This window comes from Salinimicrobium sp. 3283s, assembly GCF_039602225.1.
Taxonomy (GTDB): Bacteria; Bacteroidota; Bacteroidia; order Flavobacteriales; family Flavobacteriaceae; genus Salinimicrobium; species Salinimicrobium profundisediminis.
In genome coordinates this window covers 2,017,976-2,248,661 of the sequence record NZ_CP143631.1, presented here as the reverse complement: position 1 = coordinate 2,248,661, position 230,686 = coordinate 2,017,976, and the positions used below count along the sequence as shown (strand labels likewise).

The 230,686-nt window shown below is 42.3% G+C and carries 202 protein-coding genes, 6 tRNA genes, 3 rRNA genes and 2 pseudogenes (2 of these 213 cut by a window edge); 119 read left to right on the top strand and 94 right to left on the bottom strand.

Annotation, left to right across the window (positions count from 1 at the left end; genetic code table 11):
- Nucleotides 1-601, top strand: partial view of an ATP-binding cassette domain-containing protein gene (locus VS868_RS09950; protein ID WP_266070197.1) — the 3' portion only. Its footprint begins 164 nt before the window's first position; the window shows 601 of its 765 coding nt (coding positions 165-765); its start codon lies beyond the left edge, outside the window; the stop codon is at nucleotides 599-601.
- A 2-nt stretch (nucleotides 602-603) separates the two neighbouring features.
- Here VS868_RS09950 and VS868_RS09945 read toward each other — a convergent pair whose 3' ends face one another.
- The 9 genes from VS868_RS09945 to porV all read right to left on the bottom strand — a co-directional run bounded on the left by VS868_RS09945 (nucleotide 604) and on the right by porV (nucleotide 9,991).
- Complete coding sequence (locus VS868_RS09945) at nucleotides 604-1,998, bottom strand: DUF389 domain-containing protein (protein ID WP_345599828.1); 1,395 nt, start codon at nucleotides 1,996-1,998, stop codon at nucleotides 604-606.
- Between the two features lie 33 nt (nucleotides 1,999-2,031).
- Entirely contained in the window at nucleotides 2,032-3,114 is a 1,083-nt protein-coding gene (locus tag VS868_RS09940; protein WP_345597155.1) for a sugar phosphate nucleotidyltransferase, read from the bottom strand.
- Nucleotide 3,115: 1 nt separating this feature from the next.
- Entirely contained in the window at nucleotides 3,116-3,721 is a 606-nt protein-coding gene (locus tag VS868_RS09935) for a SprT-like domain-containing protein (protein WP_345597153.1), read from the bottom strand.
- A 5-nt stretch (nucleotides 3,722-3,726) separates the two neighbouring features.
- On the bottom strand, nucleotides 3,727-4,407 hold the full coding sequence (locus VS868_RS09930) for an SDR family oxidoreductase (protein ID WP_345597151.1): 681 nt from the start codon (nucleotides 4,405-4,407) through the stop codon (nucleotides 3,727-3,729).
- On the bottom strand, nucleotides 4,404-5,396 hold the full coding sequence (locus VS868_RS09925) for a M28 family peptidase (protein WP_345597149.1): 993 nt from the start codon (nucleotides 5,394-5,396) through the stop codon (nucleotides 4,404-4,406). The genes VS868_RS09930 and VS868_RS09925 overlap by 4 nt, the downstream gene beginning before the upstream one ends.
- A 63-nt stretch (nucleotides 5,397-5,459) precedes the next feature.
- Nucleotides 5,460-7,115 (bottom strand): pyruvate dehydrogenase complex dihydrolipoamide acetyltransferase, encoded by a 1,656-nt coding sequence (locus VS868_RS09920; RefSeq protein ID WP_345597147.1) that lies wholly within the window; start codon nucleotides 7,113-7,115, stop codon nucleotides 5,460-5,462.
- 6 nt (nucleotides 7,116-7,121) lie between these two features.
- Entirely contained in the window at nucleotides 7,122-8,120 is a 999-nt protein-coding gene (pdhA, locus tag VS868_RS09915; protein WP_266070190.1) for a pyruvate dehydrogenase (acetyl-transferring) E1 component subunit alpha, read from the bottom strand.
- Nucleotides 8,121-8,228: 108 nt separating this feature from the next.
- On the bottom strand, nucleotides 8,229-8,711 hold the full coding sequence (cdd, locus tag VS868_RS09910; protein WP_345597144.1) for a cytidine deaminase: 483 nt from the start codon (nucleotides 8,709-8,711) through the stop codon (nucleotides 8,229-8,231).
- 122 nt (nucleotides 8,712-8,833) lie between these two features.
- A complete protein-coding gene (porV, locus tag VS868_RS09905) occupies nucleotides 8,834-9,991 on the bottom strand; it encodes a type IX secretion system outer membrane channel protein PorV (protein ID WP_266070188.1) in 1,158 nt (385 codons plus the stop codon).
- A gap of 429 nt (nucleotides 9,992-10,420) precedes the next feature.
- Here porV and gldJ point away from each other — a divergent pair, with 429 nt between their 5' ends.
- Nucleotides 10,421-12,082: a gliding motility lipoprotein GldJ gene (gene gldJ / locus VS868_RS09900; RefSeq protein ID WP_345597138.1), complete on the top strand. Its 1,662-nt coding sequence runs from the start codon at nucleotides 10,421-10,423 to the stop codon at nucleotides 12,080-12,082.
- Nucleotides 12,083-12,146: 64 nt separating this feature from the next.
- Nucleotides 12,147-13,424 (top strand): UDP-N-acetylmuramoyl-tripeptide--D-alanyl-D-alanine ligase, encoded by a 1,278-nt coding sequence (murF, locus tag VS868_RS09895; protein ID WP_345597136.1) that lies wholly within the window; start codon nucleotides 12,147-12,149, stop codon nucleotides 13,422-13,424.
- A gap of 63 nt (nucleotides 13,425-13,487) precedes the next feature.
- Here murF and VS868_RS09890 read toward each other — a convergent pair whose 3' ends face one another.
- A complete protein-coding gene (locus VS868_RS09890; protein ID WP_266071236.1) occupies nucleotides 13,488-15,065 on the bottom strand; it encodes an NADP-dependent glyceraldehyde-3-phosphate dehydrogenase in 1,578 nt (525 codons plus the stop codon).
- 210 nt (nucleotides 15,066-15,275) lie between these two features.
- Here VS868_RS09890 and VS868_RS09885 point away from each other — a divergent pair, with 210 nt between their 5' ends.
- Both VS868_RS09885 and VS868_RS09880 read left to right on the top strand, forming a co-directional pair.
- Entirely contained in the window at nucleotides 15,276-15,632 is a 357-nt protein-coding gene (locus VS868_RS09885) for a transposase (RefSeq protein WP_266068495.1), read from the top strand.
- Between the two features lie 52 nt (nucleotides 15,633-15,684).
- Nucleotides 15,685-16,605, top strand: coding sequence for a transposase (locus VS868_RS09880; protein ID WP_345599806.1), 921 nt, complete (start codon nucleotides 15,685-15,687; stop codon nucleotides 16,603-16,605).
- A 249-nt stretch (nucleotides 16,606-16,854) separates the two neighbouring features.
- Here VS868_RS09880 and VS868_RS09875 read toward each other — a convergent pair.
- From VS868_RS09875 to VS868_RS09840, 8 genes are all read right to left on the bottom strand, one after another.
- A tRNA-Val gene (locus tag VS868_RS09875) sits at nucleotides 16,855-16,929 on the bottom strand.
- Between the two features lie 43 nt (nucleotides 16,930-16,972).
- Nucleotides 16,973-17,047, bottom strand: a tRNA-Val gene (locus VS868_RS09870).
- 104 nt (nucleotides 17,048-17,151) lie between these two features.
- Nucleotides 17,152-18,369 carry a folylpolyglutamate synthase/dihydrofolate synthase family protein gene (locus VS868_RS09865; protein ID WP_345597129.1) on the bottom strand — a complete coding sequence of 406 codons (1,218 nt, stop codon included), beginning with the start codon at nucleotides 18,367-18,369 and terminating at the stop codon, nucleotides 17,152-17,154.
- Nucleotides 18,370-18,374: 5 nt separating this feature from the next.
- A complete protein-coding gene (locus VS868_RS09860) occupies nucleotides 18,375-19,193 on the bottom strand; it encodes an energy transducer TonB (protein ID WP_266071238.1) in 819 nt (272 codons plus the stop codon).
- A 74-nt stretch (nucleotides 19,194-19,267) separates the two neighbouring features.
- Nucleotides 19,268-19,660: a biopolymer transporter ExbD gene (locus VS868_RS09855; protein WP_266071239.1), complete on the bottom strand. Its 393-nt coding sequence runs from the start codon at nucleotides 19,658-19,660 to the stop codon at nucleotides 19,268-19,270.
- 1 nt (nucleotide 19,661) lies between these two features.
- Nucleotides 19,662-20,363 carry a MotA/TolQ/ExbB proton channel family protein gene (locus tag VS868_RS09850; RefSeq protein WP_266071240.1) on the bottom strand — a complete coding sequence of 234 codons (702 nt, stop codon included), beginning with the start codon at nucleotides 20,361-20,363 and terminating at the stop codon, nucleotides 19,662-19,664.
- A gap of 97 nt (nucleotides 20,364-20,460) precedes the next feature.
- On the bottom strand, nucleotides 20,461-21,834 hold the full coding sequence (gene nhaD / locus VS868_RS09845) for a sodium:proton antiporter NhaD (protein ID WP_345597125.1): 1,374 nt from the start codon (nucleotides 21,832-21,834) through the stop codon (nucleotides 20,461-20,463).
- Between the two features lie 10 nt (nucleotides 21,835-21,844).
- Entirely contained in the window at nucleotides 21,845-23,071 is a 1,227-nt protein-coding gene (locus VS868_RS09840; RefSeq protein ID WP_345597123.1) for a Glu/Leu/Phe/Val dehydrogenase dimerization domain-containing protein, read from the bottom strand.
- A gap of 388 nt (nucleotides 23,072-23,459) precedes the next feature.
- On the opposite strand from VS868_RS09840, the gene VS868_RS09835 reads away from it, so the two are divergent.
- From VS868_RS09835 to VS868_RS09825, 3 genes are all read left to right on the top strand, one after another.
- Nucleotides 23,460-23,798: a P-II family nitrogen regulator gene (locus tag VS868_RS09835; RefSeq protein ID WP_345597121.1), complete on the top strand. Its 339-nt coding sequence runs from the start codon at nucleotides 23,460-23,462 to the stop codon at nucleotides 23,796-23,798.
- A gap of 40 nt (nucleotides 23,799-23,838) precedes the next feature.
- Nucleotides 23,839-25,086: an ammonium transporter gene (gene amt / locus VS868_RS09830; RefSeq protein ID WP_345597119.1), complete on the top strand. Its 1,248-nt coding sequence runs from the start codon at nucleotides 23,839-23,841 to the stop codon at nucleotides 25,084-25,086.
- Between the two features lie 92 nt (nucleotides 25,087-25,178).
- Nucleotides 25,179-26,288: a porin gene (locus VS868_RS09825; RefSeq protein WP_345597117.1), complete on the top strand. Its 1,110-nt coding sequence runs from the start codon at nucleotides 25,179-25,181 to the stop codon at nucleotides 26,286-26,288.
- 123 nt (nucleotides 26,289-26,411) lie between these two features.
- Here the strand turns inward: VS868_RS09825 and VS868_RS09820 are convergent, their stop codons facing one another.
- Nucleotides 26,412-27,473: an anhydro-N-acetylmuramic acid kinase gene (locus VS868_RS09820; protein WP_345597115.1), complete on the bottom strand. Its 1,062-nt coding sequence runs from the start codon at nucleotides 27,471-27,473 to the stop codon at nucleotides 26,412-26,414.
- 89 nt (nucleotides 27,474-27,562) lie between these two features.
- Here VS868_RS09820 and VS868_RS09815 point away from each other — a divergent pair, with 89 nt between their 5' ends.
- Nucleotides 27,563-28,705, top strand: a complete 1,143-nt coding sequence (locus VS868_RS09815; RefSeq protein ID WP_266071249.1) for an acyl-CoA dehydrogenase — start codon at nucleotides 27,563-27,565, stop codon at nucleotides 28,703-28,705.
- A 386-nt stretch (nucleotides 28,706-29,091) separates the two neighbouring features.
- Here VS868_RS09815 and rrf read toward each other — a convergent pair.
- From rrf to VS868_RS09790, 5 genes are all read right to left on the bottom strand, one after another.
- Nucleotides 29,092-29,200: ribosomal RNA gene (gene rrf, locus VS868_RS09810) — 5S ribosomal RNA — on the bottom strand.
- Between the two features lie 167 nt (nucleotides 29,201-29,367).
- Nucleotides 29,368-32,201 (bottom strand): 23S ribosomal RNA (locus VS868_RS09805).
- 248 nt (nucleotides 32,202-32,449) lie between these two features.
- Nucleotides 32,450-32,526, bottom strand: a tRNA-Ala gene (locus VS868_RS09800).
- 171 nt (nucleotides 32,527-32,697) lie between these two features.
- A tRNA-Ile gene (locus tag VS868_RS09795) sits at nucleotides 32,698-32,771 on the bottom strand.
- A gap of 196 nt (nucleotides 32,772-32,967) precedes the next feature.
- A 16S ribosomal RNA gene (locus VS868_RS09790) occupies nucleotides 32,968-34,489 on the bottom strand.
- Together the 16S, 23S and 5S rRNA genes with 2 tRNA genes alongside form the textbook arrangement of a ribosomal RNA operon.
- Before the next feature lie 1,070 nt (nucleotides 34,490-35,559).
- Here VS868_RS09790 and VS868_RS09785 point away from each other — a divergent pair.
- Complete coding sequence (locus VS868_RS09785) at nucleotides 35,560-35,826, top strand: hypothetical protein (protein ID WP_345597108.1); 267 nt, start codon at nucleotides 35,560-35,562, stop codon at nucleotides 35,824-35,826.
- A gap of 384 nt (nucleotides 35,827-36,210) precedes the next feature.
- Here the strand turns inward: VS868_RS09785 and VS868_RS09780 are convergent, their stop codons facing one another.
- Nucleotides 36,211-38,157, bottom strand: coding sequence for a putative porin (locus VS868_RS09780; protein ID WP_345597106.1), 1,947 nt, complete (start codon nucleotides 38,155-38,157; stop codon nucleotides 36,211-36,213).
- Nucleotides 38,158-38,368: 211 nt separating this feature from the next.
- On the opposite strand from VS868_RS09780, the gene VS868_RS09775 reads away from it, so the two are divergent.
- Entirely contained in the window at nucleotides 38,369-39,037 is a 669-nt protein-coding gene (locus VS868_RS09775; RefSeq protein WP_345597104.1) for a hypothetical protein, read from the top strand.
- A gap of 109 nt (nucleotides 39,038-39,146) precedes the next feature.
- On the opposite strand, the pseudogene VS868_RS09770 reads toward VS868_RS09775, so the two are convergent.
- The 4 genes and pseudogenes from VS868_RS09770 to VS868_RS09755 all read right to left on the bottom strand — a co-directional run bounded on the left by VS868_RS09770 (nucleotide 39,147) and on the right by VS868_RS09755 (nucleotide 46,748).
- A pseudogene (locus tag VS868_RS09770) lies at nucleotides 39,147-40,343 on the bottom strand (IS256 family transposase).
- Nucleotides 40,344-41,355: 1,012 nt separating this feature from the next.
- The gene (locus VS868_RS09765) at nucleotides 41,356-42,264 is read right to left on the bottom strand and encodes a hypothetical protein (RefSeq protein ID WP_265162583.1); all 909 of its coding nucleotides are present in this window, start codon (nucleotides 42,262-42,264) and stop codon (nucleotides 41,356-41,358) included.
- Between the two features lie 16 nt (nucleotides 42,265-42,280).
- Complete coding sequence (locus tag VS868_RS09760; protein ID WP_265162582.1) at nucleotides 42,281-43,735, bottom strand: RagB/SusD family nutrient uptake outer membrane protein; 1,455 nt, start codon at nucleotides 43,733-43,735, stop codon at nucleotides 42,281-42,283.
- 13 nt (nucleotides 43,736-43,748) lie between these two features.
- A complete protein-coding gene (locus VS868_RS09755; RefSeq protein ID WP_265162581.1) occupies nucleotides 43,749-46,748 on the bottom strand; it encodes a SusC/RagA family TonB-linked outer membrane protein in 3,000 nt (999 codons plus the stop codon).
- A gap of 335 nt (nucleotides 46,749-47,083) precedes the next feature.
- On the opposite strand from VS868_RS09755, the gene VS868_RS09750 reads away from it, so the two are divergent.
- The 3 genes from VS868_RS09750 (at nucleotide 47,084) to VS868_RS09740 (ending at nucleotide 50,688) form a co-directional block, all read left to right on the top strand.
- Nucleotides 47,084-47,683, top strand: coding sequence for a ribonuclease HII (locus VS868_RS09750; protein WP_345597098.1), 600 nt, complete (start codon nucleotides 47,084-47,086; stop codon nucleotides 47,681-47,683).
- 22 nt (nucleotides 47,684-47,705) lie between these two features.
- On the top strand, nucleotides 47,706-50,129 hold the full coding sequence (locus VS868_RS09745) for a hypothetical protein (RefSeq protein WP_345597096.1): 2,424 nt from the start codon (nucleotides 47,706-47,708) through the stop codon (nucleotides 50,127-50,129).
- A 178-nt stretch (nucleotides 50,130-50,307) separates the two neighbouring features.
- Complete coding sequence (locus VS868_RS09740; protein WP_266069318.1) at nucleotides 50,308-50,688, top strand: endonuclease domain-containing protein; 381 nt, start codon at nucleotides 50,308-50,310, stop codon at nucleotides 50,686-50,688.
- A 91-nt stretch (nucleotides 50,689-50,779) separates the two neighbouring features.
- Here the strand turns inward: VS868_RS09740 and lipB are convergent, their stop codons facing one another.
- The gene (gene lipB, locus VS868_RS09735) at nucleotides 50,780-51,490 is read right to left on the bottom strand and encodes a lipoyl(octanoyl) transferase LipB (RefSeq protein ID WP_345597092.1); all 711 of its coding nucleotides are present in this window, start codon (nucleotides 51,488-51,490) and stop codon (nucleotides 50,780-50,782) included.
- An 11-nt stretch (nucleotides 51,491-51,501) separates the two neighbouring features.
- A complete protein-coding gene (locus VS868_RS09730) occupies nucleotides 51,502-51,663 on the bottom strand; it encodes a YqaE/Pmp3 family membrane protein (protein ID WP_266069320.1) in 162 nt (53 codons plus the stop codon).
- A 120-nt stretch (nucleotides 51,664-51,783) separates the two neighbouring features.
- Here VS868_RS09730 and lysS point away from each other — a divergent pair, with 120 nt between their 5' ends.
- Nucleotides 51,784-53,481, top strand: a complete 1,698-nt coding sequence (lysS, locus tag VS868_RS09725) for a lysine--tRNA ligase (protein ID WP_266069321.1) — start codon at nucleotides 51,784-51,786, stop codon at nucleotides 53,479-53,481.
- A 47-nt stretch (nucleotides 53,482-53,528) separates the two neighbouring features.
- Here lysS and VS868_RS09720 read toward each other — a convergent pair whose 3' ends face one another.
- Together VS868_RS09720 and VS868_RS09715 are read right to left on the bottom strand one after the other, a co-directional pair.
- Nucleotides 53,529-54,533 carry a type IX secretion system membrane protein PorP/SprF gene (locus tag VS868_RS09720; protein ID WP_266069322.1) on the bottom strand — a complete coding sequence of 335 codons (1,005 nt, stop codon included), beginning with the start codon at nucleotides 54,531-54,533 and terminating at the stop codon, nucleotides 53,529-53,531.
- A gap of 1 nt (nucleotide 54,534) precedes the next feature.
- Nucleotides 54,535-56,394 (bottom strand): T9SS type B sorting domain-containing protein, encoded by a 1,860-nt coding sequence (locus tag VS868_RS09715; RefSeq protein WP_345597086.1) that lies wholly within the window; start codon nucleotides 56,392-56,394, stop codon nucleotides 54,535-54,537.
- A gap of 218 nt (nucleotides 56,395-56,612) precedes the next feature.
- Here VS868_RS09715 and VS868_RS09710 point away from each other — a divergent pair, with 218 nt between their 5' ends.
- A complete protein-coding gene (locus tag VS868_RS09710) occupies nucleotides 56,613-59,105 on the top strand; it encodes a zinc-dependent metalloprotease (protein ID WP_345597084.1) in 2,493 nt (830 codons plus the stop codon).
- Nucleotides 59,106-59,152: 47 nt separating this feature from the next.
- On the opposite strand, the gene VS868_RS09705 is transcribed toward VS868_RS09710, so the two are convergent.
- The 11 genes from VS868_RS09705 to xrtF all read right to left on the bottom strand — a co-directional run bounded on the left by VS868_RS09705 (nucleotide 59,153) and on the right by xrtF (nucleotide 73,905).
- Entirely contained in the window at nucleotides 59,153-60,376 is a 1,224-nt protein-coding gene (locus tag VS868_RS09705) for a permease (protein WP_345597082.1), read from the bottom strand.
- Between the two features lie 53 nt (nucleotides 60,377-60,429).
- Nucleotides 60,430-63,750, bottom strand: coding sequence for a heavy metal translocating P-type ATPase (locus VS868_RS09700; protein ID WP_345597080.1), 3,321 nt, complete (start codon nucleotides 63,748-63,750; stop codon nucleotides 60,430-60,432).
- An 82-nt stretch (nucleotides 63,751-63,832) separates the two neighbouring features.
- Nucleotides 63,833-64,327, bottom strand: a complete 495-nt coding sequence (locus tag VS868_RS09695) for a DUF305 domain-containing protein (RefSeq protein ID WP_345597078.1) — start codon at nucleotides 64,325-64,327, stop codon at nucleotides 63,833-63,835.
- Between the two features lie 35 nt (nucleotides 64,328-64,362).
- Entirely contained in the window at nucleotides 64,363-64,881 is a 519-nt protein-coding gene (locus VS868_RS09690) for an AraC family transcriptional regulator (protein ID WP_345597076.1), read from the bottom strand.
- A 44-nt stretch (nucleotides 64,882-64,925) separates the two neighbouring features.
- Nucleotides 64,926-65,525: a DUF3347 domain-containing protein gene (locus VS868_RS09685; RefSeq protein WP_345597074.1), complete on the bottom strand. Its 600-nt coding sequence runs from the start codon at nucleotides 65,523-65,525 to the stop codon at nucleotides 64,926-64,928.
- A gap of 25 nt (nucleotides 65,526-65,550) precedes the next feature.
- Nucleotides 65,551-67,311, bottom strand: coding sequence for an efflux RND transporter periplasmic adaptor subunit (locus VS868_RS09680; protein ID WP_345597072.1), 1,761 nt, complete (start codon nucleotides 67,309-67,311; stop codon nucleotides 65,551-65,553).
- The gene (locus tag VS868_RS09675) at nucleotides 67,295-68,542 is read right to left on the bottom strand and encodes a TolC family protein (protein WP_345597070.1); all 1,248 of its coding nucleotides are present in this window, start codon (nucleotides 68,540-68,542) and stop codon (nucleotides 67,295-67,297) included. The genes VS868_RS09680 and VS868_RS09675 overlap by 17 nt, the downstream gene beginning before the upstream one ends.
- A 9-nt stretch (nucleotides 68,543-68,551) precedes the next feature.
- Complete coding sequence (locus tag VS868_RS09670; protein ID WP_345597068.1) at nucleotides 68,552-72,409, bottom strand: efflux RND transporter permease subunit; 3,858 nt, start codon at nucleotides 72,407-72,409, stop codon at nucleotides 68,552-68,554.
- 76 nt (nucleotides 72,410-72,485) lie between these two features.
- The gene (locus tag VS868_RS09665) at nucleotides 72,486-72,884 is read right to left on the bottom strand and encodes a hypothetical protein (protein WP_266069333.1); all 399 of its coding nucleotides are present in this window, start codon (nucleotides 72,882-72,884) and stop codon (nucleotides 72,486-72,488) included.
- A 27-nt stretch (nucleotides 72,885-72,911) separates the two neighbouring features.
- Nucleotides 72,912-73,364, bottom strand: a complete 453-nt coding sequence (locus VS868_RS09660; protein ID WP_345597065.1) for an exosortase F system-associated protein — start codon at nucleotides 73,362-73,364, stop codon at nucleotides 72,912-72,914.
- A complete protein-coding gene (gene xrtF, locus VS868_RS09655; RefSeq protein WP_345597063.1) occupies nucleotides 73,348-73,905 on the bottom strand; it encodes an exosortase family protein XrtF in 558 nt (185 codons plus the stop codon). The genes VS868_RS09660 and xrtF overlap by 17 nt, the downstream gene beginning before the upstream one ends.
- Before the next feature lie 87 nt (nucleotides 73,906-73,992).
- Between xrtF and VS868_RS09650 the strand changes: the two genes are divergently transcribed.
- The gene (locus VS868_RS09650) at nucleotides 73,993-74,448 is read left to right on the top strand and encodes a GAF domain-containing protein (RefSeq protein ID WP_266069336.1); all 456 of its coding nucleotides are present in this window, start codon (nucleotides 73,993-73,995) and stop codon (nucleotides 74,446-74,448) included.
- A 111-nt stretch (nucleotides 74,449-74,559) separates the two neighbouring features.
- Here VS868_RS09650 and VS868_RS09645 read toward each other — a convergent pair whose 3' ends face one another.
- Nucleotides 74,560-75,876, bottom strand: coding sequence for a serine hydrolase domain-containing protein (locus VS868_RS09645; RefSeq protein WP_345597060.1), 1,317 nt, complete (start codon nucleotides 75,874-75,876; stop codon nucleotides 74,560-74,562).
- Between the two features lie 80 nt (nucleotides 75,877-75,956).
- Nucleotides 75,957-77,210 carry an ABC transporter permease gene (locus VS868_RS09640; protein ID WP_266069338.1) on the bottom strand — a complete coding sequence of 418 codons (1,254 nt, stop codon included), beginning with the start codon at nucleotides 77,208-77,210 and terminating at the stop codon, nucleotides 75,957-75,959.
- A 147-nt stretch (nucleotides 77,211-77,357) separates the two neighbouring features.
- Here VS868_RS09640 and purH point away from each other — a divergent pair, with 147 nt between their 5' ends.
- The 6 genes from purH to rodA are packed head-to-tail and all read left to right on the top strand — an operon-like array spanning nucleotide 77,358 to nucleotide 84,406.
- Complete coding sequence (gene purH, locus VS868_RS09635; protein WP_345597057.1) at nucleotides 77,358-78,884, top strand: bifunctional phosphoribosylaminoimidazolecarboxamide formyltransferase/IMP cyclohydrolase; 1,527 nt, start codon at nucleotides 77,358-77,360, stop codon at nucleotides 78,882-78,884.
- A 39-nt stretch (nucleotides 78,885-78,923) separates the two neighbouring features.
- Nucleotides 78,924-79,952, top strand: coding sequence for a rod shape-determining protein (locus tag VS868_RS09630; protein ID WP_097055686.1), 1,029 nt, complete (start codon nucleotides 78,924-78,926; stop codon nucleotides 79,950-79,952).
- A gap of 9 nt (nucleotides 79,953-79,961) precedes the next feature.
- Nucleotides 79,962-80,789, top strand: a complete 828-nt coding sequence (mreC, locus tag VS868_RS09625) for a rod shape-determining protein MreC (RefSeq protein WP_345597053.1) — start codon at nucleotides 79,962-79,964, stop codon at nucleotides 80,787-80,789.
- Nucleotides 80,782-81,288: a rod shape-determining protein MreD gene (locus VS868_RS09620; RefSeq protein ID WP_345597051.1), complete on the top strand. Its 507-nt coding sequence runs from the start codon at nucleotides 80,782-80,784 to the stop codon at nucleotides 81,286-81,288. The genes mreC and VS868_RS09620 overlap by 8 nt, the downstream gene beginning before the upstream one ends.
- Nucleotides 81,285-83,153: a penicillin-binding protein 2 gene (gene mrdA, locus VS868_RS09615; RefSeq protein ID WP_266069342.1), complete on the top strand. Its 1,869-nt coding sequence runs from the start codon at nucleotides 81,285-81,287 to the stop codon at nucleotides 83,151-83,153. The genes VS868_RS09620 and mrdA overlap by 4 nt, the downstream gene beginning before the upstream one ends.
- Nucleotides 83,154-83,155: 2 nt before the next feature.
- Nucleotides 83,156-84,406: a rod shape-determining protein RodA gene (gene rodA / locus VS868_RS09610; RefSeq protein ID WP_266069343.1), complete on the top strand. Its 1,251-nt coding sequence runs from the start codon at nucleotides 83,156-83,158 to the stop codon at nucleotides 84,404-84,406.
- Between the two features lie 822 nt (nucleotides 84,407-85,228).
- Here rodA and VS868_RS09605 read toward each other — a convergent pair.
- Entirely contained in the window at nucleotides 85,229-87,361 is a 2,133-nt protein-coding gene (locus VS868_RS09605; protein ID WP_345597048.1) for a carboxy terminal-processing peptidase, read from the bottom strand.
- 145 nt (nucleotides 87,362-87,506) lie between these two features.
- On the opposite strand from VS868_RS09605, the gene surE reads away from it, so the two are divergent.
- The 5 genes from surE (at nucleotide 87,507) to VS868_RS09580 (ending at nucleotide 92,284) form a co-directional block, all read left to right on the top strand.
- Nucleotides 87,507-88,289, top strand: coding sequence for a 5'/3'-nucleotidase SurE (surE, locus tag VS868_RS09600; protein ID WP_266069345.1), 783 nt, complete (start codon nucleotides 87,507-87,509; stop codon nucleotides 88,287-88,289).
- Nucleotides 88,282-88,563, top strand: a complete 282-nt coding sequence (locus VS868_RS09595; RefSeq protein WP_266069346.1) for a hypothetical protein — start codon at nucleotides 88,282-88,284, stop codon at nucleotides 88,561-88,563. The genes surE and VS868_RS09595 overlap by 8 nt, the downstream gene beginning before the upstream one ends.
- A gap of 1 nt (nucleotide 88,564) precedes the next feature.
- Entirely contained in the window at nucleotides 88,565-89,683 is a 1,119-nt protein-coding gene (gene lpxB / locus VS868_RS09590; protein ID WP_345597044.1) for a lipid-A-disaccharide synthase, read from the top strand.
- Complete coding sequence (locus tag VS868_RS09585; protein ID WP_345597042.1) at nucleotides 89,680-90,231, top strand: C40 family peptidase; 552 nt, start codon at nucleotides 89,680-89,682, stop codon at nucleotides 90,229-90,231. The genes lpxB and VS868_RS09585 overlap by 4 nt, the downstream gene beginning before the upstream one ends.
- Before the next feature lie 118 nt (nucleotides 90,232-90,349).
- A complete protein-coding gene (locus tag VS868_RS09580) occupies nucleotides 90,350-92,284 on the top strand; it encodes a ComEC/Rec2 family competence protein (protein WP_345597040.1) in 1,935 nt (644 codons plus the stop codon).
- Nucleotides 92,285-92,342: 58 nt separating this feature from the next.
- Here VS868_RS09580 and VS868_RS09575 read toward each other — a convergent pair whose 3' ends face one another.
- From VS868_RS09575 to VS868_RS09560, 4 genes are all read right to left on the bottom strand, one after another.
- A complete protein-coding gene (locus VS868_RS09575; RefSeq protein WP_266069349.1) occupies nucleotides 92,343-92,894 on the bottom strand; it encodes a thioredoxin fold domain-containing protein in 552 nt (183 codons plus the stop codon).
- A 97-nt stretch (nucleotides 92,895-92,991) separates the two neighbouring features.
- Entirely contained in the window at nucleotides 92,992-94,779 is a 1,788-nt protein-coding gene (locus tag VS868_RS09570) for a peptide MFS transporter (RefSeq protein WP_345597037.1), read from the bottom strand.
- The gene (locus tag VS868_RS09565) at nucleotides 94,779-96,374 is read right to left on the bottom strand and encodes a peptide MFS transporter (protein WP_266069351.1); all 1,596 of its coding nucleotides are present in this window, start codon (nucleotides 96,372-96,374) and stop codon (nucleotides 94,779-94,781) included. The genes VS868_RS09570 and VS868_RS09565 overlap by 1 nt, the downstream gene beginning before the upstream one ends.
- Nucleotides 96,374-98,575: a S9 family peptidase gene (locus tag VS868_RS09560; protein WP_345597034.1), complete on the bottom strand. Its 2,202-nt coding sequence runs from the start codon at nucleotides 98,573-98,575 to the stop codon at nucleotides 96,374-96,376. The genes VS868_RS09565 and VS868_RS09560 overlap by 1 nt, the downstream gene beginning before the upstream one ends.
- 208 nt (nucleotides 98,576-98,783) lie before the next feature.
- Between VS868_RS09560 and VS868_RS09555 the strand changes: the two genes are divergently transcribed.
- Nucleotides 98,784-100,097, top strand: coding sequence for a hydroxymethylglutaryl-CoA reductase, degradative (locus tag VS868_RS09555; RefSeq protein ID WP_345597032.1), 1,314 nt, complete (start codon nucleotides 98,784-98,786; stop codon nucleotides 100,095-100,097).
- The gene (locus VS868_RS09550) at nucleotides 100,097-101,014 is read left to right on the top strand and encodes a GYDIA family GHMP kinase (RefSeq protein WP_345597030.1); all 918 of its coding nucleotides are present in this window, start codon (nucleotides 100,097-100,099) and stop codon (nucleotides 101,012-101,014) included. The genes VS868_RS09555 and VS868_RS09550 overlap by 1 nt, the downstream gene beginning before the upstream one ends.
- A 113-nt stretch (nucleotides 101,015-101,127) precedes the next feature.
- Here the strand turns inward: VS868_RS09550 and VS868_RS09545 are convergent, their stop codons facing one another.
- The 7 genes from VS868_RS09545 to VS868_RS09515 form a co-directional block, all read right to left on the bottom strand.
- Nucleotides 101,128-103,248, bottom strand: coding sequence for a peptidylprolyl isomerase (locus VS868_RS09545; RefSeq protein WP_345597028.1), 2,121 nt, complete (start codon nucleotides 103,246-103,248; stop codon nucleotides 101,128-101,130).
- 97 nt (nucleotides 103,249-103,345) lie between these two features.
- Nucleotides 103,346-104,632: a hemolysin family protein gene (locus VS868_RS09540; protein WP_345597026.1), complete on the bottom strand. Its 1,287-nt coding sequence runs from the start codon at nucleotides 104,630-104,632 to the stop codon at nucleotides 103,346-103,348.
- A gap of 5 nt (nucleotides 104,633-104,637) precedes the next feature.
- A complete protein-coding gene (locus VS868_RS09535; RefSeq protein WP_266069357.1) occupies nucleotides 104,638-104,826 on the bottom strand; it encodes a hypothetical protein in 189 nt (62 codons plus the stop codon).
- On the bottom strand, nucleotides 104,823-105,389 hold the full coding sequence (gene lptC / locus VS868_RS09530; RefSeq protein ID WP_345597023.1) for an LPS export ABC transporter periplasmic protein LptC: 567 nt from the start codon (nucleotides 105,387-105,389) through the stop codon (nucleotides 104,823-104,825). Before lptC ends, VS868_RS09535 begins: the two co-directional genes overlap by 4 nt.
- A 1-nt stretch (nucleotide 105,390) precedes the next feature.
- Nucleotides 105,391-106,761, bottom strand: a complete 1,371-nt coding sequence (locus tag VS868_RS09525; RefSeq protein ID WP_345597021.1) for a hypothetical protein — start codon at nucleotides 106,759-106,761, stop codon at nucleotides 105,391-105,393.
- A 34-nt stretch (nucleotides 106,762-106,795) separates the two neighbouring features.
- Complete coding sequence (locus VS868_RS09520; RefSeq protein WP_345597019.1) at nucleotides 106,796-108,043, bottom strand: hypothetical protein; 1,248 nt, start codon at nucleotides 108,041-108,043, stop codon at nucleotides 106,796-106,798.
- Nucleotides 108,040-108,771 (bottom strand): type III pantothenate kinase, encoded by a 732-nt coding sequence (locus VS868_RS09515; protein WP_345597017.1) that lies wholly within the window; start codon nucleotides 108,769-108,771, stop codon nucleotides 108,040-108,042. The genes VS868_RS09520 and VS868_RS09515 overlap by 4 nt, the downstream gene beginning before the upstream one ends.
- A gap of 118 nt (nucleotides 108,772-108,889) precedes the next feature.
- Here VS868_RS09515 and VS868_RS09510 point away from each other — a divergent pair.
- Nucleotides 108,890-108,965: transfer RNA gene (locus tag VS868_RS09510), tRNA-Phe, on the top strand.
- A 130-nt stretch (nucleotides 108,966-109,095) separates the two neighbouring features.
- Nucleotides 109,096-109,386 carry a hypothetical protein gene (locus tag VS868_RS09505; RefSeq protein ID WP_345597014.1) on the top strand — a complete coding sequence of 97 codons (291 nt, stop codon included), beginning with the start codon at nucleotides 109,096-109,098 and terminating at the stop codon, nucleotides 109,384-109,386.
- A gap of 207 nt (nucleotides 109,387-109,593) precedes the next feature.
- Here the strand turns inward: VS868_RS09505 and VS868_RS09500 are convergent, their stop codons facing one another.
- Complete coding sequence (locus VS868_RS09500; protein ID WP_345597012.1) at nucleotides 109,594-112,050, bottom strand: TonB-dependent receptor; 2,457 nt, start codon at nucleotides 112,048-112,050, stop codon at nucleotides 109,594-109,596.
- A 618-nt stretch (nucleotides 112,051-112,668) separates the two neighbouring features.
- On the opposite strand from VS868_RS09500, the gene VS868_RS09495 reads away from it, so the two are divergent.
- The 11 genes from VS868_RS09495 to VS868_RS09445 all read left to right on the top strand — a co-directional run bounded on the left by VS868_RS09495 (nucleotide 112,669) and on the right by VS868_RS09445 (nucleotide 121,674).
- Nucleotides 112,669-113,601: a CsgG/HfaB family protein gene (locus VS868_RS09495; protein ID WP_266069368.1), complete on the top strand. Its 933-nt coding sequence runs from the start codon at nucleotides 112,669-112,671 to the stop codon at nucleotides 113,599-113,601.
- The gene (locus tag VS868_RS09490; protein WP_266069371.1) at nucleotides 113,598-113,924 is read left to right on the top strand and encodes a hypothetical protein; all 327 of its coding nucleotides are present in this window, start codon (nucleotides 113,598-113,600) and stop codon (nucleotides 113,922-113,924) included. Before VS868_RS09495 ends, VS868_RS09490 begins: the two co-directional genes overlap by 4 nt.
- On the top strand, nucleotides 113,921-114,265 hold the full coding sequence (locus VS868_RS09485) for a DUF4810 domain-containing protein (RefSeq protein ID WP_266069372.1): 345 nt from the start codon (nucleotides 113,921-113,923) through the stop codon (nucleotides 114,263-114,265). The genes VS868_RS09490 and VS868_RS09485 overlap by 4 nt, the downstream gene beginning before the upstream one ends.
- Nucleotides 114,262-114,954, top strand: coding sequence for a GNA1162 family protein (locus VS868_RS09480; RefSeq protein ID WP_266069373.1), 693 nt, complete (start codon nucleotides 114,262-114,264; stop codon nucleotides 114,952-114,954). Before VS868_RS09485 ends, VS868_RS09480 begins: the two co-directional genes overlap by 4 nt.
- Nucleotides 114,955-115,148: 194 nt before the next feature.
- A complete protein-coding gene (locus VS868_RS09475) occupies nucleotides 115,149-115,970 on the top strand; it encodes a carboxypeptidase-like regulatory domain-containing protein (protein WP_266069374.1) in 822 nt (273 codons plus the stop codon).
- A 119-nt stretch (nucleotides 115,971-116,089) separates the two neighbouring features.
- Entirely contained in the window at nucleotides 116,090-116,398 is a 309-nt protein-coding gene (locus VS868_RS09470) for a hypothetical protein (protein WP_266069375.1), read from the top strand.
- 295 nt (nucleotides 116,399-116,693) lie between these two features.
- On the top strand, nucleotides 116,694-118,034 hold the full coding sequence (locus VS868_RS09465; protein WP_266069376.1) for a ferric reductase-like transmembrane domain-containing protein: 1,341 nt from the start codon (nucleotides 116,694-116,696) through the stop codon (nucleotides 118,032-118,034).
- Between the two features lie 262 nt (nucleotides 118,035-118,296).
- Complete coding sequence (locus VS868_RS09460; RefSeq protein ID WP_345597006.1) at nucleotides 118,297-119,334, top strand: hypothetical protein; 1,038 nt, start codon at nucleotides 118,297-118,299, stop codon at nucleotides 119,332-119,334.
- Between the two features lie 391 nt (nucleotides 119,335-119,725).
- Entirely contained in the window at nucleotides 119,726-120,220 is a 495-nt protein-coding gene (locus VS868_RS09455) for a hypothetical protein (protein WP_266069378.1), read from the top strand.
- 43 nt (nucleotides 120,221-120,263) lie between these two features.
- On the top strand, nucleotides 120,264-120,515 hold the full coding sequence (locus VS868_RS09450; protein WP_266069379.1) for a hypothetical protein: 252 nt from the start codon (nucleotides 120,264-120,266) through the stop codon (nucleotides 120,513-120,515).
- Between the two features lie 283 nt (nucleotides 120,516-120,798).
- Nucleotides 120,799-121,674: a DUF808 domain-containing protein gene (locus VS868_RS09445; RefSeq protein WP_345597003.1), complete on the top strand. Its 876-nt coding sequence runs from the start codon at nucleotides 120,799-120,801 to the stop codon at nucleotides 121,672-121,674.
- 184 nt (nucleotides 121,675-121,858) lie between these two features.
- Here VS868_RS09445 and VS868_RS09440 read toward each other — a convergent pair whose 3' ends face one another.
- Nucleotides 121,859-123,055 (bottom strand): hypothetical protein, encoded by a 1,197-nt coding sequence (locus tag VS868_RS09440; RefSeq protein ID WP_345597001.1) that lies wholly within the window; start codon nucleotides 123,053-123,055, stop codon nucleotides 121,859-121,861.
- Nucleotides 123,056-123,536: 481 nt separating this feature from the next.
- On the opposite strand from VS868_RS09440, the gene thrA reads away from it, so the two are divergent.
- The 3 genes from thrA to thrC are packed head-to-tail and all read left to right on the top strand — an operon-like array spanning nucleotide 123,537 to nucleotide 128,203.
- A complete protein-coding gene (thrA, locus tag VS868_RS09435; protein ID WP_345596999.1) occupies nucleotides 123,537-125,984 on the top strand; it encodes a bifunctional aspartate kinase/homoserine dehydrogenase I in 2,448 nt (815 codons plus the stop codon).
- A 3-nt stretch (nucleotides 125,985-125,987) separates the two neighbouring features.
- On the top strand, nucleotides 125,988-126,911 hold the full coding sequence (locus VS868_RS09430; protein ID WP_345596997.1) for a homoserine kinase: 924 nt from the start codon (nucleotides 125,988-125,990) through the stop codon (nucleotides 126,909-126,911).
- Complete coding sequence (gene thrC, locus VS868_RS09425) at nucleotides 126,908-128,203, top strand: threonine synthase (protein WP_345596994.1); 1,296 nt, start codon at nucleotides 126,908-126,910, stop codon at nucleotides 128,201-128,203. Before VS868_RS09430 ends, thrC begins: the two co-directional genes overlap by 4 nt.
- An 80-nt stretch (nucleotides 128,204-128,283) precedes the next feature.
- On the opposite strand, the gene VS868_RS09420 is transcribed toward thrC, so the two are convergent.
- From VS868_RS09420 to VS868_RS09410, 3 genes are all read right to left on the bottom strand, one after another.
- On the bottom strand, nucleotides 128,284-128,805 hold the full coding sequence (locus VS868_RS09420) for a hypothetical protein (protein WP_266069386.1): 522 nt from the start codon (nucleotides 128,803-128,805) through the stop codon (nucleotides 128,284-128,286).
- A gap of 31 nt (nucleotides 128,806-128,836) precedes the next feature.
- The gene (locus VS868_RS09415) at nucleotides 128,837-129,988 is read right to left on the bottom strand and encodes a zinc-dependent alcohol dehydrogenase (RefSeq protein ID WP_345596992.1); all 1,152 of its coding nucleotides are present in this window, start codon (nucleotides 129,986-129,988) and stop codon (nucleotides 128,837-128,839) included.
- Between the two features lie 285 nt (nucleotides 129,989-130,273).
- A complete protein-coding gene (locus VS868_RS09410; protein ID WP_266069389.1) occupies nucleotides 130,274-130,750 on the bottom strand; it encodes a DUF4168 domain-containing protein in 477 nt (158 codons plus the stop codon).
- A gap of 132 nt (nucleotides 130,751-130,882) precedes the next feature.
- On the opposite strand from VS868_RS09410, the gene VS868_RS09405 reads away from it, so the two are divergent.
- The 15 genes from VS868_RS09405 (at nucleotide 130,883) to VS868_RS09335 (ending at nucleotide 143,406) form a co-directional block, all read left to right on the top strand.
- The gene (locus tag VS868_RS09405; protein ID WP_345596987.1) at nucleotides 130,883-131,776 is read left to right on the top strand and encodes a sulfotransferase domain-containing protein; all 894 of its coding nucleotides are present in this window, start codon (nucleotides 130,883-130,885) and stop codon (nucleotides 131,774-131,776) included.
- 100 nt (nucleotides 131,777-131,876) lie between these two features.
- Nucleotides 131,877-132,065: a hypothetical protein gene (locus tag VS868_RS09400; RefSeq protein WP_345596985.1), complete on the top strand. Its 189-nt coding sequence runs from the start codon at nucleotides 131,877-131,879 to the stop codon at nucleotides 132,063-132,065.
- 96 nt (nucleotides 132,066-132,161) lie between these two features.
- On the top strand, nucleotides 132,162-132,497 hold the full coding sequence (locus VS868_RS09395; protein ID WP_029036636.1) for an arsenosugar biosynthesis-associated peroxidase-like protein: 336 nt from the start codon (nucleotides 132,162-132,164) through the stop codon (nucleotides 132,495-132,497).
- A gap of 208 nt (nucleotides 132,498-132,705) precedes the next feature.
- Nucleotides 132,706-133,761: an arsenosugar biosynthesis radical SAM (seleno)protein ArsS gene (arsS, locus tag VS868_RS09390; protein WP_345596981.1), complete on the top strand. Its 1,056-nt coding sequence runs from the start codon at nucleotides 132,706-132,708 to the stop codon at nucleotides 133,759-133,761.
- A gap of 4 nt (nucleotides 133,762-133,765) precedes the next feature.
- Nucleotides 133,766-134,377 (top strand): TIGR04282 family arsenosugar biosynthesis glycosyltransferase, encoded by a 612-nt coding sequence (locus VS868_RS09385; RefSeq protein ID WP_345596979.1) that lies wholly within the window; start codon nucleotides 133,766-133,768, stop codon nucleotides 134,375-134,377.
- 10 nt (nucleotides 134,378-134,387) lie between these two features.
- Nucleotides 134,388-134,948, top strand: coding sequence for a peptide-methionine (R)-S-oxide reductase MsrB (msrB, locus tag VS868_RS09380; RefSeq protein ID WP_345596977.1), 561 nt, complete (start codon nucleotides 134,388-134,390; stop codon nucleotides 134,946-134,948).
- A gap of 10 nt (nucleotides 134,949-134,958) precedes the next feature.
- Nucleotides 134,959-135,789 (top strand): purine-nucleoside phosphorylase, encoded by an 831-nt coding sequence (locus tag VS868_RS09375; protein WP_266069395.1) that lies wholly within the window; start codon nucleotides 134,959-134,961, stop codon nucleotides 135,787-135,789.
- The gene (locus tag VS868_RS09370; protein ID WP_345596975.1) at nucleotides 135,789-137,087 is read left to right on the top strand and encodes an FAD/NAD(P)-binding oxidoreductase; all 1,299 of its coding nucleotides are present in this window, start codon (nucleotides 135,789-135,791) and stop codon (nucleotides 137,085-137,087) included. Before VS868_RS09375 ends, VS868_RS09370 begins: the two co-directional genes overlap by 1 nt.
- Nucleotides 137,088-137,125: 38 nt before the next feature.
- Complete coding sequence (locus VS868_RS09365) at nucleotides 137,126-138,703, top strand: 4Fe-4S dicluster domain-containing protein (protein WP_266069397.1); 1,578 nt, start codon at nucleotides 137,126-137,128, stop codon at nucleotides 138,701-138,703.
- A 146-nt stretch (nucleotides 138,704-138,849) separates the two neighbouring features.
- Nucleotides 138,850-139,539 (top strand): glycosyltransferase family 2 protein, encoded by a 690-nt coding sequence (locus VS868_RS09360; RefSeq protein WP_345596972.1) that lies wholly within the window; start codon nucleotides 138,850-138,852, stop codon nucleotides 139,537-139,539.
- The gene (locus tag VS868_RS09355) at nucleotides 139,539-141,041 is read left to right on the top strand and encodes a cellulose synthase family protein (protein ID WP_266069399.1); all 1,503 of its coding nucleotides are present in this window, start codon (nucleotides 139,539-139,541) and stop codon (nucleotides 141,039-141,041) included. The genes VS868_RS09360 and VS868_RS09355 overlap by 1 nt, the downstream gene beginning before the upstream one ends.
- Before the next feature lie 68 nt (nucleotides 141,042-141,109).
- Nucleotides 141,110-141,355: an AbrB/MazE/SpoVT family DNA-binding domain-containing protein gene (locus VS868_RS09350; protein ID WP_266069401.1), complete on the top strand. Its 246-nt coding sequence runs from the start codon at nucleotides 141,110-141,112 to the stop codon at nucleotides 141,353-141,355.
- Nucleotides 141,346-141,669: a type II toxin-antitoxin system PemK/MazF family toxin gene (locus tag VS868_RS09345; protein WP_266069402.1), complete on the top strand. Its 324-nt coding sequence runs from the start codon at nucleotides 141,346-141,348 to the stop codon at nucleotides 141,667-141,669. Before VS868_RS09350 ends, VS868_RS09345 begins: the two co-directional genes overlap by 10 nt.
- A gap of 73 nt (nucleotides 141,670-141,742) precedes the next feature.
- The gene (gene mptB / locus VS868_RS09340) at nucleotides 141,743-143,089 is read left to right on the top strand and encodes a polyprenol phosphomannose-dependent alpha 1,6 mannosyltransferase MptB (RefSeq protein WP_266069403.1); all 1,347 of its coding nucleotides are present in this window, start codon (nucleotides 141,743-141,745) and stop codon (nucleotides 143,087-143,089) included.
- 164 nt (nucleotides 143,090-143,253) lie between these two features.
- The gene (locus VS868_RS09335; RefSeq protein ID WP_266069404.1) at nucleotides 143,254-143,406 is read left to right on the top strand and encodes a hypothetical protein; all 153 of its coding nucleotides are present in this window, start codon (nucleotides 143,254-143,256) and stop codon (nucleotides 143,404-143,406) included.
- A 500-nt stretch (nucleotides 143,407-143,906) separates the two neighbouring features.
- Here VS868_RS09335 and VS868_RS09330 read toward each other — a convergent pair whose 3' ends face one another.
- From VS868_RS09330 to VS868_RS09295, 8 genes are all read right to left on the bottom strand, one after another.
- Nucleotides 143,907-144,878 carry a deoxyhypusine synthase family protein gene (locus VS868_RS09330; protein ID WP_266069405.1) on the bottom strand — a complete coding sequence of 324 codons (972 nt, stop codon included), beginning with the start codon at nucleotides 144,876-144,878 and terminating at the stop codon, nucleotides 143,907-143,909.
- The gene (gene speB, locus VS868_RS09325; protein ID WP_266069406.1) at nucleotides 144,871-145,746 is read right to left on the bottom strand and encodes an agmatinase; all 876 of its coding nucleotides are present in this window, start codon (nucleotides 145,744-145,746) and stop codon (nucleotides 144,871-144,873) included. Before speB ends, VS868_RS09330 begins: the two co-directional genes overlap by 8 nt.
- A gap of 66 nt (nucleotides 145,747-145,812) precedes the next feature.
- On the bottom strand, nucleotides 145,813-147,210 hold the full coding sequence (locus VS868_RS09320) for an arginine decarboxylase (RefSeq protein WP_345596965.1): 1,398 nt from the start codon (nucleotides 147,208-147,210) through the stop codon (nucleotides 145,813-145,815).
- 261 nt (nucleotides 147,211-147,471) lie between these two features.
- Complete coding sequence (locus tag VS868_RS09315) at nucleotides 147,472-148,380, bottom strand: pseudouridine synthase (RefSeq protein ID WP_345596963.1); 909 nt, start codon at nucleotides 148,378-148,380, stop codon at nucleotides 147,472-147,474.
- Between the two features lie 349 nt (nucleotides 148,381-148,729).
- A complete protein-coding gene (locus tag VS868_RS09310) occupies nucleotides 148,730-149,635 on the bottom strand; it encodes a geranylgeranylglycerol-phosphate geranylgeranyltransferase (RefSeq protein ID WP_345596961.1) in 906 nt (301 codons plus the stop codon).
- Between the two features lie 8 nt (nucleotides 149,636-149,643).
- A complete protein-coding gene (locus tag VS868_RS09305; RefSeq protein WP_345596959.1) occupies nucleotides 149,644-150,582 on the bottom strand; it encodes a mevalonate kinase in 939 nt (312 codons plus the stop codon).
- Between the two features lie 24 nt (nucleotides 150,583-150,606).
- Nucleotides 150,607-150,858, bottom strand: a complete 252-nt coding sequence (locus tag VS868_RS09300; protein ID WP_345596957.1) for a DUF2442 domain-containing protein — start codon at nucleotides 150,856-150,858, stop codon at nucleotides 150,607-150,609.
- Between the two features lie 72 nt (nucleotides 150,859-150,930).
- Complete coding sequence (locus VS868_RS09295) at nucleotides 150,931-152,016, bottom strand: diphosphomevalonate decarboxylase (RefSeq protein WP_345596955.1); 1,086 nt, start codon at nucleotides 152,014-152,016, stop codon at nucleotides 150,931-150,933.
- A 77-nt stretch (nucleotides 152,017-152,093) separates the two neighbouring features.
- On the opposite strand from VS868_RS09295, the gene VS868_RS09290 reads away from it, so the two are divergent.
- From VS868_RS09290 to VS868_RS09280, 3 genes are read left to right on the top strand one after another with little or no spacing between them, the layout of a single operon-like run.
- Nucleotides 152,094-152,909, top strand: coding sequence for an SDR family oxidoreductase (locus tag VS868_RS09290; RefSeq protein ID WP_345596953.1), 816 nt, complete (start codon nucleotides 152,094-152,096; stop codon nucleotides 152,907-152,909).
- A gap of 28 nt (nucleotides 152,910-152,937) precedes the next feature.
- The gene (locus VS868_RS09285) at nucleotides 152,938-153,408 is read left to right on the top strand and encodes a PIN domain-containing protein (RefSeq protein ID WP_345596951.1); all 471 of its coding nucleotides are present in this window, start codon (nucleotides 152,938-152,940) and stop codon (nucleotides 153,406-153,408) included.
- Nucleotides 153,392-153,547 carry a hypothetical protein gene (locus VS868_RS09280; protein WP_266069414.1) on the top strand — a complete coding sequence of 52 codons (156 nt, stop codon included), beginning with the start codon at nucleotides 153,392-153,394 and terminating at the stop codon, nucleotides 153,545-153,547. Before VS868_RS09285 ends, VS868_RS09280 begins: the two co-directional genes overlap by 17 nt.
- Nucleotides 153,548-153,585: 38 nt before the next feature.
- Here the strand turns inward: VS868_RS09280 and VS868_RS09275 are convergent, their stop codons facing one another.
- The gene (locus VS868_RS09275) at nucleotides 153,586-154,812 is read right to left on the bottom strand and encodes an NAD(P)/FAD-dependent oxidoreductase (protein WP_345596949.1); all 1,227 of its coding nucleotides are present in this window, start codon (nucleotides 154,810-154,812) and stop codon (nucleotides 153,586-153,588) included.
- Nucleotides 154,813-154,939: 127 nt separating this feature from the next.
- On the opposite strand from VS868_RS09275, the gene VS868_RS09270 reads away from it, so the two are divergent.
- From VS868_RS09270 to VS868_RS09245, 6 genes are all read left to right on the top strand, one after another.
- Nucleotides 154,940-155,797, top strand: a complete 858-nt coding sequence (locus tag VS868_RS09270; protein ID WP_345596947.1) for an SDR family oxidoreductase — start codon at nucleotides 154,940-154,942, stop codon at nucleotides 155,795-155,797.
- Nucleotides 155,798-155,845: 48 nt separating this feature from the next.
- Nucleotides 155,846-156,367: a YetF domain-containing protein gene (locus VS868_RS09265; protein WP_345596945.1), complete on the top strand. Its 522-nt coding sequence runs from the start codon at nucleotides 155,846-155,848 to the stop codon at nucleotides 156,365-156,367.
- Nucleotides 156,367-156,633 (top strand): SemiSWEET transporter, encoded by a 267-nt coding sequence (locus tag VS868_RS09260; RefSeq protein WP_266069418.1) that lies wholly within the window; start codon nucleotides 156,367-156,369, stop codon nucleotides 156,631-156,633. The genes VS868_RS09265 and VS868_RS09260 overlap by 1 nt, the downstream gene beginning before the upstream one ends.
- A gap of 106 nt (nucleotides 156,634-156,739) precedes the next feature.
- A complete protein-coding gene (gene gntA / locus VS868_RS09255) occupies nucleotides 156,740-157,417 on the top strand; it encodes a guanitoxin biosynthesis heme-dependent pre-guanitoxin N-hydroxylase GntA (RefSeq protein WP_345596942.1) in 678 nt (225 codons plus the stop codon).
- A 6-nt stretch (nucleotides 157,418-157,423) separates the two neighbouring features.
- The gene (locus tag VS868_RS09250; protein WP_345596940.1) at nucleotides 157,424-158,044 is read left to right on the top strand and encodes an FMN-binding negative transcriptional regulator; all 621 of its coding nucleotides are present in this window, start codon (nucleotides 157,424-157,426) and stop codon (nucleotides 158,042-158,044) included.
- Nucleotides 158,028-158,609 (top strand): urea carboxylase-associated family protein, encoded by a 582-nt coding sequence (locus VS868_RS09245; RefSeq protein ID WP_345596938.1) that lies wholly within the window; start codon nucleotides 158,028-158,030, stop codon nucleotides 158,607-158,609. Before VS868_RS09250 ends, VS868_RS09245 begins: the two co-directional genes overlap by 17 nt.
- 525 nt (nucleotides 158,610-159,134) lie before the next feature.
- On the opposite strand, the gene VS868_RS09240 is transcribed toward VS868_RS09245, so the two are convergent.
- The 5 genes from VS868_RS09240 to VS868_RS09220 all read right to left on the bottom strand — a co-directional run bounded on the left by VS868_RS09240 (nucleotide 159,135) and on the right by VS868_RS09220 (nucleotide 167,370).
- Nucleotides 159,135-160,478, bottom strand: coding sequence for a serine hydrolase (locus VS868_RS09240; protein ID WP_345596936.1), 1,344 nt, complete (start codon nucleotides 160,476-160,478; stop codon nucleotides 159,135-159,137).
- A gap of 222 nt (nucleotides 160,479-160,700) precedes the next feature.
- Nucleotides 160,701-162,323 (bottom strand): aspartate:alanine exchanger family transporter, encoded by a 1,623-nt coding sequence (locus tag VS868_RS09235; RefSeq protein WP_266069424.1) that lies wholly within the window; start codon nucleotides 162,321-162,323, stop codon nucleotides 160,701-160,703.
- 111 nt (nucleotides 162,324-162,434) lie between these two features.
- Nucleotides 162,435-163,223, bottom strand: a complete 789-nt coding sequence (gene pflA / locus VS868_RS09230) for a pyruvate formate-lyase-activating protein (protein WP_266069425.1) — start codon at nucleotides 163,221-163,223, stop codon at nucleotides 162,435-162,437.
- A gap of 98 nt (nucleotides 163,224-163,321) precedes the next feature.
- Nucleotides 163,322-165,559: a formate C-acetyltransferase gene (pflB, locus tag VS868_RS09225; protein ID WP_345596934.1), complete on the bottom strand. Its 2,238-nt coding sequence runs from the start codon at nucleotides 165,557-165,559 to the stop codon at nucleotides 163,322-163,324.
- A gap of 524 nt (nucleotides 165,560-166,083) precedes the next feature.
- The gene (locus tag VS868_RS09220) at nucleotides 166,084-167,370 is read right to left on the bottom strand and encodes an OFA family MFS transporter (RefSeq protein ID WP_266069428.1); all 1,287 of its coding nucleotides are present in this window, start codon (nucleotides 167,368-167,370) and stop codon (nucleotides 166,084-166,086) included.
- Nucleotides 167,371-167,520: 150 nt separating this feature from the next.
- Here VS868_RS09220 and VS868_RS09215 point away from each other — a divergent pair, with 150 nt between their 5' ends.
- Both VS868_RS09215 and VS868_RS09210 read left to right on the top strand, forming a co-directional pair.
- Nucleotides 167,521-167,916: a hypothetical protein gene (locus VS868_RS09215; RefSeq protein WP_345596930.1), complete on the top strand. Its 396-nt coding sequence runs from the start codon at nucleotides 167,521-167,523 to the stop codon at nucleotides 167,914-167,916.
- A gap of 99 nt (nucleotides 167,917-168,015) precedes the next feature.
- Nucleotides 168,016-168,495: a hypothetical protein gene (locus VS868_RS09210; RefSeq protein ID WP_266069431.1), complete on the top strand. Its 480-nt coding sequence runs from the start codon at nucleotides 168,016-168,018 to the stop codon at nucleotides 168,493-168,495.
- A 110-nt stretch (nucleotides 168,496-168,605) separates the two neighbouring features.
- On the opposite strand, the gene VS868_RS09205 is transcribed toward VS868_RS09210, so the two are convergent.
- Genes VS868_RS09205 through VS868_RS09195 form a run of 3 tightly spaced genes read right to left on the bottom strand, consistent with a single transcriptional unit; the run spans nucleotide 168,606 to nucleotide 171,622 of the window.
- The gene (locus VS868_RS09205) at nucleotides 168,606-169,478 is read right to left on the bottom strand and encodes a hypothetical protein (RefSeq protein ID WP_266069433.1); all 873 of its coding nucleotides are present in this window, start codon (nucleotides 169,476-169,478) and stop codon (nucleotides 168,606-168,608) included.
- Between the two features lie 48 nt (nucleotides 169,479-169,526).
- The gene (locus VS868_RS09200; protein WP_345596928.1) at nucleotides 169,527-170,660 is read right to left on the bottom strand and encodes a glycosyltransferase; all 1,134 of its coding nucleotides are present in this window, start codon (nucleotides 170,658-170,660) and stop codon (nucleotides 169,527-169,529) included.
- On the bottom strand, nucleotides 170,657-171,622 hold the full coding sequence (locus VS868_RS09195; protein WP_345596926.1) for a hypothetical protein: 966 nt from the start codon (nucleotides 171,620-171,622) through the stop codon (nucleotides 170,657-170,659). Before VS868_RS09195 ends, VS868_RS09200 begins: the two co-directional genes overlap by 4 nt.
- A gap of 73 nt (nucleotides 171,623-171,695) precedes the next feature.
- On the opposite strand from VS868_RS09195, the gene ruvC reads away from it, so the two are divergent.
- From ruvC to VS868_RS09140, 11 genes and pseudogenes are all read left to right on the top strand, one after another.
- Nucleotides 171,696-172,253 carry a crossover junction endodeoxyribonuclease RuvC gene (gene ruvC / locus VS868_RS09190; protein ID WP_266069437.1) on the top strand — a complete coding sequence of 186 codons (558 nt, stop codon included), beginning with the start codon at nucleotides 171,696-171,698 and terminating at the stop codon, nucleotides 172,251-172,253.
- A 29-nt stretch (nucleotides 172,254-172,282) separates the two neighbouring features.
- Complete coding sequence (locus VS868_RS09185; protein ID WP_345596923.1) at nucleotides 172,283-172,642, top strand: four helix bundle protein; 360 nt, start codon at nucleotides 172,283-172,285, stop codon at nucleotides 172,640-172,642.
- A gap of 89 nt (nucleotides 172,643-172,731) precedes the next feature.
- Complete coding sequence (hemW, locus tag VS868_RS09180) at nucleotides 172,732-173,850, top strand: radical SAM family heme chaperone HemW (protein ID WP_345596921.1); 1,119 nt, start codon at nucleotides 172,732-172,734, stop codon at nucleotides 173,848-173,850.
- Nucleotides 173,851-174,616: 766 nt separating this feature from the next.
- A complete protein-coding gene (locus tag VS868_RS09175; protein ID WP_266069443.1) occupies nucleotides 174,617-175,369 on the top strand; it encodes a cyclase family protein in 753 nt (250 codons plus the stop codon).
- On the top strand, nucleotides 175,366-175,743 hold the full coding sequence (locus VS868_RS09170) for a DUF4260 domain-containing protein (RefSeq protein WP_345596918.1): 378 nt from the start codon (nucleotides 175,366-175,368) through the stop codon (nucleotides 175,741-175,743). Before VS868_RS09175 ends, VS868_RS09170 begins: the two co-directional genes overlap by 4 nt.
- A gap of 17 nt (nucleotides 175,744-175,760) precedes the next feature.
- Nucleotides 175,761-176,117: an MmcQ/YjbR family DNA-binding protein gene (locus VS868_RS09165; protein WP_345596915.1), complete on the top strand. Its 357-nt coding sequence runs from the start codon at nucleotides 175,761-175,763 to the stop codon at nucleotides 176,115-176,117.
- Nucleotides 176,118-176,122: 5 nt separating this feature from the next.
- On the top strand, nucleotides 176,123-177,898 hold the full coding sequence (locus tag VS868_RS09160; protein WP_266069446.1) for a DNA mismatch repair protein MutS: 1,776 nt from the start codon (nucleotides 176,123-176,125) through the stop codon (nucleotides 177,896-177,898).
- A gap of 207 nt (nucleotides 177,899-178,105) precedes the next feature.
- Nucleotides 178,106-179,107, top strand: coding sequence for a metal-dependent hydrolase (locus tag VS868_RS09155; protein ID WP_345596910.1), 1,002 nt, complete (start codon nucleotides 178,106-178,108; stop codon nucleotides 179,105-179,107).
- A 57-nt stretch (nucleotides 179,108-179,164) separates the two neighbouring features.
- A pseudogene (locus VS868_RS09150) lies at nucleotides 179,165-180,877 on the top strand (DUF885 domain-containing protein).
- Between the two features lie 232 nt (nucleotides 180,878-181,109).
- Nucleotides 181,110-182,009: a DMT family transporter gene (locus VS868_RS09145; protein ID WP_345596909.1), complete on the top strand. Its 900-nt coding sequence runs from the start codon at nucleotides 181,110-181,112 to the stop codon at nucleotides 182,007-182,009.
- A gap of 136 nt (nucleotides 182,010-182,145) precedes the next feature.
- Entirely contained in the window at nucleotides 182,146-182,721 is a 576-nt protein-coding gene (locus tag VS868_RS09140; RefSeq protein WP_345596907.1) for a PhnA domain-containing protein, read from the top strand.
- Between the two features lie 165 nt (nucleotides 182,722-182,886).
- On the opposite strand, the gene VS868_RS09135 is transcribed toward VS868_RS09140, so the two are convergent.
- Entirely contained in the window at nucleotides 182,887-184,284 is a 1,398-nt protein-coding gene (locus VS868_RS09135) for a dipeptidase (RefSeq protein WP_266067927.1), read from the bottom strand.
- 220 nt (nucleotides 184,285-184,504) lie between these two features.
- Between VS868_RS09135 and VS868_RS09130 the strand changes: the two genes are divergently transcribed.
- Nucleotides 184,505-184,586, top strand: a tRNA-Leu gene (locus VS868_RS09130).
- A gap of 183 nt (nucleotides 184,587-184,769) precedes the next feature.
- Here VS868_RS09130 and VS868_RS09125 read toward each other — a convergent pair.
- The gene (locus VS868_RS09125) at nucleotides 184,770-185,114 is read right to left on the bottom strand and encodes a hypothetical protein (RefSeq protein ID WP_266067928.1); all 345 of its coding nucleotides are present in this window, start codon (nucleotides 185,112-185,114) and stop codon (nucleotides 184,770-184,772) included.
- Nucleotides 185,115-185,393: 279 nt separating this feature from the next.
- Between VS868_RS09125 and VS868_RS09120 the strand changes: the two genes are divergently transcribed.
- The 5 genes from VS868_RS09120 to VS868_RS09100 all read left to right on the top strand — a co-directional run bounded on the left by VS868_RS09120 (nucleotide 185,394) and on the right by VS868_RS09100 (nucleotide 192,177).
- A complete protein-coding gene (locus VS868_RS09120) occupies nucleotides 185,394-186,863 on the top strand; it encodes a hypothetical protein (protein WP_345596906.1) in 1,470 nt (489 codons plus the stop codon).
- A gap of 533 nt (nucleotides 186,864-187,396) precedes the next feature.
- A complete protein-coding gene (locus tag VS868_RS09115; protein ID WP_345596904.1) occupies nucleotides 187,397-188,656 on the top strand; it encodes a putative DNA modification/repair radical SAM protein in 1,260 nt (419 codons plus the stop codon).
- A complete protein-coding gene (locus tag VS868_RS09110) occupies nucleotides 188,657-189,439 on the top strand; it encodes a TIGR03915 family putative DNA repair protein (protein ID WP_345596903.1) in 783 nt (260 codons plus the stop codon).
- An 864-nt stretch (nucleotides 189,440-190,303) separates the two neighbouring features.
- Nucleotides 190,304-191,668 carry an oxygen-independent coproporphyrinogen III oxidase gene (gene hemN / locus VS868_RS09105; RefSeq protein ID WP_345596901.1) on the top strand — a complete coding sequence of 455 codons (1,365 nt, stop codon included), beginning with the start codon at nucleotides 190,304-190,306 and terminating at the stop codon, nucleotides 191,666-191,668.
- 257 nt (nucleotides 191,669-191,925) lie between these two features.
- Entirely contained in the window at nucleotides 191,926-192,177 is a 252-nt protein-coding gene (locus tag VS868_RS09100) for a hypothetical protein (protein WP_345596899.1), read from the top strand.
- 175 nt (nucleotides 192,178-192,352) lie between these two features.
- Here VS868_RS09100 and VS868_RS09095 read toward each other — a convergent pair whose 3' ends face one another.
- The 4 genes from VS868_RS09095 to VS868_RS09080 form a co-directional block, all read right to left on the bottom strand.
- A complete protein-coding gene (locus tag VS868_RS09095; RefSeq protein WP_266067934.1) occupies nucleotides 192,353-192,658 on the bottom strand; it encodes a hypothetical protein in 306 nt (101 codons plus the stop codon).
- A gap of 33 nt (nucleotides 192,659-192,691) precedes the next feature.
- Nucleotides 192,692-194,668: a DUF2075 domain-containing protein gene (locus VS868_RS09090; RefSeq protein WP_345596897.1), complete on the bottom strand. Its 1,977-nt coding sequence runs from the start codon at nucleotides 194,666-194,668 to the stop codon at nucleotides 192,692-192,694.
- Nucleotides 194,669-194,998: 330 nt separating this feature from the next.
- Nucleotides 194,999-196,372, bottom strand: coding sequence for a M56 family metallopeptidase (locus VS868_RS09085; protein WP_345596895.1), 1,374 nt, complete (start codon nucleotides 196,370-196,372; stop codon nucleotides 194,999-195,001).
- Nucleotides 196,373-196,378: 6 nt separating this feature from the next.
- A complete protein-coding gene (locus VS868_RS09080) occupies nucleotides 196,379-196,735 on the bottom strand; it encodes a BlaI/MecI/CopY family transcriptional regulator (RefSeq protein ID WP_266067937.1) in 357 nt (118 codons plus the stop codon).
- Between the two features lie 107 nt (nucleotides 196,736-196,842).
- On the opposite strand from VS868_RS09080, the gene VS868_RS09075 reads away from it, so the two are divergent.
- From VS868_RS09075 to VS868_RS09060, 4 genes are all read left to right on the top strand, one after another.
- On the top strand, nucleotides 196,843-197,340 hold the full coding sequence (locus VS868_RS09075; protein ID WP_345596892.1) for a DUF456 domain-containing protein: 498 nt from the start codon (nucleotides 196,843-196,845) through the stop codon (nucleotides 197,338-197,340).
- Nucleotides 197,341-197,741: 401 nt separating this feature from the next.
- Complete coding sequence (locus tag VS868_RS09070; protein WP_345596890.1) at nucleotides 197,742-197,978, top strand: hypothetical protein; 237 nt, start codon at nucleotides 197,742-197,744, stop codon at nucleotides 197,976-197,978.
- A 98-nt stretch (nucleotides 197,979-198,076) separates the two neighbouring features.
- Nucleotides 198,077-198,229 (top strand): hypothetical protein, encoded by a 153-nt coding sequence (locus VS868_RS09065; RefSeq protein WP_345596888.1) that lies wholly within the window; start codon nucleotides 198,077-198,079, stop codon nucleotides 198,227-198,229.
- Between the two features lie 21 nt (nucleotides 198,230-198,250).
- Nucleotides 198,251-198,415: a hypothetical protein gene (locus VS868_RS09060; protein WP_266067941.1), complete on the top strand. Its 165-nt coding sequence runs from the start codon at nucleotides 198,251-198,253 to the stop codon at nucleotides 198,413-198,415.
- A gap of 75 nt (nucleotides 198,416-198,490) precedes the next feature.
- Here the strand turns inward: VS868_RS09060 and VS868_RS09055 are convergent, their stop codons facing one another.
- Nucleotides 198,491-199,258, bottom strand: coding sequence for a LexA family transcriptional regulator (locus VS868_RS09055; protein ID WP_345596884.1), 768 nt, complete (start codon nucleotides 199,256-199,258; stop codon nucleotides 198,491-198,493).
- 141 nt (nucleotides 199,259-199,399) lie between these two features.
- On the opposite strand from VS868_RS09055, the gene VS868_RS09050 reads away from it, so the two are divergent.
- The 5 genes from VS868_RS09050 to VS868_RS09030 all read left to right on the top strand — a co-directional run bounded on the left by VS868_RS09050 (nucleotide 199,400) and on the right by VS868_RS09030 (nucleotide 205,161).
- Nucleotides 199,400-200,665, top strand: a complete 1,266-nt coding sequence (locus VS868_RS09050; RefSeq protein ID WP_345596882.1) for a cation:proton antiporter — start codon at nucleotides 199,400-199,402, stop codon at nucleotides 200,663-200,665.
- An 81-nt stretch (nucleotides 200,666-200,746) separates the two neighbouring features.
- On the top strand, nucleotides 200,747-201,631 hold the full coding sequence (locus VS868_RS09045) for a YihY/virulence factor BrkB family protein (protein ID WP_345596880.1): 885 nt from the start codon (nucleotides 200,747-200,749) through the stop codon (nucleotides 201,629-201,631).
- 135 nt (nucleotides 201,632-201,766) lie between these two features.
- Nucleotides 201,767-204,136: a heavy metal translocating P-type ATPase metal-binding domain-containing protein gene (locus VS868_RS09040; protein ID WP_345596878.1), complete on the top strand. Its 2,370-nt coding sequence runs from the start codon at nucleotides 201,767-201,769 to the stop codon at nucleotides 204,134-204,136.
- 512 nt (nucleotides 204,137-204,648) lie between these two features.
- On the top strand, nucleotides 204,649-204,903 hold the full coding sequence (locus tag VS868_RS09035; protein WP_345596876.1) for a type II toxin-antitoxin system prevent-host-death family antitoxin: 255 nt from the start codon (nucleotides 204,649-204,651) through the stop codon (nucleotides 204,901-204,903).
- The gene (locus tag VS868_RS09030) at nucleotides 204,904-205,161 is read left to right on the top strand and encodes a Txe/YoeB family addiction module toxin (protein WP_345596873.1); all 258 of its coding nucleotides are present in this window, start codon (nucleotides 204,904-204,906) and stop codon (nucleotides 205,159-205,161) included.
- 195 nt (nucleotides 205,162-205,356) lie between these two features.
- Here the strand turns inward: VS868_RS09030 and VS868_RS09025 are convergent, their stop codons facing one another.
- The 3 genes from VS868_RS09025 to nirK are packed head-to-tail and all read right to left on the bottom strand — an operon-like array spanning nucleotide 205,357 to nucleotide 208,236.
- Complete coding sequence (locus tag VS868_RS09025; protein ID WP_345596870.1) at nucleotides 205,357-205,974, bottom strand: SCO family protein; 618 nt, start codon at nucleotides 205,972-205,974, stop codon at nucleotides 205,357-205,359.
- Nucleotides 205,975-205,976: 2 nt separating this feature from the next.
- On the bottom strand, nucleotides 205,977-206,756 hold the full coding sequence (locus VS868_RS09020; RefSeq protein ID WP_345596868.1) for a formylglycine-generating enzyme family protein: 780 nt from the start codon (nucleotides 206,754-206,756) through the stop codon (nucleotides 205,977-205,979).
- A 28-nt stretch (nucleotides 206,757-206,784) separates the two neighbouring features.
- On the bottom strand, nucleotides 206,785-208,236 hold the full coding sequence (gene nirK, locus VS868_RS09015; protein WP_345596866.1) for a copper-containing nitrite reductase: 1,452 nt from the start codon (nucleotides 208,234-208,236) through the stop codon (nucleotides 206,785-206,787).
- Nucleotides 208,237-208,412: 176 nt separating this feature from the next.
- Here nirK and ccoS point away from each other — a divergent pair, with 176 nt between their 5' ends.
- From ccoS to VS868_RS08925, 18 genes are all read left to right on the top strand, one after another.
- Nucleotides 208,413-208,601, top strand: a complete 189-nt coding sequence (ccoS, locus tag VS868_RS09010) for a cbb3-type cytochrome oxidase assembly protein CcoS (protein WP_265162428.1) — start codon at nucleotides 208,413-208,415, stop codon at nucleotides 208,599-208,601.
- 4 nt (nucleotides 208,602-208,605) lie between these two features.
- On the top strand, nucleotides 208,606-210,798 hold the full coding sequence (ccoN, locus tag VS868_RS09005) for a cytochrome-c oxidase, cbb3-type subunit I (protein ID WP_345596863.1): 2,193 nt from the start codon (nucleotides 208,606-208,608) through the stop codon (nucleotides 210,796-210,798).
- 5 nt (nucleotides 210,799-210,803) lie between these two features.
- Complete coding sequence (locus tag VS868_RS09000; RefSeq protein ID WP_265162426.1) at nucleotides 210,804-210,989, top strand: CcoQ/FixQ family Cbb3-type cytochrome c oxidase assembly chaperone; 186 nt, start codon at nucleotides 210,804-210,806, stop codon at nucleotides 210,987-210,989.
- Entirely contained in the window at nucleotides 210,986-211,858 is an 873-nt protein-coding gene (locus VS868_RS08995; protein WP_345596860.1) for a cbb3-type cytochrome c oxidase N-terminal domain-containing protein, read from the top strand. Before VS868_RS09000 ends, VS868_RS08995 begins: the two co-directional genes overlap by 4 nt.
- Nucleotides 211,859-211,885: 27 nt before the next feature.
- Entirely contained in the window at nucleotides 211,886-213,304 is a 1,419-nt protein-coding gene (gene ccoG, locus VS868_RS08990) for a cytochrome c oxidase accessory protein CcoG (protein WP_345596858.1), read from the top strand.
- Between the two features lie 270 nt (nucleotides 213,305-213,574).
- Nucleotides 213,575-214,021 (top strand): FixH family protein, encoded by a 447-nt coding sequence (locus VS868_RS08985; protein ID WP_266067953.1) that lies wholly within the window; start codon nucleotides 213,575-213,577, stop codon nucleotides 214,019-214,021.
- The gene (locus VS868_RS08980; protein ID WP_266067954.1) at nucleotides 214,021-214,722 is read left to right on the top strand and encodes a sulfite exporter TauE/SafE family protein; all 702 of its coding nucleotides are present in this window, start codon (nucleotides 214,021-214,023) and stop codon (nucleotides 214,720-214,722) included. The genes VS868_RS08985 and VS868_RS08980 overlap by 1 nt, the downstream gene beginning before the upstream one ends.
- Before the next feature lie 377 nt (nucleotides 214,723-215,099).
- Nucleotides 215,100-215,690 (top strand): YceI family protein, encoded by a 591-nt coding sequence (locus tag VS868_RS08975; protein ID WP_345596855.1) that lies wholly within the window; start codon nucleotides 215,100-215,102, stop codon nucleotides 215,688-215,690.
- Nucleotides 215,691-215,792: 102 nt separating this feature from the next.
- Nucleotides 215,793-217,013, top strand: coding sequence for a hypothetical protein (locus VS868_RS08970; protein WP_345596853.1), 1,221 nt, complete (start codon nucleotides 215,793-215,795; stop codon nucleotides 217,011-217,013).
- A 74-nt stretch (nucleotides 217,014-217,087) separates the two neighbouring features.
- Nucleotides 217,088-217,660 (top strand): YceI family protein, encoded by a 573-nt coding sequence (locus VS868_RS08965; protein WP_345596851.1) that lies wholly within the window; start codon nucleotides 217,088-217,090, stop codon nucleotides 217,658-217,660.
- Between the two features lie 5 nt (nucleotides 217,661-217,665).
- The gene (locus VS868_RS08960) at nucleotides 217,666-218,940 is read left to right on the top strand and encodes an acetyl-CoA hydrolase/transferase C-terminal domain-containing protein (protein WP_345596849.1); all 1,275 of its coding nucleotides are present in this window, start codon (nucleotides 217,666-217,668) and stop codon (nucleotides 218,938-218,940) included.
- A gap of 64 nt (nucleotides 218,941-219,004) precedes the next feature.
- On the top strand, nucleotides 219,005-219,304 hold the full coding sequence (gene trxA / locus VS868_RS08955; RefSeq protein ID WP_345596847.1) for a thioredoxin: 300 nt from the start codon (nucleotides 219,005-219,007) through the stop codon (nucleotides 219,302-219,304).
- Nucleotides 219,305-219,310: 6 nt separating this feature from the next.
- Nucleotides 219,311-219,904 carry a Crp/Fnr family transcriptional regulator gene (locus VS868_RS08950; RefSeq protein WP_345596845.1) on the top strand — a complete coding sequence of 198 codons (594 nt, stop codon included), beginning with the start codon at nucleotides 219,311-219,313 and terminating at the stop codon, nucleotides 219,902-219,904.
- A 123-nt stretch (nucleotides 219,905-220,027) separates the two neighbouring features.
- Nucleotides 220,028-220,318, top strand: coding sequence for a hypothetical protein (locus VS868_RS08945; RefSeq protein ID WP_345596842.1), 291 nt, complete (start codon nucleotides 220,028-220,030; stop codon nucleotides 220,316-220,318).
- Between the two features lie 15 nt (nucleotides 220,319-220,333).
- Nucleotides 220,334-220,720 carry a group III truncated hemoglobin gene (locus tag VS868_RS08940; RefSeq protein WP_345596840.1) on the top strand — a complete coding sequence of 129 codons (387 nt, stop codon included), beginning with the start codon at nucleotides 220,334-220,336 and terminating at the stop codon, nucleotides 220,718-220,720.
- Between the two features lie 186 nt (nucleotides 220,721-220,906).
- Nucleotides 220,907-221,638 carry an SDR family oxidoreductase gene (locus tag VS868_RS08935; RefSeq protein WP_345596838.1) on the top strand — a complete coding sequence of 244 codons (732 nt, stop codon included), beginning with the start codon at nucleotides 220,907-220,909 and terminating at the stop codon, nucleotides 221,636-221,638.
- An 89-nt stretch (nucleotides 221,639-221,727) separates the two neighbouring features.
- On the top strand, nucleotides 221,728-221,907 hold the full coding sequence (locus tag VS868_RS08930) for a hypothetical protein (protein ID WP_345596836.1): 180 nt from the start codon (nucleotides 221,728-221,730) through the stop codon (nucleotides 221,905-221,907).
- Between the two features lie 360 nt (nucleotides 221,908-222,267).
- Complete coding sequence (locus VS868_RS08925; protein ID WP_345596834.1) at nucleotides 222,268-222,489, top strand: hypothetical protein; 222 nt, start codon at nucleotides 222,268-222,270, stop codon at nucleotides 222,487-222,489.
- On the opposite strand, the gene VS868_RS08920 is transcribed toward VS868_RS08925, so the two are convergent.
- The 4 genes from VS868_RS08920 to VS868_RS08905 form a co-directional block, all read right to left on the bottom strand.
- Entirely contained in the window at nucleotides 222,450-223,091 is a 642-nt protein-coding gene (locus VS868_RS08920) for a fused MFS/spermidine synthase (RefSeq protein ID WP_345596832.1), read from the bottom strand. The two genes, VS868_RS08925 and VS868_RS08920, sit on opposite strands and share 40 nt — an antisense overlap.
- Before the next feature lie 195 nt (nucleotides 223,092-223,286).
- On the bottom strand, nucleotides 223,287-224,459 hold the full coding sequence (locus VS868_RS08915) for a PepSY-associated TM helix domain-containing protein (protein WP_345596830.1): 1,173 nt from the start codon (nucleotides 224,457-224,459) through the stop codon (nucleotides 223,287-223,289).
- 76 nt (nucleotides 224,460-224,535) lie between these two features.
- Nucleotides 224,536-225,885, bottom strand: coding sequence for a hypothetical protein (locus VS868_RS08910; protein ID WP_345596828.1), 1,350 nt, complete (start codon nucleotides 225,883-225,885; stop codon nucleotides 224,536-224,538).
- A gap of 10 nt (nucleotides 225,886-225,895) precedes the next feature.
- Nucleotides 225,896-228,295 (bottom strand): TonB-dependent receptor, encoded by a 2,400-nt coding sequence (locus VS868_RS08905; protein ID WP_345596826.1) that lies wholly within the window; start codon nucleotides 228,293-228,295, stop codon nucleotides 225,896-225,898.
- A gap of 253 nt (nucleotides 228,296-228,548) precedes the next feature.
- Here VS868_RS08905 and VS868_RS08900 point away from each other — a divergent pair, with 253 nt between their 5' ends.
- From VS868_RS08900 to gltB, 3 genes are all read left to right on the top strand, one after another.
- Nucleotides 228,549-229,529: an AraC family transcriptional regulator gene (locus tag VS868_RS08900; RefSeq protein WP_345596824.1), complete on the top strand. Its 981-nt coding sequence runs from the start codon at nucleotides 228,549-228,551 to the stop codon at nucleotides 229,527-229,529.
- Nucleotides 229,530-229,601: 72 nt separating this feature from the next.
- A complete protein-coding gene (locus VS868_RS08895) occupies nucleotides 229,602-229,775 on the top strand; it encodes a hypothetical protein (RefSeq protein WP_345596822.1) in 174 nt (57 codons plus the stop codon).
- Between the two features lie 334 nt (nucleotides 229,776-230,109).
- A protein-coding gene (gene gltB / locus VS868_RS08890) for a glutamate synthase large subunit (protein ID WP_345596819.1) crosses the window boundary here: on the top strand, nucleotides 230,110-230,686 show its 5' portion. Its footprint extends 3,947 nt past the window's final position; only the first 577 of its 4,524 coding nucleotides appear in the window; it begins with the start codon at nucleotides 230,110-230,112; its stop codon lies beyond the right edge, outside the window.

The window sequence follows — 230,686 nt, the reverse complement described above, 5'->3', positions numbered from 1 at the left end:
AGGTACTATTGAGTATGATGGAAAAGCCTATTCGTCATTTACCGATGAGCAAAAAAGGGAACTGAGGCAGGAAATGGGTATGCTCTTCCAGGGAGGAGCCTTGTTTGACTCCATGACCGTTCAGGAAAATGTCATGTTCCCTTTGAGAATGTTTACCAAAAAGAAAAAAAGAGAGCTTAAAGACCGGGTTGATGAGGTGCTTGAAAGAGTGAACCTTTCCGATTCGGGAAACAAATACCCGGCAGAAATAAGTGGAGGGATGCAAAAAAGGGTAGCTATTGCGCGGGCTATTGTGAATCGTCCAAAATACTTATTTTGTGATGAACCCAACTCAGGGCTTGATCCACGCACTGCCACGGTGATAGATAATCTTATTCACGAACTCACTGTGGAATATGATATCACCACGGTAGTGATTACCCACGACATGAACTCGGTACTGGAAATTGGTGAAAATATCGCCTTTTTAAAAGACGGGGTACTGGCATGGAAAGGGGACAAAAGCCAGATTTTCAAAACTGACGACAAAACAGTAACAGATTTCGTCTACTCCTCCGATTTATTTAAGAAAGTTCGGGACGCCCAACAACAGGGCCTCTAAGGCTAATTTACAGTTCTTACAACAAGAGTATCCAGCGAAAGGCGAACCTGTAACCATTTTTCGAGCTTATTCATTTGAGATCTACGTGCTGCAGCATTCAATTTGGATGACCACTTTACATTGAAGGTAGGAATAGTATCAATTTTCGAGAAGTTCGTGACAAGACTATTGGCATAGCTCATCTCCTGAATTTCGGAATAGTTGATCTTGGCTTCTCTTGAAACGCTTTCAAAAGGAATGCCGGTACTTCTATATTTTACCAGCTCCTGTTCGAGCAACTGAATTCGGGCATCTTTATTCTCCACCAGTTGCTGATTTTTCACATAAAGATCTTCAAGGATTCCTGCCCTCACTTCGGTAGAAAGTCGGCTGGCCAGTTCAGAACTTTGGTCAGACCCCTGATGTATTTCGAGCACCACATCCTCCAGGTTGGGAACCTGCGTAATAGCCTGTACCCACTGTTCAATTTGCTCTTGTGGCACCGGCCGGCCAATCAGGTAGATCTCAATGATCTTGGTCTTGTAATCCTGTTCAAATTTAACAACTTCGGCCCCGGGATAATTCACCACCTCGTGAACAAATTCTTTTGTCTTACTTACAAAAACCTGTTCCCGCAGTAGATTCACAAATAAAATGATACTGGGTATCATTACCAGGATTGCCACCAAAGAAGCCAAACGTGCGGTGTTCCTTCTACGCTTGCTGTTCACGTACTTAACCAGTGGGAAACGCAGTAGTTTCGCCATTAGGAAAGTGGACAGTGCTATAAAAATGGAATTGATGGTAAACAGGTAAAGAGCTCCCCCTGCATATTCCCAGTTAGCTATCGCCAACCCATATCCCACCGTACAGAGTGGCGGCATAAGTGCCGTGGCTATAGCCACACCCATAATAACACTGGCAATCGCCCCTTTTTTTGTTTTGGCTATAATAAGCGCCGAACCTCCAAAAATGGCAATTAGAACATCGAGTATTGTAGGATAAGTCCTGGCTACAAGTTCAGGTGTTTCTTCTTTAATTGGAGAGATCAAAAAATACAAATAAGCTGTGAGTACACTCAAGAACACCATCACCCCTAAATTGACGAGGCTCCGTTTTAAAGTGTCAATATCATTTATAGCTACAGAAAAACCAATCCCTACAATTGGCCCCATTAAAGGAGAAATAAGCATGGCACCAATCACCACAGCAGTACTACTCACATTAAGGCCAATAGAGGCCACAAAAATGGAGAATATGAGAATCCAGGCATTGTGACCTTTAAAGGAAATATCCCGTTTCACCGTTTCCAGGGTTGTTTCCCTGTCGGTGTCATCATGAATATCGAGAAGCTCCCTTAAAAACTCCTTGATCTCCCGAAGAGCAGTTTTACCCTTGTTCACATGCCCTGTCGGCATTGCTGTACCACTTCCTGATGTATCTTCCATTCTCTAGCCCAAATTTTGACCGAATTTTTCTTTCACCCGCTCTCTGATTCCTTTAATATCCTGCTCTTTTGCCCGCGGCACAATGAGCAAAATCTCGTTTTCGTCTACTATAACGCAGTCTTTCAGTCCTTCTATAACCACCACCTTATTTTTATCTGAAGACACCAGGTTTCCCGTGGCATTTTCAGCAAAAAGACGGGCGTTTAGTGCCACGTTACCATCTTCATCCTTTACTGTCTCTTCGTAAAGAGAACCCCAGGTGCCCAGGTCATTCCAGTCAAAAGAGGCCGGGATCACATCAATAGTACCCTGTTCCTTCTCTAAAATGGCATAATCAATCGAAATATTTTCTGCCGCCGGATAATTCTCCTTTATAAAATCCTTTTCTTCGGAAGTATTATATATCGCTTCCCCTTTTGAAAAGAGTTCAAAAGTTTGTTCCAGGTTTTTCTGAAATGACCTGATTATATAATCTACATTCCATACGAATATCCCTGCATTCCACAAGAAATTTCCGCTCTTTAGAAAATCTTTAGCGACATCATAAGAAGGCTTTTCAGTAAATAACTCCACCGGCTTCACTCTTCCCGGAGCCGCCGGATTGAATTTGATATACCCGTAACCGGTATTAGGAAAAGTCGGTTTTATGCCCAAAGTAAGGATCTTATCCTGTTCCCGTGCCGCTTCAAAAGCGATAGTAATATCATTTAAGAAAGCCTGTTCATCTTCTATCCAATGATCACTGGGTGCCATGATCATCACCGCATCACGGTTCTTTTTTCTAATCTTTAGTGCAGCAAGTAACACAGCCGGAGCGGTATTACGCATTACCGGCTCCAGTACAATTTGTTCCTCCCCAAGCTCTGGCAACTGCTCCTTCACCAGATGGTCATAGCCTGCATTGGTGAGCACATAAATGTTCTTTGCAGGCACTAACTGGGTGAGGCGCTTAAAAGTGGTTTGAATAAGGGTTTCTCCCTTGCCCATTAAGTCCCTGAACTGTTTCGGTTTTGCTGCGGTACTCACAGGCCAAAACCTGGAGCCTACCCCGCCAGCCATTAAAACTGCAAAATTATTCTCCTTCATATCAATTGGCTGTTTTTAATAATTCCACTTCTGCATTGGGTTGGAACAGGTAAATTCTGCCTGTTTTTACTTCAACGCATTCATATCTTTTTACACGCCGTTCGCCCTTTTTAAATATCCTGCCGTTGTATATTCTGAAAACCCCTCCCTGCGGAATCTCAAAAATATAGTTTTTGTCATTCTCGGCATCAAATTGTTTTAGAGCAACCGAAAGATGAGCGTCTGTATCACTGCTCGCCTTCGGATTTTTAAAGTGCCTGGCAATTAAAGGCAGTAACTGAACCGGAAATATCTCGGGCCTTATAAATGGAAGCATGAGCTTTTGGAAACATCTTTTCCACTCCTCCCCATGAGGTTTGATTTGCCTTCCAAAATGTTCAAAAGCCACCAGGTGTGCTATTTCATGAACCAGTGTAATAAGAAATCGATACTCGTTGAGACTCGCATTCACCGTAATTTGATGAACCCCTCCCGGCAAACTGCGATAATCGCCATGTCGGGTTTTTCTTTCGTTCACAATCTTAAGATGAACATTATTGGCTTTAATTAAGCCGAATATTGGTTCAACAGCATGGGTAGGGATATATTTCTCAAGTATATGCTTCATTCCTGTTATGGTGTACTACTGGAAACCTGTAACAACTTACCGTTGTAAAATTTATTTCCGGTAAGAGAAAAGTCGGCGATGTACCGGGCCATCTCAGCGGGTTGCAGAGGTGCTTGATAATCTGGAAAAGCCTCCTGGAGCATTTCTGTTTGTACCGCACCCAAAGCAAGTACATTAAAAGCGGGGCCGCTTTCTTTGTATTCTTCAGCAAGAAGTTCTGTGAGGGTTATTACTGCACCTTTACTCGAACTATATGCAGCAAGTCCCGGAAATTTCATACTGCCCTGCACTCCGCCCATACTGCTCACGGTAACTACATGCCCTTCTTTACTTATTAAGGGCAACAATTTCCTGGTAAGAGCGGCAACACCAAAGACATTCACTTTATACACGCTCTCAAACTCTTCGGAAGTTATTTCTTCAAAAGGTTTATTTATAATGGCACCTGCATTATTTATAAGGATGTCTACGCCGTTCCATTGTTCCTTCACAAATTCTGAAGCTTTCTGAAGGTCTTCTTCTCTGGTAATATCAAATTCAAAGAAATGCACATTTTCAAGATCCAGTTTCTTAATAGCATCCTGATTTCGGGATAATGCAAGTACTTTATGCCCGGCTGCGGCCAGGATTTTGACAAGTTCTAAACCTATCCCGCGGCTGGTACCGGTGATCACTATCTTTTTCATTGCTCCTTGAGTTTTATTTCTTTTTGGGTGCTATTTGCCATACCGGCAATTCCCGGAATTATGGTTTCAATGAGGTTTTCCATATGAGCTACATCCATTTCTTCAAATTCATCTTTTACATGATGGTAATAGGGAAAATTTGTAAAGTCGAAAGTTGAGATGGTTTGTGCCGGCACATTGAATTCCTTAAAAAAGGGATAATTGTCACTTCTTTGGAAAAGACTGTACTGCTTAGCTTCAGGCAGAAATCCCAGCACCTTGGCTTCAGAATATTCATTGAATTTTTCGGCTAAATTTGAATTTTCATACCCGGTAAGGTACGCCAGGTAATCTCTATCTTTCATTGGCACCCCAATCATTTCAATATTGAACATGGTGTAGAGGTCAATTCCTTCAGCTTTGAATTCTTTTGCTAATTCGGCAGCTCCTACCAACCCCAATTCTTCCGCAGAAAAAAGGCTGAAAAGCATACTCCTTTTCGGCGGATTTTCAGCAAAGAATTTAGCCAGCTCCAAAACCGCTGTAGTTCCCGAAGCATTGTCATTGGCACCATTAGCCAGGGAATCACCTTCAAAAGGCTTGGCATGGCCTACATGATCGTAATGCGCGCCCACAATTATGTATTGATCTTTTAACTGAGGGTCTGTTCCCTCAACAAGGCCCACAAGGTTATATCCTGTTAAACCTTTTACCTCAAAGGTATCTCTATAGGTGTCAAAAAAGGGTTTTACGCCCTGCTCTTTGAACACGTTCTCTATATATTGAGCAGCTTTCTCTATACCATCTGTACCCGTTGATCTTCCCTGAAGTTCATCGGAAGAAAGATATTTTAAGGCTGAAGAAATATCCTCTTCTAAAATGGCATTTTTGACACTCTCTTTTTGAAAAGAAACAGCGGCTGTCTCAGTAGCCACTTGTTTGGATTGCCCGCAGGCTGTAAAAACTAAAAAGCCTGCAGCTGCAAGACCGGTAAGGGTGAATTTTCTCATGCGGCTAAAGATAAAAAAATCCCGCGAGAAGCGGGATTTTTCGTTATTAGTCTGTAAATCTCCTTAGGCCAACATGGTCACAGGATTTTCAATATAGGTTTTAAGTGTTTCCAGGAATTGAGCCCCGGTTGCACCATCTACCGTACGGTGATCGCAGGCAAGAGTAAGCTTCATGGTATTTCCTACCACAATTTGCCCATTTCTCACTACCGGCTTCTCAACAATAGCTCCTACTGAAAGTATAGCAGAGTTAGGCTGATTAATGATGCTGGTAAATTCTGTGATCCCGAACATTCCAAGATTAGAAACCGTAAAAGTACTGCCTTCCATTTCCTGAGGCTGTAATTTCTTGTTACGGGCTTTGCCTGCAAGTTCCCTCACCTGTCCGCCAATTTGGGTAAGCGACATTTGATCTGCATATTTCAATACCGGAACAACGAGTCCTTCTTCAACCGCTACCGCAACTCCCATGTGGATGTGTTTCGCAATTCTAGTAGTATCTCCAGTCCATTGAGAATTCACTTTTGGGTGTTTTCTCAAAGCCATCGCCGATGCTTTGATCACCAGGTCGTTAAAGGAAACCTTCACGTCTGGGATCTCATTGATCTGCTTGCGGTTGGCCATAGCATTAGCCATATCTACTTCAATAGTAAGGTAGTAGTGCGGTGCGTTATATTTAGATTCGGCAAGTCTCTTCGCAATAGTTTTGCGCATTTGAGAATTCTTCACCTCTTCAAAACTTTCTTCCCCGGCCGGAGTGTAAGCCTGTACCGGAGACGGCTGTGCCTGTTGTTGAGGCTGGGCCGCAGCAGCAGGTTTTGCCTCGGCAGCTTTTCCTGAAGTTTTATAATTCTCGATGTCTTTTTTGACAATACGATTGTTCTCTCCGGAACCTTTTACCTGAGAAAGATCGATACCAAGATCATCGGCCATCTTTTTGGCAAGCGGCGAAGCGAAAATTCTACTTCCATCTGAAGCTGTAGCCTCTTGCGAAGTTTCTTTAGAAGCTTCGGGCTTTTCTTCTTTTTTCTCTTCGGTGCTTTTTGAAGCTGCAGGTTTTGATGCCCCTCCCGACTTAACTATTGATGAAACATCTGTTCCTTTTGGGCCAATAATAGCCAGAACAGCATCTACAGGTGCAGTTTCTCCTTCCTGAATCCCTACGTACAATAAAGTACCGGAATAGAAAGATTCAAACTCCATAGTTGCTTTATCGGTTTCAATTTCGGCAAGAATATCTCCTTCCTCAACCTCATCTCCTTCTTTTTTGATCCAGGAAGCAACTGTTCCCTCTTCCATAGTGTCACTAAGGCGTGGCATTCTCACTACTTCTACTCCTTCAGGAATTTCACCTCCTTCAGCATCATCTTCAGAAGAAGCATCTGAATCAGACGATGCTTCAGGTTTTTCTTCAGTTTCAGATTTAGAATCTTCTTTAGGAGCATCTGCTTTCCCATCCAAAAGTGAGGAAATATCCTCTCCTTCTTCTCCTACTATTGCCAGCAGGGTATCTACAGGGGCAGTTTCTCCTTCTTCAATTCCAATATGCAATAAGGTACCTTCGTAGAAAGATTCAAATTCCATAGTTGCCTTATCGGTTTCGATTTCGGCAAGAATATCCCCTTCTTCAATTTTGTCACCTTTTTGTTTTAGCCACTTAGCAACAACACCTTCTTCCATGGTGTCGCTAAGGCGCGGCATTTTAATTACTTCAGCCATAATTCTTTATAGTTTATGGGGTAAAAACGGATAATCCTTTTGTTCGTAGACTACATCATACAACTGCTGCACATCTGGAAAATCAGATTCTTCAGCAAATTTCTCACATTCAGCAACCAGGTCTTTAACTTTCTTGTCTATAGCCTTGATTTCTTTATCTGTAGCGTACTTGTTCTCTTTGATGATATCCTTCACCTGGGTAATAGGATCAATTTTTTGGTACTCGGCTACCTCCTCTTTGGTACGGTATTGCTGTGCATCACTCATAGAGTGACCACGATAGCGATACGTTTTCAATTCAAGGAAGGTTGGACCTTCACCTTTACGTGCTCTTTTAATAGCTTCGTCAAGAGCTTCGGCTACTTTTTCCGGATTCATTGCATCAACAGGCCCACATGGCATGTCATATCCAAGACCCAGCTTCCAGATCTCTGTACTTTTTGAAGTACGTGCCACCGAGGTACCCATCGCATACCCGTTGTTCTCTACACAAAAAACCACAGGCAGGTTCCATTTCACAGCCATGGTGAAAGTTTCATGAAGGGAACCCTGTCTTGCAGCACCATCACCAAGAAAGGTTAAGGTTACTGCGTCTCTTTTAAAATATTTATCTGCAAAGGCAAGACCGGCACCAAGAGGAATTTGACCTCCAACAATACCATGCCCACCATAAAAGCGGTGCTCTTTTGAGAAAATATGCATGGAACCACCCATACCGTGAGAGGTACCGGTTTTCTTTCCATACAACTCGGCCATCACCCTTCTTGGATCCACACCCATCCCAATTGGCTGCACGTGGTTTCTATAGGCAGTGATCATTTTGTCTTTTGACAAATCCATTACGTGCAATGCACCTGCAAGTATTGCTTCCTGCCCGTTGTAAAGGTGCAAGAAACCTCTTACCTTTTGCTGAATATACACTTGAGCCAGTTTGTCTTCAAACTTCCGCCAAAACAGCATGTCCTCATACCACTTTATGTAAGTGGCTTTTGTTATTTTCTTCATTTAACTACTTATTTTTTAGGCTAAGCGATGCTTGCGCCAAGCGAAACACAAAAATACTATTTTCAAAAGGAACTAAAAACAGTTTCCTATTGAAAAAGCGCGAAAACGTTATAGGTATGTACTGTCAAATATGAGCGGCAAAAGATCGGACACAGATTGCGCCTTTACCACCTTGCCTTTCTCTCCCATAAAGAAGATCTCGATAGGCTGATCCTGCTTTACTTCATACTCGGCAATAGCCTGCCTGCACGACCCGCAGGGCGGGGTGGGAACAGCGACTTCCTGCTTCTCAGATCGCGCCGTTAAAGCCATTTTTAAGATCCTGGTGTTTGGGTATTTTGCGCCTGCATAAAAGATTGCAGTTCTTTCGGCACATAAACCCGCCGGATAGGAGGCATTTTCCTGATTACTCCCGGTTACCACTTCCCCGTTTTCAAGAAGAATTGCGGCACCTACTTTAAATTGTGAATATGGAGAGTAAGATTTCTCTCTTGCATCAATCGCCTCCTGCATCAGTTTTTGCACATCATCGGGCAATTCCGCGTTATTTTCGTAGACTGCAAGATCGGCACTTATTGTTATTTTTTTCATTCCTGTTCTTTATCTAGAAAAAATCTCCCGTAACTAAAATAGTCCGGGAGCTTGTTATTTCCTCGTTGTGAGGCACAAAGTTAGGTAATAATCAAAAGAATACCAGAAATTTAATCTTACTACTAATATTGAGCGTATTGTTCTCCAAAGTTAAAGGTCAACCCAAATCTCAAGGTCCCTTCTAACGGACTCACCACTTCGGAAGTTGAAAAGAGGTAAGAAAGATCGATATCTACAATATTATGTCTAAAACCGGCACCAAAAGAAATAAATTCCCGTGAGCCTTTTTCCGGGCTTTCATGGAAATATCCTGTTCTAAGGGAAAACACTTCCTCATATACATACTCGGCCCCTATTGCATAAGTAACCTCCTTAAGTTCTTCACTAAAACCATCGGGCGCATCTCCAAAAGATTTAAAAATTCCTTCAATAGCACCTATAGAGTTGTATTCCTGAATATCTTCGGCATCCCTGTCGCCGTCATTGTCAAAATCTTTAGGGGTAGGCACCAGGAGCTTATTGAATTCGAGGTAAGTTCCTATCCGGTTAGAATTATCAAGGATAAAATCAAAACCACCACCAAGTTTTAAATTTGTGGGGATAAAGTTTTCCTGCCCCCCAGCATCATATTTTATTTTAGGACCTATGTTCGCAATATTGACACCCGCTCTCCAGCGACCGTCAAACTGGGTAAATGTGATGCGGTCACTTTGGTAAAAAGCCGAGACATCTACACCAAAGGTATTTGCCGCACTGGCATCGGGATCAAGTTCTGCAATCTTAAGATCGGAGCGAAGGAATCTTCCCGCCACAGCCATAGAAAAATGATCACTTAACTTAAGGGCATAGGAAAGGTCGAGCGTAAATTCATTCGGACTGAGAATCCTCGCAACTTCATCTGGATAGTCACGGGCCTCAATGTTCCCCATGCTAAAATACTTTAAACTTGCTCCAAAGGCGCTTCTATCACTTATTCGGTTATAATAGGTAACATTCCCAAGAAAGATATCATTTACAAGCTCACTCAAATAAGGAGTATAATTCACCCCCAGGCCTTGCTTACTTTCCACAAAAACATATTTTGCCGGATTCCACTGTTGCGAGTAGGCATCGGCAGAAGTTGCCACCCCCTGGTCACCCAACCCTGCAGCACGCGCATCGGCTGCTATCATTAAAGTAGAAGCCGCCGTGGTGATCACCCGGTTACGCTCTTCCTGAGCAAAAGATTTCCCACCAACGAGCAAAATCACCGCAAAGGTGTAGAGTGAAATTTTTTTCATAAGACTATTAATAATTAACAAATATACCTGAAAACCTTTAGAATGTATTATTCGAACCGAATTTCTGCTTTTACCATAATATTACTTATAACGTTTAATTTAACAGAAGCTTGTGCAGCAACTCTAAATTCTTCCATTCACACCTGTTATAAGCTTATAAGCGAAAATACATGGTTTTAAATTGTAACTAATTCAACTCAAGCTTAAAGAAAAGAAAAAAGTTGTCAAAAAACCACTACTTTTGCGTCTTAATGCATCTCAAAGTTTGATTAGCTGTTTTTACAGCCCATAAAATAATTACCTAAAAGGTGCGTTATCATAAAGATTTTCAGGAAACTACAGGATTCTGTTTCAGTTGAAATAATCTTGGTAGTTTTGCGTTAATTACTATATTGCAGAGCCTTAATTGCTATAAAAGATAATGTGAATATGAGAAATAAAGTTGCTGTAAAAGCTCTTTTTGCCATCGCTTTGAGTGCTGGACTTTTTAGCTGTAACAACTCAAGGGATTACAAAGATAACTCCCGGGCTACGGGTTGGGACATCAACTCCAAAGAGGGTGGTTTTAATTACAATGCCGATTATGATGAGCAGGATGCAGGCCCAGGCCTCGTCTTTGTTGAAGGAGGAACCTTTACAATGGGAAGAGTGCAGGATGATGTGATGCACGACTGGAATAACACGCCCACCCAACAACACGTTCAGTCTTTTTACATGGATGAGACCGAAGTGACCAATCTAATGTACCTCGAATATCTCGATTACCTTAAAAGGGTATACCCTCCAAGCGAAGAGAGATATAGAAATATTTATCATGGCGCCCTACCCGATACCCTTGTATGGAGAAACAGGTTAGGTTATAATGAAACCATGACCAATAACTACCTGCGTCACCCGGCATACGCCAACTATCCTGTAGTGGGAGTGAGCTGGATACAGGCAGTTGAATTTAGTAAGTGGAGAACCGACAGGGTGAACGAACTGCGTCTTGAAAAGCAGGGTTATACTGCTGAAGGCGCACGTTTTGCTGCTGAACCCGGACAGGGCTTTAGCACAGAAACTTATCTAAACGCACCAAACCAGGTGTACGGCGGAAGCGACAGCCTTGTAAGAGGAGGAAATAAAGCTGACCGTTTTATGACCAAAGACAGTACAAACCTTTACGTGCAGCGCAAGCATGGCATTCTTCTTCCAGAATACCGCCTTCCTACCGAAGCCGAATGGGAATATGCAGCTCTTGCCCTTGTTGGGATAAGAAACTATAATGTTTACCGCGGAAGAAAAAAATATCCATGGGACAGCCAGTACACCCGAAGTGGTGACGCCAGAAAACGTGGTGACCAAATGGCCAACTTCAAGCAGGGAGATGGAGATTACGGCGGAATTGCCGGATGGAGCGATGATGGTGCCGATATTACTGCCGAAGTAAAATCTTACGAACCAAATGACTTCGGACTTTACGATATGGCCGGAAACGTGGCTGAGTGGGTTGCTGACGTTTACCGCCCTATAGTAGATGACGAATTTAACGACTTTAACTACTACCGCGGAAACGTGTATACAAAGCACGCTATCACCGAAGATGGAACTGTGAAAGTTTTAGGCGTTGATGAAATAGAATATGACACTCTAAGCAATGGAAGAATAGTAGCAAGAAACCTTCCGGGAGAAATTAAAACTGTTCCAATCACACCCGAAGACACTTACCTGCGCACCAACTTCAACGAAAGTGACCAGAGAAACTTTAGAGATGGCGACAGAAATTCCAGCAGGTACTACGACTCTTTTGGAGATGAAGCCACGGCAGATCCCAATAAACGCATGTACAACTCTCCGGTTCATACAGCCAGTGTAGACAGCCTGGGAGGTCAAAGCCTTCAATATGATCAGTCTACAGGACGTACAACTTTAGTAGATGACAACGTGAGGGTTTATAAAGGAGGCTCATGGAGAGACCGTGCTTACTGGTTAGATCCTGCTCAAAGAAGATATTTCCCCCAAGATATGGCAACCGATTATATCGGGTTTAGAAATGCGATGTCTCGTGTAGGGTCAAAATCTTTAAACAAAAACAAGACTGCAAGAGATTAATTTTCAGGCAAAATATTAATGAAAAGCCCTAATAATATTAGGGCTTTTTTTATAGCTTTAATTCATGAATATACCTCAACTCCATGAGCTTTTTCTCACCAGCTCCGGAATTAGCACCGACACCCGAAAAATTAAGGCTGGCAGCATTTTTTTTGCCCTAAAAGGGGAAAATTTCGATGCCAATGAATTTGCTTCTGAAGCTCTTAAAAAAGGTGCAGCTTACGCTGTAGTTGATACACACCTCGAGAATAACGATAGGTTTATAAAAGTTGAAGACAGCCTCAAAGCACTTCAGGAACTAGCCACGTTTCACCGCCAACACCTCAAAATTCCCATTCTCGCCCTTACCGGAAGTAACGGCAAAACTACCACCAAAGAATTATTCAATGCAGTACTGTCAAAAAAGTTCAAAACAGTAGCAACTGTTGGCAACCTCAATAACCATATAGGGGTCCCTCTTACTTTGCTGTCCATGAACAGTGAAACCGAACTGGGAATAGTTGAAATGGGAGCAAATCATCAAAAGGAGATTACCTTCCTTTGCAATATTGCCCTCCCCGATTTTGGTTATATCACCAACTTTGGCAAGGCACACCTTGAAGGATTCGGTGGAGTTGAAGGAGTGATAAAAGGAAAGAAAGAACTCTATCAATATTTAAAAAAGAACGAAAAAATGCTCTTTTTGAATCTTGATGACCCTTTGCAAAAGGAGGAACAGGAATATGCTCAAAATTTCACTTTCGGCTCCACACCAGCGGCCAATGTTCAAGTAGAATATACCAGTCACGACTCCTTTGCCGGGATAAAAGCCGAAGAAAATGAGATCACAGGAAATCTTACCGGATCCTACAACAGTGCAAATATGGCTGCAGCCTACGCCATAGGCACCTACTTCAAAGTACCCAAAGAAAAGATCAAAGAAGCCCTGGAAGAATACATTCCGCAGAATAATCGCTCTCAAATCATCCTTAAAAACAATCGCAAGATCATTATGGATGCATATAATGCTAATCCTTCAAGCATGGCTGCTGCTTTAGACAATCTAAGTAAGATGGACCTGTCTCCTAAAATAGCAATTTTGGGAGATATGTTTGAGCTGGGAAGCATGGCCGCAGCTGAGCATCAGGAAATAGCTGAGAACTATGCAAAGTCTGAAGTTGACAAAATTTTCCTCATAGGTTCAAATTTTGCAGCTACCTCTTTGGAATCAGAAAAGGTGAAGAAATTTGCCACTTTTGAAGGTTTTAAACAGTGGTTCCAACCTTCAGAATTTAATCAGGGAGTCATTCTTGTAAAAGGATCCCGGGGCATGGCCCTGGAACGTGCCCTGGAACTGTTGTAAGCCATTTCAATTAACTGAAAGAAAAAATAAGCCCCGATCTTCTATAGACCGGGGCTTGTTCTTTTACAGGATATAATCTGTACTTACAAAATTCGAATTCCTGCTTTGCAGGAGTTCCCTTATGATGGCATTGTTGTAATCATTTTCTTTTGACGCCACAAAAGTCCGTATTGAGAAAGAACGCAGGGCATCGTGTACACTTAAGGTGCCCACTGCCGAATCTTTTCTTCCTGTGAACGGAAAAACATCGGGCCCACGTTGACAGGCACTGTTAAGGTTTACACGGCACACCAGGTTCACCATAGTATCTATTAGCGGAGCTAATTGTTTAATACTTCTGCCAAACAGACTCACCTGCTGCCCATAATTTGAAGCAGCAATCTCGTCGAGCAAAGAATCAATATCAGAAAAAGGCTTTACAGGAATTACTGGCCCAAACTGCTCTTCCTTATAAACCCGCATCTCTGAAGTCACAGGATAAAGAACAGCCGGAAAAATGAAATTTTCGGAAGTTTCCCCTCCCCTTTTATTGAGTACCGAAGCTCCTTTCTCCTTTGCATCATCTATAAGTTCCTGGATATATGCCGGTTTATTGGGCTCGGGAAGTGGCGTAAGTTTCACACCAGGCTCCCACGGGTTTCCAAATTTTAGTTGATCAACCCGTTGAGCGAATCTTTTATTAAACTCTTCCCTAATATCTTCGTGCACATAAACTATTTTAAGAGCCGTGCAACGTTGCCCGTTAAAAGACAAAGTACCGGTGAGAACTTCTTCTATAGTAAGATCGAGATCTGCATCTGGAAGTATAATAGCAGGATTTTTCGCCTCCAGGCCAAGCACCAGCCTTAGACGGTTCTTGTAAGGATGCTGGTCCTGCAGGGCAATTGCCGATGTACTGTTACCTATAAGCGCCAGCACATCAATTCTCCCACTCTTCATAATTGGGGCAGCAACTTCTCTCCCTCTCCCAAAGATCACATTCACCACGCCTTTAGGAAAACTATTTCTGAAGGCTTCCAGTAAAGGAGACAACAGAAGCACTCCATGTTTGGCAGGTTTAAAAATGACAGTATTCCCCATAATGAGCGCAGGGATAAGCAAAGCAAAAGTTTCGTTGAGGGGATAATTATATGGCCCCAGACATAACACCACGCCTAGTGGACCACGCCTGATGTGCGCATTTACTTTATCCCTTTTCTGAAATTTTGCACTGTCACGATCAAGCTGCTTGTATTCTTCTATAGTATCGTAAATATACTCTACTGTACGGTCAAATTCTTTTTCTGAATCAGGCAGGGATTTACCAATTTCCCACATAAGCAGCTTCACCACTTCTTCTCTCTTGGTCTTCATCTGAGAAACGAATTGTTCCATAGCCGCAATCCTGTCAGAAACTTTCATGGTTGGCCACACCCCCTGTCCTTTTCCATAAGCTTTACAGGCACTCTCCAGAACTTCAAGCGCTGTAGCCTCGTTCATGTGAGGCACTGTGCCAAGAAAGGTAGGTTTGTAGCTTGCGCCGGTAGAAATAGTGGAATACACTTCATCCATTTCTCCTTCCCACGGAATAAATTCACCGTTTGAGAGATAGCTTTTTTGATGCAACAGGTTGTTGATCGCGAATTTTTCTGCAGTTTTCATTTTGTTAGGGACTTTGTATTTAATGTAAAAGATTATCCTGATCTATCCTTCAGCAAAAATTCTCCTGAAGGCATGTGTTAAAGATAACAATAAAAAAATAGCTTCTACATTTTAAACAAATTGTGAAAAATATAAAATAATTAAGGATCATTCCTAAATGTTGTGGAGGAATTGGAGTAAATCTCGATCTTTGCAAAAAAATTACTGTAGGTGGATAATAATTACCTGGACCTGATTAAGCTTGTACTTCCACAATTCTTGGTGGAGAATTTTGACTTAGAAAAGAGTAGAAAAGAAAAAGAAGTACTTCATCTTTATTTTGAAGAACGCAATATCCCTCCTGACGAACATTCTTCAAAGATTTTAGTATCTAAAGGTTTCCACAAAGAAATTACTATTCAAGACTTTCCGCTCCGGGGAAACACCGTTTATCTTCATGTGAAACGCCGTCGATGGTTGGATAAAGATACCGGACAGGTAGTGCAAAGAGACTGGAACTTAGTAGCACAGGGAACACGTATGACCAACGAGTTCGCTGCTTTTTTAAAAGAAATTAGTCGATACTAAGGCTTCTGACTGCCATACTATTGGAAGTTTCTACAGTGTCAATGGAAAGAAACTGCAGCGCCAGTACAAAGACTTTCTGAGTGATTTTAAGCAGTGGAAAGAAAAGAAGCACGCCAGAAAGTGGCTTATCTTTCCAGAGAATATGGGACCTTACCTCTCCATTGATGAGACTGCTCTATCCAAAGGAGAGCTCTACACGATCATCACCAATAAGAAGGCTAAAGGTAAAAAAGGAGCACTTGTAGCTATTATTGCCGGTACTAAAGCTGAAGCTATCATTGAGCAATTACTAAAGATCCCTTCTTATCAACGCAATAAAGTGAAGGAGATAAGCTTAGATATGGCTCATTCCATGAAGCTTATCGTGCAGAAATGTTTTCCAAAAGCAATAAAAGTCACAGATCGATTCCACGTCCAGAAGCTGGCTATTGAAGCCCTTCAGAACCTCCGGATCAAGCATCGATGGGAAGCAATTGATTATGAAAACGAGCAGATACAGAAGAGAAAATTAAAAGGCCAAAGTTATACTCCAGAGACCTTTACCAATGGAGATACCAGGAAACAGTTATTGGCCAGGAGTAGATATCTGCTATACAAAGCTCCATCGAAATGGACAGAAAGTCAATCTAAAAGAGCTAAAATCTTGTTCCATGAATATACAGACATTGATAAAGCCTATGCACTTGTCAATAGCCTTAGAAATGTATTTAACCAGACAAAATCTATTGAAGCAGGATATACAAGATTAGCCCATTGGTATAAAGAAGTAGAAGAATCCGGATTTAAATCATTTAACACCGTTGCCACAACAATAAGTCTCAACTACAGATCGATCTTAAACTACTTTAGAAATAGAAGCACAAATGCTTCAGCAGAATCATTCAATGCAAAAATTAAAGCTTTTAGAAGTCAATTTAGAGGGGTGAAAAATGTAGAATTTTTCCTGTACAGATTAACTACATTATTTAGCTAGTCCACAACTTTTGTTCTTGATCCATAATTAAATATTGCGGACTAAGCGAAAAAACCCCACAAGCTCCTGCTTGTGGGGTTGGGATTTTTTTTGGGCTCATGAGCTACAGCTCTAGAGGCCCTCAACTTCTCCTGTAAAATGATAATATTGAAATAAGAAAATTTATTAATTAAAAAACCTCACAGGTTTTGGAAACCTGTGAGGTTTGTTTGAAATATGCTTTTTATCACTCGGGAATTCCCCATTTTGTGGGTGATACTGGGTTCGAACCAGTGACCCCTACCTTGTCGAGGTAGTGCTCTGAACCAGCTGAGCTAATCACCCTGAAAACCAAAAAAGGCCTCCAAAAAGGAAGCCTTGAATTGTGTGGGCAATGAGGGATTCGAACCCCCGACCCCCTCGGTGTAAACGAGGTGCTCTGAACCAACTGAGCTAATTGCCCTAATATTTTAATGAACTTCAGCATTCTTGAAGTGTGCTTCTCTCTGAATGCGGATGCAAATATAGACTACATTTTTAATTACGCAAAGAATAATTTCAAAAAAATTAAATTATTTCTGCCACAGTGAAAGTACTGCCTCCAACATAGACCACATCTTTAGCAGAAGCCTCTTGTAACGCAGCTTCATAAGCTTCAGTAACTGAAGAAAATACCTTTCCAAAAATGCCATTTTCGGCTGCTGTTTTCTGTAATTCTTCCGCAGCAAGTCCGCGGGGAACATTAGGTCTGGAAAAATAATATTTTGCAGATTTTGGAAAAATTGGCAGCACCGAAGTAAGATCTTTGTCGTTTACCACGCCTATAACCAGGTGCAAATCCTCAAATTTTTCTTCCTGTAGCTGTTTCATAGCATAAACCAACCCCTCTTTATTATGTGCAGTATCACAAATTACCCTTGGATCTTCCTGCAGCACTTCCCAGCGGCCCCGAAGCCCAGTGTTAAAAATGACATTTTTGAGACCTTTTTCTGCAGCTTCTTCTCGCAACTCCCATCCAAGATCCTTCAGCACATCTAAAGCCATAGAAACTGTGCGTATATTCCATTTCTGATACTGCCCCTTGAGATCGGAAGTATAAGATCTTCCTCGGAAGTCTTCAGCTAAATAAAATGGCGCATTTTTGGATTCAGCCAATCGCTTAAATACGGGAAAAGTCTCTTCCTGGTACTCCCCTATCACTACAGGAGTATTTTCTTTTATGATCCCGCCTTTTTCAGCAGCAATTTTAGGCAGCGTGTTACCGAGGATGTTCACGTGGTCAAAACCAATATTGGTGATTACAGAAAGTTCTGGAGAAATAATGTTCGTGGAATCAAGTCTCCCGCCAAGCCCTACTTCAATAACTGCAATGTCAACATTTTCTTCGGAAAAATAATTAAAGGCCATCCCTACTGTCATTTCAAAGAATGAAAGGCTTTCCTTCTCAAAAAAGGCTTTATTGGATGCAATAAATTGCATCACGGCGGCTTCAGAAATCATTTCGCCGTTGATCTTAATACGTTCCCTAAAATCTTTTAAATGTGGCGAAGTATAAAGCCCCACTTTGTAGCCAGCCTCCTGCAACACCGAAGCGAGCATGTGTGAAACAGACCCTTTTCCATTGGTACCTGCAACATGTATACTCTTAAAGTGCTTATGTGGCTCACCCAGCTGCTTCACCAGACTGGTAATATTGTGAAGGTCTACCCGATAGGCTTTATTTCCCACCTGCTGATACATGGGCAACTGCTGAAACATCCACTCAACAGTTTCAGAATAAGTCATCAAAGTTATTCGGTAAGTTTAAAATTGTAGATAATAGTTCCCACCTGCTTTACAGGTGCATCGGCGTCGCTGTTAAAACGCGTGGCCAGGGCGGCTCTTTTTGCAGGATCTGTAAGACAGGTTGCGTTGTTTGTAGTTCCTTTAACGCCGGGTATTGCACGGGTAACCTGCCCGTTACGGTTTACCTCTATTTGAACCACCACTATCCCAGATTCATTACAATCCTGCACAAATTTTTCTTTGTTTAAGGCTTTACGGCCACCCAAACGATAATTCCCATCCCCGTCAAGACCCATTCCGGTTCCGTAGTATGATTTTGCATTAGGATCGCCATCGGGGCTTCCTTTATCGCCCGCAGCCTGGTCGTTACCTTCTCCACCTTTCGCCTGTCCGTCGTTTGCAGGACCGTTAAGTATACTGCTCAGGGCATCGGTAGTAGATTTTGAAGGTTTGGGATCGGGTTTTTTAACAGGCTCTTCCACCTTTTTTACCGGAGTTTCCACCTTCTGAACTACCTTTTCTTCTTTCTTCTTCTCAATTACAGGCGCTTCAGTGATTTCCTGGGTAACAACTTCTTCTTTAATATTGGTTTCTACCGGAGTCACAGGAGCAGCTGTTTGCTGGGGTGCCGTTTTTATGGGCTCAGTGGGCTGCTCTGTACCCGAACCAACTTCTGAAGTTCCAAAATTAATGGCTATGCCGTTCTCGGGTGGCGGATCGAGATAAGTGAAACCAAAGAACAGCAATAGCAGTATAAGCAGTACGTGAAGCACCACTGTTATTGCCATCGACTTTCGTTCATGTTCTGTTTCCAGGTATTTCACTTTGTTCTTCTCTTAAAATTTATGCCGCAAACTTAGTTCCACAATTAGAGGAAATAATGAGGAAGCAAAGATATTTATTCAGGTTTTACAGCAAGTACAATCTTGTAGCGATTCCTGTTGGCAATATCCATCACATCTACTGCTTTCTCAATAGGCACTCCTTCTTCGGCCCGCAGGATGATAGTAGGATCTTCTTCGCCGCTCAAGACTTCTTTGAGCCTTGCCTCAAGGGAGCTATTGCTCACTCTTTCTTTATTGATATAAACCTGTAGGTCTTTTGTAATACTCACCGCCACATTTTGTTTGTTCGTGGTCTTACCTTTTGCCTTTGGCAGGATAAGATCAAGCGCTTCCGGAGTGATAGCCGGCGAGGTGAGCATAAAAAAGATCAACAACAGGAATACAATATCGGTCATGGAACTCATACTGAATTCTGGACTGATCTTATTTCTGCCTCTTAAATTCATACTATACCGGTTCGTTTAGAAGGTCAAGGAAATCTACTGCTGTTGCTTCCATTTGGTGCACTACCTTATCGGTCTTTACCACGAGGTGGTTATACCCAATATAAGCAATAATACCTACAATAAGCCCAGCCACGGTAGTGGTCATCGCGGTGTAAATACCTTCTGCAAGGGCGCCCATTTCGGCCTGCCCGCTACTGGTTGCCAGTTCATGAAAGGCAATGACCATCCCTATAACCGTTCCAAGAAAACCAATCATAGGCGCAGCTCCTGCAATAGTAGCAAGAACGCTCACATTCTTTTCGAGTTTGTAGACTTCAAGCCGACCTGCATTCTCGATAGCAGTATTGATATCTTCTAACGGACTCCCAATACGATCAAGCCCCTTTGCAGTAAGCCTGGCTACAGGCGAATTAGCCTGAGCACAACGAATTCTTGCAGACTCAATATTGCCGTGCAGTACGCTATCTTTGATCTGGTTCATGAAATTACTGTCTGTTTCTGAAGCTGCCTTGATAGCAAACAACCTCTCGAAATAGATGTAAATGGCGGCAAACAACAGTATGAAGAGAATAAAGATGATCACCTGTCCTCCTATTCCACCGCTTAGAAACAAGTCAAATAAAGAAAGAGTTTTTTCCTCTACTACCGGCTCTGCCCCCTCTACGGCCTGGGCAAGACCATCTTCCTGAAAAAAGTATAGCATTTGTGTATCTGGTTTTTTATGTAACGTGAGAATACAATTTTAATTGTAAAGATAAACAGCCTTTGATTTATTACAACCTAAAAGCACAAATATAAATCTAGAAGAAATTATTAAGAATTATAAAACTAACAGCTCCCCCTAAAAATCCTAGTAGAGCCAGGGGCGCAATGTTTTTTAGGTACCACATGAAGTTGATCTTTTCCATTCCCATAGCGGCAACACCCGCAGCAGACCCTATGATGAGAAGACTACCTCCTGTACCTGCACTATAGGCTATAAAATGCCATATCCTGTCATCTATTGGGAAATCGTACATAGCCATAGAAGCTGCTACCAGCGGTACATTATCTATTACTGCTGAAAGCCCCCCGAGAATTACCACTACAGCGTCCATACTCGGAATCGCCTGAGAAAGCTGACTGGCGGCATAAAACAATGTGCCAACCTGCTGCTCCTGAAGAGTTCCAAACACAAGGCTCTCCAGCCCTGCCACTGCCAGTAAAATTCCGAGGAAAAAAAGGATACTTGAAAATTCAATATTCGAAAGAGCTTTATGTGTTGAGTATAAGTTCTTCTCGTTTTTGCTGATATTTTTCACCGGCTTTACATATTCTGAAAGCATCCAGACAAGGCTTAAACTAAACAGCATACCTATGTATGGTGGCAAACCAGTAACTGCTTTAAAAATTGGAACCAGAAGAATAGCCCCCAAACCTGCATAAAGCATTTTTCGGCTACTCAACAACCTTTCAGAATCATCATCAATCACTTTCTTCTTTAAAACTGTTTTTCCCTGAAATGCTTTAAGCCGCATCGCTGCAGCAAACGGAAGTATAAAACAGAATAATGCAGGGATGATGAGATGCTCTGCCAGGCCTGCTGCCGTTACTTTGTTGTTTATCCAGAGCATGGTAGTGGTCACATCACCAATGGGCGACCAGGCTCCCCCGGCATTAGCAGCAATTACAATAAGTGCAGCAAACCATACCCGGTAATCACGTTTGGGAACCAGCTTGCGCAGCAGCGTAACAAGAATGATTGTAGCGGTTAAGTTATCGATGACTGCAGAAAGTACGAACGCAAGAGACCCCAGTATCCACAGTAGCTTCTTTTTGTCGGTAGTGACAATGGCTTTCTTAATAATAGCAAACCCACGATGAAGATCTATGATCTCCACAATGGTCATTGCTCCAATAAGAAAAAACAAAATCTCACTTATAGAACTAAAGTGGTGCATGAGATTTGCTTTAAAACCCCACATTTGCTCTGCCAGGTTTCCTTTAGTTATATTAAAAACTTCCCCGTGATAATCTACGATAGAAAGAAGCCCTTTGTTAAAACCAAAAGCGATTCCGGCCCAAATAACGGTTGCCATTAAGAGGGCCGAAACTGCTTTATCAAGTTTTAATGGATGTTCCAGCGTTATTGCCAGGTATCCAACAATAAAAATTAGAATTAAAATGCTTACCATAATAATAACATCACACCAGCTTTGTCAATGCAACTTCAAATGCAGTTTTACTCACATTGGTCTTATTGCTATTGTGGTTAAAGGTATTTTGAATCGCGTTCTTGATGGTAATTGAAGTATCATTAAAGATCGCTTCATCGGTCATTTGTACCCTGCGTTCCATAAAATAGGCAAAAACCCGGGCCATTCCGCAGTTCGCAATAAAGTCGGGAATCACGCTTATCTTCTCGTCAGTATATTCCATGATGGGGCCAAAGAAGATCTCCTTGTCGGCAAAAGGAACATTTGCACCACTGGAGATCACTTCTAAACCAGAACTCACCATTTGATCTACCTGTTCACGGGTAATTAAACGCGAAGCGGCACATGGTGCAAAAACCTGTGCTTCCAGCTTCCAGATGCGCTCATTGATCTCCTCAAAAGGGATTATCCTTTCCGATTTCAATGAATTTCCTTCTTTATTCAGGAACAACTCCCTGATCTCGTCAAAAGAAAAACCATCTTCGTTGATTAACCCGCCTGCACGATCAATGATCCCCACAACCTTTGCTCCCATCTGCGCGAGATAATACGCTGCGGCAGAACCTACATTTCCAAATCCCTGAACAATGGCTTTTTTCCCCTGCACATTTCCGCCATAAACGTCATAGTAATGTCGAACGGCTTCGGCCACTCCATAACCGGTGATCATATCGGCCACAGTGTATTTCCGGGAAACATCGGGTGAAAATTTGCTATTTTCAAGCACCTTGATCACGCCCTGCCTTAACTGGCCAATGCGGTTGATCTTATCGGCTTCGGTGGGTTTAAAATGTCCGTTAAAAACCCCTTCCTGCGGATGCCAAACCCCGGAATCTTCTGTAATGGGAATTACTTCATGTATTTCATCCACATTCAGGTCACCCCCGGTACCATAATAACTTTTCAGCAGAGGAGACACGGCTTTATACCAACGCTCTAAAACGCCTTTTTTGCGAGGATCATTGGGGTCAAAATTTATACCCGACTTTGCGCCGCCAATAGCAGGACCCGAAACAGTGAATTTCACTTCCATAGTTTTAGCCAGGGAGAGCACTTCATTCATGTCAAGCCCTTTCCTCATCCTGGTACCACCACCTGCAGCTCCACCCCGCAGGGAATTGATCACCACCCAGCCTTCGGCTTCAGTTTCAGGATCTTTCCAGTTAAAAACAATTTCTGGTGCTTTATTTTGATATAGATTAAGTAATTCTTTCATAATATTTAAAAATTGCTGAACAAATATAAAAAACTATGAATTGCGTAGTGTTATAGGCATGATATATTTTGAATTTCACAAAAAAGATGAGTGTGTAAGTAATGAATTCGAACTCCCTTGCCTGATGCATTTCAAGAACATAATCATCTTTTTCTGAAGTTTTTGCGCAATTTTTCTCCTGATTTCCTTCTGAAAAACCAAAATCTCACCCCGACGAGTGGCTTTCATTTTACTTATGTAATAAAAAAAGATATAATTTATTACCACCCCCTAATTTTATAGGGGTATAAAATGTGAAACTAATTTTTTACACACTTAACCCCTATTTTTTTAGACTTAAACAGTTTTTTAGTATAATTTTATGTGTCTTAACAAAAATTAGGTCTTTATGAAAAAAATCGAAGCCATCATTAGAAAGTCAAAATTTGACGATGTAAAAAAGGCTCTTCATGAAATTGGTGTCAATTTCTTCAGTTATTGGGATGTTACCGGAGTAGGTAATGAAACACAGGGGCATGTATACAGGGGTGTCGCCTACAGCACAACAGACATTCAACGCAGGAAAATATCCGTAGTTGTTTCTGATGAATTCCTCGAAAAAACAGTACAGGCAATTCTCGATGCAGCATATACGGGTTCTGTAGGCGACGGTAAAATCTTTGTCTCTACGGTAGAAGAAGCCTATAGGATTAGAACAAAAGAAAGAGGCACCCTCTCGCTGGCATAATTAACTACTTACAAAACTATTCAACTTAATATTATAAAAAATGGAATTACTTACTAATAACGTATGGATGATGGTCTGCACCGCACTGGTGTTTTTTATGCATCTTGGATTTTCTTTACTGGAAGTGGGACTCACCCGGCAAAAAAATGCCATTAATATCCTCTTTAAAAATGTTTTTATCATTTGCACCGGACTTCTTCTTTATAGTCTCATTGGTTTTAACCTCATGTATCCAGGTTCATTCATTATGGGAATTATCCCCGACTATTTTGTCGGACTTTTTGGGTTACACGCTCCGGTAGCCGACGGTGCCCTTGATCTTACCTACAATGAAGGTTACACCTACTGGACCGACTTTTTATTCCAGGGTATGTTCGCTGCAACTGCTGCCACTATTGTGTCGGGAGCTGTCGCCGAAAGGATCAAACTGTCGGCTTTTATGCTGTTCTCCATTATATACCTTGCTATTGTTTATCCAATCGCTGGATCATGGAAATGGGGAGGTGGCTTCCTTGATGAACTTGGGTTCTATGACTTTGCCGGTTCTACCCTGGTACACTCTGTTGGTGGCTGGGCTGCGCTTGTAGCAATCTCTTTGTTGGGAGCAAGAATTGGAAAATTTGGAGAAGACGGTAGCTCTCATGCTATTCCCGGTCACAATGTACCTTTAGCAACAGCGGGCGTTTTCATCCTCTGGCTTGGATGGTTTGGCTTTAACGGAGGTTCGGTACTCTCTGCAGATCCATCTGCAACTTCTCTTACTTTAGTGACCACCTGTCTTGCTGCAGCAGCCGGAGGTATTTCTGCTTTCCTTGTTTCCACCATCTGGTATAAAAATTATGATCTCACCATGTTCCTGAATGGGATCCTTGGAGGTCTTGTGGGTATCACCGCAGGGGCAGATCTCATGTCTCCTACAGATGCCGTACTTATTGGGCTAATTGCCGGAATACTCATTGTTGCAGGCGTTGCACTTATTGACAAAGTAAGACTGGATGACCCTGTAGGTGCAGTAGCCGTACATCTTATTTGCGGAGTATGGGGCACCCTGGCCGTTGGGATATTTGGAGCCCTGGCAGGCTTTGAGCAGTTTCTCAACCAGCTTATAGGAGTTGCTGTAATTGGAGCTTTTTGCTGTGTATCGGCATTTTTAATTCTTTTTGCAATTAAACGTTCCCTGGGACTTCGCATGGAAACGCATGAAGAAACTGAAGGCCTCGATCTTCATGAACATGGTATGGATGCTTATGCCGAGTTCGCAGGCAAAGTAGAACCTGCAAAACAATAAAAAAAGGAGGAACGCCTGGCAGGGCGCCCCTCCTGAATTCATTTCAAAAAAACCAGTTCAACTCATTTCAACTAATCAAACAAAGTTTTAACATGAAACAAATCACTATTACAAAAATGCAGAAATTTTTAATTTTTGCCTCTATCGGGCTGTGGAATATTTCTGTTTCTGCACAGGAATCTGAAGTACTGGAAGAAGCATTACCCGGTTTTAGTATTGGGGGATCTGTAGACACCTACTTCAGGACAAATTTCAATGGCCTCAATAAATATGTTTATGGTCCCGATGGGGAAACTCCAATTGCTGGCCCACAGGCTCCCGCCACCGCTTTTGCCAATGATCCCGGTTTTGCATTAGGAATGGCCAATGTCATTCTTGGGTATGAAGGTGAAAAAATAGGCTTCGTGGCCGATCTTGTTTTTGGTCCCCGCGGCGAAGAAGCGGTTTTTCTTTCTATGGGCTCCAGTAATATTGTCAATCAGCTGTACGTTTATTATAATGTGAGTGAGAATGTCCGGCTAACCCTGGGAGATTTTAATACCTTTTTAGGCTATGAAGTGATTTCACCCGTAGATAATTTCAACTACTCCACTTCGTATATGTTTTCCTATGGCCCTTTTTCCCATACCGGTTTAAAAGCAGACATCGCCCTAAGCAATAACTGGAGTGCCATGTTAGCCATCATGAACCCCACAGATTATACTGAATTTGATCCTTTTGGAGTGTATACCTTTGGAGCACAACTTGGTTATTCTAATAGTGCCGGAAGTGCATACCTAAATCTCATTTATGGAGAACAGGCTCCAGGCCTCGATCCCACTTTTCAAATAGATCTCACCACCGGTTGGGATTTCTCTGAGGCTTTTTACCTGGGGCTTAATACAACCTACAATAGTACAGATGATGTTGGGTTCTATGGTGTCGCACTATACCCGCAAATACAAACTTCTGAAAATTTTGCAATCGGCTTAAGGGCAGAATACTTTAAAGAACTAGCAAATGGGCATGATGAAACAGTAGTGTACAATTCTGACGCAAACCTAACCGCCTTTACCCTTACCGGTAACTATACTGTTGGAAGCTTAACTATTAAACCCGAATTAAGACTTGACAGCGTTGACAGGGATGTCTTTGTAAACCAGGACCTGGAACCCACAGATAATCTATCCTCTTTTATTCTCGCAGCAGTTTATGCTTTTTAAAAAACCGGGCAGGATAGGTTTGCCCCTGGCAGCTCTATCCTGCTTATATTTCAGCTTAGATAAATATTGACTATAACCGGCGACTTTAGTAGTTCCCGCAGCATGTCTATGATCTAATGAGAATTATGGATTAAAAATCTTTCCTGAAGAATGATCTTTTGAAGCCCCTGTAACAGAACCCAGCACGTTATTCTCTCCTCTTAATTTAAGTACTCCCAAAAAGGCAAAAATCAGGGCTTCTTTAAAATTCACTACTTCAGGCGCCGGAATTACTACTTGAGTTTTAGTACGCTTCTTAATTTCCTGGATCAGGAATTTGTTAAAAGCACCGCCACCTGTTACCAAAACTTTTTCTTCGGAAGAATCCCGAAATTCATTGGCGATCATTTCCGCAGCATGTTCGGTATAGGTTCTCAGAAGATCGGGAATAGCATCATACTTTTTCAAAAGCGGAAAAATGTGCTTTTGCACCCACTCTATTCCGAGGGACTTTGGAGGACGGAGTCCGTAAAATGGCATTTTTTCGAGTTCCTCCAGAAGCTTTGGCAGCACTTCTCCCGAAGCCGCCACTTCTCCGTCTTTATCAAATGGCAGGTTTATTTGTTGGGAAAGCACATTGAGCACAGTGTTTACGGCGCAAATATCATAAGCCAGGCGTTTACCACCGGTTATAGTAGAAATGTTTGCGAAACCGCCAATATTAAGGCAGTAATCGTATTCGCCAAACAACAATTCGTCACCAATAGGCACCAAAGGCGCGCCCTGGCCACCCAGCTGCACGTCTTGCACCCTAAAATCACATACCACCTTACAATTTAAGATCTTTGGAAGCTCTGGTTGGTTGCCAATTTGCAGGGTGTATGCATTGTCGGGTTCGTGTTTTATTGTATGGCCATGACTACAAACAGCATGGGTGTCAAAAATGTCATTTTTGGAAAGGAATTCTGAAATGACATTTCCAAGCAATTTCGTATAATCGGTGTCTAATTGCCGCAGCTGTTCTTCATTATATCCTACTGCTTCAGAAAGTTTCTTTTCCCATTCCGGAGAATAAGGAATGGTTTCCGCAGCAATAATTTTATAAGACCAGATTTCAGAAAAGGTGAAATTTACATGGGCTACATCAATGCCATCAAGGGAGGTTCCCGACATTACACCTACAACGTTATAGTTATTTTTGTTCATCACGGTAAAAATAGCCAACTCAATTGAAAAAACGCATGTAAAAGGGTATCTTTGACCTTAAAATTCAACATTTTCTAAAAATATACTGAATGGATTTCAAACTCACTGAAGAACATATTATGATCCGCGATGCGGCACGAGATTTTGCAAAGAACGAGTTGCTCCCCGGAGTAATTGAGAGGGATGAAAAACAGGAATTCCCGAAAGAACAGATCAAGAAAATGGGGGAACTCGGCTTCCTGGGTATGATGGTCTCTCCTGAATACGGCGGTGGCGGTATGGACACAGTGTCTTACGTGTTGGCTATGGAAGAGATTTCGAAGATAGACGCATCGGCATCTGTAGTAATGTCTGTAAACAATTCTTTGGTTTGTTGGGGGATTGAAAAATTCGGAAATGAAGAGCAAAAACAAAAGTATCTTCCAAAACTAGCCACAGGAGAATCTATTGGCGCCTTTTGTCTTTCTGAACCTGAAGCCGGAAGTGATGCGACTTCGCAAAGAACAACCGCGATTGAAAAAGACGACCACTACCTTCTTAACGGAACCAAAAACTGGATCACCAATGGTAGTACTGCAGATTATTACATTGTGATTGCGCAAACACACCCTGAAAAAAAACACAAGGGAATTAATGCTTTTATCATTGAAAAGGGCTGGAAAGGCTTTGAAATTGGCCCAAAGGAGCAGAAATTAGGAATTCGTGGAAGTGATACCCACTCTCTAAACTTCAATGATGTAAAGGTTCCAAAAGAAAACCGGATTGGCGAAGATGGCTTCGGATTTAAATTTGCGATGAAAACACTTTCTGGAGGACGTATTGGGATTGCAGCGCAGGCTTTAGGTATCGCAGCCGGGGCTTATGAGCTTGCAAAAGAATATTCGAAAGTGCGCAAAGCTTTTGGAACAGAGATCATGAACCACCAGGCTATAGCTTTTAAACTGGCCGACATGCATACTTCAATAGAGGCTTCACGCCATCTCGTGATGAAAGCAGCCTGTGATAAGGACAATGGGGAAAATTACGACCTTAGCGGCGCCATGGCTAAACTCTTTGCATCAAAAACAGCGATGGATGTCACTGTTGAAGCGGTACAGGTACACGGCGGAAACGGATACGTAAAAGAATACCACGTAGAGCGATTAATGCGAGATGCGAAGATCACTCAGATATATGAAGGTACTTCAGAGATCCAGAAAATTGTGATCTCCAGGAGCATTTTGAGAGATTAGGATTGATTTAAAAAGGAATATAATTGGATAAGCCCGGTCTTTAAGATCGGGCTTTTTTTTTGTGGACATTCCCGGGAAGTTATTGTGGAACAAGGCACGGATTGCAAATCCGCGCCAGCGGGATAAACTCTTCGTTTATGTTTCCTGAAGTAAATTTGAGGAAAGAAGACCCTCCCCATCCACCTGCGGCAGATTGCCCCTCCCTGGAAGGGAGGGGTGCTGAGATTTGGTTCCAGATTAAGCTTTTGTACTGCAATCCCCCTCCTGCTTAATCTCTAAGTTTTGATCATGATCCTCCCTCCACTCTGAAGAAGCGTGGCTACAGGCCTTGCTAATTTTAGGGCATAAAAAAACCCTTCATCAAATAAATGATGAAGGGTTTAAAAGAAAGGCGGCGACATACTCTCCCACAAATAGCAGTACCATCTGCGCTAACGGGCTTAACTTCTCTGTTCGGAATGGGAAGAGGTGAGCCCCGTTGCTATAACCACCTTAAATCGTTAGTATGCAGTGTTCAGTGATCAGTTGGCAGTAGCCATGATTACTTACTAGATATCATACCTAATAACTTTGACATAGTTGGAAAATAATAATATAAGAAAACACTTTGAGCAGTATATTAAGCTTCAGGTTATCCTCCCCGGCCCTTGCAGGCCGGGAAGCGCACTAAGCTATACGGATTATTAGTATCACTCGGCTATGACATTACTGCCTTTACACCTGTGACCTATCAACGTGGTAGTCTCCCACGATCCTTTAAAGAAATCTCATCTTGTGGTGGGTTTCGCGCTTATATGCTTTCAGCGCTTATCCCTTCCCAACGTAGCTACCCAGCAGTGCTCCTGGCGGAACAACTGGTACACCAGAGGTTGGTCCAACTCGGTCCTCTCGTACTAGAGTCAGATCCACTCAAATTTCTAACGCCCACTGTAGATAGAGACCGAACTGTCTCACGACGTTCTGAACCCAGCTCGCGTGCCACTTTAATGGGCGAACAGCCCAACCCTTGGGACCTTCTCCAGCCCCAGGATGTGACGAGCCGACATCGAGGTGCCAAACCCCCCCGTCGATGTGAGCTCTTGGGGGAGATCAGCCTGTTATCCCCGGAGTACCTTTTATCCTTTGAGCGATGGCCCTTCCATGCGGAACCACCGGATCACTATGCTCTACTTTCGTACCTGATCGACCTGTATGTCTCTCAGTCAAGCTCCCTTATGCCATTGCACTCTACGCACGGTTACCAAGCGTGCTGAGGGAACCTTTAGAAGCCTCCGTTACTCTTTTGGAGGCGACCACCCCAGTCAAACTACCCACCAAGCACTGTCCTTCCAATGGAAGTTAGGCTTCAAACAAGTAAAGGGTGGTATTTCAACAATGACTCCACGATACCTGGCGATACCGCTTCAATGTCTCCCACCTATCCTACACATCACTTGTCCAAAGTCAATACTAAGCTATAGTAAAGGTTCACGGGGTCTTTTCGTCCCACAGCGGGTAATCGGCATCTTCACCGATACTACAATTTCACCGAGCTCATGGCTGAGACAGTGTCCAGATCGTTGCACCATTCGTGCAGGTCGGAACTTACCCGACAAGGAATTTCGCTACCTTAGGACCGTTATAGTTACGGCCGCCGTTTACTGGGGCTTCAATTCAATGCTTCGCCGAAGCTAACATCTCCTCTTAACCTTCCAGCACCGGGCAGGTGTCAGACCCTATACATCATCTTTCGATTTAGCAGAGTCCTGTGTTTTTGATAAACAGTCGCCTGGACCTTTTCACTGCGGCCCCACCGGAGTGGGGCGACCTTTCTCCCGAAGTTACAGGTCAATTTTGCCTAGTTCCTTAGCCATGAATCTCTCGAGCACCTTAGAATTCTCATCCCAACTACCTGTGTCGGTTTGCGGTACGGGCTGCTTTTGCTCGCTTTTCTTGGAAGTCGATATTCAGGATTATCACCGCCGCCGAAGCTTGGGTGTACTATCGGGGTGTTACCACTCCCTTCAACGCACTATTCCGTCAGTGCGCACCTAATTCTCGCCTCCGTCACTTTTAACGCAAAGCAGGTACCAGAATATTAACTGGTTGTCCATCGACTACCCCTTTCGGGTTCGCCTTAGGCCCCGACTAACCCTCAGCTGATTAGCATAGCTGAGGAAACCTTAGTCTTTCGGTGTGCGGGTTTCTCGCCCGCATTATCGTTACTTATGCCTACATTTTCTTTTGTAACCGCTCCAGCATACCTCGCAGTACACCTTCTACGCTGTTACAATGCTCCCCTACCACTCTATACTAATGTATAGAATCCATAGCTTCGGTAGTATGTTTATGCCCGATTATTATCCATGCCGAACCGCTCGACTAGTGAGCTGTTACGCACTCTTTAAATGAATGGCTGCTTCCAAGCCAACATCCTAGCTGTCTAAGCAGTTCAACCGCGTTTTTTCAACTTAACATACATTTGGGGACCTTAGCTGATGGTCTGGGTTCTTTCCCTCTCGGACATGGACCTTAGCACCCATGCCCTCACTGATTAACATCATTTTATAGCATTCGGAGTTTGTCAGGAATTGGTAGGCGGTGAAGCCCCCGCATCCAATCAGTAGCTCTACCTCTATAAAACTAATTAATCGCTGCACCTAAATGCATTTCGGGGAGTACGAGCTATTTCCGAGTTTGATTGGCCTTTCACCCCTACCCTCAGGTCATCCCAAGACTTTTCAACGTCAACGGGTTCGGTCCTCCACTATGTGTTACCACAGCTTCAACCTGCCCAAGGGTAGATCACACGGTTTCGCGTCTAACACTACCAACTAAAGCGCCCTATTCAGACTCGCTTTCGCTACGGCTCCAGGGCTTAACCCCTTAACCTCGCTGGCAACGTTAACTCGTAGGCTCATTATGCAAAAGGCACGCCGTCACCCCCTAAAGGGCTCCGACCGCTTGTAAGCGTATGGTTTCAGGATCTATTTCACTCCGTTATTCACGGTTCTTTTCACCTTTCCCTCACGGTACTGGTTCACTATCGGTCTCTCAGGAGTATTTAGCCTTAGCGGATGGTCCCGCCAAATTCATACAGGGTTTCTCGTGCCCCGCACTACTCAGGATACCACTATGGTTTATGTTCATTACTTATACCGGGCTATCACCGTCTATGGCCACTCTTTCCAAAGTGTTCTAATTCTGTTCACAACCAATGTCGTGGTCCTACAACCCCGGTAAGTCCGTAAACTTACCGGTTTGGGCTAATGCGCGTTCGCTCGCCACTACTAGCGCAATCACTATTGTTTTCTTCTCCTCCGGGTACTTAGATGTTTCAGTTCTCCGGGTTCGCCTCCTTTCGGATAACATACCTTCAGTATGCTGGGTTGCCCCATTCGGATATCTGCGGATCAACCTGTATGTGCCAGTCCCCGCAGCTTTTCGCAGCTTATCACGTCCTTCATCGCCTCTGAGAGCCTAGGCATTCCCCATACGCCCTTATTTAGCTTATGTGCTTTTACCTAATATGCTCTTTTAAAAGTTATGAGTTAAGAGTTCAGAATTATAAATAACTCCTATTCTTACTTCAACACTCTTATTTAATATAATTTGCTCTATCTATAATCTTACAACTATAGAAATTTTTATGTTTCTCGTATTCTTATTTTCCAATATGTCAATGAACTTTCTACAATTATCAATTAGCAATCAACAATCACCAGTTTAAAACTGATCATTGATCATTGTTTATTGATCATTGTGTGGTGGAGAATATCGGAGTCGAACCGATGACCTCCTGCGTGCAAGGCAGGCGCTCTAGCCAGCTGAGCTAATCCCCCGTTTTTTTAGTTGGCAGTGGTCAGTATTCAGTATTCAGTTCTCACTGTACTGCGTACTGCTTAACTGCGTACTGTAAACTGGTTGCCCAACTTCTAAAATTTCCTTCAGTATTTCTCAATGAACTTCTTAACTCTGACCATTGTTTATTGATCATTGTTAATTGTATTTCGTAGTCTCAGGCAGACTCGAACTGCCGACCTCTACATTATCAGTGTAGCGCTCTAACCAGCTGAGCTATGAGACTGCAATTAGTAGTGAGTAGTTAGTAATTAGTAGTGAGATAGCTTTTCGCCTCATCTCAATACTCAATACTCATATCTCAATACTATATATTATTAAATTGACAGTGAATTAAGACCAAAAGAAGCTTATCACTTTATTTGTAAAAAGGCTCCTTATGTCGTAATTGCGTTTTGCCTTATAAGAGGCAAAATCTCTAGAAAGGAGGTGTTCCAGCCGCACCTTCCGGTACGGCTACCTTGTTACGACTTAGCCCCAGTTACCAGTTTTACCCTAGGCGGCTCCTTGCGGTGACCGACTTCAGGTACCCCCAGCTTCCATGGCTTGACGGGCGGTGTGTACAAGGCCCGGGAACGTATTCACCGCATCATGGCTGATATGCGATTACTAGCGATTCCAGCTTCACGGAGTCGAGTTGCAGACTCCGATCCGAACTGTGATAGGGTTTATAGATTCGCTCCTGGTCGCCCAGTGGCTGCTCTCTGTCCCTACCATTGTAGCACGTGTGTGGCCCAGGACGTAAGGGCCGTGATGATTTGACGTCATCCCCACCTTCCTCACGGTTTGCACCGGCAGTCTGATTAGAGTTCCCGACATTACTCGCTGGCAACTAATCACAGGGGTTGCGCTCGTTATAGGACTTAACCTGACACCTCACGGCACGAGCTGACGACAACCATGCAGCACCTTGTAACTTGCCCGAAGGAAAAGGTGTTTCCACCCCTGTCAAGCTACATTTAAGCCCTGGTAAGGTTCCTCGCGTATCATCGAATTAAACCACATGCTCCACCGCTTGTGCGGGCCCCCGTCAATTCCTTTGAGTTTCATTCTTGCGAACGTACTCCCCAGGTGGGTTACTTATCACTTTCGCTTAGCCACTCAGCTCTCAATCGAGCCAAACAGCTAGTAACCATCGTTTACGGCGTAGACTACCAGGGTATCTAATCCTGTTCGCTACCTACGCTTTCGTCCATCAGCGTCAGTAAATTATTAGTGATCTGCCTTCGCAATCGGTATTCTATGTAATATCTATGCATTTCACCGCTACACTACATATTCTAACCACTTCATAATTACTCAAGGTATGCAGTATCAATGGCAGTTCTACAGTTGAGCTGCAGACTTTCACCACTGACTTACAAACCCGCCTACGGACCCTTTAAACCCAATGATTCCGGATAACGCTTGGATCCTCCGTATTACCGCGGCTGCTGGCACGGAGTTAGCCGATCCTTATTCATACGGTACCGTCAAGCCCCTTCACGAAGGGGTGTTTCTTCCCGTATAAAAGCAGTTTACAACCCATAGGGCAGTCTTCCTGCACGCGGCATGGCTGGATCAGGCTCTCGCCCATTGTCCAATATTCCTCACTGCTGCCTCCCGTAGGAGTCTGGTCCGTGTCTCAGTACCAGTGTGGGGGATCTCCCTCTCAGGACCCCTACCTATCGTAGCCATGGTAAGCCGTTACCTTACCATCTAGCTAATAGGACGCATACTCATCTTTTACCGCCGAAGCTTTAATTATCAAACGATGCCATTTAATAATACCATGGGATATTAATCCGGGTTTCCCCGGGCTATGCCCCTGTAAAAGGTAGATTGTATACGCGTTACGCACCCGTGCGCCGGTCGCCACCATCCGAAGACGTGCTGCCCCTCGACTTGCATGTGTTAAGCCTGCCGCTAGCGTTCATCCTGAGCCAGGATCAAACTCTTCATCGTTAAATCTTATATACTTTAACAACTACTAAAGGAATTCCTCTTATTCATCCCGTTTAACCGGGAATCAAAGCTCAAAACGTTCTTCTAGTCTTAATTCTTATTTGCATTTGTTGCTAATTAAAGCAACATACGCGCTGTCAATTCAATATGTCAATGAACTCAAACCCCCTCCGCCTTCGGCACCTCCCCTTTACAAGGGGAGAATCATTCCGTATTACTGGAAGGATCGTCTTGTTGAAATCAAAGGAGTCGAACCTTATTCTACCTCACCCAACCCGGGATTTCGTTTCAGCATGTTTTTATGAACTTTCGCTCTCTCTCAAAGCGGCTGCAAATGTACAACCTTTTTTGAAACTGACAAGAAAAAAAATTTATTTTTTTTCAGCCACTCTCGAAGCTAATCCCGTAAAAGCGGATGCAAACTTACAACCTTTATTACTTAACTTCAAAATGTTTTTTAGAGAACTTTTTCAACCCTAAAAGAACACTTACCGTGCCTCTCAAAGCGGATGCAAAGATAAAACCAATTTCCTTTACAATCCAAGATAAAATTCAAAAAAATTTCAGAGAACTTATTCGCTTTAAAGGCTTGCTACATATAGGCTCAGACACCGTCTCTCCTATCCCGTCACTCCCTCTCAAAGCGGCTGCAAATATACAACTGAATTCTAATCCCACAAGCCTCCAACAAAAATATTTTAAGGTTTTTTTGACATTTTTCTAAATCCTAAAACTAAGGTACTGAAAATGAAATTTTTGAAGAGAGATTTTTTCTACACTTTTTTATCCTGAAATTGAAAGTAGAGGATGTATGGTTACAAGGATGGGCATTTTTCGATGGTGCGACCCCTTCGGGGTCGGGATCATCATGGTATCCAGGTTAAAAACATGTGACCCCGTCGGGGTCGTGTGGTTGACGGCTTCAGGTGTTATATACATGAGACCCCTTCAGGGTCATGGCTTTCCTCCACTCCTGTTATAATTATGCAATTTCTCCGCGATTGTAGGTTCGTGATATATTCTTATATATAATATGTGGTGTGAATCACACCATGAGGAGGTACAATTTTATGAAAGCACTATATATACCCTCTTCAGACGCTAAAGACATACCTTATGAGATAAGAGGTCCTAAAAATGGCATTTTTGAGAGGTGGCGTTTCGTAAGGTGCGACCCCTTCGGGGTCGGGATCATCACGGCATCCAGGTTAAAAACATATGACCCCGTTGGGGTCGTGGGGTTGACAGCATCAGTTGTTATAAGCAGGAGATCCCTTCAGGGTCTGGTTCGTGAAGTGTTCCTGTTATTGAAAGAAGGAAACACATTGGGGTCTTGAAGTCATGACCTGCTACGTTACAAACATAAGACCCGATAAGGTCTAACCATCCGGATCCAAAGGATCCGGTATTTGTATTATTCTTCGGCAGGGATGACCCCGAAGGGGTCAAATGTTTATAGCTGATAAACGAAATATCCATCGAATTACATTAATAGGAATCAAAAACATACAATCAAATCCGATTATTTTAATGTCAATTGAAAACGAAAAACCCCAATCCCATAACATTATTATGAATCGAAGATGTTTGTCCGCGTTAGGGACCTGCCTACCGGCAGGCAGGTAGCAGCGGAAATCCTTTTTGCAAGGCACGAGCAAAAAGATTGAAGCGGATAGCCCGACCCGCATGAGCGGTAGCGAAGGCGGGGAACGCCCAAATAATTACATAAAGAAATTCCAGACCAATCCAAACCTTATTCCAAAATCGCGTGAGGGATAGAGTGGTGCCGAGAAATTGTTATTTGCTTCAATTAGATAATTCAGGTTTTCCAGTTTGAAGAAGATCCGGGCCTGTCGTATTTTACCATTGAAGAAAAAATCTACAGTTGGAAAGCCTTCGACTTGTTGCGAATTCTGAACATAAAATTCTGCAAGAACAGGATCATACCCATTCATCTCGTAGTTTGTAAAGTAATTTAGCGTAAAACCGGTCTGAAGATAAAGTGCCCGCTGGAACCAGTAGTCTTTATAGTAAAAGGTGTTCCTGGTGACCAAATCGGGTACATTTAGTACCTGCCCCCCATCTAAAACAGTCTGGTAAAGCAAGGTGTTATTAAGCGCAAATTTGCCCAGGCTAAATTCCCTGCTCCCCTTCACCTTTACATAACTCACCTGATCGTTGTGCTGAAATGGCCTTACAAATCCTGCTTCCCCTACAGCGAAGTAAGCCATATCATTAATTGTAGAGAATTCTACGTTGGCATTCAACCATTGAGGCGCCCAGAGGTCAAAACCCAGAGACTGCCGACTTTCATTTGAAAAGGAGGTTTGCCAGTTGTAGTTTATATAGTCACTCTGGTAGAGTAGAAAATTATAATTGGGGGCATGATCATTAATATTGGCCGTGGCTGCAACCACAAAATCTGAGGACAGCGCATATGAAAGTCGGGCGCCGAGGTCATATCCTTTAAAATCTCCTGTTAAGTTGATCATTCCGCTCGCTTTGAACTGAAAGTCACCCAGAGTACCCAGATAATCTCCCCCTGCTGAAAGTATATCTCCCTGAAGCCTGTTCACTATATACCCTCCTTCAAGATCTAGCACGGTATTATAGCCATAGTTATAGTGGGTGTGCTTTCCGCGGGCAATAATTCTTGCAAGATTCCCGGCTGTAAAACCAACATAGACCTCGTTGGATGTTGATGTGAGCCGGGTTATATCTTTTAAACCCACCTCTTCGAAAGAGGGCCCAAAGAGTTCACTGGCTGAAGCCTGTTGAAACTGATATTTCTTATAGGTATGATTTAAACGGTGACCAATCCTGAAGTCCCGCTGTACAAGAGAATCTGCTCTTTTATAAAGTGCATATGAGTGGTCGATAAAAAATCGTTTCCCAAATAATGTAGATTGAGCATCTTCAAAGTTCACGTCAAGCCGGGAGCGATCTTCAAATTCGGGATTTTCTGCAATGTATTGATCAAGGGACGTGGCTGTAAGTCCGCCGTTTTCTTCATTAAGAAGGTCCTGTGAAACAAAATGTGTTTTCATATTGTACCTGCCGTTTGGGGAACTATAACTGAGTGTAGTTCTAAAATTTCCGGTACTGGTGAGCATATGCCGATATCGACCTAACGAGCGAAGTCCTTTATATCCTATTGAAATATTGAGATTAGGAGAGGTGTTTACAGTAAAAAGAGCATCAGCTGCCTGACCTTGTTCGAATACTGTCTTAAAAAAAAGTTCGGTAAACGGGGTAGGAACACTATAGTAGAAGATGTCTTCTACTTCCATAAAATTATAATGTCTCGCTCTTGCGCCAAATTGAGGAAGTACCTCCCGCTCTTCAATAAAATTATACGTTAGCCGATTATAAGAACGACCGACATTTGAAAATGGCAGTAATCCAAAATTGTCTTTTCTAAGATAGTTAAACCGGTAATCCTTGTATATATGAAGCGTGGTATCTACTGTTGTGGTATCGTTTTCTACAGAAATAATCTTGTAGAGATCAATTGGGGCTTTTTCAACATAAGATTCATTTTTTGGGTCACGTGCAGTTTGATCCTGCCCCTGAATATTATTCCCTGCACGATTAAGCCTTCTTTCCTGGGCCAGTAAACCAAAGGGGATTAAGAATATAAGAACAAGTGAAATTGTTATTTTCTTCATATAAATCATTAACTGGAACAAAAGTATGATAAATGAAATAACATGATTAGAAAATAAAAAAAAACCTTCACGGATACACATTCTATAGGGTCATTTGAGAATAAGATATACAATCGAGAATAATTAATAAAAATTCCCTCTCTTCATAATTACAACCTACACCTTTGGCATAATTTTAGTAGATTAGTCGAAAATCTATAAAATATAAATTATGAAGTTCTGGCTTGTTTTATGCTTATTTATCGCTCCATCTTTACTACTTACTGCTCAGAATATTAACTTACCTACGGAATATATTAGAAACACTATTGGTGGAGAAAAAACTTTACCTGTTAATATACAAGGAAGTCCATATCCCACAGAAGAGTTTCAACATGGAACCGTCAATATCCTTGATAAATCATTTACCACATTAGTAAGATACAATGCCTTATCAGATGCATTTGAAATAAAAGATCCAACAGGCGAAATAACTACTTTGCTAAGAAGACCTGATATCACAGTAGAATTAAATGGCAGTGATTACGAAATAGAATATTTTATTGATGACGATGGGAATAGGCGCCAGGGATACTTCCAAAAATTTAATGATGGTGATGCAGTCTTTTTAAAAAGACGAGGAGTCATTAAACAAGATGCAGTGAAAGCCACTAGCAGTTATGGACGAGATAAGCCAGCATCCTTAGATCATTATGAAAAGTATTTCTTGAAAAATGGAGACTCTCCGGCTGAAGAAGTGAGATTAAAAAGAAAGGATATCCTAAGACAACTGAATAATGAGGAAGTAGAACAATTTGTGAAGAAACATAAATTTAAGCTAAAGAAGGAGTCTGAAGTTATCCAAACATTAGAATACTACAATTCCTTGAATAAAGAATGAAACTAAATTTTTCATCTTAATTTTTCGTTCAGAGCAGACTTTTAAAATATTAAACATGACACTATCCCGTAAAGTGTGTAAGTTCTAAATAAAGGGGTTTAACTTTTATCTAAAGTTGAACCCTTTCTTCGTATATAGTCAAGAACTGATTGAGGACGATTCCCCAATTTCTAATGGGCATAGACCATTTTTTGGTTGCTTCCTTTAAAGCCAAATATACAGATTTCATTACAGCATCATCGGTTGGGAAGGATAATTTGTTTTTAGTGTACTTTCTGATCTTACCATTCAGGTTCTCAATAAGATTGGTGGTGTAAATGATTCGCCTGATCTCCAGCGGGAACTCATAAAAGACGGTAAGGTCTTCCCAGTTGTCCCTCCAGCTTTTTATCGCATAAGAATACTTAGAGTTCCATTGGGTGGCAAAATCTTCCAAGGCAGCTTCTGCGGCTTGTTTGGTAGGTGCATCGTATATCAACTTCATATCCTTGGTAAAGGCTTTTTTATCTTTCCAAACTACATACCTACAGGCGTTTCTGATCTGGTGAACCACACAGATTTGAGTTTTAGACTGTGGAAAAACATTCTTAATGGTATCCGTAAATCCATTGAGATTATCGGTAGCAGTGATTAAAATGTCCTCAACTCCCCGGGCTTTCATATCGGTCAATACGCTCATCCAGAAGGCGGCAGATTCATTCTTTCCTAACCAAAGGCCAAGAACTTCCTTTTTACCATCTCTTCTAAGGCCTACAGCTATGTAAATGGTTTTGTTGACTACCTTAGAGTTCTCTCGAACCTTGAATACGATTCCGTCCATCCAAACGATCAGATACACAGGCTCTAAAGGACGATTTTGCCAGGCTACGATATCATTGCTGATTCTGTCTGTAATTCTGGATATAGTAGAAGTAGAGACATCAAAACCCTACACCTCAGAGATTTGCTCCTCAATATCGCTATTGCTCATTCCCTTTGCATATAGTGATACAATAACATTTTCAATCCCGTCCACCATGTTTTTTCGTTTGGGAACGATCATGGGATTAAAAGAGCCATCACGGTCGCGGGGAACCTTTATAGTGTCTTCACCGTAAGAGCTGCGAACCTTTTTCTGAGAATAACCGTTCCTGGTATTTCCAGATCCAGACTTTTGGTTCTTGTCATAATCCAGATGGCCATCAAGTTCACCTTCAAGCATTTTCTCTAATCCTCGTTTTTGAAGTTGCTTGAGAAAGCTGCTAAGTTCTTCTCCGGATTTAAACTGTTTTTAAAACTCATCATCGAATAGATCTTCTTTTTTCATCAATGTGTAAATATTAGTGCCTGGATTTTGCAGGCAAGGTTAAAAAAATAACGGGGCTAACAAACCCCGTTATTCAATACTTACACAGTTTTTAATATAGTCCCTTAAACATTTTAAAGAGTTAAAAAAACCTGTAAAGTAACCCTTTACAGGTTTTTTTAACTTCATATAAGATCTATATCTAAAATTCTTAAAATAAGTTATTGCAATTGTATAGTAATTACACCATCTGCCCCCTACTGATTTCATATTGCCCACCTTGAGACCAACCTGAAATGTGCAGAGCAGTATTGCAAACTCTGCGAAGTGATGAACTAAAAAAAAGATAAGTTTTTTAATTATTAATGATTCTCAACTCTGTAAAGTCGCCAAAATATGTTAAGGGTATTATCTCGCGGCAAATATCTGCAAAAGTCATCGTTAAGCTAGCGTACCTTAAGCCAAAAATCATTCTGATAAAAATGACCAAACTTCTGTTATTTAATTATAGAATTAGAAATAGCATATTCTGTAGCCCTATCTTCAAAGTGGATTTACACAAGATATACGACCTGTTTATAACCTACTAAAACCTATTATACTGGGATAACTATTTGCTTTTGTTAGCAGATGTCTCAGACCATGTGGAAGAATCTTTTTTGAATTGAAACATTATAGTGCTAATTGGAAAGGTCAATTTTATTTTTAGGTGCGCAGTATTCAATTTTTCATTAGAACCTCTTTTTAATTTATGGGCTAGCGTCTCTTTTTTAAAGGTATGGATACTGGCTTTGGTGAGACCTTGTCTAATATATTATATTTATTTAAGCATACCCACACTGTGCTGCTCACTTGAATCTAATATATATACAAGGCTATAATCCTTTTATGTTCGTTTAATATATTATTTGTTGAAGAACTAATGATAAAATCAGATTACCATCCAATTTATTTCAGAAAAAGGGTTGAGCAAAAAAAGGGCTGCTCAATATAATTGAGCAGCCCTTTTTCATACTATTAACGCGTTTAAACGTTACTCTTCAGAAGAACCGTCGCCTTCTCCTGGATCATTCGACTCAACAGTATCCAGAGTAATTGTTTCTTTAAACTTAACTCCTCCATAAGCAGCAGGATTAATTACATCACCTCCAACTTTTAAAACAGGGAAAATCTGAAGTACTTTCTCACAAGAGTTGAGTACTGCACCTGTAGCACTCACAGTATATTCATATTCATCTCCATCATAAAGTGTGGTAACATGATATTGTTCTGCTATAGATAATTCTCCTGTTTCAAGGTTTACATCAACCTTTACAGGTGCGCTGTCAATAATTTGTTCACCCCAAAATTCAGGACCTTCAAGCCATTGATGCGCTAGACCAGTCATCATCAATTCTCCATTATCATTCAAAAAGGTTTCTACTTCTGTTTGATAACCATAGTGTTCGCTCCAGCTTCCCGGCCCGCTCCAGGTACCAACATACTCATCTAGAGTAGTCGTACACCATCTGAACATTTCTACCTCATACTCTCCAAGGGTGATACTGGCATCAGATCCTTCAATTCCAACAAGATCGAGTGCCAAAACAGAACTGCCTGTTTCAGGAATTGCATCGAAATCTGCAGTGATCGTAATAGTCCCAACAAAAGAATTAGCTGGAATTACCAGATTACTAATCTCATACTGATCTGGGGTAGCCGTAGTGTTCTCCTCATCAATCTCTACTTCAATAGATCTATCCGAAGAAGATCTTGTACTAACAGCCACTTCTACAGTAGTAGATCCTCCCTCTTCTGCTACAGGAATACTTCCTGAAGATGAAGAAAATTCAGCTAAAGTCTGTCCATTATTTACATCATAAATAAGTGGATCTTCCTCACAACCAACAAAGGCAACTGCTAGGAGAACCAATGTTGAAAGTTTAAAAATTTTATTTTTCATTATTATTTATTTTAAATTAATAACCTGGATTTTGTTGTTCTCTCAATTCAGGTGTCGCTGTTAATTCAACGATTGGAATTGGAAAAGTAAACCTGTAGTCTGTGACATCTAAAGAACATGCATTATTAACAGCACAATCTGCCGGAGCTCTTTCTATTCCTCTGTTACCACGCTCACCTAATCTCTTAAGGTCCTTATACCGGTGTCCTTCATAAGCTAACTCAATTCTTCTTTCGTCCAGAATAGCACCAAAAGCTTCAGTCTTACTTGCATAAACTGGTATCTGAGTATCAGCGCCTAATCTTAAGTCTCTTAATTGCTTAATAAGAGCAGCAGCATCTTCTAACCGATCCATAGCAACATATGCCTCTGCAAGAATTAACAACATTTCAGATGCTCTGAAAACTTTCAAATCATTCATCAACGGTTGAGATTCAGAACCAGAATATTTATCAATTACCGGAACCTCTGTCGTTGACTCGGGATGAAGCAAAACATTAAAACGTACATCAGCAGGATTTAATTCATTTAATAAAGACTGACTCATTACATAATAAACTCCCCCGTCTGGTCCAGGACCTGTAAATGCCCAATTAACTCCAACATAACCGGCACCGGCAGGACTTCCTGAAGCTCCCTGTTGGTCATAGTTATCACCAATTGTACGTTCCAGTTCAAAAATAATTTCAGTATTTCCTTCATCCTCCCAAATATTTTCATACTCTAAAGAATCGGCTATTGCGTAGTCTTCTAACAATTCTGAAGCATAGGTAGCAGCGTCAGGATAATTCTCACGGTATGCAGCCATACGAGCACGTAAGGCAGTAACAAAATCCTGACTCACAAAAGTTGCATTTGACTCCTCAACCAGAAGGTCTTCAGCTTTATTTAAATCATCTTTAATAAAAGCAAAAATTTCTCCATTTGTACTTCTAAGAACAGCTTCATCATTAATCGACGGCACATAATCAACTAAAGGCACACCTAGAGCTGAATCATCAGCATAATCAGTTGTGAAATAAGACTGTAACTGGAAGTAGAAAAATGCACGAAGCGCATAAGCCTGACCAAGAATACTATTATATTTCTCTTGTTGACCCTCTGACGGCTCAATACCTTGTGCTCCTTCAATTACCCTGTTAACCGCGTTAATAGCGGCATAATTACTTGTCCAAATCACAGCTGGGCCAGCAGACGAAGGATTTAAAACGAAACCATAATCCGACTGTCCCTGCCCTCCATTTTCCGGTGCATCAATACTCACCTCGTCTGTCCAGATAGTAGTGAAATAGATTTCCGGGTTAAGATCAAATTGTGCGTAAACCCCTGTTAATCCAAGTTCAAGGTCATTAACATTTTCATACGCTTGTTCTGCCGGTAAACGTCCCGGTTGATCAATTTCTATCGCATCATCACAACTTCCAAAGAAGAACAGAAGACCGACAACATAAATTAGATTTAATTTTTTCATTTTTTATTTTTTTTTAAAAAGCTAATTCTACTCCCAATGAAATAATTCTTGGTGTTGGGTAATCCCATTGAGCACTCTGTAAAGCCTCTACATCAAATCCCCTCCATTCAGAAAAAGTAACTAAATTCTCAGCGTTGGCGAATATTCTTAATTGATTAAAACCAGTAGGTTCTAAAAATCTATTTGGAACATTATACCCGACACCTAAAAACCTGATCCTTAAGTGATCTGTACTTCGCAAATACCTATCAGAAGTATAAGTGTTAATATTAGTCGCTGTAAGAGAAGGAATATCAGTCACCCTATTTTCTGGAGTCCATGCTCTAGCCAAGTCTCTGTTATGTCTAAAGGTACCTATACTAGAGGGATCCTGATAACCCGCAAGATCAAAATCAAATCTATCCCCACCTACGGCATAGTTAAACTGAGACTGTATAAAGAAACCTTTGTAATCCATGTTTATACCAAAACTTCCAGTATAATCAGGATAAATGTTTTTATCAGTCCACACTCTATCGGTATCAGTATTAGGAGTTTCTGTAACATCTCCGTCTGCTGTATAAAACAACACATTTCCATTAGCTGGGTTCACACCTGCAAATCTAATAACATAAATTTCTCCAAACTTTCCACCTTCACGTCCAATGTCTTCAATTACTCCAGTTTCACTTGGAAGATCAACGAATTCTTGTTTGTTATAATTCCCTACGAAATTCACATCCAAATTAAATCCTCCAGGACCACCTCTTAGAACATCATATTTAAGGTTCACATCATACCCCTGGTTTGTTAAAGAACCAATGTTTGTATTAATACCGGTTGTAGCATTAATTGCTGAAACTGGCATACTCTGGAACAAATCTTCTGTTTTTTTCCAATAAGCATCAAAAGACCCTCTCAACCTCCTGTTGAAAACTTCAAAATCAACACCAACATTCGTTTGTGTCACAGTTTCCCACTTAAGGGTAGGGTTTCCAATTTGACTAAGGAAAATTGCATTCTCTCCTCCATATCCAACACCAGAAGCAAATAAACTCTTCCCTAAATCTGGACCTGAGAAATATGTATCTCCTGTAATTCTTTGGTTTCCGGCAGTACCATGAGATGCACGTAGTTTAAGAATATCAAAAACAGAGCCATCCATAAAATCTTCATTATTAATGTTCCATCTTGCGGAAACAGAATAGAAAGTCCCCCATTTATTGGCATCCGGGAATCTATAAGAAGCATCACGTCTCACTGTCGCACCTAAACCATAGGTAGTATCATAATCATAGTTTATTTGACCAAAATAGGAGAAAAGCCCTGCATTTCTGCTAGTAGCAAATGCTTCATCAGTATACCAGTCATTTTGAGAGTTATCACTAATAAAACCAGCACCGTCTCCCAAAGCAAAAGTTTTTGAGAATAAACCGTTAGCTGTGTAGCCAAAACTTCTTAGGTGAGCTTTGAAATACTCTGTAAATACTCCTACATCAAGAGTATGCTTATCCCAGGACTCATTAAAGTTAAGAGAGGCTACCTGGTTGTAACTAAACACCCTACGGCTGCTCTGAGTCTGCCGGCCATCATTGTCATTACCTGTTTCAGCAAAAAGAGCGATGTTAAAAGACTCTGAAGGAACCGCCTGAACATAAATTTCATTTTCATAATCTGCACTCATTACAATACTAGCAGACAAATAGTCGGTGATATTATAATTAGCATTAAAACTTCCTAATATTTTTACTTCTTCATCAGCCTGTCTGAAGTACTTTAATTTATCCATTAACATATATGGAGTCGCGGTAAAAGATGCTACAGGTGCCTCAGCCCATTCTTCATATCCTGAAGGCAACACATAAGGCAAGGCTTGAAAAGCTCCCAAAACAAAATTTTGGTTTACTCCACCCGTTCCAATACTACTAGGTTCATTTGAATTAGAATAATTTATAGAAAAACTAGATCCATAATTAAACTTGTCATTATCTGATTTTCCAGTGATGTTATTTCTAAAGTTGAATCTCTTCAAATCTGAACCTTTTAAGATTCCCTGAGTATCATAGAAACCAAGCGATGTAAATTGAGTAGCTCTTTCTCCACCACTAGAAAGATTAAGGGTATTATTCTTAGTAATACCAGTTCTGAAGAAATGGTTAAGCCAATCTGCAGATTCAGCTGAAGCAATTTCTTCTTCACTCATTGAAGCACCTCTTCCTGACCCGTAAAGATTTTCTAATCCAAGCTCCTCTGGTGCATTGTTTAAGTCATAATCATGATCTTGAAGTTTATTCCAACTTATAATGGATGTAGCACTGATTTGTAACGGAGAATCAAAATTCCCTTGTTTAGTTTCAATGATCACCACACCGTTAGCACCACGGTTACCGTAGATAGCAGTTGCACCTGCATCTTTTAGCACAGAGATCGATGCGATATCCTGAGGGTTCAAACTACGAAAGTTACTTTCATCAACAGGGATACCGTCGATAAGAAATAATGGCTGAGTATTACCATTGATAGAGTTAACACCTCTAAGGTTAATCACAGAAGCCGCTCCTGGCTGACCACTGTTTGTAGAAATGTTCAATCCCGCAACTTGTCCAGATAAAGTCTGCACAACACTGGCATTAGGTCGATTCTCAATAGATTCCGAACTAACAGTAATTGATGCAATATTAGACTTCTCCTTTGTCGAGGTGCGATAACCCTGTACAATAACCTCATCAAGCTCGGCAGCATCAGGGCTTAGAGTTACATTAATTGTATTAAGATTAGCAATAGGATATTCTATAGTTTCAAAACCAAGGTAAGAAAAAACAAGAATCTCATTCTCACTAGCCCTAATACTATAATTCCCATCGAAATCAGTCTGTGTCCCTCTATTTGTGTTTTTAACAAGTACGTTAACTCCAGGTAAGGGCAAACCTTCAGAATCGGTAACCATCCCGGCTATCGTTCTGTCTTGCGCAAACGAAATTTGCACCACCAACACCAGTAATAGTGTTAGTATTCCACTTAATCTTCTTTTCATTTTATAAATTATTTGAATTAGCCAACGCCAAAAATGGTAATAAAATCTTAATAAAACAAGGTTGGCTTATAAACTAAGCTGTTAATTATTTAAGAAGTTGATGAAACTCCACATCTATAACCTTATAGTTGATAAAATTAATTTCTCGATTTTGCCGTAATAGCTAAAAAAAAGAGATTTCTTTAATAATAAAACACAAACATCTAAGTTGTTCTATATTGAACAAATTGAACACAGCTTTTCAACATAAGACTTTCCCGCTGTTTTGAAATTTCTACTTTTGCAGCTACCTTAATATTTAAGGAATTTACATTTCTTCTCAATTCAGCTTTCCCATGTTAGCAAAGAGCTTTTCTAAACTTCCATTAGAATGCGGCACAGATGAAGCCGGCAGGGGTTGCCTTGCAGGGCCGGTAACTGCGGCTGCCGTTATCCTACCTAAAAATTTCCGGAATAAGATCATCAATGACTCAAAGCAACTCAATGCACTTTCCAGAAACAAATTGCAGAAAATCATCAGGGGAAAGGCAGTCTGTTATTCGGTGCAACATATTTATATGGAAGAAATAGACGAAATCAACATCCTAAACGCCTCTATCAGGGCAATGCACAAATGCATAGAAAACCTGAACCCCATACCCGAATTCATTATCGTAGACGGCAACAGGTTCAAGAACTATAAAGAAGTTCCGCACGAGTGTATTATAAAAGGAGACGGCAAATTTCTAAGTATTGCAGCAGCGTCAATTTTAGCCAAGACTTACAGAGACGAGTTCATGACCAGAATTCATGAAGAATACCCCATGTACAACTGGAAACAAAATAAAGGCTACCCCACAATTGAACATCGCGAAGCCATCAAAAAATACGGAGTCACAAAGTACCACCGCAAAAGCTTTAAGCTCCTGCCCGAGCAACTGGAACTTTCTCTTTAAAATTTACTACATTCAACTTCCCATGAAGAAGATCCTGACTTTTTTTAGCACCCTGTTATTCTTTTCCTGCGCCAACGAAGCCCCTGTTTCGGGAGAACTTACCGACTTTTTGCCCCAGGACCCGGCGGTAATAGTGCAGATGGAAAACCCCGATCTTTTCTTCAGCAATATCCAAAACAACGATTTTCTCAAGCTCAATTCCGAAAATGATCTTTACCTTCAAATAAAAGAAGGACTCGGGATCCTGAAATATTTCCCTCATCAAAAAGAGGCACTACTCGTCCTTGTCCCTAAAGCCGAAAAATCCCTGGATTTTCTATTTATTAGTCGCGATAACCTCAAACCCAAAAACCTAGACTCTATCCCCAACCGGCAGGTAGAAACAATGAATTTTGATGATCTCGAGGTGCAAAAATATGTGTTGGAAGGTAAAACAGCTTTTTCAACACATATAGATAGCATTAGTTTGTTAAGTAACTCCCTGCCCTTATTAAAAGAAACCGCCCGGGGCAATTCAGCCTTGAGTAAGGATCTGCAGGTGGCTTTTAAAGCAGCCTCTCCCAAAAAAACTTCTGTATTTCTGAATTCCGATAAAGCAGCTCCTTTCCTTAAAAAGCTCTTTTTGACACCTTTTTCAAACTTTACTAAATGGACTGTCGTTGATACCGACATTTCCCAGAACGACATCAGGCTTAACGGTATCACCATTGCTTCCGATTCTCTTCCGCGCCTCATCAATGTCTTCAAGGAAGTAGGGACTTCAAAAAACACCCTGGCCAATATCACTCCCGTGACCAGCTCCGGATTCAATTCCGTAAGCTTTCAGGATTTTAAAAAATTGAATGAGAATTTGCTCTTTTTGAGAGGTAAGGAAACAGAAACTACCTTTACTGAAGAAATTTCCCTCCTCACAGCAGCCAGCGAAGCGGGAAGTATTCATCTTGCTGAAGGTTTAGTGTTCGCTATACGCTCTGCGGAAGCTGAAAATGGCCTGCAGACATTAAATTATGAGCCGGAACAAACTGAAGAATTCCGTGGGCTACCCATCTACAAATTTCCCCACTCCAATTCTTTTTCTGAAATACTTCAGCCGTTACTGAATCCAAAAGACCTCCATTTTTTGACATTTTTGGATAGCTACATACTCTTTTCTGAATCTTCCGAAGCATTGAAGGAAGTGATTGCCGCTGTTCAGGATGATCTCGTATTGTCAAATACCGAAGCTTACAAAACCTCTTCAGAAAATCTCAGTTCAGAAGCTTCACTTTTGATCATCCGGAACAACCAGGCAGAAGGAACAAATGAAACAGAGCAACTTGACTACACTAATTACCCCATTACAGCGGTTCAATACATCTACCAGGACAATTTTGCCCACCTGCACAGTGTGGTGGCGAAAAGTGCTGCTCTAAAAACCGACAAACCGACTTCGCAGGCCGCGAATGTTGCCCTGGCGGCAGCCCTGAACTCTCCGCCGGTCTTCTTCAAAAACCATCGCTCCAACGGAATGGACATTGTAGCGCAGGATGTTCAAAATACGCTGTACCTCATCTCGCCAGAAGGAAAGATTTACTGGAAAAAAGACCTGGGATCTCCCATTTTAGGAGAAGTACAAACGGTAGATATTTTAAAAAATGGCAGATATCAACTTGCCTTTGCGACTCAAAATGAAGTTCACGTCATAGATCGTGATGGGAACCCCGTTAAACCTTTCCCTCTTAAGTTTAGAGATAAGATTACCCAGCCTTTGTCTGTTTTTGATTACGATAAGAAACGTGATTATCGTTTTGTGGTCACGCAGGGGCGCGATGTTTATATGTACGATCGCAAAGGAAAAGGTGTAAAGGGGTTCAATTTCTCTAAAGCAACTTCAGAAATTATTCAGCCTCCAAAACACATTAGGATAGGCCGAAAAGATTACATCGTAATTCCTGAAACTTCCGAAAAACTGAATATTCTTAGCCGCACCGGAAAAATTCGCGTTCCTGTGAAGCAAGATCTAAATTTCTCTGAAAATGCATGGTACGAGTACAACGGGAATTTTGTTTCTACAAACACTTCAGGCCAGATCTTAAAGATCAGCGAAAAGGGAAATGTGAAAAAGGAGGATCTTGGCCTTGCTGAAAATACCCGCATCACAGCCACCGAAAAAACCCTGGTCACCCTTTCAGAAAATGAGCTCAGCATCAAAGGAAATGCTGTGACCCTTGACTTCGGACTATACGACCATCCGCAGATCTTCTTCCTCAACAACAAGATCTACGTCTCAGTAACCGATCTTCAAGCTAAAAAAGTATATCTGTTTGACAGCAATGCCAGTTTAATAGACGGGTTCCCTGTTTACGGAAATTCTTTAATAGACCTCTCCAATGCCGACGCAGATGCAGCTTTGGAATTAGTGGTGCAGGGCGAAGAGAATGGGATTTTGGTTTATGAGGTGAATTGATCTTAACCCCTAAATCCCCTAAAGGGGACTTTAAATTTCTGTTTATTTTTATTTTACTTCCAAAATAAAGCGCCTTCTGAAAGGTGGGAGCAAAACTGAAATATATTGCACTTTTCATCTCTAGGTTCCTTGTGGGAGATTTTTCAAATTTTCATATTTTTCAAGTAAATAAAGAATTATGGAGAGCAATATTTATGATATGTTCTATGGAGCATCTCCCATTATTCATAAGCAGGCGAGAGAATTACGCGGAAAGGAAACAAAGGCAGAAAAGCTACTTTGGAGTTTTCTATGCAACCGCCAACTACAGGTGAAATTCCGAAGACAACATCCAATAAATCAATATATTGTTGACTTCTATTGCCATGAGCTAAAATTAGTGATAGAAGCAGATGGAGGGATTCATGATCGGAAAGAACAAAAAGAATACGATCATATGCGGAATGAACATCTTCAGAAATTTGGGATTACTCTAATGAGATTTAGGAATTCAGAAATCTTCAATACAACTGAGCATGTGGTAAGATTAATAAAAAATCAGGTTGATAACCTTAGGTAAATCCTCTCTTTAGGGGGTAACAGCAGAATATTATTAACTTCAAAACCCATATCCTCTAAAGGGGACTTTTCAGAAACAGCTAAAGCCCCCTTTAGGGGGTTGGGGGTACTAATTCAGCTTCAAAAAGGGCAGAAAAATGCTTCTTTATTTTTTGCTTCACCTCCTCTACAGGAACTTCTTTTACTCCCAGCTCTACATTGAGTGAGGTTACTGCCTTTCCTTTAATTCCGCAGGGAATGATGTTATCAAAATAACCCAGGTCTGTATTCACATTAAAGGCAAAACCGTGCATGGTAACCCAGCGGCTGGCACGCACCCCCATTGCGCAAATCTTTCGCGCAAAAGGCGTATCACTATCCAGCCACACTCCTGTTTCCCCTTTACTGCGGCCTGCTTTGATCCCGTACTCTTCAAGAGTGAGAATTATAGTTTCCTCAAGAAGCCTTAAGTATTTATGGATGTCTGAAAAGAAATTTTCAAGATCGAGTATAGGATACCCCACAATTTGTCCGGGTCCGTGATAAGTAATATCACCGCCCCTGTTGATCTTGTAAAAGGTGGCATTTTTTAGCCCCAGTTGTTCCTCATTGATGAGGAGATGCGACATATCTCCGCTCTTTCCGAGGGTATAGACATGGGGATGCTCTACAAAAAGCAGGTGATTTTTGGTGGCCTTTGAAGTTCCTTCTCTGCGGTTGGCAATCTTTTGATCGAGTATTCCCTGAAACAATTTCTCCTGGTACTCCCAAATCTCCTTATAATCCCGCTGCCCTAACTCCTCAAATTCAATGTTCCTGTTCAAATCTTTTCTTTTTACCTGCCTTTGTTATTATTCAGGATGATTAGTGCGGCAATTACTCCCGGCACCCAACCTAAAAGTGTAAGTATAAGCACGATAAGAATAGAACCACAACCTCTGTCTATCACAGCAAGGGGTGGAAAAAGGATCGACAATATTACTCTCCAAACACTCATAGGCAGCTGCAAATATATTAAAATCTACACCAACCAAATTAGCGCTTTACCGGTTAAAAAACAATTGATTGGTTGCGGTATAGTCTGTATCTTTGCAAGTCGAATCTTGAACTAAAGAAAATGCATTTATCTGAACAGGAACTCATTCGCCGGGAGAAACTCGATTCCCTGCGAAAACTGAATATAGACCCTTATCCCGCGGCACTTTATCCCGTAGATCATACTACTTCGGAAATAAAGTCTGAATTTGAAGAAAATAAAAAGGTCGTCATTGCCGGGAGACTTATGTCCCGAAGAATACAGGGAAAGGCTTCTTTTGCTGAAATTCAGGATTCCACCGGAAGAATTCAGGTGTATTTCAACCGTGACGAGATTTGCAAGGGAGATGATAAAAGCAAATACAACGACGTATATAAAAAACTTCTTGATATAGGGGATTTTATAGGCATTGAAGGTAAGCTCTTTAACACGCAGGTGGGTGAGAAAACAGTAATGGTTGAGAATTTCACACTTCTTAGCAAATCATTAAAACCGCTTCCGCTTCCAAAGACCGATAAAGAAGGTAAGACTTTCGACGAATTTAATGATCCCGAGTTGCGTTACCGCCAGCGTTATGCCGATTTGGTAGTGAACCCAAAAGTGAAAGAGATCTTTGTAAAAAGGACTAAGCTATTCACTGCAATGAGGAACTTCTTTAACGACAAAGGCTACTTTGAAGTTGAAACCCCCATTTTACAATCTATTCCGGGAGGAGCTGCTGCGCGGCCTTTCATAACGCACCACAACGCATTAGATATCCCGCTTTACCTGCGGATTGCTAATGAACTTTACCTTAAAAGGCTTATTGTAGGTGGCTTTGACGGAGTTTATGAGTTCTCCAAAAACTTCAGAAATGAAGGAATGGATCGCACGCACAACCCCGAATTCACGGCGATGGAGATCTATGTAGCTTATAAGGACTACAACTGGATGATGGAATTTACCGAAAATCTCCTGGAACACTGCGCTGTTGCCGTAAACGGAACTACAGAAGCCACTTTTGGAAAACATCAGGTAGATTTTAAAGCGCCTTATGCCAGAGTGACAATGACCGATGCCATCAAACAATTCACCGGATTTGACATTACAGGCAAGTCTGAAAAAGAACTTTTTGAGGCCGCAAAAGGCATGGGCATCGAAGTTGATGACACTATGGGTAAAGGAAAACTTATTGACGAGATCTTCGGTGAAAAATGTGAAGGCAACTTCATACAGCCCACATTCATCACAGATTATCCAAAAGAAATGAGTCCGCTTTGTAAGGAGCACCGTGAAAATCCGGAGCTTACAGAGAGGTTTGAGCTTATGGTCTGCGGAAAAGAGATTGCCAATGCTTATTCTGAGTTAAATGATCCTATAGACCAAAGAAACCGTTTTGAAGAGCAGCTACAATTATCTGAAAAAGGCGATGATGAGGCTATGTTTATAGACAATGATTTCTTACGAGCACTGGAATACGGAATGCCCCCAACATCGGGCCTTGGTATTGGAATGGATCGTTTGATCATGTTCCTTACCAACAAACAATCTATACAGGAAGTATTGTTCTTCCCACAGATGAAGCCCGAAAAGAAAGCAGCCACACCAAAACCTGAGGATTTCATAAAAATCGGAGTTCCGCAGGAATGGGTAGATACAGTGATGCACGAATTTGGTACTGTTGCCAAACTTCAGGAAAACAAACCTACCCAGGTTCATCAAAAGCTCAACGGACTAAGAAAGAAAAATAAATTACCCATTGCTGCACTGCAGCTGGAAGAGGTAGAAAAGTGGTTCTAAAATGCCATTTTTGACAGTTTATAAAGAGGAGCCTTCGGGTTCCTCTTTTAGTTTATGGCCGGGCACCCACAGTGATATCGGGTTCTTGGTGCACCAAAATTATATCCAAGGGTAATTTGATGAAAACCACTGTTACTAAGCACCACTTCATTAAACTGCCGGGAAAACGTGTAACCCACCAAAAATTTCCTGTATTCCACACCGGCAAAAGGAGTGAGATATCTCAGGTTTTCTGTATCACCTTCCATTTTATCCAGCCCCTGCCGGTAAGACAATCCGGCCCATATTTGCCCGAACTCAAAATTCCGGTAGGCCTTAAGGTTAACATCTGCAAGTTTTTCCGAAGTATCTTCCACAAGTTGCAGCATGGCCGAAGGCTCCAGGTACCAGTCATAAGCCGGTGAAATAATGTAACCGGCAGTTAAAAAATACCGTCTTTGATTAGTAGCGATGTTATGACTATTAAACAATTCCCTCGTAACTGGTAAAAGATTTTTTGCAGTGGCATGTATATAAAGATCTTTATTGAAGTACGACATTCCCACATCCATATTCGCGTAACTTACCGAAGCCTTCTCCTGCCCCAGCAGCGGATCGGGTTGGGTAAAGCCGCTTTGGTCAAGCCGATGCTGAATAACCCCTGCACTAATTCCAAAACTCAGCCTATGCAATTGAAGGTCTCCTGCAGGTAACCTCAAATGGTAGGCGAATGCCCCATACGCCCCAGATTTAGAGAAATTTCCATTCCTGTCGTTAAATAGAATGGCACCTATCCCCTCTTTGTTGCCCAATCTGCCATTAATGGTAAGCGTCTGCAATCCCGGTGCATCATCTATATCAAACCACTGCTGCCGGGCCGTTAACCGCAGTTGATTGTTAACTGCCGCCCCTGCAAGAGAGGGGTGCAGCAGGAAAAGATTATCTGTAAGATAGTCTGAATATGTCGGAATGATCTCCTGCCCTCTACTCTCCCCAATATTGAAAAAAGTACAGAGAATAAGGATCCAAAAATGGGATTTTAAGAGGCTGTTATTTTGCTTCTGTTCAACCATGTTAACGCTTTAATGAAAAGTGGCCTTTTTGAGGCTCAAAACCATCTATAAATATTTGATACCAGTAATCTTCTGAAGGCAGTTCCTTTCCATTGTAAGTGCCATTCCAGGAAAATCCGGCGCCACTTCCGGCAGCCAGTAACTTCCCGTACCTGTCAAAAATCCTGATTTCAGAATTGCTGAAATATTCAACTCCTTTAAGTTCAAAGTTGTCATTAAAGCCATCACTGTTAGGGGTGATGAATTGGGGAATGACAATATGCGGAAATTCTTCGGAAACAGTTTTACAACCTTCTAGATCGCGTATATAAGCAGTATATATTCCGCCGGAAATATTCTGAAAAACATTTGACTGCTGAAAGTGAATCCCATCCAGAGAAAATTCGAATTCCCCTGAATTTGCTGCTTCTATGATCACCCTGTTTGCTTCCGAAGTAATTTTGGCAATTTCGGCAACCGCTACAGCTGCTACTTCAAATGTTCTCAAAGCACTGCAGCCATTGGAATTTGTCACTATTACTGAATAGTTTCCGGGATTAGTCACAGAGATCGTCCTGCCCGAAGCTCCGGTGCTCCAGTTGTAGCTGAAATTTCCAGGCCCGGCATCAAGCTCGACCGTATTGCCGGCGCACAATTGCAACTCCTCATCCATTGTTTGAGGTACAGTAAAAATTTTCAAAGTAACCGGAGTGCGGGGCCCGGGTTCACAATTAAAACCCGATTTCACAGCTTCGGCATAATAAGTTCCGGCAACTGTAGGCACAAAAGAATTTCCTGTTCCAACCTCAACGCCTCCTGTAACTTTATCAAACCAGGTTACAGATTCATCTGGCTCCACATTTACCTTAAGTGCAGGAAATGGGTCTCCCTCACATATATTTTCATCTCCGCTACTTACCGGCGCCAAAGGAGTTTCCACAAAGTACACAGCAAAAGATTCGGAAACCGAGCTACAGAGATTATCGTCAAGATTTACCGAATTTTCGGCTACTTTAACCCTGTAATACCGGGTAGAGTTAATAGCCGGAGAAGAGTACACTGTGCCTGTTGCCCCCAAAATATCCTGCCAGTTATTGGCATCTGTACTTTCCTGCCATTGAAAAGCATGACTTTTATACACCGTATGGTCTGGGGTAGCGGTTAATGCCACACTCACGGGAGCATCGGGTTCACAAACTTCAAGAGAACTTCCTGCCGTTGTACCAGAGGTAATTTCCGTGAGGTCTCCACAAGACCTGAAAATAATATCGTCAATAGCGAGATCGTTTCCGCAGCCACCAATCCCATTGTTGAACATTTTAAGGATCACCAGGTCCTGCCCCGGCTGAGACTGGAAGGTCAATGCAAACTGTTCCCAGTAAGGGGTAGACGAAGAATGGATATCTCCTGTATCACCCTCGGCTAGCAACTGAGTGTCGGTTTTATCCCAAATTTGAAACCTCACATTTATTGGAATGCCTCCATTTGCACAACCAGTACGAATAGGACTTAGAATATTCATAAGGTAAGCCGAAAACTCATAAGTGGTGGCTTCACACAACCCGGAGATTTCTCTTTTAAAGAACAATCCGGCATTTTTATCGTCGGCATTGACTATTAATGCGTTTCCATTAGATAAAGTGGTGTTGGGCAGAGAAGAATGCCAGTCTTGAATTCCCTGGCCAATTGTACTTGAAATAGTATAATAACCGTCCTGAGGATCTCCCGAAACACGCGGATAACTTGTAGTCCCGGCTGGTAAAGTACCAGACGAAAAATCTTCATGGAAAATAGCGTCTCCCTTACTGCCGGGACAAAATCCCAGCTGGGAAAAGACATTTCCAGATAAAAGGAAGAAAATAAGAAAGCAGGAAACCCTCATCTTCTTTCAAAGGTACAGGAAACCCTCAAATTTTAAGAAATTTTTAGCATCTTATTTAAATGCAAATGCTACCAGTTATAATTTCATTTTAAACCTTTTACTGCTACTACTGTCCAACTATAAGCAAAGTGCTTCTCTTTTTATTTAACAGCCACGGATTAGGCAACCGGGATCTGTTTCTTTAAATTGAGCCATTCTTAACTTAAATTTTACAATTAATGAACAACCGACTCTTGTTCCGGCTGGTTATTGTTTTTTTCTCTTTTTCAATAACGAGTTGTGCCGTCTTTCAACCTGAAAAGGATAAAAAGTCGACTACAGCAGCCAAATCTTCTGAAAAAGATAAAAACGGGATCAAATCTTATGACAAGGTGATCACCAAAAAAGCAAAATCTGATGCCGGATTATTTACTGTACACCAGGTAGATGATGATTACTACTACGAAATCCCCGATAGCCTCTTTAACCGTGAAATGCTTATGGTTACCAGGATTGCCCAGACTGCTTCGGGTATTGGTTTTGGTGGCGGCAAACAAAACGAGCAGGTGCTGCGTTGGGAAAAGAAAAATAAGAACGTTCTTCTTCGCGTAGTTTCTCACGACGTTTTTGCTGCCGATTCGCTTCCGGTGCACGAAGCTGTGGTGAACTCTAACTTTGAGCCCATTCTTTTTTCTTTTGACATTGAAGCTTTCCACAAGGATTCGGTGAACAATGCAACAGTGATCAAGGTAACCGACCTTTTCAAAAATGACGTGCAGGCGCTTGGTTTTCCTGAAAGGAACCGAAAAGAATACAAGATCAGTCGGTTGGATGACAGCCGATCGTACATAGATACCATCCGTAGTTATCCTGAAAACATTGAAGTACGCCACGTGAAAACTTATAATGCCGGCGAACCACCTTCAAATTCAAGTACAGGATCTATTTCAGTAAAAATGAGCAACTCCATGATCCTTCTTCCAAAGGTGCCTATGGAAAGAAGATACTATGACGAGCGCGTTGGCTGGTTCACCACCGGGCAAACCGATTACGGCCTTGATGCTCAAAAAAGTGAAACCGTACGCTACCTTGACCGCTGGAGACTTGAGGTGAAGGAAGAAGATATGGAGAAATTCAAGCGCGGGGAACTGGTGGAACCTAAAGAACAGATTGTTTATTACGTAGACCGCGCTACTCCAAAAAAATGGATCCCTTACATCAAACAGGGAATTGAAGACTGGCAGGTGGCTTTTGAAGCTGCAGGTTTCAAAAATGCCATTATTGCCAAAGATCCTCCCACAAAAGAGGAAGATCCAGACTGGAGCCCTGAAGATGTTCGCTATTCTGTAGTGCGTTATTTAGCTTCTCCTATCCCAAACGCAAACGGGCCGCACGTAAGTGACCCGCGTTCGGGAGAGATTTTGGAATCGGACATTAACTGGTACCACAACGTGATGACCCTGTTGAGAAACTGGTTCTTTGTTCAAACCGCCGCCATTAACGAAGATGCCCGCCGGGTGGAATTTAAAGATGAGATCATGGGCCGTTTGATAAGGTTTGTATCCTCTCACGAAGTAGGCCACACCCTTGGTCTACCTCATAATATGGGAAGCAGTGCAGCCTATCCTGTAGAATCTCTGAGAGACCCTGAATTCACCCAAAAATATGGAACCGCACCTTCAATCATGGATTATGCACGTTTCAACTATATCGCACAGCCCGAAGACGGTGATGTGGCGCTAATGCCAAACATTGGGCCTTATGATAAGTATTCTGTGATGTGGGGTTACAAGCCAATTCCGGGGAAAACAGGAAAAGAGGAAAAAGAGGTCCTTGACTCCTGGATCCTTGAAAAAGCAGGAGATCCTGTTTATAGGTTTGGTGCCCAGCAAAGCGGGGTGATAGATCCTACTTCCCAAACCGAAGATCTTGGGGATGACTCTGTGCTTGCCAGCCAGTACGGGATCAAAAACCTGAAAAGGATAGTTCCCAACCTCATCGAATGGACTGCCGAAAAAGGTAAAGATTACGATGATCTTGAAACTATGTACGAGCAGGTGCTTAGCCAGTACAACCGTTACATGGGGCACGTTGCTGCCAACGTGGGTGGTGTGATTAAGGAAACAAAAACCTACGACCAGGAAGGTGCAGTATACTTTCATGTGACTCCTGAAAAACAGAAAAATGCAATGAATTTCCTTCAGGATGAATTGTTTTCTACTCCCGAATGGCTTCTTGAGCAGGAGATCTTCAACAGGATCGAATTTGACGGAAGTGTGGAAAGGATCAGAAATACCCAGGAGCGCACTTTAAAAAACCTGCTTGACTTCGGAAGAATGGCAAGATTGATCGAAAATCGTGAAATGAACGGCAATAGTGCTTACGGACTTCTCGATATGATGCAGGGCTTAAGAACCGGAATCTGGAGTGAACTTAGAAGAGGCCAGGGCATTGACACTTACCGCAGAAATCTTCAGCGTGCATACATCGACAGAATGGAATATCTAATGAACGAAGAACAGGAAGCTATCCCTGCACGTTACCGTTCCTGGATAACCCGCTCAAACATTGATGTGGCACAAAGTGATATTCGCCCGGTAGTGAGAGGCGAGCTTAAAAGGCTGCAGCGTGATCTTCGCAACAGCATTGGTCGCAGCAGAGATACATTGACCCGCTACCATTTGGAAGATGCTTTAGAAAGAGTAAATCTTATTCTCGATCCTAACAGCTAAACCTCATTTTTGCATACATGAAAGAGCCGGATTAACGTCCGGCTTTTTTATACCACCCAAATTCTTACGATCCAGCCGCCTATTAACCACGCATAAGCAATGAAAGCAAGATACTTCATGATGTTTTCCATCACCTGGCTCTTTGGTGCCATTTCTTTCATATGTTTTACATCTTTCCTCTTAAAAAAACCAATGTAAAGAAGAATTCCGGAGATAATGAGAAAAGCGAGGTTGAGAAAGAAAGTATAGTCTATCTGGAAATGTTCAGACTCAAGGATCTTCACGTTGTTTGGATCGGGCAGCAGGCTTAACAGGTCAAAAGAATAGTGCAGGGCCAGGGAGGTTCCAATAAGTGCAGTAAACAATAAAAAGAGTATGAAAAGTGACATTTTCCAGCCGTAATATTTCGCATTGATCCGCAACACCGGAAATACCACCAGGTCACTGAATATAAACGCCATTACTCCGGCGAAGCTGACGCCTTTTCCGAAGAGCAGCGCTGCCAGCGGAATATTCCCCATAGAACCAATAAAGGTTAAAAATGCAGCAACGGGCCCCACAATAATATGCTCTAAAATGGTAAAAAAGCTATGGCTTTCAACCTCAGGCCCGCTGTTGATAAACAGGGTTCTGAAAAAAGAATCGGGTACAAAAGCAGCTACAATTCCGGCGATGGTGAAACCAATGGTCACATCCTTCCACACCATCTTCCATTCCATCGCATACTGCTTTGCCACCTTGGCCCAGGCAGTTTCAGATTTCATTTTCTCCTTCCAGTCTTTATCAGATCCTTTATCATCATCGTCTTCTCCTTTTAGCCGCTCCCGTGCATTTTTGATCAGTTTCTTCGGATTGATAAGCCTTACGATAAGCCAGCTGATGAGGATAAGCAGGATTCCTCCCACATATTCCCCTACTACGAACTGCCAGCCCAGGAAAATAGCGATAATGATTCCCAGCTCGATCACAAGGTTTGTCGAGGCTAAAAGGAAAGCAATAGACGGAATAAAACCTGCTCCTTTCTTAAAAAGGCTTTTGGTAGAAGCGAGAGCTGCAAAACTACAGGAGCTGCTTATAAACCCAAAAAATGTGCCCAGGAGAACACCTTTTGAGTTTTTACCACCCATGGTCTCCTGCATTTTCTTTTCGGTTACGAATATTTGGATCCCGCTGCTAATTAAGTAGCCGAGAATAAAGGCCCATAAGGCCATCCAAAAAAAACCTGTACTTGTGTAAGCTGCTTCTGCCCAGCTTTTCCAGAAATCCTGCATAAATTTTTCTTCACAAATTAGTAATTATAGAAGACTCTTCAAAAATGCCATTTTTAATGGTCAAGTTTTACGCCCCTTAACCTCAGCGCATTGGCAATTACAGATACCGAGCTAAAGCTCATTGCCAAAGCCGCGATCATGGGTGAAAGTAAAATTCCGAAGAACGGAAACAGCACTCCGGCCGCAATTGGCACACCAAGCGTGTTGTAAATGAGGGCGAAGAACAGGTTCTGCTTAATATTCTTCATCACCTTTTTGCTCAGGTTTTTCGCCTTTACCACCCCGTGCAAATCCCCTTTTACAAGGGTAATTTCTGCACTTTCTATTGCCACATCGGTTCCGGTGCCCATAGCGATGCCAATATCGGCTTTTGCAAGTGCGGGTGCATCATTAATCCCGTCACCGGCCATGGCCACTTTTTTGCCTTGCTGTTGTAATTTCTCTACTTCCTCAAGTTTGTTCTGTGGCAACATCCCGGCTTTGAAACTGGTTAGGTGCAGCTCTTTCGCCACCGCCGAGGCTGTTATCTCGTTATCTCCCGTCAACATGATCACTTCCACGCCGGCATCAATAAGTTCGGAAATCGCCTGCCGACTCGTTTTTTTAATAGGATCTGTTATAGTGACGTATCCCGAAACTTTGCCGTCTACCGCCACGTAAGAAACTGTTTTCCCCTGTTGCTGCTCTTCCCTGACTTGCTGCTGAAGCTTATTATTAACCTCTGTACTTATTTCCTGCATCAACTTTTCGTTACCTATCGCAATCTTTTTTTCTTCGGAAATTCCCGTAACTCCCTTTCCGGTTACTGCATCAAAGTCGGTGGTCTCTGTAAACTTCAGGTTTTTGGCTTTCGCATAACGCACCGTGGCTTCTGCTAACGGATGTTCACTTTGAGCATTAACTGAAGCTATTGTTCGAATTAGTTCTTCTTCCGAAGTATCTCCTGTAGCCACCACTTTTTCCACCGATGGTTTTCCTTCAGTAATGGTACCGGTCTTATCTATGATAAGCACATCAATCTTGTCCATTTGCTCCAAAGACTGGGCGTTCTTGATAAGCACGCCGTTCTGGGCTCCTTTCCCCACACCAACCATTACCGACATTGGCGTTGCCAACCCCAAAGCACAGGGACAGGCGATGATCAAAACGGCTATAGCATTGATCAAAGCGTAAACATAACTGGGTTCAGGCCCGAAAGCAGCCCAGACGATGAAAGTAATTACCGAAATCATCACAACCACGGGAACAAAATAAGCGGAGATCCTGTCGGCCAACTTCTGAATTGGCGCCTGCGACCTGCTCGCATCGTTAACCATTTTAATGATCTGGGCAAGCAGGGTCTCATCCCCCACTTTTTCGGCCTTCATAGTAAAACTCCTGTTGCCGTTTATTGTTCCTGAAGTTACCTTGTCCCCTTCAGCTTTCTCTACAGGCACAGGTTCGCCGGTGATCATGGATTCGTCAATGTTAGTCTGTCCCTTCTGAATACTTCCATCCACAGGAATTTTATCTCCCGGCTTTACCCGAAGAATATCGCCTACATTAATTTCATCTGCATGAATTTCTTTTTCCTCTCCATTCACCACCAAAGTGGCTTTATTGGGCGCCAGCTTCAGCAGTTCCTTGATAGCCGAATTTGTACGGCTGTGGGCTCTCGCTTCCAATAATTGCCCCAGCAAGACCAGGGTAAGAATTACTGTAGCGGCCTCGAAATAGACATGTACAGTGCCGTGGTGCGTGAGGAATTGCTCCGGAAAAAGTCCCGGAAACAGCATCCCAAATACACTGAAAGTCCACGCTACTCCCGCACCAATGCCTATTAAGGTGAACATATTCAAATTCCAGGTCACTATAGATCTCCAGGCTCTTTCAAAGAACATCCAGGTCGCGAAAAAAACCACCGGAATTGACAAAACCAGCTGCACCCAGTTCCAGGACTCCATGCTCATCCAGTCATAAATGGGATTGCCCGGAATCATTTCGGTCATTGCGATAAGAAAGATGGGCAGCGTGAAAGCCACAGCGATTTTGAACTTTTTCAGCAGCTTTTGATAGGATTTCTGCTCGGCAGAAGCTTCGGGTTCCATGCGTACCAGCTCCATTCCGCAGATGGGGCAGCTACCCGGTTCATCCTCCACAATCTCCGGGTGCATGGGGCAGATGTACTGTGGCTGATCGGCTTTTAAACTGACTTCCTCCACCAGGTCCATTCCGCAGACGGGGCAATCTCCCGGCTTATCGTAAGTCTTGTCGCCTTCACAGTGCATTGGGCAGTAAAAAGTTCCTGTGCCTTTGCCTTTGGGCTTTTCGGGTTTTGGTGGGGCGGTAATATCCTGCCCGGGAAGGTAAATATTATAGGTGCTGCCATCCTTTCTCAAAACTTCCTGAAAAACTGTAACAGGAATTGCCCTTTTTGAAGAGATAACCGCCTCAGCCTTTTCGAGGTCTACAGCAACATCCAGCACACCATCAACCTGCCGCAAAGTCTCTTCTACATGAGCCTTACACCCGCTGCAGGTCATTCCCGTCACCTCATATTTCTCCTCTGAACCGGCCGAATGTATATGATATCTTTCCCCATCCTTTTGTAAAGCATCCTCAAAAACACCAATGGGAATATGATGCTCCATTTCGATCTCCGCTGCTGCTTTATCCAGGTCAACCGAAGCATTTTTCACTCCGTCGACCTTCTGTAAGGTTTCCTCTACATGAGAACGGCAGCCATTACAGGTCATTCCGGAGATTTTATAGGTGTGGGTCATGGCCTTTTCCCCTTCAACTTTACCGGAGCTATGCTCTGCAGACGAACCTGCTCCTGAATTTGTCTTTGCAATTTCTGAAACTTCAGAAATACCTGCACCGGCTGCTCCTTTCCTCTCTAAAATGCCATATTTAGCCCCGGCTTTTTTTACTTCAACATCAAGAACATCTGTAGGGATATGTTTTTTCATTTCTATGACAGCTTCAGCTTTTCCGAGATCAACAGCTGCCTTCACCACCCCCGGAATATTATTCAGGCTTTCCTCCACGTGTTTCCTGCATCCATTACAGGTCATGCCGGTAACTTTGTAGGTATGCGTCATCACAGATGCTTCATCCTCAGAATTTGCTTCAGAAATGCCATTTTTGACACCTTTGTCTGCGGAAATTTCTTCAGAAGTATTTAACGCAAGAATATGATAATTGCCGCCTTCTTTTTGCAGGGCGGTTTCCAAAAGATCAAGCGGCACATGTTGCTCCATCTCAAGCACAGCCTCTTCCTTCCTGAGGTCGACTGATGCATGCTTTACTCCTTTTACGTCCTGTAAGGTTTGCTCTACGTGGCTGCGGCAACCATTGCAGGTCATTCCTGTGATTTTATAGGTGTGTTTCATCTCTCTAACTTTACCTCCCAAAGTTCGCAGGATTTAAAGCCGAATCTGTTATACAATTCAGGAAATTTATGGTAAGATTCTCCTATTCCTCCTTATTCTCCAGGCGTTTGATTATCTTCTTCATTTCAGCAATTTCCCTGACCTGAGCCTCAATAATTTCTTCAGCTAATTTTTTAGCTTCAGGATCACTTATTTCTGCCCGCTTACTGGTCAATATTGCAATTGAATGGTGAGGGATCATGGCCTTCATCCACAAAACATCTCCAATAATAGGCTGCTGAGCTCTCACCAAACCTAATGCTGACACGAATAAAATTAAGCTGCCGACGTATATTGCTATATTTTTCTTCTTATTCTTATACATTTTCAACATGAGGGAGAGCATAATAACCGCCATGGCCGAAATTCCAAGGCAAGCCATATAAAAGCGGGTCAAACTAAAATAAATATGGTCCCATTCATAGGTGTTCATGTACATAGTGATATACATAGCTACAAAGGACAAGCCCAGCATTAAAAAGAAATTTCGGTAATTACTCTTGCCCATTTTGTCCTGTTTTTTATCTTCTGAAAACATCTTACTTTGGTTTTGTTGTTGGTTAATTCGTTTACTTAAAGTTCGTCGAGAGGTGTACGCTTGTTTTCCTTAACCTGCTTAAAATGGGTGGGCGTTAAACCTGTTACTTTTTTGAACTGCTTGCTTAAGTGGGAGACACTCGAATAGTTCAATTGATGTGCGATCTCGCTTAGGGAAAGCTCATCGTACACCAGCAGTTCCTTCACTTTTTCGATCTTTTGATTGATCACATACTGCTCAATCGTTACGCCCTGTACTTCAGAAAAAAGTTTGCTGAGGGCAGAATAATCCTGGTGGAACTTCCCGGAAAGGTGTTCCGAAAATGTCATTTTTGGAAGGTGTGCAGGATTTTGTATGATTTCAACAATCGTGGTTTTTATGCTCTCAATGAGCCGGGTCTTCTTATCGTCAATCAGTTCGAAACCGAGTTTTTCCAGGCGCTCATTCAGCAGCTTTTTTTCTTCCGCAGAAAGTTCGCGCTCTACTTCGGCCATCCCGAGTTCTACTGTAAGAGGATGAAGCCCGAACTGTTCAAGTTCAGACTTCACCATCATATTACAGCGGTTACAAACCATATTTTTGATGAACAATTTCACCCTTAGCTTCCGCTAATAGTTTCTTCAACCCTTCCACACTTCAGCATCTTGTCGCCGTAGTACGGGTTTCTAATTTCTTCTGAAGAAGACAGCCAGAAAGCCCCTTTTCCGTCGAAAGCCATAGGACAGTACTGCTTATAAACTTCGCCCGATTTCACTGCACCTTTTAACATTCCTTCCATCGCCATAGAAAGATCTTCAAAAGCGGTTCTTTGCGCATTGATTTCGGCAGAATTGGCAATTGTTTGTGCCGCTTCAAGAGCCTGGGCATTGTTCTCTACGTTAGCTAATGCTTCAACAAGCATTTTCCCACCGCTCATAGCTTCTTCAGCATTAGTATTCACCAATGCAGTTTTCACGTGCATGTAGTGTTGATAGGCGGTGCCCACCTGTTCATTATTGAATTCAACGGCAACAGACTGGCCGTCATCAAGGTTCCCGCTCATGTTATCCATATCGTGATCCCCGGTCTCTTCCATATGCATCTCATTTTGCATTGGCATTGCTACCTCTTCCACTTCGTTCTCTTTTTTAGTCTCTCCGCATGAAGCCATTATAAAAGCTCCTGCCAAAGCCATAATTGTCATTTTTGTTCTTTTCATTTTTTCTCGATTTTATGATTAGTTATTATTTAATTTGTTCAACAATCTCGCCACAGGTGAGCATGGTATCACCATAATATGGGTTCTTGATTTCGGCCACGTCGCTTAGCCAGTACGCACCTTTGTCTGAATTTGCCATAGGGCAATAATCTACGTAAACGGTTTTATCTCCTGTTCCAAAAGCAGCTACGGTTTTGATAATTGCTTCAGAAAGATAAACAAAATTCTCCCTTTGCTTTTGCAAGTCGGTCGTATTCAAACCTTCTTCGGAATGTTGCAACAGGAACTTCTTCTTTTCCTTCCAAAAAGCCTCTGCTTCTCCCGCCATTCCTGTTTCGGTGATTTGCTGAAGCGTATTTACAAACTGCTTTGTAAAATTAAGACTTTCTTCTGCCTGCCCCTCTACAAGGGCATCTTTTAGCTGAAGATAATCTCTAACGAGCAGATCCAGTTGCTGCTGAAATTCTTTGGAAGCCTGCGCCCTGTAGTCATACCCGCTATCCTGTAGATACTGCCTTACATCAACCTGTGCTGCGGCTGAAGTTGCCGTTACCGGGTTCATCATACTCGGTTTTCCTGCAAGCTGGGCGGCAGCATCTACGGTGAAAGTTCCGTTTACCACGATCTCTTCTCCTGCGGCCAGTCCTTCCTGCACCACGTAAGAGGATCCCAGGAGTTGCCCCAGCACTACTTCCCTCATCACGAAGAGAGGATTATTTGCAGTGCCTTCGTTCACATAGACGATGCTGCGCTTCCCGGTCCACAGTACTGCCGACCGCGGAATAGTTAATCCTGAAGCTGGTTTATCATCACCACCTCCTGTCACTACCCCCGAGACAAACATTTCCGGTTTTAGTCTTTGATCAATATTGGAAATCTCTACCCTTGCAGTGGCTACCCTGGTTTGACGGTCAATTATGGGATCTATGAAGTTTATTGTCCCGGTAAAAGTTTCACCCGGAATGGAAGCTACAGTAAATTCTACCGTGTCTCCCACATCTACCATATTTAAGGTCCGCTCATAAAGGTCAAAAAGAACCCACATTTTTGAAAGGTCGGCGATCTGGTATAGCGGCATTCCTCGTTTCACATAATCTCCTACCTCTACTAATTTTTCGGTCACCACGCCGTTCACATCGGCGGTGATGGTAAAACGGTCTGTGGCCTTTCCGCTTTCGAGGATCCGGTTGATCTGGTTTTCACCAATCCGCCAGTTTCTCAGCTTTTGTTTAGCGGCCTCAAAAAGTTCAGGTTGAGACTCGCGAATGGCATAGGCCTGTAAAAGTTCTTCCTGGGCGGTAACAAGTTCGGGAGAATAAACTACTGCGAGCGCCTGTCCCCTGCGGACTTCCTCACCCGTAAAATTGACCAGCAGCCTTTCTATCCTTCCCGGAACGTGTGTACTTTGGGTGTAGGAGATCCTTTCATCGACCACCACTTTCCCGTTAAGCTCTATCTCCCTTTCTGCGGAAGTGTTCCCTACTTCCTGCGTCTGGATATTGGCCAGTTTCATAGCGTATTCTGTCATTTGAACTGCATCGGGATTTTCCATTACGTCGGAGCTTTCCAGCGGAATAAGATCCATTCCGCAGATTGGACATTTCCCCGGCTCAGTTGCCCGAATCTGTGGGTGCATGGAGCAGGTCCAGATAGTTTCCTGCCCAACTTCTGAGCTGTGGTCATGCACTTCGGCATCATCACTGCCGCCAAAAAAGAGCCAGCCAAGCAGGATCCCTGCCACCAGTGTACCGGCTATGATGAGTATATTTTTATTTCTGCCTGTCATAATCTAAAGTTTTACCCGATAAATAATCGATTCTTGCCAGTGCGGTGAGATAATTGGCCTCTGCCCCTGCTACCGCCAGCTGATATTTTAAAAGTTCCTGCCGCACCCGCAACACCTCCTCAAAATCTGAAGCTGCATTTCGGTAAGAAGAAAGCAATAAGTTAAGGACCTGTCCCGAACTTTCCACCTGTCGCCTGTAAAGCTGCAGCATAGCCTGCGCCTCCCGGACTTCAAAAAAAGCCGCCTCCATTTCTGCTGAAAGTTGATTTTTCAAACCTTCTTTTCGCTGCTCATAACTCTCTGCCAAAAAAGCCGCCTGTTTACGCTCGGCTTTATACTTTCCGCGGAAGATGGGCAGGCTCACAGTGAGCATAGGCATAATGGCATCGCGGCCATTGTCTTCAACTGCCATATCCCTTCTTTCCCCAACAATTACATAATCCAGTCCCAGCCCCACATTCGGCATTCCTTCCTTTTTCGCCAGTTCTTCGCGTGCCCGGGCCGATGCCGCCATATTCTCCAGTTCCTCCAGCTGAGGGTTGTTATCAACAAGAGTGTCAAAAATGGCGTTTTCAGGAAGTGTTTCTACCTCATTTGGCACTACTACTGCTTCAGATCTTTCGCGGTCCAGCAAAGCATTGAACTGCGCGAGCAGCACATCCTTTCTGAGCCTGATCACGTCCAAGCCTGTAATAGATTCATTCCGCATAATGTCTGCCTGTAAAACATCAGACAATGCTCCACTGCCGGCACTTACCCGTGAAAGCGCAAGGTCTTTATAGTTCTGAAGTATGTCGAGATTCTCCTGTTGATACTGCAGCTGTTGCCCGAGCTCGTAAAGTTCATAGTATTTACTGCTCACCTGCAACAGGATCTCATTGCGGGTTTCCAGGAAAGCCTTGAATTTAGCTTCGGCCATTAAAGTTGCTACATTCTCCCGTGCCTCAAGTGTTCCAAACCAGGGGAACATCTGCATGATAGAAAAACGGGCTTCCTGTGGCCCCAGCCGTGTCTCCACCATCTGGCCAAAGGCCGAAACGGTGAGGGTGGGATCGGGCAGGCTCTTCACCTGCGGCGCTTCCTGCAGGGCCGCCTCAAATTCGGAATATGCAGCTTTGACCTGCGGATTATTTTCCACAGCGATCAACAGGTAATCCTCCAGCGTCTGAGCCTCTATGCTTCCGAAGTACAGGAAAAACAGACCTGTCAAAAATGATATTTTATAATCCATTTTCATAGTTTAACTATTTAAGTTCCCTTCCCTTTGGGGAGGGTTAGGGAGGGGCTTTTGATTTTTTGTCACCACCGTCTCACGCCATATTGCCTGCAGTACCGGAACTACAAAGATGGTCATGATCTGAATGACCATTCCGCCAACAATAGGTATTGCCATAGGCACCATGATATCTGCACCTTTCCCAGTGGAAGTAAGAACCGGGAAAAGGGCAATAATGGTCACTGCGGTGGTCATCATGGCAGGCCTTACCCGTTTTTTACCTGCTTCAAGAACGGCTGCCCTTACTTCGGGCACTGTTTGCGGATCACGTTTCTCAAAAACCTGGTGGATGTATGTTCCCATAAGCACCCCGTCATCTGTTGCGATCCCAAAAAGGGCAATAAACCCGACCCATACAGCCACACTCAGGTTGATCGTGCCCATTTGGAACAGGTCGCGCATATTCACTCCGGAAATACTGAAGTCCATAAACCACGGTTGCCCGTAAAGCCAGATCATGATGAATCCGCCGGCAAAAGCCACAAATACTCCCGAAAAATGGATCGTAGAGGCAATCACGGTTTTAAACTGGAAGTAAAGAAGCAGGAAGATGATGATCAAAGAGATTGGAATGACAATAGCGAGCCTCTTAACAGCCCTTACCTGGTTCTCATAATTCCCTGAAAATTCAAAGCTCACCCCGGGCGGGACTATCAGTTCTCCTGTAGCGATTTTTTCAGCAATGAGATCCTGCGCATCATTCACCACGTTAACTTCGGCAAAATCCTCTTTTTTGTCAAAAAGCACATAACCCACTAAAAAGGTATCCTCACTCTTGATCATTTGCGGACCTTTTACGTACCGCACCTCTACCAGCTGCCCCAAAGGAATTTGCGCTCCCGTAGGTGTCGGTACCAGGATCTGCTCGATCTCTTCAGGCGAATTCCTAAGTTCTCTTGGATATCGTACCCTCACCGGATATCGCTCCCTGCCTTCCACTGTGGTGGTGATCTCCATCCCGCCAATGGCAGTTTCGATGGTTTGCTGTACTTTTTCTATGCTAAGGCCGTAACGGGCGATATTCTGCCTATTAATATCAAGTTCCAGATATGGTTTACCAACAATTCGATCGGCAAAAACGGCTTCTTCCTTGACAGAAGGCACCTGCTTTAGGATCTCTTCCAGTTTAAATCCAAAATTTTGAATAGTCTCCAGGTCGGGCCCGTAAACTTTGATTCCCATTGGCGCACGCATGCCGGTTTGCAGCATTACCAGCCTGGTTTCAATGGGCTGCAGTTTGGGAGCCGAAGTAATTCCGGGTAACCTGGTTGCGCTCACGATCTCGTCCCAGATATCATCGGGGCTATTGATGTGGTCTCTCCAGTTTCTGAAGTATTCCCCGTCTTCATCAGGTATCAGGTCTTTAGCTGTGATATTCTGAAGGACCACTTCTTCATGAGGAAAGGCTTCTCCTGATTTCAGAATAAAATTACCCTCATCATCTACCCGGAAGCGCTGCATTTCACCTTCCTTGTTCAGCATGTACTCCGATTTATAATTAATGACATTCTCGTACATCGAAATAGGAGCCGGATCTATCGCAGTCTCGGCCCTTCCAAGTTTCCCTACAGCAACTTCAACTTCCGGAATATTGGTCACGGCCATATCAAGTTTTTGAAGCACTTCTTTACTGCCCTCAATTCCCAGGTGCGGCATTGCAGTCGGCATTAAAAGGAAGCTACCTTCATTCAGTGTTGGCATAAATTCTTTACCTACCCCGGGAAATGCTTCGGAAGCACCTTCCCAGGCTGCAGTTTCCCTAATTTCCCAGCCAACTTTTTCTGCGCCGTCACCAATGAATCCGAAGATCTTCGGAAATCCCTGCCAGATCAACAATCCGACAAGAATAGTGATCACCGGAAGCATCAAAAATGACCTTTTGTTCTCCAGACACCAGTTAAGGATAGGCTCATAAAACCTTACCACAGCCAGCAGTGCTGCCAGGGTGATTACCAGCAGAACAATAACAAACAGGTAATTTTCAATGATCGAATTCCTTACTCCCAGCGGCATCCAGTGCGTAGTGAGGAAGAAAATGGTTACCGCCAGGATAATGAAAAGTGAGATCTCCCGGGTATATTTTCCGAGGAAACCACGGCTCCTGGGTTCCAGTAACCTTAAAATTCCGATCACTGTTAAAGCTAAAGGCAACCACATGCTGAAAATTATTGCCAGTAGAATTCCGCCAACAATAAGACTGTAGTTCCAGATGCGGTTGACCCTCTCCTTTTGCAATCTAAAAGAGAAGAAATAGTAAGACAGCATTGGCAGCACCATAATGCCCAGTAAAAATGCAGCTACTAAAGCGAAAGTCTTTGTAAAGGCTAACGGAATAAAAAGTTTTCCTTCGGCATGTTCCATAAAGAATACCGGAAGAAAACTCACTACTGTTGTGGCCAGGGCAGTCGTAACCGCAGGTCCGACCTCTATAGTCGCGTTTCTTATGACCTCAAGAAGTCTTGAATCCCGGGCATCCCGATTCTCAGGAAATTCGAGATGCCGCAGCGTATTTTCGACAAAAACGATCCCCACATCTACCATCACCCCAATCGCAATAGCAATTCCGGAAAGAGCAACGACATTGGCATCTATCCCAAAGTAGCGCATGGCGATAAAGGTCATGAGCACCGCAATAGGCAGCAGACTCGAAATAAGAATTGACGCGCGTAAATTGAGCACCAGAATGATGACGACGATGATACTAATAAGGATCTCGTCAGAAAGGGCACTTTCAAGCGTTCCCAAAGTTTCCTGGATCAACTGGGTGCGATCATAGAAAGGAACTACGGTCAACTTGCTAACCGTTCCATCCTGTAAAACCTTTGTGGGCATTCCGGGAGCGATCTCCTCTATTTTTTCTTTGACATTGTTGATCACCGCCAGCGGATTAGATCCGTAACGGGCAACTACAACTCCGCCGGCGACCTCAGCACCGGCTTTATCTAAAATTCCGCGCCTTTCGGCAGGACCAAGGGTGACAACTCCGATATCGGAAATCAGGATAGGTTTGTTCTCATTCACTGCGACCACAGTGTTCTCAATATCTTCAAGGGATTCTATATATCCCAGCCCCCGAACCAAATATTCTACCTTATTGACTTCAATAGTCTTGGCACCAATGTCGCGGTTTGAGTTCTGTACCGCCATCATCACCTCGTCGATCCCTACATTAAATGCTTTTAAAGCATCGGGATCAACATCTACCTGGTATTCACGCACAAATCCACCAACAGAAGCAACTTCTGAAACTCCATCTACTCCGCTTAAACCGAGCTTCACGTAGTAATCCTGCACCGATCTTATCTCGTGCAGGTCCCAGCCACCGGTGACATTACCTGCTGTATCCCTTCCTTCGAGCGTATACCAGAAAACCTGCCCCAGGGCAGTTGCATCTGGTCCTAATGTTGGTTGTGCATCTTCGGGTAATAATCCAGGAGACAGAGAATTTATCTTCTCAAGGATCCGGGTACGGGACCAGTAGAACTCCACATCTTCATTAAAAATGATGTTGATGCTGGAAAACCCAAACATAGACGTGCTACGAATAGATTCCACACCGGGAATCCCGAGTAAAGCAGTGGTTAACGGATAGGTGATCTGGTCTTCAATATCCTGTGGCGAACGGCCGGGCCATTCGGTGAAGACGATCTGCTGATTCTCTCCCAGATCAGGAATGGCATCTACCGGCACAGGATCGCGAGGCAGAAGATCAAAATCCCAATCGAAAGGAGAAGTGACCACTCCCCAGCCAATCATAAAGATTAGCAGCAAAGTCGTAACCAGCCGATTATAAAGGAAGTAACTTATTATTTTAGAAAGCATTCTTTGAAATTAAATTGATTAAATGTGAACAAACACAGCAACCCCGGCGTGCGGGGTCAAAAAATCAAATTAAATATCAAATAAGGAAAGTCTCGTCGAGCAAATTTATGTCGTAGACGAGTAAAGGCGGTTTGTAGTGAAAAAAAGGAGTTTCGGCCTGAGCTTCTCCTTCAAAAAGATTTGCATAAGACCAGGTGAAAGTAGCCAGAAAAACCTGTTGGTCCAGGTCAAGATCATCGAAAGAGATCTTCAGTTCCTTCTGTCCTTCAACTACGACCTTCTGTTCATCGCAGCAATCATCTTCAGCAGAAGAAGGCATATCGCCATGCATTCCGCAGGTCTTTGCTTCAGAAAAAACAGCCTGATCTACCAGGATTTCTCCACAAAAATGCTTGTCCACCGTAAAAGAAACGGTAGAGAACAGCACTAAAAATGCCATTGCAAACGAGGCTATATTGTGGAAAATTTGCTTCATTAAGATGCAAATTTAGTAAAAATTAAATTATGAAATTCTTTCTTCATCTGTGATGTTCCTACTCAATCTATAGTAATAGAAAGCAGGCAGTAAAATGAGAATGAGCAGTGGGTGGGCCAGGAATCTACGCACGTAAAAAGCAGCCAGGTATTGCCCGGGTTCCACGTTTTCCATGAGGTACATAAATACCGGGAAAAGCACTGTTAAAAAAGCTGCATAAATAAGTGCTGAGAATTTTATGATCCCCCAACTCCTGAAGGCCACCCATAGAATTAACAACGAGACCAGCGTATTAAGTACAAAGCGCAAAAAGAGATTAGAAAACATCTCAAGAGTATAATTTACAGTCTCCCCGCTTTGGTAAGCCCTTTCAAAGAAATACATAAAAGGATCGTAAAAAAACCGGTACTCGTATATCCTTATCATTGCCAGCACTCCCACCAGGCCCAGAATTATTATAATTTTAAAGACTCCTTTCATGCTTAATTTCTTTAGTGTAAATAATGATCCAAAGCACCCAGAGCAGGAAAACCACTCCATAGATCACCAGCGGAAAAGCAACAGAATGCAGAAAACGGGCATGCCATGGATATTCATAGATCCCCACAGCCATTAGAGCGATTCTCAGGATATTTGTTACATAAATAATTACGGCGCCCCCCAGGGTAAAGAAAAACGTAGTCTTTAATTTTCCCGAAAATGCAAACATAAAGGAGACAAAAAGGATAATAATACTTGCGGCATTACAGCCTTCAATAATACGGGCCACAAACTTGCCATTTACAAAAAGATGCATGTTGGTTTCGGGATAACCCGGCGCCACCTGTGCGTGGTACCCCATGGCAGAGACCACGGCCTCGCTTTGCAGCGCCACCAGATGTGTAAGAAAATCGGGGTAATAATCAGGGTAATAAAAATTTTGCAGGTAGAGGTTGTACAGCAGGGCCAACAGCAGGTAAACTCCTAAAAAGGTAAAAATGAAGCGGATTACCGGCGCGTATCTTTGAAGGAGTTGTCGCAAAATTTAGCCAATGGTTTCATCAAAAGTATTTATTTATACCTATTTAAAAAGCTGTTTTTTTAAATACTTTTGCTTAAAAAGTAAACAATGGCATTAGAAAGATTAAAACAAGAGGTTACTGAAATCCTTGCGAATGATAAAGTTCAGGTTGAAGAGCGGCTCTCTAAAGTGTGCGAACTTTTAAAAGCTGAAGTAGATTATTACACCTGGGTAGGATTCTATTTCAAGAACGGGGACAAAAATGAATTAAAATTAGGGCCTTTTGCGGGAGAACCTACAGATCATACCATTATTCCCTTCGGAAAAGGCATCTGCGGACAGGTTGCTGTTTCCAATCAAAACTTTGTAGTTCCCGATGTTAGCGCTCAGGACAATTACATTGCCTGTAGCATACATGTAAAAGCCGAAATAGTAGTGCCTTTGTTCAAGAATGGAGAAAATATCGGCCAAATCGACATAGATTCTAATGTTCCCGATCCATTTACTGAAGAAGATGAGCGCTTCCTCGAGTTTGTGAATGAAAAGGTGGCCGAGATCATTTAATCCTCTCCCCCGGCCCCTCTCCTAAGGAAAGGGGAGTTTGAAATTATTTAAAAAAAACAAGGGGTGCCAAAAATGACATTTTTGGCACCCCTTGTTTTATGGTTTACTTTTTTACTTCCGGGTTAATTCATAAGAGCCGCCTCCCTGGAATAATGTCAATTTATCGGCTTCAGGATTAAATTCCAGTTTGAGTCCGGCGCGGGTGAACTGAAACTTATTTTCGTCGTAAGCCTCAAGCGGAAAAGAAGGTTGCCCGGTAGCCTGCCCCATAAGCGTTTCATCTTCAATGAAGATCTTTACTTCCAGCGGAAAGGTTTCACTCCCATAGGTGCCGGTATATTGCTCAAGCTTTTCTTGTGAAACCTCGATAGCAGGCTCAAAAGAAGGTAAAGTGTAATCAAGGTCCCAGTAAATATTGAGTGCACCAATCATTATGTCGTTTGGAGACAGGACGGTTCCATTTGAAATATAAGAAACAGCGAGATCTCCTTCAGGATAATACATACTCATAGAATTGAATCCATCTATGCCGCCGGTATGCCCATAAAAAGTCTTCTCGTTAAAAGGAAAGCTAAAAAGGCCCATTCCGAAGCCATTTTTAAGCGTTTTCATCTTTTCAAAAGTGTCAGATTTCAGAACTTTTCTGTCGAAGAGCGCAGTGAAGAACAAATTGAGATCTGTTGGAGTTGAAACTATACCCCCGGCTCCCAGTGGGATACTTAGATCGGTTTCTGTAGCAGGTTGCCAGTCCTTCTTTTTCTGATAAGAATAAGCTTCAGCATTACCGGAATCAATTTTTCTTCCGTAGTAGGTATTTTCGAGATTGAGCGGGTGGGTTATTCGATTTTTCAGGATTTCGGCGTAAGTCTTTCCGTCTAAATCTTCAAGAACAAAAGAAAGCAACACGTAATTTGTATTGGAATAATCGTTTTTCTCGCCGGGCGCAAAAACCGGCTCCTGGGCTTTGAATATTGCGAGAAGTTCCTCTTTCGACTTTGGCTGCTCCATATAATTGAGATAAGCATCTTCATTAGTGAAATTAAAAAGCCCGCTTTGGTGCCTTAAAAGGTCTTCTATACTGATGCTTTCGGAATTAGGAATTCCGGGATAAAATTTTGAGAGCCGGGTATCCAGTGAAAGTTTTCCTTCCTCAACCAATTGCAGGATCATGGCTGCTGTAAAAGTCTTTGAAATTGATCCTATGCGGTATTTTGTATTTGCGTTGGCTTTAGTTCCTTTTGATATATCGCTATAGCCAATGGTGTTCGTGTAGACAGGTTCTCCTTGTTTGTGAATTGCAAAGCTGCCCATTCCCTTGTCGTTTTTTTCAACAACGGTAAAAAGGCTGTCCATTTTTTGCCGGTCAAAATCCTGAGCTGCCGCAAAGAGGGAACAACCCAAAGCCAGTACTGTAAATAATTTTTTCATGTAAATGATTGTTTTAAATGATTGATTGACAAATAAAATATACATAAAAAAGCATTATGCTATACAAAGTACATTCGGATTTACATTCCCGTTCTAATAGCTTCTACAGGGTCTAATTTTGAGGCTGAAATTGCAGGAACAATTCCCGAGATAAGCCCAATAACTGCCGATACCGCCGTACCTATAAACATATTCCAGGTAGAAAGGATGAATTCAAAGCTGCCGGTAAATTGCGAAACTATGAGAGATGCAAGCCACACGAGGAACAACCCAATAAGCCCACCAATTACCGCTAAAATTACCGCTTCAAACAAGAACTGAAAGAGGATGAATTTATTCTTGGCCCCCAACGACTTTTGGATCCCGATGAGGTTGGTGCGTTCTTTTACACTTACAAACATGATGTTTGCAATACCAAAGCCCCCTACCAGAAGGGAGAAACCGCTAATGATGAGTCCGAAGAAATTGAGTTGCCCGGTCATATTATCAATGAGATCGGTAAAACCCTCCAGCTGATTCACGAAGAAGTTGTTAATATCGTCGCGCCTCAAGCCTCTAAAGTTGCGGAGTTGTTGAGAAATGTATGCTATAAGTTCATTAGTGTCGGCATCGGGTTCGGGTTTAATCACAATTTGGGGAAAGGTACCGCGATTGCTTCCGCCGTAGATCCTTCTTACCACATTCACCGGCACAAAAACATTGGTGTCATGACTACCTCCAAACAGGCTTGCCCCCTTTTTTTCCAATACCCCTATCACCGAAAATTTTCTGCCATAAAGCCTCACCTGTTCGCCCAGGGCGTTTCGACTTCCGAAGAGATTTTCATACACATCGTGGCCCAGTACAACTACAGGAGTACCACTTACAGATTCGGCCATATTAAAGAAGCGGCCTTCTTCAATTTGCAGGGCTTCAATGTCGTAATATTCAGCAGAGACAGCAGCTATTCCCACATCTGAGGCAGTTTTGTCGCTGTACTTAATATTTTCGGGAGGAACGTTAAGCACGTAAGACATAGCAGAAACTTCGGGCACACTACGGCTCAAATATTCGTACTCTTCATAACTCACATCGGGAAACTGTTCCCTCTTCCACTGTGGCACCTCATTAGAGCCAAAAGAAAACCGGGTAAGTATCATGGTGCGGTTATCTAACGCGCTAAGGCTACCCTTAATCTCCTTCTCCAGAGAATCTACTGCCGCAAGTACGGCTATGATAGAGAAAATTCCAATAGTTACCCCCAAAAGGGATAACATGGTTCGCAGCTTGTTGTTTTTAAGAGCGTTAATGGCGAAAAAAAAACTCTCTTTAAGAACCCTTAGATATATTAACATGGTACTTTTCCTGTATTATTATAAACCTGCACATCATAAGACGCCGGGTTTAAATATTCGTTACAAAATAATTATTTAAATAAGAGCGGCAGCCTCTTTATTTTATACTGAAATAATTACTTTTGCAACCTCAACAAAACCAACACAATGAGCGACCTAAAATCGGCTAAATCTGCACTTATTTCTGTCTTCAGCAAAGAAGGACTTGAACCTGTTGTTAAAAAGCTTAACGAGCTGGGCATCACTATTTACTCTACAGGAGGAACTGAAAAGTTTATTACAAACCTGGGAATAAATGTAGTACCGGTAGAGGATATAACATCCTATCCTTCCATTCTTGGAGGACGTGTAAAAACGTTGCACCCCAAGGTATTTGGCGGGATTCTTAACCGCAGTGAAAACGAGCAGGATAAAGCCGAACTGGAGCAGTATGAAATCCCACAGATCGATATTGTAATTGTTGATCTTTACCCGTTTGAAAAAACGGTTGCTTCGAATGCTTCGGAAGAAGAGATCATTGAAAAAATTGATATTGGCGGCATTTCTTTAATCAGGGCAGCTGCCAAGAATTATAAAGATGTGATTTGTGTACCTTCAGTAGACAATTACGCCGAATTTTTAGAAATTATTTCTGAAGGAAAAGGCCAGACAAGCCTGAATGACCGCAAGAGATTTGCCGCAAAGGCATTTAACGTGTCTTCTCATTACGACACTGCGATCTTCAATTACCTGAATAACGAAGAGCAATCTTATAAGGAGAGCTTCAACGGCGGGCTGGAATTAAGATATGGAGAGAATCCCCATCAAAAAGGGCATTTTTACGGTGACTTTTCGGCCATGTTTGATAAGCTGCACGGCAAGGAGTTGTCGTACAACAATCTACTGGACGTAGACGCTGCTGTAAACCTGATGAACGAGTTTCAAAATGAAGCCCCAACTTTTGCCATTTTAAAGCACAATAACGCCTGCGGACTGGCGCAGCGGGAAACCCTGCTTCAGGCTTACAAAGATGCTTTGGCGGGAGATCCTGTTTCGGCTTTTGGAGGTATTCTTATTGCGAACAAAGACATAGACAAGGCTACTGCCGAAGAGATACATGAGCTGTTTTGTGAAGTGGTCATTGCCCCGGGCTATTCCGAAGAAGCCCTGGAAGTTTTAAAAGGAAAGAAAAACAGGGTCTTGCTTGTACAGAAAGAAACCGAACTGCCGCAAAAGCAGGTACGCACCTGTTTGAACGGTATTCTTGTTCAGGATAAAGACTCCAAAACAGATACTACAGAAGATTTAACTTATGCTACCAACAATAAACCGTCACAGCAGGAGTTAAATGACCTGTTGTTTGCTTCCAAAATTTGCAAGCACACAAAATCAAATACTATTGTTCTGGTAAAAAACAACCAGTTACTGGCCAGCGGTACAGGACAAACATCACGGGTAGATGCGTTGAGACAGAGCATTGAAAAAGCGAATTCTTTTGAATTTGACTTAAATGGCGCAGTATTGGCCAGTGATGCTTTTTTCCCTTTCCCAGACTGTGTGGAAATTGCAGATAAAGCGGGAATCACTGCCGTTATCCAGCCCGGCGGATCCATTAAGGACCAGCTAAGTATAGATTATTGCAACGATAATAATCTCGCTATGGTAATGACCGGAACAAGACATTTTAAACATTAATTTTATTACATTTACCGAACCTCAACTAATTGACTTAACATGGGATTTTTCGATTTTCTCACTGAAGAAATTGCTATAGATTTAGGAACTGCAAACACCCTTATTATACATAACGATAAGGTGGTGGTTGACAGTCCTTCTATCGTGGCCCGTCACCGCACTACCGGAAAGATCATAGCAGTAGGAAAAGAAGCTGCCATGATGCAGGGGAAAACGCATGAGAATATCAAGACAATTCGCCCTTTAAAAGATGGGGTAATTGCCGATTTTGATGCATCTGAAAAGATGCTTACCATGTTTATAAAAGAAATTCCTGCGCTTAAGAAGAAAATGTTCACTCCTGCTCTAAGGATGGTGATTTGTATCCCTTCCGGCATTACTGAAGTAGAGATGCGGGCAGTTAAAGAGAGTGCAGAAAGGGTGAACGGGAAAGAGGTTTACCTGATACACGAACCTATGGCTGCAGCTATAGGTATTGGTGTTGACATCATGCAGCCAAAGGGAAATATGATTGTTGATATAGGTGGTGGTACTACCGAGATCGCGGTTATCGCCCTTGGGGGAATTGTGTGTGATAAATCGGTCAAGATCGCGGGAGATGTTTTCACAAATGATATTGTATACTACATGCGTACGCAACACAACCTTTATGTGGGTGAGCGTACTGCTGAAAAAATAAAAATTCAGATTGGTGCCGCTACCGAAGATCTTGAGGTACCACCAGATGAAATGAATGTGCAGGGGAGGGATCTTTTAACAGGAAAACCAAAGCAGGTGAATATCTCCTATAGAGAAATTGCCAAAGCCCTGGACAAGTCGATATTGAGAATTGAGGATGCCGTGATGGAGACGCTTTCACAAACTCCGCCGGAACTTGCAGCCGACATTTACAACACCGGGATCTATCTTGCCGGTGGGGGATCAATGCTGCGCGGACTGGACAAAAGGTTATCACAAAAGACAGATCTACCGGTTTATATCGCCGAAGATCCTTTACGGGCAGTTGTTCGAGGAACGGGTATTTGCCTGAAGACCCTTCATCGTTACAAGGGAATCCTGATAAAGTAGGAGTAATTTATGCAGCAAATAATTAATTTTCTTATTCGCAATAAGAACAATATCCTATTCTTATTGCTGCTCACCTTTTCCCTGTTTTTAACCATTCAGTCCCACTCCTACCAGAAGAGTAAATTTATAAGTTCTGCTAATTTTTTAAGTGGCGGCATCTATAGCTGGACCAGCGACATCAACAGCTATTTTTACCTTGAAGAATACAATTTGCGTTTACTTGAGGAGAATGAGAGATTGCGCACCCGACTGGCAACCTATGAAGATTCCTTAGAAATCAAAACCTATCGGGATACAAGTAGCTTTGACGCCGATTATATTTTTAGAGCTTCAGAAGTTATTAATAACAACTACGCTAAGGTAGATAACTATCTTACCATTAAAAGCGGAAGCCGGGATGGTATTGAGAGAGACATGGGAGTGGTAACCAGTAAAGGGATTGTTGGAATAGTGGAGAATGTTTCCCCAAACTATTCCACAGTGATCTCCATACTCAATTCAAATTCCCGAATCAATGCCCAGCTCAAACGTTCCAATCATTTTGGGACTTTAGTATGGAACGGTGACAACCCCAATATTGTACAGCTTATAGATGTGCCATCTGTAGCACCAATAGCCGAAGGAGATACTATAATCACCGGAGGACGCTCCCTGATTTTTCCAAAAGGTTTACCCATTGGTGCGGTAAAAAACTTTTCCCTGGATCAAAGTGAGAGCTATTATAATATAGATATCGAATTATTTAATGACATGACCAACATTGGGTATGTTTATATTATAGAAAACACCAGCCAGGCCGAAATAAGAGAACTGCAAAATCTTTCTAAAGATGAATAGTGTGATATTCAATAACGCCCTTCGTTTTATAGTATTACTAATGCTACAGGTGTTATTGTTGAACAATATCAATTTTCTGGGTTATGTAAATCCCTATTTGTATGTACTGTTCATCCTGCTATACCCTTTTAATGCAAATCAAACACTCTTTATCTTTCTGAGTTTTTTACTGGGTTGGGGAATTGACATTTTTGAAGATAGCGGTGGTATAAATGCCGCGGCATGTGTAGTAGCTGCATACATTCGTCCGGCAGTTCTTCGTTTCTCCTTTGGGGTGAGCTATGATTATCAAACTATCAAGTTCTCAAGTACGCAACCCGGCTCAAGAATAAGTTATGTGTTAATTATTGTACTTGTACATCACCTGATATTGTTTTTATTAGAATTTTTCAATTTTGCACACTTATTGTTACTTCTTAAAAAAACATTTTTTTCGGCAGCGTTTACAATAATTTTGGTATTTATTACGCTTGCCTTATTTAACAAAAGGTCAAGATGAGAAAAATTTTACTCTACATAATAGTTATTACCTCAGGCCTTATCTTTCTGGCCCGGCTTTTCTACCTGCAGGTAATGGATGACTCTTTTGTAGGGCTCTCAGAGAATAATGCTATAAAAGTAGTCTACGATTACCCGCAGCGCGGTTTTATCTTTGACCGTAATGGAGAACTGCTGGTCTCCAACCAGCCGTCTTATGACGTTATGGTGATACCGCGCAACCTCAAGCCTTTTGACACCACCGAATTGTGCAATATTCTAAGTATTACTACAGAACAGCTGGTAGAGAGACTTGACAAAGCCAAGATCTACTCCCCCCGCCTGCCATCGGTAGTAATCCCACAGCTTACCAAAAGTGAATACGCCTATCTTGCTGAAAAGATGCGTAAATACGAAGGCTTTTACATTCAGAAACGTTCCCTGCGTGATTATTATACCGAACATGGCGCAAATGTGTTGGGATACATAACCGAAGTTAACCAGCGTATAGTAAATGAGAATCCTTATTACCTCTCTGGAGACCTTATTGGCCGCCAGGGAGTGGAAGGCTATTACGAAGAACTCCTGCGCGGTGTAAAAGGAGTAAAATATATTCAGAAGGACAGGTTTAACCGTGATATAGGGCCTTATAAAGAAGGAATCTACGACACCCTTCCAAAAAAGGGAAAAGATATTACCATTACCATTGATGCCGAACTGCAAAAATACGGAGAGCTCCTCATGAAGAATAAGAGAGGCGGTATTGTAGCTATTGAACCGGCAACCGGCGAGATCCTGGCATTGGTAACAGCTCCAAATTATGATCCTGCCGATTTGGTGGGGCGAAAGAGATCAGAAAACTTCACCAAGCTTTGGCTTGATTCCATTTCAAAACCTTTATTTGACAGAGGGCTACTGGCCGAGTATCCTCCCGGATCACCTTTTAAGACCATTAATGCTTTAATTGCCTTACAGGAAGGCGTTGTAACTACCCAGGAAAGTTTCTCATGCCATGGAGGATATTTCTATGGTAGAGGCCGAAAAATGGGTTGCCATGCCCATTCCAGCCCCTTAAACATGATTCCCGGTATTGCCCAGTCCTGTAATGCCTATTTTGCAAATGTTTACCGAAGGATCGTTGAAAAATACCCCACTCCGCAAGAGGGCGTAGATGTATGGGCCAATCACCTGAAAAGTTTTGGTTTGGGTGATTATCTTGGATCTGACCTTTCTACCGGAAGACCGGGTAAGATCCCCACTTCAAAATATTACAACAAGATCTATGATTACCCCACCTATAAATGGTTTTCTACAGCTACACTTTCTAACGCCATAGGGCAGGGCGAGGTTCTTATGACCCCCATTCAGCTGGCAAATATGACAGCTGCAATCGCAAATCGCGGATGGTTCTATACTCCTCATGTTTTAAAGGAAATTGAAGGAAATCCCATTAAGGAAAAAGAGTTTACCGAAAAGAAAATTACCACTGTAGAACCCCGCCATTTTGAACCTGTGGTAGAAGGAATGCACCAGGTATATAAGTCGGGAACCGCATCTGCGCTTCAAATCCCCGGGATAGAGATCGCAGGAAAAACCGGAACTGCCGAGAATTTTACCAGGATCGACGGAAAAAGGGTACAACTTACAGACCATTCCATTTTCGTAGCCTTTGCTCCTGTAGATAACCCTAAGATAGCTTTGGCAATCTTTGTGGAAAACGGATATTGGGGAGGCCGCTACGCAGGTCGTATTGCAGGCTTAATGATTGAAAAATACATAAAAGGGGAGATTACCCGAAAGGATATGGAAGAATGGATACTTACCCACAGCCTGGAAGAAGAATATGCAAAACCATTAAGCGGGGAACCTTTTAGAATTAACCAGTAACTATGCCTAAAACTATTTCCCAGTTTGACTGGCTTTCTATACTTGTTTATTTTTTACTGGTAATCATTGGCTGGGTAAATATCTACTCGGCATCTCTCGATGACACCGCAAGATCATTCTTTGACCTTGATCAAATCTACGGTAAGCAAATGTTGTTTATCATTTTAAGTGTCTTTCTTATAGTTATTCTTCTTTCCCTGGAAGCTAAGTTTTATGAACGCTTTTCCAGTATATTCTATATCATCTCCCTGATTTCTATTACAGGTTTATTTTTCTTCGGAAAAACAATTAATGGCGCCACTTCCTGGTATGCCATAGGAAGTTTTACCTTTCAGCCTGCTGAATTTGCAAAGGTGGGCACAGCCCTGGCGCTTTCCAAGTTCATAAGCGACATTCAAACGAACATCCATAGTCTTTCCCATCAATTCCAGGCCTTTATTATTATAGCCTTACCGGCTGTGATCATTTTAATGCAGCCCGATGCAGGAAGTGCAATGGTGTATGCTGCTTTCTTCTTTCCGCTGTACAGAGAAGGACTCTCAGGAGGATATCTAATAGTTGTGGTCATTGGCGTGCTGGTTTTCGTTTTCACCCTGTTATTTGGCCCTATTTGGGTTTCTGTTGGGGCAACGATCCTGGTGGCGCTACTGTTCTTCTTAAAGAAAAAGAGGATAGCAGGTCTAATGGCCTCTCTCAGCTTACTTATTGTAGCTATTGCGCTATCTTTTTCTGTAGATTATATTTTTGAAAACATATTTGAACAACGTCATCGCGACCGTTTCAACATCGTTCTTGGAAAAGAAGTAGATAACCGCGGAATAGGCTACAACACCAATCAAAGTGAAATAGCTATTGGAAGTGGCAGCTGGTTTGGAAAAGGATGGACTGAAGGCACCCAGACCAAAGGAAATTTTGTTCCCGAACAACATACAGATTACATCTTTAGTACAGTGGGTGAAGAATGGGGCTTTGTTGGAAGTGCTGTGGTTATTTTTCTCTTTATCTTTTTGATCCTCCGGATAATTCACCTGGCCGAAAGACAAAAATCCCAGTTTAACAGGGTTTACGGCTACAGTGTGGCCGGGATCCTCTTTTTACACTTTTTTGTCAATATCGGGATGGTAATTGGCATCTTCCCTACCGTGGGGATTCCCTTGCCGTTCTTTAGTTACGGCGGCTCCGGATTGTGGGGCTTTACCATACTCCTGTTCATATTCCTGAAACTAGATTCTGACCGAATGTCTTTCTGGTAGATTGGTTGATAGTCAGTAGTCGGTAGTCGATAGTCGGTAGTTGAGTATCATGATCATGGTTACAGCCGGGAATAAGTATCTGATTTATACCTCTCAGAAAAGGTGTTTTACGACTGCATTTTTCCGAAGAAATTAGACACAAAAACCTGTGCTTTCGATGGATTCATTTGATAGTCAGTAGTCGGTAGTCGGTAGTCGATAGTTTAGAGTCACGATCATGGTTACAGCCGGGAATAAATATCTAATCTACACCTCAAAAAAGGTGTTTTACGACTGCATTTTTCCGAAGAAATTAGACACAAAAACCTGTGCTTTCGATGGATTCATTTGATAGTCAGTAGTCAGTAGTCGGTAGTCGATAGTTTAGAGTCATGATCATGGTTACAAGCCGGGAAAAAATATCTAATCTATACCTCTCAAAAAAGGCGTTTTACGACTGAATTTTTCCGAAGAAATTAGACACAAAAACCTGTGCTTTCGATGGATTCATTTGATAGTCAGTAGTCGGTAGTCGGTAGTCGATAGTTTAGAGTCACGATCATGGTTACAGCCGGGAATAAATATCTAATCTACACCTCAAAAAAGGTGTTTTACGACTGAATTATTCCGAAGAAATTAGACACAAGAAACCTGTGCTTTGGTTAAATCGGGATAAGGCTTTTTCTTCACAATCTAAACCCGAAAACTGTTATTAACGCAACACACATTCCACCAAGAAACTCCTCATTAGCTTCCTCTTTTTAGTCATCACTATGAACGCTGAAATAAGCCATAAAAAAAGGGCTTAAAAAAGCCCTTTTTGAATACTATGTTTCTCTACTTTTATTTTTTGACATCGGCCAAACCAGACTTCTTGATGTTATTCATCTTCATGTCTTCCAGTACATGCACCGCCTCTTCCATGTAGATATCACTCTTAAGATTCTCGTGCCATCTTTCTCTTTTCTCAGAAAGTACAGTATCTACTTCAAATAATTTAATCTCGTAAGGAAGTGATTCAAAACTGAGGTCTGACTGGTATTCTGAGAGCCTGTCAAATTTCTTTGCCTGCTCTTCATTCAGTTCCATTTCCCTGCTGTATTCAGCATAATTAAGTGGAAAAGTAGTACTGTTACGCTGATCTCTAATCCATTCGGCATTCTCCCTGATTAAGTCGATATGTTCATTTTCAGCCATTCTCTTCTGGCTGTTGGAAAGGGTTTCTTCAAAATCTATATAGCCGTTCCATTCTTCAAAAGAAGCTGCTTCAATTTGATCCCATGGCAGGGGATTCTTTTGATCTTTCTCACCTATATCAATAAAGGAATAACGATCGGGCACCACAACGTCACTTTTCACACCTTCAAGCTGGGTAGAACCTCCATTTACTCTATAGAATTTTTGAGTGGTGATCTTTAAGGCTCCAAGGTCACCAAGGTCGTTGTTCTTGATCCATCGGTTAAGGTCAAGTACGTTTTGCACGGTTCCCTTTCCGTAGGTTTGTTTACTTCCAATAATAACTGCTCTTTTATAATCCTGCATTGCAGCGGCAAGAATCTCGGAAGCCGAGGCAGAAAGCTCATTTACAAGGATCACCAAAGGACCATCCCATAAAATTGAGGAATCTGTATCTTCAAGAACCTGTTGGCCTTCAAGTTTAGACTTCACCTGTACTATAGGCCCTTCCTTGATAAACAATCCGGCGATATCAACAACCGTCTTTAAAGATCCCCCTCCATTGTTTCGCAGGTCAAGTACCAACCCATCCATTCCTTCTTTCTTTAGCCTTACAATTTCCTCTTTCACATCAGAAGCTGCATTTCTTTCAGAATAATCTTCCATATCAAAATAGAACTTGGGCAGGTTGATCACTCCGTAAACACGGCCATTCTTCTCTACTTTAGCCGCTTTTGCATAAGTCTCCTCTATCTCTACAACATCTCTAATAATGTCTACTTCTTCAATGGTACCGTCAACTTTTTTAAGAGTAAGGGTAACTTTAGAACCTTTAGGGCCTTTTATAAGGTTTACAGCATCGTCAAGCCTCATTCCAACCACACTTACCGGTTCTTTCTCGTCTTCCTGTTTTACTTTTATGATCTCGTCACCAACTTCTACTTCTTCTCCTCTCCAGGCTGGCCCTCCCGAGATTACTTCAACAATCTTCACATTGTCGTTTTTCTTTTGCAGGCGTGCACCAATCCCTTCAAGTTTACCACTCATGGCCATATCAAAACGATCTTTGTCTTGTGGTGCAAAATAAAATGTATGGGGGTCAAATTCTTCAACAATTGCATTTACATATACTGAAAACCAATCTTTTCTTTCAAGGTCATCACTGAAATCGAAGTACTCATCGAGAGAATTTAGGGTTAACTCCCGTGCTTCTTTTTCCAGCTCGGCATCAGATTTTGCAACATAATCGGCATCATCCTCCAGCTTTCTTTCCTGTTCTTTCTTTATATCGTAATAATTGGAAATAGCCGAAAACTTAAGCTGCTTTCTCCATCTTTCCTTCATCTCTTTCTTTGAGCTTACATAATCGCGTTTGCTGTAATCGGTATCTAGAACTTCATCTTTGTCAAAGTTGAAAGGCTTCTCAAGAACTTCCTTATAGATTCCTTCAGCTTCAGCCATACGCTCTAAAAGTCGGGTATGGGTAAGATCAAAGAATGTGATCTCGCTGTTCTTTATCTGATCATCAAGAAGGGTTTCATATTGCTGAAATTCCTCTATATCACTTGCGTAAAAATACCTTTTTAGAGGGTCAAGCGCCTCGAGGTAATCTTTATAAACTTCAGAAGAAAAGGAATCGTCTACCTCCTTGGCATCATAATGTCCGTTTTTAAGAACATAAGAAATCAGTTCAATTAGGGTTTTATCTTTATTGGGGTCATTGAATGTCTTGGTGGTAAAGCTGCAAGAAGCCGCGGCAAACAGCAAGACCAGCACCAGTAGCTTATAGTTCCTTTTCATTATGGTTTTTATTTTCATCATTAGTATACCTGTACTACAGTAAAAACTATGCCAACTTATATAGTTTTCTCCTTTTTTGTTAATTTACGAATATAAGCCTTTCCTCAGGAAATTAATTTAATTTAGCAGCCATAAATTTTTCATAATGTCTCAGGAAAAACCGCTCATTTTAGTCACCAATGACGACGGAATTACGGCTCCCGGAATTCGAGCCCTTATTGAGGTCATGAAGCAATTGGGAGACGTGATCGTGGTCGCCCCAGACAGTCCCCAAAGCGGGATGGGACACGCCATCACCATTAGCGACACCCTCTTTTGTGATCAAATTACAGTCAAAGAAACCTACAAGCATAAAGAATACAGTTGCTCGGGCACACCGGCCGATTGTGTAAAAATCGCAACCCAGGAGATCCTTCACCGCAAGCCAGATCTTTGTGTAAGTGGTATTAACCACGGTTCTAATTCTTCTATCAATGTGATCTATTCGGGTACCATGAGTGCCGCAGTAGAAGCCGGTATTGAAGGCATCCCGGCCATTGGTTTTTCTTTACTTGATTATTCACTGAACGCCGATTTTGAACCCTGCAAGAAATTTGTAAAACGCATTACCAGGCAGGTGCTAAAACACGGCCTTCCAAAAGGAGTGGTTTTAAATGTAAACCTTCCAAAGCTAAGTGAGGCCGAGATAAAAGGGATTAAAGTTTGCAGGCAGGCCAAGGCCCGCTGGGAAGAAGAATTTGACAAGAGAACCAATCCGCAGGGTCGCGACTACTACTGGTTATCGGGAAAATTTATAAATGAAGACGAAGGAGAAGACAGTGATGAACATGCCCTTTCTCAGGGATATGTATCGGTGGTGCCGGTTCAGTTTGACCTTACGGCACATCAATTTCTAAGCGATCTAAATTCGTGGGAACTCAATGATTAAGAAAGAGATCTTTTTAGGTTTTGTAACAGGGATTGCAGCCAATCTGGTTGGAATGCTCATTTATATCCTCATTTTTTCTGATCTACCCATTTGGGAAACCCTACAGGAATCTATGCGCGGCGGCTTTATTGGTACCCTTATCACCGCAGGCGCAATTTTAAATTTCCTGCCTTTCTTTTATTTTATAAAAAAAGAATACACCTATAGAGCAAGAGGAGTCTTAATGGCCTCTATACTTGCTGCACTTGTGATTGCGGTAATAAAGCTTAGTTAATATGAAATACTACATTATTGCAGGAGAAGCTTCGGGAGACTTACATGCGGCAAACCTCATGAAAGGCCTTAAGAAGACCGATCCCCAGGCTGAGTTCAGGTTTTGGGGAGGAGATCTCATGCAACAGGAAGGCGGCACCCCGGTGAAGCACTACCGCGACCTCGCATTTATGGGGTTTGCTGAAGTGCTTATGAACCTGCGTACCATTCTTCGCAATATTTCATTTTGTAAGGAAGACATTAAAAAATGGGAACCTCATGTCATCATTTTTGTTGACTATCCCGGGTTTAACCTGCGTATTGCAAAATGGGCCCGCAAAGAAGGTTATAAAACCCATTTCTACATTTCTCCACAAATCTGGGCATGGAAAGAAAACAGGATCAAAGACATTCAGCGTGATATTGATGAAATGTACGTGATCCTGCCGTTCGAGAAAGATTTCTACGAAAAGAAACACAATTACAAAGTCAATTTTGTAGGCCACCCGCTTATTGATGCGATTGCAGGAAGACCTACCGTACAGACTGAAAAGATCAAAACCGAGCACAACCTCGATGATCGCCCAATCATTGCTCTCCTACCGGGAAGCAGAAAACAGGAAATCTCCAAAATGCTGGAGGTTATGCTTAGCGTGACCGATGATTTTAAAGAGTATCAGTTTGTTATCGCAGGTGCACCCAGCCAGGAAGAGAGCTTCTACCGGCCGTATATCAAGAAGAAAAATGTGCACCTCGTCATGAACCGCACCTATGATATTCTTGAAATATCCACGGCTGCACTGGTAACATCGGGTACCGCAACGCTGGAAACTGCTTTGCTCAAAGTGCCCGAAGTAGTTTGCTACAAAGGCAATTTCATTTCTTACCAAATTGCCAAACGCATCATCAATCTCGATTATATTTCTCTGGTGAACCTCATTATGGATCGCGAAGTAGTAAAAGAGCTCATTCAAAACGAGTTCAACCGCAAAAATCTAAAAACCGAACTCACCAAAATTCTCGATAAAGAAAACAGGAAAAGGATCTTTAGCGATTACCACGAACTGGAACAAAAACTCGGCGGTAAAGGCGCAAGTGAAAAGACAGCCGAATTAATCTTTAAAAAAATCTCAGCTCAATGAAGTTCCTGAGGTTCATGCTGCTGGCCCTCATCTTTACCCTCACTTCCTGCGGGGCACGCAAATCTGCAGTGGGGAATCAGGCTACAGTTGTAGACAAACAGGATGACTATGCCCAACTTCCCGATTTCTACAATGACACCGAAGACATTATTGAAGAGGTGGGTGAAAAGACCTTCAGCATCATAGATTACGCCCTTCAGTTTCTTGGCACAAAATACAAATACGGCGGCACCACGCCGCAAGGCATGGATTGCTCGGGGCTGGTCTATACCTGCTTCCTCGAAAATAATATCGAATTGCCGCGTTCCTCCAGAGACATGGCTCTTTTGGGTGACGAGCTCGAACTTAAGCAGCTAAAATTGGGCGATCTTTTGTTTTTTAAGACCGACAGGCGCAAAAAGAACATCAATCATGTAGGTTTGGTGGTAGAGCTTGATGAAGACAATATCTTTTTTATTCACTCCAGCACTTCCCGCGGCGTCATTATATCGGCACTCAATGAAAATTACTGGAAAGAGCATTTTGTGATGGCCCGCCGCATCCTGTAAATTATTATCTTAGGCTAAACACCTGGGAGATAATAATTTGAACACTGCAATCATTCGGCTTACCATTTTGCTGCTGCTGGGAACATGCATCGGCTTTTATTTGGAGCTCTCGCTAAAAATGGCATTTTTGGCACTGCTGCCGGGAATCTTATTATTTCTCCTGGCATTTTTTAGAGCCCGAAAACTGCTTTTTCCCGATCTTTTCTTCGGAAGCAGTGTCGCCCTCCTCTTTTTTCTCTTCGGAATCTTTTCTGCAAGCCTTCACCTTCCCAAAAACCAGCCACAGCACTACATTAACAAGATTTCTTCGGAAGAAATGCCACTTCTGAAGCTAAATATCCTGGAAACACTAAAACCCGATCGCTACAGCGATAAATATATTGCTGAAGTGAACGCAATCAACGGAAAAACTGCGCATGGAAAACTTCTGCTATTGATTCCAAAAGACAGTCTTAAAATGCCATTTTTGGAAGGTGAGCATCTACTTATTTCTTCCACTTTAGCTCCCATTCCTGCGCCCCTCAATCCACACCAGTTCGATTATGCTGCTTTTATGAACAGAAAAGGAGTTTGGCTACAGGCCAATCTCCGCCATGGAGTTTCAAAAACCCTGCATAAAAAAAAATCCGGAATAAAAGTAGCAGCAGCAAATTTAAGGCGTGAAATCACTTTAGCACTTAAAAAGAACAATTTTAAGCAGGAGGAACTTTCTTTGGTACAGGCGCTGCTGCTGGGTCAAAAACAGGATATTTCGGCGCAGACCTACAACAATTTTGCAGCTGCAGGAGCCATACACATCCTCGCGGTATCGGGCCTGCATGTGGGAATCATTTTATTGATGTTACACTGGCTTCTTAGGCCTCTTACAAGTCTCAAAAATGGCAAATTCTTAAAGACTTTCCTGGTCATTTCATGCCTCTGGGGCTTCGCTGTTCTGGCAGGTCTTTCACCCTCGGTGGTGCGGGCTGTGACCATGTTCAGCTTTATTGCGGTGGGCCTGGAAATAAAACGACGTACCGGAACCCTCAATTCCATCTTCCTTTCGCTGCTCCTACTGCTACTCATCAAGCCGGGATGGATCTTTGAAGTCGGTTTTCAACTGAGCTATCTGGCGGTGCTTTCTATTGTGCTTTTTCAGCCTTTGTTTAACAGGCTATACGCTCCTACAAACCGCATTTTAAAATATCTATGGGATTTGCTCAGCGTTACCCTTTCAGCGCAAATAGGAGTATTGCCCCTAAGCCTCTATTACTTCCACCAGTTTCCCGGCCTCTTCTTTCTCACAAACCTGCTCATCCTTCCGTTCCTGGGCCTCATTCTTATTGTGGGCGTGCTGGTCATCTTTTTGGCTGTTGTAGATGTACTGCCCTCTTTTATTGCTGAAACCTACGGAATCATCATCAAAATCCTGATTAAAACAGTGGACTGGATTGCCGGGCACGAACAATTCCTCTTTAAAGACATTGCCTTCAGTTTACCGGAAGTATGGAGCTGGTATTTCTTTCTGTTCGCTGCATTTCTGCTATGGAAAAGCTTCAGCCATAAAAGACTCATCCCTGTGCTGTTTTCAGTAATAATCCTACAATCAGTTTATATTTCTTCCGAAGTAAATAGAGAGGACAGGCTTATAGTTTTCCACAAAAGCCGAAGCAGCCTGATAGGACAACAGCAAAGTGACCGGTTAAAGCTTTATCACAACCTCACAACACCTGCAAAAGACCTGAAGCTGCTTCAAAATTTCATGGTGGGAGAAGATCTTCAGCAAATCAGGGAAGTGCCACTTCAAAATATATACCTTCAAAAAGGGCATTTTTTAGTGGTGACTGACAGTAGCGGAATCCTTCCGAAGCAAACGCCTTTGAACACGCACCTGCTCCTCTCGGGCGCTCCCAGGATCAACCTGGAGCGGGTCTTAATGAATTTTAAACCTGAAGTGATCATTGCCGATGGCAGCAATTATCCTGCGATTATAAAAAGGTGGGAGCAAACTGCAAGCGCGAACCAAATTCCATTTTTCTACACCGGTGAAGACGGGGCTTATATCCTGGAATAAAAAAAGGCCTCACAGGTTTTGAAAACCCGGGAGACCTGAAATTTCATGTTCAAAAAAGCTATTTTGAATCTGTAAATTCATTTTCAAAAGCTGCGGAATATTCCTGGAAAGCTTCGGGACTGGTTATTTTCTTATAATCTTCATCTACGAACATCTTTAGGAACAGCTCGAGTTGCTGCGGAGTGCGGTATCCGGGAATTGGCCCTATCAGGTTCGCCTCTTCATCAAAAAAGACCAGACTTGGGTAGCCGGTGATCTTCATGGCCCTTGCAAAATCATGCTGACTATTTCGACCTCTTCTCTTAGGATCGTAATTCGGATTTTTAAAGGACATATCCTGGTAATTGATCTCCTCGGTACCTTCAGCATTGAATTTTACGGGATAATAATGCCGGTTGATGTATTTAATGACATCTTTATTTGAAAAAGTGTTCTTATCTAGCATCTTGCACGGGCCACACCAGGTGGTATAGGCATCCATGAATATTTTTTTAGGCGCTTTCTTTTGAGCTTCAAGGGCCTCATTCATGGTCATCCACTTGATCTCCTGCCCCAGCATGGCAGAAGCCGAAAACAGCAAAACAGCAAGGCTAAGAATAATTTTCTTCATACTTTTTCTTTGTCTTTTAGCAATAGTCATTCCGAAATTTTCAAAAAAACTACGCCCTCAGGAATGAGGGCGTAAAAATAACATTTTAGAGAGGAAATTATTTAACCCCGTGCATCAATTTCTTTAGTAAAGGATTCAATACTGCCACTAAAACCCCTGCGCTGATAGGAACCACAGTGAAAATAAGAAAGAAAGTAGAGAGGCTGTATTGTTGTGTAATCTCATCGATCATACCCCCAAAAGAACCGGCCAGTTTGTTCCCAATCGCAATAGCCAGGTACCACATCCCGAACATAAAGGCGATCATCCTTGCCGGCACCAGCTTACTTACATAAGAAAGACCAAGTGGAGAAAGACAAAGTTCGCCCAGCGTATGGAAAAGATATGCGAGAATAAGCCAGATCATACTTACTTTGGCTCCTTCGGCTACACCACTTGACCCAAAGGCCAGCAATCCGAAGCCAACTCCAAGCAGGATCAAACCAAAGCTGTACTTCCATGCTGCGGAAGGATTGTACTTGCTTTCCCACCATTTTGAGAAGAAAGAGGCAAATACGATAATAAAGAAGGAGTTGAGAATACTGAACCATGAAACAGTGATTTCAGTCGCGTCTCCCTGGAATTCTCTTACAAGCATCCAGATCACGATAGCCCAAATTATTCCGAAGCAAATTACCAGGACAACATTAGATCCCAGCACTCGCTTATGAGTCTGCTTCCATAACAAATACAAAACCCAGGTGATGATCATGAGCGGCACCACCGTAAGGAGCGTATTAAAAACATTGAAAACAGTGGCGCCTGCGCCCACTAAAACCCTGTCTACAGAGTCTCGCGCAAAGATGATGAGGGAAGTAGCTCCCTGCTCAAAAGACATCCAGAAGAAAACCGTGAAAAATGCGAAGATAATTACAGCGATCATCCGGTCGCGTACCACTTTAGCATATCGTGAGATACGGGAAATGACCAGGACCAGAAACAGCCCGAGGCCAATTAATGCCAACCCTAGTGGTCCCGAAAAAGGCTCCCCCTGAAAGTCGAAAGGCATAACAGCCGGAAGTAAATTTAGATTAGCTATTCTGGAAACCGGATCGTTGATCAAATACAACAACCCAATAACTGAAGTAGCAACCACCAGAACCTTGTCTAAAAGCGTGAATGGGTTGTGAGAATGATCTTTTACTCCAGATGCTTCTTCTTTGGCCTTTTCTTCGGCCAGTTTAGCTTTATCGGGCACCCCACCTATGTTACCAAAGAGAGGTTTTGCCAGCCAGAACTGCAAAGTTCCCAGGAACATAAAGATACCAGCAAGACCAAAGCCCCAGCTCCATCCTACTCTTTCGGCCAGGTAGCCGCATAACATCATTCCGAAGAAAGCCCCGGCATTTACGCCCATGTAGAATATGGTGTAAGCCCCATCTTTCTTGTCGGGCTTACCGTCATACATTTCAGAAATAATAGAGGTAATATTGGGCTTAAAGAAACCTGTTCCTATAACCAGCAACGCAAGCCCGAAGTACAGGGAGAATTCGGTTTCTAAAGCCATAGAGGCATGGCCGAGGGTCATAATTGCAGCACCAATAACCACCGCCCAGCGATAGCCGGTAATCTTATCGGCTATAATACCACCTGCAATAGGGGTAAGGTAAAGCAATCCTGCATAGGTCCCAAAAAGGGCACCTGCGTTCTCTGCACTCCAACCCCATCCGGGATTATCCACGCCCACAATTGCCATGGTGAGGAAGTTGATAAGGAGAACCCGCATTCCGTAGAATGAAAAGCGCTCCCACATCTCTGTAAAGAAAAGAACAAAAAGGCCGGCGGGATGGCCCAAAACTTTTGATTTAAAGAAATCGTTCTCTGCCGCTGGAACCGTAGCTGCCATTATCTTCTTCTTTTATTTGCTTCTTTTTCTACAAGATCATCGTCACCGAGTTCAAATTTTTCCTGCTGTGGTAACTCGCGCTCTTCATCTTCTACTCCGTGAGTAAGACGTTTAAGAGGTTTAAGCATTAACAGGACAAGAATAGCAAAGGCAACGGTGAAGATGGTAATACCCATAAAGATGGTCCCATCACCAGCTTCAGAAGAATATTCTCCCACAATTCCCGCAACCTTGTTTCCAAGACCTGTCGCTGCAAAATAAACCCCCATCATTAAAGATGCGTATTTTACCGGGGCAAGCTTGGTAATGAATGAAAGTGCCACCGGTGAAGAACTCAATTCTCCTATAGTGTGGAATAGATAAGCCAATACCAGCCAGTACATAGCCGAAGCTCCATTGTTCTGAAATTCCATAGAGGCAAATACCATGAAAACAAATCCAAGCCCCATGATGATAACCCCAATTGCCATTTTAAAGATAGAAGAAGCTTCTTTACTCTTCAATTTTCTTTTAGCCCAGAAGTTGGCTACGATCACTCCGAAAATAATAATGAAAAGTGCATTTAAAGACTGAAACCAGGAAGCAGGCACTTCGCTGCCTATCAATGGCAAGCTAAAAGGCAATGACCTGTCGGTTTTCTCTAGAGCATAGATATTCATAAGCCCACCGGCCTGTTCAAAAGCCCCCCAGAATACAATTACCAGGATAAACGAAAGCAGCATTACAACATACCTGTCTTTCATCACCTGCGTAGTAAGATCTTTATAAACCATGAGCATCATAGCCGTAACGAAGGTTAGGAATATGAATAGGAAACCGTAAGCTATGTCTATGGCAAGAAGATAATAAATTGAACCTGCCAGTAGCACAGCAGTGATTGTTAACTGTAGCGGAGATTTGAAAAGATCTTTGAACATCCCGCCAAAAGAAGCACCTGAATCTCTTTCAGCTTTTGAAAGTAAATTCCCTACTTCTGTAAGGTATTTTTGCCCCCACAGGTACACTAGAAGCCCAAGTGCCATGGCTATTCCTGCAAGACCGAAGCCCCAGTGCCATCCAATATTCTCACCTACATAACCTACAATTAAACTTGAAAGGAAAGCTCCCAGGTTGATCCCAATATAAAATATGGTAAATCCTTTATCACGGCGAATGTCCCCTTCTTTGTAGAGACCTCCCACCATGGTAGAAATATTAGGTTTAAGCATTCCCACGCCGGCAATAATTAACCCAAGCCCGGTGTAGAATGCCCACATTTCTTCAACTGCGAGTATCCCGTGTCCTGCCACTAAAATTATTCCTCCCCACAGCACAGTTTTTTTCTGCCCCAGAAGTTTATCGGCTATTATCCCTCCCGGAATGGAAGCCACATATACCAGCATTGTGTACCATCCGTAAAGCGCCAAAGCTTCGGCATTGGTCCAGCCGAGACCGGCATTTCCGCCCTGGGTAGCGCTAACAAGATAGAGTACGAGAATGGCGCGCATTCCGTAATAGGAAAAGCGCTCCCACATTTCAGTAAAAAATAAAATGTATAGACCTACCGGATGACCAAATAATTCACTCTTTTGAGGTGCTGTTGTTGCCTGTGCCATTATAGGGATGATTTGATATTAGAATTAACTTTTAGATTTTCTTCGATAAAGTTCGTCATGAGCGTATAAAGGTGCATACGGGTGTTACCACCGTAAATACCGTGATTCTTATCGGGATATATTGCCCAGTCAAACTGTTTGTTCGCCTGCACGAGGGCTTCTATCATTCTCATGGTATTTTGAACATGAACATTGTCATCTCCTGTACCATGAATAAGCAGGTAATCTCCTTTTAGCTTCTCCACATGATTGATGGGCGAATTCTCATCATATCCCGAAGGGTTCTCCTGCGGGGTAGTCATATACCTTTCGGTATAGATGCTGTCGTAAAATCTCCAGCTGGTAACCGGTGCCACTGCTATAGCCATTTTATAGACGTCATTACCTTTAAGAATGGCATTAGATGACATAAAACCTCCATAGCTCCAGCCCCAAATACCCATGTTGTCTTCGTCTATGTAGTCTCTTGATCCAAGGATTCGTGCGGCTTCAATAATATCTTCCACTTCATATTTTCCAAGTTCCTTTTGAGTCACTTTTTTAAAGGCAGCACCTTTAAACCCGGTACCGCGAGGATCAATTCCCACTACAATATATCCTTTGCTGGCAAGCATTTGATACCAGTAGTCATTCGTGCTGTGAAAGCGGTTGCCTACTTCCTGAGAACCAGGTCCCGAATACTGCGAGACAAAAAGCGGATACTCTTTTGCAGGATCAAAACCAGCAGGCTTGATCATCCACATATTGAGATCGGCGCCATTTACCGCAAGAGTTGAGAATTCCTTAGGCACAATCTCATACTCTGCCATTTGCTCCAAAAGCTCCTCGTTATTGACAATCTCCCTTACAAGTTTCCCATTCTTTGCGAGGTGTAGGGTAAACTCATAAGGCGTAGTCGCGCTGTTGTAGCTGTTGATGAAATAAGTAAAATCGGCACTAAAGTCGGCACTGTTTTGCCCCACCTTATCTGTAAGTTGTTTTTTGTTCTTTCCGTTGGTCCTTACTGAAAACACATCACGATTGATGCTTCCGTTCTCGGTACTTTGGTAGAAAATAGTTTTGGTTTTAGGATCAAGACCGTAGTAATTGGTCACCTCCCAGTTACCTCTGGTCACCTGATTTTTCAGTTTACCGTTCTTGTCGTAGAGATAAATGTGGTTCCAGCCATCCTTTTCACTGGTCCAGATGAAGCTGTTATCTTCCAAAAATGTCAAATTATCGGTCACATCTACGTAAGCTTCATCGGTTTCTGTGAGCACTACTCCAGCTTTATTTGCTTCAGCATCAACAAAGATGAGATCAAGAACATTTTGATGGCGGTTAAGCACCTGTGCACTTAACACATTGGCATCATTGGTCCATTTTATCCGTGGAATATAAAAATCTTTGTAATCGCCCAGGTTGACATCTGAAGTTTTATTTTGCTGAAGATCATAAATATGAAGGCTTATTTCTGAATTCTTTTCGCCTGCTTTAGGGTACTTAAAGACTGTTTGGGTTTGATAAAGATCCTGCCCGTAAACATCCATAGAGAATTCGGGGACTTCAGTTTCGTCGAACTTCAAAAAAGCGATTTTATCACCAGATTTATTCCACTGAAAAGCGCGCACAAAAGAAAATTCTTCTTCGTACACCCAATCGGCCACCCCGTTGATGATCTTGTTCATCTCCCCGTCGGTAGTCACCTGTGTCACTTTTCCGGAGGAAAGATCTTTCACGAAAATGTCATTTTTGAATACATAAGCAACCTTCTCCCCATTTGGCGACAGGGTAGGTTCCTTGATTTTTTCTTCTGAAATCTTTTTCAGTTCATTCGTTTGCAGGTCGTACACGTAAAAGATCCCGCGGGTAGAGTGCCTGTAGATAGATTCGATCTCTGTGCCCAGCACCAGTTTAGATTCATTTTCACTGAATTCATATTCCGAAAAATATTGAATTCCCTCAAGATCTTTACTGTTAAGAATAGTTCTTGTCTTTTCACCGGTCTTGTAAGAATAAGCATCTATGGCTGATGTGCCTGCACTACGATCAAAATTAAGCACCACATACTCTTCTCCATTATTGAGAGATTGCAGGGCTTCCATTCTTTCCTGCCGGAATGTTCCTCCCCAAATGTCTTCAAGTGTAATTGCTTTTTTCTGCGCAGTGAGAACGGTTGTAGCCAAAAGAAAAAGGGCCAAAAACCCGTAGGTCAACTTCATTTTTTGCGTTTAAAAAATTTGCTTGCCAAGTTTAGTAAAAATTCGGCTAAAAAACAGGCTTTCTGCTGTTAAATCATAAGAAGATGTTAATGAACCGAATGAGTGTAGATGTGCAAATCTGTAAGTTTTGCTCCCTCTGCTCCAGAAATTCTAACAGCTGCCATGTTTCTTACAGTAATTGTATCTTTGTGCTCTCAAATTTCACATAATGATCACACCTATTTCGGGCTTTTCCAAACTGTCAAAAGAGGAGAAAATTGACTGGCTTAGCCAAACATACCTGGCTCACAATACAAACGCCAGGAAGATCTTAACCCAGTACTGGAACCCCGACTCCGGCCTGCAACAGCTCCACGAAGAGTTTACAGAGAACACCCTGTCAAATTACTACCTGCCTTTTGGGCTTGCCCCCAATTTTCTTATCAATGACCGGCTTTATGCGGTACCCATGGCTATAGAAGAAAGCTCGGTAATTGCTGCGGCGAGCAAAGCAGCCAAATTCTGGAGTGACAGGGGCGGTTTTAAAGCTGAAGTTTTGGGAACAGAAAAGATAGGGCAGGTACATTTCATGTACTCTGGAGACGGGAAAAAGCTGGAGCATTTTTTCAATAGCATCAAATCAACATTACTTGAAGCAGTAGCTCCCCTCACCAAAAACATGGAGAAGCGCGGCGGCGGAGTAATGAATATGGAGCTGCGTGACAAAACAAAGCTACTCGACAATTACTACCAACTGCACTGCACTTTTGAGACTAAAGACTCTATGGGTGCAAATTTCATCAACTCCTGCCTGGAGCGTTTTGCTGAAACTTTTCGTGAAGCAGCTAAGAGCCATGAGGCTTTTAACGCTACCGAAAAGGAGATAGAGATCGTGATGAGCATTCTTTCTAATTACGTACCCGGTTGTATCGTAAAAGCTGAAGTTTCCTGCCCGGTAACAGCGTTGGCCGATCAGGGCATGAGCGGGGAAGATTTCGCTGCAAAATTTGTTAGGGCTCTCAAGATCGCTGAAGTTGAACCCTACAGGGCGGTGACCCACAACAAAGGCATCATGAACGGAATTGACGCGGTAGTACTGGCCACAGGAAACGATTTTAGAGCGGTAGAAGCAGGTATTCATGCTTATGCCTCAAAAGATGGGAAATACAGCAGCCTTACCCACGCCGAAGTACACGATGGACAATTCAGGTTTTGGATGGAGATTCCGTTGGCCCTGGGAACGGTAGGTGGTCTCACGGCATTACATCCGCTTTCAAAGATCGCTTTGGAAATTCTGCAAAAACCTTCAGCCGAAGAACTTATGAAAATAGTGGCAGTAGCCGGCCTGGCACAAAATTTTGCCGCCGTAAAGTCACTTATCACCACAGGAATTCAGCAGGGACATATGAAAATGCACCTTATGAATATCCTCAACCAATTCCAGGCAACAACACAGGAAAAAGAAGTGCTAACAAGCTATTTTAAGAACCACAATGTTTCGCACAGCGCAGTGGAGCAGCAACTTAAAAAACTGAGAAGCTAATGGAGGTATTCCACAGTCACGGAAAATTACTGATAAGCGGGGAATATGTTATTCTTGATGGCGCCACCGGTTTTGCCTTACCCACAAAGTTTGGACAAAGCCTGGAAGTTACAAAAATTGAAGAGCCGGTAATAAAGTGGAAAAGTTATGATGAGAAACAGGAAATATGGTTTGAAGACAACTTTGAAATTTCAGCTTTAACCTCTTCGGAAGCACCACGGAAGCATGAAAAAAATGAGGTGTCAAAAATGCTATTTTTGACACTCTTTTTTGCCAGGAAAATGGCTCCGGAGAAATTTTCTGAAGGCGGATTTGAAATCATCACAAAATCGGACTTCCCAAGAAACTGGGGCCTCGGAACATCATCGACCCTTGTTGCAAACCTTGCCAAATGGCTGAAAATTGACCCTTACGAGCTCCTGCAGCACACTTTTGGGGGCAGCGGCTATGATGTGGCAGTAGCCATGCACGAAACCGCGATCACCTTTGAAAAACATCCCTTTGAAAATAGCATTTTAAAGACCTCATTTGACCCTGCTTTTAAAGACCAGATCTTTTTTGTGCACCTAAATCAAAAACAGAACAGCCGCGAAGCCATACAGCACTACAGGCAGCAGGACAAAACAGCCTTAAACACGGGCATTGATAAAATTTCGGCACTCACCCATAGTTTAATTAGCAGTAAAGATCTTTTGGAGTTTAAAATGCTCCTGGAAGTACATGAGAATATTATCTCACAGCTGGTGGGGCTGCAAAAGGTCAAATCCCACCTGTTCCCAGATTACCCGGGGGCAATAAAAAGCCTTGGCGGCTGGGGCGGTGATTTTATACTGGTCACCGGCACAGCCGAGGATATGGAATACTTCAGAAGGAAAGGCTACAACACCATCCTCTCCTATTCTGACATGATCTTATAAAGGCTTTACCTCCCCCAAAGTATTATTTAAATAAAACCTTTTTACATCACCACATAAAATGAAAAAAGCCCTTCAAATGAAGGGCTTTTCTTATATATTTTTCTAACAGGATCCTAGTAGAACCTTGCGCGGTTATCTTCAATTTCTGCAGATTCTTTAAGCGCCTGGAAAACCTCAGTGTTCACAGTTATGCGTCGGGCAGAAGCCTCTCTTGCAGCATAAGGACGATAAGAGTCCATTTGAGGAGCGTCATTTTTTTGAAGTACTTTCACTACAAAAACTCCTTTTTCACCCTCTAGAGGACTGCTGGTTTCACCACTTTCAAGTCCGAAAGCTGCTCCCACAACTTTTGGCTCACTTCCAACACCTGGAAGGGTTGGGCTATTGCGGTTCACTGCGTTTGCAGTATTTACCTGCACTCCATGCTTTTGGGCGATGGCCTGAAGATCGCTTCCGCTGATCTCAGATTTTATAATCTCAGCTTTCTTTTGCTTCTGAAGAATTGGAATAACGGTTGCAGACGCAGCTTCAGCCGATTTAAGGCCACCTTTATTCAATCCGGTAACCTGCGCCACCACATATCCTGAAGGAACTTCAAATCTTCTAATATCTCCAACTTCAACTTCTTCTTCAAATGCCCACTGCACAATTCTTCTCTGCGCCCCAATACCTGGGATATTTTCTTCGAGTTGTTTAATTTCTTTTACCGGTCTCACTTCTTTTCCTCCCTCTTTTGCAAGATCAGCAAAGTTGCCATCTTTTGCACCGAGTTCAAATTTTGTCACTTCAGCAAAAAGCTCGTTTGATGTTTTTTCTGAAGGCTGGATAGCCCTTGAAACAGTTGCCAGTTTAACAGCTTTTTCTTTTTCAGTTTGCTCCTGGATGTGGATCACGTGGTATCCAAATTGAGTTTCAACTACTCCTATAGATCCTTCGTTATTATTAAACACGAAATCATTGAATGGAGGCACCATTGCTCCAGGACCAAACCAGCCAAGCTGACCTGCATCTTCTTTGTTGGAAGCATCGGCAGAGAATTCTGAAGCAAGTTCAGCAAACTTGTCTTTGTTACCTTTTACTACGTTAGCAAGGCTATCAGCCAATTGCTGCGCCTGCTCTTTACTCCTGGTCACCTGTCCTCCTACCGGAGAACCCTGCCATGATACAAGAATGTGTCTTGCTTTCGCAGAATCTGGAATCTGAGCAGTTTCAACTACTCTCGCCAGCCTGTAAGAACCATTGAACTTAAATGGACCGTACACTTCTCCTTCATTCAGGTTGAACAAAGAATCTGCATGATCTACAGGTAATTGGTTTTTGAACACGAACCTGTCCTGGAATTTTTCATCAGATCTTTCATTAACGAGAGTTTCCCAGTTTCTGGTTGTTGCAAAACCTTCAACCGTATCGCTGGTATTGGTTGCAGCGTTGAATTCAACTTTATCATTAAGAAGTCCCAGCAGCTCATTCTTCACTTCAGCTTCATCTTCAACAGAAGCAGTTTCTTCATAAAGAACGTACTGGATATCCCGTGTAGCTTCAGTTTTAAACTGTCCCGGATGTGCTTTTACGTAGTCTCTGATCTCATCTTTAGAAATTTCTACCTGTGAGTCTTCAACTGTAGTGTAGGGAATGTGAACAAACTCCATGTCTACATTATCGTTAGTAAACCTGTAAGCCTGCTCGCCTTCAAGAAGCGTTGCCCCTACCCCGGCACGAACCAGGTTAAGATAGATTTGCTCTCTGGCAGTTTCGGCAAGACTGGTTTCAAAATCTAACCATTGCTGATATGCCTGGGGAGAAGTAGATCTTAAAGTAGCTACATATTCTCTTAATTTGGCTTCATCAAAAACTCCGGCCTCGTTAGTGAAATTAGGATTGTTTGCCAGTTCCCTTCTCATCATCTCTTTCACCTGAGCTTCTTCTACACGAATACCCAGCTCTTCAAACTGCTCTTGCATAAGCGTTCTACGAACGTTCATTTCCCAAACCTGGTTCACAACTTGTGCAGTGGTCGCATTTTGACCCATGTTACGCTGCAAAGACTCAACCTGACGGGCAAACTGCTCTCTATCAATGTCCTCACCATTAATTGTCGCTATGGTATTCTGTGATTTCTGAGAAACCATCCCTCCGTTCCTAATCACATCGGCTAAAACGAATGAGAAAAGTGCCAAAGCAATGATCACGATAAGGAAGACCGAACGTTGTCTTATTGAATTTAATACTGCCATTATCTTATAATTAATTCTAAAATATAGGGGGCGAAAATAACGTTTTTAGCTTTACTAAAAAACTATAAATCTTCAAAATGTGAGGAAAAACTAAAAATTAATCGTTTGGGTTCACGATCACCTCTACAAGCTCAATCCTTGTGTTGGAAACTTCTTTGATATAAAAGGTAAAACTATCAATTTCAACGACTCCGTCCTTTGGCGGAATTTCTTCGGTGTGATCAAGAATATAACCGCCCAGGGTCTCATAATTCTCTCCTATGGGAATGTCCAGCTTATAGTTCTCATTGAGATAATCTACCTCCAAACGGGCTGCAAAAAGGTACTTATTCTCCTCAAGTTTTTCTTCTATAAGAATTACAGGATCGTGCTCATCTTCTATTTCTCCAAACAGCTCTTCCACGATATCTTCTACGGTCATCATTCCCCTGGTGCCGCCATATTCATCTATCACCACCGCAATACTCTTCCTTTTTTTGATAAGGATATTAAGAACATCTTTCACCAGCATGGTCTCGGGCACAAAGACTACCGGCAACAGGATAGATTTTATGGTAGGCGGTTTTTTGAAAAGCTCAAAGGAATGGATATAACCAATAATGTCGTCAATATTCTCCCGGTACACCAGGATCTTAGACAGCCCCGTTGCGGTGAAAGTCTCCACCAGCTCCCGCGGATCGGTAGTAATGTCTACAGCCACGATCTCTGTACGGGGAATCATAACTTCCCTGGATTTTACTTCGGAAAATTCGAGGGCATTCTGAAAGATCTGTATTTCGGAATCTACCTCCTGGTCGTGCTCAATCTTGTCCATTTGCTCAGAAATATAATTTCCGAGTTCCACCTTTGTGAAAGCCAATTGCACTTCATCTCCCTGGGTTTTAAAGAACCTTTTCAAAACGAGATCTGAAACCCATATCACAAAAGAGGATATAAAACTGAAGAGCAGGTAAAATAAATAGGCAGGTACGGCAAAGAACTTCAGAAAGAAATTGGCATAGATTTGGAAGAACACTTTGGGTAAAAATTCCGCAGTAAGCAGAATAATAAGTGTGGAAATAACGGTTTGAGTGAGAAGGCTGAGATCTGTAAGCAGGTAAACTACTATTTCATTGCTAAAGTGATCGGGTGTGAGCCATGCCATTAAGAGATCTCCCATAAAAAACCCGTAGATAACCAGGGCAATGTTATTGCCCACCAGCATAGTAGCAATAAACTTTGAAGGTTTACGGGTAAGACGGGTAAGTATTTTGGCTAAAAAATCATTCTGCTTCTTCTCAATTTCAACATGAATCTTGTTGGCAGACACATAAGCGATCTCCATACCCGAAAAGAAAGCTGAAAGAATAAGGGAACACAGAATAATAACGATCTCGAAGGCCATAGTACCTATTTCCTGTTATCGTACTTGTGCCTGAAATGTCTTCTAAAGAAGAACATGAATATGGCTATCACCACAAAGAAAAGGAAGAGATAGGCCTGGTTGCGTTGATCATTCCAAATGACCACAGCCTCGTAAAGAAAGAACGCTGCGGCTGCCAGGTAGGCAAATTCAAAAAACTTCGAAAATTTTATCATTGTTTGTCTTCTTCTAAAATTTGCACCCCAACATTTGATCTTGAACGGAAATTAGTGAATTCCTGATTGCTATCAAAACCCTTTCCTTCATTGATCGCTCCATTCTTGAACCTGATGGTGTTAGGATGATCTGTAAAAACCCAGTTTCTCACCTGGTCCCAATAAAGCTGATCTGCAGTGAGCTTTGTACTATCGCTGGTCACTACCACCACATCACCCTGCAAATCTATAAGCCCTGTCTCATTATAAACAATACCATAATTGGCAGTTATGGTATTGTTTTGTTGGTTCTCGTCAAAAAATTCTACGATAACACCATCAGGAAATTCGCGATAGGGAAAAGCTTTGTTTGAAAAATCCCTCATGGTTTCACTTCTAAGAGTAGCCACCACCTTTCCGGAATCAACATACTTCATGTTAATTCCCACCCCTATAGATTGCGGTGCATCTTCGGGGATCTCCATTTGCCTAACGCCTTTCAAATTCCCCTCACAAGAAAAAAGCATTGTCACAACAAGGGTTGTGACAATGCCTTTAAAAAATATCCTGTATGTAAATTTCATACTACAAATTAGGTACGCGAATGCTTTCTCCTATCCAACATCCAATGTTGATGGTTTTACCCTGCATGTCATTCTGGAAGATATCGCTACGTTGTGGTGCTCTACCCCTGTATGCAGATGCAGTCTCATTAGCAGTACTGCTTATTGACGGATCAACTCTTGCGGCTCTCTCGGCATATTCTGCAGCTTTCCAGTATACAGCTCTTTTTTCAAACGCAGTATTTCCACAGTTGTTTGCACTTTGAGCGATCATGTTAGAGATTTGAAGGTAAGCCCTACCAAATGATGGTTTTGAGCTTATAGCCTTACGATACATATTTCTGGCCTGCCCAAACTGGCCTTTATCTTTGTACTGGTTCGCAATCTTGTAATAAATACTTGCTCTTGCAGATGGATCTTTTTGCAGTTCGGCTGCCTGGTTGTAATATTCAAGCGCTTTACTTTGGTTTCCATTTGCTTCGGCTAATTGACCAAGAGAGTAAGCAGAACTTGCAGATGGCTCTAATTTATGAAGAGCTTCAGACACCTTTACAAAAAGTGGATCTTCAGTACAATCTTTTGCAGACAACCTGCTATTCACTCGCTTCAACCATTCAGTATCACCTTTTTTAGCTTCAAAATCTTTGCTGTAAAGCGGGATAAGGTTAGTACAATCTGCACGTTGACCAAGTTTTGCGTTGATACTTCCTTTTACAGCACTATAGGCTACAAGGTTTTTCTCATATGCATTAAGTCTTGCCTTATCTTTAGAAGAAAGCTCTTCTCCAGCCTCCTGCTTTTCAATTAAGCTAGCTAAAGACTCAGCAGTCTCATTCTCCTGCTCTTCAAGTTTTGCAATAACAACATCATATTTGTCAAATACCTCCTGAAGATCTTTTTTACCGGAATCCTGCAACTCTACCAACAGGTAGAAGTAAGTATACAGTGACTTGGCATTAAGACTGTTTGGATCTGCTTCAAAAGCTTTGTCAAAAGCCTCATATTGCTCTTCGGTTGAACCCAGTTTTACATCAAACATGAGCTGCGCGATATCGGCATTAACATCTCCTGCATCGGTCTTTGCAGGGAAATGCTGCAAACGTTCTTTATATAATTTTATAAGCTCCTGCGCTACGCTTTCTTTCTCAGCATCGGGTGCATTGTCAAGGCGATCTTTCAATATCCTTTCTCCGTACTGATAAGTTGCTATATGATAGGAAGGACATTCCTCTCTTAAGGTTTGAATTCTGGTCCAGGCCGCATCATAGTTTTTTGCCTTTGCATCGCTATAGGCCAGGGCTGCTGTGGTGGCACATTCCTGATTAGCCTGTGCCTGCAAGGCCCCTGTTCCCAGAACAACCCCTGAAAGAAATAATATTACCTTGGTTTTCATAGTATAAGTTTTATTCCTGATTAATAGTTTGTGATTATTCGAATCTTCTTTTGATAAACCACCTGTCGTTCAACGAGAGGCTTATCATAGCATTAAAAAAGTTTTCCTGGATTAATCCGGCGCTTGTTGTACCGCGCTGTCCATACTCAAATCCCAGATTAATGTTGGTCAACATCCTTCCTGCTGGTAGTCCTAAACCAAAAGCTATGCCAAACTCATTAATAGACTCTCCATTAAGGTGAAGCCCGGTCTCTTCCATACGAAGACCCCCACGATATACAATTCGGCTAAAGTAGCTGGTAAGAGAGTTATAGTTGGGAATGAAAAATCCTCCAATTTTATATTTTGAAGCCTGTTCAAATGACGCTCCTTCTATTGCAAAGGCACGGTTGCTGTAATCTCCCGCTTCGGTTGTAGAAAACTCTCCTCCTACAAACCATTTATGAGGCCGTCCTACTCCTGCTCCTATACTAAAGCTTGAAGGCAAAACAAAATCTGACGCAGGCTCAGAAACATCACGACTATCTACAGTGATCTCCCTGCCGTCAACCCCTAACAATATCGTTGCAAGCTCTCTTTGGTTGTCGGTTTTTAAAGTAGTTTCAGGCGTGTAGTACGCACCCATTTTAAATTGCAGGCTTTCAGTGAGCATCCTCTCGTAATCAAGCCCGATTTTGTAAGTGAAACCACTAAGGTCACTTCTGTTTATTTCCCGGGAGCTATATTGCACATCTTCGCGTACCAATATGCTTTTATTCTGAATATTTCCGAAGTTATAACTAGCGTCTACGCCAATATTGATATTTGAGGTTATTTGATAACCCGCAGCGAGAAAGACCCGGTTAAGACCACCTTTGCCTGTATACCTGTTTCCTATCCCTTCGTCCTGATTGATATCATCTATGTTATAACCCACAGAAGAATAAGGTACCAATCCAAATGCAAAACCAAATTTACCCGTTGGAATTCCCACAGCTAAATAATCAAGCGAACTTGAACTAGCATTTTCACTCTCGTCTCCACTCTTTATCTCAACAGAATTGCCACTCAGTCCAACTGTATAAGTAGTTAACCTAAGCCTGCCCAGTGCTGCCGGGTTTTGCAGGTTGACATGAATACTATCTGAGAAAATGCTGAGACCACCCATTGATCTGTTTTCTACGGTACCTTTGAAGGTGTTTAATCCCAGCCCGTAAAAAGAATAAGGTGAGGAAGTTCGCTCCTGAGCGGTCGTAATCACTGAAAATAAAATGAATACGATTATAAACAATCGTTTTGTCATTGATCGATATTAAATTCGAGAATAAAATTTAAACCCTCCAACAAGAAATTGGAGTTCGCAAATATGCCATTTTTTAAGTTTCCAGACAAGAAAGTTGCATCTCCACCGGTAATTATAACTATTAAATTGTTATATTTTTCTTTATACTTACCAATAATGCCCTCAATTTCCATGAGCGTGCCATTTACAACACCCGAAGTTATTGAGGAAGTGGTGGAATCACCAATTAATTCATGTCCTTCTCCTGCTTCTACTAACGGAAGATTTGCCGTAAAATTATTTAGTGCCAAAAATCGCATTTTTAAACCCGGAGAAATTCCGCCACCCAGATATTCTTCTCTGGCAGTTTTAAAGTCGTAGGTAATGCAGGTGCCGGCGTCTATCACCAATACATTCTTACCTGCATGGTATTTTACGGCAGCAGCGATTAGAGCTTTACGATCGTTCCCCAGAGTAGCAGGTGTTCCATAGTTGTTTTTGAAGGGCAGCAGGGTTTCTGCGGAAAGGTCCACAACCCTAACCGATTTTTTAGCTCCTTCAGGAAGCTCCCATTTTGCCGAAGACACGTTGGAAACCACCAAATTTTTGATTCCCGGATGAAGTTTCAGGATTTCAGAAATTTTTTTATTTAAATCGGATTTACCTGCTGAAATTTTCACAAGGATTTCATCCTGCTGAAAAACAGCCAGTTTGGCAATTGTATTGCCTATATCAACAACGAGATTCATGGCAGTTATTTGAAAAAGCTAAAGTACAAAAGCATTTTTTTTCAATTTCCCTTGGGAGATATTAAATTTGAATATATATTTGCACCCGCTTACTACAAGGTAAGCCGCTTTAAACACTGGTGCCTTAGCTCAGTTGGTAGAGCAAAGGACTGAAAATCCTTGTGTCCCTGGTTCGATTCCTGGAGGCACCACCATAAAAAGCAGAAACCCTCAAATGAAAATTTGAGGGTTTTTTTATGCCTTAATATAAAATGTTTAGATTTTTAATTTTTTGAAATATATTCAAACACTCAAGATGAGTTGAAAAAAATAATACTTTACGTTATGAATTTTGATGAAAAATTAGAAAGGTTAAAACCTTATATAAAAACTGAGAGCTGGAAAGCTGTTGAGATTTTAAAATCGAATGTCAAAAATCTTTCAAGAGGAAATTTAAAAACAGAAGATTATATTAGAAATTTTAATCAATATTACGAAAGCTACAATAATATGATTAACGATATAATAAGAGAGTGTACGCATGATTTAGACGAACCTTTCAAATACTGGTTTGGGATTAAGGTACATTTAGAAGTACTCAACCACACTAAAGAAGTTGATAATATCATACCGTAGAGTTCCCCCTACAAAAGCTTATAATTAGACATACGCTTCTGTTGGATCAGCTTTAGGATCACTCCAAAAATCTTGCTACACTAAACCTTCAGGAAAACCAGCAAAGAAAAATGACATTTTTGACACCTATGGCCTAACTTCTTCCAAATAAAAAACCGCCCCGGAATTTCTTCCGAAGCGGCTATATCTATTCCAGTTTATATCTTACTAGAATTTATAGGTAAAGCTGGCCGCAAAATTTCTTGGCGTTTGCGGATTGATTGTTGACCAACCATTATAGTATTCCTCATCAGTAAGGTTGTTTAGCTTCAGGTTAACCGAAAACTTCTCTGCATTATAGAAAACTGCTGCATTTAGAATGGTATACGATGAAAGTGTGAAGGTTCCAAGATTTCTATTGAAGATCATGTTCTCACCTGCATAGTTTCCTCCAAAACCAAGTCCGAAACCATCCAGGTTACCGGCAAAGCTGTAGCTCGCCCATAGGTTCGCAAGATTTTTAGGTCCGGCAGTTTCAGGGCGTAAACCAGACTCTTCAAGTTCACTTTCATTGTAGCTGTAACCTGCAATTACATTTAACCCATCAACAGGAGTGGCGGTAATACTGGCTTCAAAACCGCGGCTATACTGCTCTCCCTCCTGCACGTAGTAGAACGGCCTGTCCATATCTTCCATCACAATGTTGGAAACTTTGATATCATAGTAGCTAAGACTGGCAGAAACGCGGTCTTTAACAAGGTTTAGCTTGGTTCCCACCTCCAGCTGCTTAGCTCTTTCAGGATCAAAGCTCACGGTAGTTGTAGCACCCTCTGCAGGATTCCCCTGCTCTCGCGGATCAACATTGCTGAAGCCGTCCATATAGTTCGCAAAAACTGAAACTCTTTCCAGGATTGGCTGATAAACAAGTCCGAATTTTGGAGAAAGCGCTGTCTGGCTGTTATTCTCGCCTTCAAACTGGTCAATTCTCAAGCTGGCCATAGCAGAAATCCTAGGAGTAATATTCAGCACATTTGAAATATAGGCACTGTACACTTCTTCAGTGATCGTAGAATTATTTAAAGCTACACCTGAAAGCAGGTTGTTAACCGATGCTTCCGAAAGTAATCCGCTATCATTGTTCCTCACGTAATTAGCGGGATCAAACCTGCCAAAGACGCTTTCATTCACATTCTGCAGGCTTGCATCGCCTATGTACACATTTCCGTTGGCGATATAACCTGAACTATTGTCGATAGTCTCCCTGTTAAAATAATCAAGCCCAACAACCATGCGGTTTCTCAAATCTCCAATCTTGAAATCTCCAATAAAGTTCTGCTGAATATCACTGGTTAGCGTGGTAGAATTTTGATTATTCATGTAACGGGTAAAGACAAAACCTTCATCTAAATTGGTCACAGAGCCTTCTACCTCTGTACGCCCCATGTAGAACCTTGTGGTTTCGTACAAATAGGAGTAGTGACCAAGAGATTTAGAAGAACTTCTGGAAAAGACTGTTTGAGACGTCCAGTTATCAGATAACTTGTATTCCATTTGCCCCTGAAGGCTGTAGTTAGGGTTCTTAAGTGTAAGATCATTGCTTGTATAAGAACGGTTGGGGTCATAACCCAATTCATCCATATTTGTAGCCTTTAACGGCGCACCCCTGTCAAGAAATAACATTGCAGGATTGGTACTTTCAGAAGTATAGAATTCTGTATTTATTAAAAATGACAAACGATCATTCACCTTATAGCTCAACGAAGGTGCCACAAAGAAAGATTCGCTGAAGCCAAGATCCTGAAAGCTGTTTTGTTTGTGATATGCTGTGTTTACACGCAAAGCCACGTCACCATCTTCATCAAGAGGCATGTTCACATCGGCTGTAACACGATTCATCCCGAAGCTTCCCATGGTGTAGGAGATATTTCCGCCAAAGTAATCGTACGGCTTTTTTGTCACCACGTTTATCAACCCACCATAAGAGATAAGGCTGCTTCCATAAAGGGTCCCAGAAGGGCCTTTAATGACTTCTATGCTTTCAATATTAGCAGGATCGGGGCTTCCATTGGTCAAACCGGGTAAGCCGTTGACCAAAGTAGGCTGTACGGCGAAACCTCTTATAGAGAAATATCCGGCGCCATCACTTCCCCTACCTGTAGATTCCCAGAGTTTGGTAATTCCGGGAGCATTTTTTAGGGCATCGTCAAAAGAAGTGATCACCTGCTGCTCCAGCAATTCTCCCGTTATAGTATTGTAAACCTGCGGGTTTTCAATATCTTTTAGAGGAAGTTTAGCCACATACTGACTTTTAGCTCTTGCAAAGCTGTTGATGTTAGCGTTACCGGTGATAATTACCTCATCCAGATCCTCTTCATTATTTCTCAAAATAACAGCAGGAATTTCAGTAGTTTGCCCGGCCTGAACTGAAAAAGCAAGATCTTTGTTTTCATAACCCACGTAAGAAACCCGAAGCGTATAATTTCCCTGCGGAATGGCTTTAATAACAAATTCCCCGTTCCGGTTGGTTTCTGAACCCAGGCTTGTTCCTAAAACATTCACATTAGCATTGGCAATAGGATTACCGTTACTGCTAATGACATTTCCTTCAATGTTTCCTGTTGCCTGACTAAAACCAATTGTAGCCATAAGCATAAACAAAAACATGATGTAGTATTTCTGATGCATTTTATATAAATTAATTTAGACTAATTATAAATAGAGCGCAAATCTAGGAAGCATAATCTAAATACAAAAGCTTATTTAAAACAATTACAAATAAAAAATACAGGCAAATACCCTAAACTGAAGAAAGTCAGTAAATTAAAAATCATTTTTTTTAAAAGGCCCTGAAGGCAGCTGATTAAGCCCACGGAAGACCTGTTTATACCACGGAAACGCAGATCTGTTGATTATATAGTGGATTTTTATCATGAAGAGAACTATTTTCATTTCTTCATAGGGCTGAAGTCAATTCACATCTAACCTAAATTTCATATTGATTTGGTAATCAATGGTTTTTTTGTTTATATTTAAAAACTAGTTAACGAGTTAAGGGCAGAAGCGACTCCCTACAAGCTTTTGTCTGATTATCATCCAGACCTTTTTCGATTAAAAAATTATAAAAGTTTCTACTGAGTGCATTAGCGGAATATACTTTTATCTACAATATCAACTTTTTTAAGAAACTTTAACAATATTTTCTTAATATTGTGTAGTCATCTGGACCTTCTGCCCTACCAGAAAATTTCCCGAGGAGATTATCCGGAATTCCGGTAAAATATTCTTTTTAAAACTTATTGTACAATGAAAAAAACTCTAATGAGCCTTGCACTTGGATGCACCCTCATAGGCTGTACTGTGCAGCAAAAAGTGGTTCAAGTGGAACCACAAGTCATGGAAGTAAAGCAACCCGAGGCGCAGGGACTAAAACGAAAAGTTGCTATTGCTCGTTTTTCGAATGAAACTCAGTATGCCAAAGGAATCTTTTATGACAAAGAAAATGATCCAATTACCAATCAGGCGCTGGACATTTTAACCACCAAATTGGCTTCCTCGAACAAGTTTATTCTTCTGGAACGGCAGGAGATGGATAAAATCATGGAAGAATATAAACTTTCAGATAATCAGGGGCAGAAAGTAGGGGCCGATTATTTAATTATAGGTTCGGTCACTGAATTCGGGCGTAAAAATATTGGCGATGTAAATGCTTTTTCACGAAGTAAGACCCAAACCGTACAAGCGGGCGTCAGTTTACGTCTGGTTGATGTTTCCACCGGCCAGATCATTTATTCTGAAGAAGCCAAAGGTGAGGCCGAAACCACGAACAAAACCGTGATGGGTCTTGGGGAGCGCACAGATTATGACGCAACTCTTAGTGATAAAGCAATTTCGGTGGCAATTTCTAAACTAGTAGAAAATATCATTAATAACTGTATGGACAGGCCCTGGAAATCTTATTTCCTTTCTTATGACGAGGATGGAATATTAATATCTGGTGGTGCCAGTCAGGGGATTAAAGTGAATGACATTTTTGAAGTCGTTGAAAAAGGCAAATCAGTTAAAAATCCGCAGACAGGAATGATGGTCGAATTACCAGGTAAAACAGTAGGAAAAGTAAAAGTAATGTACATGGGTGGTGAAAGTCCACAGTCTCAATTCTCCATGGTTTCTTTTGTGGAAGGAGCGATTGACACCAGTACTCTGGACAGGTATTATATTAAAGAAACGAAAATATGAAAAAAATGATCCTTTTATTTACTGTGTTTACAACATTAGGATGTACCGGCGTAAAAACCACCACTTCAGGTTTAGAAAATGAAGCCTTTCTTATTTTCCTGGGGAATCCGAAGAATTATGAATCTGGCGTAGAGGTAAGTATCGATGACAATACCTCCTTTTCAGCAGAAGTCCAAAAAGACCATAGTGACAGACCAAAAGGAAAAGTATATGCCATTTCCACAGGATCTCATAACCTTTCTGTTCTCTATAATGGTGAGGTAATCTATCAAAAAAAAATATTTGTATCTACTCAAGAGACTAAAAAAATAAAACTACCATGAAAAAAATAATTTTACTATTTAGCGTAGTCATACTGGCCATGTCCTGCAGTGCCCCCAAACAATTATACTCTTGGGAAAAATATGAAGCCGCCAGCTATAATTATATCAAAAACAGTGACGAAGCTTCCTTAGTGGCCCTGCTTGAGAATTATGAGAAAGTGATTTCAAAACAAAAAGGGACAAGAGGTGTTGTCCCCCCCGGGATACACGCCGATTATGGCTTTATCCTGATGAAAACCGGAAGATTAGCCGAAGGAAAAGATATGTTGGCTAAAGAAATACAGCTTTACCCCGAATCTAAAATATTTATTGATAGAATATTAAAAATGACCGAGTTATGAAAAAAGCCCTGTTTATCTTCAGTCTGCTTGTTTTAAGCCTAGCCAGTTGCAGTGCACCGAAAGTTGCTAAATCTACTGCCTATCAACAAATGTATGAGCAGGAGCCTTTGACAATTTTGTTGATGCCGCCCATCAACCGAACCACAAATGTGGAAGCCAAGGAATATTTTCATACTACCTTAAATGTTCCCCTGGCAAATGCAGGATATTATGTAGTTCCTCCATTTCTGTCAATGGAGATCTTAAAGAAGGAAAGTGCCTATGATGCCGAGTTATTTCTGAATTCACCGCTAAAAACATTCGGAGAAATCTTTGGTGCTGACCTGGCTGTTTTTACGATCATCAATAAATGGGACAAGTCAGCCATTGGCTCCACTGTAAAGGTAGAAGTAGAATACATTATAAAATCCACCCGTACTAACGAGGTTTTATATAATAGAAAAGGAGAGGTTGTTTATGATACATCAGTCAGTACCGGGGCTGGCGGTGTATTAGGTTTGGTTGCAGATCTTGCAGTATCTGCCCTGAATACAGCTGCGACTAAATATGTTGACGTTGCCAAGGCCTGTAATTCATATACGTTTGGGGATCTCCCCACGGGGAAATACAATCCGAAGTTTAAGCAGGATGGGAATGAACTGGCTGGTCCTAAAGTATTCACGGTGCGCCTAAAAAGCGGGATGTACTAAGAGGACTGTCTGATTATCCACGATTAGAGCTGTCTAAAAGCTGTTAAATTATCATTCTGATTTTTTTTAATCTTATTGATTTAATAATCAAAGTGAAAAGAACCTGAAGCGCCTGAAGTTAGGAGACAGGTAGACGGGAAATGACTTTTTAGACAGTTTTTTGAACTAAAACCCTGTTAGGTATAAATTTAAACATGAAAAAATCTATTTCCGCCTTAGTTGTTTCACTATGTCTAAGCCTTTCTGCCTTTTCGCAGGAAATTGAAATTAGCGGACTACTTATTGACTCCGAAACCAATAATCCTGTTGAATTTGCGAATATGGGTGTGGTCAATAAAAATAAAGGTACAGTTTCAAACCTGGATGGAAAGTTTAAGATCAAATTTCCTAAAGCCTTTGCAAGCGATAGCCTTACCATTAGTCACGTGAATTATCAAACGGTAAGAATTCCCATTAAAACCTCCAAAAACCTCGTGATTCAACTTCAGCCCAATGAAAACAAATTATCTGAGGTTATAGTGACTAACAGGAAGAAGAAAAATAAGAAAATAGGAGTTAAAAGTTACAACCCATTATTATGGGTGAGTACCATCTCAACTGAAATGGACGTTATCGAAAGTGCAAAACAAATTAAAATTCCAAACAATAAAACTGTTAGAGTTAAAGATGTGAATTTTTATATGAGACGTGGCTTTGAAGCAGATAGTGCCTATATAAGAATAAATTTTTATGAGAACCTGGACGACCGACCTGGAGATAGAATAATCTTCAAAAATATTATTCAACGAAAACTTATTGAGCAGGGGTGGGTGAACATTGACCTTACGAAATACTCCGTTTACCTTGAAGAGGACTTTTTTGTTGGAGTGGAAATCATACCAGACGCTAAAAAACCACGTAAAGTTTTTATGGGAGCTATCCTCACTAAAGGAAATGCTTATATGAGAGGAAGCAGCCTGGGAAAATGGGAAGAAGTGGAAGGAGCACAATCAATTAATGTAGAAGTAGAGTATTAGGAAACAAAAACCAAGATCCAACTAATTGAAAATCAATAATTAATTTAACATGAGCTGAAATTATTAAATGCCAGAAAAGTATAACTTTAGATAATTCTTAATCATCAAAAATTTTATGCATGAAAAAAATTCTTGTCTTCACTATAGCTCTCGCCTTTTTTAGTTGTAACTCTAATAATAACTCATCCTCAAAAGAAGATGCTCCCGGGATAGCTTCTAATTTAGAGTTAGCTAAATACTCCATTGATAAAATACTGGAAGAGGCAGATTACTGGGAAAACCAACCAGATTCGCTTATAATGGCTCCCTACGGAACAAAATGGAGTATTCAATTAGATTCTTTAAAAGCCAAAATGACTGAAAATGAAATACAGGAGTTTAATGAGTATGCCAGGAAGAAGTTTGACGAAAAATATTCTCAATCCTGATAATCAAGAACCATAGCAAACAATTAAATAACTAATCTTACTAAAACATAGTGTACAAACACTGCTACAGTAAGTGTAAGCAGTCTCCAAAAATGCCATTTTTGGAACCTTTTTTTAAGGTAGAATTTCCTCCGGTTTCCATCTCCTCAATTAGGTTTTTATTGTAATTTTAGAGTGCTGATCAATGTGGTAATACACATTGGTTTTTACAAGAATCCTTCCACCCTTTCAGGACATCTTAGAAACAGCAGCAGTACTGCTGTGCATTAGTATGAAAATCACTAAGCTATAAGATATGTTGTCCTATAACCTCACCACCAGCCCCGGAACAAACAGGCTGACAGGTAAACACCCAGGTGCTATTATTTTTTGGGGAATTGCGCTGCTGGTTATCCCGCTGTGGATGCTCTCCTATCCCGAAACTACGGTAAAGCACAATGCCACTCCTTTTCTTGTATATGCAAGTCAGTTATTTTCCCTCACCGGCTTTGCGTTGCTTGCCCTCAGCTTAATATTAACTTGCCGGTTAACATTCCTCGAAAACTGGTTTGGAGGCCTTGACAAGGTGTACAAAATGCACCGCACCACAGGGAAATTTGCCTTCTTTTTGATCCTGGCGCATCCAATTTTCCTCGCGCTTAGGTGGATTCCAACCGATGTTTCCAAAGCCCTCTGGTACCTGTTCCCCCTTCACCGCCGCATGGAAATTGACCTTGGCAGCTGGTCGCTTTGGGGAATGATCTTACTTGTAATCTTTACCCTGGTTGTAAAGATCCCGTATGATAAATGGAAGATCTCCCATAAGTTCATGGGTTTTTTCTTTATTTTAGGAGTAGCGCATATCTTCTTTCAGGGGATCTTTTTTTCTGAAAATCCTGCTCTTGGAATTTATATGGGACTGCTGTCAGTTGGTGGCATTTCGGCCTGGTTGTACAAGTCGGTTTTATTCGATCTTGTAAAAAAGAAAAGTCTGTATTCAGTCACGGGAGTCCGGTATTTAAACAACTATATTGTAGAAATTGAACTTCAGCCAAAAAAGAAAAAAGATACTCATTTCCGGCCCGGGCAGTTTTACTTCTTTTCCTTTCTTTCTGAAGATATTTCGGCAGAGAGCCATCCTTTTACCATCTGCGATCACAGCCGGGACGGGAAAATATCGATCATGGTAAAATCTTTGGGAGATTACACCCACCGGCTATATGCCCTAATCAAACCTAATACTCCGGCTTTACTTGAAGGCCCCTACGGTCGATTTAATTTTAAGACTGCCAGCAAACAGCAGGTTTGGCTGGGTGGCGGCGTGGGAATTGCTCCTTTTCTTAGCTGGGCCAACTACCTGCTTAGCCATCCCGATGATCCCCTGAGCGTAAAATTATATTATTGCGTGCAAAATGCCGCCGCAGCGACACATATATCGACTTTTCAAGCCTTAGAAAAGAAAATGCCACATTTTCATGTGGAAGTGATCTCCCAGGAAACCGACGGCTACTTTCATCCCGAAAATCATCCTGAAATCCAAAACAGTGACATCTTTTTCTGCGGACCCAGGAACATGCGGAAGGCTGTTTGCAAAGAACTTAAAGCGCTCAAGATCCCTAAAGCAAGAATACATTCTGAAGAATTTGATTTCGATTAAAAGTTGTCCTTTAAGATGATTTCTTGAAATACAGGAAAATTTGGCATCACCAAAAAGGCCGGGCAGGAACTTTACTTGAATTAATTCTGCATGTTTTTCATCTTTTAGCACCCTGAAAACTCTTCAAATTCAGCAGATTGATCTTATAAAAATTACTTCTGAAAAATGCCATTTTTGACACTCAATTCAGGAAAATATTTAAAAAAATTTTGCTCCTACATACCTGTATATTAATTACATTCACCTCTATAAATTTTGATGTATGTCTTCAAAAATATTCAGGTCATTACTCATGTCGGCCTTACTCGTTTTTCTATTTTCCTGTTCAGAGGAGGATTCTTCCGCAGAAGAAGAACAACCACCTAAAACTCCCGAAGAGACTGTAGACTCCTTTAATTACATCGCGCTACAGAACGATGGCACGCTGTATACCATTGGGAATAACACGGGCCAGGTGACCCAGACAGATAGAATTCCCGGGATAGAATTTAATACCATCTTTAATTCGGTTACCTCATCGGGATCAAAGATCTTTATCTATGAACACCGTTTTGACCCTCCAAAAGGCATTCTTTATATTTACGATAAGCAATCGGGTAAAACTGTATCTGCCATTCTTGATTTTCCGGAAGAATTTGGAGAGAATACTGCATTGATGTCTTTAGACTGGGATGAAGAAAACAAAAATCTTATAGGAATTACCAGAGAAGACCTGGATTTGCCCACCAGTGTTAAGCCTGTTAAAATGGTTAGAATTGAACCGGATACTTTTAAGGTGACCACAACTTCTGAAGTTGATCTACATTCCATGGGCTATTCCAACGTGTATTCCACAAGCCTCATAGGTCAAAAAATATATGCCGTAACCCTCAAAAACAGCAATTGGGATCCCGATCTTCTGGAAATCGATCTTGAAAATGACGCTGTAGAAGTTCTTCCGTTCACGGGCCGGGAAGCCGGGATCACCAACCTTGGATACAGCGGGAATGGCCATACACTCTTCGGATTTTCACCAGTACCAAACTCCAATTTAATGGCAGAAGTGAGGCCGGTAACTTTCAACGTGCAGGATGGTACAGCGAAGGAAATCTCTAAAGTTCCACGCATTTCAACCCTTAACTTTGCTCATAAAACTTTTTACAATAAAGAGGCAAAAGAATTTGCTGAACTGATAGGAGCTGATAATAAAAAACACCTTTTTAAGTACAGGCCTTCAACAGGTGAATATGAAATGATTGAAATTCCTGATCCCAATAGTGTTTTTTCGGTTGTAAACATCATTGGAGTTACAGAACTTTAATGATCATTAGCTAATTTATCGCACACCACCCAAGCAGTTAAAATTCGGCTAAGGCCTACTTATGTCTACATTCTAAGCTTTTCTTCTGGCAATTATCAGGAGAGGCCTGGAATAGCTTCGGAATTTCATTAGCTCATAACTTGCTTTTAACCAGCTCATAAATTTTCACCTACCCCTAAAGAATTTCAAATTTTCTATCTATATTGTCGGAAATTTAACAGGACAATTTCTTCTGAAGATATTTCTAAAGATCCCTGTCCTGTCACCCGAAGAAACAGCACTCCCTACAGCTGTTAGACTTACGACTCTATGTGAATCTGCCGAATGAAAAAGGCCGATGATCTCCCTACAAGAGTTTTATGTAAGTCACCGACTTAAGAATGAAAAGATTATGATTTGGTTTAAGATTAAAAGGCTTGAAAAGCTCCTGGCCCACGGTGAGCTTTCAGATTTCATTGCGTTTAAATATTTTTTGGCCCATCTTCTGCTTTTGGCCCTTTTGTACAACTTCCCAGCAAATTCTGTAGATGTTCCCGTATGGTCGCTATATCTAAAGCTAATCGTTGCTCTCACTGCGATCTCCTGGGGAATGGGAAAGACTTTCGAAATTAACCAGAATGGCGACGGCAAAGATTATCTAAAGCGCGTGATCTCGCTATCTCTTGTTGCCAGTCTTAAAACTATTGTTGCATTTTTTATTCTTGCCGCATTCATTGCTACAGCTACTCTTCTCGCTGCAAAAATGGGCTTTTATCTAACCGATTTCTGGAATCAGATTCTCTCTTTATTCATACATCTCCTTTTGATAGGAATTTATTATAAGATTCTGCTTAGCTCCTTCAGCCGTATTAATACCGCCGTGAGTAAGCAACCAAAACCCCTCTAATCTACAACCATCAACCAAACCAGCATCAAACCTAATCACAGTTATGAAAGCTATACAAAGAATTATAATTTTCACCATTATCAGCCTGTCCGGAGTCAGCATGTTATTTACAGACTGGGAAAAATACGAGGCCACGCCCTGTGGAAAACCCCCGGTAGGAATGAGATCGGAAGTTTTGTCGGCAGGCAGCACATCACAGGATTCTATTGTAAATAAGTACCAGATTTGTCGCAGCAACAGCGAACTTGAGCTACTCTCACAATTTCGTCATCGTAGGGCCCGGGCTATTCTTTAGGCAATAAGCTTTTAAATAATTTTGCTGAAGAATAGCACTCTTCCTCAAAATTGTTCAATAAAGACTTTTTTAATTTCTTCGGAAAAGATATTTTATGTGCGAGTAAAACCACTTCAGCTTACCTCTCAAAAATGGCATTTTTCAGCAGAGATTTTCCCGCTGCTTTAAGCGAGTTCCTTGCTTTTTAATAATAAAGTTATGTGAAGATGAACCAACTCCTCTCCTAATGCTCCTGAAATTTCCAAAAACCGCTTATCTTGCCTGCAAAAAATTATAACCAACTATGGCTTCAGGATTTTTTGCTCTTTTAGATGATATTGCCACTTTAATGGACGACGTTGCCATGATGTCTAAAGTCGCCGGAAAGAAAACTGCAGGAATCCTTGGTGACGACCTTGCGGTGAATGCCGAAAAGGCCTCCGGCTTCATGTCTTCCCGTGAATTGCCGGTGTTATGGGCAATCACAAAAGGCTCCTTTTTAAACAAGTTGATTATCCTGCCACTCGCCTTCTTGCTAAGCGCCTTTCTGCCAGCTGCAGTGACCGTAATTCTGATCATTGGCGGACTATATCTGGCATACGAAGGTGCAGAGAAAATTTATGAATATTTCTTTCCTCATGCTCATGAAACTGATACACCTAAACTCGAAAAACTTTCCGAAGAAGAGATTTTAAGGATCGAAAAAGAAAAAATCAAATCGGCCATTTTAACCGATTTTATACTTTCAGTAGAGATCGTCATTATTGCGTTGGGCAGTGTTACCAACGAAACTCTGGTCACGCAAATTCTTGTGGTTACCGTCATTGCTTTTATAGCTACCGTTGGCGTGTACGGTATTGTGGCCCTCATTGTAAGAATGGATGAATTTGGGGCAAAACTCATAGACCTTAATGATCGAAAAGACAGTATCTCAGACAAAATAGGAGGTTTTTTGGTTAGTGCCCTGCCTAAGGTCATTAAAAGCCTTTCGATAATTGGAACTATAGCTTTACTCCTGGTTTCAGGCGGAATTTTTGTTCATAACATTCATTTTATGCACGACCTTCTTCCCGGCTTACCGGGAATTCTGGTAGAGTTGCTCACAGGCCTGGCCGTTGGGATCTTAATGTTGTTGATCATAAAATCGGCCACCGGCGTCTGGAAGAAATTTGCTCACTAAGCCGTGTTTTGTACCTTGCGGAAAATCCTCTTCAAAAGTGCCATTTTTGGAGTACAAATGAACGAATTATTGATTTTTAGTTTAAATATTTAGGAGTAGCTGAACTGCTTCAGGTTAAGTTAAAATTCAGGAATAAAAAAAGGCTGCCAAAACCGGCAGCCTTTCAATATTAGCAATTATTTTACTATTCAAGAGTGATTGGAGTAACAATGATTCCGTCATCATCAAACAGAGGCAAATCAAGCCCGTTCATGTTGTCAAACTCATAGACTTCTTCAACTCCTGTGTCGTCATGCAGCATTACCCAAACGGTATCTCCTGCAGCAACATTGGCATCTTCTTCAAAAGTCACTACAACATCGGTGTTGTCTCCGGCTTCAAGGTACACAGGTTCAGAAATAATTTCGGGAACCTGAGGTCCGTCTCCGGCTTCATTAGTAGCATGAACTACAACCCATCCATCCATATCAACATTGATGCTTTCAACAGTAATAGTGTTGTCAACAATAGGCTGGTCATTTACTGTAAGCATACCGCTCATTGGTGCTTCAGTCACATCATTAATTGTAATTGGGGTAACCACAATATCTCCATCTTTTGTAAGAGGACTGTCAAGTCCATTCTCACCGTCAAATTCATAAACACCCTCTTCCCCGGTATCTTCATGGAGCATTACCCATAAAACATCTCCGGCTTCAACAGTGGCGTCTTCTTTTAATGGCACTCCTACATTAGCATAGGCACCGGCTTCAAGATAAACAGGTTGAGAAATGATTTCAGGAACCTGAGGGCCGTCTCCGGCGTCATTAGATTCGTGGATCACCACATACCCATCCTCTTCAAGGGTAATAGATTCAACATAAACCACCCCATTCACTAGATCCTGGTCGGCAGCAGTAAGCAAAACATCATCACCTTCTACAACTACAGTAAAGGGTACGGTTACAATATCTCCCTGTAAATCGGTAACAGGCGCATCAACACCGTTAACGGTATCAAATTCGTACACGCCGCTCTCCCCGTTATCTACGTGAAGCATTACCCATAGGGTTTCTCCATTTTGTACCTGCTCACCATCTTTTAATTCAATAGTCACATTAGTGGTAGGCCCATCATCAATTTGTTTGGGAACAGAGATAATTCCAGGCACTACAGGTGCTCCGTTATTATCACGGTGAATTACCACCCATCCGTCTTCACTAATATTTACTGAATTGATAGTTAAGGTACCATCCTGCACAGTTACCTGCTCATCTACAACAATAGCTCCGGTTGGTGGAAGATCGGGATCTACCCCACCATCATCATCATCACTACACGCCACTAATCCGAGACTTAGAATCATTGGCAACATTAAAAGATAAAATTTCTTTAATTTCATAATAGCTCTTTTTTTAAGTTTTTTTCAAAGTACCCAGATAAGATTGCAATCCCCGTTAATGCTATGCTAAATACCCTCATAAAAACCCTAATTAATATTTCTTTAATAGTCTTCGGCTAAGCACCCCTACACTTTGCAATCCTGGCATGAGCATCTTTAAAAGTTCTTCGGAAAAGCTGTTCACTTTATACAAAAAAGACTGAAATATTAAACAAACTACAGTTTTTTACGAAAAAATACTTTTATAAATTTCTTTAATTGAAAATATTGAATATATTCACCAACTGTAAGCCATACATGAGCAATAAACAGTCCACATATAATCTATTTCTTTCCGCGACAGGGACTGTTGCCACGATGACTATTACTACAATGATTATGATTACCCCTTGGGGGTAGTGATCTAATATATTTCCGTCCGCATACCTTCTTGTTTTTAAACAAGACACTAAATCATTTATAGTCTTAAAAATCCAACCTTATGAATATCCTGAAATTCGGGGGCTCGTCTGTTGCCTCTTCGAAAAATATTAAACTCGTTTCCAAGATTGTTCAAGATCATGTTAATACCGATAATACCATCGCTGTGTTTTCAGCTTTTGGCGGCGTCACCAATGAACTGCTGCAAATGGCCGAACTCGCCGCAAATGAAGACGCTTCCTATAAAGACCTGCTCGAAAAAAATGAAAAAAGACATCTTAATGTCGTCAAAGAATTAATTCAGGTAAAAGATCAAAGCCGGATCCTTGCCCGTGTAAAAAATGAATTTAACCGACTGGAAACACTGTATGAAGGGGTTTACCTGCTAAATGAGCTATCTGATCGTACCCGACACGTAATTTCGGGTTTTGGAGAAATTCTATCCTCGCTCATTATTGCTGAATACTTCCAAAGCCTGCAAGAAGACGTGCTGTTTGTTGACAGCCGGGAGCTTATTGTTTGCAGAAATACCCAGGAGAAAATTCAGGTGAACTACGAAAAGACTTATAAAAACATCCAGGATCTCTTTAACCAAAATAGGGCAAAACTCTTTGTCGTGCCCGGCTTTGTAGCCCGCAATGAGCAAGGCGTTCCCAGCACCCTTGGCCGGGGCGGGTCAGATTTTACTGCAGCGATCTTTGCCGGTGCGCTCAATTTGCAAACCCTGAAGGTTTACACCGATGTAGACGGAATGTATACCGCCAACCCCAGTATAGTGCCGCAGGCTTATGCTTTAAAGAACATCTCTTATGAAGAAGCCATGGAGCTTTCACATTTTGGTGCAAAAGTCTTATATCCTCCCACCCTTCAGCCACTTCTAAAGAATGAGATCAAGATCAATATCAAAAATACTTTTAAGCCTGAAGCAGCAGGCACCGTAATTTCTAAAGGATGTAAAGAAAACTTTAGATGGGTTACCGGCATCACTCATATTGACGCTGTAAAATTGATCAATATTGAAGGCAGCGGAATGGTGGGAGTAGCCGGGTTTTCAAAACGCTGCTTCGAGGCATTATTCCACGTGAACATAAGTGTGGTCTTAATCACCCAGGCTTCTTCGGAACACAGCATTTGCCTTGCCCTAAAAGAGGATGAAGCCCAGGCTGCAAAAGATGCGCTCAATGAAGCTTTTGAGGTAGAGATACAGTCGGGAAAAATTAAAAGTGTGGAGATTGAAGATGATATCGCCATTGTTGCGCTGGTGGGCGACCGCATGAAGAGCCATCACGGGCTAAGCGGAAAAATGTTCAGTGCGCTGGGCAATAACAATATCAACATCAGGGCCATCGCACAGGGCTCTTCAGAACGTAATATTTCAGCAGTAATCGCTAAAAAAGATGTTACCAAAGCCCTCAATGTGCTTCACGAACAATTCTTTGAAGTGCCTTCAAAAGAACTCAACCTCTTTATCACAGGGGTGGGCAATGTGGGTAGTAAACTGCTCAACCAGTTAAAGAACCAGGAAGCTTACCTCCTGGACAAACTTCGACTTAAAGTAAGGATCCTCGGCCTCTCCAACTCCAAAAAGATGGTTTTTGACGAGAACGGTCTGAATCTCGAAAACTGGAAACAACTTCTTGATAACGGAGAAAAGGGTGACAAAAATGCCTTTTTTGAGCAGGTAAAATCCCTGAACCTTCGCAACAGCATTTTTGTGGATAACACAGCCAGTCCTGAGATTTCCTCGCTATATGACCATTACCTCTCCCACTCAATTTCGGTGGTGACCTGTAATAAAATTGCCTGTTCCCAGGAATTTAAGAGCTACTCAAGACTGCAGGATCTATCACGGGAATACGGCGCTTCTTTTTTATACGAAACCAACGTAGGTGCAGGCTTACCCATTATAGATACGCTTAAGAACCTCGTGGCTTCGGGAGATAGAATCACTAAAATTCAGGCGGTGCTTTCGGGCAGCCTCAATTTTGTCTTTAATAATTATGACGCCACAGAACCTTTTTACAAGGTGGTAGAAAAAGCGATGAAAGAAGGCTATACCGAACCCGATCCTACTATTGACCTTAGCGGGGTAGACGTGGCCCGAAAAATACTCATCCTTTCCCGCGAAAGCGGACTCCAGATGGAACTTGAAGATATAGAGAATAAGAGTTTTCTTTCTAAAGAGAGTCTCGAAGCCGGTTCTAATGAAGAATTCTTTGAGATTTTAAAGAAAGACGAACCTAAGTTTAAAGAGATCTATGACAATGCCGCCCAGAACAATGCCCAGCTAAAATATGTGGCCCAGCTTGAAAATGGCAAGGCCAGTGTAGGGCTGCAACAAGTTGGCCCCGAGCATCCATTCTATAATTTGAGCGGGAGTGACAACATTGTACTTTTCTTTACAGATCGCTACAGCCAGCAGCCATTGATCGTGAAGGGAGCAGGTGCCGGTGCAGATGTCACTGCCTCCGGGATCTTCGCCGACATCATAAGAATCGGAAAAAAATAGGCCATGGACGAAATCAAAATATTTGCCCCGGCAACTGTTGCAAATCTCTCGTGCGGTTTTGACGTGCTGGGTTGTTGCCTGAAGTCTATAGGTGATGAAATGTTGCTTCGGAAGAATGCTACAGGCGAGATAAGAATAACAAAGATCACCGGACAGGACCTTCCTATGGAAGCAGATAAAAATGTAGCCGGAGTGGCCGTTCGTGCGCTCCTGAAGCATTTGAATTCGCAACAGGGTTTTGATATCGAGATCTATAAGAAGATCAAAGCAGGTAGCGGGATTGGAAGCAGTGCAGCAAGCTCGGCAGGAGCAGTTTTTGCCGTCAATAAACTTCTAAACGAGCCCTTTTCTCCCGAAGAACTTATTCCCTTTGCTATGGAAGGGGAACGCCTTGCCAGCGGAAATGCACATGCCGATAACGTCGCACCGGCACTTTTGGGCGGCTTTAACCTCATAAGAAGTTACGAGCCGCTTGAAGTAATTCACCTGCCCACTCCGCAAGATCTGCGCATGGTGATCCTGCACCCGTTAATTGAAGTAAAGACTATGGATTCCCGTTCTATCATCAGGCAGAGCATCAGCCTTCAAAAAGCTGTAAAACAGTGGGGAAATTTAGGCGCTTTTGTGAGTGCTCTGTACTCCAATGACTACGATCTTTTGGGCAGAAGCCTTAAAGATGAAATCGTAGAACCTGTACGTTCTATTTTAATTCCCTTTTTTGACGAGCTTAAGATTATAGCCCGGGAGAGCGGCGCTTTGGGATTTGGCATTTCCGGCTCGGGGCCCTCGGTCTTTGCGATGTGTAAAGGCGAGGCTTCAGCCAAACAAACGGGAGCAGCTATCCAGAAATACTACCAGGAAAAGGAAATAGACTTTGATCTTCACCTCTCTAACATAGGGAATGAAGGCGTAAAAATCATATCATGAAGTACTTCAGCTTAAACGACAAAAACCACAAAGTAAGTTTTGAAACGGCGGTGCTCAATGGTTTGGGACCCAATAAAGGGCTGTATTTTCCGGAGGAAATAAAAAAACTTCCGAAGCAATTCTTTCAACAAATCTCTTCCCTTACCCCAACCGAAATTGCCACGCAAGCAATCGGCCAGTTTGTGGAAGGAGAAATACCTCCCGCCGAATTAGCTGGCATTATAGAAAATACGCTAAATTTTGACTTCCCAGTAAAACCCGTTGAAGAGCAGGTGGGCGTACTGGAATTGTTCCACGGCCCTACCCTGGCCTTCAAAGATGTAGGTGCCAAGTTTATGGCGGGCACCCTGGGCTATTTCATAAAGAAAGGCAACATTCCGGGAGTTACGGTACTTGTGGCAACCTCGGGTGATACCGGGGGCGCCGTGGCCAGGGGCTTCCTGAAGGTAAAAGGTATTGAGGTGGTCATCCTCTACCCTAAAGGTAAAGTGAGTGAGATACAGGAGAAACAGCTCACCACTTTGGGCGAAAATATTACCGCCCTCGAAGTAGATGGTTCTTTTGATGCCTGTCAAAGCATGGTGAAAATGGCATTTTTGAATTCCGAAATTCAGCAGCATAGAAAACTCACTTCGGCCAATTCAATCAACGTGGCGCGTTGGCTGCCTCAAATGTTCTATTATTTCCTGGCCTATGAACAAGTGAAAAACAGAGATCAAAAACTGGCTTTTTCGGTACCCAGTGGTAACTTCGGAAATATTTGCGCCGGACTCCTCGCAAAAGAAATGGGTCTACCCATTGATCATTTTGTAGCTGCCAACAATGAGAACAACGTGGTCACCCGATTTTTACAAACTCAGAAATATGAACCAACCGCCAGCGTACAGACCATCTCTAACGCCATGGATGTTGGTGATCCCAGCAATTTTATTCGTATCCTGGAACTTTTCAGCAATAATTTTGAGGACCTGAAGTCGCATCTGTCTTCCTTCAGTTATACTGATGATCAAACTAAGGAAATTGTCAAGAAGGTCTATGAAGACACAGGATATTTAATGGATCCACATGGTGCTGTAGGATATTTGGGGCTCAAAGAATTCCTTCGGAAACATAAAGATTACTACGGAATTTTCCTTGAAACGGCCCACCCGGTAAAGTTCCTGGAAACTATTGAAGATGTAATTGGAAAAAAGATCCCGCTCCCGCCTGATATTGAAGCATTGAAACACCGGGAAAAGAAAGCTGTTCAAATTTCGGATTACGAAGACCTGAAGAATTTCCTTCTGAAATAAGAGACATCAAAAACAAACAGGTGTCAAAAATGCCATTTTTGACACCTGTGTTTTAATTTTAACCGAATATGAACTTCAGCTTAATCTTTTTTATCTCGCGTGAGAAACAGCAGCACGCCGGCCAATGCAGCTGCCGTGACTGCCGATTTTAGAACAAATTTTTTGCGGTTGTACTTCCATTCAGATTTTAAGCCGTGTTCGGCAAACAGGTTGGGGATATGCCCTTTTTTAAGGTCATCAACAATGCCCTCAATTTCACCAATCCTATCGGCCATCACTAACGGAAGCCAGCGCCCATAGCTCGATTCACTGTACTTAAAGGCAAAACGTCTTATGGCACCACTCAGGCCCTCTGGGGGTTGTGCTGTTCCAAAAACCGCCGGAATGTTAGGCCGTTCTACCGAATGCAATACTTCAATATTCACCGGTTGTTGCTCGGGCCGTTCCCAGGTATATCCCTCTATTTCTTCATCTGTTCTATGTTTCATGGGGTAAGTGGGATCATTTTTTGGATCCCGGTCTATTCCCCATCCTTTTATATGGCTGTGGTCGCCCCCTCTTTCATTCTTGAAGTCTTCGGGTTTGGTTTGATCTCCGATCATAAATTCTGTTTTTTAATTTAAAATGCTGCTCTTATGCTGATGGCGGAATAAGCACGGTTTTTATACAATTGTCGAGCTTATTGCTGAAAATGTGATAACCTTCGGCCACCTCTTCCAGCGGAATGCGGTGCGTGATCATTTCCTTCGGCTTGATTGTTCCCGATTTTACGTGCTCTATCATTTTTGGCAGCAGCCTTTTTACCGAAGCCTGGCTCGCCCTGATGGCAATACCCTTGTTAACAACATTCCCAATGGGCACTAAAGCATCAATAGGCCCATATACCCCAACTATTGATACGATTCCGCCCTTTTTAACCGAGTTGATAGCCCAGTGCAGCGCGGTTGTTGAGCCTCCCTGCATAAGCAGCTTTCTGCCCAGCATCGTATTCATAGTATCTCCCGCAGCTTCGGCACCCACGGCATCTATACAAACATCGGCCCCAAGCGAATCTGTGATTTTTTTAATGAACACTACCGGGTCTTCAAGTGCCGTAAAATTATACACCTCGCATTGAGCAAAATCCTTTACAAATTCAAGCCGGTAATCGAGCTTATCTATCACAATCACTCTGCCCGCACCAAAGAGCCAGGCCGATTTGGCTGCCATAATCCCTATTGGGCCGGCACCAAATACCACCACGGTATCACCTTCCTGGATGCCTCCCATTTCGGCTGCCTGGTATCCTGTGGGCACCACATCGGTAAGGAGCACGGCGTCGTCAGGATCCATCCAGTCGGGGATCACTGTAGGTCCTACATTGGCATAAGGAACCCGCACGTATTCTGCCTGCCCGCCATGGTAACCTCCTGTAGTATGTGAGTAACCAAAAATTCCCCCGGCAGCGGTAGACTGTGGATTAGCTTCATGACACATGCCGTACATTTCCTGCTTGCAAAATGCACATTTACCACAGGCAATATTAAAGGGCACCATCACCTGGTCGCCAACTTTTACTTTAGTGACCGAAGAGCCCACATCTACCACTTCTCCTATAAATTCATGGCCAAAAGTAGTTCCCACCCGGGTATCGGGCACAAGGCCGTGATACAGGTGAAGGTCTGAGCCGCAAATACAACTTCTGGTAACTTTTACAATAGCATCTTCGGGATGCTCAATTTCTGGGAAAGGACGGTCACGATCTGCACGAATCCTGAAAGGACCGCGATAATTCATTGCTAGCATACTGGTAAGTTTTTCTTTTTTAAAGCATCCATAAATCAGGAGTGAATTACACTGTGCTGATTTAGTGTGTTTTAAAATTAAAGAAAGGGATCTTCCAACAAAACTTTTTAACGATACTTTATAGCCCGCTCTGTCATTTTTGGGATGCTGCTAACAAACCCGGGAAAAAACGACACAAAAAAAAGGCTGTCTTAACAGCCCTGTTCCTGTCAGCCCGAATTTACTTCAGATTGACGTTTTACTAGCTCTTAAAACAGCCTCCTTTAATAGGAATATTTTCAGAATTTAACCCTGTAGCATCTGCTGAATTCTCTGTTGAAGTTGCGTATCAGTCTGGATTCTCATCGCAATTTGCTCATATCTTTCCAGCGTAAGTCCCTGTTGGCTGATGAACTCCTCCAATTGTTGCTGAAGTCCCGCCTGCATAGATTCAAATTGTCCTATGATCTTTTCGTGGGTCGCTTTTTCTTCGGCAGTAGCTTCTACCTCAACTTCAGGATTTACTGAAGCCTGGTGAATCTCGTTGAAACGGGCAAATTCCATCCCCTCATCTTTCACCAGCTGCATCATCTTTTGTTGCGCCTCCATCGCCACTTGTTGTACGCCCTGTAGCGCCTGTACAAATTTTGTCAGTTCGGCATCGGTTACTTCGGCCGATTGCTGTTGTTGCTCCGGCGCCTGTTGCTCCTGTGCAAAAGTCGCTGTACTACCCAGCATTAAAAATACTATAAGCGCTCCTGCCAGTTTGTTTACTTTGGTCATATTAAAAGTTTTATTTGCCGTGGGTTGGTTCAAGTACCATGCCAGCATCTTTCTGATGGCTTACTCTCATGAAAAATGGCAGTAATGCACTTTCTTCAAATTTTACTAACTTCTGGGCTAAAAAGCAGAAATATGAACATATTACAGGTTAGCGCCCCAAAATCTGGCAGCTTTTGGCTTAATACAATTCTGAAGAAAAGTTTGGAACAGGCGGGTGAAGAAATCTCTTATTTTATAAAGACACGGCCCGAATACACTACTCTTAAGCAGGAAAAACTCAGTTTTAAAGACCAGGCAGGCACCGATATGCTCAACATTGACGACAATGGTGTTACCTTTAGGGTAAGTTCTTTGCTGAAAGAGCCCGTTCCTAATATGCAGGATTATTCTCAAGAAGCCACCCTCACCTGGACGCATTCTACCTGGTGCCAAAAAACTGCTGAAGTTTTTGCCTTTTTTGACAGGAAAGTCTGCATTGTGAGAGATCCGCGAGACACGGCACTTTCGGCCGCCAAGTTTGCTTTCACGCCTTACATGCAAAAGCACTACCCTTCCCCTTATAATTCGGTTGAAGAATTTTTTTCTGCGGAATATGAACGCCTCCTGGAGCAATGGGTCTGGTTCTACGGAAATTACCTGCTGCATTCAGGAGAACTGGATTTGCATTTTGTATTCTACGAAAACCTGCTGAAATCTTTTCCGAAGGAATATGAGTCATTGCTGAAGTATCTCAATTTCGATTTGAGCGAAGAGGAAAAGAAGACCATAGCTTCAGAAGTGAGTTTTTCAAGCATGAAAGAAGAGAATCCGCGGCACCTGCACAAGGGCAAAAGCCGTAAATGGGTAGATGGATTGAGCATAGATCAAATAGAAAGAGCAGCCATAAAAGCAGGGCCGCTAATGCACATTTTTGGATATCCGATTAGCCCGGGAGAAGGGGATAAATTGCCAGCTATGCCGCTGGATATTCCCACAAAAGAACTGGAAGAAATCCTGAGCAAAATTGACTGGAAAGGGCTTTATTAGGCCTTAACCTCTAAACTTTTCTTAATTGTGCCCCTGCAAAATTTCAGAAACAAAAGTTTCTAAAGGCAATTTTGTACCTTAAACTTTAAAAGCTTTTACAATGGAAACTAACGATCGCAAGGAGAATAAAAAATCTACACCGGTAGAGAACAAAAAAACTGACAAAAAGTACCATGTCAATCAGTCAACCGAAGAAAAAACAGGAGGTAGCCTGGGCGTAATTGCCATTGGGGTAATTATTGCCATTGTGGTGCTGGGATTATTGTTCTTTTCTGATGTGTTTGCATAAGAGGTTCCAAAAATGCCATTTTTAAGACCTTATTTCACGAAGGTTTAAATGCTCTTTACCTTACACTTCCTATCTTAGAGGCCCAAAAACAAACTTATGTCAAAAACATATTATGATCCCGCCGACCTTAAGAAGTTCGGCAGTATATCGGAATGGGATGAAGAATTAGGAAGCAAATTTTTTGAATACTACAACAGCGTGTTTGAAGAAGGCGCCCTAACAGCCAGGGAGAAATCGCTTATCGCCCTTGCTGTTTCCCATGTAGTGCAATGCCCTTACTGCATCGATGCCTATACCAAAGACGGCCTACAACGCGGAATAGAAAAAGAAGAGATGATGGAAGCCATCCACGTGGGCGCAGCCATAAAAGGCGGAGCCACACTGGTGCACGGCGTCCAGATGATGAACAAGTACAACAAGTTGTCCATGTGACAACTTGTTGTACTTGTTAAGTAAAGCCGTTGCATGCAACGGCTCCGAAGCCAGGTGCGAAGCCAGGCGCTAAGCCAGCTCACACTCAAAGTAAAGCGTTACATGCAACAGCTCCGAGGTAAGATGCCAAGGGGCTCCACAGGACCACCATCCAGAGTAAAGCCGTTGCATGCAACGGCTCAGCAGTCACTATAACCACCAGTAACACATGCACACAAAATCCCTACAAGCCCGAAAAAACCTCCTCTCCAATCCGCAAGAACAGCTAAAATATCTCAGCAACGGGATCTTTGGAGACGGAGAGCTGCCGCTTTTTAAGGAAAAAGTGGCAACCACAGGAACATTTCCGCTTAAGCCCAAAAAGCTGGAGATCCTGCAGCTCAATCTCGGATATATGTGCAACCAGGTGTGTTCGCATTGCCATGTAGATGCGGGTCCCGATCGAAAGGAGATCATGACCCGCGAAACCATGCAGCTCTGCCTGAACGTGATCAGGAAATCGGGAGCACATACCTTAGACCTTACCGGCGGGGCACCCGAGATGAACCCAGACTTCAGGTGGTTTGTAGAAGAAGCTTCAAAAGCAGGGATCAAAGATTTCATTGTGCGCTCCAACCTCACCATCATCGTAGCCAACAAGAAGTACCACGATCTGCCGGAATTCTTCAGAAAACACAATGTACATGTGGTCTCGTCACTTCCGTTCTATAAAAAAGAAAAAACGGACAGGCAGCGTGGCGACGGAGTTTTTGACAAATCCATTCAGGCTCTAAAGATGTTGAATGCCGCAGGATATGGCAAAATGAACAGCGGACTCAAACTTGACCTGGTCTACAATCCTGCAGGGGCATTTTTACCGGCCAACCAGCAGGCCCTGGAACGGGATTTCAAAAAGGCATTAAAAGAGGATTTTGATATTGAATTCAATGAGCTTTTTTGTATCACTAACCTTCCAATAAGCCGATTTTTGGAGTATCTTATAGCTTCAGAAAATTATGAAGATTACATGACTGCGCTCGTTGAGGCGTACAATCCCGCAGCCGTAGAAAATGTGATGTGCAAGAACACACTTTCAGTAAGTTGGGACGGCTGGCTGTACGACTGCGATTTTAACCAGATGCTGGGGTTGAAGGTCAACTCGAAAGTGCAGCATTTAAAAGATTTTGAACCTGAAATGCTTCAGGACAGAGAGATTTGCATTTCCCAACACTGCTATGGCTGCACGGCAGGAGCAGGCAGTAGCTGCCAGGGCAGCGTAACCTGATATTATGAAAGAAAAAACCGATGAATTGCTTCTCATTTTTACCCGAAATCCGGAGAAAGGCAAGGTCAAAAAACGCCTTGCGCAAAGTATTGGAGACGATGCAGCTTTAAAAGTTTACAACTATCTCCTTCAGCATACTGTGACCATTACACAGCCACTTCCGGTAGAAAAGTGGGTATATTATTCTGAAGCCCTTCCGGAGAATGATATTTGGAACAAAGAATTTTTCAGAAAAAAACTTCAGCAGGGTCAGGATCTGGGACAGCGTATGGAGCAGGCTTTTTCCGAAGCATTTAAAGCAGGATTTAAAAAAGTGGTGATCATTGGAAGCGATCTTTTTGATATTGAAAAAGAAGACCTGAAAATGGCATTTTTGACACTTAAAGATCACGAATATGTAGTGGGGCCGGCCCAGGATGGAGGCTATTTCCTGCTCGGCATGAAAAAACCCACTCCGCAACTCTTCAGAAATAAAGACTGGAGCACCAGCCGGGTTCTTGATCAAACCTTTAGCGACCTGGAGCAGGAAAAGCTAAAGCTGTTGCCGGTACGCAACGATATTGATACTTTTGAAGATATGCGCAGCCATCCTGAACTAGTGAAATTGATTGATTAAAAACAATGATATGAAGAAGATGAAGATTTTAAGTTTTTTAATTGCAGCGGTTTTGACCCTTGCCTGCAACGACGGGAAGAAAACCGAAAAAGGCGCCACCCTTATGACCCAGGTCGAGGAAGTGCCTGTACAAACCCAAAATTATGATTCGGTTAAGGCCGATACCATTGAGGTGGGAAATGTCACCCGATCTAAAGCAGAATGGAAACAGCTGCTCTCTCCCGAAGAATACGAAATTTTACGCGAAGCAGGCACAGAACCGGCATTTCGCAACGTCTATTACAACAACAAAAAGCAGGGAATTTACTACTGTGGCGGCTGTAATTTACCGCTGTACAGCTCTAATACAAAATTTGATTCAGGCACAGGCTGGCCCAGCTTTTATGCTCCTATAGATTCAAAACTCGTGAAGCGAAAGATAGATCGCCGCTACGGAATGGAGCGCGTAGAAGTGGTGTGCGCCCAGTGCGATTCTCACCTGGGACACATTTTTCCTTACGAGGGAGTACCAACAGAAGAGCGACATTGCCTGAATTCGCTGGCGCTCGACTTTAAACAAATGGATATTTAAAAAATAATCAATGCTCAAAGATTTAGAACATACTACAGAATTTCTTGAGGCCAGGGGCTTCGATAAACCCGAAATAGGGATCATTCTGGGAACAGGATTGGGGAAATTAATTGATGAACTGGAAATAATTTCAGAAGTCAGTTATAATCACATTCCAGGTTTTCCTACAGCAACAGTGGAATTCCACAAAGGAAAACTCATTTTTGGGAAGCTCGACGATAAAAAAGTGGTGGTAATGCAGGGGCGTTTCCACATTTATGAAGGTTATTCAATGTGGGACGTAACTTTTCCGGTTAGGGTTATGAAACGCCTGGGGATCAAAAAACTGCTCATTTCAAACGCAGCAGGTTCTTTGAATCCTGAGTTCAAGAAGGGAGAGATCATGCTTATCGACGATCATATCAACCTGCAGGGCGGTTCTCCTTTGGCTTTTAGGGGTGTTGAACAACTGGGCACGCGCTTTACAGATATGAGTGCCCCTTACGATCAACAAAGCGGCCGAATCATGCAGGAAATCGCCAAAGAACACGGCTTTCCACTGCACAAAGGAGTTTACGCTGCAGTTGTGGGGCCTCAGCTCGAAACCCGCGCCGAGTATCGCTATTTGCGCACCATTGGAGCCGATGCCGTAGGAATGAGCACAGTGCCCGAAGTTATTGTGGCGAACCATCTTAAAATACCCATTGCCGCAGTCTCTGTATTGACCGATGAAGGAAATCCCGACGATCTGAAACCAGTGAATATTCAGGATATCATTGAGACCGCCGGAAATGCCGAACCTATGATGATCACGCTATTTAGAGAACTTATTAAACGCATAGAACTTAAGCCGGCAGAATAATGTCAACTACAGAACATGTGGTCATAATTGGAAACGGCGTGGCCGGCATCACTGCTGCACGTCACATTCGCCGGATTTCTAATAAAAAGATCACGGTGATCTCTGCGGAAAGTGACTACTTCTTTTCGCGTACCGCCCTGATGTACGTATACATGGGCCACATGAAATGGGAACACCTGAAGCCTTATGAAGACTGGTTTTGGGAGGAGAACCGCATTGAGCTGAAGCAGGCGTATGTCGAGAAAATAGAAGCCTCTTCAAAAATGCTATTTTTGAGAGGTGGTGAAAAAATGTCTTACGATCAGCTAATCCTTGCCACCGGCTCTGTCCCACGATTTCTGGGGTGGGATGAGGAAGAACTCAAAGGCGTACAGGGACTGGTTTCAAAACAAGACCTGGAGCTGCTGGAAGAGAACACCCGGAATTGCAAAAGTGCAGTGATCGTTGGCGGCGGACTCATAGGAGTGGAACTGGCCGAAATGCTCCACACCCGCAAAATTCCTGTGACCATGCTCATTCGGGAAAAAGCTTTTTGGCAAAATGTCCTGCCCATTGAAGATGCCCAGTTGATCTCCCGGCACATAGAAAGCCATGGGATTGTTTTAAAACACGAAACTGAGCTTAAGAAGATTAACGGCTCCAACGGAAAAGTGACTTCTATAGAAACCTCCTCGGAAGAAGAGCTCACGTGCGATCTGCTGGGGATTTCGGTAGGTGTCAAGCCAAATATTAGCTTTTTGAAAGGGTCAGAAATTGAAACCGATCGCGGAATTCTTGTTGATGCTAATCTACAAACAAACCTTCCTAACGTTTATGCGATTGGAGATTGTGCACAACACCGGCAGCCCACAACGGGCAGAAAAGATATTGAAGCCGTATGGTACACCGCCCGAATGATGGGAGAAACCGTGGCGCAGACCATCTGCGGAAAGCCATTTGCTTATAAGCCCGGTCACTGGTTCAACAGTGCGAAATTCTTTGACATCGAGTATCAAACCTACGGAAATGTGAGTGCAAACCCCGGAGAGGCAGAACAACATTTTCACTGGCAGCATAAAGATGGTGAGAAGGCTATAACCATTGCCTTTGACCCCGGAACCAATCAATTCCTCGGAATTAACACTTTTGGAATCAGGATGCGACATGAAGTCTTTGACCGCTGGCTAACAGAGGAACGGGATCTTGAATATGTCCTGTCACACCTTCGCGAAGCCAATTTCGATCCCGAATTTTACGATCACCACGAGAAGGAGATTTTTAGTAGTTTTAAAAAGAATATGATAAACAGCCACACCTAACAGGTTTTAAAAACCTGTTAGGTGTCAAATTCCTACAAATGTCCACAGCCCAAAATAACATGTCTCTTTCCGGAGAACCACCCGCAACACTCTCCACTACTCAAAAAGTAGCCACCGGCTTCGGTTGGACAGGCGTATTTATTTTGGCCCTGGCCCTTTTCAACTTGCAACTGCCTTCAGTTTTTCTTTACTCGGCTATCGGGCTGATTGGATTGGGAGTGATCATTTTTGCAAATGATCTTTACCTGGGGAAATCGGCAGGAGTGAAGAACGACGGCATCTGGTTCAGGTCAATGACCGCTCGCGGCATCCTCGCGTGGGGAACGGGAATAATCCTCACTTTGTTCTACATCGTGTTATACTGGTTTCCGCAGTACCTGGGCTACAATTCCGATGGCGCCAACAGCGGACTCGTAGCTCTATTCGATCCGCTTAGCAGGTTGATCAGCGGTCATGCTGCGAGTCAGTGGTTTGTTTACGGCACTTTATACACCCTTGCCATCCTCGCCTTTGGGTATAAGTTTTTGCTGAAGTACCGCCACAATAAGTATGAAGTGCTCCGTACCTGGTCTGTAATGTTCTTTCAGCTGGGATTCGCGTTCCTTATTCCGGAGATCCTCATGCGGCTCAATCAGCCGTATTTTAATCCGGTAAACATCTGGCCACTGAATTATGACCTTTTTGCGGGGTATAAATTATCAGAATTCTTTTCTGCCGGAAATATTGGCCTGCTCATGCTCTTCTTCGGAATAGCTTCTATTTTTGTTATCACTCCCATCCTCACCTATTTCTACGGAAAAAGATGGTATTGCTCCTGGGTTTGCGGCTGCGGCGGACTCGCAGAAACTGCCGGCGATTCTTACCGGCATTTATCAGATAAAAGCAGGGCAACATGGAAATTTGAACGCTATATCATTCACACCGTTCTGGTGCTCGTGGTGGTAATGACCATTGCAGTAGTTTACTCTTTCCTGAATGAGAATCCAGATCAATTCTGGTTAAACAAAAATGTTTTTCTAATGGGATCAGCAGCATTTCTGGTCCTGCTTTTTGGGCTCATTTGGATATTCAAAAGACACAGGCTGGCAAAAGATGCCAAAAAAGGTGCAATTATCTCCCTCAGCATTGTTCTGGCCATTATCGCTGCATTTTACTTCAGCGGAATGACCTACGGTTACCTGCTAAGGCAATGGTATGGCTTCCTGATTGGCGCGGCTTTTTCGGGAGTAATAGGGGTCGGTTTTTATCCAATTTTCGGAAATCGCGTATGGTGTAGGTTTGGCTGCCCAATGGCTGCGGTACTGGGGATGCAACAGCGCCTGTTCTCTAAATTCAGGATCACTACCAACGGCGGACAATGCATCTCCTGCGGAAATTGCTCCACCTATTGCGAAATGGGAATTGACGTGCGGGCATATGCTCAAAAAGGGGAAAACATCGTACGCTCCAGTTGTGTTGGCTGTGGGATTTGCAGTGCGGTTTGCCCACGGGGTGTTCTGAAATTAGAAAACGGATCCCTCGAAGGCAGGATCAACAGTGAAGCGGTGTTGCTGGGAAATGATGTTGATCTTCTGGATTTCATTCAGCAACAGAAAAAAGCAACACGGAAAAATTAAAGAAGTACCAAATTTTTACCTGCCGAAGCTTTTGCGTAGGCAGGCCAAGCACCAAATACAGAAATTCGATGCCATTCAAAATTTACAGAAATCTTGAATCTTAAATTTTGAACCCGAAATCTTGGAAGAATGATTTTCTTTGCATCATGCCTCAAATAAAAGTTATAATTCCGGCTTACAACGAAGCAGATTCAATCGGTCGTGTAGTCAGCGATATTCCTGAAATTGTTGACGAAGTGATCGTGGTGAGCAATAATTCCACAGATAACACAGAAGAAGTTGCCGAAAAAGCAGGAGCCACTGTGTTGCGTGAACCCCGAAAAGGTTACGGCTACGCCTGCTTAAAAGGAATGGATTACATTGCACAGCTCCCAAAAAAGCCTGAAATAATCATATTTTTAGATGGTGACTACAGCGACTTTCCGCAGGAACTGGAAAAGATCGTGGAGCCAATTATCCATAGAAATATTGATATGGTGATTGGAGCAAGGATCAAACGCTGGCGGGAGAAAGGCGCTATGACCTTTCCGCAGATCTTTGGGAACTGGCTCGCAACAAGCCTTATGAAGTTGTTCTTCAACGCACGGTTCACCGATCTTGGTCCGTTTAGGGCCATTAAATACGAAAAGCTGCTGGCTTTAAAAATGGAGGACAAAACCTACGGCTGGACGGTAGAAATGCAGCTAAAGGCTTTAAAAAAGAAGTACAGCTATGAAGAAGTACCGGTGCATTACCGCAACCGGATAGGGGTTTCAAAAGTTTCGGGTACTGTAAAAGGGGCTTTTATGGCCGGAGTCAAGATCCTTACATGGATCTTTAAATACAGTTTCAAATAATGGGAACGGCAATTTTAATAATTTTCGGGTTGTTAATGCTGGTAGTTTTCTTCTACAGCCTTTCCCTGCTGCACCTGCTCATCAACTTCCGCAGAAGCAAAAAACATAAAGATTCCTCTCAAAAATGGCATTTTTCAGACCCTTTTCAGATTCCTTTTGTCACGGTGCAACTTCCGCTTTACAACGATAAACCGGTGGTAGAACGGCTGCTTCGGAATATTTCAAAGCTGGATTATCCTCATGATAAATTACAAGTGCAGGTGCTGGACGATTCTACAGATGATTCGGCAGCTCTTACTACTGAAATAATTTCTGAATTAAGAGCTGAAGGTTTTCCAATTGAACATATCACCCGAACCCACAGGAAAGGCTTTAAAGCCGGAGCTCTTAAGGCCGGAATGGCCTCTGCAAAAGGGGAATTTATTGCCATTTTCGACTCCGATTTTCTTCCTAAACCCGATTGGCTAAAAAAAACTGTTCCTTATTTTAAAGATGATAGTTTGGGTGTAGTGCAGACCCGCTGGGGGCATCTCAATGAAGATTATTCGTTACTCACTAGATTGCAGGCTTTCCTGCTGGACTACCACTTTATCCTGGAGCAAACCGGGCGCAACTTCGGAAAACATTTTATCAACTTCAACGGGACTGCAGGAATCTGGCGAAAAAGCTGCATTCTTGATGCCGGAAACTGGGAGGGCGATACCCTCACCGAAGACCTGGACCTGAGTTACAGAGCCCAGCTCAAAGGCTGGAATTTTAAATACCTTAAAGAGGTAGTAACTCCGGCCGAATTACCCATTACTATCGAAGCAGCACGTTCCCAACAATTCCGGTGGAACAAAGGGGCAGCAGAGAATTTTCAGAAAAATTACAGGAAAGTATTAAAGGACAAAAACGCCACTTTTGGCACCCGCGTCCACAGTTTTTTTCACCTTTTGAACAGCAGCTTTTTTTTCGTGGTGCTGTTAATGGGAATCATTAGTATCCCGGTGCTCTTTTTACTCGATAATCCCTCCTACTCCGAAATTTTGACCGGGATGACCGTCTTCATTTTAAGCCCTGTCATTTTTTTTGTCACTTATTACGCAGCTTACCGGGAACTGCATAAAGATCAACAGCTCTCGATATTCAGGTTTACCGGCCTGTTCTTTACGTTCTTTTCTATTGCCATGGGGCTTTCCCTGCACAATAGCATCGCCATTCTGGAAGGACATTTTGGAAAAAAGAGTGAATTTATCAGGACTCCCAAGTTCAATCTCGGCAACAAGTCGGGTGCAGCTTTAAAGCAGCCGGTGAAGATCACTTTTCAATTGATCCTGGAGATTCTGTTGATGCTGTTATTTGCCTTCGGAATTTTTTCTTCTTTCAGGATTGGAAATTACAGCCTGCTCCCGTTCCATTTAATGATGTTCTTCGGGTTTTCGTATGTGGTCTTGGCTTCTTTGAATGTAGAACTCTTTCGGGGTAAAAAATCAGACCTCACAGGTTTTCAAAACCTGTGAGGTTTAGTGAGGACACATAATTATAATTTCAGTAAAAAGTAATAACTTTGTACTTACAAATTTGTTTTATGGAAACTCCAATTATTAAAATCGGGAATTCCAAAGGTCTTAGATTAAGTAAGACTATTTTGGATAAATATCAGATCAAAGAAAAAGTAGAATTGATTCTTGAAGAAGGACAGATCATCCTGCGCCCTATGGAGTCTCCGAGGAAAGATTGGGAAGAGAAATTTAGAGAAATGGCAAATCAACAGGACGATGAATTGCTTATCGATGATGTATTTGATGATGAAAATTTCGAAGAATGGAGCTAAACCAATATTCCGTTATTCTGGTAAACCTCGATCCAACACTTGGAAGTGAAATCAAAAAAACCAGGCCTTGTGTTATTCTTTCACCCAATGAAATGAATAAATATTTACGAACTATTGTCATAGCACCGATGACCACTAACATTAAGAAATATCCAACAAGAGTACCAGTTAGAGTGGATAATAAAAAAGGGATGATAGCAATAGACCAGATCAGGACGGTTGACAGACAAAGAATTATTAGAGTGCTTGATTCTCTGAGCAAATCTGAAATACAGAAATGCAAAGAGGTACTTAAAGAGACATTTGTGGATTAATGTTTCGAGTACCCTTAAATATTACACTTGGGAGACCTAACAGGTTTTCAAAACCTGTTAGGTCTGGTAAGGAATGAAGAATTTTATAAACCTCCACAAAATCCCGCTCCTCATTTTCCTCAGTTGCTGTGCCTTTTACCTAGCCTTCGCCTACGACCTGGAAAGAACCGACTTTTTTAAATTTTTGACCCTCTGGGGCGGACTTTTCTTTTTGAGCTGGAAATTCTTCCAGATGCAGCGGTATAACTGGAAGATCCTTTTAACTGCCGCAATTATTTTTCGCCTGCTGTTCCTGATTGCTGCTCCCAATCTATCTCAGGATTTCTTTAGATTTATCTGGGACGGCAGGCTATTGCTGGAAGGAATAAATCCTTATTTAATGACTCCTGCTGAATACTTTTCTTCAGGAGATTTACCATTTTCAGGAGCGCAGGAACTTTATGAAGGCATGGGCAGCCTTAGTGCTGGGAATCCGACTAATTATCCGCCGCTCAACCAGCTTTTCTTTGCACTGGCTTCACTTTTGGGCGGAAATAGCATCCTGGGCTCAATTATCTGGCTTCGGATCTTCATTATCGCTGCTGATATCGGGATCTTTTACTTCGGAAGAAAACTGCTGAGAAACCTCAAGCTTCCTGAAAACAATATTTTTCTCTATCTGCTCAATCCGCTCATCATCATTGAACTCACCGGAAATCTTCATTTTGAAGGTGTCATGCTGTTCTTTCTCCTGGCTGCACTCTATTTACTACAGTGTCAAAAATGGCTTTTTAGCGCCCTCTTCTTTTCCTGCTCCATTGCGGTAAAATTGATCCCGCTTATTTTTCTGCCTCTACTTATCAGGAAGCTTGGGTGGAAAAAAGCTTTAGGTTATTATGCAGCCACAGGTATAATCTTACTTCTCATCTTCCTGCCTTTTCTTTCGGGTGTATTTGCAGAGAATTTCTTCAGCAGCATAAATCTCTGGTTTCAGAAGTTTGAGTTTAATGCGAGTATTTATTACCTCATCAGGTGGATAGGTTATGAGGTTGAAGGTTATAATATTATTGGATATGCCGGACCTGCACTCGCGGGCGTGGTGTTTGTTTCGATCCTACTTATGGCCATTTTAGAACGGAATCACAAAATGCGAGGTTTACTCACCAGTATAATGTTTAGCATGGTGATCTATTTGTTGCTGGCCACCACCGTACATCCATGGTACCTGGCCACTCCGTTGCTACTCTCTGTTTTTACCCGATACAAATTTATGCAGGTATGGAGCCTGATGGTGGTGCTGAGTTATTTTGCTTACTCGCAACCGGATTTTGAAGAGAATTTGTGGTTTATCACAGTTGAATATGTCGTGGTATTCGGGGTGATGTTTTATGAAATTTTCGGGCATAAAAATGTAAAATTTCCCGCTGATCTCGCAGATTGATGCAGATGAAGACGTGATAATTTCACGCAAAGGGCGCAAAGATTTTCCGCAGAGAACGCAAAAAATTAGTGTTTAGTGATCAGTAAATAATTCTCCCGATTCACACTAAGCTCACCAGGAGCAAAAGAAGATCACAGAAAATTTGAGTAACAAAATGTGCCAACATGAAAGAAAATATTCGGGTATTCGTGGCAAAACAAGTTACTCATTTCCCGCTAGAATACTACCTCTCGACTCCGCTCGAGGAGACAGCTAAAGAATTATCTGTGCATCCGTGGCAAAAACATTTCGAAAATGTGAAAAATGTTTCCCGCTGATCTCGCAGATTGATGCAGATGAAGACTTGATAATTTCACGCAAAGGGCGCAAAAAATTAGTGATCAGTGATCAGTAAATAATTCTCCCGATTCACACTAAGCTCACTAGGAGCAAAAAGAAGATCACAGAGAATTTGAGTAACAAAAAGTGCCGACATGAAAAAAATATTCGGGTATTCGTGGCAAAATAATTTACTCATTCCCCACTAGAATACTACCTCTCGACTCCGCTCGAGGAGACAGCTAAAGAATTATCTGTGCATCCGTGGCAAAAACATTTCGAAAATGTGAAAAATGTTTCCCGCTGATCTCGCAGATTGACGCAGATGAAGACTTGATAATTTCACGCAAAGCTCACTAAGATTTGAAAAGAAGAGCACGAAGAAAATGAGTGAAGAAGATTCAGAAGAAAAGTCCCCCTTCGGGAGATTTAGGGGGCTAAAAAAACTCCGAAGGCATTGCTGCTTCCGGAGTTGAATAATTATTCTTAGATCTTGTTGTTACCAGCCTAAAAGGTAGGCAAACACAAGAGGTGCCACAATTGTAGCATCACTTTCGATAATGAACTTAGGTGTGTCTTTATCGAGTTTTCCCCAGGTGATCTTTTCATTGGGTACAGCACCGGAATAACTTCCGTAGCTGGTGGTAGAATCGGAGATCTGGCAAAAATAGCTCCAGAAAGGAATATCATGCATTTCCATATCCTGATATAACATTGGCACAACGCATATCGGGAAATCTCCCGCAATACCTCCACCAATCTGGAAGAAACCAACTCCTTTGTCGGTATTCTTCGTATACCAGTCGGCAATAAAGCCCATATATTCAATTCCAGATTTCATTGTGCTGGCTTTCAACTCGCCTTTCATTACGTAAGAAGCGAAAATGTTCCCCATCGTACTGTCTTCCCAGCCCGGAACCACCATTGGCAGGTTCTTTTCGGCTGCGGCATACATCCATGAATCCTTCAGGTCGATCTCATAGTACTCCTCCATCACTCCGCTGAGCAACAGCTTATACATATATTCATGCGGAAAATATCTTTCTCCGGCAGCTTCAGCATCCTTCCAGATCTTCACTATATGCTTCTGAATTCTTCGGAAAGCTTCCTCTTCAGGAATACAGGTATCGGTAACCCGGTTTAAACCGCGCTCCAACAGGTCCCATTCATCCTGCGCTGTAAGATCGCGATAATGAGGCACGCGCTCGTAATGTGTGTGTGCCACAAGATTCATCACATCCTCTTCCAGGTTAGCACCTGTACAGGAAATGAACTGCACCTTGTCCTGACGGATCATTTCAGCAAAACTTTTTCCAATCTCGGCAGTACTCATCGCACCAGCCAGGGTAACTAGCATTTTGTTCCCCTTATCAAGTTGCGCCTGATATCCTTTTGCGGCATCAACTAGAGCCGCTGAGTTAAAATGTTTAAAATGTTTTTCTATAAATTCCGTAACCGGTCCTTTACTCATCGTCTTCGTCTTCGTTATGATTTAAATATTTGAATTTGTAGCTCAACATTTTATAGTAAAGTTTAGCCGCAAGAAAGTCAGATGATCTTTCGTTTTCGTTCGGGTTAAGCTCTACAATGTCGAATCCTACCACATTCTTCTTTTTGAACATCAACTTTAAGAATTCCAGGGTTTCATACCAGAACATTCCACCCGGCTCGGGAGTTCCTGTGGAAGGCAAAATAGAAGGATCAAAAGCATCAAGATCAATAGTAATGAAAACGTTTGGCGTCATTTGCCCAATGGCATCATCCATCCAGTCCTCATAAAGATCGTGTGCCCAGTACACCTGATTTTCATCCATGTGATCCATTTCAGAAATATCCATAGACCTGATACCAACCTGGATAAGGTTAGTCTTTTTACTGGCTTCGTGTACAGCACAGGCATGGTTACAGGTTGTGCCTTCGTACTCTGGACGCAAATCGGCATGTGCATCGATCTGCACTACGGTAAGGTCTTCAAAGCTTTCGTTAAAAGCACGAATGGTTCCAATAGAAATTGAATGCTCGCCGCCAAAAATAGTAACGAATTTTTCCTGCTTAATGTAATTCTTTACGGTTTTGTGAACCGCTTCTACCATTTTCTCTGGAGACGAATCTTCGGTCACCGGCGGCGCAAGGTACACACCTTTTTTATAGACTTCAGTACGGGTCTCGATATCAAAGAGCTCCATATTCTCTGAAGCTTCCAGAAAAGCATCAGGGCCTTTATCGGCACCCTTACCCCAGGTACTTGTTCCGTCATAGGGAACCGGGATCAAAACTACTTTTGCGTCATCTAAGCGTGCATACTTGTCCGGAATGCCGGCGTAATTCTTTTTACTCATTTTATTAGCGATTGTTGTGTTCTAATTGCTTTAATTATATGTAGTTAAAAATATAAAAATTCCTGACTATTTCTCGTATCCGAGAATTTTTAGAAAATCCTGGGGTTCCTGCTGCTCGCTAAATAACCTGGTCTCCAGATTTCCGTCTTTGTCTCTGTTAATAAGGATCTGTTTTGGCTGCGGAATCAAACAGTGTTGCAAGCCGCCAAAACCGCCAATGGTATCCTGATAAGCACCGGTATTAAAAAAACCGATATACAATGGCTTTTCCCGTTTATACTTTGGGAGATAAATGGCGTTGGTGTTTTGCTCTGAGTTGTAATAATCATCACTATCACAGGTGAGACCTCCAAGTAATACCCGCTCATATTCATCATTCCACCGGTTTACGGCCAGCATGACGAACTTTTTGCTAATTGCCCAGGTATCGGGCAGGGTAGTAATAAAGGAAGAATTGATCATATTCCATTTTTCCCTGTCGTTTTGCTGCTTTTGGTAAAGGATCTCATAAATGGCACCCCCGCTTTCACCCACGGTAAAAGAACCAAACTCTGTAAATATGTGAGGTGGCTCAACTTCAGCTTCATCACAGGCAATCTTGATCTGGTTGACGATCTCTTCCACCATGTACTTGTAGTCATATTCAAAGTGAAGAGAGTTTTTCACCGGAAAACCGCCACCAATGTTCAGGCTATCCAGAGTAGGACAAATTCGCTTAAGGTTGATATAAACCCTGAGACACTTCAGTAATTCGTTCCAGTAATAAGCGGTATCGCGAATCCCGGTATTAATAAAAAAGTGAAGCATTTTAAGCTCTACCTGCTCATTATCTTTGATTTGCTTATTGAAAAAAGGCACAATGTTCTTATAGCCTATACCAAGCCTGGAGGTGTAAAACTCGAATTTTGGCTCTTCTTCCGAAGCAATCCTTATCCCAATTTTGTATTTCCCGTCAATAGCTTCAGAAAGCAGATCGATCTCTTCGTAATTGTCAATAATAGGAACACAATTCTTATGTCCGCCATTAATAAGGTTGGCAATATTTGTAATATACCCGTTCCTCTTAAAACCGTTACAAATCACATATGTATCATTAGTGATCTTCCCGTTCTTTTTAAGATTTTCAACTATATTGATATCTACGGCTGCCGAAGTTTCAATGTGAATATCATTCTTTAAGGCCTCATTGAGCACGTGCTCAAAATGAGAACTTTTGGTGCAGTAGCAATAGTTGTAAGTGCCGGGGTAATCGTGCTTTTTAAGAGCATCAAAAAACCAGTTTTTGGCTTTGTTTATATTTTCCGAAATCTTGGGAAGATAAGTGAATTTTAAGGGTGCACCGTATTCTTTAACGAGCTCCATGAGATCAATACCATGAAAATGCAGTTCACTTCCTTCTACCTTAAATTCTTCCTGGGGGAAATAATAAGTCTGGTCGATTAAATCGCTATACTTCGTATTCAATTTTTACGTAATAAAGTTTAAGGTTAAAAAGTAGAAATTATAAGCCAATGCTGAAAAAATAACGTGATAAAAGTTTGTTAAGGCTACAGAGGCCGGAAAGGTAATTTATTAAAAACCAATGGGATAATCCAAGTGGTGTTTCTTTCATCATTTTAGCTTAGCTAAAGCAAATGTATTAAAAAGCCGGAAAGTTGCAGGATTTTTTTTAATCTCCTTTTACAACTTTCCGGCTGGTCTTTTTTAGCTTTGAACTGGGTGATATCAGAGATTAGAAAGGTTGATCACCTCCTGCTGACTCAATACTCTCCAGTGGCCACGGGTAAGGTCTTTTTTGGTCAATCCGCCGTAGACTACACGGTCAAGTTTTACTATTTCGTACCCAAGACTTTTAAATATACGCTGCACAATATGGGCTTTAGTACTTTTAATTTCAAGGCCTACCTCCCTTTTTGGTTTGTTCTCCACATAACTCACTTCGGTGACTTTTGCAGTACCGTCTTCCAGGTTTACACCTTCTTTTATCTTCTGAAGATCATCATATGCCAAATCTTTATCCAGCTCAAGATGATATATTTGCCTTATCCCATTCTTTGGATTTGCAAGGTTCTTTGCCAGGGTACCATCGTTGGTAAACAGCAACAAACCTGTGGCCTGGGTATCCAGTTTCCCAACAGGAGTAAGCTTTGATTTTGAAGCATTTGCTACAAGATCCATCACCGTTCTGTTCTTTTTCTCAAGACTTCCGGTTACGTAAAAACCTTTAGGCTTGTTTAAAAGGATGTACTCAGGTTTTTCGGGGTTAACGCGGCGGCCGTCAAACTTCACCTCATCAGAGATCTGTACTTTGTGTCCCATTTCGGTCACCACTTTTCCATTTACCGTAACATTTCCGGCAGCAATATAGATATCGGCATCTCTCCTGGAGCAGATGCCAGAATTGGCAATATACTTATTCAGCCTCATCCCATCACTTTTTCCGGCCCCGCCCTGTTTCTTCTTTACGGGGGCATTGCCACGGGACATGTTCTTAGGATCCTTTTCATCTCGGCTTACCGGAGCATTTCCGCGGTAATGGGACTTGGTACGGCCAGCACCGCCCTGTCTTCCGCTACTCGTCTTATTGGAAGAGCGGTCTCCCCTGCTTCCGGATGACCTGTCATTTCTACTCATATAAAATAATTTTGTACAAAGATAGTGGTTTGTTAACAATATACTTGCAAGCCCAAAATTGAAAAGGAGATTTGAAGATTTGAAGATTATGAGAAAGAAATTCCAATATAAAATTTGAAGAGGATAAAATAAATTCCAAAGTGGTTAATTCGAAAATGGTTATCGGGGATTGAAAATTTTATAATCTCTCTGATCTGCAGGAAACTTAGGAATAACCTCTCGACTCCGCTTGAGGTGGCAACAGACAATAATCAAATATCAGCAAAAAGAAATTTGAGCTTTCTTCTCCGAACTCCAAGCTCCGAACTCCCGACTATTCAATATTCAATATACTTTATACAATATACATTTAAAAGACTCTGCTCAACAAGGCGTCCACATCAATTAAGAGTATACTGAATACCCCAGAGACGATTATAAATTTCAACAGGTTATGCAACAGCAAATACTGCCACTTTGCCCGACTAAAATAGAGGATCAAAAGAAAGAGAAGCAGCAAAGCCACAGCTCCATAGAAAAAGTAATACATTTTCCCTATTTCAAATGTGAAAATGAGGAAATATACCGGGATCATGGAGAGAAAGGTTAATACAGTGAGCAGGCCTTTACTCAGGTTTTCCCCATAAACTATAGGTATGGTTCTGTACCCCTGCACCAAATCTCCTTTCATATTCTCAAGATCCTTCACCATTTCCCGCATTAAAATGATGAGGTATAAAAAGGATGCATGCACGAGAATAACAGTATCGAAATTTTTATAGTAAAGAAAAACAGCAAAGAACGGGGTTATGGTTATTACAGATGCGACCAGGTTATTGATAAAAAGAATTTTCTTAAGCCGGTGCGAATAAAACCAGATCGCAAAAATGTAGAGAGAGAAAAAAACCACTGCCCTAAATGAGATATAACTGGCAAAGAATATCCCGAACATATTGAGCAAAAAGTACACTGAAAGCTTCGTCCGCTGACTCACAAACCTGTCCAGCATCGTCTTTTGCGGCCGATTAATGAGATCTTTTTCGCTGTCGTAAAAATTGTTGATGATATAACCCGAAGCCGCCACCGAAGCAGTTGCCAGCACCATAAAAAACAGGTTAGGATCAAAAAGCACGCGCCTTACCGGCAAATCGTGCGCAAGAATAAAAATAGAAGTGAGGTATTGGGCAATGACCAGCACCAGGATATTGTAGCCCCTAATAACCGAAATAAAGCTGAGAATCTTGAGCAGAAGCCGCTTTTTGGAAATAGAAGCCATAAATCGCTTTAGAAGTTGTAGACTACTTCCAGGCGGTAATCTTTTAATGCTTTTCTGGCCTTTTCAATATCTTCTGTAAACCCGAGAATGTAACCACCACCACCCGAGCCGCAAAGCTTGAGGTAGTATTCATTGGTCTCGATCCCATTCTTCCAGAGTTTATGGAATTGAGCCGGGATCATAGGTTTAAAATTGTCGAGTACAACGTGAGACAGCTTTTTCATGTTCCCAAAAAGGGATTTTACGTCACCCTTTAAGAAATCATCAACACAGGCATCTGTGTGTTTTACGAATTGATCTTTCAGCATTTTCCTGAAAGGTTCCTGCTTCATGTTCTCCATGAAAATGTTCACCATGGGAGCAGTCTCTCCAACAGAACCACTATCGAGAAGGAACACCGCACCTTTTCCATTTTGCGTTTGCGACGGAATTCCGGCAGGTTCAATATTGTCTTTAGAATTTATAAGAATTGGAATACTCAAATAAGAGTTCAAAGGATCCAGACCCGACGATTTTCCATGGAAGAAAGACTCCATTTCGCCAAATATCTTTTTCAGCTTTAAAAGCTTTTCCCGGGTAAGATTTTCGAGTACAGTGATCTTTTCTACTGCGTATTCATCGTAGATTGCAGCCACTAAAGCCCCACTACTTCCCACTCCATATCCCTGCGGAATACTGGAATCGAAGTACATTCCTTTTTCTATATCGGCCTTAAGTTCAGTAAAATTAAATTGAACAAGCTCCGGCATTTTCTCCTGCAGCTCCTCCAGGTAATCTGCAAATCGCTTTAAGCTTCTGTTCGACGCCTGTGCTGCTTCCGAAGGATCTTCATCAACTTTTAATGCCCCATTGTAGAAGTTATACGGAATAGACAAACCTTTGGAATCTTTGATGATCCCATATTCTCCGAAGAGTAAGATTTTAGAATAAAATAAAGGTCCTTTCATAGCGACTTGGTATTTTTTTCCTGGTTATGAGTTTAATATTCCGTGGGCAGAAAGATCTTCATCTACCCTCTTCCAATGCACCCCATAACCACCGGGAGAAATTGAAAAATCCAACAGCTCTTCTTGAGAAGCGTGGTATAATCTGGGATACCACTCCAAAGGAGCGCCAATCTCACCATCTTCTAAAGAAAAGAAAACTTTCTCATCCCTGAAGAATACATCCTTAATTTTTATGTTAGTCTTAACTGTTTTCAATTCTTTGAATCGGTAAGTCATAGAACATATTGCTGCAAAGATATACATTTAACTGAAATGTAATTCATTACCCTATATGATCTAAGTCAATTATCAGGCCATTTTCTTCGCGCCGCTGCCTACTCTGTCATTGATATACTGGCCGTTCTGGCAGAATTGTTTTAGTTCCGCTTCAATAAATTCCAGTGTTTCCTTCGCCTCTTTCTCCGGGAAAAGCAAATGAACATTCGCACCTGCATCAAGAGTAAAACACAAATGCAACCCGGTTTCTTCTCTAAACCTGAAAATTTTGTTGATAATCGCGAGTGTGTTGGGCTTCATGAGGAGAAAATACGGCTGACTCGTCATCATCATCGCATGCAGGGTTAAGGCTTCACTTTCCACCACTTTTATAAATTCTGAAAGATCACCACTTCGGAAGATCTTTTTCAGCTTATCAAGGTTGTCGTGCGCCTGCCTGAAGCGGGTTTCGGCATAAGGATGATCATTCATAAGATCATGGCCCAGCGTACTACTCACCTGCTTTTCATCTTTATCTACAAGCAAAATGGTATCGCGATAATTCCTGAAGTTGTCATGCACTTCATCCCGAAAAGGAACTCCGTATAGATCGCTGCTCCTGTAAATGTTATTATGCATGCCCCAAACTACAAGCTCTCCTTCAATGCTGCGACAGGCACTACCCGATCCCAGCCTTGCCAAAAATGAGCTTTTTCGGGTGAAATATTCTTCATCCATTTCGGGATCCAGTTGTCTTTCAAGACTCATAAGACAAAGTGCAAGGGCACTCATACCACTGGCCGAAGATGCAATTCCGCTGCTGTGGGGAAATGAATTCGAAGTTTCTATAGTAAATTCATAGTCTTTCAAAAATGGCAAATATGGCTCCACTCTTTGCATGAACTTCAGGATCTTTGGCCTGAAAGCATCTTTTTCATCCCCTTCAAAAAACAACCTGAAATAAAAATCAGCAGCAGGTTTTTGTTTCTTCTGAAACTTCAGTTTAGTGGTTGTACGGCATGAATTGAGCGTAAAACTAATCGACGGATTCGCCGGAATTTGATGTTCCAGCTTTCCCCAGTATTTTACGAGGGCAATGTTACTCGGGCTTTGCCAGGTTACCTCCCCCTGCTCTACCGTTACCGGGTAGGACTTCGGAATAAAATCTTTTTCGGTCATAGCACAAAGATAGATTTTCCTGCAAAAGCAAAAGCCGTTAAAAAATGCTATTTTAGAGAGGCAATAAAAAAAGAACTATGCCAAAGACGATCCTCATTACCGGTGCCTCCAGCGGAATTGGCCGCGCCACAGCAAAACTTTTTGCCCAAAAAGGCTGGAATGTTGCCGCGACCATGCGTTCTCCCGAAGAAGAAACTGAGTTAGGAGAAACCCCTAACCTTAAACTTTACAGGCTGGACGTGACAAAAAAGGAGCACCTGAAAAATATTATCTCACAGGTGGAAGACGATTTCACCTCTATAGATGTCCTGTTCAACAATGCCGGTTATGGCGCAGTGGGCGCTTTTGAGAAATCTTCAGAAGAGGATGTACTCAACCAGTTTAAGGTGAATATTTTTGGCGTGATGGATCTTACCCGCCAGTTTATCCCTTATTTTAAGCAGAAAGGGGAAGGCATGATCATCAACACTTCCTCTGTGGTGGGCAGGTTTACTATTCCGCTGTACAGTTTATACTGCTCCAGTAAGTGGGCGCTTGAAGGTTTTACTGAAGCTTTACAGTATGAGCTAAAGCAGTTCAACATCAAAGTGAAAATGATAGAACCGGCCGCTATTAAAACAGATTTTCATGGGCGTTCCCTTAAGACCTTTGAAAATGAAGATGTGAAAGGCTATGACAAAATGGAGAAGAACATTCTCAGCGGAATGAAGAAAAGAAATGAAAAAGCACCCGGGCCCGAGGTAGTTGCAGGTACTGTCTTTAAAGCCGCTACAGATGGCAGCCAAAAATTAAGATATCCTGCCGGAAAAGGTGCCAGGGCAGTACTCATCGCCCGAAAGCTCCTACCCACTTCCTGGTTCAATAAAATAGTTTTTAAACAGCAGAATCGGTAGTCAATGCAAAATTTGGTAAATTTAATAGATGAAAAAACAGCGGATTTACATTGATACGTCAGTTTTTGGAGGATTTTTTGATATGGAATTTGAAGAATTCACCAAACCGCTTTTTGAACGAATAAATAATGGGGAATTTATAATCTTGTTTTCTGATGTCACTCAGGAGGAATTAAAATTTGCGCCCGGGAAAGTTAAGACCTTGGTGACCAGAATAAAAGCTGACTTGACCGATTTTCTCGAAACAGACGATGAAGCGGTGGAATTAGCCTTAGAATATCAAAAAGAAAAGGTAGTGGGAAAAACAAGCTATGCAGATTGTCTCCACATCGCCTTAGCGACAGTAAACCGAGCTGATCTTTTAGTAAGCTGGAATTTTAAGCATATAGTAAATATTGAGCGAATACGCGGGTACAATGCTATAAACATGAAAAATGGGTATAAGCAATTGGAAATTCGCTCACCAAGAGATATAATAAGTTATGAAAACGAAAACTAAAAAAGATTTTGATGCTGTCCAATTTATGCGGGAGCAACGAAAAACATTGAGCGAAAAATTATCAACCATGACTAAAAAAGAAATCGTTGAATATTTTAAAAGGAAACGCTTGGATAAAGAAATACGACCAAACGCCTAACAAAGTAAATAATGGTAGCCAGCAGAAAAAGCCTCAGATTATTCTAAAGTCATGGCTTTGGCTGCAAGAAATCCGCCGGTCCAGGCATTTTGGAAATTGAAGCCGCCGGTGATGGCATCAATGTTTAAAACCTCACCTGCCAAAAAGAGGTTTTTACAGACCCTACTTTCAAAAGTTTTAAAGTTCACCTCTTTTAGTTCTACTCCACCCGCAGTCACGAACTCTTCTTTAAAAGTACTCTTGCCATGCACCTGGAAAATGCCACAGCTAAGTTGGCTTGTTAATTCTTCCAGCTGCTGCTTATTGAGATCGGCCCAGCGAACCTCAACCCCAATTCCTGAAGCATTGACCAAACTTTGCCAAAGCCGTTTTGGCAGCTCAAACTGTGCATATTTATGTGGCGACTGTTTCGCATTGTCCTTTTTGAGGCGTTGCAGTTCTTCAGAAATTTCTTCAGGAGAAAGTTCGGGGAGCCAGTTGACTTTGATCTCGAAATTCTTTTTATCACTGAGTTCCCTTGCGCCCCAGGCCGAAAGTTTTAGAATAGCAGGCCCGCTCATGCCCCAGTGAGTGATCAAAAGTGGCCCTGATGTCTCCAGCTTTTCACCTCTAAGGCGAACAACAACATTTGTAGCCACTCCGGGGAGATCTTTGATTCGGGCATCGGTGATCTTGAAGGTGAAAAGCGAAGGCACGCCGGGGACAATATTGTGCCCCAGATCTTTGAGCATTTCCCACATTTTTGGATTGCTGCCCGTAGCCACTAAAATTTTTTCAGCAGTAAAAGTCTCTTGAGAGGTCACAATTTCCCAGCGGTCATTGTGCAATTGCACATCCTGCACAGCACGTTTGGTAAGCACCTCGATTTTTAACCTTTTTGACTCCTTTAGAAATAGATCTATGATGGTTTCTGAAGAATTTGATTCCGGAAACATCCTGCCGTCATCTTCGATCTTCAGCGGCACGCCTCTTTTCTCGAACCACTCGATGGTATCGCCGGTCATGAAGCTGTGGAAGGGTCCGCGCAGCTCTTTTTCGCCGCGAGGGTAGTTTTTAGTGAGTTCCTTCGGAAGAAATTCGGCGTGGGTAACGTTACACCTTCCGCCGCCCGAGATCCTCACCTTGGCAAGCACATCCTTTCCTCTTTCCAGGATGCAAATTTTGGCTTCCGGAGCCATTTCCCCAGCATTTATCGCAGTGAAGAATCCGGCGGCGCCACCGCCAATAATTACAATATCAAAAGAAAGAGGTTCCAAAAATGTCATTTTTCAGCCTCAAAGATATTCAAATTAAAGAGACGTTATTCTTTGTTTAAAGCTGCGCTAAATCTTTCTTAAACCTTCAGCAGCCTAAAGTGTGGTTCTCTAACTTTAAAATTCTAAAAGTCAAGCTATGGGCAAACCTAAAGACCTTCCGAAGCAGAAACAGAAAAAACAACCGGGAAACCAGCAAAAGATGCACCCCGAACCCGAGGTGATACGAAAAGATTATAAAGGCAGTGAAAAACTGAAAGGCAAAGTGGCTCTTATCACCGGCGGTGACAGCGGTATTGGTCAAAGTGTGGCGGTGCATTTTGCCAAAGAAGGCGCTAAAGTGGCCATTGTATATCTTTCTGAAGACAAAGATGCCAAAGAAACGGTCAAAATGATTGAAAAAGCAGGATCTGAAGGTTTGGCCCTAAAAGGAGATCTTAAGGATGAAAAGTTTTGCCAGGAAGTGGTGCAAAAAACTGTAGATAAATTCGGCGGACTCAATATTCTGGTCAATAATGCAGCCATGCAGTTCCCAAAAGAAGAACCGGAACAGGTAACGGCAGAACAGGTGAGGAAAACTTTTGAAACTAACATTTATCCGTATTTTTTCGTTGTCAATGAGGCTTTAAAACACCTTAAAGACGGCGATTGCATAATTAATACCACCTCGGTGACGGCCTATCGCGGCAGTGAGCACCTGCTCGATTATTCGAGTACAAAAGGCGCGATCACGGCTTTTACCCGCTCGCTTTCAAAAATGCTGGCTGAAAAGAACATTCGGGTGAACGCAGTGGCTCCCGGCCCTATTTGGACGCCATTAATCCCTGCCAGTTTTGATGCAAAACACGTAGCCGAATTTGGTAAAAAAGTGCCTTTAGGCAGAGCAGGGCAACCCAGTGAAGTAGGCCCGGCCTACGTATTTTTGGCCTGTAAAGATGCCAGTTATATCACCGGGCAGGTAATTCACGTGAACGGCGGCGAAGTGGTAGGCGCCTGATAAACCCCAGATGCTTATCTTGTTTCTCTTAACCAATGAAAAATTACTATGGAAGAATGGTTTAACATAGGCTGGGAAGCTGTAATTGCTATTTCGGTAAATGCGGTAGGAATTTATATCGCGATCATCCTGTTCACCCGACTCGCTGGAAAAAGAAGTTTTTCAAAAATGTCGAGCTTCGATTTCGCCATGACGGTGGCTATAGGTTCTATAATCGCATCTACAGTGCTTTCCAAAAATGTGAGCCTGGCAAGCGGAATTCTCGGCCTCGCTCTCATCTACGGTCTCCAGATTAGTGTTGCTTTTTTCCGAAGATATAAAGGAGTTGGTGAAGTGGTAGATAATTCTCCTTTAATGCTTATGGACGGGCAGAAAATACTTACACATAACCTTCACAGGGCAAAAGTCACCGAAGGAGATCTAAGGTCAAAGCTACGCGAGGCAAATGTGCTTAACCTCTCCCAGGTTAGGGCGGTGATTTTTGAGGCTACAGGAGATATTTCGGTGCTTCACAGCGACAATGTAGATGAAGTGCTCGAAGATTGGTTATTAAAAGATGTAGAACGCTAATGATAGGCTGGACAGAAATATTGGGCCTCACCGCAGGCGTTTTTACCACTGCGGCCGTCACCCCCCAAATTTGGAAAGCCTGGAAGACCAAAGAGGTAGACGACGTTTCTCCCGGTATGTTCTTTGTGCTCATTACCGGCCTGGCACTTTGGGTGACTTACGGGGTGATCACAAAAGACATTCCTATTATAGCTACCAATGGCGTTGCTTTTATGCTCAACAGCTTTATGCTTTTCCTCATTTACCGGTATCGCGAGAAAAGCTAACACATTAGGTAAAAAGCTGTTAATCTTACTTAAAACTCAACTAAGGGATTCTTAAACCTGCTGAAAACAACACTCTCAGCTATTATTTTTACTGAAATACATTTTTATGTCCCAGGTAAAAGAACAGCAAATTTCTGAAATTTCTTCCGCGAAATCTCAGTTTGAAGATTTTATAATAGGCAACAATCATCCATGTGTCATGGCCCAGACCGTGTTTAGCATGGACAAAGTGGACTTTCATGAATATGATAACTTCGGAAGCAGGGAAACCGCGAAAGCTATATTTGCCGATTTAAAGAAATACATCGCCGCATACGATTTTGAATCTAATGATTTTCTTACTTTTTTAGTCGGTTTTAAAGGTAAGCAGGATTATTCCGAAGAAGAATTTGAGAAGACCCTGTGGCAACAGTTACAGCATTTGCATGAGGTAGACGATGCCGAATGGGATGAGGCGGTAAGTCCCGATCCCGATAGTAAAAATTTCAGTTTCAGTCTTGGCGGGAAAGCCTTTTATATAGTGGGTTTACATCCCAACAGCTCCCGCAAGGCAAGGCAGGCACCTTACCCTGCCATTGCTTTTAACCTGCACTGGCAATTTGAGAAATTAAGGGAAATGAACACTTACCACACCGTAAGGGACAAAATTAGGGAGAGAGACATAGAGCTGCAGGGAGAGATCAACCCCATGCTCGAAGATTTTGGTGAACGCAGCGAAGCCCGGCAGTATAGCGGCCGAAAAGTTGGAGAAGAATGGAAATGTCCTTTTCTTCACGGAAAATAATTACGCATGTTTCGGCAAAAGAAATATCTCAAAAAAGATCCGCAGTACGTTTTCGATTTCATAGACCAGCATCCCTTCGCCACCTTTGTGTTGCAGGGGGAAGACCTCCTGGCTACACATATTCCGATTCTAATTGAAGGCACTCCCGAAAAATTCAGGTTGTATGGTCACATTGCCGAGGCCAATGAGCAATACAAGTTCCTGAAAGACGGTCTGGATGCCCTGCTTATCTTTCATGGGGCACAAGGCTACGTTTCCTCCTCCTGGTATAAGGACATTAACATTAGCACCTGGGATTATTCGGCTGTGCACGTTAATGTAAAGCTGAAGTTACAGTCGCGGGAAGAACTCGAAACAAATCTTCAGAATCTGATTCAGAGATTTGAGGATGATCAAAGAGACCCAATTTACTACAACGATCTTCCGCGGAACATGATCGAAGATCACCTTCCACTCATCACCGGATTTTGGTGTGAACCCCTAAAGGTGCAGGCCATTGCAAAACTCCATCAGGGATTTGAAAAGGATGATGTGCATTCTGTTTGCCGGCACCTTGAAGAAAGACAGGATCTTCAATCTTCACAACTAAGCAAAAACATAAAAAAAGAACATGGTACAGGTCATTGAAAAACAAACAGGCGCAGCATTTAAGCTTCAAAAAGGACAAAAATTGAAGGTCATAGATCCGCAGGGCGAACAAGTAAGCGATATGGTGCTTTTTAATGCTGAAGACCCGCGGGAAAAGATCTCTTCAGGAAAAACTTTAGACTTTGAGGAAAGCATTTTGATCACCAAAGGCGATTGGTTGTGGAGTAACCGAAGTAATAAAATGATGAAGATCCTGGAAGACACTAATGGTCGCAATGATTTCTTACTCGCCCCATGTAGTCCCGAGACTTTTAAGATCATGTACAACAATCCCGATTATCACCCCAGCTGCTTTGAAAATTTGTACACAAATCTGAAGCCTTTCAACATTGAACCTGATGATGTGCCGACAGCCTTTAATATCTTTATGAATGTGCAGTTTGACGAAAAAGGAAAGTTGAGTGTAGATCCGCCGCTAAGCAAGGCCGGAGATTATGTGCTCTTCGAAGCCGAAATGGACCTCATTGTCGCCCTCACCGCCTGCTCTGCCGAAGACAGTAACAACGGCAGCTTTAAGCCGATACATTACGAAATTCTGGATTAAGCGCAAACACTTCGGAAGAAAATCATTCCGTATAAATTACGGTTATCCTCAAGTAAAGGAAGGTAAGTAAAAAATTACAGAAAACGCGAGAGTAATCTACCCTGATGTTTTTAGCGCTCACTATTAATTTTAAGAAAAACTTGCTGAGTATCTCAAATGAGGGAAAACAAGTAATTCAAATAAAGTGCTGCAATCACTCCAAAAACGATAATAGACAGCAGGACGGCTTTATTGACTTTAAATTTCATTTAAAACAAATAGGGCTTTAAATGTAATAATTACAATATACCTCAGCTTGGTGTTAACAGAATGTTTGGACACTCTTTCCTTATTTTTCGACTAACCGCAGGTATCGCCGATAAAGTGCATAAGAGATCATATCCAAAGCTTGCTATCAAAGCAATATTTGGATTGCGGCGGTTGGAATTTTTCAGAAGTAAGTGCAAAAAGAAACTCGGGCTATTGTAGAAATTACTGGTACTCCTTCTAAAATAGTGGAATTCTTATTCCGAATTAAATGCCTGTTTATTTACCGTTATCAACTGCTGCAATGACTTCTCTTAGAAATACATTGAGGTCAAACTCCGGATGTTCAACAAGCCCTAATCGAACTACTACTAAATTTTTCGACGGAATAACGAATACATGCTGCCCCTGAAAACCGTTTGCTGAGTATAGATCGCGCGGCACATCTGAATATTCACCCCCGGCATTGAGCCAAAAATGCGCCCCATATTTCCCATCTGAGTCCTCGACAGGTTTTACCGTATAATCTATCCAGTCTTTACTAATGATCTGCTCCCCGTTCCAGTTGCCTTCATTGAGATACAACAAGCCAAACTTTGCCCAGTCGCGGGCGGTAGCCCATGAGTAGGAGGAGCCAACATAGTTACCGGCCAAATCGGTTTCCAAAGTCATTGAATTCATTCCAATTTTATCGATAAGTTGGGCGTACCAAAAATCGAGATATTCCTGGTGCGTATTAAACTGGTCCCTAATATATGCTGAAAGCAAATTGGAAATACCCGATGAGTAGTTCCAAATGATGCCGGGCTGCCCTTCAAGATTCTTGTGTAACTGCACCTCACTCATATCATCAGCCAGAAAAAGCATTTTGGTGACATCTGAAATTTTTGTGTAGTCTTCTTCCCACTTTAATCCGCTGTTCATGTGAAGCAGGTTGTTAAGAGTAATATTTTGTCTTTCATCGGCTTCCCATTCGGAAAAAAGATGATCGTTTTCTACAGAAATTCTTCCCTGCTTCGCCAACACTCCAAGAACTGCGCTGGTAATGCTTTTGGTCATAGACCAGCCTAATAGTTTCGTGTCTTTACTGAATCCGGGTGCATATTTTTCGGCTAACAATCTGTCTTTGTACAACACGACAACGGCTCTCGATTTATACTCTTCAAAAAAGGCATTTTTGAGTGCCAGTTCCAGCTGCCCGTAATCAACTTCAGGAAAGATGGTATCTACAGGTTTATTATTGCCGTAAGGATAAGGAAGAGAAGATGCGGCTTGCAGGCGGTTCGGCTTTGCTTTGGGCAGGTCATTTCGGCCAGTATCTTCGGGAAGAAGCACACACCCAAGACCGGGATTGTACATGGCAGTACGTTCTTTAAGTCCAAAAACGCTAGCAGAGGCAGTTTTGTCTTCCCTGTCGATTTCGTATTCAGCAAGATCTACAGGACTGAAATTATTATCCTGAGCAGCTACGCTCTGCGGCTCTCTTCCGGCTTCGTAAACACAGGAACACATATTTTTAGCGGCAAACCCGGTAATGAGGTTAAGCCGCGGATAGTAAATGTACGCCACAACCCCAAGGGCGAGGAATAACAGGACCAGAATAAATAAAAGGATCTTTCTCATGGAATGTATTGGAATCTTAAATATAAAAGTAAAATCCTTTACCTCCCAAAAATGTCATTTTTGACAACTATTTTTATTGGAATCAACTTCGGAAAACCCTGCTCCTTTTCTGAAATTTCCTACGACAGCTTCAGAAGTAAACTCGTCAAAGTTAGTCAGCAAAAATCTGAATTTAAACCGCTCCCAGAAAAAATATGCTCCCGAAGAAATTGATGTTAGCTTTTATAAGATGAAACTAAGCACCTGGGTGAAGATGATGATCGCCACCAGTGCCAGCGGGTACACAGTAGCGTATGCAACCTGCGGGCCTTCACTACTCGTCATGGAATCTACCGCACTTAGGCCTGGCGTACTGGTCATTCCTCCCGTTAGAGCTCCCAGTACCGACAGGAAGTTCATTTTGAGAATGATCCTGGCCACCAGTACCACAATGATCATAGGGATAAGTGTAATGGCCGCCCCAATGGCGAAGAGGCTTAACCCGTATTCCTGAATGGTGGGCCCTAAATGGCTGCCTGCCGAAAGCCCCACGGGAATGAGAAAAAGCAAAAGACCAAACTGTCGCAGAATGTGATTTCCGGTGCCCGGTAGATTCCATAGAATGGGTCCGGTTTTTCCAATCCTACTCAACACAAGAGCAGCAAGCAGGACGCCGCCGGTAAGCCCGAGCGAAAAAGAGCTGCCACCGGGAAGAGGGATTTCAATTGCCCCAATCATCAAACCTATTATAATACCAAGTGCCACAGGCAAAAAGCTGGTAGTTTCAACCTCTTTCATGCTGTCTCCAAAGAGCAGACTTAGTCCGTTTACGTTTCCTTTAGTAGATGAAATGAACAGGCGGTCGCCAAACCTCAGTTTTACTGATGGTCTTGCCGGCAGGTCTATCCCGGCCCTTCTAATTCGCGTAACCGTTGCTTTATAGTTCTCTCTAAGGCTGAGTTCTCCCAAAGTCTTACTCACCACGTTACGTTTGGAAATCACGTACCATCTCACTTCAAACATTCCGCTTTCGGGAATCTCGATGTCTGTGGGGTGTCCTAAAAGAAGTTCTACCCTTTTAAGTGCTTCAGTGGTACCTACAGCCCTTACCACGTCTCCTTTCCGAAGAACAAGATCGGCTGCGGGTGGAATGGAGGTTTCATTCGCTCTCATGACCCGGGAAATATTCGCCTTGGTCATCATTCTAATATCAAGCTCTCCAATGGTTTTCCCATCGGCATTTTCGTTGGTCACCATAAAGTTCTTATGGCCCACTTCGGGAATTTTAGTTTGTGTTTCTTCAATGTACTTCTGTTCTTCCCTGGCCATATTGGTTGCGAAAATCTTAGGCACCAGCCTAACAAAAAGAATGACCCCCACTACTCCAAAAGGGTAAGCAATACCATATCCAATAGATGCCAAAGAAGAGCCTGTAGCTTCGATAGCAGCTGCCAGACCCGGAGTACTGGTTAGCGCCCCAGAAAATAATCCTACAGCAATCCTGTAATCAATATCTAATACCTGTGCCAAAACAAGCGTTGTAACAGCACCCGCAAAAACAGTCAAAAAAGCCATGCTGATGAGCTTTCTTCCCTGAGATTTATATACCTCAAAAAAGGTGGGACCAGCCTGCATCCCAATGGTAAAGATAAACAGCAACAATCCTATTTGCTGAATAATGCCTGGTAAGGCAAACTCCACACCCTGCGAGAACATTGCGTAGCCGTAAAACATTGCGACAAAGATCACTGCCGAAGAATCCAGCGACAAACCTTTATAGGAAACCTTTCCCAGGATGATCCCTATACCTATAATTATAAAAAGAGCAACATAATCGGTACTTAGAAAGTCCAGTAGTGCAGACATGATTATCTTATTTTGATTTTTGAACTATTGAAAAAGACCATCCAAAAGTAGCCTTTTCAGGAACTAATTTTTAGCTGAAGCCGGATGAAATTTCTTCGGAATTTTTCAGGATCAGTTTACCCGTACTTCCCGGAAGTATTTTCTGAAAATAGAGGCAGCATTTTCAAGAGTCTCAGCGTTTGGAGGGCTTACATCCTTCAGCTTATATTCCATGCCCAGAGCTTCCCATTTGTGTACCCCAAGCTGGTGATAAGGCAGGATTTCTACCCGCTCTATGCTTTTATAATCTTTAAAATGCCTGCCCAGCTCATGCAGGTGTTCTTCCTGGTCACTCCAGCCGGGAACCAGCACATATCTTAGCCACATGGGTTTACCGGTACTTTCGCGGTATTCGGCTATTTTAAAAGTACTCACATTGGAGAGGCCGGTGAGTTTTTTATGCCATTCGTTGTTAAAATGCTTTACATCGAGCATCAGCAAATCGGTCACATCGAGCAGGTCTTTGGCCTGCTGGTCTATTACGCGCCCATTGGAATCAAGCACCGTATTGATATTCTCATCGTGCAGGCGGTCAAATAACTTTTTAAGAATGGCCCGCTGCAACAAAGGTTCCCCTCCCGAAACGGTAACGCCTCCTTTATCGCGAAAGTAAGGCTTCTGTTTTACCGCACGCGCTACAATCTCATCTAGATCCAAAAAATGCCCTCCTTTTACATCCATGGTATCGGGATTGGCACAGTAAAGACAGCGAAACTGGCAACCCTGCACAAATACTACCATTCTAATCCCGGGGCCGTCGTGGGTACCAAAAGACTCTATGGAGTGTACCCTAAGCTGTTCAGAATCTGGTGCGTTTAATTGTGCAACCTCCTGTTTAACCAAAGATCCATCCTTTATCATAGCATTTATTTTTTGAGGAAATTAATAAAAAAGATCAGGAGATTTCGATTGGGGGTCTCTGAAATCTCCTGATGCTCAATTAAAAACTCAATCCTAAACTACATTCTTTCGTGGAAGGTCCTTGCGATCACTTCCAGTTGGTGGGCTTTTGAGAGCCTTATAAAGTTTACCGCATACCCGGAGACCCTAATGGTCAACTGTGGATAATTCTCGGGGTGCTCGTAAGCATCCATGAGGGTTTCGCGGTTAAGCACATTCACATTGAGGTGGTGAGCGTTGAGGCCAAAGTAGGCATCCAGCAATCCGACCAGGTTTTCCATTTGTCCTTCCCTGTCACTTCCCAAAGATTTAGGAACAATAGAGAAAGTATTGGAGATTCCGTCTTGCGCATCCCGGTAATCTAACTTGGCTACCGAGTTCAAAGAGGCTATTGCGCCGTGTTCATCGCGCCCATGCATAGGGTTTGCACCTGGAGCAAAGGCTTCACCTGCTTTTCTACCATCGGGTGTGGCACCGGTTTTCTTACCATACATCACGTTAGAGGTGATGGTGAGCAGAGAAAGGGTAGAGAAAGCGTTCTTATAACATTTATGTTTAGCCAGTTCCTGAGAGAAAAACTTAGTGATCTCACGTGCAATACTGTCTACTCTTTCATCATCGTTTCCAAATTTTGGATACTCTCCTTCTACTTTGAAGTCTACAGTAAGGCCTTCCTCGTTTCTTATGGCTTTTACTTTTCCGTATTTAATGGCCGAAAGTGAATCGGCAATAATAGAGATACCTGCAATTCCATAAGCCATATCAATGCCAGGGTCTGAGTCTACAAATGCCAGCTGTGCTTTCTCGTAGTAATACTTATCGTGCATATAGTGGATGATGTTCATGGTCTTGGAATATACCCGGGCCACTTCAACCATCGACTTTTTGAAATTAGACATTACTTCTTCATAATCGAGGTAATCACTTTCAAGCGAAGGTATTCCCTCTAACAACGGCTGACCTGAATTCTCTTCCCTACCATTGTTAAGTGCCATTAACAGGGTCTTTGGCAGGTTTACACGAGCTCCAAAGAACTGTATCCTTTTTCCTAATTCCTGGTAAGAGACACAACAGGCAATTCCATAATCATCAGAACCTCTAACCAGTCTCATCAAATCGTCATTTTCATACTGAATTGAAGATGTATCTATAGAGACTTGGGCACAGAATTTTTTAAATCCTTCAGGGAGATCCTGTGACCAAAGTACTGTGAGGTTGGGTTCAGGAGAAGCTCCAAGGTTATAAAGAGTTTGTAAGAATCTGAAGGAAGTTTTGGTAACTTTTGTTCTTCCATCCTGGAACTGTCCGCCAATAGCTTCAGTTACCCAGGTAGGATCTCCTCCAAAAATTTCGTCATATGCTTCAGGACGCAGGTGCCTCACCATACGCAGTTTCATCACAAATTGATCAATAAATTCCTGAGCTTCTTCTTCAGTAATTAAACCTTCATTAAGATCCCTTTCAATATATATATCGAGGAAGGAAGAAACGTTACCCAAAGACATGGCGGCTCCATCCTGCTCTTTCACAGCAGCAAGGTAGGCCATATACACCCACTGTACAGCTTCACGTGCATTTTGGGCAGGTCTTGCAAGATCGAGACCGTACATGGCTCCCATCTTTTTTATATCTTTAAGAGCAATGATTTGATCTGTGATCTCTTCGCGAAGACGAATCTTGTGCTCGGTCATTTCACCATCTACAAGTCGCTTATCCTCTTCTTTTAGTTCAATTAAGCGATCTATACCATAAAGGGCAAGGCGGCGATAATCACCAATGATTCGGCCACGGGCGTAGTTATCGGGCAATCCGGTAAGGATACCATTTGATCTATAACTTCTAATCTCATCGTCATATGCAGCAAACACAGCGTTGTTATGATCTTTGGTATAATCAAAGATCTCTTTAACACGCTGTGTTACCTGCTGACCTTTTTCGGCCACAGCACCTTCTACTACACGAAATCCACCAAAAGGCTTCATGGCTCTTTTTAAAAGCTCATTGGTTTGTAAACCTACTATAACCTCAAGATCTTTATTGATGTAACCGGGGCCATGACTGGTAATACCCGAAATAGTCTCGGTATCTATGGCCCTGCAGCCATTTCGTTCCCGCTCCTCTTTCATGGCAGCGAGGCATATTTGCCACAGCTCTTTGGTTCTCTCTGTAGCACCGGCGAGGAATGAATCATCACCATAATAAGGCCTAACATTAAGGGTCACGAAATCCCTTACATCAATTTTCCTGTTCCAGGTTCCTTCGCGGAACTCTAGTACTTCCTGAGATAACTTTAGCATCTTTTCTTCTTTTTGCTGAAGAGGTCGTTTTTTAAATTTTCTACTCTTCAAACTTAATTACACTGCAAATTTCCATCAGAAAGCCCCCTTTTTTTATGATAATAATCATAATTCGACCTGGCGCCGGTAGAGAAAATAGCTTCAATCGTTTTAGTTGATAAATAGATTTTACTACAACGTTACCGTGCAGGAAAATTTTTTGCACTTTGATAAAATCGTGTTACACGAACCCTAAATTTCTTCGGAAAAAGTGTTGGAACCCATAGCAACATAGTGCCATGAGCTGTAGAAAAGCCGTGGTGGAAACACGCTGCCAACTAAACACGGACATAAAACCCGATTTATTGGCAGCCATAGAGAAAACTAAAGAGAAGAGATCAAATTATTGATTCCTGTATAGCTCCAATAGTAAATCACTTTGGGAGACATGCCCTTGAAACACTTCAGAAAAACACGTTCTAAAATTTCAAACCTCTACTCACAAGGTAATCCCAGGGATGTTTTCAACTTAAAATAAAATATAGCTATCCCTTAGAAGTAGAAGGAGCTGCATTTGAAATTGGAGGAGCTATTGTTTCGTCTTCACCCGTCACCGCCAGTTTTTTCACATCCCGGCGAATAATTACTGAAAGCAGAAGGGCAATAACCAGCAAACCCGAAAAGATATACAGGGTAGAGTTATAGCTGGTAGAGATAGAACGCGCCCATGCAGCCAGTAAAGGCCCTGCCATTCCTGCTGCAGCCCAGGCAGTGAGCATATAGCCAAGAATAATCCCCAATTGGCGGGTGCCAAAAAGGTCTTTTATAAAGGCCGGCACAGTAGCAAAACCTCCCCCATAGCAGGAGATGATCACAAATACAAGCAGCTGAAACACCCATGCATTTGTAACCTGTGGCAGCACCAGAAAAGCAATGATTTGCACAATGAAAAATGCGCTAAACACATTAGGCCTTCCAATAGCATCAGAGAAGGAAGCCCAGCCAATACGGCCCAGGCCGTTGAACAAGCCCATCACTCCCACCATAGTGGCTGCAGCAACTGCGGTTAATCCGGCAAACTCCTGCGCCATGGGTGATGCTGCCGAAATAATGGCAATTCCGCAGGAAATATTGATAAAGAACATGAGCCATAGCAACCAGAACCGCCTGCTCTTTATTGCTTCTCCTGCAGTAAGCTCAACCGAAGAAGTCACTACCACCTTTTTCAGCTCTTTTGCAGTCTCTCCGGGAGACCAGCCTTCTGGGGGTAAAGAAAGGTACAGGGAAGACAGAAGGATCACCACAAAATAAATACTTCCCATAAGATAAAAAGTATTTGCAATGCCTATAGCTCCAATAAGGTACACAATTAAGGGGCTGCTTATAAGTGCTGCAAAGCCAAAGCCCATCACTGCCATGCCCGTTGCGAGCCCGGGTTTATCGGGAAACCATTTAATGAGTGCCGAAACAGGGGTAATATATCCCAGCCCAAGCCCAATACCTCCCAACAGCCCGTAAAACAGATATAACAAATAAATAGATTCAAGTTCTATAGCGAGGCCCGACCCGGCAATACCAGCTCCAAAGAGAACTGCAGTAAGAATACCCGACCTTCCGGGGCCGTTCTTTTCAAGGAAATGCCCAAGAAAAGCTGCTGAAATACCCAAAAAGAATATTGCCAGGCTAAATGTGAATTGCGTCTCTTTTAAATCCCAACCCAGTTGTTCGGTAAGGGGCGTAGTGTATACGCTCCACGCATATACCGAACCAATTGAAAGATGCATACCAACTGCAGATGCGGCAATAAGCCAGCGGTTTTTTACTTTTCCCATGAGAAAGAGAATTAAAAGAGAATTTTTGGCAAAATAAGTAAAGTTGCATAGAGTAAAACATGACATGAGTCAGCCGCAGGTAATTGTTTCGGGATTCACGGCTCTTTTATTTAGAAATCTCTAATTTTGCAGCCGCTAAAAAGCCTAAAAATGACAGCAGAAGAAGGGAACTCCCAATCTCACTTACCCCAGCTATATTCCAAAAGCCTTATTTTGGTCTTTGCCTTACTTTTTTCAACCATTTTTGCAGCCGTCATTCTTATGTCAAACCTAAGAACGCTGGGAAAAAAGAAAGAAGCCGGGTGGGTACTCGTCTTTGCCGTTGTTTATCTTTTTGCCACCGCAATAGTCATGCAGGCTTTTAGCCTCTCCCCTTCCATGACGGCAATAGCCAACGTTATTGGCGCCGCTATTCTCAACGAATTCTTCTGGAACAAATTCATTGGCCGTGACCTTGAATACCAAAAGAAAAGCTGGATGAAGCCCATGCTTATTGCCGTAGGTATTGCCCTGGTACTGTTCTTTGTATTAATGGGCAGTATGTAATTTTAAAGTTGCTTTGAAAATTACAAAATCAAGCAGTATATAGAATTTTTTCGGCAAGCTCCTTAATTTCACTACTTTTGGACTAAGCTTTAGTGCCGAATGAAGAAAACTTTATTCTTAATATTTCTGTGTTCAATATTTGTCTCCTGCGAGGAGTTTAAGACGCGCAAAATATCTTCGGAAGAAATTCTGGTAGAAGAGACCCGTGATTTCAACTGGCATGAGGTAGATCAATACCCTGCTTTTTCTGAATGCCGCAGTATTACTGAAGTCGAAGCCGCAAAGTCGTGTTTTGGGAATAAAGTTGCCCGGTATTTTTACTCACGTCTTGAAGCAAAACAACCTGTAGTGACCGAAGCTTTAGACGATACATTATATCTGTATCTCAAAATTTCCGAAAAAGGCAAACCGGCAATAGATTCTATGGAAATAGATTCCCTGGTAATCGGCCAACTGCCCGAAATCAAATCCTGGCTTTCCCAAAGCGTAGATTCTTTACCAAAGATCTATCCCGCCACCAAACGCGGTATCCCGGTAAAAACCACTTTCCGGATGCCGATAGTGATCAAAGCAGAATAGTTAGGAAGTACGAAGGTAGAAGGACGAAGGTAGATGTACGAAGGTGGATGTACGAAGGTGGAAGTACGATTGTTGTATGTAGAAGTGAACTCTGAACTCATAACTCTGAACTACAAACTATACTTATACCCTACCGTAAAGTCGACCGGGAATTTACCATTACTGTCCAGCACAATTGCAAAAAAATCGTTATAACCTAGAGTAATAAAGCTGGTGGGTGTGATCTTGATGTCGCTGCCCAGCCCAAAGCTTAAAGGCGCCGTGAATGTAAATCCGCTTTCATCCTGGACGGAAACGACCTTGCCCGCATCATTTTTCACCGCAGTTGTTTCAGAAGAATAATAAAGCGTAGCCAGTCTTGCATCAACATGTAAATCAAAATTTTTAAAATATAAGGCCTTAAACCTGTAATTCACTGAAAGATGAGTAGCGCTGTACTGGTACTCGTCCTGCTCAAAATTATGCCGCAGCTGCAAAAAAGCCGAATGCCGTGGTGCCAGGTTTGGGTCGTAGAATTCATATTCAAGCCCCAGCACCGGCGCCAGGATATTTTCGGGATTATCAGTATAAATATTGTTAGACAAGCCTGTGAAAATGCTTATGCGTTGTAGAATATTTTTGGTTGATTCATTCTTTACATAATCTTCCTGCACAATCGCATTGTAAGTATTGGTGAAATGCCTAAGGCTATACAGCACAAATTTTACATCACGGGTATTAATTTTTGCATCTGTTGTCAATTCTGAAAGTTGTTCCCTGAATCTTCCATTTCCATCGGGGTTTAAAAGCTCAACCATGCGCTTTTCTTTCTGAACAAAATAGCGATACTCGAGATCATCTTCGGTCCAAAAGAGGCTTAATGGTCCCTTCACCTCTCTTTTGAGTTGCAACGTATCATTGTTGATGATATAGACATTTTGTGCAGCCAGTGGCAGGGTGAGGCAAAAGAACAGGCCTGTGAAAAAAATTCTTGCTTTCTGCATTTTCGTGGTTTCACTTGAAATAAATATAATAAAAAATCAAGGGGAGCTTTACTTTTTAAAATGCCGCCCCTTCCAATCATAACCCGAAAAAAGGGAAAATATCGCCACGCCACTGCTAAAAAAAGGATAAAGTATACTGCTCAAAAAGTACATTTTCATGCCCCTTTCCCTTCCAAAAAGTTTGGCGCTGCTGTAAATAAGGTAAAAATCTACATTAAATTTAACCAGGAAGACCATCAACAGCAAGGTTGGAGTTTCAATTCCCACTAACACGAGCAAACTAAGGGTCACGATCAATAAATTCATAAGAAACACGAGTAAACCCAGGCTTTTTGGGAATAACTTCTGGTAAGCTGAAGTCTTTGCAGCCCATCGCACCCGTTGATAGAACAACTGCTTCCAGGAAGAGGCAGGTACTGTGAATACAACTGCCCCTGCACTCTTCAAAAATGCCGTTTTTAGTCCTTCTTTCTGAAATTTTTCCAGCAAAAAAATATCGTCCCCACTGGCCACCTCAGCATTGCCTTCAAATCCGCCGACCTTCAAAAATGCCTTTTTTGAATAGCAAAAATTTGCACCGTTGCACATAAATGGAATATCAACACCAAAACCTCCAATGGTAGCTGCCTGTAAGCTGAAGAAATCTACTTCCTGAAAACCTTTCAAAAATGTCATTTTTGAGCCTTCAGTTTTTATCGCGACCGGGGCGGCAACAGCTGCTGCGCCACTCTCAAGTATATGGGCGTTGTAAAGGGCCAGCAGGTGGGGCGGCAACTCACAATCGGCATCGGTGGTTAGGATATAATCGTTGGCCGCACCTGCAATTGCCAGGGCAAGTGCATCCTTTTTGGGGCTGCCCGATTTTCGGCGGTTCTGCAACAGCTTCAGGCGGAGTTGAGGATTTTGCTTCTGAAATTGCTCCCAAATCGCTTCCGAAGTATCTTCTGAAGCATCGTTCACGGCAATGATCTCAAACATTTCTGCCGGATACTTCAGCTTCAGTAGAGATTTAAACAAAAGCTGAAGGTTTTCAGCTTCATTCCGGTAAGGAACGACTATGGAAAAACTGATTTTTGGAACCGAATCACTTCCGTAGAAATTTTTGACCTTCGAAAATCCGTAGAGCAGGAAGAGCGTTGCCAGCACATAAAGCAGCGTGATGATCACGGCCGCGATGATCATGCTACGGCGTGTTTGGCTTTTTTATACCTGAGCACGTAGTAACTTCCGGCAAGACCGGGAAGCCCGAAGTTAAGTATCCAAACCGTGAGCACGATAGTGAGTACAATAATTTGGGGCACCTGTAACATTCCGAAGATCCATACCGCAAATCCGCCTTTTATGAAGGCGTCAAAAATGATCATAGTAGGGATAATGGATGCCAGGATATACGTGCTAAAAACGGCCGAGATAAGTAAAGGGTAAGTCACGTCTACTTTGAATTCCAGCAGCAAAAAATAGAATTGATGGGTGAAGATCAAAAACCTTATACTGGCAAAAAGGAGGGTTTTCCACCTTATTTTTTCTGAAACGTTGTGAAAGGATTCTTCCAAACGTTGAATGGAGTAGCCTTTAATTCGAATCCGGAATTTTTTCATCACCACATAGATGATAAACGGCGCAAATAAAAGGCCCGACACCATAATAATATTGAATATGGGCAGGGCAAGGTCCAGCGAAGTGATGAGAAACAACAGGCCTGCAATCCCAAAGAAATAGGTGGCAAATAGTTGGGCGGTATTTCCCAAAAAGTTCAAAAAGATAATCTTTCTCCAGGCTGCCCGGGTATAGTAAAGGCACTTGGCGCCATATTCCCCGATGCGGCTGGGAGTAAATATGGCTGCCGTGAAAGAGGCAAGGCTCTCTCGCATGGCGGCTTTAAAGGAATTCTCGCGCACATGACTGCTTAAGGTCTGCCATTTTAAGATCTCAAAATACCAGTTTAAGACAGTGAGAATAACCAAAATCACGATGTTGGAAAAGGAAAAGATCCTGTAATCATTAAGAATATCAACGAAGCGATCAAAGTCCATTGCTTCATCGTTGGTCACTTTATACCAAATAAATGATACTGCGGCCAATACCACCAGTACTTTGAGAACTAGTGAGAAGAATTGATTAGCTTTGTGCGAGGTTATTCGCATGAATTTATTTAAGAACCGGAAATTTCCGGCATTATATCACCGGCTGGTTTGAACCTACAATATTACGAAGCTTTTGAATACTGAAAAAATCATTTTAGGCATTGATCCCGGCACTACCATAATGGGCTTTGGGCTTATTAAGGTAGTGAACAAGAAAATGTCTTTTCTCCAGCTCAACGAGCTCGAGCTCCAAAAGTACAATGATCCTTATATAAAACTTAAATTAATTTTTGAACGCACTGTAGAACTCATCGATACCTGGAACCCAGATGAGATCGCTATTGAGGCTCCTTTCTTCGGAAAAAATGTGCAATCTATGCTTAAGCTGGGGCGCGCACAGGGAGTAGCAATGGCAGCAGGTCTTAGCCGGGAGGTTCCGGTTACAGAATACTCTCCAAAAAAGATAAAAATGGCCATCACCGGAAACGGAAACGCCAGCAAAGAACAGGTCGCCGGAATGCTTCAAAGCCTGCTTTCCCTCAAATCCCTGCCCAAGAACCTCGATGCCACCGACGGACTCGCAGCTGCAGTTTGCCACTTCTATAACTCGGGGAAGGTGGAAGTTGGGAAAAGCTACACCGGGTGGGAAGCTTTTGTAAAGCAAAATCCAAATAAACTCAATAAACAATGATCAATTAGCAATAATCAAAAAGTTTTGTCATGGAAAGAAAAGAGAATGTTCTGGATGAGAAATCCTTTGATTTTGCGGTTAAGACCGTGAAGCTTTATAAAAAGATCATTAAGGAAGAAAAAGAATATGTACTGCCAAAGCAATTTCTTAGATCCGGCACTTCCATAGGAGCAAATGTTGCCGAAGCTAATGGAGCTATATCAACTGCAGATTTTTCTTCCAAGGTTTCGATAGCATACAAAGAAAGTCTTGAGACTAAATTCTGGCTTAGGTTGTTTGAAGCTACCAATTATATTGAGGCCGAAGAATTCCAGGACATGTTTGAGAAAGCTGATGAACTTTCGAGAATAATGTTTAGCATTTTAAAAAAGACCAGAATGAACAAGTAGTATAGTGATCTCTCCAAGATACCCTGATAACTTGTCATTTTTGATTTCTAATTATCTTCTGATAATTGATTATTGTTAATTGCTAATTGATGTATATACACATACCCTTTTGCAAACAAGCCTGTCACTACTGTGACTTTCATTTCTCGACTTCGGTAAAGAAGAAGCCCGAGATGGTGGAGGCGATTTGCAAGGAATTATTGCTGCGGAAGGAGGAAGTTTCTGGAAACGTGGAGACCATCTACTTTGGTGGCGGCACTCCGTCCCTGTTGTCTGCGGAAGAATTGCAGCAGATATTTGATGTGATTCACAGCAATTATTCTGTAGTAGAGAATGCTGAAATTACCCTTGAAGCAAATCCCGATGATCTTTCTGAAGAAAAGCTGAAGATGCTTGCAGCTTCTACTATAAACCGGCTGAGTATAGGAGTGCAGTCTTTTTTTGAAGAAGACCTGAAGCTTATGAACCGCGCCCATAATGCTGAAGAAGCTTTGGAATCCATAAAACTGGCGAAACAGTATTTCGGGAATATTTCTATTGATCTTATCTACGGGATTCCCGGCATGAGCAATAGGCGGTGGAAAGAGAATCTGCAAATTGCACTGGATCTTGAAGTGCCGCATATTTCCAGTTACGCATTGACTGTCGAGCCCAAAACTGCTTTAAAAAGCATGATCGAAAAAGGAAAGGTAGCGCCCGTAGAGGAAGAACTGGCCAAAGAGCAGTACGAGATCATGATCGAAACTTTGTCGGCTGCCAACTTTGACAACTACGAATTCTCCAATTTCGGGAAACCCGGATTCTTTTCCCGCAATAATACCGCTTACTGGTTTGGAAAGCCTTACCTGGGCATTGGTCCTTCGGCACATTCCTTTGACGGTTTTCACCGCAAGTGGAACATCAGCAATAATACGCTCTACATTAAAAGTCTTCAAAAAGGGGAAATTCCGGCAGAGATTGAGAAGCTGTCAATCTCAGATAGATACAACGAACTGGTAATGACCAGGCTCCGCACCAAATGGGGCATTGCTGTAGATGAGGTAGAAAGGAGCTTCGGAAAAAAATATAAGGATTACCTGCTTCGTGAAGCTACGGGGCTAATTGAAGATAAGCTACTTGAATGGCATAACAACCGGCTCCAGGTTTCCAAAAAAGGCAAATTCTTAAGCGACGGGATAGCTTCTGAATTATTTTGGGTAGAAAATTGATTTGTATTGTGATTGTGCCTCAACACATTTTTCATAAAAAAGGCTCCTGAAGGGGGATCCGATGTTTATGATGTTGCGGTGCGGATTGTACGACCCCATCGGGGTCGAATAATCGCCATCATTTTGTTATAAACATTGAATCCCGAAGGGATTCCTATTCTACCCCAAAAAATTATAAATCCCGAAGGGATTATAATCCATAAAAAAGTACCCTAAGGATCCAATGTTTATGATGTTGCAATGCAATGCGAATTGTACGACCCCATCGGGGTCGAATATTCCACCAACATTTTGTTATGAACATTGAATCCCGAAGGGATTCCTATTGCACCCCAAAAAATCATAAATCCTGAAGGGATTATAATCAACAAAAAAGGACCCCGAAGGGGTCCGATGTTTATGATGTTGCAATGCGGGTTGTACGACCCCATCGGGGTCGAATATTCCACCAACATTTTGTTATGAACATTGAATCCCGAAGGGATTCCTATTGCACCCCAAAAAATCACAAATCCCGAAGTGATTATAATCAACAAAAAAGGACCCCGAAGGGGTCCGATGTTTATAGCCCAAAAAATTCATGAATACACACAAAACATATTCCCCACGTAATACACGACCCCATCGGGGTCGAATATTTGGGTAAAGACATTTTACAGGTATTAAATATTAGGGTGGAAATCTTTCACAAAAACCTGTTAACCCATTCAATTCCATCTTCAAAAACCGCAAATATCCTGCTATCTTTGGTTCCATATTTTCAAGCATGCAGGCGATACTAAGACATAATCAAACCAACTATACCATCGACTTCTCCAAGCCCCTGGATATTTCCCTTAGTTTACGGGGTGATGACAAGAATCCGGTGGCGTGGTATTTAAAAGCCCCCAGGATTCAGCCCGTGCAGGAGGGAAACTGGGTTGGAAAGGTAAGCAAAGGCGGATCGGTAAACTTCAATAACATTTATTTCAATCCGCATGGGCATACCACCCATACTGAGTGTGTAGGTCATATTACTTCGGAATATCATGGGATCAATGAAAGCCTTAAAACCTTCTTTTTTTCAGCTAAATTAATCTCTGTAGAGCCGGTAAAGTCAGATGGAGATGAGATGATTACAAAAGAGCAGCTAAAAGCACATTTTAGAGAGGGAGAGGCGCAGGCGGTTGTGATACGTACGCTGCCAAACAGCATTGCAAAGCGCAGCAAACATTACTCTCACACCAACTGGCCTTACCTGAAGGAAGAAGCCGCGGTTTACCTTCGGGAGTGCGGAGTGCAGCATCTGTTGATCGACCTGCCTTCTGTAGACAGGGAAGAGGACGGCGGAAAATTACTGGCTCATAAAGCCTTCTGGAATTACCCTAAGAACACACGATTTGAAGCTACAATCACCGAGCTGGTTTACGTGCCTTCGCGAATTGAGGATGGTTTTTATTTTCTAAACCTGCAGCCTGCTTCTTTTGAGAACGATGCTGCACCATCAAGGCCCGTGCTTTACAAACCTGAGCAGATATGAAAACAACTTTAAAGCTGGAGGAGCTGGCTATGCTGCTCCTTGGTATCTATGTTTTTAGTTTTCTGCATTACCAGTGGTGGTGGTTTTTAGCCCTCTTTTTGGCGCCCGATCTTGGTATGATTGGCTACGCTTTTGGAAACAGAGCCGGAGCTTTTGTGTACAACCTTTTTCATCACAAAGCTGTGGCCATTGCGATCTATCTTGCCGGATCCTTTTTTCTTCTGCCGGTGTTGCAGCTCATCGGCGTGATCATGTTCTCACATGCCGCTTTTGACCGGATGCTGGGCTACGGTCTCAAATACAAGCAGGGTTTCCGGTACACTCATCTCGGTACTATTGGAAAGGCCCAGAAAGAAGATGATCAGCTTTCCTGATTTCTTATCTTTGAGCTATGGACGTAGATAGCTTCAGAAATTATTGCCTGGCGAAGAAAGGCGTCACCGAGGAGTTGCCTTTTGGCCCCGATGCCCTTGTTTTTAAAGTAATGGGTAAGATGTTTGCGCTTGCCGCTTTAGAAAGTGTTCCATTTAAGGTGAGCCTCAAGTGCGATCCCGAAAAAGCGCTTACTTTAAGAGATGAATACCCAGATTACATTGAAGGCGCTTATCATATGAACAAAAAGCACTGGAACAGCCTTCAGGTAGAAAGTCTTCCGCCGCAACTGGTGCGTGAGTTAATAGATCATTCTTACCTGCTTGTAGTATTGGGCCTCACAAAGAAACTTCAGCAGGAATTACAAAACCTATAAATTAAATGACACAGCAACCCGCAACTTTTTACAAAGCTCAAATAGAAAAATACCGCACACAGCTTCATGCAGCTTCAAGAAAATTGGGTCTTTCAAGCTTGTTGCGCTTCCTGGTATTCCTGGCAATCGCTTTTGCAGTCTATGCTTTTTGGGGAAATGCGACAGCCGTTGTGGCATCCCTGCTGGTGGGGATTGCCATTTTTGTGTTCCTGGTTTCCCGGCATTCCGATTTGCGGTACGAGCGGGATAAATTCAGAGAATTGATAAAGATCAATGAGACCGAACTTGAAGTGCTTAAGCGGAATTTTCACAACCTGCCAACAGGAGATGAATTTGCAGATCCGCTGCATCCATACAGTCAGGATATCGATCTCTTCGGAAGGGCTTCTTTTTTCCAGTACCTTAACCGCTCTACTTTAATTGAAGGCAAGGAGAAACTGGCACAGCTGCTGCTTTCTAATGATATAAATCAGATTGAACTGAAGCAGGAAGCAATAAAGGAACTTGCTGAAAAAGCCGACTGGCGGCAGAATTTCTCTGCTCTTGCTACTTTAGTAAAAACGGAAACCCGTACCGCCACCATCACCGGGTGGCTCAACAACTACAGGAACTTTGTACCCAAATTTATGAAGTGGTTGCCCCTGGTTTTCTCCACTATTTCAGGGGTAGTAATAACAGCCTTTTTTCTCGACTTTATCGGCGGAATCGAACTCGCACTCTGGTTCTTCGCGGGGCTGCTCATTACCGGATTTTTCCTGAAGCGTATCAACCTGCTCTCTACCAGTGTAAGCAAAGTGCAGGATACCTTCCATCAGTATTATCAGCTACTGGCGTTAATTGAGAACACGACATTTCATTCAGAATTACTGAAGAGGAACAAAGAAGAAATAGCTTCCGAAAAGCAAAAGGCTTCCGCCATTCTTAAGAAGTTTTCCAGGTCCATCGATTCCCTTGATCAGCGAAACAACATGATCTTTGGGGTGTTTGGCAACGGTTTCCTGCTGTGGGACCTGCGCTATTCCTGGAAGCTGGAGCAGTGGATAAAGGAACACGGGCAGGTGGTTCAAAAATGGTTTCGGGCTATAGAATTTCTGGATGCCTACAATTCCTTCGGAAACTTCGCCTTTAATCACCCGTCTTACGTTTTTCCTGAACTGCACCACGATTCCCATATTTCTGAAGCCACTCAGCTGGCGCATCCATTATTGGATCCAGAGAAACGAATAGCCAATGATTTTTCTATCGAAAAAGAGCAGTTCTTCATCATTACCGGTGCAAATATGGCCGGGAAAAGCACCTTTTTGAGGACTGTAAGTTTGCAGATCCTTATGGGAAATGTGGGGCTTCCGGTTTGTGCCACTGCCTGCCACTACACACCAATAAAACTCATCACCAGTATGCGCACTACAGATTCACTTACAGATGATGAATCCTATTTCTTTTCGGAATTAAAGCGGCTGAAGTTCGTGGTAGACGAGATAAAGACCGATAAATATTTCATCATTCTCGATGAGATCCTGAAGGGAACAAACAGCACCGATAAAGCCATTGGTTCCCGAAAGTTCATAGAAAAGCTGGTTGGCTCCAACTCTACCGGAATCATTGCCACCCATGATCTTAGCCTTTGTGAAGTTTCTGAAGAATTACCACAGGTGAAAAACTACTATTTTGATGCAGAGATCATCAACGACGAACTTAATTTTGATTACCGCTTCAAAAAGGGCATCTGCCAGAATATGAATGCTTCTTTCCTGCTGAAGAAAATGGAAATTGTCGATTGAAGTTAGACTTTAGAAGTACGAATTTAGAAGTTGGCGCGGATTTGCAATCCGTGCTGGAATTCAAATTTGAAATTTGGAAAAAATGAAATTGTGGATTAGCCCCTAACCCCAAAGGAAAATTACGCTTCAGAAAACAAAGTTCGCAGGATCTCAATCAATATACATTATTCCATATACAATATTCAATATACATTATACCTTTAAAAAGTGGATTCATTAACTCAAATAGTACTCGGTGCCACGGTGGGCGAAGCTGTTTTGGGCAGGAAAGTCGGGAATAAGGCGATGCTTTACGGCGCAATTGCAGGAACCATCCCCGATCTCGATGCGCTTGCGAGCAATTTCACCGACACAATAACCGCAATTGAGGTCCATCGCGGATTAACACATTCCATCTTTTTTGCTGTGTTGGCTTCACCACTTTTTGGGTGGCTCATTTCAAAGATAGAACGAAAGAGTGGCGTTGGCTGGAAAGGCTGGTCATGGCTCATGTTCTGGGGCTTGTTTACACATCCCCTCCTCGACTCTTTTACCACCTGGGGCACGCAGTTGTTCTGGCCGCACGACATTCGGCTGGCGTTTAAGAGTATTTTCGTGATTGACCCCTTATACACCCTGCCTTTCCTGGTTTTTCTTATTCTCGCCATGCGGCGTAAAAAAGAGGATCCAAAAAGGGCAAAATTCAATCGCCTTGGTTTGATTGTGAGTACAACCTACCTCATGCTCACGTTATTCCTGAAGTTTATTGCTCACCAACAGTTTGTAGAAGATTTAGAGCAGCAGGGCATATTTTACTCCCGCATCGATACGCGCCCCACTCCGCTCAATACCGTGCTATGGTCAGCTAATGTGGAGGCCGAAGAAGATTTTCTCATTGGCTATTATTCCTTTTTTGATGACGAGATGATACGCTTTGAATCGGTGCCAAAGAACCATCATTACCTGGGGAGTCTCAAAAATGACAAAAATGTGCAGCGTTTAATAAGCATCACCAATGGCTGGTACAGTATCTCCGAGAAAGATGGGTTCCTTTACTTTAACGATCTGCGCTTCGGAAAACTTAATCCTTCAGCTGAAGATTCAAATTTTGCTTTCAGCTATAAATTAATTCTGGAAGATGGCAGCGTAACAGCCGAAGAAGAGCCCAAGCGCCCGGAAGATGGAAAACAGATCCTTATAGATCTTTGGGAGCGCATCAAAGGCAATTAACTTCAGGAGTGAGATTTCCTGAAAACTTTATATTTATCATTCATCAAAAATGTCATCATGAAATACCTTTTTTGGAACCTAACATTTCTTCTCCTTGTAAGTTTTCAAGTACAAAGTCAGAATTCTTCCGAAGCATTAAAGCAGGTGATAGAAAAGGTTGATGAGCACAAAGCATATGACCGACAGGCCAATCCGCTGGGACTTTTTACAGAAGAATTATATAAAAAAGAGGCCGAATTTGCCCGGGAGCTCCTTTAGGAGCTCGAAGAGATCAATAAAGAGCAGCTTTCTGAAACTGAAGAGATCTCTGCGGAATTGTTGCGATATGATCTTCAGGAAACTGTCGATTTTTATGAATACGAGGCTTATTTGAATCCGTTGCTTTCTGATGCCGGTTTTCATGTGAGCCTGCCGTATCACGTGAGGGATTTTAGCACCTACACACAGGTAAAGGATTACCTGAACAAGCTCAATGCGATTCCCGCTTATGTAGATCAACACCTGGTATTGCTGCGGAAGGGGATCCAAAAAGGCAATTTACAGCCTGCGGTAATTTTTAAGGGATATGAGGCTACATATAATGACCAGATTGTTGATGATCCTAAAAAAAGTTACTACTATTCGCCATTTTTGAAGCTTCCACCTATTCTGAATCAGCAGCAAAAAGATTCAGTTTTAGCTGCGGCTGAAATTGCAGTTTCTAAAAATGTGATCCCGCAATTCAGGCGTGTAAAAGCCTTTTTTGAAACAGAATACCTTCCGGCGGCGAGAGAATCTATTGGAGTTTCAGAAATTCCCGGAGGCAGCAAATATTATCAAAATCGCCTGAATTACTATACCACCCTGGATCTTTCCGCAGAAGAGATCCATCAAAAAGGCCTGGAAGAAGTGGCGCGGATCAATGCCGAGATGAAAAAGATCATTTCAGAAGTAGGTTTTGAAGGCAGTTTTGAAGATTTTATCCACTTCCTTCGGACAGACGAGCAGTTTTATGCTAAAACCGGAGAGGAGCTGCTAAAAGAAGCGAGGGATATTTCAAAACGCATTGATGCCCAGCTACCAAAGTTCTTTAAAACCCTGCCGCGGAAGCCTTATGGAGTAGCTCCAGTACCCGACGCCATTGCGCCAAAATACACTACCGGGCGTTATGTTGGAGGCGGCGATGATACCGAACCGGGGTATTATTGGGTAAATACTTACAATCTTTCAAACCGGCCCCTGTACGTGCTGCCGGCGTTGACTGCCCATGAAGCAGTGCCCGGCCATCACCTGCAGATCTCCTTAAACGGGGAGCTGGGAGATAGTATTCCGAAGTTTAGAAGGAACTTCTATTTATCGGCTTTTGGAGAGGGCTGGGGCCTTTATTCTGAAAGCCTGGCAGAAGAAATGGGCATTTACACAACTCCTTATGAGCGCTTCGGCAAACTCACTTATGAACAATGGCGCGCCGGCCGACTCGTAGTCGATACTGGCATTCATGTGATGGGCTGGACGCGAGAACAGGCAGTGGAATTTCTTCGCGCCAACACTGCACTTTCCATGCACAACATTAATACCGAAGTAGACCGGTATATCTCGTGGCCGGGGCAGGCAGTTTCTTATAAAATTGGTGAGATGAAGATCCGGGAACTCCGCAAAAAAGCTGAAGAAGCGATGGGAACCAATTTCAATATTCGGGATTTCCATGAGGTGATCCTGGAACAGGGAACGGTGACATTACCTATTCTGGAGCAAAGGATGGATGCTTATATTGAAAGGAGTTTGAAGTAATCTTTTAAAGACCTCACAGGTTTCAAAAACCTGTGAGGTCTAGTACTTAAATATGATGGCGGCTCTTTATAAAGCTATAAATCCTGCAGCTAAATCACATTCCAAAAAATCTTTTCCCACTTCGTGGAAATAACCTACTTTTGCACCCGCAAAAATTCTTTCTTAACACAGGATTTTTCTGAATAAAATCCAATCCTTAAAATCATCTGCAGACGTTCTGCAACCTCTATTTATGAACAACTCTTTACTTAAAGGCAGCCTTTTTGTTGCACTTGGGGCGATTAGCTATGGAATGCTAACTACCTTCGTAAAAATGGCCTATGCCGAAGGATACACCTCTCATGAGATCACTTTTGCCCAAATGGCTCTGGGCCTTGTGGGATTACTTATTATCAACCTTTTTATTGGGAAGAAAAAAGCAGCTGCCCCCGTTCAGAATAGATCTAAAAGTATATTGAAACTTGTTGCCGCAGGGACTTCGCTGGGCCTTACCAGTACTTTTTATTATCTGGCAGCTAAGTATATCCCGGTATCTATTGGCATTGTTCTTTTAATGCAAAGTGTTTGGATGGGTGTAGTGCTGGAAGCTATCCTTGAAAAGAAAATTCCTGGAGCCAAAAAGGTATTTGCTGTAGTTGCCATCCTTGCCGGGACGGTACTTGCGACCAACTTAATGACCGATTCTTTTCAGCTGGACTGGAGAGGAATGGGCTGGGGGCTGCTTGCCGCAATGTCTTATACCGTGACTATCTACACCTCAAATACTGTTTCATTACAACTACACCCTTTAAGGAGAAGCCTTTGGATGATGGTTGGAGGAACTCTTATTGTCGGGATCATTTCCTTTCCTTTTTTAATAGAACAATTTAACCTGCAGATATTTCAGAAATGGGGATTGATTCTTGCCATTTTTGGAACTATTCTTCCTCCCATTCTTTACACCCAGGGAATGCCTAAAACAGGAGTGGGCCTTGGCGCCATAGTCTCTTCAATCGAGTTACCGGCAGCGGTTCTTATGGCGTACTTCCTGTTGAGTGAAACAGTAAATCTCTATCAATGGGCGGGTATTGCTCTTATACTTATCGCAGTAATTCAGATGAACCTGCCTAATTTCAGGCGGAACAAGATCTAAATAAAGGCTTCTGAAATAAATATTTTTTCTGAAGCTTTATCAAAGGTTTCAGCAGAAGAGAATAATTTCAGGAAAGCCTGAAGCTGGCATTCTTAAACTACAGAAAATGCTACCTTTGTCTTAAAATTTCCTTAAAATGAGCTTAGAACAAGACCTGTTTCAAAGAAGTTCCTCGCAATGTGAACTTTGTACGTCTACCAATGATCTTGAGGTATATGAAATTCCCGATTCTCCTGAAGGTAGCGAACACCATATACTTGTTTGTGCTACCTGTAAAGAGCAAATAGAAGATCCTGGAAAGGCCGACCCCAACCATTGGAGATGTCTTAATGACAGCATGTGGAGTACAGTACCTGCTGTACAGGTCATGGCATGGCGTATGTTAAACCGTTTAAAGGGCGAAGGCTGGCCGCAAGACCTGCTTGATATGATGTACATGGAAGAGGAGCAGCTGGCATGGGCAAAAGCCGGACAGGCTACAGGAGAAACTTCTGGAGGGGTGGTTCACAAGGATTCTAATGGTGTAACTATAGAAGCCGGGGATACCGTGGTATTGATTAAAGATCTGCCGGTGCGTGGCTCCAGTCTTGTGGCAAAACGGGGTACGGCGGTACGAAGAGTTTCTTTAGTTCACGACAATCCGGAGCAGATTGAAGGTAAGGTAGAAGGTCAACAGATCGTGATCCTTACAAAGTTCGTTAAGAAGACATAAATACAGAAGTCGCAGAAGATCTGCGCTTTTACAACATATACAAAGGCCTCACAAGTTTTCAAAACTGTGAGGCCTTTTTGTATTTAAACCTAACAGGTCTTTGAGACCTGTTAGGTTTTATATATTCCGTTTGGCGCGGATTTGCAGTCCGTGCCGTGTATACTGCTACTTCTCTGCCTGCTTCAGTTTAGTGAAGTGCTTGTAGAAGTACGGAATGGTTTCAATTCCCTTAAGGTAATTCCAGATTCCGAAGTGTTCATTCGGGGAATGGATCGCATCTGTATCCAGCCCAAAGCCCATCAGGATAGTTTTACTTTTCAGTTCTTTCTCAAACAGGGCAACTATAGGAATACTTCCACCGCTGTGCTGCGGGATTGGATCCTTTCCGAAGACTTCGGCGTAAGCATCATTGGCCGCCTGATATTCGAGTGTGTCTATAGGAGTAACATAGGCCTGCCCGCCGTGGTGAGTAGTCACTTTTACCTTTACACTTTTTGGGGCGAGGCTCTCAAAATGTTTGGTAAACAATTGACTTATATTTTTCCAGTCCTGATCACTTACCAGACGCATAGAAATTTTAGCATAGGCTTTTGATGGCAATACTGTTTTTGCACCTTCGCCAGTGTAGCCTCCCCAAATTCCGTTCACATCTAATGTTGGGCGAATAGAAGCCCGTTCCAGGGTGCTGAAACCTTCTTCTCCATGAACATCTTCAATATTGAGTTTCTTCTTGTAAGCTTCAAGATCAAAAGGAGCCTCGGCCATTTTTCCCCTTTCAGCTTCGCTGTACTCCTTTACATTGTCATAAAATCCCGGAACGGTGATCCTGTTGTTCTCATCCTGTAGAGAAGCGATCATTTTTGAAAGCACATTAATGGGGTTTGCTACCGCTCCCCCGTATAGTCCGCTGTGAAGGTCGCGGTTGGGGCCGGTCACTTCCACTTCCATATAACTGAGGCCGCGGAGTCCTGTGGTGATAGATGGCACATCTTTGGCAATCATCCCGGTATCACTAATAAGGATCACATCGTTCTGCAGTTTTTCCCTGTTCTTCTCAATGAACCAGCCAAGGTTTTCACTACCCACTTCTTCTTCCCCTTCAATCATGAACTTCACATTGCAGGGAAGTTTATCATTTTTGGTCATGTATTCCAATGCCTTTACGTGCATGTACATCTGGCCTTTATCGTCACATGCTCCCCTGGCAAAAATGGCACCTTCGGGATGAATTTCTGTGTTTTTTATCACCGGCTCAAACGGCGGACTCTCCCATAGTTCAACAGGATCTGGCGGCTGGACGTCGTAATGACCATACACGAGCACTGTGGGCAGGTTCTTATCAATGATCTTTTCTCCAAAAACAACGGGATGACCGGGAGTTTCATGGATTTCGGCCACATCGCAACCAGCGTCTAGCAGGCTTTGTTTAACAGCTTCGGCAGTTTTTAGTAGATCTTTCTTGTATTTGGAATCGGCACTAATGGAAGGGATTTTTAGCAGCTCCACGAGTTCGTCAATGAACCGCTGTTTATTCGCTTCCACATATTTTTTAATGTCTTGCATGTGTATAATTTTGGTAAAGAGTAAAGGTAAAAAATAGTATTGAGTAATTAGTACTGAGTAGTTAGCGGGAAGACATCTCAATACTCAGTACTAATTACTCAATACTAAATAAAAAAAATTCTCCCTAACGGAGAATTTTTTTATTTTTCCATTTGCAGATTCAAACTTATGCTTATATTTGCATCCGCTTACAACAAGCAATCTTATTGAAATTACCAACGCGGGCGTGGTGGAATTGGTAGACACGCTAGACTTAGGATCTAGTGCCGCAAGGTGTGAAGGTTCGAGTCCTTTCGCCCGCACAGACTGAGAAAAGCCGACTTTAACGAGTCGGCTTTTTTATTGCATTGATATTTCGGTAATTGAAAAATACCCAGCTAAACAAGGTTGATGTCAACCTCTCTTCTGTCAGCAAATTCTTTTCAGCAAAAAAAAGCTCCGGAAAATTCCGAAGCTAAATTCATAAACCGCATTTCAACATTTCACTAAGCAACCTGGGAAAGTGCTTTCGGGGTATGGTTGTAGTAGTTTAATGAGCTCTGATAAAAATTCAGGCTTCTTTTGTCATTTTTGAGGCAGGAAGAAAGGAACCTGTCCAGGTCCTGGCACTCAAAATTTACTGTAGTGTATTGATGCGGAGCCATAGGAATCTCAGCTTTAATAAGTTGTTGCTTATAATCTATCTCTACACGACGGGCCCCAAAATACATTTTAATGATCCCCTTGTGAAGAGAGCTGTATTTATCCATTTCAGTTTCACAAGTAGCACAACTATCGTGTATAAAATTCTTGAATTGTTCTATGATTTGAGAGGGTTGAAATGATGTCATATGGCTGATTATATTTTAGTTAGTTTTCTTCTTACAGGGCCTAAATTAAGACTTGAAGTGTTAAAAATGTTCTAATAAAATGTTGATTAATAAAGAATTAACAGCGAAGTAACATTCCCGAACCAAAGTTGTGAAGAATTAAGAAAATGTAAGTGGAATCTTACAGCAAAATCTTAACAATTGTACCCGCTTTTTAAGATGGTAAAACATAGTCTGTTTTCTCCTGAAGTAGTGTTAACAGGTGTTTGAAGGAAAAATACTATCTTAAACAAAAAAAGCGTGAGCAAGAAAAAAACAATTATCTGGATCGGTGCGGGTGTGGCAGGGATTATTCTTCTGCTGTTTCTGGCAAATCTATACGTAAAGAACAGCATTGAGCAGCAGCTTGATGAGAAACTGCAGGCTTCGGGTTACAACGATCTTTCAGTAAATATCTTTCTTAATAGGTTCAGCGTAGAGAACCTGAAGCTGGATGAACGCAGGTTTGCGGGGAGCATTGATAAAGTTAAAGTAAACAGACTTTCGTACACCGAATATTTATTCAATAACAATATCGAGGTAGATGAATTTGAGATCATCTCCCCCTCGCTTACCTTCTTTCCTAAAGATACTTCTGCAAAGAAATCTTCGGCGCAACAGCAGGTACATGTAAAGAATCTACGGGTCAAAAATGGCAGTTTTAGTAAACAACCTTCCGATACTGCTGCGGCTACTATGTATGCTCATATCCCAACTGCCCGGGTTGAAGATATTAAATCGGGAATGCAGCTCTCGGGTCTCAAAAATTATCAGCTTGAACTCGATACACTTTATCTGAGGATGAATCCAGAGCACTACATTGATGTGGGAAGTGTTTCAGCACAGAATGGGCAGATAGATATTTCCGATTTTAAGATCCGTTCCCTCTTTACCCGCGAAGAATTTGTGCAAAGGATCCCTTACGAAAAAGACTACGTGAGGCTTGATGTAGAAAAGATCACGCTCGACAGTCTTAATTTTGAGATGCGGAATGACTCTTTGTACCTTCGAAATCCAAAAATGACCGTGGCCCGGGCTCAGCTTGATATTTACAGGAACAAACTGGTAGCCGATTATCCAAATGAGAAGCCGCTTTACAGTAAGATGTTGCGGGAGGCACCTATTTTTCTCAATTTTGAGAAGGTAGAGGTGAAAAACAGCGAGATTGTGTATGAAGAGCAGGTAGAGGGCGCAGAGAAGCCCGCTATAGTCCGCTTTGCTGCTGTTAATGGCGAAATAAATGATCTCCACAACCTAAAGGAGCTCGATACTCAACTTAAAATAACTGCCAATGCCGATTTTATGCAAGGCACCCCTGTCAGTATTGACTGGACCTTCCCTGTTTTTAATCCTCAGGACAAATTTCAGATCTCAGGCAACTTTGGCACCCTCGAAGGTGAGGCCCTGGACCCTTTTCTTATTCCTTCCCTCAATGCCCGTGCCCGTGGAACGGTAAATAGCGTCTACTTTAATTTCTACGGAAATGACGATGTGCTGCAAGGCGATTTCAGAATGGAATATGACGAATTTAAAGTGGAACTGGTTAATAAAGAGAAGGAGAAAAAAGGCTTTTTAAGTGCTATTGCCAACCTCTTTGTAGATAACGAACAGGAACCCGATGAAGGCGGCGGCCAGGATGTGCGGGTAGAGCGTACCAAAAACAAGTCTTTCTGGAACTACGCCTGGAAAGGCCTGTGTGAAGGCTTGCTCGATGCCGTGGGACAACTTTAAAAGGTTTAAGGTCTAAGGTTTAATGTTCAAGGTTTAAGCGGAATTTCTTTCAGAAAAAAGCTTTTAGAAATGCCATTTTTGAGAGGTAAGTTGCATTAATCCTTATTCTGAAGTTGTTTGAGTGAATGATCAATGAATAATAAACAGATCTACAATTTGCAGTTCCCCGTCAGTTCGAGTGTTTTTCGCCATGCGGGAGCATGGTGAAAAATGTATCGAGAACCGGGTAAATCTTTGACTGCAATAGCAAGGGTAGATTTGTATCAAGAACAGTGGCTAAGTGGACGGCTTTCTTCCCGATACGATTTCCCGTCGCTCCAGCTCATAAAAATCACCTGCCTGTATCAGGCAGGCTCGAAGTCACGCCCATGAGAAAAACATGGTTAGGCAATTTAAAAAAGGTGGTGGTGGATTTTCATCTCAAACTCAAGCCCTGGTTCCAAATTCTTGCAGCGAAGCGATCCAATTTTTTAATTACGCGGAATAATTCCTATAAATAGGATATTTTCCTATTTTTGCTGAAAGTCTTCAGCATGGATTATGAGAGAATAAAAGAGAAGCTAAGTATCCTGGCCGATGCAGCAAAATACGATGTGTCCTGTTCTTCCAGCGGAAGCAAACGCAAAAACACCACCAATGGCCTGGGAGATTCCTCGGGCATGGGCATTTGCCATTCCTACACCGAAGATGGCCGCTGCGTTTCCCTGCTCAAGATCCTGCTCACCAACCACTGTATTTTTGACTGCGCCTACTGCGTGACCCGCAAGAGTAATGACGTAAAACGTGCTGCTTTTAAGGTGCAGGAAGTGGTTGATCTCACCATTCATTTTTACCGGCGTAATTATATTGAAGGTCTTTTCCTGAGTTCCGGGATCTTTAGAGATGCCGATTATACTATGGAACGCCTTATCCAGGTGGCGAAAAAGCTGCGGCTGGAAGAGAATTTCAATGGCTATATCCACCTGAAGTCGATTCCCGGTGGCAGCGACGAACTCATGCGCGAAGCCGGACTCTATGCCGATCGGCTGAGCGTCAACATCGAGATCCCCACCAAAAGCGGACTCAAGCTCCTGGCACCCGACAAAAAGCATGAAGATTTCATGAAGCCGATGGAAAAGGTGAAAAATGAGATCATCCAGTACAAACAGGAAAGCCGGCTTATAAAAAGCACCCCAAAATATGCCCCGGCGGGACAAAGCACGCAGATGATCATAGGCGCCTCGGGCGAAAGCGATCGCGACATCATGTATTCGGCCAACTTTTTTTATAAGAAGTACAACATGAAGCGGGTTTATTATTCGGGATACGTGCCGGTGGCTGAAGATCCGCGGTTGCCGGCTTTGAATTCTCAGGTGCCGCTGTTGCGGGAGAACCGGCTGTACCAGACCGACTGGCTGCTGCGCTTCTACGGCTTTGATATTCGGGAGCTGCTGAATGAGCAGCACCTCAATCTCGACCTCGAAGTAGATCCAAAACTCAGTTGGGCGCTGCGAAACCGGCATTTGTTTCCGGTGAATATCAATCGGGTAGAAAAGCAATTGCTTTTGCGCATTCCCGGTATCGGATTAAAATCGGTCAACAAGATCCTGCAGGCGAGGAAATTCCGGAAACTCAATTGGGAACACTTGAAGAATATCGGGATCGCCATGAACCGGGCGAAACATTTCATCACCTGCGACTCCCGCGAATTTGAAGTGAAAGAACCTTCCAGCGAGTATCTCAAAAATGTCATTTTAAAAACCTCTTCCGGAAAGTTCAGGAAGGAGATCGGAACCCAGTTAAGCCTTTTTTAGATGGAACAGCAGGCAGTACTTACTTATGACGGCACGCTGGAAGGTTTTCTTTGCTGCGTGTTCACCGCCTACGAAGAAAAGCTGAAAGTTGTGGATGTAAAACCGCCGGGAGCGCAGCCGGGCCAACAACTATTTTCAGAATCAAAGGAGGTGATCACAGAGCCTGAAAAGGCCAAACGCGTATGGAGGTCCATGAAGAAAAAAGCTTCTCCCGCCGGGCTTCGGGACCTAAAATGGGCTTTTCTGAGTGAAATTTCAGGGATGGAAATGCACATGTTCAGTATGATTCGCTATATCCTGGCTGAAAATGTGCCTGTAGACCGGGATTTTTCCCATCCTGCAGTGCTGAAAGTGGCGCAGGCAGCTAAGAAAGTCGGCCGGGAGAAACATCGCATGGAAGCTTTTGTGCGATTCAGGCTGACCAAAGAGCAGGTGTATTTTGCGGCAATAGAACCCGATTTCAACGTGTTGCCGCTAATAAAAAGCCATTTTAAGAACCGGTATGCAGATCAAAAGTGGATCATCTATGATCTAAAACGGAATTTCGGCATCGCGTGGGATCTTTCAGAAATAAATTATATCACCCTGGATCTCGATCCCGCCATAGGAATTTCAGGCGCACCCGAGGCTTTTTTTCACACTTCAGAAATAGCCTTTCAGCAGTTATGGGATCAGTATTTTACCAGCTCAAACATCAAAAGCAGGGCAAACTCTAAGTTGCATGTGCAACACCTCCCAAAGCGGTACTGGAAATACCTCACCGAAAAGAACCTTCAGAAATGACATTTTAGAGAGGTAAGTTTCTTTCTCTGATCATGTTTATCAATCTGAACAGGTCTTTGTGAATTATTTGCAATTAAGAAGTTTCCCTTCGGTCATTAAGATTTCGATTTTATTCATGTTTGTTCATTTTTTTGCTTGTCCAAAAAAACGAACCAAAAAAAGGACACTTTTTTGATAGGTGTTTCCAATTTTGCTCCCGCAAAACTAGAACCGTGCTCCCCCGGCTAAATTTTTTCCAAGGCTTCAAAAATTTTTAACGCCGGGGGAGCACTACACTTACAAAAAAGAATCTCCCCGAGAATAATTGTGGAAAACATGTTACCGGCCTATCGAAAATTGATCATGAAATTTGAAGAGAGATGACGTTTAAATTTTATGCTGTTTGAGCGTTCTTTATTATTCTCGTTCTACAATTTCTCCCGCGAGTTCAGAAAATTTAGACATCGACCGAAAAATTTAGATCAATTTACGTAAGCCTAGCGTTTTTTGGTTCTTTTTTGGGCAATGCAAAAAAGAACAGAACAATATTCAATTGGAAAAATTCTTATCCTTTTTTTTCAAAATAACCCGCTGACAATGGTATTTTAGATATGTAGGTCACGAGGTGATTTCTTGTTTAAAATAGAACCTAAAATAGACGTCATTCTGAATTTATTTCAGAATCACTTAGATCTGGTCTTTGGAAAAAACGTGAACCTGAAACTCCCGAAGCATCGGGACAGGTTGATGCCTGACAAATCCTTCAGAAAAAATCCTTCAGAAAATGCCATTTTAAAGAGGTATGTAATTCAGACATTTATGACCTGATTAAAATCATGTTATAATCAGAGCCAGCCTTATACTTTTGCAACAAAATTAAAAGGTATGAGCACTTCTTTAATTCAGAAATACAACGTTCCCGGCCCCAGGTATACCAGTTATCCCACGGTGCCCTACTGGAACGAAGCTGCATTTACGGTAGCACAATATAAAGAGCGGTTAAAAAAGTCATTTTTGGAGAGCAACAGCGAAGAGGGGATAAGTATCTACATCCACCTGCCTTTTTGCGAGAGCCTGTGTACTTTTTGCGGCTGCAACAAACGCATTACCAAACGTCATGAAGTGGAGTCGCCGTACATCGCTGCAGTGCTTGAGGAGTGGGACATATACGTGAACCTGCTGGAGGAAAACCCGGTGATTAAGGAGATTCACCTGGGTGGAGGAACACCCACCTTCTTTTCTCCGGAAAACCTTAGGATCCTTCTCGACGGACTTTTTGAAAAAGCTGATCGGGCAGAGGAAACCGATTTCAGCTTTGAAGGCCACCCCAACAACACCAAACAGGAACACCTGCAGTTACTTTACGACCTGGGCTTTGACCGGGTGAGCTACGGGGTGCAGGATTATAATTTTGAGGTGCAACGGGCTATTCACAGGTTTCAGCCCTTTGTGAATGTGAAAAATGCTACTGAAGGCGCCCGCGAAATTGGTTACACCTCTGTGGGTCATGACTTGATTTTTGGTCTGCCGTTTCAGACTGTAGACCACGTGAGGGAAACCATAGAGAAAACCAGAGAATTGATGCCCGACAGGATTGCTTTTTACAGCTATGCGCACGTGCCGTGGATAAAAGGGAACGGGCAGCGTGGTTTTAAGGATGAAGATCTGCCAACAGCCGCTGTGAAACGCGAAATGTACGAGGTGGGAAAACAGTTACTTGCCGAAGCCGGATATGTAGAAGTGGGTATGGATCATTTTGCTCTAAAGACCGATACGCTGTACAAGGCGATGGAAAGCAACAAGCTGCACCGCAACTTTATGGGCTACACCTCTTCAAAGACCAAAGTGATGATTGGCCTGGGAGTTTCGGCTATTAGTGACAGCTGGAGCGGTTTCGCCCAGAATGTCAAGACCATTGAAGAATATTACGGGATCCTTGAAAAAGGCGATCTGCCCCTTTACCGCGGACATATACTCACTGCGGAAGATGAAAAAATGCGACAGCACATTCTGAATCTTATGTGCAACCTGGAAACATCATGGAAAGACGATGTTATGAAATTTCCGGAACTTCCTGAAGTCCTCATCAGCCTGAAAGAAATGGAAGCCGACGGCCTCCTGGAATTCGGGGATGAAAAACTCATCATCAAAGAAACAGGACGTCCTTTTGTAAGGAACATCTGCATGGCATTTGACCTGCTGCTGCAAAGAAATAAACCGGAAACGAGGTTGTTTTCTATGACGGTTTAGGAAAGGGGTTTAAGGTTCAAAATTCAAAGTTCCTACGTCTTTCCAAAGAACATTTTTAGCGACTGCGGCAATTTCCTTCTTTTGGAGTTCTGCTCTCGCTTTTTACTTCGGATGAAGATGTTCATTTTTATTGCCCGACTTTTTCGTATTTCCTCCGATCGATAGAGAATTCACTTTGAGTCTTACGCATATCATTCGGAAATAAAATAGGAATTGAAGGATTATTTGAATTCATTATCTTTATTAAAAATGATGAGATGGAAGCTATAGAATTAAGGCGCAGGTTAGTGAATTACATCAATAAAGCTGACGAAACGGTACTAAAAGAAGTTCAGGCCCTGGTGGAGAATTATGAAAATGATTCCATAGTGGCTTATACTGTAAAGGGAAAGCCTTTAAATAGAGAAGAGTTTCAAAAGGAAATTTCTGAGGCTGAGGCTGAATATAAAAAGGGTAATTTTAGTACACAGGATCAACTAGAGGAAGAAGTCAGGAATTGGAGAAAATAATTTGGACTAACCCCGCTAAAACTTCCCTTCGCCATATATGGCAGTTCTATGTAAATCACAAACTTGATGTTGGTGTCGATTGCCTTTCACCTTTTAAATATTCGTTCCGGCTAAGCTCCAGTTCCTGCTCCCAAGGTTTTTTGCTCAATTTGCAGAAGAAGTTGGTGGAGGGGAGTCATTCAGAAAACTGAGATAAAAAAGTACTTAAACTCCTTGGATCGGTAGGCTTCTCATTGGTCCGGGAAAATTTCTGGAACTCGTACCAATCGGAGAAGTAGATATAACCTGTATGTTCCTGAAAAAGGGGAATCCCATTTGGCAAAGGATAAAAGTATGTAGTATCTATGAGTTTCTTACGTAGAGTCTCCTCTGCTTTTTCCGGACTCAAATCTTCATCATTCCCAAAGATTATTTCTCCAAAAGTTTTGTAGTTTCCCTCATCGCGATGTAAATACTGAAATGAAATAGATTTCTTTTGCATCTCTAATTTTTAACTGAAGATACCAGGAAAAAATTAAATTTCTGAGAATCCTATTGATTTCAGATAATTAAAAGTTGAATTATAAAATTCTGGTTTTCTTGTATGGTCTTCATTACTTCCCTCTGGAACTACTATTACCATACCTTGTCGGGCTCGGGTTAACAATACGCGGTAAGCATTAATTAAATATTTTTGTCGCTCTTCCTTATGTATATGCTGCCATTTCTTTCCAACAAAAGAAAAACTTTTCCACCCTTCTTTAGAATATCGTAGATCACCGTCCCAGGTTACACAAGCCCAATCGAGCTCAAGACCTTGCACATGAAATTCTGTTGCTACATCTTCTAAAAAATAGGAAGAACGAACATCGTCTCTATCATTCAAAAACCAATGAACAGGATTCATTGGACTTTTCACATCAATAGCGTAAGGTTTTAATCGCTGGGCTTGTGAGGAAACAATGATTCCATACCGTTCACTTCCTCTTGCTTTTTCTTTAAGCCACTTCTTAGCTTTATGCACATTGCGTGTGAGAACAATTGGATAATTAGTCGATAAATTAGAATAAGTTTTAATTGCCGAACTGTAATCGAGGTCGAGAATATTCTTTACAAGTAGAGATAAATTTTCTGCTCTAAAAGAACGCATAGAAACCTTTAAATGTAAAGAAGGATTCAACTTTACTGAAGTTTTCTCTTTAAGATTAGTTATGGCTTCTTCAGCTTGATATTCAGAATCCACTAAGTTTGGAGAAATATAGACCTCCCAATTTGAAAATCTATTTTTTATTGCCTCTAACCATTCAGAAATTCCAGCTTCACCGGTATTTATTTCTTGTCCTCCACCTACTAAACAGATAATAACAGACCAATCTTTATGACGGTCCAAACATGATATCAAAAATTCAGGTTCTGAAAAATCAAAATCATGCTGACCTTTTTTCTGCTTCATGAATTTGACTGTTTGCTCCTTACTCCACGCCCGTTGTGCTTCATCAAAAATGGCGACGTGATCGTATGGTGGTTTTGGATCGACTAGATATGCATCTCTATAATGGTGAATATTTTGAATAAAGGTTTTGACACTTGCCCTCGCTTTCCCCTTGGTCAGTTTTCTTCCATTCTCTTTTTCATTTTTAATTTTATCTCTTGCTAAAGCTTCTTGAAGAATTGAAACTAAAGGCCCGTTTCCTGAAAGATATACGCTGGTATTTCCGTTTTCTTCATCAAGATGAGAAGTTGCGACTTTTAGACCAACTAAAGTTTTTCCGGCACCAGGCACACCGGTGACAAAGCATATAATTTTTTTCTTTTCTATTTGGGCTTTTTTAATGACTTGCGAAATTAGAGAAGTCGTTTCGGTAAGGTTTTTAGCCTCTGCATCGCTACGTGTAATTTCGTCGACGGTATGAGTCCGGTAAAGATTTAATGCAGCTTCGACAATGGTGGGAGTAGGAGAATAACTTCCAGCAGCATATTCTGCTGATATATCTTGCTCTTTATCAGTGTAAAAACTTAGAGTCGTAGAAATTGCATCCTGAAGATCCTGTTGATTTACTTTAATAGGAAGCAACAATTTATCATTATGGGATGTGGTAGCAATTTCAATAATAGAGTTTTCTGCTTCTGTTGCAACCAAGATTGGAACTAGAAGAGCCTTGTGACTTGGCTTGTGAAAGTTTTTTAAATCTAATGCATAATCCCAAACTTGTTCAATGTTGATGTTATGATATTGACTTTCTCCAACTTTAAACTCTATTACAAAAACAGTGTTTTGAATAATTACCAAAGCATCTACTCTTTTCCCCATTCTCGGAATAGAAAATTCAAAAAATATCGTGCCACTATAAGATTTTAAGACCTTTTGAAGAATGTATATTTGGAGTTCCCAAGATTTGTTTTGTTTTCTATTTGAGTCGAATTGATTAGAAAGGGTTATTTCCCCAATTATTTCCTCTCTACTTTTATTTATAAAAGTTTGAATGTCGTCCTTATAGTAGGAATTTAGCATACCTTTTTGGTTGGGCTATGGAATTACTTTAGTCATGTAGCGTAGGGAAAGATACCTTCAGCCTTAGCTTTAGATAAAATAAATGTAGGAAAATAAACTCAATCCCCTCTCAAAAATGCTATTATCAAAAATGGAAATTATGGGTCGGTCTTCGGTTTTGAGGCTTCAAGCGGACTAAATAATCCACCCTGAACTGCCTTGATTTGAGTGGGGGATCTTAGGAACTTACCAAAAAGACTATCTATCAGCCATGACTAAAGCCGAAGTTTGGGCTTCGGCTTTAGTGGAAAGGATTATAATAATGAGGAATAAAATCTTAAACTTCATCAACTAGTTTTCAGAAGATTTTTTGTCTTCAGAAGTAGCTTCGGGAACCATAAAGCTAATTGGCAGGGAATACAGCACTCCTACTTCTTCTCCTCTTTGCTTACCCGGGGTCATTTTTGGGAGAAGATTCACTACCCGCCTTGCTTCCTCCTCAAGTGCAGGATGTGGTGCCCTTGCACCCAATACTTCCACAACTCCATTTTTGGCAATCTTAAACTGCACATAGATCCTGTTTAGGCCTGTTAATCCTAATTCTTTACCCAGAGAGGTATTGAAGTTAGTGTTTACGAACTGGTTTATTTTTTGGGTGATACATTCGGCCTTTTCCTCTCTGGTTTCAAAACTTTCACAGCCCGGAAAAACAGGCAACTCTTCAACAACGGCAAATGGAATATCAAGCGTTTCCTGCCCTGCTTTGGGTACAGAGGTTGAAGGTTCAGGGGCTGGAGGCGGAGGCGGCGGGGGCGGCACTTGTTGAGTTGAAACTTGTTCATTTCCTGTTTTGGAAGAGCTACAGGCCACATAGGTCAACATGGCGGCCATGAGCGGCAGAATGATCAAAAACCTGAACTTTGAAACTGAATTTGATTTGGTTTTTTGCAACATAACTATTCGTTTTTTGATGATTGAATGATTAAAAAATTGATTGATAAATGAAATGTCTTCAGTGTTAAAAGCCGAATTGAGCAGCTGCTGAAAATAGTCTTGCTTTTTGACATTTTTGACTACCCCGGCATCGGCCAAAAATTCATGCACCGCCGAAATCCTGGACTGATAGATGTAAATAAGCGGATTGAACCAGAAAATGATCCTCAACAGCTCAAAGAACAACAGGTCTAGCGTATGTCTCTGCCTCACATGTACCATTTCGTGCGACAGTATTTGCTCCCGCTCTTTTTCTGAAAGCCCGGCACCAAGAAATATGGTTTTGTAAAAGGTGCAGGCAATATTGGAATCTGGCACCTCCACAACCTTCATTTCTGAAGTGTTCACCACCGGTTTAAAATCAAAGAGCTGCCTAATGATCCTAAGCTTATTAAAGAAAAACCCCAGACTAAAGAGAAGCCCTCCAAAATAAATAAGCTGCCACCAATGATCAAAAAGCACATTTTTGGCAGCTATAGTACTTCCTGCATTACCTAAACCGGCTTTGGGCGCTTCTCCTAAAAAAACTTCGGGAAGCATGACAAAATTTTCAGCAGGAATGGCATTTTGCAGCGCAGAGATCTTCAGCAGAGGAAGTATAAGCGCCAGTATTGGGGTAACAAGCAGATAAATACGGTTATAGCTGAAAAAAGTTTCTCTTTTTAACAACAGCTCGTACACCACAAGGAAGATGAACTGAAAAACGATGGTTTGTAGAATGTAATGCAGCATAATTCTCTATTTTTTGTTGATCTCCTTCAGGATAGCTTCAAGATCGGCAGTATCCATCTTGTTCTTTTTCATGAAAAAAGACACCATACTTTTAAATGATCCATTAAAATACCCGTCTACGAGTTTGTTCATGCTTTGATCTGTATAGGTTTCTTTCTCCAGGGTAGGGAAATAGATATAGCCTTTACCCTGCTTGCGGTGGTTCACAAATTCTTTGCTTTCCAGAATACGCACAATGGTAGAAACCGTATTATATGCAGGTTTGGGTTCGGGCATTTCTTCAATTATTGTAGCCACGTTGGCTTCTTTTAGATCCCAGAGGATCTGCATGATCTCCTCTTCGGCTTTGGTCAATTGCTTCATAACATCTTAATGTTTGAGCTAATATAAACTAAATATTTAGTTTAAACTAATGTTTTAGTTCTTAATTGTTCAGCTTCTTTCTCTATCTTAGCCCTAAAATGTCATTTATGGACCTTATTCTGGTTGCACTGGCGGCTATTCTCATGCTTGTAGGAATCCTTGGAAGTTTTTTACCCATGTTACCCGGAATACCTGTAAGTTGGGCAGGCCTGCTGCTACTGCACCTCACTTCGGCCATTCCCATGAATTACACCTATCTTGGAATTACCTTACTCATCACCATAATCATTTTTGCGCTTCAATATACTATTCCGGCCCTGGGCACAAAGTACCTTGGTGGCAGTAAAAAAGGTATGTTTGGTGCAACTATAGGCCTCTTCGCCGGAATCTTTATCCCTATCCCCTTTGCAATTTTAATAGCTCCCTTTGTTGGGGCTTATTTGGGAGAGATCATCAATAAGGCCGACTCCCGTACTGCACTTAAAGCGGCCACGGGCTCCTTTATTGGGTTACTGGCTTCTACCTTTATGGAGTTTATAGTAACTGCCATTTTTCTTCTGCTCTTTATTTACAAGCTATGGGAGTTTAGAGCTCTCCTTTTTTAAATATCCTTTAGCCACAAAACTTTAATCCCACTTTGACCTCATTAGAGAGATGTAGGGAAATGCCATTTTTGGATATCCTATAGATGCTCTGATTTTGGTGATTCCTTCCTGTTGTTAGTCTAGATTTAACTTCATACTTCAGCAGCAAAGGGTTTTCAATAATGATATCAGCAGAACTGTAACTTCAAAATTAACTTCAGGATTGGGTAATTAAACCCAGAACCGTTTCAAACTGAAGGAAGAAAGCAGTTAAAGCAAGTCTTCTTCACATCCTATTTAATCCTTTATTTTTTAAGAGGTATTTGTATATTATCTAATTTTTTTATTAAATAATTGCTAATTAATTAAGTGCAGGAGCAGCAGTTTACTACTTTGGTGGTCTCAAATGAAAATTAGAAACTATGAGAATCACAAATTTATTTGCCATTCTGGCGCTTGGAAGTTCGTTACTTGTCTCCTGTCGCGAGACTGTTACCGAAAGAGAAGTGGTACGTGAAAAAGAAGTTGAGGTTGAACAAACAGAACCTCTGGAAGATGAAGATAGTGAAGGGATCATAGAACGCACCGGTAAGAAAATAGACCAGGAAGTCAATAAGGAAATTGACGAGGAAATTGACAAAATAGGAGACGACAACTAAATTCCCTCAAAAACTGAGTGGTCAAAAATGTCAAAAAACAGGCATGTTTCCCACTTCAGGAAATAACCAAAAATAAATTAACCACAAAACCAGAAAATATGAAACGTATTGCGCTATTATTTGTACTGCTGTTCACGATGAGTTCAGGATTTATTTCCTGTCGTGATACCGAGAGAGAAGCCGATGATGTTGAAGAAGTAGGTGAAGAAATTGAAGAAGCCGGTGATGAACTGGAAGATGAACTTGATTAATTCTTAACTAAATCAATCATTATGAAAAAGTACGCTTTATTACTGTTCTTTTCTTTTGCTTTGTCTACTTCCCTGGTTTCGTGCAGGGAGACAAAAGATGCTGCCGAAGCAACCGGCGAAGCTGTTGAAGAAGGAGTAAATGAAACCAGAGAGAACACGGGGCTGGGAGGCCAGGATGATCTCTAATAACAAGCACTAACCAACTTTAACCGGGGATTAAAATATCCCGAAAAATGGCCTGAAATAAATCAGGCCGTTTTTTTAATGTTTTAATGTTTTGAATTCACTTTTAAGATCTTCCATCGACTGTTGTAACTGCTTCAGCAAGCTACTTTCGGAAGGGGCATCGAGGTTAAAAGTGAGTTTGGAATTTACCTGCCATAACTCCTGAATATCATTTACCCTTACTTCAATAGGTAAATATTCTTCATTTAAAGAAATGAGCAACAGTTTTGAAGGATCGGGTAATTTCTGAAGCTTTTTTACCAGAACCGAATCGTAAAGTACTACCACATAGATCCTGTTATTGCTGGCTTCCTCTATCGTGGGAACAGCTTTACCCAGAACCCACTCCCCCGGCCTGAAGTTGGGCAGCATACTGTCTCCCTCAACCTGAAAGCCCCTGTGGGTCGCATTACGGTATTCGGGCAGGGGAATATCAAATGCCGGTAATTGTTGGTACCATTCAACATCCTGCACATTATGTGGGTAACCCGCAGCGGCCTTCACATTAACCAGCACAATGTTTTCTTCCTCTGCACTGTTAAGGCTCACCACTTTTGGACTTATATCTCCTTTAGTTACCTGCAAGTATTTTTGGTTGCTTTCTCCAAACAACCACATGGGATTAATAGCGAACTGACGCAGCAACTCAGCCACCACTTTTCCCGATAGTTTGGTACGCCCCCTCTCAATGTCGGCCGTAGAATTCTTGATGCCCAGTAAATTGGCAAATTCGGTTTGTGTAAAGTTATTTTCATCCCTTACCTCTTTAAACCGCTTTATTTCTTGTGATACATCTGTTCCCATACAAACAAATTTAGCTATTTTAGGAAAATATCCAATTTATTTTTAGGACATTTTCCTAAATTTTTCTGTTTTTTCAACGGTAACTAAAGAAGTAACATTCCTTTAGGAAGAAAAAGGGAGAATAAATCCTATTTTTCAACAATGGAAAAACATTACCTGATCCTTGCAGGCCTCGGTTTCGCTACCATCATTATGGCGTGGCTGCCGTCGTTTTCTGAAAAAATGAAGATAAGCTCCCCTATTTTGCTGTTGCTTATCGGCTTTGGCCTGTATGCGGTAGGATTGCCCCTGGGCTGGCCCGATCCTTTATGGGACGATCAAAGCCTCATGTATTTTTCTGAAGCTTTAGTGATCATCTCACTCATGGGTGCCGGCTTAAAGATCGGGGCCAATTACAGCCTAAAAGCATGGCGAAAGCCCCTGCTGCTGGTGCTAATCACCATGCCCATTTGTATGATTTCAGCATTCCTGCTGGGGCAGTATTTCCTGCTACTCAGCTTACCCTCCAGCTTGTTACTGGCTGCCGTCCTCGCTCCTACAGATCCTGTTCTTGCCGCAGAGGTACAACTTGATGACCCTCTGGAAGAAGAAGAACATGCCAATGATATTCGATTTACACTTACTGCCGAAGCAGGCCTTAACGACGGGGTTGCCTACCCTTTCTCCTATCTCGCCGTACTCGTGGCGCAGGCCGGAAGCTGGGCTGCCTTCAGTTTTACAGATTGGCTGTGGGACAAATTACTTCTGAAAGTAGTTATCGGAATTATTTGCGGGCTGTTCATTGGATGGCTCATTGGGCATTTGATGGACCGGATCCATAAATACGCCGGCGTAAAAACCTTTGTTGGCTTCCTTGCCCTCTCCCTTACTTTTATGACCTACGGGGTGACCGAACTGCTTCATGGCTACGGCTTCCTGGCGGTTTTCTTCGCCGGCTTCAGCCTTAGGTATTACGAGAAGGTAGATCAGGATTACAAAAAGAAACTTCACGATTTTGTTCAGGAAATGGAGCACCTTTTTATGGTGATCTATATCCTTCTGTTTGGAGGCTCTATTATGAACGGGATGCTCACGCTAACCGATTGGAAAGGGGTGGTTTTCGCTTTCTTATTTGTGCTCGTCATACGGCCCGTTGCAGGTCTCATAGGCTTATGGGGCGTAAAAAAGGATTTTAAAAGCAAACTTGCCGTAAGTTTCTTCGGAATACGCGGAATTGGCTCCATCTTTTACCTCTCCTGGGCCTTTGTAACTTTCGACTATTTTAGCCATAAGAATGAATTATACGCCATTACTGCCTACATTATTCTCATCTCTATTGTGATTCACGGCTTCACCGCACCTTCAGTCATTGGTCATTTCAAAAAGAGGGGAAGATTTAATAAAACCCACTCACAACCTAAGGATTAACAAATGTTTATGGCAAAGCTTTAAAATTCTGAAGCCTGAATTTCTTATTTTAAAAAGGAAAATTCAGAAAAAACAAGAAAAATGAGCAAAGGCTACCATTCTACCCGAAAAGTGGAAAAACCAACTGAAATCTCCTCGTCTGGCTGGAAATCCATCGGGTTTGCAGTAAAAGATCAAATAGGAGAAGACAACGTTTCCATAGTTTCGGCAGGAGTCGCCTTTTATGCGTTTTTAGCGGTGTTCCCGGCTATAGGGGCACTGGTTTCCATTTATGGCCTTGCTATGGATCCGCAGAGCCTTCAGGGGCAACTGCAAAAAATTTCACAGGTCATGCCACAACAGGCTTTTGAAATTATTCAAACCCAGTTAAAAGATCTGGTCTCCACACCTCAAAGTGCCCTTAGCTGGAGCCTGGCCATTGGGATCCTTCTAAGTTTATGGAGTTCCAATAAAGGCATGAAATCGCTCTTCACAGGCATTGATATCGCTTATGGCACCAACAATGAAAGGGGCTTCATCAAACAAAACGCCCTCACCTTACTTTTTACTTTTGGTGCTATTCTCCTGGTGATCATAAGCCTGGGAGTCATTGTGATTTGGCCCGTGATCATAGACGAAATCCCATTGCCGTCTACAATAACCGCCTTGATAACCTGGCTGCGCTGGCTTATTCTCGCTGCCATGGTGGTATATTTTATAGGATTGATCTATCGCTATGCCCCTGCAAAACCCACTTCTGCTTTTAAATGGGTGCTGCCGGGAGCCCTTATTGCCACCTTACTGTGGTTAATCGCCTCCTGGGGATTTTCATTCTACGTGAAAAACTTCGGAAGTTACGGCGAGGTATATGGTTCTATTTCAGCAGTAGTAGTGATGCTGCTATGGCTCTTTCTTACCAGCATTATTATTCTTATTGGCGCTGAAATCAATTCAGAAATAGAAAAATATTCCCGCACTAAACCCTAGATCCACAACGGCCGGCCTCAAAAAACACCCTTCAAAAATGCCATTTTTGAGAGGCATTCAAAAACATGACCGGTATCATATTTTCCAACCCGCTCATTTTCAACCTTTGTACCCGGTACGAAACGAGCAATTTTTATGGAAGAACTTTCTTGCTATCACTGCGGTGATACGATTAAGTCATGCATCAGCTTTGATGATAAGTCTTTTTGCTGCAATGGCTGTAAAACTGTTTATGAGATCTTCTCAGAGAACGGCCTTACTTCCTATTATGAAATGGAGACGGCTCCCGGCGCCGCACCTGCCAAACTCGAGGGGAAATACGATTTTTTGAGCAATGAGAAGATCGTTGATAAACTCCTGGAGTTCAATGACGGCAACGTGCAGGTTATTTCGCTGTACATCCCACATATTCACTGCAGTTCCTGCATCTGGATCCTTGAAAACCTGAGCAAACTTAAGCCTGGGATCACTGCCTCACAGGTGGATTTTCCTAAAAAGAGCCTGCGCATTACCTATAATTCTGAAAAACTCACTTTAAAAGACCTTGTCCTGTTTCTTAGCAGCATTGGCTATGAACCCTACATAAGCCTTGATGACAGTGAAACCGGAAAGAAAAAGATTAACCGCAGTATAATCTACAAACTCGGGGTTGCCGGTTTTGCTTTTGGGAACGTCATGTTCCTCTCTTTTCCCGAATATTTTGAAGTTAATGAATACTGGCTGGACCAGTATAAAGGCCTTTTTAGGTGGCTCATGTTTGCCTTTTCCCTGCCGGTGGTTTTTTATGCCGCACAAGATTATTTTATATCGGCTTACAAAGGCCTGCGGGCCAACATCCTTAATATAGATGTGCCTCTTGCCCTGGGCGTGCTCGTCTTGTTTGTGCGCAGTACTCTTGAAATCATTTTTGACTGGGGCTCCGGATTCTTTGACAGCCTCACCGGACTCGTCTTTTTTCTTACCCTCGGAAAGTTCTTTCAGCAAAAGACTTACAATTTCCTCTCTTTTGAAAGAGATTACAAATCGTATTTCCCCATTGGTATCACCCGCATAAATCCTGATGGGAAAGAAGAAAGCATTCACGTTCATGACATTGAGAAGGGCGACCGTATTTTGATAAGAAATGAAGAGCTCATTCCCGTAGACGGGATTCTTATCAACGGCAAAGCACGTATAGATTACAGTTTTGTTACGGGAGAATCGGAGGCTGTAGAAAAGGAATCGGGAGACAAGTTATTTGCCGGGGGGCGACAGGTTTCGGGAATGATAGAGATGGAAGCCCTTAAATCGGTTTCTCAAAGTTACCTTACAAAGTTGTGGAGCAATGACGTTTTCCAGGTGAAAAAGGAAGATTCGTTTACCTCTTTCATCAATCACATCAGCAAATATTTCACCTCGGTACTGCTGTTAATCGCCTTTTCGGCCACTTCATTCTGGCTTTTTATAGACGTGGCAACAGCCATTAACGTCTTTACGGCCGTACTCATTATTGCCTGCCCCTGCGCCCTGGCAATGTCTACACCATTCACCCTGGGCAACCTGCTCCGCATTTTTGGGAACAAGAAATTTTACCTCAAAAACGCCGGAGTCATTGAGCAACTTGCCAAAGCCGATACCCTGATCTTTGACAAAACGGGAACTATTACTTCAAACAAGAAAAGCAACATTAGCTATGAAGGCGTCACTTTAACTTCGGAAGAAGAATTTCTTCTGAAGAATACCCTGCGCGCTTCAAACCACCCGTTAAGCCGAAGCCTTTACGATATGCTGGCCGAATATGATATCGTTGCGCCTGAAGAATTCCGTGAAATTACCGGAAAGGGAATTGAGTCTGTTTACCACAAACAGGCCATGAAAGTGGGATCGGCAGATTTTGTTGGAAGCACAACAGCCGGCACCTCCCTCAACACCTCGGTACATATTAGTGCCAATAATGAATATAAGGGCCGGTATGTCTTTTTCAACGAATACCGTGAAGGAGTGCAGGAGCTTTTTACTCAACTGGCACCACAGTACCACCTCTCCATTCTCTCTGGCGACAATGAAGGAGAAAAAACCAGGCTCACAGAACTTTTACCTGCCAGTACCCAGATGCTCTTTAACCAAAAACCGGAAGACAAGCTCGATTATATTGCCTCCCTTCAAAAAGAGGGAAAAAAGACCATTATGGTAGGCGACGGACTCAATGATGCCGGGGCCCTGGCTAAAAGTGAAGTGGGAATTGCCATTTCTGAAAACGTAAACGTCTTCTCTCCCGCCTGCGATGCCATTTTAGACGCCAGCCGCTTTGAAAGTCTGCCAAAATTCATCAGCGCATCTAAAAAGGCCATGAGCGTCATCAAAGTGAGCATGATTTTATCTTTTCTCTACAATGTGGTAGGGTTGTATTTTGCAGTAACAGGGCAGTTATCTCCCATTATAGCTGCTATTTTGATGCCGTTTAGCTCAATAAGCATCATTGCTTTTACCACAATATGCACCAACATTATTGGCCGTAAAATTTAGTCGCTAAAGGCCTTGCGGTGGCAAAATATTCTGAACCTGTGTTTTTTCTAAAAAAAAATTGGGATTTAGAGCCAAAAACTTATACTTTAGAAAGGTGATTATTTGTTTTCCTGCCCCATGGCGGGAAAGCGACGAGAAAGCAAACCCCTACTTGCTTCTTGTTGCTTAAAGCACCCTCCCAAACTCCCTTTTTGACACAGCAGAAAAAACCTTTCCCGGTAATCTTGTTATATTAAGTTTCTGAAGAACTGGTTTCCTCTAAATCAAGATCTCCTGTAATAAGATAAGATCGAAAAATACGAGGAGTCAAAAATGCCATTTTTGCCTGCCTTAAATACTGCATACCTTAAATGATAATTGCCGGCTTCCTGAAGGTAAAGCAGAAAAATCACCCGAAAACATTTTTCAGTATTAGAGCTTTTCAGAAATAGTGATAAGGAGGGTTGGTAGCAATCCAAAAATTGCCGGCTCATTATTTGTACATATATTTGTACTTTATTAATTACAATATTATGCAAGTAACAACTGTTTCTGACTTTAGAAAAAATATTAAAACCTACCTGGACCAGGTGGTAAAGAATTTTGAAACTTTAATCATAAATCGTGGAAAAGATTCTGGAATAGTTGTAATGTCCCTACAAGAATACAACTCTCTAATGGCTACAAATCAGGAGCTGTCTTCCCGAAAGAATGAAAAACGGCTAGATTCGGCAATTGAAAAGCTAAAAAGCGGAACGACCTTCAGCAAAGATTTAATTGAGGATTAAATGAAGTATATATTCGTTGATGAGTCCTGGGAAGATTATTTGTACTGGCAAAAAACGGACAGGAAAAAGTTAAAGAAAATAAATGAACTTCTAAAAGACATTTCCCGGAATCCTTTTGACGTAATTGGAAAACCCGAACCTCTGAAGCATAAATACACCGGATTTTGGTCTCGACGAATTGATAGCGAACATAGACTAATCTACCAATATAATGAAGGGGAAATATTAATTGCGAAATGTAGGTTTCATTATGACTGAATAAAGTGCTGCAGCCACCCCTGAACAAAACTAAATTGGGAATAGGAGATGCGGATTAAAAAAAGGACTGCCTGAGAGAAGAGCGCACCGCCAGTCTGGATTTTATTTCAGAATTTCTGGAGAACCCGAAATAAATTTCAGGTTTACGGTACAGTACTTTTCTCAGGCAGCCCCGACTATCTGATCTGATCTTACTTAATTTGAAACTTCAGTTTTAATAGCTTCTACGGTTTCGGTATTGTCTACCCCAAGGCCTTCCTGCTGGTGAACGAGTACCCCTTCTTCGTCAAAAACACTGATGATGTTGGAGTGTGAAAAATCTATGGGCGAGATCTTTTTATAGCTTACGGCCAGCACGGTTGCAAACTCACGGGTATCTTCGGGCGTACCGCGAAGAAAAATCCAGTGGTCGTCTTCCATTTCATTTTCTTTGGCAAAGGCATTAAGCCGATCGGGCGTATCGGTTTCAGGATCAATACTCACCATGATGAACTTTGTTTTATCCAGATACTCTTCGGGTACCTGCTTTTCGATGTTGCGCATATCGGCGATCAACCGTGGGCAGGCAGCTTTGCAGGAAGTATAGATCATTACCATGACCAGCACATTGCCGCGAAGATCTTCAAGCTGAATGTCCTCATAGTTTTGTGTAGTCCAGGTAGCAGGAAGATTATAGATAGACAATTCGGGCAGCTCCCCTTTTACTTCTGAATTGTTCACTGCGACTTCTTCAACCTTTGCTTCCTTCTTCTGGCCATCGTTACAAGCTGCTAAAAGAACCATAGAAAGCATTATAAAAGCTATTTTTTTCATGATCATAAATTTGTTTTTTCAATATCCCGGACGCATCTAAAGCCGAGGTTCTTTACAGCATATCTTGCTTTTACGCTTCCGCGGAAGGCATAGCGCATAAAGGCTGCATAGTTCATAAGATCTGTGGCGCCAACTGCGGCCGCCCCGCAAAAGAGGTTGTTATCACCTGTGCTGTCTTGCCGGGATTCTCCTCCAATCATCACCGAATTAAAATCGGAAGTCCATTCCCAAACCAGGCCGTGAAGATCATACACCCCCCAATAGTTCTTAAAGGTATTGCCAACCGTATTTTTAAAAGTGGTGGGCGTTTCATACCAGCTTAAGATGTATTGGTTATAAGATTTCTCGGAACGGGCATCGGGGCTGGTTTCGTTTGCCATGGCCACATATTCCCACTCATCTACTGTAGGCAACCTTTTGCCCTGGCACTCGCAATAGTTCTTTGCGGCAAACCAGGAGACATTTGTCACCGGCGAATTGGGCAGGTCTTCACTGCCAAAAGCCAAATCATTTTTCCAGCTGCGCAGGTAGTTCTCATCGGCAAACAGTTGTTTTACCTGAGACTTCCTCCAACGCGGATTTTGCTCTACAAACTCTAAGAATTCGGCATTGGTCACGGGATAGACATCCATCAGGAAATCGCCAACAGGAACTTCGGTTTTTGTTCCGTAGAGAGGAATAAACTCTCCCCCACGGATTTCGACCATTGAACCAGACTGGCTATAGGCCTGGCCCTGGATCATTATCGCGATGCATATTGCCAATCTGGTTAAGGTTTTCATTTCTTTAAATTTTATAGTTAGCTGCTAATTACTTCGCTTTCTTCACCATCTCGGCAGTCACTTCAGTTTTGTTGTTGCCCCAGTTATTATAAACATACGTCAGCACATTTGCAACATCCTCATCTGAAATGTTTTGCTTTGGCATTGCGCTGTTGTACACATTTCCATTCACTTCAATTTCACCGGTAAGACCAAATTTCACTACTTCAATGGCGCGATGAACATCGGCATTAAGATAATCTGAATCTGCAAGGGGAGGGAAAGCATTTGGGATCCCGTTACCGGTAGCCTGGTGGCAGGCAAGGCAGTTTTGGGTGTAGATTTGTTTTCCCCTTTCCATTTTTTCGGCTAAAGAAGTATTGGCTACAGGTGCATCTTCAGTTTCTTCTTCGGTAACTTCGGCAGCAGAAACTCCGGGGTTGTAAACTTTCTCTTCGATTTTACCACCATAGACTTTTTTATTCTCTTCTCCTTCAACTTTAAGGATACCCAGGGCTCCTTTGTTGAAAGCACGAAATATAGAGTGGTCAACCAATACAAGGTTTCCGGGTACCTCAACTTTGAATTCTACAATAGCGGCACCACCGGCAGGGATAAGAGTAGTTTGAATATTCTCGTTGATCAAAGATCCACCTTCAACATAAACTTTGTCGAAGATCTCTCCAATCACGTGGAAGGAAGATACCAGGTTAGGACCACCGTTACCTACAAAGAGACGTACGGTTTCACCAACCTTTGCAGTTAAGGCATTGTCACCTGTAAGGCCACCAACTTTACCATTAAATACTACATAATCTGCATCTTCATCAACTGCTTTTTGCATGCTGAAAGCCTGCAGGCCTCTTTCGCCATTCTCACCTTCAGTATAGAAATCACCCTGCATAACGTAGTATTCTTTATCAACCGGCTCAAGACCACCTTCTGGTTCAACAAGAATAAGACCGTACATACCATTAGCGATGTGCATCCCAACAGGAGCAGTAGCACAGTGGTATACATATAAACCAGGATTCATGGTTTTAAAAGTAAATACAGCTTCGTGGCCTGGAGCTACGAAAGAAGATTCGGCACCACCACCAGGTCCTGTTACTGCGTGTAGATCTATATTGTGTGGCAATTTACTGTCGGGGTGGTTTTTTAAGTGGAATTCAACTTCATCTCCAACGCGGGTACGAATAAAGCTTCCGGGAACTGTACCGTCAAAAGTCCAGTACACATAACTTACTCCGTCGCTCATCTCCATTTCTTTTTCTACTACTTCCATATTAACTATGAGTTTGGTAGCAGCTCTTTTTCCAACAGGTCTTGGCACCATTGGAGGAGCAGTCATTTCGGCTTCGCTCTCTCCATATACTTTCATTAGTTCGGGGTTTTCTTTAGCTGCAACTGCTTTATCGCAGGAAGTGAACACCCCTACTACAAGGGCTGCAAGAAAGAAAACGTATACAAGTTTCTTTTTTGAATGTTTGAAATTTTTCATGATCAGATGTGTTTAATATTAATTTCAGATACAAATGTCCGATTTAAGCTCTCTCTTTTATATGAGCCTAATCATATATGCCTGAATTTTTTACAAAAATATTTCTGATGAAACCTGACCGAAATCATATTTACAAGCTAACAATGCCTGTAGTTTTGCCTGATATATAAATAGGTATGAGCGTCATCTATTTACTCCTTACAATAAGCATTATTGTGGCGGTATTGTTTTTCGTTGTTTTTATAGTGGCTGTGCGTAACGGCCAGTTCGACGATGACTATACCCCATCGGTGCGTATTCTTTTTGAGGATGAGCTTGTAAAAGAGAAATCAACAAAATCGAGTAAAATTAATCAAGACAATTAAAAGAATGGAATTGCAACAGTTCTACTACGACAACAAAATCGTAAAAAAGTTCCTTTATGCCACCCTTTTTTGGGGCGTTATAGGAATGTCAGTCGGGCTTCTTTTGGCCTTTTTATTCCTTTTCCCCAATTTAACCGATGGCATTTCCTGGTTGAGTTTTGGACGCCTGCGCCCACTGCACACCAACGCGGTGATCTTCGCATTTGTGGGGAACGCTATTTTTGCCGGGGTATACTACTCCACCCAGCGGCTGCTCAAAGCCAGGATGTATAGTGACATCTTAAGTAGTATCAACTTTTGGGGCTGGCAATTAATCATTGTTGGAGCTGCCATTACACTGCCCCTGGGCTTTACAAGTTCTAAAGAATACGCCGAACTGGAATGGCCTTTTGACATTGCTATTGCTGTTGTATGGGTTGTTTTTGGATGGAACCTTATCGCTACAATCTTCAAGAGAAGACAAAGACATTTATATGTAGCCATCTGGTTCTACATCGCAACTTTTGTTACCGTTGCTGTACTTCATATCTTCAACAGCCTTGCAATTCCTGTTGGTTTGTTTAAGAGCTACTCAGTATATGCCGGAGTGCAGGATGCACTGGTACAGTGGTGGTACGGGCACAATGCGGTGGCATTTTTCCTTACTACACCATTCCTGGGGCTCATGTACTACTTTGTACCCAAAGCTGCAAACCGCCCGGTGTACTCCTATAAGTTATCTATAATCCACTTCTGGTCCTTAATATTTATTTACATCTGGGCCGGGCCACACCACTTATTATATTCATCACTTCCCGATTGGGCTCAAAACCTGGGTGTTGCTTTTTCTGTAATGTTGTTAATGCCATCATGGGGTGGTATGATCAACGGACTTCTAACCCTGCGTGGAGCCTGGGACAAAGTTAAGACAGATCCTGTTTTAAAATTCATGGTGGTTGCAATCACCGGGTACGGGATGGCCACTTTTGAAGGCCCAATGCTCTCTCTTAAGAACGTAAATGCCATTGCTCACTTTAGTGACTGGGTAATTGCACACGTACACGTGGGGGCTCTTGCATGGAACGGTTTCTTAACCTTTGGTATGGTGTACTGGCTGGTTCCAAGAATGTTCAAGACCAAATTATACTCTATTAAACTTGCCAACGCCCACTTCTGGACAGGTACCTTGGGTATTATCCTTTACGCCCTGCCAATGTATGTTGCAGGTTTTGTACAGGCTTCAATGTGGAAGCAATTTAACCCCGATGGCACCCTTGTCTACGGAAACTTCCTCGAAACCGTGACCGAAATCATGCCTATGTACTGGTTTAGGGCCATTGGAGGTAGTATGTATATCTTCGGAATGTTCATCCTGTTGTACAATGTTTACAAAACCATTAGAAGTGGTAGTGAAGTAACCGATGAGCTGGCTGAAGCAGCACCACTACAAAAGATCAGCAATAGAAGACTTGTGGGAGAAGGCTTCCACACCTGGTTGGAGCGCAAGCCGGTGCAACTTACAGTTTTAGCTACTATTGCGATTCTTATAGGAGGTATTATTCAAATTGTACCCACCCTGCTAGTAAAATCAAATATCCCCACAATTACCAGTGTTAAGCCTTACACGCCACTGGAGCTTGAAGGAAGGGATATTTATATAAGAGAAGGTTGTGTATCATGCCACTCGCAAATGATTCGCCCTTTTAGAAGTGAAGTAGAACGCTACGGCGAATTCTCAAAGGCCGGGGAATATGTATATGACCACCCGTTCTTATGGGGAAGTAAGCGTACAGGCCCGGATCTTATGAGAGTTGGAGGCAAGTATTCAGATAACTGGCACTTTAACCACATGTATGACCCTCAAAGTACCTCATCTGGTTCTATCATGCCCGGGTACAAATGGTTGATCACCAGCAAACATAACCGCTCTGAAACCGAAGCTAAAATGGAAGCAATGGTACAACTTGGAGTTCCTTATACCGAAGCCGAGATAGCAAACGCCCAGGCTCACATGGAAGAGCAGGCTACCAGCATTCAGCAAAACCTTTACAGCGATCCCGATTTTGTTGCCACTTACGAAGCCGATAAAAAATATGCTGAAGAGAACGGACTGGAATTTATTGAGATGAAAGATAGAGAGATCGTTGCCCTTATCGCCTATATACAGCGATTGGGAACAGATATTAAAGTGGTGAATTCAACAACTTCAACAAACTAACTGTCATGCTAAAATTTATAAAAGGACATATGGAGAGCATTGCAGGGATAGAGATCTATCCAATTATTTCCCTGCTTATTTTCTTCATCTTTTTTGTAGCACTTTTTTGGTGGGTCTTCACAGCTAAAAAAGACTACATCCATACTGTAGAACAAATACCATTAGAAACAGATAACGACCAGAACCTATGAGACAATCCATCCCAGCCTGGATAAGAATCCCCGTTTTCTTTCTCCTCATTGTAGGAGTTCTAGAATACTTTATAGACTCAGGTGATAATTATGCTTTTATTGAATTTCCACTGCTATCGGCCGTGCTGGTGGTTATCCTGTTATTCCTTATTGCTGCGGAAGCCATTCTTAATGCAATTGAAAATGTCATGTTTCAGGCGCTTACCCCTGAAGCTAAAGAGCGATACATGAGGGCTCAACAGGAGCGAATCAAAAAGTATGACTTAAAAAGGATCTACCGTAAACTTGCCGGTACACGCCCAATTTCTGAAGAAAAGGAGCTGGAGCTGGACCACAACTACGACGGAATTAAAGAACTGGACAACAAGCTCCCGCCATGGTGGCTCTACTCCTTTTACGCTTCTATAGTTTTTGCTGCAGGTTATCTCGCATATTACCACCTGTGGGATGGAGAAAACCAGGTAGCCGAATTTGAAAAGGAAATGCTGGCTGCAAAAATTCAGGTTGAAGAATACAAAAAGACAGCCCCCGATCTTGTTAATGCCGAAAACGTGGTTCTCCTTACCGAAGCTGCCGATTTAAAAAAGGGCGAGACAATTTACCAAACCAACTGTATGGCCTGCCACGCTCCCGACGGAGGTGGTGGAATAGGACCTAACCTTACCGACGAACACTGGATTCTTGGCGGAGGTATTAAAAACGTCTTCCACACAGTTAGTGAAGGTGGACGTGCAGGTAAAGGAATGATTGCGTGGAAATCTTCACTTAAACCGGCAGAGATCCAACAGGTAGCAAGTTATGTACTTAGCCTCCAGGGAACTTCTCCAGCCAATCCAAAAGACGCTGAAGGAGATATCTGGACAGAATAGAATTGAATTAAGAAAAGGAAGCAGGAAGTGGAAAGAGAAGAAAATAACTTTAGGGACAGAATAGGCACAATGAATGCCGAAGGTAAGCGCTCCTGGGTTTACCCCAAGAAACCTGAAGGGAGATTCTATAAGTACCGTACACACTTAACCTGGTTCCTGCTCCTTTTTCTTATTGCTTCGCCATTTATACATATCAATGGCCACCAGTTCATGATGTTCAATGTGCTGGAAAGGGAATTTTTCATTTTTGGGCAGCCATTCTGGCCCCAGGATTTTTACCTCGGGGTTACTGCAATGATCATTGCAGTATTGTTCATCACGCTTTTTACTTCGGCATTTGGAAGAATCTTTTGCGGCTGGATTTGCCCCCAGACGATATTCATGGAAATGGTATTCCGAAAAATCGAGTACTGGATAGAAGGAGACCGTGGTGCCCAGATGAGGCTGGACAAGCAGGAATGGAATGCAGATAAAATAAGAAAGAAAGGTTTTAAATGGTTCCTGTTCTTCCTCATATCATTCGGTATTGCCAATGTTTTCCTGGCATACCTCGTGGGAAGCGAAAGGCTGCTTAGATATATTACCGAAGGGCCATTCCAGAACCTGAGCACCTTTATAGCTCTTTTGATCTTCACCGGGGTTTTCTACTTTATCTTTTCATGGTTTAGAGAACAGGTGTGCACCATTGCGTGCCCTTATGGAAGATTACAGAGTGTACTGCTAGATAAGAAATCTGTAGTTGTTGCTTACGATCATAAAAGAGGGGAACGTTCTAAAGGTCGGTCAAAATTCAGAAAAAATGAAGATCGGGCCCAGCTGGGAAAGGGTGATTGTATTGACTGTTCCCAATGTGTACATGTTTGCCCTACGGGAATAGATATAAGAAATGGCACACAGCTGGAATGCATCAACTGTACCGCCTGTATTGATGCCTGTGATGCCATGATGGATAAAGTAGACCTTCCAAGAGGATTGATAGGTTTTTATTCTGAAGAGAATATTGAGAAAGAGGAAAAATTCAGGTTTAACCCCAGGATGAAAGGTTATGCTGCCATTCTGTTTGTATTGGTAGGGATTCTCTCGGGCATGTTGTTCTTAAGGACAGATGTTGAAGCCACAGTTTTAAGATTGCCGGGACAATTGTACGAGACTCACGATAATAATATTATCAGTAATGTCTACACCTTTAAACTTATCAATAAAACTACAGGCAGTTTTGAAGATGTACATTTTAAACTGATGTCGCACAAGGGAAGTATTGAATCTGTAACCCATGAAAGGATTATAGTTCCCGAAAACGGGCTTGCACAGGGAACCTTGTTTATCGAGATCCCGAAGGCTCTTTTAAAAGATGAAAAAAACAAGGTGGAAATAGGTGTTTACAGCGGGGAGAAATTGATAGAAACCACCAGCACCAATTTTATGGGGCCAAGGAGCTTCAGGTAAACGAGGAAACAATAAAGCCGGTACTTTTAAAATAAAGTGTCAATAATTGCTTCCGAAGAAAAAGACCTGAAAAAAATACCTGTCAAAAATGCCATTTTTGAAGCGTATATCAAGGCATTATAACGGGCACAGCAATGACAATAAAAAAGCCATTGCCCACGCAACAGAAGAAAAAAGAGTTACCTGATTTGAATAACAATCATTAAACAGGTAAAAAAATAATAGAACCACAGAGAGACGATGTCTCACTGGCAATAACAAAATAAGATCATGAAAATATCCTGGGGCACATCACTGGTACTGGCTATATTTAGTTTTATAGCGTTTATAATGTTTTTTGTGATTACTATGATCACAGATAAAGCTTACAGCCATGATTTGGTTGTAGAAGAATACTACAAAAATGAACTTACATTCCAGGAACAGTTGGATAAGACAAAAAATGCCAGCCTGCTCTCAGAAAATATACAGCTCGAACAAACTTCGGAAGGTCTTGTGATAAACTTTCCCCAGGAACTTGAGTTTGCATCCATAAAAGGAAATGTGTTCCTGTACCGGCCGTCAAACAAGCAGCTGGACTCTGAAATTCCTCTTTCATTGTCCTCACATCAATTGCTCGTACCTGATAGTCGCTTTATAGACGGCCGCTGGAACATCATTATTGACTGGGAATACAAGGGTGAAAAATTCTATTTTAAAGAGGATATTCTATATTAATGCTCTACTCTGCCTTTATACTGGGTATTCTTGGTAGTTTCCATTGTATTGGGATGTGTGGGCCTATTGCTTTTATGCTTCCGCTGTCTCGCGACAATAAGATCCTCAAGCTACTCCAGATTTTTCTTTACCACTTTGGGCGTCTGCTGTCCTATGCTCTTATAGGACTGGTGTTTGGGTTACTGGGCAAGAGTTTTGACCTTTTTGGAATGCAGCAGCAACTGTCTATTGGTATAGGCGTGCTTATGATCCTGGCTATCCTTCTTCCGTCGGGTATATTAAAAAAGGTAAATTTCTCCCAGCCGTTGTTCCGGTTTGTAGGCAGGATCAAATCTTCATTGGGTATCGCTCTTAAAAAAAGAACACCCGATACTTTTTTCACCATTGGGTTTCTTAATGGTCTTCTACCCTGCGGCCTGGTTTACGTGGCTGTCTTTGCTGCACTGGCTGGCGGTGAGATGCTTACAGGAAGCCTTTATATGCTGCTGTTTGGGCTTGGCACCATCCCGCTAATGACAACAGCAGTATACTTTGGTGGACTTTTGGGAGGAGGGATGAGAAAGAAGGTGCAAAAACTCATTCCGGTTTTTGTAGTTCTCATGGGCGTACTATTTATTATTAGAGGTATGGGGCTTGGCATTCCTTATTTATCTCCTGCGCCACAAACAGCTGTGGTCAATGCTGCAGCCAGCTGCCACTAAAATCTGTTAAGAATTTGTTATTTTCTATTCTTTCGTGGCAATCCATTTTTTAATAAATAGGACATATTCATCCCTATTTTGATTTTCAATTTCTAAAATTGTGGTTAAAATTTCTTAATCCCTTGCCAACACATGGCATCTTTTGGAACTTTGGAGACACATTTTATCGGTGAAAGTATGAGCATTATCAGCTTTTAGACGAGTGCCTGACTTAAGCTCAAGATTAACCAGCTCATTAAAAGGTAATTAGGCAAATGTGAAGGAGAACATAAAAATTTAGAATCAGGTATTATGAGAATCTTGCTGAAAGCTGACCCACGTCATACTCTACCGCTCATATCTGTGCCATCTTTGTACCATAATTAAAAACAAAAATCATGAACACAAAAAAGAACCTTTGGTTAGTAATTGGAAGCTTTCTGGTAATGGTCTTTTCTGCCAATACAATGGTAGGACAAACCTTTAATGTAAATAGCGGAGCCTCCAGTTTAAAAGTGGAAGGAACCTCAAACATACATGATTGGGAGTTAAGTGCAAAAGAACTCCAGGGAAGTATAAAGGTTCAAATGGAAGACGGACAATTAGTGAAACTTGATCAATTACAGTTTGCAGTAGTTGCCGAAAGCCTGAAGAGTGGAAAAGGAGGAATGGACAAAAACACCTATAAGGCTCTTGACACCGATAAACACAGAAGAATTACCTACGAATTATCAAGTGTTAAAAACCTTGATTGTACTTCAAAAACCTCATGTAAAGTTATTACCAATGGTGTACTTACCATTGCAGGAACCAAGAAGAACGTAGAATTGATCTTCGATGCCAAAGTTGCTGGTGACAAAATCACTCTAAGCGGTGATAAAAAGATAAAAATGACCGATTTCAAAGTGGATCCCCCTACAGCCATGTTTGGAACTATCACCACTGGAGATGAAGTGAACATTAAATTCCAGACCGTTTTTACTAAATAACCCTAATTCAACAACAAATATTAAAATTCAACTATCAACTTTTTTAATGTATCAAAAATGAAAAATCTAATTAAATATTCCGGTATTGCTCTCTTGATGGCCATGGGCTTTCAAGCACAGGCACAAGATGTAGATGTCTTGGTTGTAGAAGAAGAAAACAATCATTCCATCTGGGATAGAGATCTTCCCAACTTTAGAGCTCCAGACCAACGCGGGATTAATGAATTTGAACCAACAAAAGATACTGATTATGACTTTGATGGTGTACAGGTAAGAATAGGTGGAGCTTCCACAATTCAATTACAAGGTCTACGTCAGGAAAATGCTGCTGACGATCTTGCCGAACTGGGAACCAACTTTAACCTTGCTACGGCCAACCTTGATCTTGATGTACTCTTAGCTCCAGGTATGAGAATGCACTTGAGAACTTATCTTTCTTCTTTAAACCACAACGATGCCTATGTTAAGGGTGGATACATCCAAATCGACGGTCTTGAATGGATCAGCGAAGACCTTGCAGGCGTTATGGATAATTGGAGAGTGAAAATTGGTCACATGGAGAACAACTACGGTGACGCTCACTTTAGAAGATCTGACAACGCAATGGCTCTTTACAACCCATTCGTAGGTAACTACTTGATGGATGCCTTTACAACTGAAGTTGGTGCAGAGGTTTACTATATGAACGGTCCATGGTTAGCAATGGTTGGTTTTACTAACAGTACTATTAACCAAAGTTCACTTAAAACTGAAAGAGACCCTTCTTACCTTGCCAAATTTGGTTATGACAATCAATTCTCTGAAGATTTCAGATTTAGATTAACAGGATCTGTATTTCACTCTGGATTCAGACCAGTTGGTTCAAGAGGAGCTACACAATACCTTTACAGTGGTGACCGTGCAGGAACAAGATACTACAATGTAATAGAAGGTGATTTTAGAGCTGGTAGAATTAACCCTGCCCAAGGAGAAGAACTTACTTCTTTCATGATCAACCCATTCGTTAAAGTAGGTGGACTTGAGTTCTTTGGAATCTATGAAAATGCATCAACCGAAGATGATGACTGGAATCAGTTTGCAGGTGAGCTTATCTACCGCTTTGGTAATGACGAAGACTTCTACGTAGGTACTCGTTACAATACTGCAAGTAACGATGACGTTTCCGTTAACCGTTTCAACGTAGGTGGCGGATGGTTTATGACCAAAAATGTTCTTGCAAAACTTGAGTATGTTAACCAGCAGTATAACGATTATCCTGCCGGAACAGTTTATGACGATGCATCGTTCAATGGATTTAACATTGAAGCAGTTATAAGCTTCTAAGAGAATAAAAGATTTGTTTGAACTAGCCAGAAAATGGGGGAATTAAATTCCCCCATTTTTTTTAACTTTAAAAAATGAAAAAAATTGCGTTTGTCTTATTGGTACTTTTCTGTAGTGCGGTAACACGCGCGCAGGATTTTCAGAAAAGAAACATCACAGTGCTCCCCAGCAGTGAGCTCACTATCATTGGGGACTCTAATATTGCTGCATTCCAGTGTGAGTTTGATAATTCATATTTAGAAGATTCTCAAAATATCACCTTCACCCAAAATGGCAGTAAAATAGAATTTACAGGAGCTGTACTCATCCTTAACAACAAAGGCTTTGACTGTGGGAGCAAAGGTATTAACCGCGACTTTCACGACCTCCTGCAAACAGATAAACACCCCAGGATACTTCTCGAGTTAAACGAGGTGAGCATGTCTTCCCCCACAAAAGCAGTAGCAAAAGTTGGCATCACCATAGCAGGCAAAGAAAGATTTTACGAGTTGCCTGTAGCCATAAAAAATGCTGCAATAGCTGAATTTAAAGGAAAGCTGCACCTCAACATAAAAGATTACGGACTTGAAGCTCCAAAAAAGCTATTTGGAATGATCGTCGTTAAAGACGAAATAGACATTCAATTTAATCTACAGGTAAAAAAATAAGCAATATGAAGTTAGTAAGTGCTGCCCAGGCCGTGTCTTATGTAAAATCGGGTAACAGGATATTCATCCAGGGAGCGGCCATGACACCAAATATTCTTATTGAGGCCCTGGTAGAGCGCCATAAAGAGCTAAAGAACGTGGAGATCTTCCACATACATACCGAAGGCCCTGCACGTTATACCCAGCCGCCGTACAGGGAATCATTTTCTCTGAACAGCTGTTTTGCTGCCGGTAATGTTCGCAATGCGATAAATTCGGAATACGGGGCTTATATTCCTATTTTTCTAAGTGAAATCCACCTGCTATTCAGAAAGAACATCTTACCCCTTGATGTAGCTTTTATACAGGTTTCCCCTCCCGATAAGCACGGATTCTGTTCGCTGGGTCTTTCAGTAGATATTACACTTCCGGCTATACAAACCGCTAAAACAGTTATTGCACAAATAAATCCGCAGGTACCAAGAACCCACGGTGACGGGATTATTCACGTAAGCCAAATCACAGCCGCAGTAGAGGCAAGTTTACCTTTACACTCACACCTTCCTGTAGAAGCTTCAGAAATTGAGAAGCAAATAGGAAAAAATGTAGCCGAACTCATTGAAGATGGAGCCACCCTGCAAATGGGAATTGGCGCCATTCCAAATGTGGTGCTCAACAACCTCATGAACCACAAACGCCTTGGAATTCATACTGAAATGTTTTCTGACGGGGTTTTGCCTCTCATAGAAAAAGGCATCATCACCGGGGAAGAAAAAGAGGTAAAAACCGGAAAGATCGTTACCTGCTTTGCCCTTGGCTCCTCAAAATTATACGACTTCATAGATGACAATCCCGTGATCCATTTTAAGGAAGCAGCCTACACCAACGATACGGCGATTATCAGAAGAAACCCGAAGGTGACAGCGATTAACAGTGCTATAGAAATAGACCTTACCGGGCAGGTTTGCGCCGATACCATTGGCACCTACCAGTACTCGGGCGTGGGCGGACAAATGGATTTTATTCGCGGCGCTTCCCTTTCTGAAGGTGGCAAGGCAATTATTGCCATGCCATCAACCACTTTAAAAGGCATCTCCAAGATAGTTCCTAATTTAAAAGAAGGTGCAGGCGTTACCACCACCAGGGCACACGTACACTACATTGCTACCGAGTATGGTGTAGTGAATCTCTACGGAAAAAACCTGAAACAAAGAGCTAAAGCCCTCATCTCTATCACTCACCCCAACCATAGGGCAGCCCTGGAAGAGGAAGCTCATAAAAGGCTCTCCGGAATAAGGTAGACCTGAAAATACTTTCCAAAAATGCCATTTTTGAGTACCTTTAAAGAGCTTAAAAAAGAAAAATATGAAAAGTAAATTCAGTGAGATCATCCAGGATGACAAGCCTGTTCTTGTAGATTTTTTTGCCGACTGGTGCGGCCCCTGCAAAACATTGGCTCCTATTTTGAAAGAAGTCAAAGCCGATCTTGGAGACAAGGTTAAAATTGTGAAGATAGATGTAGACAGAAATCAGGCGCTGGCCGAAAAATTCCAGGTGCGTGGCGTGCCCACACTTATTCTGTTTAAAAAAGGAGAACAATTATGGCGACAGTCGGGCGTGGTACCAAAAGCTAACCTGGTTGAGCTTATAAATTCCCACCAGTAGTTATATATGATAGACGAGAACCTGTTGCTTAACCACGGCGCCAAAAGGGTGCCTTTTTCTAAAGGAGATCAATTGTTTAGGGAAGGAGAATCGGCTCTCAACTTCTACCAGGTAGCTTCAGGAGAGATTAAGATGAACAATTACAACCAAGATGGTAAAGAGTTCATCCAGGGTATTTTTTCTATCGGGCAGAGTTTTGGAGAACCGCCGTTGCTGGCAAACGTGAAATATCCGGCAAATGCCGAAGCTATTTCAGATGCCGAAGTCTTTCAGCTTTCAAAAGAGCAATTTTTAGAACTGCTTTCGTCAAATCCAAAAGTCCACCTCAAGATCACCGAAACCCTTGCAAAAAGGCTTTATTACAAAGCCATCATGGTTTCAGAAATATCGAGCCAGGAACCCGAACACAGAATTCTTCGTATCATAGATTACCTAAAGCATGTAGATAAGGTAGATGGAAAGTTTACTTACCGGCTTAACCTTACCCGGCAACAACTCGCCGATCTTACCGGGCTGCGCGTGGAGACTGTGATACGTGCCACCAAATCTCTTGAAAAGAAAGGCGAACTTCAAATAAAAAAGCGAAAAGTGTACCGGTAAAAGTTCATTACCAGCTTCTTATGATTTAGATCTGAGACATAAATGTCCTGTTTTATGATCCCAATCATATTCTCTCCTTGCCTATCCTCTTAATTTTACAGCATAATTAAAAACGACTATGCTATGAAGCTTTACAACACACTTTACAAAGATTTTGAAGACCTTTATGTAGGATATTCGGCGGTGGCCATCATCCTTTCAACCTGTTTGGGTGCTGCAGCGGCTATGGTGATCTTAATGAACGGGCATGATTTTATTCAAATGTTCCAGTTATTCCTGGTTGTTGCAGTGTGTATGACATATATGGTAACAGTTTTAGCCCAGTTAAAGCCAAAATTTGTTTTTAATACATTAATTTTCAGCCTCCTGCTTAGCGCGCTCCTGCTAATAATCAACGTGGTTATGCGGTATTAGAAAGATTATTTTCTTATGAAAAACGATATACAAAACCGGGAGGATGTCTTTCTCCTGGTTTCTACATTTTATACCAAAGTGCGCGCCAACAAAAAGATTGGCCACTTCTTTAATGACACTATTAATGACTGGCCGGCCCACCTTGAGAAGCTTACCGATTTCTGGGAGACCAACCTGTTTATGGTGAGCAAATTTCGCGGCAACCCAATGCGGGCACACAAAGAAGTAGACCGGGAATTTGATCATTCTATTGAACAGGCACATTTCGGCGAATGGCTCAACATGTGGTATGAAACCCTTGATGAACTTTTTGAAGGCGACAGAGCTAACATTGCGAAGAACAGAGCCAGGAATATGGCCCATAATCTCTTTATGAATATGTACCTGAGTCGGCAGCAATAAATCTTCTTCGGAAAAAGCTATATTCTGATCATAATTTTCTGTGTTTCCTGACTCCTTCTGAAGTATTTCCGAAGCATACATTACAAAACCCCTTCCTTCAGAAATATTAGACAGAGACGTTAAATTCCTGTTATTCAACCCCTGTACCTTCTTCACAAATCTTATCTTTTAAAGAAAAACTGAAAGATGGAATTACAGGACAAGGTGGCCATAGTGACCGGGGCAAGCAGCGGAATTGGAAGAGCAATTGCAAAAGCCCTTTCTGGGGCCGGATGTAAAGTGGCATTGGCCAGCCGAAATATTCAAAAATTAAACGACCTACAGGACGAATTAAAAAATAAGAGCCTGGTGGTGCGAATGGATGTCACAGATTCTGAAAGTGTAGAAGGTGCTTTTAAAGATATCTGGGACGAATTTGGGGAAGTGCACATTCTTGTGAACTGTGCCGGCGTAATGCCGCTTACTTACCTCAAAAATCAACATCTTGAAGAGTGGCTTGAGACCATTGAAGTGAACGTAAAAGGGACTTTGCGTTGCATCAATGCGGTGTTACCGGCCATGAAGAACCAAATGAACGGGCACATTATAAATATTGCTTCTGTAGACGGGATAGAGGTATTTAAAGGCGGTGCGGTTTACGGCGCTTCAAAAGCCGCGGTCATTGCCCTTTCCCGTGCCATGAGAATGGAACTCTCTCCCGAGTTCAACATCCGCGTTACCTCTATTGAACCCGGAACTGTTGCCACTAACCTAAGGGATGATATTACCGACAAGGAATTACTGGAAGAAAAAGACTATTCTGGCGACGAACCCAAACTTGAACCTCAAAACATTGCCGATGCTGTGCTGTACGCCGTATCCCAGCCTAACAGCGTAAATGTTAACGAATTAATGATTAAGCCCACAGGAAAGGCTTAAGGGTTAAAAAAGTGTTATTTGGAAAGCCTTTAACGCAAGATAACCCATTACTTCCCGATCTTGAAAAAGAACCTTAAAAACCAACAAAAATGGATTTGAAGAGAAATGCAAAAGACACAGGTGAAAAAGTAGTAAAACTTTGGGCTGCCAAAAAAGGACTTCAGTGGACAGGAAGTCTCCTTAAATGGGGAGCTGTCGCAGGAGCCGGATATTATGCCTACACCCTTGTGAGAGATAATAAAGACCAGATCAAGGCCAAATTATCTTAAGCAATAAGAACTTTTGACAAAAATACTACAGGAACAGTAAATTAGTACCATTCCTCAAAGTATCCACTTACAGAGGCTGTCTTAAAAACTCTTTTCCCGTCACCCCTGAATTTATTTCAGGAGTTTTGACACGGAATCATTTAAATAATGATGTTCTGGTGTTAAATGACGTGTAAAGCTTTTTTAGGATAGCCTTTTTTTCTTTTTTAGTGTTCCGAAATATTACTTCTGAAGGGTTCGCTGCACCTAAACCTTAGCGATTCCTTTTTATGCCATCTACTGAAGAAGATTTATGGAAATAGACCTTCAAAAATGCCATTTTTGACACTGATGTTTCTTCCTTAACTTCTTCAGACATTAATGACAAAGACTTACGAGATCCCTTTTTCTGAAAATATCCTGAATAATGGAATAAAGCTGAAGATAAACCTCAGCACCAAGTATTATTCACATAATTCCGGAAATGGAGTCCCAAAAATGCCATTTTTGAGAGCTCATATTTTATCTCTCGTGGTCTACCAGGCAAAAGAAAGGCTTCAGCTTTACTTTCGTTCCCCAAGCAGCAGGGTGTTACTTCCGTAGACATTTTCCTTCTTCTGAAAATGGATGCCTAAAGTGTCATTTTTGAGCAGGTAGTCGATCTGCTCCTGGTGCGCCTCATTTATTCCGGCATTGAAAAGCACTTTCCCATCTGCCGGTAATAATGCTGCAACATGCTTCCAGAAAGCATCGGTAAAGAACTGCGCCGGCACCTTGAGATCCAGGAAGAGGTCAATGATTATAAACCCGAACTGCTGTTGCGAAGAGGCAACAAATGCTTCAGCATCGGCACACAGCAACTCGAGGGGTTGATGTGCTTCAATATTAAACTCATTTTTGGCAATTTCTATAACTGCAGCATCAAGTTCTACAGCAGTAATTTTTCCGTAGTAGCCATATTTGTTCCGAAGCAGGGGAATTGCACTACCGCCTCCCAGGCCCAGAAGCAGCACCGGGGCAGCACGATCTGCACGCACTTCTGCAAAGCCGTGGTCAAGCACTTCCTGAAGGGCACCGTAAGAATAATTGGCGTTACTGCTGTCAAGCACCTTGCGCCCGTTGATCCAGGTGACTTCCAGTTTCCCATTGTAATTGGAGTTGTACTTTTTGGTGAGCGGCCACAGGTAGCTGAAGGTCTTTTTCATAGCCCTGTAAAAGTACGATTTTAGAAGTTAGAAGGGCGAAAATAGAAGTGTCCAGTGCTCCGTGGTCAGTGGGCAGAAATATGCGGTGCGGGAGTTAATAGAATCATCCAACTTCTAAAAATGGTCAACTCTAATCAGGACTCCACAAACGCGCAACCCGCAACTGACAACTGGCAACCCGAAACCCGCAAAAATTTATTCCGTAACAGTCTTGACTCTTTCCTCTTGTTTCCTGGCTCTATTCTTCGGTTTCTTCTTTTTCATCTTGTTAAGCCATATCAGCGTACCGGTAATGGGCAATGTGGTCGCGATGAGACAGGCCAGGAAATAGATAATCTTGGAGAAAGTTCCGAAGATCTCTCCTGTATGTATTGGTTTGATGAGGGAAGCCACCTGTACATTAAGGGGTTTTTCACTAAAGATCTCTTTGTTCAAAACTGTACCATCGCGATCTATCACCAATTGATCTGAAGTCACAGGAGACCAGCCGTTGTCGTTGGTCTTTCTTATTTTGTACACCTGCTCCCTTTCGGAAGGGAATGAAATTGTGGTGGTGCCTTCATAGTTGAGTTCTTCCGAAGAAATGTTGTAGATAGAGGCTATTGAGGCTAAATCGGCTTCAGTTATATTTTCATTGGAAGTAAAGGAAGGTCCTCCACCCCTGTTAAAGACTTTTGTACCCAAAACTGCACTCCCTGCTTCGCGGTACCACTCAAAACTCCAGAAGAGTCCGGTGAGGGTCATGATGACCAATACAATACAGGCGTAAAATCCGAGTGTATTGTGAAGGTCGTGATTGATGCGTTTCCAGTTGGCCGAGGTTTTGATTTTAAAGCCGCTCTTCATGTTTTTCCACTTCAGCTTTTTTGGGAACCAAAGTACAACGCCACTCAGGGAAAGAATAAAGAAGATAATTGTGGCTATTCCTACAATGGGACGACCTATAGCCGAATCTAAAAGCAGCCATCTGTGCATCCTGAAATTCCACATAAAAAAATCGTCGAGCGAAGACTTTTTGGTCTGCATGTAATCACCGGTGTAGGGATCTACGTAGAAGGTGGTGCCGCGACGATCTTCGGGAGATGTCTTTACCCGGAATTCGTAAGGTTTCCCGGCTTCAGCAGGAATACTTACCGAAGAGACCTCTCCTTCCTGCTGCAATACTTCAGTGAGTGCTTCAATTTCCATAGCCTGCGTACCCGAGACCTTGAAATCTTCAGCAAAAACATTTTTAATTTCCTTCTCAAAAGTGAGTACAGTTCCGCTGAAACAAACCAGGAAAAGGATGATCCCACTGGCAAGGCCAAGCCATAGATGAACGTCATTGAGGAACTTTCTAATGCCGTATTTTTTCTTTTTATTCTTCATTGAAAGAAATTTAAAGTTCCGGCACAAAAAGCTGTAGCCGGAACTGTGGAGTAAGATATGATAAGCTAATTCAAAATTAAAACACTCCGATGAAATGGTTTCCTGGTTCGTTAAGCAGTTGCGCCCCTTTGGTCACTTCACCTGTTACACTGTTAATAACATAGATATTCCCGTCTTTCCCAACCGGGGAAACAGTAACATAAACATTATCTCCATCTACCACAAAGCCCTGGTACTGGAAAAAGTACATATCTGGCTCATAAGGCAGGTCTACTTTTTGTGCAGTTTTGGCATTAAGATCTACTCTTGCAAGGAAACTCTGCTGGGTGCTGGCGCTAAAGCTGGTAGTCGCTGCATCGTCGTGGGTGTACATTACATAAGCGATACCATTTTTCACATATCTCCAGCTCTGGATGTATGAACCTGTAACGTTAAGGGCTTCATCAAGGCTAAAATCATAGCTGTTATCATATTCATTATCTGTATTGATCTTTAGAATATGAGAACCACCCGGATCTCTTTGAGTAGCCTGGTAAATATTACCGTCTTCGGCTAAAAAGCTGTTAAAGCTACGGTAACCGCTGGTGTCACCAAATCCTACAGTAGAAGTAATGATCTTAGGATTTTCTAATGATGGGTAATCTACAACCACCGCTTTTGATCCCAGTCTTTCATAGGCGTTCGCGTCGCGTTCTCCTGTAGCAGGGTCTGTTTTCCCCATCCAGGTACCAATGATCAATTTATCTCCTGCAGCGTTAAGTACAGGCGTATCTAACCTAAAAATGTGGTGCCCTGCTGCCTCTTCTTCTGCAGGCAGTGGGAGTTCAAAAGAGATGTTATTCGAGATCTCAACGTTCTCCATATCTATGGTAACGATGGTCGCTGTACCTCTTGTGTACTCGTAAGTGTCCCCATCATTTACCATAGGGCTGGTTACACTAACGGCTACCCCGGTTTTATCTCCGTCAAAAAGTTTTACCCATCTTGGAGAAGTCCCTGCATATTGTGAGATATTCACCAGGCCTCCTGTTGGTTCAAAGTTATCACCTCCATTAACGATGTACTTTGAGAATTCACCTCCATTGTCACCCCCGTAAGCAATGTTGAACATAGTAGAACCATCTACCGAAGATTGTAATCTCGCTGTTCTTTGAGATCTCACCTGGAAACCGTTATCAAAAACATTGATCGCATAGTTGGGATCTTCAGCATTTTCTTTTGAAATAGAATAAAGCACGGTTCCGCCGTTACCGTTACCCGGAGTTTCGTCCATCACGGCTCCAGCGATGGTAATCCATCTGCTTTCTGTGGGATTTGGCTCGGGATCTGGTGAATTGATGTCATCATCGCTGCTACATGCCGTAGACAGGCTTAATAGTCCAACTACAGCGGTATAACCAAATAGTCTTGTAAATCTATTTTTCATGTTTAATAATTTAGAATTTATTGATTGAATAATTGAGTTTTAAATAGAAGGCTCTTCCCGGCTTCTGCACGGCAAAATTGTCATAAGCCTGTTTGTTGAATACGTTGTTGGCATCAAAGCTCACAACGAGATTCTTTTTTGGAAAAACATAGCTCAATCCCACATCCTGTATATGTTGTTCGGGGACCATCGAGTTTTCAAGTCCGCTCCTTTTATTCACCACCCATACATTGTAAAAGGAGTCAACAAAAGCATAGTTATAATAGATGTTTAGTAAAGATTCCTTCTGAAACACATTTTTGAAGGAATACCGGGCCGAAGCATTGGCAGTAAAGAACGGTTCACTTGGTATTTGCACGTTGTAGTTAAACAGAACTTTACCATTAGAATCATACTTTGTACTCATCCTGGTATTGAATTTGGACAGGTTGACCAGCAGGTTGAGATTATCTTTAAAAATATAATTTAATTCTGCATCAAAGCCTTTAGACTCTGTTCCTCTCAGGTTTACAAAAGGAGCAGTTTGTTGTGCATCATTCAAGGTCATTTGGGGTTCCCTTACAATCATGCCGCGTGTGTCCCTTAAAAACCCGGAAGCGTAGAGAGAGACGCTGTGTTCAGCAATTTTGTACGGGCCGATCTTGAATCCGAGGTTATAATTATTGCTTTGTTCGGGTTCCAGTCCTGAATTTTCGGCAACATTTTCTCCTACATCCCCAAAGATCTCGTTATCGGTAGGAAGCCTGAGGGCTTTTTCTGCGGAACCTAAGATGGCAATGCCCGAGTTCACCAGGTAAGAAAGGGCCATCCCGTATCCCGTATAAGCGAAATTATTGCTGAAGTATTCTTCTACCCGCACCTCTTGCCCGTCAATGGTTTCTACACCTGGGTCCATTTGCCTGGTTTTTTGCTGGTAGTACTTTCCGAAGATATTGGCCTTTAATTTATCATTGAACCATCTCGACTCATAAGAAAAAGAGGAAATATTCTTTTCAAGCTCACGGGTTTCAATGAAGTTCTTTCTTATCCCGTTCCAAAGCTCATCATTCTGCTCTCTCGAAATATGGTAAAGCACATGGTGCAGGCCAATTTTGTGGTTGTTGTTAAAGGAGTAAGTAAGTCCTCCCCTAAAAGAGTAAATATCCCGGTAAATATTTGCAATGGTAGGCGCTCCCTGCTGTGCTCCCCGCTGCGACGGTATAGGATCTCCTTTTCGGTCGCGGCTAAGTTCACCAGACCAGTTGTAGGTCCAGGTCACGGTATCATTTATAGTTCTTTTGCGCTCGTTATATATACCGTGAAAATTAAGGTCAAGCCCTTTAATAAAAAGGTCAGATTTCTCGTATGTGAGGTTCACAATACCCGCCTGGGCTTCCATGAACCTTCCTTTATATGGGATGGTCATGTATGCACCATGCTGAATTTCGTTGTAAGAATCTGAAGCCGTATATCCCACAGAAAATTTATCGGCCCAATTGACCTTTTTGAAACCTGCTTCTAGAATTCCGCCACGGGAAGAGTATTCATCATTGAACCTCTTCACCCTTACATATTCATATCTCCCATTTGGCTGAATGTTATACACATTCCTTCCCCAAACCTCGTAATCATTATCGGAATGGTTGTAAAATCCTGAAGCTTTCACAAAAAACCCGGAATTCTCTGCCTGGTAAACTGCATTGAAATTGGATTGGAAAGTATTGAATGAGCCGTAAGAGACTGAAGCATTGATCTGGGTTCTAAAATCATCTTTCAAAATGACATTTATGGCACCTCCCAGGGCATCGAAAGCCAGTTCGGCAGGAACCACGCCTTTATAAACATCAATACGCTCTATCATGCTAGGGCTAATGCTGCTAAGGTCGAAGGAAGAACCGTAAGACGAAAGCGGGATTCCGTCAATAAAAATCTGGATTGAGTTACCAGACATCCCGTTGAGGTTATAGTCTACAGAAGAACCCAAACCACCACCCTGTCTTATTTTCACCCCCACACTCCTGTTCAGGAGTTCGTTGGTCTGGATATTTCTTACCGCAGCTTCTTCTGTTTCTATGACATTTACCGCAAAACCTTTTTTTTCAATTTCAGATTTTACAGATTCTACATTCAGAAGCACCTCACTCAGTTCATAATCTCCTTTATTTTTAATCTGAAAGTTCTGCACCACGTCTTCCCCATTAATGATCACTTCGCCATATTCAATGTGGTTATCCTTCCGAAGTTCGATTATATATGACCCTGAAGGCACCCCTGAAATCTCATAATAACCTGAATAATTTGATGTGGCTTTGAATTCTTCCGAAGTATTTGAGAGAATAACTGCAACATTGGCTGAAGAATATCCATTGTGGTCTTTTAAATAACCGGAAACAGTATATGTAGCACTAACTTCCCGCCCGGCCTTTTCCACGGAATTTTTAGCTGTTTGGCCAAACAATACCACCGAAAAAAAGCAGAAGAAAACAGACCAGATATATGTAGATGCAGATTTCAAAAGAATGTGCTTATTTAGATTTAATAAAAATAATTACCTTTGGCAAAAGTAAAGGGAGAGGCTTGCCGTTGGGTAACGCAAAAGGAATTTTTACTTACGTGAAAAGAATAATATGCCCACCCCGGCCCTTTAGTGATGTTATTTAAAAGGAAGTCAGGCGACAAGACAAATGAAATTCAGGTTAGAAAGTTCTTTTTTTGAAGAAAATGCTGTAGTAAAGACTTTCAGCAAAGATTTTTGCGCCGATGCCTTCAGTGAAGAAACTTTTATTATTGACAGGGAGGTTGTTAAAGGCAGCATGCAGGAGTTGCACCTGGACCATTTTTGTTTAATTACCCAGGACCTGGAAGCTTCGGCAGGTTATTCGATAAATATTTCGGGAAATTCGCCTCTTTTTAAACTGCATTTTGAACTGGAGGGAGATTATAATTTTTGCCCAATAGATCCTTCTTTTCCTGCAATTTCTATACCTGCAGGCCATTTCAATATCTTTTACCTGCCCCGGCCCGAAGGCTGTTTGCACTTTAAATCTTCTTCCCGAAAAACCCTGGAAGTGCTGTTTACAGAAAAATTACTTCGGAAGATCATGGGCCCTGATTACAGCGGATTATCTTCATTAAAAGATGGAATTAAAGAGGACCACCCGTTCCTGTTGTGGGAGGAAAGCCGGATCATTCCGGTAGAATTGCAGCAACACATACGGGAAATAATTAGTTGCCGTTACTGCGGACATATTAAAAAGATTTACCTCGAAGCCCGAATTACCGCCATGTTACTGAGCTTTCTGGTAGACGATGGCGCGAAAAATAGTGTTTCACAGGAAGATCACCTTCCAAAAAAGGAGTACACAGGAATTTTACGGGTGGAGGAGCACATTAAAAAGAACTTCAGAAAAAACCTCACCATCAACGAACTTGCTCCCATAGCAGGCCTCAACACCTCTAAACTCAAACAGAGTTTCAAAAAGGTGCATTCCACCACAATTTTTAAGTACATCACCGGGTTGCGCATGGAAAAAGCGAAAGAACTTATCACCCATGAGAAAATGTCGGTTTCTGAAGCCTCTTATGAAGTAGGTTATAAGAATCCGCAGCACTTTACGGTAGCCTTTAAAAAGTATTACGGGTTTTTACCCAGTTCCCTCAATTAGTTTTTGGTTAGTGGTGATTGGTTCATTTCTCACAAAGTCCTGCCTCTTGCCATCTTTTCCAGATTCGGTAATTTGAAACAGGAAGGGGAAAAAGCAGTAGGTCTACTTGCTGTTCCTGTTAATAAAGATCCAGTACAGGGCCACAACGAGAATTGTCACAATTCCTCCTGCTATGTAGATTTTATATTCCATCAAAAAATGCTGGATGACCGGGAAAGACTGAAAGTCGGAAAAACATTGCCCTAAAACCATGATATTTATCAGGTTAGGTCTGTTACAAAAAATACCTGTCAAATATGCCATTTTTGGACATCTGTAAATCTCCGGTTACGACGCGTTCTACTTCAGTTTTACCCCGTCTTATTTCTTTGCAATTCCCCAGCCTTCCGCAGAAAAATCTCATCCATTTTGAATTGCATAATTCTTAATATGATTCCACTATATTCCTAATTTATCATTTTAATCGAATTATATTCTCAAATCACTATTTAATGTATTAAAATAGAAATTTCGTTATTCTATTATTACAGAAATGGCTATTTTGCTGGATATTCAGTAATTTTTTTCCAAGGAGATCTATATGAGAATGAAGCAACAGGGACTCTACTCCCCCGAATTTGAACACGACAATTGTGGCGCAGGTTTTATTTGCAATTTAAAGGGCAAAAGGACCAACGATATTATTCATAAAGCACTTAACATCCTGGTGAGACTGGAGCATCGCGGTGCTGTGAGTGCAGATGGCAGAACCGGAGACGGCGCGGGTATTTTAATAGAAATCCCACACGCTTACTTTAAAAAAGTATGTGATTTTGAGATCCCCAACCCTAAAGAATATGCAGTAGGAATGGTCTTTTTACCACCTGCGGCCAACCAGCGCAAAATTGTAAAGGAGATCTTTGAAAAAGAGATAAACAGGCAGCATTTAAAAATGCTGGGCTGGCGGGAAGTGCCGGTAGACAAATCCTGTCTTGGAAGCGTTGCCGCCCTTAGTGAACCCAATGTGCAGCAAATCTTTATTGGCAAGGATGAGGAGATTTCAGAAAAAGAATTTAATGCCCGACTTTTCACGGCGCGTAAAATAGCTGAACACAAAGTAGAGGAATCTTCGCTTTCCGATTCCTTTCACTTCTATGTAGCCAGCCTTTCTACAACAA

What these genes read in the sequence shown, in the direction of transcription:
- VS868_RS09490 (WP_266069371.1), top strand. Translation starts at nt 113,598, where the DNA reads ATGAAAAAAATGATCCTTTTATTTACTGTGTTTACAACATTAGGATGT.
- VS868_RS09160 (WP_266069446.1), top strand. Translation starts at nt 176,123, where the DNA reads ATGACACAGCAACCCGCAACTTTTTACAAAGCTCAAATAGAAAAATAC.
- VS868_RS09945 (WP_345599828.1), bottom strand. Translation starts at nt 1,998, where the DNA reads ATGCCGACAGGGCATGTGAACAAGGGTAAAACTGCTCTTCGGGAGATC.
- VS868_RS09060 (WP_266067941.1), top strand. Translation starts at nt 198,251, where the DNA reads ATGAAAAAGTACGCTTTATTACTGTTCTTTTCTTTTGCTTTGTCTACT.
- VS868_RS09445 (WP_345597003.1), top strand. Translation starts at nt 120,799, where the DNA reads ATGGCTTCAGGATTTTTTGCTCTTTTAGATGATATTGCCACTTTAATG.
- lptC (WP_345597023.1), bottom strand. Translation starts at nt 105,389, where the DNA reads ATGAAATTTACATACAGGATATTTTTTAAAGGCATTGTCACAACCCTT.
- VS868_RS08945 (WP_345596842.1), top strand. Translation starts at nt 220,028, where the DNA reads ATGAAGCTTTACAACACACTTTACAAAGATTTTGAAGACCTTTATGTA.
- VS868_RS09585 (WP_345597042.1), top strand. Translation starts at nt 89,680, where the DNA reads ATGAAGTTCCTGAGGTTCATGCTGCTGGCCCTCATCTTTACCCTCACT.
- msrB (WP_345596977.1), top strand. Translation starts at nt 134,388, where the DNA reads ATGAAGAAGATGAAGATTTTAAGTTTTTTAATTGCAGCGGTTTTGACC.
- VS868_RS09620 (WP_345597051.1), top strand. Translation starts at nt 80,782, where the DNA reads ATGAATAGTGTGATATTCAATAACGCCCTTCGTTTTATAGTATTACTA.
- VS868_RS09055 (WP_345596884.1), bottom strand. Translation starts at nt 199,258, where the DNA reads ATGGGAACAGATGTATCACAAGAAATAAAGCGGTTTAAAGAGGTAAGG.
- VS868_RS09395 (WP_029036636.1), top strand. Translation starts at nt 132,162, where the DNA reads ATGTCAAAAACATATTATGATCCCGCCGACCTTAAGAAGTTCGGCAGT.
- ccoN (WP_345596863.1), top strand. Translation starts at nt 208,606, where the DNA reads ATGGAATTGCAACAGTTCTACTACGACAACAAAATCGTAAAAAAGTTC.
- VS868_RS08995 (WP_345596860.1), top strand. Translation starts at nt 210,986, where the DNA reads ATGAGACAATCCATCCCAGCCTGGATAAGAATCCCCGTTTTCTTTCTC.
- VS868_RS09075 (WP_345596892.1), top strand. Translation starts at nt 196,843, where the DNA reads ATGGACCTTATTCTGGTTGCACTGGCGGCTATTCTCATGCTTGTAGGA.
- hemW (WP_345596921.1), top strand. Translation starts at nt 172,732, where the DNA reads ATGTATATACACATACCCTTTTGCAAACAAGCCTGTCACTACTGTGAC.
- VS868_RS09185 (WP_345596923.1), top strand. Translation starts at nt 172,283, where the DNA reads ATGGAAAGAAAAGAGAATGTTCTGGATGAGAAATCCTTTGATTTTGCG.
- VS868_RS09665 (WP_266069333.1), bottom strand. Translation starts at nt 72,884, where the DNA reads ATGAAGCAAATTTTCCACAATATAGCCTCGTTTGCAATGGCATTTTTA.
- VS868_RS09360 (WP_345596972.1), top strand. Translation starts at nt 138,850, where the DNA reads ATGCCTCAAATAAAAGTTATAATTCCGGCTTACAACGAAGCAGATTCA.
- VS868_RS08940 (WP_345596840.1), top strand. Translation starts at nt 220,334, where the DNA reads ATGAAAAACGATATACAAAACCGGGAGGATGTCTTTCTCCTGGTTTCT.
- VS868_RS08985 (WP_266067953.1), top strand. Translation starts at nt 213,575, where the DNA reads ATGAAAATATCCTGGGGCACATCACTGGTACTGGCTATATTTAGTTTT.
- VS868_RS09670 (WP_345597068.1), bottom strand. Translation starts at nt 72,409, where the DNA reads ATGCTTTCTAAAATAATAAGTTACTTCCTTTATAATCGGCTGGTTACG.
- VS868_RS09925 (WP_345597149.1), bottom strand. Translation starts at nt 5,396, where the DNA reads ATGAGAAAATTCACCCTTACCGGTCTTGCAGCTGCAGGCTTTTTAGTT.
- VS868_RS09560 (WP_345597034.1), bottom strand. Translation starts at nt 98,575, where the DNA reads ATGAAGTTGACCTACGGGTTTTTGGCCCTTTTTCTTTTGGCTACAACC.
- VS868_RS09315 (WP_345596963.1), bottom strand. Translation starts at nt 148,380, where the DNA reads ATGAGTAGAAATGACAGGTCATCCGGAAGCAGGGGAGACCGCTCTTCC.
- VS868_RS09330 (WP_266069405.1), bottom strand. Translation starts at nt 144,878, where the DNA reads ATGAGTAAAGGACCGGTTACGGAATTTATAGAAAAACATTTTAAACAT.
- VS868_RS09355 (WP_266069399.1), top strand. Translation starts at nt 139,539, where the DNA reads ATGGGAACGGCAATTTTAATAATTTTCGGGTTGTTAATGCTGGTAGTT.
- VS868_RS09275 (WP_345596949.1), bottom strand. Translation starts at nt 154,812, where the DNA reads ATGACATTTTTGGAACCTCTTTCTTTTGATATTGTAATTATTGGCGGT.
- VS868_RS08900 (WP_345596824.1), top strand. Translation starts at nt 228,549, where the DNA reads ATGAAATTCAGGTTAGAAAGTTCTTTTTTTGAAGAAAATGCTGTAGTA.
- speB (WP_266069406.1), bottom strand. Translation starts at nt 145,746, where the DNA reads ATGAGTAAAAAGAATTACGCCGGCATTCCGGACAAGTATGCACGCTTA.
- VS868_RS09000 (WP_265162426.1), top strand. Translation starts at nt 210,804, where the DNA reads ATGCTAAAATTTATAAAAGGACATATGGAGAGCATTGCAGGGATAGAG.
- VS868_RS09680 (WP_345597072.1), bottom strand. Translation starts at nt 67,311, where the DNA reads ATGACAGGCAGAAATAAAAATATACTCATCATAGCCGGTACACTGGTG.
- VS868_RS09505 (WP_345597014.1), top strand. Translation starts at nt 109,096, where the DNA reads ATGAATTTTGATGAAAAATTAGAAAGGTTAAAACCTTATATAAAAACT.
- VS868_RS08920 (WP_345596832.1), bottom strand. Translation starts at nt 223,091, where the DNA reads ATGAAAAAGACCTTCAGCTACCTGTGGCCGCTCACCAAAAAGTACAAC.
- VS868_RS09125 (WP_266067928.1), bottom strand. Translation starts at nt 185,114, where the DNA reads ATGACATCATTTCAACCCTCTCAAATCATAGAACAATTCAAGAATTTT.
- nirK (WP_345596866.1), bottom strand. Translation starts at nt 208,236, where the DNA reads ATGAAAAATTTCAAACATTCAAAAAAGAAACTTGTATACGTTTTCTTT.
- VS868_RS09065 (WP_345596888.1), top strand. Translation starts at nt 198,077, where the DNA reads ATGAAACGTATTGCGCTATTATTTGTACTGCTGTTCACGATGAGTTCA.
- VS868_RS09550 (WP_345597030.1), top strand. Translation starts at nt 100,097, where the DNA reads ATGGAGGTATTCCACAGTCACGGAAAATTACTGATAAGCGGGGAATAT.
- VS868_RS09020 (WP_345596868.1), bottom strand. Translation starts at nt 206,756, where the DNA reads ATGAAAACCTTAACCAGATTGGCAATATGCATCGCGATAATGATCCAG.
- VS868_RS09465 (WP_266069376.1), top strand. Translation starts at nt 116,694, where the DNA reads ATGTTGTCCTATAACCTCACCACCAGCCCCGGAACAAACAGGCTGACA.
- VS868_RS09525 (WP_345597021.1), bottom strand. Translation starts at nt 106,761, where the DNA reads ATGAAAACCAAGGTAATATTATTTCTTTCAGGGGTTGTTCTGGGAACA.
- VS868_RS09495 (WP_266069368.1), top strand. Translation starts at nt 112,669, where the DNA reads ATGAAAAAAACTCTAATGAGCCTTGCACTTGGATGCACCCTCATAGGC.
- nhaD (WP_345597125.1), bottom strand. Translation starts at nt 21,834, where the DNA reads ATGGTAAGCATTTTAATTCTAATTTTTATTGTTGGATACCTGGCAATA.
- VS868_RS08935 (WP_345596838.1), top strand. Translation starts at nt 220,907, where the DNA reads ATGGAATTACAGGACAAGGTGGCCATAGTGACCGGGGCAAGCAGCGGA.
- mrdA (WP_266069342.1), top strand. Translation starts at nt 81,285, where the DNA reads ATGAGAAAAATTTTACTCTACATAATAGTTATTACCTCAGGCCTTATC.
- pdhA (WP_266070190.1), bottom strand. Translation starts at nt 8,120, where the DNA reads ATGAAGAAAATAACAAAAGCCACTTACATAAAGTGGTATGAGGACATG.
- amt (WP_345597119.1), top strand. Translation starts at nt 23,839, where the DNA reads ATGGAATTACTTACTAATAACGTATGGATGATGGTCTGCACCGCACTG.
- VS868_RS09605 (WP_345597048.1), bottom strand. Translation starts at nt 87,361, where the DNA reads ATGAAAAGGAACTATAAGCTACTGGTGCTGGTCTTGCTGTTTGCCGCG.
- VS868_RS08970 (WP_345596853.1), top strand. Translation starts at nt 215,793, where the DNA reads ATGGGCTTTCAAGCACAGGCACAAGATGTAGATGTCTTGGTTGTAGAA.
- VS868_RS09050 (WP_345596882.1), top strand. Translation starts at nt 199,400, where the DNA reads ATGGAAAAACATTACCTGATCCTTGCAGGCCTCGGTTTCGCTACCATC.
- VS868_RS08975 (WP_345596855.1), top strand. Translation starts at nt 215,100, where the DNA reads ATGAACACAAAAAAGAACCTTTGGTTAGTAATTGGAAGCTTTCTGGTA.
- VS868_RS09070 (WP_345596890.1), top strand. Translation starts at nt 197,742, where the DNA reads ATGAGAATCACAAATTTATTTGCCATTCTGGCGCTTGGAAGTTCGTTA.
- VS868_RS09835 (WP_345597121.1), top strand. Translation starts at nt 23,460, where the DNA reads ATGAAAAAAATCGAAGCCATCATTAGAAAGTCAAAATTTGACGATGTA.
- mreC (WP_345597053.1), top strand. Translation starts at nt 79,962, where the DNA reads ATGCAGCAAATAATTAATTTTCTTATTCGCAATAAGAACAATATCCTA.
- VS868_RS09645 (WP_345597060.1), bottom strand. Translation starts at nt 75,876, where the DNA reads ATGAAAAAATTATTTACAGTACTGGCTTTGGGTTGTTCCCTCTTTGCG.
- VS868_RS09195 (WP_345596926.1), bottom strand. Translation starts at nt 171,622, where the DNA reads ATGCGAATAACCTCGCACAAAGCTAATCAATTCTTCTCACTAGTTCTC.
- VS868_RS09400 (WP_345596985.1), top strand. Translation starts at nt 131,877, where the DNA reads ATGGAAACTAACGATCGCAAGGAGAATAAAAAATCTACACCGGTAGAG.
- hemN (WP_345596901.1), top strand. Translation starts at nt 190,304, where the DNA reads ATGAGCACTTCTTTAATTCAGAAATACAACGTTCCCGGCCCCAGGTAT.
- VS868_RS09420 (WP_266069386.1), bottom strand. Translation starts at nt 128,805, where the DNA reads ATGATCGGAGATCAAACCAAACCCGAAGACTTCAAGAATGAAAGAGGG.
- ccoS (WP_265162428.1), top strand. Translation starts at nt 208,413, where the DNA reads ATGAGCGTCATCTATTTACTCCTTACAATAAGCATTATTGTGGCGGTA.
- arsS (WP_345596981.1), top strand. Translation starts at nt 132,706, where the DNA reads ATGCACACAAAATCCCTACAAGCCCGAAAAAACCTCCTCTCCAATCCG.
- VS868_RS09270 (WP_345596947.1), top strand. Translation starts at nt 154,940, where the DNA reads ATGGGCAAACCTAAAGACCTTCCGAAGCAGAAACAGAAAAAACAACCG.
- VS868_RS09535 (WP_266069357.1), bottom strand. Translation starts at nt 104,826, where the DNA reads ATGATAAAATTTTCGAAGTTTTTTGAATTTGCCTACCTGGCAGCCGCA.
- VS868_RS09855 (WP_266071239.1), bottom strand. Translation starts at nt 19,660, where the DNA reads ATGAATTTAAGAGGCAGAAATAAGATCAGTCCAGAATTCAGTATGAGT.
- VS868_RS09165 (WP_345596915.1), top strand. Translation starts at nt 175,761, where the DNA reads ATGGACGTAGATAGCTTCAGAAATTATTGCCTGGCGAAGAAAGGCGTC.
- VS868_RS09825 (WP_345597117.1), top strand. Translation starts at nt 25,179, where the DNA reads ATGAAACAAATCACTATTACAAAAATGCAGAAATTTTTAATTTTTGCC.
- VS868_RS09305 (WP_345596959.1), bottom strand. Translation starts at nt 150,582, where the DNA reads ATGAAAGGACCTTTATTTTATTCTAAAATCTTACTCTTCGGAGAATAT.
- VS868_RS08925 (WP_345596834.1), top strand. Translation starts at nt 222,268, where the DNA reads ATGACAAAGACTTACGAGATCCCTTTTTCTGAAAATATCCTGAATAAT.
- VS868_RS09545 (WP_345597028.1), bottom strand. Translation starts at nt 103,248, where the DNA reads ATGGCAGTATTAAATTCAATAAGACAACGTTCGGTCTTCCTTATCGTG.
- VS868_RS09940 (WP_345597155.1), bottom strand. Translation starts at nt 3,114, where the DNA reads ATGAAGGAGAATAATTTTGCAGTTTTAATGGCTGGCGGGGTAGGCTCC.
- VS868_RS09265 (WP_345596945.1), top strand. Translation starts at nt 155,846, where the DNA reads ATGGAAGAATGGTTTAACATAGGCTGGGAAGCTGTAATTGCTATTTCG.
- VS868_RS09570 (WP_345597037.1), bottom strand. Translation starts at nt 94,779, where the DNA reads ATGGCAGCTACGGTTCCAGCGGCAGAGAACGATTTCTTTAAATCAAAA.
- VS868_RS09780 (WP_345597106.1), bottom strand. Translation starts at nt 38,157, where the DNA reads ATGAAGAAAATAACAATTTCACTTGTTCTTATATTCTTAATCCCCTTT.
- VS868_RS09520 (WP_345597019.1), bottom strand. Translation starts at nt 108,043, where the DNA reads ATGACAAAACGATTGTTTATAATCGTATTCATTTTATTTTCAGTGATT.
- purH (WP_345597057.1), top strand. Translation starts at nt 77,358, where the DNA reads ATGAGCGACCTAAAATCGGCTAAATCTGCACTTATTTCTGTCTTCAGC.
- VS868_RS09700 (WP_345597080.1), bottom strand. Translation starts at nt 63,750, where the DNA reads ATGAAACACACCTATAAAATCACAGGAATGACCTGCAATGGTTGCCGC.
- VS868_RS09540 (WP_345597026.1), bottom strand. Translation starts at nt 104,632, where the DNA reads ATGGCCTTCGAGATCGTTATTATTCTGTGTTCCCTTATTCTTTCAGCT.
- VS868_RS09210 (WP_266069431.1), top strand. Translation starts at nt 168,016, where the DNA reads ATGAAGAAAACTTTATTCTTAATATTTCTGTGTTCAATATTTGTCTCC.
- mptB (WP_266069403.1), top strand. Translation starts at nt 141,743, where the DNA reads ATGAAGAATTTTATAAACCTCCACAAAATCCCGCTCCTCATTTTCCTC.
- VS868_RS09930 (WP_345597151.1), bottom strand. Translation starts at nt 4,407, where the DNA reads ATGAAAAAGATAGTGATCACCGGTACCAGCCGCGGGATAGGTTTAGAA.
- porV (WP_266070188.1), bottom strand. Translation starts at nt 9,991, where the DNA reads ATGAAAAAAATTTCACTCTACACCTTTGCGGTGATTTTGCTCGTTGGT.
- VS868_RS09090 (WP_345596897.1), bottom strand. Translation starts at nt 194,668, where the DNA reads ATGCTAAATTCCTACTATAAGGACGACATTCAAACTTTTATAAATAAA.
- VS868_RS09200 (WP_345596928.1), bottom strand. Translation starts at nt 170,660, where the DNA reads ATGATCATCGCGGCCGTGATCATCACGCTGCTTTATGTGCTGGCAACG.
- VS868_RS09350 (WP_266069401.1), top strand. Translation starts at nt 141,110, where the DNA reads ATGGAAACTCCAATTATTAAAATCGGGAATTCCAAAGGTCTTAGATTA.
- VS868_RS09025 (WP_345596870.1), bottom strand. Translation starts at nt 205,974, where the DNA reads ATGAAAAAAATAGCTTTTATAATGCTTTCTATGGTTCTTTTAGCAGCT.
- VS868_RS09715 (WP_345597086.1), bottom strand. Translation starts at nt 56,394, where the DNA reads ATGAGGGTTTCCTGCTTTCTTATTTTCTTCCTTTTATCTGGAAATGTC.
- VS868_RS08950 (WP_345596845.1), top strand. Translation starts at nt 219,311, where the DNA reads ATGATAGACGAGAACCTGTTGCTTAACCACGGCGCCAAAAGGGTGCCT.
- VS868_RS09100 (WP_345596899.1), top strand. Translation starts at nt 191,926, where the DNA reads ATGGAAGCTATAGAATTAAGGCGCAGGTTAGTGAATTACATCAATAAA.
- VS868_RS09040 (WP_345596878.1), top strand. Translation starts at nt 201,767, where the DNA reads ATGGAAGAACTTTCTTGCTATCACTGCGGTGATACGATTAAGTCATGC.
- VS868_RS09920 (WP_345597147.1), bottom strand. Translation starts at nt 7,115, where the DNA reads ATGGCTGAAGTAATTAAAATGCCGCGCCTTAGCGACACCATGGAAGAA.
- murF (WP_345597136.1), top strand. Translation starts at nt 12,147, where the DNA reads ATGAATATACCTCAACTCCATGAGCTTTTTCTCACCAGCTCCGGAATT.
- VS868_RS09385 (WP_345596979.1), top strand. Translation starts at nt 133,766, where the DNA reads ATGAAAGAAAAAACCGATGAATTGCTTCTCATTTTTACCCGAAATCCG.
- VS868_RS09220 (WP_266069428.1), bottom strand. Translation starts at nt 167,370, where the DNA reads ATGGGAAAAGTAAAAAACCGCTGGCTTATTGCCGCATCTGCAGTTGGT.
- cdd (WP_345597144.1), bottom strand. Translation starts at nt 8,711, where the DNA reads ATGAAAAAAATAACAATAAGTGCCGATCTTGCAGTCTACGAAAATAAC.
- VS868_RS09475 (WP_266069374.1), top strand. Translation starts at nt 115,149, where the DNA reads ATGAAAAAATCTATTTCCGCCTTAGTTGTTTCACTATGTCTAAGCCTT.
- lysS (WP_266069321.1), top strand. Translation starts at nt 51,784, where the DNA reads ATGCATTTATCTGAACAGGAACTCATTCGCCGGGAGAAACTCGATTCC.
- VS868_RS09850 (WP_266071240.1), bottom strand. Translation starts at nt 20,363, where the DNA reads ATGCTATACTTTTTTCAGGAAGATGGTCTTGCCCAGGCCGTAGAGGGG.
- VS868_RS08910 (WP_345596828.1), bottom strand. Translation starts at nt 225,885, where the DNA reads ATGAAAAATAGATTTACAAGACTATTTGGTTATACCGCTGTAGTTGGA.
- VS868_RS09660 (WP_345597065.1), bottom strand. Translation starts at nt 73,364, where the DNA reads ATGAAAGGAGTCTTTAAAATTATAATAATTCTGGGCCTGGTGGGAGTG.
- VS868_RS09145 (WP_345596909.1), top strand. Translation starts at nt 181,110, where the DNA reads ATGAACAACTCTTTACTTAAAGGCAGCCTTTTTGTTGCACTTGGGGCG.
- VS868_RS09250 (WP_345596940.1), top strand. Translation starts at nt 157,424, where the DNA reads ATGTTTCGGCAAAAGAAATATCTCAAAAAAGATCCGCAGTACGTTTTC.
- VS868_RS09630 (WP_097055686.1), top strand. Translation starts at nt 78,924, where the DNA reads ATGGGATTTTTCGATTTTCTCACTGAAGAAATTGCTATAGATTTAGGA.
- VS868_RS09295 (WP_345596955.1), bottom strand. Translation starts at nt 152,016, where the DNA reads ATGACCGAAAAAGATTTTATTCCGAAGTCCTACCCGGTAACGGTAGAG.
- VS868_RS09565 (WP_266069351.1), bottom strand. Translation starts at nt 96,374, where the DNA reads ATGGCACAGGCAACAACAGCACCTCAAAAGAGTGAATTATTTGGTCAT.
- surE (WP_266069345.1), top strand. Translation starts at nt 87,507, where the DNA reads ATGTCTCAGGAAAAACCGCTCATTTTAGTCACCAATGACGACGGAATT.
- VS868_RS09820 (WP_345597115.1), bottom strand. Translation starts at nt 27,473, where the DNA reads ATGAACAAAAATAACTATAACGTTGTAGGTGTAATGTCGGGAACCTCC.
- VS868_RS09760 (WP_265162582.1), bottom strand. Translation starts at nt 43,735, where the DNA reads ATGAAAAAATTAAATCTAATTTATGTTGTCGGTCTTCTGTTCTTCTTT.
- VS868_RS09415 (WP_345596992.1), bottom strand. Translation starts at nt 129,988, where the DNA reads ATGCTAGCAATGAATTATCGCGGTCCTTTCAGGATTCGTGCAGATCGT.
- VS868_RS09720 (WP_266069322.1), bottom strand. Translation starts at nt 54,533, where the DNA reads ATGGTTGAACAGAAGCAAAATAACAGCCTCTTAAAATCCCATTTTTGG.
- thrA (WP_345596999.1), top strand. Translation starts at nt 123,537, where the DNA reads ATGAATATCCTGAAATTCGGGGGCTCGTCTGTTGCCTCTTCGAAAAAT.
- VS868_RS09455 (WP_266069378.1), top strand. Translation starts at nt 119,726, where the DNA reads ATGATTTGGTTTAAGATTAAAAGGCTTGAAAAGCTCCTGGCCCACGGT.
- VS868_RS09485 (WP_266069372.1), top strand. Translation starts at nt 113,921, where the DNA reads ATGAAAAAAATAATTTTACTATTTAGCGTAGTCATACTGGCCATGTCC.
- VS868_RS09045 (WP_345596880.1), top strand. Translation starts at nt 200,747, where the DNA reads ATGAGCAAAGGCTACCATTCTACCCGAAAAGTGGAAAAACCAACTGAA.
- VS868_RS09890 (WP_266071236.1), bottom strand. Translation starts at nt 15,065, where the DNA reads ATGAAAACTGCAGAAAAATTCGCGATCAACAACCTGTTGCATCAAAAA.
- VS868_RS09500 (WP_345597012.1), bottom strand. Translation starts at nt 112,050, where the DNA reads ATGCATCAGAAATACTACATCATGTTTTTGTTTATGCTTATGGCTACA.
- VS868_RS09280 (WP_266069414.1), top strand. Translation starts at nt 153,392, where the DNA reads ATGAAAACGAAAACTAAAAAAGATTTTGATGCTGTCCAATTTATGCGG.
- VS868_RS09750 (WP_345597098.1), top strand. Translation starts at nt 47,084, where the DNA reads ATGTTAGCAAAGAGCTTTTCTAAACTTCCATTAGAATGCGGCACAGAT.
- VS868_RS09240 (WP_345596936.1), bottom strand. Translation starts at nt 160,478, where the DNA reads ATGAGAAAGATCCTTTTATTTATTCTGGTCCTGTTATTCCTCGCCCTT.
- VS868_RS09335 (WP_266069404.1), top strand. Translation starts at nt 143,254, where the DNA reads ATGAAAGAAAATATTCGGGTATTCGTGGCAAAACAAGTTACTCATTTC.
- VS868_RS09515 (WP_345597017.1), bottom strand. Translation starts at nt 108,771, where the DNA reads ATGAATCTCGTTGTTGATATAGGCAATACAATTGCCAAACTGGCTGTT.
- VS868_RS09135 (WP_266067927.1), bottom strand. Translation starts at nt 184,284, where the DNA reads ATGCAAGACATTAAAAAATATGTGGAAGCGAATAAACAGCGGTTCATT.
- VS868_RS09555 (WP_345597032.1), top strand. Translation starts at nt 98,784, where the DNA reads ATGATCACACCTATTTCGGGCTTTTCCAAACTGTCAAAAGAGGAGAAA.
- VS868_RS09650 (WP_266069336.1), top strand. Translation starts at nt 73,993, where the DNA reads ATGGCATTAGAAAGATTAAAACAAGAGGTTACTGAAATCCTTGCGAAT.
- VS868_RS09710 (WP_345597084.1), top strand. Translation starts at nt 56,613, where the DNA reads ATGAACAACCGACTCTTGTTCCGGCTGGTTATTGTTTTTTTCTCTTTT.
- VS868_RS09440 (WP_345597001.1), bottom strand. Translation starts at nt 123,055, where the DNA reads ATGAAATTAAAGAAATTTTATCTTTTAATGTTGCCAATGATTCTAAGT.
- rodA (WP_266069343.1), top strand. Translation starts at nt 83,156, where the DNA reads ATGCCTAAAACTATTTCCCAGTTTGACTGGCTTTCTATACTTGTTTAT.
- VS868_RS09755 (WP_265162581.1), bottom strand. Translation starts at nt 46,748, where the DNA reads ATGAAAAGAAGATTAAGTGGAATACTAACACTATTACTGGTGTTGGTG.
- VS868_RS09765 (WP_265162583.1), bottom strand. Translation starts at nt 42,264, where the DNA reads ATGAAAAATAAAATTTTTAAACTTTCAACATTGGTTCTCCTAGCAGTT.
- VS868_RS09460 (WP_345597006.1), top strand. Translation starts at nt 118,297, where the DNA reads ATGTCTTCAAAAATATTCAGGTCATTACTCATGTCGGCCTTACTCGTT.
- VS868_RS09300 (WP_345596957.1), bottom strand. Translation starts at nt 150,858, where the DNA reads ATGACTTACCGATTCAAAGAATTGAAAACAGTTAAGACTAACATAAAA.
- VS868_RS08930 (WP_345596836.1), top strand. Translation starts at nt 221,728, where the DNA reads ATGGATTTGAAGAGAAATGCAAAAGACACAGGTGAAAAAGTAGTAAAA.
- VS868_RS09375 (WP_266069395.1), top strand. Translation starts at nt 134,959, where the DNA reads ATGCTCAAAGATTTAGAACATACTACAGAATTTCTTGAGGCCAGGGGC.
- VS868_RS09865 (WP_345597129.1), bottom strand. Translation starts at nt 18,369, where the DNA reads ATGACTTATTCTGAAACTGTTGAGTGGATGTTTCAGCAGTTGCCCATG.
- pflA (WP_266069425.1), bottom strand. Translation starts at nt 163,223, where the DNA reads ATGATAAAGGATGGATCTTTGGTTAAACAGGAGGTTGCACAATTAAAC.
- VS868_RS09115 (WP_345596904.1), top strand. Translation starts at nt 187,397, where the DNA reads ATGGATTATGAGAGAATAAAAGAGAAGCTAAGTATCCTGGCCGATGCA.
- VS868_RS09730 (WP_266069320.1), bottom strand. Translation starts at nt 51,663, where the DNA reads ATGAGTGTTTGGAGAGTAATATTGTCGATCCTTTTTCCACCCCTTGCT.
- VS868_RS09595 (WP_266069346.1), top strand. Translation starts at nt 88,282, where the DNA reads ATGATTAAGAAAGAGATCTTTTTAGGTTTTGTAACAGGGATTGCAGCC.
- VS868_RS09470 (WP_266069375.1), top strand. Translation starts at nt 116,090, where the DNA reads ATGAAAAAAATTCTTGTCTTCACTATAGCTCTCGCCTTTTTTAGTTGT.
- pflB (WP_345596934.1), bottom strand. Translation starts at nt 165,559, where the DNA reads ATGCTAAAGTTATCTCAGGAAGTACTAGAGTTCCGCGAAGGAACCTGG.
- VS868_RS09205 (WP_266069433.1), bottom strand. Translation starts at nt 169,478, where the DNA reads ATGCAGAAAGCAAGAATTTTTTTCACAGGCCTGTTCTTTTGCCTCACC.
- VS868_RS09935 (WP_345597153.1), bottom strand. Translation starts at nt 3,721, where the DNA reads ATGAAGCATATACTTGAGAAATATATCCCTACCCATGCTGTTGAACCA.
- VS868_RS09580 (WP_345597040.1), top strand. Translation starts at nt 90,350, where the DNA reads ATGGCATTTTTGGCACTGCTGCCGGGAATCTTATTATTTCTCCTGGCA.
- VS868_RS09775 (WP_345597104.1), top strand. Translation starts at nt 38,369, where the DNA reads ATGAAGTTCTGGCTTGTTTTATGCTTATTTATCGCTCCATCTTTACTA.
- VS868_RS09345 (WP_266069402.1), top strand. Translation starts at nt 141,346, where the DNA reads ATGGAGCTAAACCAATATTCCGTTATTCTGGTAAACCTCGATCCAACA.
- VS868_RS09175 (WP_266069443.1), top strand. Translation starts at nt 174,617, where the DNA reads ATGCAGGCGATACTAAGACATAATCAAACCAACTATACCATCGACTTC.
- VS868_RS09310 (WP_345596961.1), bottom strand. Translation starts at nt 149,635, where the DNA reads ATGGCTTCTATTTCCAAAAAGCGGCTTCTGCTCAAGATTCTCAGCTTT.
- VS868_RS09450 (WP_266069379.1), top strand. Translation starts at nt 120,264, where the DNA reads ATGAAAGCTATACAAAGAATTATAATTTTCACCATTATCAGCCTGTCC.
- VS868_RS09410 (WP_266069389.1), bottom strand. Translation starts at nt 130,750, where the DNA reads ATGACCAAAGTAAACAAACTGGCAGGAGCGCTTATAGTATTTTTAATG.
- VS868_RS09405 (WP_345596987.1), top strand. Translation starts at nt 130,883, where the DNA reads ATGAACATATTACAGGTTAGCGCCCCAAAATCTGGCAGCTTTTGGCTT.
- VS868_RS09480 (WP_266069373.1), top strand. Translation starts at nt 114,262, where the DNA reads ATGAAAAAAGCCCTGTTTATCTTCAGTCTGCTTGTTTTAAGCCTAGCC.
- VS868_RS09260 (WP_266069418.1), top strand. Translation starts at nt 156,367, where the DNA reads ATGATAGGCTGGACAGAAATATTGGGCCTCACCGCAGGCGTTTTTACC.
- VS868_RS09285 (WP_345596951.1), top strand. Translation starts at nt 152,938, where the DNA reads ATGAAAAAACAGCGGATTTACATTGATACGTCAGTTTTTGGAGGATTT.
- VS868_RS09085 (WP_345596895.1), bottom strand. Translation starts at nt 196,372, where the DNA reads ATGCTGCATTACATTCTACAAACCATCGTTTTTCAGTTCATCTTCCTT.
- VS868_RS09815 (WP_266071249.1), top strand. Translation starts at nt 27,563, where the DNA reads ATGGATTTCAAACTCACTGAAGAACATATTATGATCCGCGATGCGGCA.
- VS868_RS09705 (WP_345597082.1), bottom strand. Translation starts at nt 60,376, where the DNA reads ATGCAGGATTTCTGGAAAAGCTGGGCAGAAGCAGCTTACACAAGTACA.
- VS868_RS09245 (WP_345596938.1), top strand. Translation starts at nt 158,028, where the DNA reads ATGGTACAGGTCATTGAAAAACAAACAGGCGCAGCATTTAAGCTTCAA.
- VS868_RS09095 (WP_266067934.1), bottom strand. Translation starts at nt 192,658, where the DNA reads ATGCAAAAGAAATCTATTTCATTTCAGTATTTACATCGCGATGAGGGA.
- VS868_RS09740 (WP_266069318.1), top strand. Translation starts at nt 50,308, where the DNA reads ATGGAGAGCAATATTTATGATATGTTCTATGGAGCATCTCCCATTATT.
- VS868_RS09745 (WP_345597096.1), top strand. Translation starts at nt 47,706, where the DNA reads ATGAAGAAGATCCTGACTTTTTTTAGCACCCTGTTATTCTTTTCCTGC.
- VS868_RS09080 (WP_266067937.1), bottom strand. Translation starts at nt 196,735, where the DNA reads ATGAAGCAATTGACCAAAGCCGAAGAGGAGATCATGCAGATCCTCTGG.
- gldJ (WP_345597138.1), top strand. Translation starts at nt 10,421, where the DNA reads ATGAGAAATAAAGTTGCTGTAAAAGCTCTTTTTGCCATCGCTTTGAGT.
- VS868_RS09840 (WP_345597123.1), bottom strand. Translation starts at nt 23,071, where the DNA reads ATGAAAGAATTACTTAATCTATATCAAAATAAAGCACCAGAAATTGTT.
- VS868_RS09030 (WP_345596873.1), top strand. Translation starts at nt 204,904, where the DNA reads ATGAAGTATATATTCGTTGATGAGTCCTGGGAAGATTATTTGTACTGG.
- VS868_RS09695 (WP_345597078.1), bottom strand. Translation starts at nt 64,327, where the DNA reads ATGTTTTCAGAAGATAAAAAACAGGACAAAATGGGCAAGAGTAATTAC.
- VS868_RS08965 (WP_345596851.1), top strand. Translation starts at nt 217,088, where the DNA reads ATGAAAAAAATTGCGTTTGTCTTATTGGTACTTTTCTGTAGTGCGGTA.
- VS868_RS09365 (WP_266069397.1), top strand. Translation starts at nt 137,126, where the DNA reads ATGTCCACAGCCCAAAATAACATGTCTCTTTCCGGAGAACCACCCGCA.
- VS868_RS08980 (WP_266067954.1), top strand. Translation starts at nt 214,021, where the DNA reads ATGCTCTACTCTGCCTTTATACTGGGTATTCTTGGTAGTTTCCATTGT.
- VS868_RS09235 (WP_266069424.1), bottom strand. Translation starts at nt 162,323, where the DNA reads ATGTCTGCACTACTGGACTTTCTAAGTACCGATTATGTTGCTCTTTTT.
- VS868_RS09690 (WP_345597076.1), bottom strand. Translation starts at nt 64,881, where the DNA reads ATGATGGTGAAGTCTGAACTTGAACAGTTCGGGCTTCATCCTCTTACA.
- VS868_RS09430 (WP_345596997.1), top strand. Translation starts at nt 125,988, where the DNA reads ATGGACGAAATCAAAATATTTGCCCCGGCAACTGTTGCAAATCTCTCG.
- VS868_RS09675 (WP_345597070.1), bottom strand. Translation starts at nt 68,542, where the DNA reads ATGGATTATAAAATATCATTTTTGACAGGTCTGTTTTTCCTGTACTTC.
- VS868_RS09035 (WP_345596876.1), top strand. Translation starts at nt 204,649, where the DNA reads ATGCAAGTAACAACTGTTTCTGACTTTAGAAAAAATATTAAAACCTAC.
- VS868_RS08915 (WP_345596830.1), bottom strand. Translation starts at nt 224,459, where the DNA reads ATGAAGAATAAAAAGAAAAAATACGGCATTAGAAAGTTCCTCAATGAC.
- VS868_RS09110 (WP_345596903.1), top strand. Translation starts at nt 188,657, where the DNA reads ATGGAACAGCAGGCAGTACTTACTTATGACGGCACGCTGGAAGGTTTT.
- gntA (WP_345596942.1), top strand. Translation starts at nt 156,740, where the DNA reads ATGTCCCAGGTAAAAGAACAGCAAATTTCTGAAATTTCTTCCGCGAAA.
- VS868_RS09370 (WP_345596975.1), top strand. Translation starts at nt 135,789, where the DNA reads ATGTCAACTACAGAACATGTGGTCATAATTGGAAACGGCGTGGCCGGC.
- VS868_RS09140 (WP_345596907.1), top strand. Translation starts at nt 182,146, where the DNA reads ATGAGCTTAGAACAAGACCTGTTTCAAAGAAGTTCCTCGCAATGTGAA.
- VS868_RS09215 (WP_345596930.1), top strand. Translation starts at nt 167,521, where the DNA reads ATGACAGCAGAAGAAGGGAACTCCCAATCTCACTTACCCCAGCTATAT.
- VS868_RS09785 (WP_345597108.1), top strand. Translation starts at nt 35,560, where the DNA reads ATGAAAGCACTATATATACCCTCTTCAGACGCTAAAGACATACCTTAT.
- VS868_RS09290 (WP_345596953.1), top strand. Translation starts at nt 152,094, where the DNA reads ATGCCAAAGACGATCCTCATTACCGGTGCCTCCAGCGGAATTGGCCGC.
- VS868_RS09170 (WP_345596918.1), top strand. Translation starts at nt 175,366, where the DNA reads ATGAAAACAACTTTAAAGCTGGAGGAGCTGGCTATGCTGCTCCTTGGT.
- VS868_RS09685 (WP_345597074.1), bottom strand. Translation starts at nt 65,525, where the DNA reads ATGAAAAGAACAAAAATGACAATTATGGCTTTGGCAGGAGCTTTTATA.
- trxA (WP_345596847.1), top strand. Translation starts at nt 219,005, where the DNA reads ATGAAAAGTAAATTCAGTGAGATCATCCAGGATGACAAGCCTGTTCTT.
- VS868_RS08960 (WP_345596849.1), top strand. Translation starts at nt 217,666, where the DNA reads ATGAAGTTAGTAAGTGCTGCCCAGGCCGTGTCTTATGTAAAATCGGGT.
- VS868_RS09575 (WP_266069349.1), bottom strand. Translation starts at nt 92,894, where the DNA reads ATGAAGAAAATTATTCTTAGCCTTGCTGTTTTGCTGTTTTCGGCTTCT.
- lpxB (WP_345597044.1), top strand. Translation starts at nt 88,565, where the DNA reads ATGAAATACTACATTATTGCAGGAGAAGCTTCGGGAGACTTACATGCG.
- VS868_RS09640 (WP_266069338.1), bottom strand. Translation starts at nt 77,210, where the DNA reads ATGTTAATATATCTAAGGGTTCTTAAAGAGAGTTTTTTTTTCGCCATT.
- thrC (WP_345596994.1), top strand. Translation starts at nt 126,908, where the DNA reads ATGAAGTACTTCAGCTTAAACGACAAAAACCACAAAGTAAGTTTTGAA.